Source organism: Geothrix fermentans DSM 14018 (genome assembly GCF_000428885.1).
GTDB classification, from domain to species: domain Bacteria; phylum Acidobacteriota; class Holophagae; order Holophagales; family Holophagaceae; genus Geothrix; species Geothrix fermentans.
This window is the reverse complement of sequence record NZ_AUAU01000008.1, coordinates 1-170427: the sequence shown is the minus strand read 5'-3', so window position 1 is coordinate 170427 and position 170427 is coordinate 1. Positions and strand designations below refer to the sequence as shown.

The 170427-nt window shown below is 69.6% G+C and carries 154 protein-coding genes, 2 tRNA genes and 1 riboswitch; of the genes, 83 read left to right on the top strand and 73 right to left on the bottom strand.

Annotated elements, in window-relative coordinates; genetic code table 11:
* Positions 1 to 459: 459 nt before the first annotated feature.
* Genes G398_RS19220 through nth form a run of 3 tightly spaced genes read right to left on the bottom strand, consistent with a single transcriptional unit; the run spans position 460 to position 3788 of the window.
* Positions 460 to 1497 (bottom strand): TlpA family protein disulfide reductase, encoded by a 1038-nt coding sequence (locus tag G398_RS19220; RefSeq protein ID WP_026852574.1) that lies wholly within the window; start codon positions 1495 to 1497, stop codon positions 460 to 462.
* A gap of 54 nt (positions 1498 to 1551) precedes the next feature.
* Positions 1552 to 2298: a TlpA family protein disulfide reductase gene (locus tag G398_RS0103555; protein WP_026852573.1), complete on the bottom strand. Its 747-nt coding sequence runs from the start codon at positions 2296 to 2298 to the stop codon at positions 1552 to 1554.
* Between the two features lie 32 nt (positions 2299 to 2330).
* Positions 2331 to 3788 (bottom strand): endonuclease III, encoded by a 1458-nt coding sequence (gene nth / locus G398_RS20980; RefSeq protein ID WP_169720607.1) that lies wholly within the window; start codon positions 3786 to 3788, stop codon positions 2331 to 2333.
* Positions 3789 to 3850: 62 nt separating this feature from the next.
* Between nth and G398_RS0103545 the strand changes: the two genes are divergently transcribed.
* Entirely contained in the window at positions 3851 to 4711 is an 861-nt protein-coding gene (locus tag G398_RS0103545; protein WP_026852572.1) for a bifunctional 5,10-methylenetetrahydrofolate dehydrogenase/5,10-methenyltetrahydrofolate cyclohydrolase, read from the top strand.
* A gap of 76 nt (positions 4712 to 4787) precedes the next feature.
* On the opposite strand, the gene G398_RS0103540 is transcribed toward G398_RS0103545, so the two are convergent.
* Positions 4788 to 5336, bottom strand: a complete 549-nt coding sequence (locus G398_RS0103540; RefSeq protein ID WP_043483348.1) for a GNAT family N-acetyltransferase — start codon at positions 5334 to 5336, stop codon at positions 4788 to 4790.
* Between the two features lie 9 nt (positions 5337 to 5345).
* On the bottom strand, positions 5346 to 6176 hold the full coding sequence (kdsA, locus tag G398_RS15960; protein WP_043483460.1) for a 3-deoxy-8-phosphooctulonate synthase: 831 nt from the start codon (positions 6174 to 6176) through the stop codon (positions 5346 to 5348).
* Between the two features lie 118 nt (positions 6177 to 6294).
* On the opposite strand from kdsA, the gene G398_RS15955 reads away from it, so the two are divergent.
* Genes G398_RS15955 through G398_RS0103520 form a run of 3 tightly spaced genes read left to right on the top strand, consistent with a single transcriptional unit; the run spans position 6295 to position 7999 of the window.
* A complete protein-coding gene (locus G398_RS15955; protein ID WP_052571317.1) occupies positions 6295 to 6798 on the top strand; it encodes an Lrp/AsnC family transcriptional regulator in 504 nt (167 codons plus the stop codon).
* Complete coding sequence (locus G398_RS0103525; RefSeq protein WP_026852570.1) at positions 6795 to 7121, top strand: antibiotic biosynthesis monooxygenase family protein; 327 nt, start codon at positions 6795 to 6797, stop codon at positions 7119 to 7121. The genes G398_RS15955 and G398_RS0103525 overlap by 4 nt, the downstream gene beginning before the upstream one ends.
* A complete protein-coding gene (locus tag G398_RS0103520; RefSeq protein ID WP_026852569.1) occupies positions 7121 to 7999 on the top strand; it encodes an EamA family transporter in 879 nt (292 codons plus the stop codon). The genes G398_RS0103525 and G398_RS0103520 overlap by 1 nt, the downstream gene beginning before the upstream one ends.
* A gap of 12 nt (positions 8000 to 8011) precedes the next feature.
* Here G398_RS0103520 and G398_RS0103515 read toward each other — a convergent pair whose 3' ends face one another.
* The 3 genes from G398_RS0103515 to G398_RS21860 form a co-directional block, all read right to left on the bottom strand.
* Positions 8012 to 9229 carry a hypothetical protein gene (locus G398_RS0103515; RefSeq protein ID WP_026852568.1) on the bottom strand — a complete coding sequence of 406 codons (1218 nt, stop codon included), beginning with the start codon at positions 9227 to 9229 and terminating at the stop codon, positions 8012 to 8014.
* Positions 9226 to 10977 (bottom strand): DUF2339 domain-containing protein, encoded by a 1752-nt coding sequence (locus G398_RS0103510; protein WP_026852567.1) that lies wholly within the window; start codon positions 10975 to 10977, stop codon positions 9226 to 9228. The genes G398_RS0103515 and G398_RS0103510 overlap by 4 nt, the downstream gene beginning before the upstream one ends.
* A 68-nt stretch (positions 10978 to 11045) precedes the next feature.
* Entirely contained in the window at positions 11046 to 12503 is a 1458-nt protein-coding gene (locus G398_RS21860) for a GGDEF domain-containing response regulator (RefSeq protein WP_052571315.1), read from the bottom strand.
* A gap of 138 nt (positions 12504 to 12641) precedes the next feature.
* On the opposite strand from G398_RS21860, the gene G398_RS21855 reads away from it, so the two are divergent.
* From G398_RS21855 to G398_RS0103485, 4 genes are all read left to right on the top strand, one after another.
* Positions 12642 to 14084, top strand: a complete 1443-nt coding sequence (locus tag G398_RS21855) for an NFACT RNA binding domain-containing protein (RefSeq protein ID WP_211229035.1) — start codon at positions 12642 to 12644, stop codon at positions 14082 to 14084.
* Between the two features lie 201 nt (positions 14085 to 14285).
* A complete protein-coding gene (locus G398_RS0103495; protein ID WP_026852565.1) occupies positions 14286 to 15758 on the top strand; it encodes a DASS family sodium-coupled anion symporter in 1473 nt (490 codons plus the stop codon).
* Positions 15759 to 15861: 103 nt separating this feature from the next.
* Entirely contained in the window at positions 15862 to 17670 is a 1809-nt protein-coding gene (locus G398_RS0103490) for an ATP-binding protein (RefSeq protein ID WP_157492267.1), read from the top strand.
* Positions 17663 to 19006: a sigma-54-dependent transcriptional regulator gene (locus G398_RS0103485; RefSeq protein ID WP_043483345.1), complete on the top strand. Its 1344-nt coding sequence runs from the start codon at positions 17663 to 17665 to the stop codon at positions 19004 to 19006. The genes G398_RS0103490 and G398_RS0103485 overlap by 8 nt, the downstream gene beginning before the upstream one ends.
* Position 19007: 1 nt before the next feature.
* On the opposite strand, the gene G398_RS0103480 is transcribed toward G398_RS0103485, so the two are convergent.
* From G398_RS0103480 to G398_RS0103460, 5 genes are read right to left on the bottom strand one after another with little or no spacing between them, the layout of a single operon-like run.
* Positions 19008 to 19544 (bottom strand): SPOR domain-containing protein, encoded by a 537-nt coding sequence (locus G398_RS0103480; RefSeq protein WP_026852562.1) that lies wholly within the window; start codon positions 19542 to 19544, stop codon positions 19008 to 19010.
* Positions 19541 to 20635, bottom strand: a complete 1095-nt coding sequence (locus G398_RS19210; protein ID WP_052571313.1) for a beta-ketoacyl synthase N-terminal-like domain-containing protein — start codon at positions 20633 to 20635, stop codon at positions 19541 to 19543. Before G398_RS19210 ends, G398_RS0103480 begins: the two co-directional genes overlap by 4 nt.
* The gene (locus G398_RS0103470) at positions 20632 to 21810 is read right to left on the bottom strand and encodes a beta-ketoacyl-[acyl-carrier-protein] synthase family protein (protein ID WP_026852561.1); all 1179 of its coding nucleotides are present in this window, start codon (positions 21808 to 21810) and stop codon (positions 20632 to 20634) included. Before G398_RS0103470 ends, G398_RS19210 begins: the two co-directional genes overlap by 4 nt.
* Entirely contained in the window at positions 21807 to 22181 is a 375-nt protein-coding gene (locus G398_RS0103465; protein WP_026852560.1) for a 3-hydroxyacyl-ACP dehydratase FabZ family protein, read from the bottom strand. Before G398_RS0103465 ends, G398_RS0103470 begins: the two co-directional genes overlap by 4 nt.
* 9 nt (positions 22182 to 22190) lie before the next feature.
* A complete protein-coding gene (locus tag G398_RS0103460; protein WP_026852559.1) occupies positions 22191 to 22448 on the bottom strand; it encodes a phosphopantetheine-binding protein in 258 nt (85 codons plus the stop codon).
* A 139-nt stretch (positions 22449 to 22587) separates the two neighbouring features.
* Between G398_RS0103460 and G398_RS0103455 the strand changes: the two genes are divergently transcribed.
* From G398_RS0103455 to nuoD, 4 genes are read left to right on the top strand one after another with little or no spacing between them, the layout of a single operon-like run.
* Entirely contained in the window at positions 22588 to 22968 is a 381-nt protein-coding gene (locus G398_RS0103455) for an NADH-quinone oxidoreductase subunit A (protein ID WP_026852558.1), read from the top strand.
* Position 22969: 1 nt separating this feature from the next.
* A complete protein-coding gene (locus G398_RS15940; RefSeq protein WP_026852557.1) occupies positions 22970 to 23578 on the top strand; it encodes an NADH-quinone oxidoreductase subunit NuoB in 609 nt (202 codons plus the stop codon).
* A gap of 13 nt (positions 23579 to 23591) precedes the next feature.
* The gene (locus tag G398_RS15935; RefSeq protein WP_052571310.1) at positions 23592 to 24086 is read left to right on the top strand and encodes an NADH-quinone oxidoreductase subunit C; all 495 of its coding nucleotides are present in this window, start codon (positions 23592 to 23594) and stop codon (positions 24084 to 24086) included.
* A 13-nt stretch (positions 24087 to 24099) separates the two neighbouring features.
* Positions 24100 to 25299 carry an NADH dehydrogenase (quinone) subunit D gene (nuoD, locus tag G398_RS0103440; RefSeq protein ID WP_052571326.1) on the top strand — a complete coding sequence of 400 codons (1200 nt, stop codon included), beginning with the start codon at positions 24100 to 24102 and terminating at the stop codon, positions 25297 to 25299.
* 237 nt (positions 25300 to 25536) lie between these two features.
* Here the strand turns inward: nuoD and G398_RS21850 are convergent, their stop codons facing one another.
* Positions 25537 to 26028: a MarR family winged helix-turn-helix transcriptional regulator gene (locus G398_RS21850; RefSeq protein WP_052571308.1), complete on the bottom strand. Its 492-nt coding sequence runs from the start codon at positions 26026 to 26028 to the stop codon at positions 25537 to 25539.
* 116 nt (positions 26029 to 26144) lie between these two features.
* Here G398_RS21850 and G398_RS0103425 point away from each other — a divergent pair, with 116 nt between their 5' ends.
* The 5 genes from G398_RS0103425 (at position 26145) to G398_RS0103405 (ending at position 30491) form a co-directional block, all read left to right on the top strand.
* Positions 26145 to 26738: a YceI family protein gene (locus tag G398_RS0103425; protein ID WP_026852555.1), complete on the top strand. Its 594-nt coding sequence runs from the start codon at positions 26145 to 26147 to the stop codon at positions 26736 to 26738.
* A gap of 9 nt (positions 26739 to 26747) precedes the next feature.
* A complete protein-coding gene (locus G398_RS0103420) occupies positions 26748 to 26990 on the top strand; it encodes a CDGSH iron-sulfur domain-containing protein (protein ID WP_026852554.1) in 243 nt (80 codons plus the stop codon).
* Positions 26991 to 27121: 131 nt separating this feature from the next.
* Positions 27122 to 27697, top strand: a complete 576-nt coding sequence (locus tag G398_RS0103415; protein WP_052571306.1) for an NADH-quinone oxidoreductase subunit NuoE family protein — start codon at positions 27122 to 27124, stop codon at positions 27695 to 27697.
* A gap of 9 nt (positions 27698 to 27706) precedes the next feature.
* The gene (gene nuoF / locus G398_RS0103410; protein ID WP_052571304.1) at positions 27707 to 29077 is read left to right on the top strand and encodes an NADH-quinone oxidoreductase subunit NuoF; all 1371 of its coding nucleotides are present in this window, start codon (positions 27707 to 27709) and stop codon (positions 29075 to 29077) included.
* Between the two features lie 70 nt (positions 29078 to 29147).
* A complete protein-coding gene (locus tag G398_RS0103405) occupies positions 29148 to 30491 on the top strand; it encodes a metallophosphoesterase (protein ID WP_026852551.1) in 1344 nt (447 codons plus the stop codon).
* A 6-nt stretch (positions 30492 to 30497) separates the two neighbouring features.
* Here G398_RS0103405 and G398_RS15925 read toward each other — a convergent pair whose 3' ends face one another.
* The 3 genes from G398_RS15925 to argF form a co-directional block, all read right to left on the bottom strand.
* Complete coding sequence (locus tag G398_RS15925) at positions 30498 to 30914, bottom strand: nuclear transport factor 2 family protein (protein WP_043483341.1); 417 nt, start codon at positions 30912 to 30914, stop codon at positions 30498 to 30500.
* 29 nt (positions 30915 to 30943) lie between these two features.
* The gene (locus G398_RS0103395) at positions 30944 to 31441 is read right to left on the bottom strand and encodes a hypothetical protein (protein WP_026852550.1); all 498 of its coding nucleotides are present in this window, start codon (positions 31439 to 31441) and stop codon (positions 30944 to 30946) included.
* 92 nt (positions 31442 to 31533) lie between these two features.
* Positions 31534 to 32526: an ornithine carbamoyltransferase gene (gene argF, locus G398_RS0103390; RefSeq protein ID WP_026852549.1), complete on the bottom strand. Its 993-nt coding sequence runs from the start codon at positions 32524 to 32526 to the stop codon at positions 31534 to 31536.
* Positions 32527 to 32737: 211 nt separating this feature from the next.
* Here argF and G398_RS0103385 point away from each other — a divergent pair, with 211 nt between their 5' ends.
* Positions 32738 to 33166, top strand: coding sequence for a CBS domain-containing protein (locus G398_RS0103385; RefSeq protein ID WP_026852548.1), 429 nt, complete (start codon positions 32738 to 32740; stop codon positions 33164 to 33166).
* 22 nt (positions 33167 to 33188) lie between these two features.
* Here G398_RS0103385 and G398_RS0103380 read toward each other — a convergent pair whose 3' ends face one another.
* Positions 33189 to 33755 carry a hypothetical protein gene (locus tag G398_RS0103380; RefSeq protein ID WP_026852547.1) on the bottom strand — a complete coding sequence of 189 codons (567 nt, stop codon included), beginning with the start codon at positions 33753 to 33755 and terminating at the stop codon, positions 33189 to 33191.
* Positions 33756 to 33831: 76 nt separating this feature from the next.
* On the bottom strand, positions 33832 to 34959 hold the full coding sequence (locus G398_RS0103375; RefSeq protein WP_026852546.1) for an NAD-dependent epimerase/dehydratase family protein: 1128 nt from the start codon (positions 34957 to 34959) through the stop codon (positions 33832 to 33834).
* Between the two features lie 91 nt (positions 34960 to 35050).
* On the opposite strand from G398_RS0103375, the gene G398_RS15920 reads away from it, so the two are divergent.
* From G398_RS15920 to thrC, 4 genes are all read left to right on the top strand, one after another.
* Positions 35051 to 36325 carry an NTP/NDP exchange transporter gene (locus tag G398_RS15920; protein WP_052571302.1) on the top strand — a complete coding sequence of 425 codons (1275 nt, stop codon included), beginning with the start codon at positions 35051 to 35053 and terminating at the stop codon, positions 36323 to 36325.
* 225 nt (positions 36326 to 36550) lie between these two features.
* Positions 36551 to 39034: a bifunctional aspartate kinase/homoserine dehydrogenase I gene (gene thrA, locus G398_RS0103360; protein ID WP_211229033.1), complete on the top strand. Its 2484-nt coding sequence runs from the start codon at positions 36551 to 36553 to the stop codon at positions 39032 to 39034.
* The gene (locus tag G398_RS15915) at positions 39031 to 40044 is read left to right on the top strand and encodes a homoserine kinase (protein WP_052571300.1); all 1014 of its coding nucleotides are present in this window, start codon (positions 39031 to 39033) and stop codon (positions 40042 to 40044) included. The genes thrA and G398_RS15915 overlap by 4 nt, the downstream gene beginning before the upstream one ends.
* Positions 40041 to 41306, top strand: a complete 1266-nt coding sequence (gene thrC, locus G398_RS0103350; protein ID WP_026852544.1) for a threonine synthase — start codon at positions 40041 to 40043, stop codon at positions 41304 to 41306. The genes G398_RS15915 and thrC overlap by 4 nt, the downstream gene beginning before the upstream one ends.
* A 30-nt stretch (positions 41307 to 41336) precedes the next feature.
* Here the strand turns inward: thrC and G398_RS15910 are convergent, their stop codons facing one another.
* From G398_RS15910 to G398_RS0103300, 10 genes are all read right to left on the bottom strand, one after another.
* On the bottom strand, positions 41337 to 41759 hold the full coding sequence (locus G398_RS15910) for a c-type cytochrome (RefSeq protein WP_052571298.1): 423 nt from the start codon (positions 41757 to 41759) through the stop codon (positions 41337 to 41339).
* A 200-nt stretch (positions 41760 to 41959) separates the two neighbouring features.
* Positions 41960 to 42442 carry a hypothetical protein gene (locus tag G398_RS0103340; RefSeq protein WP_157492265.1) on the bottom strand — a complete coding sequence of 161 codons (483 nt, stop codon included), beginning with the start codon at positions 42440 to 42442 and terminating at the stop codon, positions 41960 to 41962.
* On the bottom strand, positions 42432 to 43091 hold the full coding sequence (locus tag G398_RS19200; RefSeq protein ID WP_052571296.1) for a glycerophosphodiester phosphodiesterase: 660 nt from the start codon (positions 43089 to 43091) through the stop codon (positions 42432 to 42434). Before G398_RS19200 ends, G398_RS0103340 begins: the two co-directional genes overlap by 11 nt.
* Before the next feature lie 38 nt (positions 43092 to 43129).
* The gene (locus G398_RS15900; RefSeq protein WP_052571294.1) at positions 43130 to 44470 is read right to left on the bottom strand and encodes an FAD-binding oxidoreductase; all 1341 of its coding nucleotides are present in this window, start codon (positions 44468 to 44470) and stop codon (positions 43130 to 43132) included.
* A 13-nt stretch (positions 44471 to 44483) separates the two neighbouring features.
* The gene (pyrH, locus tag G398_RS0103325; protein ID WP_026852542.1) at positions 44484 to 45188 is read right to left on the bottom strand and encodes a UMP kinase; all 705 of its coding nucleotides are present in this window, start codon (positions 45186 to 45188) and stop codon (positions 44484 to 44486) included.
* 77 nt (positions 45189 to 45265) lie between these two features.
* On the bottom strand, positions 45266 to 45916 hold the full coding sequence (tsf, locus tag G398_RS0103320) for a translation elongation factor Ts (protein WP_026852541.1): 651 nt from the start codon (positions 45914 to 45916) through the stop codon (positions 45266 to 45268).
* Between the two features lie 135 nt (positions 45917 to 46051).
* Positions 46052 to 46804 (bottom strand): 30S ribosomal protein S2, encoded by a 753-nt coding sequence (rpsB, locus tag G398_RS0103315; RefSeq protein ID WP_026852540.1) that lies wholly within the window; start codon positions 46802 to 46804, stop codon positions 46052 to 46054.
* A 147-nt stretch (positions 46805 to 46951) separates the two neighbouring features.
* Positions 46952 to 47344, bottom strand: a complete 393-nt coding sequence (rpsI, locus tag G398_RS0103310; protein WP_026852539.1) for a 30S ribosomal protein S9 — start codon at positions 47342 to 47344, stop codon at positions 46952 to 46954.
* 13 nt (positions 47345 to 47357) lie between these two features.
* Entirely contained in the window at positions 47358 to 47792 is a 435-nt protein-coding gene (gene rplM, locus G398_RS0103305) for a 50S ribosomal protein L13 (RefSeq protein ID WP_026852538.1), read from the bottom strand.
* Positions 47793 to 47899: 107 nt separating this feature from the next.
* Positions 47900 to 48979: a hypothetical protein gene (locus G398_RS0103300; protein WP_026852537.1), complete on the bottom strand. Its 1080-nt coding sequence runs from the start codon at positions 48977 to 48979 to the stop codon at positions 47900 to 47902.
* Between the two features lie 118 nt (positions 48980 to 49097).
* On the opposite strand from G398_RS0103300, the gene G398_RS0103295 reads away from it, so the two are divergent.
* The gene (locus tag G398_RS0103295; RefSeq protein ID WP_026852536.1) at positions 49098 to 49835 is read left to right on the top strand and encodes a DUF4190 domain-containing protein; all 738 of its coding nucleotides are present in this window, start codon (positions 49098 to 49100) and stop codon (positions 49833 to 49835) included.
* A 3-nt stretch (positions 49836 to 49838) separates the two neighbouring features.
* Here the strand turns inward: G398_RS0103295 and G398_RS15895 are convergent, their stop codons facing one another.
* Together G398_RS15895 and G398_RS0103285 are read right to left on the bottom strand one after the other, a co-directional pair.
* Positions 49839 to 50420: a gamma carbonic anhydrase family protein gene (locus tag G398_RS15895; RefSeq protein WP_084511931.1), complete on the bottom strand. Its 582-nt coding sequence runs from the start codon at positions 50418 to 50420 to the stop codon at positions 49839 to 49841.
* A 214-nt stretch (positions 50421 to 50634) separates the two neighbouring features.
* Positions 50635 to 51588 (bottom strand): YeiH family protein, encoded by a 954-nt coding sequence (locus tag G398_RS0103285; RefSeq protein WP_026852535.1) that lies wholly within the window; start codon positions 51586 to 51588, stop codon positions 50635 to 50637.
* A gap of 81 nt (positions 51589 to 51669) precedes the next feature.
* Here G398_RS0103285 and G398_RS0103280 point away from each other — a divergent pair, with 81 nt between their 5' ends.
* The 5 genes from G398_RS0103280 (at position 51670) to G398_RS0103260 (ending at position 55432) form a co-directional block, all read left to right on the top strand.
* On the top strand, positions 51670 to 52593 hold the full coding sequence (locus G398_RS0103280; protein ID WP_084511929.1) for a LysR family transcriptional regulator: 924 nt from the start codon (positions 51670 to 51672) through the stop codon (positions 52591 to 52593).
* Between the two features lie 8 nt (positions 52594 to 52601).
* Entirely contained in the window at positions 52602 to 53816 is a 1215-nt protein-coding gene (locus tag G398_RS0103275) for a pyridoxal phosphate-dependent aminotransferase (RefSeq protein ID WP_026852533.1), read from the top strand.
* A 46-nt stretch (positions 53817 to 53862) separates the two neighbouring features.
* Positions 53863 to 53937 (top strand) — tRNA-Val (locus G398_RS0103270).
* Between the two features lie 63 nt (positions 53938 to 54000).
* Positions 54001 to 54564, top strand: a complete 564-nt coding sequence (gene efp / locus G398_RS0103265) for an elongation factor P (protein ID WP_026852532.1) — start codon at positions 54001 to 54003, stop codon at positions 54562 to 54564.
* A 193-nt stretch (positions 54565 to 54757) separates the two neighbouring features.
* Positions 54758 to 55432 (top strand): Crp/Fnr family transcriptional regulator, encoded by a 675-nt coding sequence (locus tag G398_RS0103260; RefSeq protein ID WP_084511927.1) that lies wholly within the window; start codon positions 54758 to 54760, stop codon positions 55430 to 55432.
* A gap of 39 nt (positions 55433 to 55471) precedes the next feature.
* Here the strand turns inward: G398_RS0103260 and G398_RS15890 are convergent, their stop codons facing one another.
* On the bottom strand, positions 55472 to 56596 hold the full coding sequence (locus G398_RS15890; RefSeq protein ID WP_052571292.1) for a molybdopterin molybdotransferase MoeA: 1125 nt from the start codon (positions 56594 to 56596) through the stop codon (positions 55472 to 55474).
* Positions 56597 to 56658: 62 nt separating this feature from the next.
* Here G398_RS15890 and G398_RS15885 point away from each other — a divergent pair, with 62 nt between their 5' ends.
* From G398_RS15885 to G398_RS0103235, 4 genes are all read left to right on the top strand, one after another.
* A complete protein-coding gene (locus G398_RS15885; RefSeq protein WP_052571290.1) occupies positions 56659 to 58437 on the top strand; it encodes a sensor histidine kinase in 1779 nt (592 codons plus the stop codon).
* A complete protein-coding gene (locus G398_RS0103245) occupies positions 58412 to 59044 on the top strand; it encodes a response regulator (protein WP_026852530.1) in 633 nt (210 codons plus the stop codon). The genes G398_RS15885 and G398_RS0103245 overlap by 26 nt, the downstream gene beginning before the upstream one ends.
* 102 nt (positions 59045 to 59146) lie before the next feature.
* Complete coding sequence (locus tag G398_RS15880) at positions 59147 to 60292, top strand: tellurite resistance/C4-dicarboxylate transporter family protein (protein WP_084511925.1); 1146 nt, start codon at positions 59147 to 59149, stop codon at positions 60290 to 60292.
* A gap of 9 nt (positions 60293 to 60301) precedes the next feature.
* Entirely contained in the window at positions 60302 to 60655 is a 354-nt protein-coding gene (locus G398_RS0103235) for a hypothetical protein (protein WP_026852529.1), read from the top strand.
* A gap of 10 nt (positions 60656 to 60665) precedes the next feature.
* Here the strand turns inward: G398_RS0103235 and G398_RS0103230 are convergent, their stop codons facing one another.
* The 3 genes from G398_RS0103230 to G398_RS19195 form a co-directional block, all read right to left on the bottom strand.
* Positions 60666 to 62171, bottom strand: coding sequence for an MFS transporter (locus G398_RS0103230; protein ID WP_026852528.1), 1506 nt, complete (start codon positions 62169 to 62171; stop codon positions 60666 to 60668).
* Positions 62172 to 62191: 20 nt separating this feature from the next.
* On the bottom strand, positions 62192 to 63742 hold the full coding sequence (locus G398_RS15875; RefSeq protein WP_084511923.1) for an MFS transporter: 1551 nt from the start codon (positions 63740 to 63742) through the stop codon (positions 62192 to 62194).
* A 120-nt stretch (positions 63743 to 63862) separates the two neighbouring features.
* Positions 63863 to 64348, bottom strand: coding sequence for an RrF2 family transcriptional regulator (locus tag G398_RS19195; protein WP_052571288.1), 486 nt, complete (start codon positions 64346 to 64348; stop codon positions 63863 to 63865).
* 338 nt (positions 64349 to 64686) lie between these two features.
* Here G398_RS19195 and G398_RS15865 point away from each other — a divergent pair, with 338 nt between their 5' ends.
* From G398_RS15865 to G398_RS15830, 10 genes are all read left to right on the top strand, one after another.
* A complete protein-coding gene (locus G398_RS15865; RefSeq protein WP_169720606.1) occupies positions 64687 to 65508 on the top strand; it encodes a c-type cytochrome in 822 nt (273 codons plus the stop codon).
* A 115-nt stretch (positions 65509 to 65623) separates the two neighbouring features.
* Entirely contained in the window at positions 65624 to 69250 is a 3627-nt protein-coding gene (locus tag G398_RS0103205) for a nitrate reductase subunit alpha (protein ID WP_026852527.1), read from the top strand.
* Between the two features lie 140 nt (positions 69251 to 69390).
* Positions 69391 to 70887, top strand: coding sequence for a nitrate reductase subunit beta (narH, locus tag G398_RS0103200; RefSeq protein ID WP_026852526.1), 1497 nt, complete (start codon positions 69391 to 69393; stop codon positions 70885 to 70887).
* Complete coding sequence (locus tag G398_RS19190) at positions 70887 to 71420, top strand: nitrate reductase molybdenum cofactor assembly chaperone (RefSeq protein WP_026852525.1); 534 nt, start codon at positions 70887 to 70889, stop codon at positions 71418 to 71420. Before narH ends, G398_RS19190 begins: the two co-directional genes overlap by 1 nt.
* Entirely contained in the window at positions 71410 to 72084 is a 675-nt protein-coding gene (narI, locus tag G398_RS0103190; protein WP_043483338.1) for a respiratory nitrate reductase subunit gamma, read from the top strand. The genes G398_RS19190 and narI overlap by 11 nt, the downstream gene beginning before the upstream one ends.
* Positions 72085 to 72364: 280 nt before the next feature.
* Positions 72365 to 72943, top strand: coding sequence for a cytochrome c3 family protein (locus G398_RS15855; protein WP_052571285.1), 579 nt, complete (start codon positions 72365 to 72367; stop codon positions 72941 to 72943).
* Positions 72944 to 73130: 187 nt separating this feature from the next.
* Positions 73131 to 76043: a Fe-S-cluster-containing hydrogenase gene (locus G398_RS15850; protein WP_043483335.1), complete on the top strand. Its 2913-nt coding sequence runs from the start codon at positions 73131 to 73133 to the stop codon at positions 76041 to 76043.
* Entirely contained in the window at positions 76033 to 77433 is a 1401-nt protein-coding gene (nrfD, locus tag G398_RS15845) for an NrfD/PsrC family molybdoenzyme membrane anchor subunit (RefSeq protein ID WP_084511919.1), read from the top strand. Before G398_RS15850 ends, nrfD begins: the two co-directional genes overlap by 11 nt.
* On the top strand, positions 77420 to 78601 hold the full coding sequence (locus G398_RS19185) for a quinol:electron acceptor oxidoreductase subunit ActD (protein ID WP_052571283.1): 1182 nt from the start codon (positions 77420 to 77422) through the stop codon (positions 78599 to 78601). Before nrfD ends, G398_RS19185 begins: the two co-directional genes overlap by 14 nt.
* Positions 78598 to 79740 carry a hypothetical protein gene (locus G398_RS15830; RefSeq protein WP_052571281.1) on the top strand — a complete coding sequence of 381 codons (1143 nt, stop codon included), beginning with the start codon at positions 78598 to 78600 and terminating at the stop codon, positions 79738 to 79740. The genes G398_RS19185 and G398_RS15830 overlap by 4 nt, the downstream gene beginning before the upstream one ends.
* Before the next feature lie 178 nt (positions 79741 to 79918).
* Here the strand turns inward: G398_RS15830 and G398_RS0103155 are convergent, their stop codons facing one another.
* The 10 genes from G398_RS0103155 to G398_RS15795 form a co-directional block, all read right to left on the bottom strand.
* Positions 79919 to 80134: a DUF6755 family protein gene (locus tag G398_RS0103155; RefSeq protein WP_026852523.1), complete on the bottom strand. Its 216-nt coding sequence runs from the start codon at positions 80132 to 80134 to the stop codon at positions 79919 to 79921.
* Positions 80131 to 80694 carry a QcrA and Rieske domain-containing protein gene (locus G398_RS15825; RefSeq protein ID WP_052571279.1) on the bottom strand — a complete coding sequence of 188 codons (564 nt, stop codon included), beginning with the start codon at positions 80692 to 80694 and terminating at the stop codon, positions 80131 to 80133. Before G398_RS15825 ends, G398_RS0103155 begins: the two co-directional genes overlap by 4 nt.
* The gene (locus G398_RS15820; protein ID WP_043483332.1) at positions 80694 to 81275 is read right to left on the bottom strand and encodes a 4Fe-4S dicluster domain-containing protein; all 582 of its coding nucleotides are present in this window, start codon (positions 81273 to 81275) and stop codon (positions 80694 to 80696) included. Before G398_RS15820 ends, G398_RS15825 begins: the two co-directional genes overlap by 1 nt.
* Positions 81275 to 83536: a molybdopterin oxidoreductase family protein gene (locus G398_RS15815; protein ID WP_052571277.1), complete on the bottom strand. Its 2262-nt coding sequence runs from the start codon at positions 83534 to 83536 to the stop codon at positions 81275 to 81277. Before G398_RS15815 ends, G398_RS15820 begins: the two co-directional genes overlap by 1 nt.
* A 2-nt stretch (positions 83537 to 83538) precedes the next feature.
* Positions 83539 to 84663: a hypothetical protein gene (locus G398_RS15810; protein WP_052571275.1), complete on the bottom strand. Its 1125-nt coding sequence runs from the start codon at positions 84661 to 84663 to the stop codon at positions 83539 to 83541.
* A gap of 105 nt (positions 84664 to 84768) precedes the next feature.
* Positions 84769 to 85215 (bottom strand): RrF2 family transcriptional regulator, encoded by a 447-nt coding sequence (locus tag G398_RS15805; RefSeq protein ID WP_052571273.1) that lies wholly within the window; start codon positions 85213 to 85215, stop codon positions 84769 to 84771.
* Positions 85216 to 85286: 71 nt separating this feature from the next.
* Positions 85287 to 86054, bottom strand: a complete 768-nt coding sequence (locus G398_RS19180) for a YwiC-like family protein (RefSeq protein ID WP_052571271.1) — start codon at positions 86052 to 86054, stop codon at positions 85287 to 85289.
* A 63-nt stretch (positions 86055 to 86117) separates the two neighbouring features.
* Positions 86118 to 88259, bottom strand: coding sequence for an acetate--CoA ligase family protein (locus tag G398_RS0103120; protein WP_026852522.1), 2142 nt, complete (start codon positions 88257 to 88259; stop codon positions 86118 to 86120).
* Between the two features lies 1 nt (position 88260).
* On the bottom strand, positions 88261 to 88860 hold the full coding sequence (locus G398_RS0103115) for an indolepyruvate oxidoreductase subunit beta (RefSeq protein ID WP_043483329.1): 600 nt from the start codon (positions 88858 to 88860) through the stop codon (positions 88261 to 88263).
* Positions 88857 to 90503: a thiamine pyrophosphate-dependent enzyme gene (locus tag G398_RS15795; protein ID WP_043483326.1), complete on the bottom strand. Its 1647-nt coding sequence runs from the start codon at positions 90501 to 90503 to the stop codon at positions 88857 to 88859. Before G398_RS15795 ends, G398_RS0103115 begins: the two co-directional genes overlap by 4 nt.
* Positions 90504 to 91030: 527 nt before the next feature.
* On the opposite strand from G398_RS15795, the gene G398_RS15790 reads away from it, so the two are divergent.
* The 9 genes from G398_RS15790 (at position 91031) to G398_RS0103065 (ending at position 106726) form a co-directional block, all read left to right on the top strand.
* Entirely contained in the window at positions 91031 to 92413 is a 1383-nt protein-coding gene (locus G398_RS15790; RefSeq protein WP_157492264.1) for a hypothetical protein, read from the top strand.
* Positions 92413 to 92886, top strand: coding sequence for a hypothetical protein (locus G398_RS0103100; RefSeq protein ID WP_026852520.1), 474 nt, complete (start codon positions 92413 to 92415; stop codon positions 92884 to 92886). The genes G398_RS15790 and G398_RS0103100 overlap by 1 nt, the downstream gene beginning before the upstream one ends.
* 29 nt (positions 92887 to 92915) lie before the next feature.
* On the top strand, positions 92916 to 93569 hold the full coding sequence (locus G398_RS0103095) for a hypothetical protein (RefSeq protein WP_157492263.1): 654 nt from the start codon (positions 92916 to 92918) through the stop codon (positions 93567 to 93569).
* Between the two features lie 104 nt (positions 93570 to 93673).
* Complete coding sequence (locus G398_RS0103090; protein WP_026852518.1) at positions 93674 to 96358, top strand: OmcA/MtrC family decaheme c-type cytochrome; 2685 nt, start codon at positions 93674 to 93676, stop codon at positions 96356 to 96358.
* A gap of 172 nt (positions 96359 to 96530) precedes the next feature.
* A complete protein-coding gene (locus tag G398_RS15785; RefSeq protein ID WP_043483321.1) occupies positions 96531 to 96932 on the top strand; it encodes a ComEA family DNA-binding protein in 402 nt (133 codons plus the stop codon).
* 334 nt (positions 96933 to 97266) lie between these two features.
* A complete protein-coding gene (locus G398_RS0103080) occupies positions 97267 to 99918 on the top strand; it encodes an OmcA/MtrC family decaheme c-type cytochrome (protein WP_026852517.1) in 2652 nt (883 codons plus the stop codon).
* Between the two features lie 437 nt (positions 99919 to 100355).
* Positions 100356 to 103016 carry an OmcA/MtrC family decaheme c-type cytochrome gene (locus G398_RS0103075; RefSeq protein WP_026852516.1) on the top strand — a complete coding sequence of 887 codons (2661 nt, stop codon included), beginning with the start codon at positions 100356 to 100358 and terminating at the stop codon, positions 103014 to 103016.
* Positions 103017 to 103425: 409 nt separating this feature from the next.
* Positions 103426 to 106041, top strand: coding sequence for an OmcA/MtrC family decaheme c-type cytochrome (locus G398_RS15780; RefSeq protein WP_084511915.1), 2616 nt, complete (start codon positions 103426 to 103428; stop codon positions 106039 to 106041).
* Between the two features lie 238 nt (positions 106042 to 106279).
* Positions 106280 to 106726, top strand: coding sequence for an RrF2 family transcriptional regulator (locus G398_RS0103065; RefSeq protein WP_026852515.1), 447 nt, complete (start codon positions 106280 to 106282; stop codon positions 106724 to 106726).
* A gap of 50 nt (positions 106727 to 106776) precedes the next feature.
* Here the strand turns inward: G398_RS0103065 and G398_RS15775 are convergent, their stop codons facing one another.
* The 4 genes from G398_RS15775 to gltA all read right to left on the bottom strand — a co-directional run bounded on the left by G398_RS15775 (position 106777) and on the right by gltA (position 114947).
* Positions 106777 to 107322: an RrF2 family transcriptional regulator gene (locus G398_RS15775; RefSeq protein WP_084511911.1), complete on the bottom strand. Its 546-nt coding sequence runs from the start codon at positions 107320 to 107322 to the stop codon at positions 106777 to 106779.
* A 141-nt stretch (positions 107323 to 107463) separates the two neighbouring features.
* On the bottom strand, positions 107464 to 108456 hold the full coding sequence (locus G398_RS0103055) for a dihydroorotate dehydrogenase-like protein (protein WP_026852514.1): 993 nt from the start codon (positions 108454 to 108456) through the stop codon (positions 107464 to 107466).
* Between the two features lie 11 nt (positions 108457 to 108467).
* Positions 108468 to 112028, bottom strand: coding sequence for a pyruvate:ferredoxin (flavodoxin) oxidoreductase (nifJ, locus tag G398_RS0103050; protein ID WP_026852513.1), 3561 nt, complete (start codon positions 112026 to 112028; stop codon positions 108468 to 108470).
* Positions 112029 to 112169: 141 nt separating this feature from the next.
* Positions 112170 to 114947, bottom strand: a complete 2778-nt coding sequence (gene gltA / locus G398_RS0103045) for an NADPH-dependent glutamate synthase (protein ID WP_052571263.1) — start codon at positions 114945 to 114947, stop codon at positions 112170 to 112172.
* Positions 114948 to 115199: 252 nt separating this feature from the next.
* On the opposite strand from gltA, the gene G398_RS0103040 reads away from it, so the two are divergent.
* The 3 genes from G398_RS0103040 to G398_RS0103030 all read left to right on the top strand — a co-directional run bounded on the left by G398_RS0103040 (position 115200) and on the right by G398_RS0103030 (position 118260).
* Entirely contained in the window at positions 115200 to 115646 is a 447-nt protein-coding gene (locus G398_RS0103040) for a hypothetical protein (protein WP_026852511.1), read from the top strand.
* 182 nt (positions 115647 to 115828) lie between these two features.
* Complete coding sequence (gene pheA, locus G398_RS0103035; protein ID WP_026852510.1) at positions 115829 to 116926, top strand: prephenate dehydratase; 1098 nt, start codon at positions 115829 to 115831, stop codon at positions 116924 to 116926.
* The gene (locus G398_RS0103030; protein WP_026852509.1) at positions 116923 to 118260 is read left to right on the top strand and encodes a 3-deoxy-7-phosphoheptulonate synthase class II; all 1338 of its coding nucleotides are present in this window, start codon (positions 116923 to 116925) and stop codon (positions 118258 to 118260) included. The genes pheA and G398_RS0103030 overlap by 4 nt, the downstream gene beginning before the upstream one ends.
* Positions 118261 to 118283: 23 nt before the next feature.
* On the opposite strand, the gene moaA is transcribed toward G398_RS0103030, so the two are convergent.
* Positions 118284 to 119288, bottom strand: coding sequence for a GTP 3',8-cyclase MoaA (gene moaA, locus G398_RS0103025; RefSeq protein WP_026852508.1), 1005 nt, complete (start codon positions 119286 to 119288; stop codon positions 118284 to 118286).
* A gap of 59 nt (positions 119289 to 119347) precedes the next feature.
* Here moaA and G398_RS0103020 point away from each other — a divergent pair, with 59 nt between their 5' ends.
* Positions 119348 to 120580 (top strand): hypothetical protein, encoded by a 1233-nt coding sequence (locus tag G398_RS0103020; RefSeq protein ID WP_026852507.1) that lies wholly within the window; start codon positions 119348 to 119350, stop codon positions 120578 to 120580.
* A gap of 92 nt (positions 120581 to 120672) precedes the next feature.
* Here G398_RS0103020 and recA read toward each other — a convergent pair whose 3' ends face one another.
* From recA to G398_RS0103000, 4 genes are all read right to left on the bottom strand, one after another.
* Complete coding sequence (gene recA / locus G398_RS0103015; RefSeq protein WP_026852506.1) at positions 120673 to 121731, bottom strand: recombinase RecA; 1059 nt, start codon at positions 121729 to 121731, stop codon at positions 120673 to 120675.
* 94 nt (positions 121732 to 121825) lie between these two features.
* Complete coding sequence (locus tag G398_RS20610; protein ID WP_157492262.1) at positions 121826 to 121966, bottom strand: hypothetical protein; 141 nt, start codon at positions 121964 to 121966, stop codon at positions 121826 to 121828.
* Positions 121963 to 122952, bottom strand: a complete 990-nt coding sequence (locus tag G398_RS19175) for a glycosyltransferase family 2 protein (RefSeq protein WP_052571261.1) — start codon at positions 122950 to 122952, stop codon at positions 121963 to 121965. Before G398_RS19175 ends, G398_RS20610 begins: the two co-directional genes overlap by 4 nt.
* Before the next feature lie 17 nt (positions 122953 to 122969).
* Positions 122970 to 124262 carry a chloride channel protein gene (locus tag G398_RS0103000; RefSeq protein WP_026852505.1) on the bottom strand — a complete coding sequence of 431 codons (1293 nt, stop codon included), beginning with the start codon at positions 124260 to 124262 and terminating at the stop codon, positions 122970 to 122972.
* Positions 124263 to 124341: 79 nt separating this feature from the next.
* Here G398_RS0103000 and G398_RS20975 point away from each other — a divergent pair, with 79 nt between their 5' ends.
* Genes G398_RS20975 through G398_RS15750 form a run of 3 tightly spaced genes read left to right on the top strand, consistent with a single transcriptional unit; the run spans position 124342 to position 127263 of the window.
* Positions 124342 to 124971, top strand: coding sequence for a GNAT family N-acetyltransferase (locus tag G398_RS20975; protein WP_043483314.1), 630 nt, complete (start codon positions 124342 to 124344; stop codon positions 124969 to 124971).
* Positions 124972 to 124996: 25 nt separating this feature from the next.
* A complete protein-coding gene (locus G398_RS15755; RefSeq protein ID WP_052571257.1) occupies positions 124997 to 125962 on the top strand; it encodes a carbon-nitrogen hydrolase family protein in 966 nt (321 codons plus the stop codon).
* Between the two features lie 50 nt (positions 125963 to 126012).
* Positions 126013 to 127263, top strand: coding sequence for a cation:proton antiporter (locus G398_RS15750; protein WP_052571254.1), 1251 nt, complete (start codon positions 126013 to 126015; stop codon positions 127261 to 127263).
* Between the two features lie 39 nt (positions 127264 to 127302).
* On the opposite strand, the gene G398_RS0102985 is transcribed toward G398_RS15750, so the two are convergent.
* From G398_RS0102985 to G398_RS0102970, 4 genes are all read right to left on the bottom strand, one after another.
* Positions 127303 to 128004, bottom strand: coding sequence for an ABC transporter ATP-binding protein (locus tag G398_RS0102985; RefSeq protein ID WP_245576255.1), 702 nt, complete (start codon positions 128002 to 128004; stop codon positions 127303 to 127305).
* 44 nt (positions 128005 to 128048) lie between these two features.
* Positions 128049 to 129035, bottom strand: a complete 987-nt coding sequence (locus G398_RS0102980) for a FecCD family ABC transporter permease (RefSeq protein WP_026852503.1) — start codon at positions 129033 to 129035, stop codon at positions 128049 to 128051.
* On the bottom strand, positions 129032 to 129865 hold the full coding sequence (locus G398_RS15745) for an ABC transporter substrate-binding protein (RefSeq protein WP_245576254.1): 834 nt from the start codon (positions 129863 to 129865) through the stop codon (positions 129032 to 129034). Before G398_RS15745 ends, G398_RS0102980 begins: the two co-directional genes overlap by 4 nt.
* 107 nt (positions 129866 to 129972) lie before the next feature.
* Complete coding sequence (locus tag G398_RS0102970) at positions 129973 to 132006, bottom strand: TonB-dependent receptor plug domain-containing protein (RefSeq protein WP_169720605.1); 2034 nt, start codon at positions 132004 to 132006, stop codon at positions 129973 to 129975.
* Between the two features lie 67 nt (positions 132007 to 132073).
* A riboswitch (cobalamin riboswitch) is annotated at positions 132074 to 132268 on the bottom strand.
* Positions 132269 to 132316: 48 nt separating this feature from the next.
* Between G398_RS0102970 and mtnP the strand changes: the two genes are divergently transcribed.
* Together mtnP and G398_RS0102960 are read left to right on the top strand one after the other, a co-directional pair.
* Complete coding sequence (gene mtnP / locus G398_RS0102965; protein WP_026852501.1) at positions 132317 to 133192, top strand: S-methyl-5'-thioadenosine phosphorylase; 876 nt, start codon at positions 132317 to 132319, stop codon at positions 133190 to 133192.
* A complete protein-coding gene (locus G398_RS0102960) occupies positions 133189 to 133647 on the top strand; it encodes a hypothetical protein (RefSeq protein WP_026852500.1) in 459 nt (152 codons plus the stop codon). The genes mtnP and G398_RS0102960 overlap by 4 nt, the downstream gene beginning before the upstream one ends.
* A 15-nt stretch (positions 133648 to 133662) precedes the next feature.
* Here the strand turns inward: G398_RS0102960 and G398_RS0102955 are convergent, their stop codons facing one another.
* On the bottom strand, positions 133663 to 134166 hold the full coding sequence (locus G398_RS0102955; protein ID WP_026852499.1) for a hypothetical protein: 504 nt from the start codon (positions 134164 to 134166) through the stop codon (positions 133663 to 133665).
* A gap of 47 nt (positions 134167 to 134213) precedes the next feature.
* Complete coding sequence (locus G398_RS19170) at positions 134214 to 134645, bottom strand: MarR family winged helix-turn-helix transcriptional regulator (RefSeq protein ID WP_052571250.1); 432 nt, start codon at positions 134643 to 134645, stop codon at positions 134214 to 134216.
* Between the two features lie 106 nt (positions 134646 to 134751).
* Between G398_RS19170 and G398_RS0102945 the strand changes: the two genes are divergently transcribed.
* A complete protein-coding gene (locus G398_RS0102945) occupies positions 134752 to 135585 on the top strand; it encodes a peptidoglycan DD-metalloendopeptidase family protein (RefSeq protein ID WP_026852498.1) in 834 nt (277 codons plus the stop codon).
* Here the strand turns inward: G398_RS0102945 and G398_RS0102940 are convergent.
* The 4 genes from G398_RS0102940 to G398_RS0102925 all read right to left on the bottom strand — a co-directional run bounded on the left by G398_RS0102940 (position 135582) and on the right by G398_RS0102925 (position 138941).
* A complete protein-coding gene (locus G398_RS0102940; protein WP_026852497.1) occupies positions 135582 to 136505 on the bottom strand; it encodes a DMT family transporter in 924 nt (307 codons plus the stop codon). The genes G398_RS0102945 and G398_RS0102940 overlap by 4 nt on opposite strands.
* Before the next feature lies 1 nt (position 136506).
* Positions 136507 to 137121: a non-canonical purine NTP pyrophosphatase gene (locus G398_RS0102935; RefSeq protein ID WP_026852496.1), complete on the bottom strand. Its 615-nt coding sequence runs from the start codon at positions 137119 to 137121 to the stop codon at positions 136507 to 136509.
* A 253-nt stretch (positions 137122 to 137374) separates the two neighbouring features.
* A complete protein-coding gene (locus G398_RS0102930) occupies positions 137375 to 138376 on the bottom strand; it encodes a ThiF family adenylyltransferase (protein WP_052571247.1) in 1002 nt (333 codons plus the stop codon).
* Positions 138377 to 138470: 94 nt separating this feature from the next.
* Positions 138471 to 138941, bottom strand: coding sequence for a DUF6941 family protein (locus G398_RS0102925; RefSeq protein ID WP_026852494.1), 471 nt, complete (start codon positions 138939 to 138941; stop codon positions 138471 to 138473).
* 101 nt (positions 138942 to 139042) lie between these two features.
* On the opposite strand from G398_RS0102925, the gene G398_RS0102920 reads away from it, so the two are divergent.
* On the top strand, positions 139043 to 140650 hold the full coding sequence (locus tag G398_RS0102920) for a bifunctional metallophosphatase/5'-nucleotidase (protein WP_026852493.1): 1608 nt from the start codon (positions 139043 to 139045) through the stop codon (positions 140648 to 140650).
* A 14-nt stretch (positions 140651 to 140664) separates the two neighbouring features.
* On the opposite strand, the gene G398_RS0102915 is transcribed toward G398_RS0102920, so the two are convergent.
* The 5 genes from G398_RS0102915 to G398_RS0102895 form a co-directional block, all read right to left on the bottom strand.
* Positions 140665 to 141564 carry a hypothetical protein gene (locus G398_RS0102915; RefSeq protein ID WP_026852492.1) on the bottom strand — a complete coding sequence of 300 codons (900 nt, stop codon included), beginning with the start codon at positions 141562 to 141564 and terminating at the stop codon, positions 140665 to 140667.
* A gap of 82 nt (positions 141565 to 141646) precedes the next feature.
* The gene (dxs, locus tag G398_RS0102910; protein ID WP_026852491.1) at positions 141647 to 143572 is read right to left on the bottom strand and encodes a 1-deoxy-D-xylulose-5-phosphate synthase; all 1926 of its coding nucleotides are present in this window, start codon (positions 143570 to 143572) and stop codon (positions 141647 to 141649) included.
* Positions 143573 to 143580: 8 nt separating this feature from the next.
* A complete protein-coding gene (locus G398_RS0102905) occupies positions 143581 to 144468 on the bottom strand; it encodes a polyprenyl synthetase family protein (protein ID WP_026852490.1) in 888 nt (295 codons plus the stop codon).
* Positions 144465 to 144704: an exodeoxyribonuclease VII small subunit gene (gene xseB / locus G398_RS0102900; RefSeq protein WP_026852489.1), complete on the bottom strand. Its 240-nt coding sequence runs from the start codon at positions 144702 to 144704 to the stop codon at positions 144465 to 144467. Before xseB ends, G398_RS0102905 begins: the two co-directional genes overlap by 4 nt.
* Before the next feature lie 55 nt (positions 144705 to 144759).
* Positions 144760 to 145494 carry a DUF4412 domain-containing protein gene (locus tag G398_RS0102895; RefSeq protein WP_026852488.1) on the bottom strand — a complete coding sequence of 245 codons (735 nt, stop codon included), beginning with the start codon at positions 145492 to 145494 and terminating at the stop codon, positions 144760 to 144762.
* An 85-nt stretch (positions 145495 to 145579) separates the two neighbouring features.
* Here G398_RS0102895 and G398_RS0102890 point away from each other — a divergent pair, with 85 nt between their 5' ends.
* The 15 genes from G398_RS0102890 (at position 145580) to G398_RS0102815 (ending at position 160808) form a co-directional block, all read left to right on the top strand.
* The gene (locus G398_RS0102890; RefSeq protein ID WP_026852487.1) at positions 145580 to 146950 is read left to right on the top strand and encodes a sigma-54-dependent transcriptional regulator; all 1371 of its coding nucleotides are present in this window, start codon (positions 145580 to 145582) and stop codon (positions 146948 to 146950) included.
* Between the two features lie 163 nt (positions 146951 to 147113).
* Complete coding sequence (locus G398_RS20605) at positions 147114 to 147926, top strand: hypothetical protein (RefSeq protein ID WP_052571244.1); 813 nt, start codon at positions 147114 to 147116, stop codon at positions 147924 to 147926.
* A gap of 247 nt (positions 147927 to 148173) precedes the next feature.
* Positions 148174 to 148854, top strand: a complete 681-nt coding sequence (gene deoC / locus G398_RS0102880; RefSeq protein WP_026852486.1) for a deoxyribose-phosphate aldolase — start codon at positions 148174 to 148176, stop codon at positions 148852 to 148854.
* A gap of 42 nt (positions 148855 to 148896) precedes the next feature.
* On the top strand, positions 148897 to 149394 hold the full coding sequence (locus G398_RS0102875; protein WP_026852485.1) for a roadblock/LC7 domain-containing protein: 498 nt from the start codon (positions 148897 to 148899) through the stop codon (positions 149392 to 149394).
* A 15-nt stretch (positions 149395 to 149409) separates the two neighbouring features.
* Complete coding sequence (locus tag G398_RS0102870) at positions 149410 to 149994, top strand: GTP-binding protein (protein WP_026852484.1); 585 nt, start codon at positions 149410 to 149412, stop codon at positions 149992 to 149994.
* Positions 149995 to 150075: 81 nt separating this feature from the next.
* Positions 150076 to 150151, top strand: a tRNA-Asn gene (locus tag G398_RS0102865).
* A 1607-nt stretch (positions 150152 to 151758) separates the two neighbouring features.
* Positions 151759 to 152499, top strand: a complete 741-nt coding sequence (gene phbB, locus G398_RS0102855) for an acetoacetyl-CoA reductase (RefSeq protein WP_026852483.1) — start codon at positions 151759 to 151761, stop codon at positions 152497 to 152499.
* A 19-nt stretch (positions 152500 to 152518) separates the two neighbouring features.
* The gene (locus G398_RS0102850; RefSeq protein WP_043483310.1) at positions 152519 to 153709 is read left to right on the top strand and encodes an acetyl-CoA C-acyltransferase family protein; all 1191 of its coding nucleotides are present in this window, start codon (positions 152519 to 152521) and stop codon (positions 153707 to 153709) included.
* Positions 153710 to 153802: 93 nt separating this feature from the next.
* Entirely contained in the window at positions 153803 to 155086 is a 1284-nt protein-coding gene (locus G398_RS0102845) for a porin (RefSeq protein WP_026852481.1), read from the top strand.
* 51 nt (positions 155087 to 155137) lie between these two features.
* Positions 155138 to 156301 (top strand): substrate-binding domain-containing protein, encoded by a 1164-nt coding sequence (locus G398_RS0102840; RefSeq protein WP_342669690.1) that lies wholly within the window; start codon positions 155138 to 155140, stop codon positions 156299 to 156301.
* 85 nt (positions 156302 to 156386) lie between these two features.
* Complete coding sequence (locus tag G398_RS0102835) at positions 156387 to 157145, top strand: ABC transporter ATP-binding protein (RefSeq protein ID WP_043483308.1); 759 nt, start codon at positions 156387 to 156389, stop codon at positions 157143 to 157145.
* Positions 157142 to 157879, top strand: coding sequence for an ABC transporter ATP-binding protein (locus G398_RS0102830; protein ID WP_026852478.1), 738 nt, complete (start codon positions 157142 to 157144; stop codon positions 157877 to 157879). The genes G398_RS0102835 and G398_RS0102830 overlap by 4 nt, the downstream gene beginning before the upstream one ends.
* Positions 157880 to 157893: 14 nt before the next feature.
* Positions 157894 to 158916, top strand: a complete 1023-nt coding sequence (locus G398_RS0102825) for a branched-chain amino acid ABC transporter permease (RefSeq protein ID WP_157492259.1) — start codon at positions 157894 to 157896, stop codon at positions 158914 to 158916.
* Positions 158913 to 159983 (top strand): branched-chain amino acid ABC transporter permease, encoded by a 1071-nt coding sequence (locus G398_RS0102820; protein ID WP_043483307.1) that lies wholly within the window; start codon positions 158913 to 158915, stop codon positions 159981 to 159983. Before G398_RS0102825 ends, G398_RS0102820 begins: the two co-directional genes overlap by 4 nt.
* Positions 159984 to 160007: 24 nt before the next feature.
* Entirely contained in the window at positions 160008 to 160808 is an 801-nt protein-coding gene (locus G398_RS0102815; protein ID WP_026852475.1) for an alpha/beta fold hydrolase, read from the top strand.
* On the opposite strand, the gene G398_RS0102810 is transcribed toward G398_RS0102815, so the two are convergent.
* From G398_RS0102810 to G398_RS0102800, 3 genes are read right to left on the bottom strand one after another with little or no spacing between them, the layout of a single operon-like run.
* Positions 160805 to 161242 (bottom strand): MaoC family dehydratase, encoded by a 438-nt coding sequence (locus G398_RS0102810; protein ID WP_026852474.1) that lies wholly within the window; start codon positions 161240 to 161242, stop codon positions 160805 to 160807. The two genes, G398_RS0102815 and G398_RS0102810, sit on opposite strands and share 4 nt — an antisense overlap.
* Before the next feature lie 43 nt (positions 161243 to 161285).
* Positions 161286 to 162593 (bottom strand): acetyl-CoA hydrolase/transferase family protein, encoded by a 1308-nt coding sequence (locus G398_RS0102805; protein ID WP_026852473.1) that lies wholly within the window; start codon positions 162591 to 162593, stop codon positions 161286 to 161288.
* 28 nt (positions 162594 to 162621) lie between these two features.
* Positions 162622 to 163803 carry a TetR/AcrR family transcriptional regulator gene (locus G398_RS0102800; protein WP_026852472.1) on the bottom strand — a complete coding sequence of 394 codons (1182 nt, stop codon included), beginning with the start codon at positions 163801 to 163803 and terminating at the stop codon, positions 162622 to 162624.
* A gap of 334 nt (positions 163804 to 164137) precedes the next feature.
* Between G398_RS0102800 and G398_RS0102795 the strand changes: the two genes are divergently transcribed.
* The 6 genes from G398_RS0102795 (at position 164138) to G398_RS0102770 (ending at position 170084) form a co-directional block, all read left to right on the top strand.
* The gene (locus G398_RS0102795) at positions 164138 to 165151 is read left to right on the top strand and encodes a 3-oxoacyl-ACP synthase (protein WP_043483306.1); all 1014 of its coding nucleotides are present in this window, start codon (positions 164138 to 164140) and stop codon (positions 165149 to 165151) included.
* A gap of 43 nt (positions 165152 to 165194) precedes the next feature.
* The gene (locus tag G398_RS0102790) at positions 165195 to 166187 is read left to right on the top strand and encodes a 3-oxoacyl-ACP synthase III family protein (RefSeq protein ID WP_026852470.1); all 993 of its coding nucleotides are present in this window, start codon (positions 165195 to 165197) and stop codon (positions 166185 to 166187) included.
* A 26-nt stretch (positions 166188 to 166213) separates the two neighbouring features.
* Positions 166214 to 167899, top strand: a complete 1686-nt coding sequence (locus tag G398_RS15730; protein ID WP_043483304.1) for a carboxylesterase/lipase family protein — start codon at positions 166214 to 166216, stop codon at positions 167897 to 167899.
* Positions 167900 to 168099: 200 nt separating this feature from the next.
* Entirely contained in the window at positions 168100 to 168438 is a 339-nt protein-coding gene (locus G398_RS19165) for a hypothetical protein (RefSeq protein WP_026852469.1), read from the top strand.
* Between the two features lie 13 nt (positions 168439 to 168451).
* Positions 168452 to 169324: an MbnB/TglH/ChrH family RiPP precursor modification enzyme gene (locus G398_RS0102775; RefSeq protein ID WP_026852468.1), complete on the top strand. Its 873-nt coding sequence runs from the start codon at positions 168452 to 168454 to the stop codon at positions 169322 to 169324.
* On the top strand, positions 169317 to 170084 hold the full coding sequence (locus tag G398_RS0102770) for an HvfC family peptide modification chaperone (RefSeq protein ID WP_026852467.1): 768 nt from the start codon (positions 169317 to 169319) through the stop codon (positions 170082 to 170084). The genes G398_RS0102775 and G398_RS0102770 overlap by 8 nt, the downstream gene beginning before the upstream one ends.
* Positions 170085 to 170120: 36 nt before the next feature.
* Here the strand turns inward: G398_RS0102770 and G398_RS0102765 are convergent.
* A partial coding sequence (locus tag G398_RS0102765; RefSeq protein WP_026852466.1) for an integrase core domain-containing protein occupies positions 170121 to 170427 on the bottom strand: 307 nt, incomplete at its 5' end.

The following is a 170427-nucleotide window of genomic DNA, read 5'->3' as shown; positions in this document are numbered from 1 at the left end:
AGGGGAAAAGCTGAGACAGGATTAACAGGATGAAAAGCAGGATTAACAGGACCTGCTTATCGGCCAAGCTCAGCCCCATGTTCGCAAGATGAAAGGCTGGAGCCGGAGATGACGGAGAAACGGCCTCGGGTCCACAGATTTCACAGATTTACACAGATTGAAAACGGGGCTGCGGCTGATTCGGGGGTGCAGCTTCGCAAGCGTGGGCTCCATGGGGTGCGCGGCCCTGGCGCCCCCCATGACCTCCGGCAACGCCGGAGGCCGCCTTCGGCGGGCCCACGCATGGTGGGTCGAGCCCCCTCCGCGCTCTCCGGGCGCCCGAAGCGCGGTCTCTGCGCCCTCTGCGTTCCGCTTTTCTGGCTGAGGCTCGCCGATAATCAGGTAACAGGATTCAAGCGTTATCCCATTGATCTAAAATCCTGTTAATCACCCTGAATCCTGTTAACCCTGTCCTGCTTCTCACTTCCCCAGGAACCGCTCCAGGGTCTTCTCCAGCTGCTCCCCCCGCAGCTGGGCGCCGCCGGCCAGGATCTTCCCGTCGGGTCCGATGAGCAGGGCCTTGGGGATGCCCATCACGCCGTAGGCGTCGGCCAGGGGGCTCTTGAAGCCGCCCTCGATGAAGGCGTGCTTCCAGGGCATGGGCGTGGCGGCCTGCTTCCGGAAGGGCGCGATGTGTTCGATGCGGCGGTCGAAGGAGAGGGAGAGGAACTCGACGGGCTTGGTGTGGAACCGCGCCCAGGCGGCGTGGAGGGCAGGCAGCTCCGCCCGGCAGTCCGGGCACCAGGTGGCCCAGAAGTCGATGAACACGTACCTGCCCTTGAAGGTGTCCAGCGTGTAGGTGGCCTTGGGGTCGTCGAGGGCCTTCAGGCTGAAGGCCGGGGCGGGGCGGCCCGGGCCGGTCTTGGCTTCGGCGTCGAGGAAGCTCTGGGCGCGTTCCGCCAGAGGACCTGGGAACTGGGTCTGGATCGCGGCGAAGGCGGCCTTCCAGCCGGCCTCGTCCCCGGCCTCCAGCCGCCCCAGGAAGTGATCGAAGAGCACGATGCGGCGCAGGTTGGCGTCGGGGTGCTTGGCGCGGGCCTCGGCCACGTAGGCGCCCCAGCCCTGGGGGTCGGCCGTGGCGCGGGCCGAGAGCAGACCGGGATCCAGGCTCCAGGCGGCGGCGGTGGGAGGCACCTCCCGGCGCACCTGGTCGAGGAAGGTGGGCGTCGGCTGGGCCTTGGCCAGCTGCAGGTGGAAGAGCTTGCTCACCATCAGGGCCTGGCGCAGTTCGGGTGCCACTTCAAGGGCCAGGCGCGCGTCGAGGTCCGCGAGTTCCTTGGCGCAGTCGCCCCTGAAGTCCTTGCTGTTGCCGCCGGCCCTCATGAAGGCGGCGCGGGCCTCCGCCACGGCCCTGGCCTTCGCCTTGGCGGCATCGAGCACCGCCTGGGCGGGGGCCGCGGGAGCCGGCGCCTGGAGCGCGGGCAGGGCCGTCATCAGGCAGATCAGGGGCAGGGGCATGCGTCCTCCGGCGGGCGGTCAGGCTCACCGGACAGGATACCTCTATTCATGAGGCTACGGCTTGGCCGGCTCGACGGCGGGTGCCGGGGCTGGAGCTGGGGCCGGCGGCGCGGTCCGTTCCCGGAGGACCCGCGTGAGGGCCTGGCCCACGAAGCCGTCCTTGTAGCCGATGTGGAGCTCGGCCAGTTTCCCCTGGCGATCCACCACGAAGAGCACGGGCACGGAGTAGACCATGTCCATGAAGTTCGAGGGGCCCTCCTTGCCGAGGCCCGGCGTGTAGATGGGCATCTTGCTGGCGTCGAAGAACTGCCGGTTCTTGATGCGGAACTTGTTGATGGCCCGCCAGCCGCCTTCCAAGCCGCCGCCATCCTGCTGGTTCTCGTCAAAGTTCACGGACAGGATCTCGAACCCGTACTGGTCCCGCTTGGCGTAGAGGCTGGCGAACTCCATGAGCATCTTGGCGGAGGGATCGCAGTGGGTGCTCCAGAGGCCCACCAGCACCACCTTCCCCTTGAGGCTGGCGAGGGAGACACCCTTGTTCTTCTCGTCATAGGCCGCGAAAGCGGAGACATCCTTGCGCTGGGCGGGCGGGAAGTACTGGTTCCCCCACTGGGAGTAGCGGACCGCCGAGGCGTCGGCTCCGTTCCGGCCGTACTGGCTGCTGTATTCCAGGTCTGTCTTCTCCTGCATGATCCGCGGGCAGGTGGGGTCAGTCGGGCTGTTGGCGTTGTTGAACACGCCCTGGGCCCCCAGGGCGAGGCCGGGCAGGAGACAGAGAAGGCTCGGGACAAGGCGGGTCATGGCGTTCCTCTCGGCGGGGATTGCCCACCACCCTACCGGAGGCTCCGCACCAGGTCGAGGCCCGCTTCGGTCCGGCTCAGGTACCAGGTGAGGGCCTGGCCGTCCACGAGCCGCACCTCGGCCTCCGGAAACCGCTTCTGCAGCTCGGCCTGGTGGCGGCGGTTGAAGCGGTAGGGCTCTGTGGGAAGGAGGATCACCTCGGGGGCGAGGGCCTCCAGGTCCGGGTCGGTGAGCACGGGATAGCGGTCCGGGCCGATGGGCGTGAGACCGCCCTGGCGCAGCAGGTCACCCGGGTAGGTGTCGGGCCCGGCGCTCATCCAGGGATCCTTCCAGATGAGGGCGATGGCGCGGGGGCCCTTGCGCCGCCTTCCCTTCAGGGCGGCCTCCAGGGCCGCCGCCCGGGCCTCCGCGGCGGCCTCGGCGCCCAGGGCCTTCCCCAGCTGCCGCAGGGCCAGGACGCAGTCCTTCACGGTGCGGATCTCCAGGGCCAGCCAGGGGATCCCCAGGCTCGTCAATGCCTCGGCCACCTCCCTGGGATTCTCGTCCCGCTCGAGGATCACCAGGTCCGGCGCCAGGTCCCTGATGCGGTCCAGATCCGGGTTCTTGGTGCCGCCCACGGCGGGCACGGTGTTGCGGATCCACCTGGGCTCGATGCAGTAGCGCGTCCGCCCCACGAGCCGCGCCGCCAGCCCCCACTGCACCAGCAGCTCCGTCACCGAGGGCACGAGGCTGACGATGCGCTGCGGTCCCTGCCCAGGAACCGGCATGCCGGTTCCCGCGTCCTGAAGACTGAGGACTGAAGACTGAGGACTGGCGGCTGGCCGCGCCAGCCGGACCCCCAGGTGCGGATCCTTCATCTGTCCCAGCCCCGTGGGGCAGAGGTCCAGCAGGGGGCAGGTGGCGCAGGCGGGACGGCGGGCGTCGCAGGTGCGGCGGCCGTGGAAGATGAGCTGGTGGTGCAGCTCGATCCAGTCCTCCCGGGGGAAGAGGCGGCAGAGGTCCGCCTCCACTTTTTCCGGCGTGGTGGCCTTGGAGAGGCCCAGGCGGCGCGCCACGCGGAAGATGTGCGTGTCCACGGCCAGGGCGGGCACGCCGAAGGCGTTGGCCAGCACCACGTTGGCGGTTTTCTGGCCCACGCCGGGCAGGGCGGACAGCTCGGCGGGGTCGGAGGGCACCTTGCCGCCGTGCCGCGAGATAAGCGCCTGTCCGAGCCCGATGAGGTTCCTGGCCTTGTTCCGGAAGAAGCCCGTGGACTTGATGAGGCCCTCGAGTTCCTCCGTCCGGGCCTCCGCCAGGCTGGCGGCGTCGGGGTAGCGGGCGAAGAGGGCCGGCGTGGTGAGGTTCACCCGGGCGTCCGTGCACTGGGCGCTGAGGATGGTGGCCACCACCAGCTGGAAGGGATCCCGGTGGTCGAGGGCGCAGCGGGCGTCGGGGTAGGCGGTGCGGAGCCGGGCCTGGAGCTCGCGGGGCTGGGGCTTGGGCGGAGGCATGGGACCAGGATAGCGTTCCTCCGGAGGGGCCCCGGACGGATAAACTGGAAGCGAGGTGCCGCATGCCCACCACGCTCACGGGGAAGCTCGACTGCCAGGAGACCGCCCGCCACTACCTGGACCTGGTGAAGGGGAACATCAAGAAGCTGGGCTTCTCCCCCGGACTGGGCGTCATCCTCGGCAGCCACGATCCCGGCAGCGTCACCTACCAGCGCTGGCTCATGAAGGACTGCGAGGACCTGGGCATCAACGCCGCCGATCTGCGCGTCGAGAACGGCATGCAGATCGTGAAGCTCATCGCCCGGCTCAACCAGGACGAGAAGACCCACGGCGTGTTCATCTTCTATCCCCTGCGCTATCCCGAGATCAAGGACGACGAGGTGATGGACCTGGTGGACCCCAGCAAGGACATCGAGGGCCTGCACTCCATCAACATCGGCTACCTGAACAAGTACCGGAAGCGCATGGATGACGGCACCCAGCACCGCTGCATGACGCCCTGCACAGCGCGGGCCATCGTGAAGACGCTCAAGCGCGGCTTCGGCGACCAGTGGCTGGCGGGCAAGACGGTGCTCGTCATCAACGACAGCCTGCGCATCGGCCGGCCCCTCACGGCCATGGTGGCCAACCTCAAGGGCACCCCCATCCTCTGCCACGCCGCCACCAACCAGACCCATCTGGAAGGGTTCGTCCGCATGGCCGACGTCATCGTGTGCGCCGTGCCGGCGCCGAACTACCGCATCAACACGGACTGGATCAAGGACGGCGCCCTCTGCTTCGACCTCAGCGGTGACGGCAACTTCGACTACGAGGCCCTGGAGCGCCGCGGCATCCCCTACACCGACACCACCAAGAACAGCGTGGGCAAGGTGACGCGCGCCATGGCCCTGCTGAACCTGACCTACGCGGCGGGGGCGGAGTAGGTTCGTTATCAGCTATCAGCTATCAGCTATCAGCTGTCAGCTGTCAGCTGTCAGTTTCAGCCATCGGCTGGAGGCGTCAGCGGCGGCGCCACTCCTCGGCCAGCATCCCGTACACGGCGTGGTCCACGTAGCGGCCGGCCAGGCGCTCGGCCTGGCGCAGGGTGCCCTCGTGGCGGAAGCCCAGGCGCTCGGGGATGGCGCGGCTGCGGCGGTTGCGGACGCCGGCCCGGATCTCCGCGCGGTGGAGATTCAGGGTGTGGAAGCCGTGGCGGGCCAGGGCCGACACGGCGGCGGTCATCAGTCCATGGCCCTCGGCCTCGCGGGCCAGCCAGTAGCCGATGCCCCCGCAGCGGTTGGCCTGGTCGATCCACACGAAGCCGACCACGCCCACCAGGCTGCCCCGCCACCAGAGGCCGAAGGGCAGGGCCATGCCGGCGCGCGCCCGGGCCCGCACCCGCAGGATGTAGGCGCGGGAATCCTGCACGCTGAGGTTGGCGTCGGTCCAAGGGAGCCAGCGGCGCAGGCGGTCGCGGTTGGCGTCCACCAGGGCGAACAGGGGCCGGGCGTCCCGCAGGCAGAGGGGACGCAGCTCCAGGCTCCGTCCGGCCTTGACCACCTCCTCCATCGCCGCCCCCTACTTGCCCACGGGGTCGGAGGCCGCTGCGGCGCGGCCGGCCCGCCACAGGACCAGCAGCTCGTCCAGCAGGGCGCCGAATTGCTCCAGGCGCATGGCGTTCGGGCCATCGCTGAAGGCCTTCTCGGGGCAGTCGTGCACCTCGAAGAAGAAGCCGTCCACGGCCGTGGCCGCGGCCCGGGCCAGGGTGGGGATCATCTCCCGTGCGCCGCCGGTGGCATTCCCCAGGGCGCCGGGCTTCTGCACGCTGTGGGTGGCGTCGAAGACCACAGGGCAGCCGGTCTTGCGCAGGTGGGGGAAGCTCTGGAAGTCCACCACCAGGTTGCCGTAGCCGAAGGTGGAGCCGCGCTCGGTCACCCACACGGGGCCGTGGCCAGCCACGGAGCGGAGCTTCTCCACGCCGTGCTTGAGGTCCCAGGGGGCGAGGAACTGGCCCTTCTTGAGGTTCACCGCGCGGCCCGTGGCGGCGGCGGCCAGCAGCAGGTCCGTCTGGCGGCAGAGGAAGGCCGGGATCTGGAGCACGTCCACGGCCTGGGCCACGGGGGCGCACTGGCTGCTCTCGTGGACGTCCGTGAGCACGGGGACGCCGTAGCGGCTGCGAACCTCGGCCAGGATGTCCAGGCCCTCGTCCATGCCGGGTCCCCGGTGGCTGCTGCCGCTGGTGCGGTTGGCCTTGTCGAAGCTGGATTTGTAGATGAAGGGGATGCCCCGGGCCTCCGCCAGGTCCCGCAGGCTGGAGGCCATCAGGTGGGCGTGCTCCCGGCTTTCGATGACGCAGGGCCCCGCGATCAGGAAGAAGCTCTGGCCAGTGAAGGGTCGGGCGAAGTCCATGTGCACCTCTGCCTGCATTTTACCTCCTCTGGGGCCATTGACGGGTTGTCATCCGTATTGATGGATGATCTTGCACAGTGTTCAATGGTTCCAACCCCATCCTCTTGCGGAGTCCGGCATGGCGAAGACGCTGATGGACGACGATCTCAACCGCCGCCTCGTGGCCCTGCTCCAGCAGGAGGGGCGCATGAGCCACGCGGAGCTGGCGGAGCGGCTCGGCGTGAGCCGGCCCACCATCATCGACCGGGTGAAGCGCCTGGAGGCGGATGGCATCCTGGCCGGCTACGCGGCCCGCGTGGCCCCGGCCGCCGTGAACAAGCCCAACGTCGCCTTCGTGGCCGTGCGCTACAAGGACAACAACGAGGCCATCGAGCAGCGCTTCATCAAGGCCCTGGAGGATGAGCCGGACATCCTGGAGGCCCACACGGTGGCCGGTGAGGACGCGCTCATGCTCAAGGTGGTGGCGGACACGCCCGCGGGCATCGCCGAGCGCCTGCGCCGCATCCGGGCCCTGGGGCCCATGGTGACCACGCGCACCACCATCGTCCTGGAGACCCACTGGGAGAAGGCCGGCCCCAGCCCCTTCCCCGCCGACGGGCCGGGGAAGAAGGCCAAGAAGTGATCGCGGCCACCCCCGAGCCGCCCTATGTCGCCGTGATCTTCAGCAGCCAGCGGACCGAGGGCGACCAGGGGTACGCGGCCATGGCCGGGCGCATGGTGGAACTGGCCCGCGCCCAGCCTGGTTTCCTCGGTGTGGAGAGCGCGCGGGACGCCGAGGGCTTCGGCATCACCGTGTCCTACTGGAAGGACGAGGCCTCCGTCGCCGCCTGGAAGGCCCACGCCGAGCATGCCGTGGCGCAGCGCCTGGGGCGGGATCGGTGGTACGGGGCCTTCCGGCTGAGGGTCTGCCGCGTGGAGCGCGAATCCGGGATGGGCGCCTCCTGATGCTCGCCTGGCTCGCCTACCTCACCGTGGCCGTGGTCTGGGGTTCCACCTACTTCGCCATCGCCCTGGGCCTGGAATCCTTCACGCCCTACGGCATGGTGGCGGCGCGGTTCTCCGTGGCCGCCGTCCTGGCCCTGGGGCTGGGCCGGCTGCGCCGGGAACCCCTGCCCCCCATGAAAGAGGTGGGCCACCTCATGGTGGTGGGGGCCCTGCTGCTGGGCGGCTCCAACGCCCTCATCTCCTGGGCCGAGCTGCACGTCTCCTCGGGCCTGGCGGCGGTGTTCGCGGCCCTGGTGCCCCTCTGGCTGGCGGTCTTCTCCATGGCGAAGGAGCCCCTGGGCGCCAAGGGCTGGGCGGGCCTGGGCCTCGGCCTGGCCGGCGTCTGCGTCCTGGTGTGGCCCACGGGCGGCGTGCGCGTCCATGCGGGCGGGCTGGCGGCCCTGGTGGTGGCGCCCCTCATCTGGTCCTGGGGCACGCTCCACGGCAAGCACTTCGTCCACGGCGGAGGCCTCATGACCAACGTGGGCATCCAGATGGGGACGGCTGCGGTCATCGGGCTGGTCGTGGCGCCGCTCACCGGCGGCTTCCTGCGCGGCCCCCTCACGCCGCGGGCCCTGGGCGCCGTGACCTACCTGGCCCTCTTCGGCTCCATGCTGGCCTTCTCCGCCTACATCTACCTGGCCAAGGCCTGGCCCCCGGCCAAGATGGGCACCTACGCCTATCTGAATCCGGTGGTGGCGGTGCTGCTGGGCAGCCTGATCCTGCGCGAGCCGTTCGGACCGCGGGAGATCCTCGGCATGACCGTCATCCTGGCGGCGGTGGCGCTGGTGCAGCTGCGGCCCCGCCCGGCTGCGGGGTCGGCGCCTGGGGAGGGTTGAGGGCCCGGAGCCTCATGCGGCGGATTGTCCCTTCAGCAGCCGCCAGGCCACGGAGGCCAGAGCCAGCACGGCCAGTCCCGCCACCCAGGGCATCCAGGGACGGGCCTGCTCATCGGCGCCGATGCGGCGGGGAAGGCCCTGGGGATCGGGCTCGGCGGGGCCCAGGGCCAGGGGGGTGGCCGAGGCCAGGGTCCGCAGGGATGGCAGGGCGCCCAGGCTGCCGGGCGCGGGCTTGGCCTGGCCGCCCAGGTGCAGGGCGAAGGCCTGACCCGCCTCCACGGGAACGATCAGGGTCTGCCGCCGGACGAGGACCCGCACGCTCTGCGGCGTGGCGCCCTCGGGCAGGCTCAAGGTGAGGGTCTTGGCCAGGACGGGCGCCAGGGCCAGGCGCGAGGCCCGGGTCCCCAGGGCCGGCAGGTTCCACACCAGGTCGCCGCAGGTCCAGAAACGGTCCGCCTCGGTGCCTTCGCCGATCTGGATCTCCGGGCGCAGCGGCGCGGCCGGCGGGGCCAGCACCAGGTCCAGGCCCACGATGCGCTCCGAGTCCGGCAGGGTCAGGCGCCAGGTGCGCGGCCGGCCCGGCTCCGACGCCAGGACTCCCTCCAGGGCCAGCTCCGCCTCCAGGGCCTCGGGGCGGGTCTCGGCGCGCGCGGAGAGTCCGCGGATCCGCGGAGCCTCGCCCTGGGAGGCCAGCAGGGTGATCCGGTAGCGCTGGCCGTCCCAGGGCAGGTCCAGCGTGTGGCGGCTCCCGGCCGGGGAGAGGTCGTAGAGGTGCAGGGGCGCGGTGGGATCGAAGGCCACGAAGGCGCCGCCCTCCCGCTGCCGCTCGGCCTTCACCTGGGCCACCCAGGGGGCGCGGCCGTCGAGGTCCAGGTCGAGGCGCAGCGTCTCCCGCTCGCCCACCTGCCAGCCCTCCGGGATCCGGAGGGAGAACTCGGCGGTGGGGCGGCCCTCGGCATCCCGGCCCGTGAGCAGGTGGTCCAGGGGCAGGGTGCGGGCCTCCCACAGGCCCTCGCGGGCCTCCAGGAAGGGCACGCTGCGCCCGGCGGCGTCGCCGATCCAGGCGTCTTTCAGCTGGCGCTGGGCCTCGGCGTCCAGGGGCAGGCGGGCCCAGCCGCTGGCGGCGGCGGGGGGGATGGGCCGGCGCCGGAGGGCGGCGGTGTCCTCCCGGGCGCAGGCGAGGCCCAGCAGGAGGAGGAGCCAGGGGAGGGTCCGGAAGGCGGGTCTCATGCGTTCCCCTCGGGGTGGTGCCGCTGGGCGAGGATGGCCGCGGCCATGCCGATGGCGCCCACGCCCAGGAAGGCCAGGGCGCGCAGAGGCGTGTCGGCGTGGTCCAGGTCCGCGGCGATGAGCTTGATGCTGGCGATGCCCATCCACCCGTAGCCCGCCGCCAACAGGGCCGTGCGGGCCCCTTCGCGCTGGCCCAGGCCCCGCATCCACTGCCAGGCCCCCGTCAGGGCCCACACCAGCGTCATGGCGATGGAGGCGGCCCGGGAGGGCCCCCAGCCCAGGGGACGGGGCGTCTGGAACCACTGCACCGCGCGGGCCGCCTCCAGGGCCAGGGTCACGTTGGCCGTCACCTCCAGGGCCAGGAAGGCGATCAGGCCGAGGGCGCCGCCCCGGCGGGTGAGCATCCACCAGGCGGCCGCGGCGAGGGCCCCCTCCGCGAAGGCGGTGTTCAGGAAGGGGGCCGGCGCGCCGCCGTGGGCGAAGAAGCCGTCCAGGCCGTGGAAGGCCCAGCGCAGGGTGGTGAGGAGGGCGAGGCCCGCCGCCAGCCAGCGCAGGGCCGTGGCTTCCTCCGCGAAGTCGCCTTCCTCGGCCCTCAGGGAGGCCCAGGCCAGCCCCAGGGCGAAGGCGCCCCAGAGGGGGCCCACCCAGCGCCAGGCCAGGGCCACGGGCACGGCCAGGGCCAGGTGGCCCACCGCCAGCGCCAGCAGGCCCCAGTCCGCCCGGCGGCTCCCCAGACGGGTCCGCAGGGGCTTCACCAGGGCCAGGTTCAGGGCGGCGACGGCGAGCACCGGGCCCGCGAAGACCTCGGGGGCGAGGCCCAGGGCCTTCCACAGCAGCCACCCGTACGAGGTGGCCAGGATGGAGGCGATGAGCCAGAGCACCGTGGGGGTGCCGGGCAGTTCCTCCCGGCCCGGCAGCCAGGCCCACAGGCCCGCCAGGAGCAGGTGCAGGGTCAGCAGAGCCGCCAGCATGGGTGCGTCGGGCTTGAGCACGTCGGCGCAGGCCGGGAGCAGCAGGATCCAGACGCCCAGGAGGGCCGTCCACCGGGCTCCGTGCCAGGCGCCGCCCGCGCCCGAGAGGTAGGGCACGGCCAGGGCCGCGGCCATGAGCACGGCCAGGTAGAGGGCCAGGGCCACCTCGTGGTGGCCGCCCTGGCTGAAGACCAGGGGCGCCGCCAGGCCCGAGACCAGGACCACGGTCAGGGCGCCGCCGCTGCGGCCCCGGGCCGCCAGGCCACCGGCCACCAGGGTGACCAGGGCGGCGGCCGCCAGGCCCAGGGCGGCGGGGTAGAAGTGGTAGGCCATGGCGCCGGCCCGGAAGGTGAACTGGAGGGTGCCCAGCCCCGCCAGGAGCAGGGCCACGCCCAGGCGCCGGTTCCCGTACAGGATCATCTTCGCGGCCAGGGCGGCGATGGCGCCGCCGGCCAGCAGGCCGAGGAGGAAGCGCAGCTCGGCGCCCAGCCAGCCCTGCTGGATGGCCCAGCGGAAGAAGAAGATGGCGCCCACGAGGAAGATGGAGGCGCCTCCGCCGGCGATCCAGACCACGGGGGAGATCGCCTTCCGGGGCGCGGCGGCGGGTCTCGGCCGAGCCATCGCAGGGACCGGGGCGGACGTGGCGGCGGGTATGGCGGCGGGTGGGGGCGTCGCCGCCTGCTGCCGCTGGAGGAGCCAGGCCACCTGCGCCTCCAGGCGGGCCACCCGGTCGGCGAGATCCGGGGAACCGGAGGGATCCTGCGGAAGGTCGGACATGGAGTCTCCATACGGAAGCGTATGGCATCATGCGGCGCCGGTCCTGGCCCTGTCAAGCGGGCGGGGAATCAGCCGATGACGCGGTTCCGGCCCTCGGCCTTGGCCTGGTACAGGGCCTTGTCCGCCCGGGCCAGCAGCTTCTCGAGGGTGTCCCCGACGCCCTCCCAGGTGGCCAGGCCGATGCTGAGGGTCACGCGGTCGTTCTGGGGGAGGCCGGGCAGGGGCTCCAGGGCCACCAGCTCGCGGAGCCGCTCCGCCAGGGCGCGGATGCCCTCCATATCCGTCTGGGGGCCGTAGGCCAGGAACTCCTCGCCGCCGATCCGGCCGAGCTGATCCACCTTGCGCAGGGCGAAGGACATGCGCTGGGCCATGACGCTCAGCACCTGGTCTCCGACGGCGTGGCCGAAGCGGTCGTTCACGGCCTTGAAGTGGTCCAGGTCGATGAGCATCAGGGAGAGGCTCTGGCCGAAGCGGCCGCACTGGTCCACCTCGATCCTCAGCATGTCGAGGACGTGGCGGCGGTTGAACAGCCCGGTGAGAGGGTCGCGGATGGCCTGGTGGTAGAGGCGGAGGCGGGAGTCCTCCAGGGTGAGGAGGCGGCCCAGCTCCTCGTTGGCGATCTCGAACAGGCGCTCGTACTCCTCGACGGAGCGGCGCTCGGCGAAGAAGCCCAGGGCGCCCACGGCGGGGTAGCCGGGCATGAGGGCGGGCAGCACCCGCATCACGGGGTCCCGGAGGGCCCGGCGGCGCTCGTCGCCATCGTCGGCGGGATGCCAGCGGCATTCGAAGGGGGCCTCGGCGGGCGCCAGCTGGAGGATGCCGGCCTCGAGGGCCTTCCGGTCCTCCTCCGTGGCTGAGGCGCCGTGGACGCCGTGGCAGAGGATGCCCTCCTCGCCCATGTAGGACACCAGGACGGCCCCGGGGAGGATGAGCTCCTGGAGGATCTCGATGAAGCCGCGGATGAGGCGCAGCGTGTCGTGCTCCACGGTGTAGAGCCGGGAGATGGAGTCGCGCAGGGCCGTCTCCACCACCCGCTGCTCCAGGGCCAGGGCCAGGCGGCGCTGGATGGCGTCCACGCCGAAGTTCTCCTGGGCCAGGCGGGGCGTGCCCGGGAGGGGGCGCAGGCGGTCCGTCTGCTCCACGAGGGCGGCGGCGGCCTCCACCACATGGTCCAGGTCCCGCCCCTTCACGAGGAAGCGGTCCGCGCCGCAGGTCTTGGCCCAGAACCGCGCCAGGCCCACGCCCTGGGCCGTCAGCAGCAGCACGGGCAGGTTGCGCGTGGCCCGATCGTCCTTCAGCAGGCGGCAGAGCTGGTAGCCGTCCAGGAGGGGCATGACGCAGTCGCTCACCACCACGTCGGGGCACTCGGTGGCGAGGACGATGAGGGCCTCGGCGCCGTTCTTGGCCTCGAGGGTGGTGTGCCCGTGCCGCTGGAAGAGGTGGTGCAGGAGGCTCAGCTGGATGGGATTGTCGTCCACCAGGAGCACCTGGAGCGTCTTCGTGGCCTTGGGAGCGGCAATCGTCATGGGATCCAGCGTCAGATGGGAGGAAAGCCCGATGGGGCGGAGCTGGGGACCCTCCCGGGGCCAGACATGGGATGCTGGACTGGGAGGTTGCCCCATGATGGCCACCGTCGGGTGGAAAGAACAGAGAAAGGTGAGTCCGTGGATGCACCCCTGATGTTGGCCCTGGGCCGGGCCTGGCTCCGGGAACGGGGGGAGCTCCCCGTGGAGGCGGTCTGGGCCTCCGGCCGGGCCCTGGGCCTGCGCTGGGCGGGCCGGAAGGCCGCCGAAGGCTGGGTGCTGGCGCTCCAGCCCAAGCCCGAGCTCTGGCTCCTGGAGGCGGCCCACCCCGCCTGGGCGCGCCTCCAGGCCGAGGCTCCGAAGGACAGCGGGAAGCTCTGGGGCCCCTGGCTCCAGGGGGCCCGCCTGAAGGCCGTGGAGGGCGATCCCCGGGAGCGCTGGCTGGGCCTCGTCTTCCAGCGGCGGGCCATCACCGGGCGGCTGGAGACCTTGCGCCTGGCCTTCCAGGCCATCCCCGGCCGGGCGGGGATCCGGGTGGACGGGGTGGACGTCCAGGCCCCGCGGCTGGGCCTGGGCTCCCCCTTTCCCGCCGCGGCGCCGGAGCCGCAGGAGGACCCGCCCCCCTTCCGCCGCTGGCGGGAATGCTGGGGAGCCGAGCTCGACCGGGCCCTGGCCGGGGAGATTCCCGAGGTGCTGGAAGGCGAGGGCGGCCTCCTGGACCGGCACCGCGCCTGGTCCGCGGCCCGGGCCGAGGCGCTGATCCTGGAGCCCGCCCGGGCGGCGGCGGAGCGCAAGCGCCAGGCGGAGGCCGGACGGATGGAGCGCCTGGCCCAGGCCCTGGCCCGGGACCGGGCGAAGCACGAGGCCGTGCGGCCCCTCAAGGCCCAGGCCCAGAGGCTGTCCGCCGAGCTGTACCGCCTGAAGGGAGCCACTGGCGAGGCTGTGCTGCTGGACGGGACGCGGATCCTCCTGCCCGAGGGGCGCAGCGCGGAGTCGGCGGTCCAGGCCTGGTTCGCCGCGGCCAAAAAGGCCGAGCGGGGCCTGGCGCGGGTGCGGGAGCTGGAGGCGGAGCTGGCCCGCGAGCGGGCCGCCTGGGCGAAGCGCATGGAGGCGGAGGCCCTTGCGCCGGAGCCGCCCCCCGCGGGACAACGGAAGGTGAAGGACGCGGCGAAAGGCCAGGGGACGAAGCGCATGGGCGGAGCGGAGGCGAAACGCAAGGACGGCAAGGGCGCGGCCTTCCGCAGCGTCATGGTGGACGGCTTCGAGGTGCTCATCGGCAAGGGCGACGCCGAGAACGACCAGCTCACCTTCAAGGTGGCAGACAACACCGACTTCTGGCTGCACGTGGCCAGCGTGCCCGGCAGCCACGTGGTCATCCGCAACCCCGACAAGCTGAGCGACCTGCCCCGCCACGTGCTGGAGCGCGCCGCCGAGCTGGCCGCCTACCACAGCAAGGCCCGGGACGGCGGCAAGGTGGAGGTCCACCTGGCCCGCATCGCCGACATCAGCAAGCCCCGCGGCTTCGCGCCAGGCAAGGTGATCCTTAAAAAATGGACGGGGATCCGCGTCTACCCCAAGCCCTAGATTCCGTGCGGAATTCCGGACGGATTCCGGGCCCGTTCCGGGATTCCGCACAAAGCCGGAACCGGCCCGGAGGAGCGCCCCTTCATAAATACAGATAAATGGGTCATCTATATAATTCCGGATGGCTCCTGCCCCGGGGCACGGGCCTTGCCCTGAGGGGCCGGGGGCCCGGTGGCCTCCGTCGAACCCTCCGGAGCGCCCATGGATCCCCAGCCCCCGTCCTTCATCAAGAAATACGCCCTGTGGTTCGCCTTCGCGGCGCTGCTGGCCATCGTGCTCATGCCCACGCCCGAGGGCCTGCCGGTGGCGGGCAAGCGGATGCTGGGCATCCTGGTCTTCTCGGTCATCGTCTGGATGACGGAGACCGTGTCCTACCCCGTGAGCGCGGCGGTCATCGTCACGCTGATGGCCTTCCTCCTGGGCTCGGCGCCCAGTGTGGCCGATCCCACGAAGATCCTCGGCACCAATGGCGGCCTGGGCATCGCCCTGGGCGGCTTCAGCAACACGGCCTGGGCCCTGGTGGCGGGTGCGCTGTTCCTGGCGGCGGCCATGACCCGCACGGGCCTGGACAAGCGCATCGCCCTGGTGGTGCTCTCCAAGATCGGCGCCCGCACCAACCGCGTCCTCATGGGCGTGATCTTCGTGGGGTTCCTGCTCAGCTTCTTCGTGCCCAGCACCACGGCCCGGGTGTCCTGCCTGGTGCCCATCGTCATGGGCATCATCCTGGCGTTCGGCGTGGAGCGGCGCAGCCGCTTCGCCGGCATGATGATGATCGCCACGGCCCAGGCGGACAGCCTCTGGAACGTGGGCATCAAGACTGCCGCGGCCCAGAACATGGTGGCCGTGAGCTTCATCCAGAAGCAGCTGGGGGTGGACATCACCTGGCTGAAGTGGTTCATCGCGGCGGCGCCCTTCTCCGCGATCATGTCCGTGGTCCTCTACTTCGTGCTGATGAAGATGATGCCCCCCGAGACCGACGAGATCGCGGGCGGCAAGGAGGCCGTGGCCAAGTCCCTGGCGGAGCTGGGGCCCATGCGTACCGAGGAGAAGCGCCTGCTGGTGACCTCCCTGCTCCTGCTCTTTTTCTGGACCACGGAAAAGGTCCTGCACCCCTTCGACACCTCCACCACCACCATCGCCGCCATCACGTACATGCTGCTGCCCCACGTCGGCGTCATGAGCTGGGAGGACGCCCAGAAGCGCATCCCCTGGGGCACCCTGGTGCTGTTCGGCGTGGGCATCAGCCTCGGCTCCGCCCTGCTCTCCACCAAGGCCGCGCCCTGGCTGGCGAAGCTCATCGTGGGCGCCTTCGGCCTCCAGACCGCCCCGGCCCTCATGATCCTGGCGGTGCTGTCCATCTTCCTGATCGTCATCCACCTGGGCTTCGCCAGCGCCACGGGGCTGGCGGCCGCCATGATCCCCATCATCATCTCGGTGCTCCAGAGCGTGAAGACGCCGGGCCTCAACGTGGTGGGGATGACGATGATCCTCCAGTACGTGGTGAGCTTCGGCATGATCCTGCCGGTGAACGCCCCCCAGAACATGATCGCCTACGGCACGGGCACCTTCGAGGTGAAGGACTTCGTGAAGACGGGCATCCCCCTCACCATCGCGGCCTACCTGCTCATCCTCCTGATGGGCGCCACCTACTGGAAGTGGCTGGGCCTCGCCTGAGGCGGGCACGCCCGCAGGCCGGGCCCGGAGTTCCTGGTACGCTTCCGGCATGGCGAGCCCCGCGATGACGCCAGCCCCCCAGGTTCCCGCCGCCAGGAGACGCATGGCCGTCCTCCTGGCGGCGCTGGGCCTGGCGGTGTGCGGCCTGGCGGGGTGGGGCCCCCGCCAGCTCGTCCTCGCGCGCCAGCTGGGAACCCTGGGCGGGGAGACCCAGCGCCACCTGGAGTTCTACCGGCTCAGCCTCGAGTCCGTGCTGGCCAAGAACGAGTCCCTGCCACGGATCATCACGCTCGAGGCCCGGCTGCGGGATCTGCTGGCGCGCCCCCGGGATCCCGCGCGCCTGGCGGAGGCCAACGGCTACCTCAAGGAGATCCGCCGGACGGCGGGCATCTCGGAGACCTTCCTGCTCGACCGGGAGGGGCTCACCCTGGCCTCCAGCAACGCCGGCGAGCCGGGGTCCTTCGTGGGAAGGAGCTACGCCTACCGCCCCTACTACACCGAGGCCATGGCCTCGGGCTTCGGCCGCTTCTACGGCATCGGCGCCACCACCTGGATCCCCGGCTACTTCCTCACGGCGCCCATCGACACGGCCGCGGGCCGCGTGGGCGCCGCCGTGGTGAAGGTGTCCCTGGACGACTTCGAGGCGGCCCTGCTGACGAGCGGCGACGCGGTGCTCCTGGCGGACGCCTCCGGGGTGGTGTTCCTCACCTCCGTGCGGGACTGGAAGTACCGGACCCTCCAGCCCCTGGACGCCGCGACCAGGGAGGCCCTCCGCCAGTCGCACCAGTACCACGACCTGGAGCTGAAGGCCCTGGATACGGGGCTGCGCCTGGGCCCCGGCACCTCCTCCGCCCGAGTGTCCCTGGCGGGAGGGCGGCCCCAGGACGTTCTGGTGCAGTCGAGCCCCGTGGGGCACCTGGGCTGGCACCTCATGCTGCTCAAGGGCACCCGGCAAGAGCGGCAGAGCGCCCTGCTGGCGGGCATCGCCGCGGCCTTCGCCACGGCCTTCCTGCTCTCCCTGGCTACCTACGGGCGCCTGAACCGGAAGCGCTTCCGCGAACGGCGGGAGGCCGCGGCCGCGCTCCGCCGGGCCCACGAGGATCTGGAGCACCGCATCGCCGAGCGCACCAGCCACCTGGTGGAGACCAATGCCTCCCTGGAGGACCGGGTGGAGGCCCTCAAGCGCACCGAGGCCATCCTGCGGGAGACCCGGGATGACGCCGTCCAGGCGGGCAAGCTGGTGGTGCTGGGCCAGATGTCGGCGGGCATCAGCCACGAGATCAACCAGCCCCTCACGGCCCTGCACACCTTCACGGACAACGCCTCGGCCCTGCTGGACCGGGGCCGCCTGCCGGAGGTGAAGGAGAACCTGGGGCTCATCCGCGAGATGGCGGACCGCATGGAGCACATCGTCCGGGAGATCAAGACCTTCGCCCGGCGCTCCTCTGCGGAGCTGCGCGCCACGCCCGTGGAGGCCGCCTTCCACCAGGCGCTCATGCTGGTGGAGCCCCGCAGGCGGGGGCTGGGCGCGGAGATCGTCCTCCGCCCAGGGCCTCCGGGCCTGAAGGTGCTGGTGGACCCCCTCCGTTTCGAGCAGGTGCTCCTGAACCTCCTCCGCAACGCCCTGGATGCCGTGGCGGAGCGGGAGGACCGGCGCCTCACCCTCGAGGCGGGGGAAGACGCCGGCGGCGTGCGGATCCGGGTGGCGGACAGCGGGGCCGGCCTCCCGCCGGAGGTGCTGGCCCGGATCTTCGATCCCTTCTTCACCACCAAGCCCGTGGGGCAGGGGCTGGGGCTGGGGCTCGCCATCTCGCGCATGATCATGGAGGAGTTGGGCGGGCGCATCGAGGCCCGGAACTCGGAGGAAGGCGGCGCGGAGTTCACGCTGTGGCTGCGGAGGGGCGATGACTGAGGCGGGTCGGGAGGAGGCGGGGCCCCTGACGGTCTGCCTCATCGAGGATGACGAGGCCGTGCGGCGCGGCTGCCAGCAGGCCATGCACCTGGCGGACATGGAGGTCCAGGCCTTCCGGGACGTGGAAAGCGCCCTGGCGGCTCTGGCGGAGGCGCCGCCGGCAGTGGTGGTGAGCGACGTGCGGCTGCCCGGGCGCTCCGGCCTGGAGCTGCTGGAGGAACTGCACCGGAAGGACCCGGACCTCCCGGTCATCCTGATCACCGGCCACGGCGACGTGACCATGGCGGTGGAGGCCATGCGCGCCGGGGCCTACGACTTCATCCAGAAGCCCTTCCACTCCGAGCGGCTGGTGGATGTCACCCGCCGCGCCCTGGAGAAGCAGGCCCTGGTGCGGGAGAACCGCCGCCTGCGGGAGCAGCTGGGCAGCCTGGGCGCCAAGCCCCTCATCGGGCGCTCCGAGGCCATGCAGAAGGTGCGCCGCTCCATCGCGGCCCTGGCGCCCACGGACGTGGACGTACTGGTGCTGGGCGAGACCGGCACGGGCAAGGAGGTGGTGGCCCGCGCCCTCCACGCCCAGAGCGGCCGCAAGGGGCCCTTCGTGGCCCTCAACTGCGGCGCCCTCCCGGAGTCGGTCTTCGAGAGCGAGATGTTCGGCCACGAGCCCGGAGCCTTCACGGGCGCCACCCGGCGCCGTATCGGCAAGGTGGAGTACGCCAACGGCGGCACCCTCTTCCTCGACGAGATCGAATCCATGCCCCTGGGCCTCCAGGTGAAGCTGCTCCGCGTGCTGCAGGAGCGCAGCGTGGAGCGCCTGGGCAGCAACGCCTCCATCCCGGTGGACGCGCGCATCATCGCGGCCACCAAGGTGGACCTCAAGCAGCTCTCGGACCAGGGCGCGTTCCGGGCGGACCTCTACTTCCGCCTGAACGTGGTGAGCATCGAGCTGCCGCCCCTGCGCCAGCGCCTGGGCGACCTTCCGGCCCTGATGGCCTACTTCTTGGCCCAGGCCGCGGCCCGCTTCAACCGCGAGGTGCCGGCCTGGGACGAGCTGGACCTGGTCCGCTGGCAGCAGTACGACTGGCCGGGGAACGTGCGCGAGCTGAAGAGCGCCGCCGAGCGGATCTGCCTGGGCGTGGGCGACGGCCTGGAGGCCGCCCGCCCGGCCTCCGCCTCGCTCTCCGCCCGCCTGGAGGTCTACGAGCGGGGCCTCATCCGTGAGGCCCTGCGGAGCGCCAAAGGCCAGGTGGCCGCCGCGGCGGACCTCCTGCAGGTGCCCCGGAAGACGCTCTACGACAAGCTCGCCCGCCACGGGCTGGATCCGGACCTCTTCCGCTGACTTACTCCGCCTTCACGGCGAAGGGCTTGAAGCCGGCCTTCTTCAGCTTCTCGGCGGTCTTGTCGATGGTGGCCCGGTCCGCCGGCCGGCTGAGGCGCACCTTCAGCTGGCCCTTCTCCTTGAGGGTGGAGGTGGCGAAGCCCGCAGCCTTGGCCCTGTCGGCCACGCGCTTGGCCTCCGTGGCATCGGCGGTGGCCACCAGCTGGAGGGTCCAGGCCCCGGCGGAGGCGGGCTCCGTCCTGTGCTCTGGCTTGGGCTCCGCTTTGGGTTCCGGGGCAGGGGCGGTGGCATCCACCCGCGGCGTGGCCACGAGCTTGTCGGGGCCCTCGCCCTCGAAGATCTTGAGCTGGTCCAGCAGCGGCTCGGGAAGGTCCTTCAGCTCCTCCTCCACGCCCCGCTGGGCCGGACGGCGCAGGGCCGCGCCCTGCTTGCCCACCTGGACGCCCAGGACGAAGGCCAGGGTCACCAGGCCCACGCCCACGCCCGCCACCCAGAGGATGGACTGGCTGCCGATGCTGATCTGGTCGCGTGGAATCATCGCGGCTCCAGCCTAACGCCTTCGAGCAGCGCGGCGAACTGGGCTCCGGAGCTGGCGGGTCCCGTGACGAGGACGCGATCCGCCGGCTCCAGCAGGGCCGCCGCCAGCAGCTGGCCGCCGGACCCGCCGAACTCCCCCCAGAGGGCCTTGGGGAAGCGCGCGGCGGGCCAGTCCCCGTGGGCCGCGGCCAGGCGGGCCTCCAGGACGTCCAGGCGGTCCAGACCGTTGCTGCCGCCGATCCAGCGGGTGGGGGGGGCCTGGTCCAGCGCGTGATCCAGCGCCTGATCCGCCGCCGCGCCCAGGGCCCGGGCCCGCTCGTCCACGCCGTCTCCGGCCGCGGACCGGCTGGCCAGGGCGCGGAGGAAGGCCCTGGGCCGGGCGCCGCGGGCCTCGGCGCGGTCCCGGGTTTCCAGCAGGAAGGCCTGGGCCCCTTCGCCCGGCAGGAAGCCCCGGCCGGAGCCGATGGCGGGATCGCCGTGGCGGGCCAGCAGGCGGGCCCCGCCGCAGATGTCCAGCAGCAGGGGGAAGAGGCCGTCCGCCCCCAGGACCAGCGCGGCGTCCGCCAGGCCGGCGCGCAGCCAGCGGGCGGCCTGGTCCAGGGCGGCGAAGGTGGCGTTCTCCCGGTCCACGAAGGTCGCGCTGGGGCCCTTGAGGCCGAAGGCCAGGGCCAGGTGGCCGCTGGCGGCGTTGGCCACGGTGTTGGGGAAGAGCAGGGGCGAGGCCCCCTCGGGCCCCCGCTGGAGGTAGGGGCGCATGAAGGCCTCGCTGGCCTCGCTACCCCCGCTCATGGTGCCCACGGCCACGGCGATGCGGTCGCCCATGGACTCCAGATCCAGGCCCGCATCCCGGAAGGCCTGATGGGCCGCCACCCAGCTGAAGCGGGAGGTCCGGTCCAGGCGCCGCAGCTGCATGGGCGGGATGATGCCGGCGGGGCTGAAGGCCGTGCAGGCGGCGCCCCGGCCCGTGCCCAGGGCCTCCGGTAGGTCCGCGAAGCAGGGGCGCCCCGCGTCGAAGCTGGCCCGGGCGGCCTCCACGCCATCTCCGCAGGGCAGCACCAGGCCGAGGCCTGTGAGGGCGAGATCGTGGCTCATGCCCCGTCCCAGCGGCGCAGGGCCAGCGACACGTTGTTGCCGCCAAAGGCGAAGGCATTGACCAGAGCCGCTCTGATCTTCCGCTCCTTGGCCACCAGCGGCGTGCAGTCCAGGTTGCAGGCAGGATCCGGGTCCTCCAGGCGCAGGGTGGGGCTCACGGTCTGGTCGCGGATGGCCAGGATAGCCGCGGCGGCCCCGAAGGCCCCGGCGGCGCCCAGGGTGTGGCCGAACTGGCTCTTGGTGCTGGTGACGGAGATCCGGTCCGCCGCCGCGCCCAGGGCCCGGCGGATGGCCAGGCACTCGGCCCCGTCGTTGGCGGGGGTGGCGGTGGCGTGGGCGGAGACGAGGTCCACTTCGGCGGGATCCAGCCGGCCCGTGCGGAGGGCCATGGCCATGGCCCGGGCGGCGCCCTCGCCCTCGGGGTGGGGGGCCGTGGCGTGGTGGGCGTCCATGCTGGCCCCGTAGCCCAGCACCTCGGCGTAGATGACCGCTCCCCGGGCCCGGGCCCGGTCCAGGGGTTCCAGCAGGATCTGGACGGCCCCCTCGCCCAGGTTCAGGCCGGCCCGGTCCCGGCTGAAGGGACGGCACTTGGCGGCATCCACGGCCTTCAGGCTGGAGAAGCCGGCGTAGGTGGTGCGGCAGAGGCTCTCGGCGCCCCCGGCCACGGCCAGGTCCAGCTCCCCGGCGGCCAGGCGCTCCCAGGCCTGGCCCAGGGCCAGCAGGCTCGAGGAGCAGGCGTTCATGACTGTGCCCCGGGGGCCCTCGGCGCCCAGGACCAGGGCCAGGGCATCGGTGACGGTGCAGGGGCTCTGGTAGGCGGGTTCGGCCGCCCGGCCGCGACGCCCGGCCAGCCGATCCTCTAGGTAGGCCTCTGCCACGGGCAGGCCGCTGGTGCCCGCGCCCTGGAAGACGCCGATGCGGGCCGGGTCGCCGCCGGGCCGGAAGCCGTCCAGGGCCTCGTCCAGGGCCCGCAGGGCGGCCACCTCGCAGAGGGTCCGGTGCCGTGCGGGCGCCAGGGGCACCTGGCCCACGATCTGGGCGGGCTCGGCGGGCAGGTCCAGGCGGGTCAGGGGGCCCAGGCCATCCCTGCCTTCGAGCATGGCGGCCCAGGTGCCCTCGCGGTCCAGGGCCAGGGGGCTCACCATGCCGAGGCCCGTGACCACCACGCGGGTCACAGGCGCTTCACCAGGAGGGAGGCGGTGCAGAGCTCCCGGCCCTCGCAGCTTACGGCGCCCCGCAGCTTCATCAGCCCGGCGAAGGCGCCCTCGGGGGCCACCTCCAGGCGGAGCCGGTCCCCGGCCCGTGCCGGGGCCGGGAAGCGCGCCTCCCGCACCCCGGCCAGGAAGATGTCAGCTCCGTGGAGGGACTCCGCCTCCAGGAAGCCGCCGGCCTGGGCCAGCATCTCCAGGAGCAGGAAGCCCGGCAGTCCGGCCTCCTCCCCGGTGAGGAGCTTCTCGGCCACCACGCGCGCGCCGGGTTCCCGCTCCAGGATCCGGTCCACCAGCAGGAGGGGACGGCGGTGGGGCAGGTGGGCCGGAATGTCCATGGGGCGGCTTCAGACCTTGGCGTGCTCGGCGATGAAGTCCGTGAGCGCCTGGACGGACTTGAAGGCCTTCATGCCCGCGGCCTCGTCCTCGATCTTCACCCCGAAGACCTGCTCGATGCCCAGCACCAGTTCCAGGGCGTCGATGGAATCGAGCCCCAGCCCCTCCCCGAAGAGGGGGGCCTGGTCCTCGATCTGGTCCGGGGTCATGCCCTCGAGCTTGAGGCGCTCGATGATCATCTCTTTGACGCGCAGCTTCAGGTCGCTCATGGCCATCCCGGCAGAATGGTGGGGAGATTGATTCTATCCCCAACCGGCGGGCCCGGTGGGGTTGTGATATTGGCACGGTTTCGTGACCGGCAAAGGGCGCTAAGCTGGATCCTCGCGGAACCCTCCGCCCGAGAGCGCCATGGCCCATCCCGCATCGCCCTTCCTGCCGGTCCTGATCCTGCTGCTGGTCGCCGCCGTGACGGCCATCGCCATCCTCGTACTGTCAGGCAAGGTGCTGCCCCTGCTCAAGCCCAACAACCCGCAGGAGGCCAAGCTCCGGCCCTACGAGTGCGGCGTGCCCGCCCAGCAGACGGGGGCCCGGCACAAGTACTCCGTGAAGTTCTACCTCACGGCCATGCTCTTCATCCTGTTCGACGTGGAAGCCGCCTTCCTGCTGCCCTGGGCCGTGACCTACAAACAGGCCCTCTGGACCTTCGCGGCCATGCTGAGCTTCATGGCCACCCTGCTCGTGGGTTTCATCTACGCCTGGGGCAAGGGCGCCTTCGAGTGGGAGCGCTGACATGGCCGAGATGAATATCAACGATGCCGTGCTGACCACGCGCCTGGACGCGGTGGTCAACTGGGGCCGCAAGAACAGCCTCTGGCCCATGCCCTTCGGCACCGCCTGCTGCGCCATCGAGTTCATGAGCATGCAGGCGTCCAAGTACGACATGAGCCGCTTCGGCGCCGAGGCCATGCGCTTCAGCCCCCGCCAGAGCGACATGCTGATGATCCTGGGCACCGTCACCAACAAGATGGCCCCCGTGCTGCGCACCATCTACGCCCAGATGGCCGAGCCCAAGTGGGTGATCTCCCTGGGCGTCTGCGCCAGCTCCGGCGGCATGTACCGCACCTACGCCACCCTCCAGGGCGTGGACCGCATCATCCCCGTGGACGTCTACGTTCCGGGCTGCCCGCCCCGCCCCGAGAGCATGCTCTACGGCGTGATGAAGCTGCAGGAGAAGATCGAGAAGGAATCCCTCTCCATGCGCAAGGACCACATCGCGCGCTTCTACGAGAGCCTGGCCCGGCAGGACGCCCTCCAGGCGGAAAAGGGCCTCACAGGCCAGCAGACCATCCGCGAGATGCTGCTGGACGCGGCCGGGCAGGGCGCCGGGACCATCTTCTAGGCTGGGGAAGACCATGATCATCGAGCACATCGACGCACAGCTTCCCGGCGCGATCACCGACCGCCACGACTTCCGGGGCGACCAGACCATCGTCATCGCCCGGGAGAACCTGCTTCCCCTGGTGGACATGATCCACCGGGAGGGCTTCCAGCTCCTGGTGGACATCACAGCCGTGGACTGGCCGGAGCGTGAGGCGAGGTTCGACGTCGTCTACCACTGGCTCAACCTGGCCAGCCAGGAGCGCCTGCGGGTGAAGGTGCCCGTGGCCGAGGGCGAGGCCGTGCCCAGCCTGACCAGCCGCTTCAAGACCGCCGACTGGTTCGAGCGCGAGGTCTTCGACCTCTTCGGCATCCGCTTCGAGGGCCATCCCAACCTGAAGCGCCTGCTCCTCTGGGAGGACTTCCCGGGCCACGCGCTGCGCAAGGATTTCCCCCTGGATGGCGGCGACCCCTTCTGCATGGAAGGCGTCACCGCCCCCTACAACGACGGCGAACGGGCCCGGGGCTGAGGACTTTATGACCATGGAATCCATCGCCCTGACCCAACAGCAGTCCGACGGCGATCACATGATCGTCAACTTCGGTCCTTCGCACCCCACCACCCACGGCACCCTGCGCATCGTCCTCGAGCTGGAGGGCGAGACCATCGTCAAGGCCACGCCGGAGATCGGCTACCTCCACCGCGGAGTGGAGAAGCTGGGCGAGAGCCTCAGCTACCAGCAGTTCATCCCCCTCACGGACCGCCTGAACTACTGCAGCTCCATCATGAACAACGTGGGCTACGCCTGCGCCGTGGAGAAGCTGCTGGGCATCGAGGTCCCCAAGCGCGGGCAGCAGATCCGCGTGCTGGTCTCCGAGCTGGCGCGCATCGCCGACCACATCGTGTGCGTGGGTGTGAACGCCGTGGACATCGGCGCCTTCACCGCCTTCCTCTACCTCTTCAAGCAGCGCGAGACGGTCTACGACCTCTTCGAGCTGGCCGCGGGCCAGCGCATGCACACCAGCTTCACCCGCATCGGCGGGCTCTTCCGCGACATCCCGGACGAGTTCGTGCCTCTCACGGAGCGCTTCCTGGTGGAGTGCGGGGAAGCCGTGGACGAGTGCGAGCGCCTGCTCACCCACAACCCCATCTGGCATGACCGCACCAAGGGCGTCGGCGCCATCAGCGCCGAGGACGCCGTGAACTGGGGCTACACGGGCCCCTGCCTCCGCGCCGCCGGCGTGCCCCAGGACCTCCGCAAGGCCCAGCCCTACCTGGGCTACGAGACCTACGACTTCGACATCCCCGTGGGCACCACGGGCGACGTGTTCGACCGCTACCTGGTGCGCATCGAGGAGATGCGCCAGAGCCTGCGCATCATCCGCCAGGTGCTGGACCGCCTGGAGCCCGGCCCCGTCACCGTGGACGATCCCAAGGTGGCCCTGCCGCCCAAGGAGAAGGTCTACACGCGGATGGAGAGCCTCATCCACCACTTCAAGCTCATCATGCACGGCATGGAGATGCCCGTGGGCGAGGTCTACAGCGCCACCGAGGCCGCCAATGGCGAGCTGGGTTTCTACCTCGTGAGCGACGGCGGCAAGAACCCCTACCGCATCCGGGTCCGTCCCCCCTGCCTCCCCATCTTCAGCAGCTTCGAGGACCAGGTGAAGGGCGGCCTGATCGCTGACGCCGTCGCCGTGCTTGGCGCGATGAACATCATCGCGGGCGAGCTGGACCGCTAAGGCGCCAAGCACCGCAGCGGGCGAAGCCCGGTGCCGGGCTGGGTGCCATGAGGACGAGCGAAGCGAGTCCCACGGTGCCGCAGGCACCGCCCGAAGGGCGAGGCGCAGCGCGCCGAGTGAGCATCATCGCGGGCGAGCTCGACCGCTAAGAAATGCAAAGGAGCACCACCAAGACGCCAAGGCACCAAGAAAAGAAAGCGGTTCTTGGTGCCTTGGTGTCTTGGTGGTGAGATTGTTCTACGAGGGCCGGAGGGCCTCCAGCTGGGCGCGGTAGTCGTCCCGCAGGCGCTCCAGCATGGCCAGGAGCTGGGTGCGCTCCTCCACCGTGAGGCAGCGGTCCACCTGCTGGCTGAGGGCCTGGTGGCGGTCGTGCATCCGGGCCTCCAAGGCCAGGCCTTTGGCCGTGATCTGCACCCGGCTGCCCCGGCGGTCGGCGGGATTCTCGCAGCGCTTCACCAGGCCCCGGGCCTCCAGGCGGTTCACCAGGCGGGGCACGTCCGCGAAGCGGTAGATCATGCGGCAGCGGATGTCCTTCACCAGGTAGCCGTCCTTGCCGCCGCCCTTGAGGATGCGCAGCACGTTGAACTGCTGGTCGGAAAGGTCCTCCGGCTCGTAGAGAGCCTGGTCGAAGAGCCGCGCCACGTACTCCCGGGTCAGGAGGAGGGCGAGGGCGACCTCGTGGCCGGGATCGAGGGGCTTGGTGATCTGGAGTTCTTCCTGGATGTGCATATGCTTGCTTCCTGCTGGATCCAGTTTGACAGGATTTCATGGAAAAAGATGTTGCAACTCATTAAAATCGGCCTAGACTGATTTGCATGGTTAAACACCTATTTCTCGGAGGTCCCATGCGACACCCCTTCCGCGTCCTGCTCGCGTCCCTGGCGCTGGCGTCCCTGCCCGCCCTGGCTGGCGAGGACACCTACAAGATCGACCCTGTCCACAGCGAGGTGAGCTTCAAGGTCAGCCACCTGCTCGCCAAGGTCAGCGGCCGCTTCACGAAGTTCGAGGGGACCATCAAGGTGGACACCGCGGACATCACCAAGTCCAGCGTGGCCGTGACCATCGATGCCAGCAGCCTCACCACGGACAACGAGGCCCGGGACAAGCACCTCAAGTCCCCTGATTTCTTCGATGTGGCCAAGTACCCCACCATCACCTTCAAGAGCACGGCCGTGAAGGAAGTGGCCAAGGGCAAGCTGGAGATCACCGGCGACTTCACCCTGCACGGCGTGACCAGGCGCATCACCTTCCCCATCACCAACGCGGGGACCCAGCCCGGCATGACGCCTGGCAGCGTGGTGGCCGGCTTCGTGGACGGCGCCCTGACCCTGAACCGCAACGAGTACGGCATCAAGACCTTCCCCGGCGTCGTCGGCGAGAGCGTCGCCATCAGCCTGAACGCCGAAGCGGGCAAGGTCGTGCCCGCCGCGAAGAAGTAAGGGGAATCCATGAGCGAGACTTTCCCGAAGGTCGCGGCCAAGAGCCCGGCTGTCCTGGATCTGGAGCCCGGCACCTACTGGTGGTGCTCCTGCGGCCTCAGCTCCAAGCAGCCCTTCTGCGATGGGGCCCACAAGGTGACCTCCATGACGCCCATGAAGGTGGAGATCCTGGAGGCCGGCAAGAAGGCGTTCTGCCAGTGCAAGCAGACCAAGACCGCGCCATTCTGTGACGGAGCGCACTGCGACCTCTGATCCCCGGACGGAGGCCGCGATGGGAGCCGCCGGACCCGGTCCGGCGCCTCCTTTTTTGCGCCTGCGCGGCGGCTCCGGCCCTGTCAGGAGCGATGGGTTCGGCTAAACTGGCCATTCATGCGAGCGCGCCCATGAACCATCCTCTGCCTCCCGAGACCTCGAACGAGCCCCTGGCGCCGGGCCAGCGGCTTCCGGAATCCGAGCGAAAGGAATTCAGTCCCGAGGCCCTGGCGGAGATCCAGGCCATCATGGCCAAGTTCCCCGACAAGCTCGCGGCCACGCTGCCGGCCCTGCACATCGCCCAGCGCGAGTTCGGCTTCGTGAGCCTCTCGGCGATGAAGGCCGTGGCGAAGGCCATCGGCATCCCCGAGGGCCACGTCTTCGGCGTGGCGACCTTCTACACGATGTACCAGAAGGCCCCGGTGGGTAAGTTCCACCTGCAGGTCTGCACCAACATCAGCTGCGCCCTGCGCGGCGCCGCCCAGCTGCTGGAGAAGGTCTGCGAGAAGACTGGCGTGAAGCCCGGCCAGGGCCCCAGCGCCGACGGCATGTGGAGCGTGGAGGAGGTCGAGTGCCTCGCCGGCTGCGGCAGCGGCCCCTGCGTGCAGGTGAACCACGACGTCTACGACGAGTTCGTGGACGAGAAGAAGCTCCTCGATGTGATGGAAGCCTGCAAGCGCGGCGACTACCGCCCCTGGGCGAAGTAGGGGGAATCCATGGCAGCCATTCGAACCAAGCCCGATCCCCAGATCTACACGTTCCCCGGCTTCGGCACGGACAAGTTCCCGAACTTGATGCTCCGCGGCGCGGGGGACCTGGACAACTGGCACCTCAAGGTCTACGAGCAGAAGCACGAGGGCTACGTGGCCATGAAGGCCGCGCTGAAGCTGGAGCCCGTGGCCGTGGTCGAGGAGATGAAGGCCTCCGGCATCCGGGGCCGCGGCGGCGCCGGCTTCCCGGCGGGCCTCAAGTGGTCCTTCATGCCCAAGGACACGCCCGAGCGTAAGTTCACCCGCTACCTGGTGTGCAACGGCGACGAAGGCGAGCCCGGCACGTTCAAGGACCGCGCCATCCTCGAGTACAACCCGCACCAGCTCATCGAGGGCATGATCATCGGCGGCTGGGCCATGCAGTGCAAGCTGGGCTTCGTCTACATCCGCGGCGAGTTCCTCTGGCTCATCGAGAAGCTGGAGGCCGCCATTCAGCAGGCCCGCGACGCCGGTTACCTCGGCAAGAACATCCTGGGCACGGGCTGGGACTACGACATCCTGGTCTACCGCGGCGCCGGCGCCTACATCTGCGGCGAGGAGACGGCCCTGCTGAACTCGCTGGAGGGCCGCCGCGGCGAGCCCCGCGTGAAGCCGCCCTTCCCGGCGGCCAAGGGCGCCTTCGGCCAGCCCACCACCGTGAACAACGTGGAGACCCTGGCTGCGGTTCCCCCGATCATGCGCATGGGCGGCGCCGAGTACGCCAAGCTGGGCACCCCCAAGAACACGGGCACCCGCATCTTCGGCGTCAGCGGCCATGTGAAGCGTCCGGGCCTCTTCGAGCTGCCCCTGGGCACGCCCATGGACTTCGTGGTCAACGAGCTGGCGGGCGGCTCCAGCACCGGCAAGAAGATCAAGGCCATCATCCCCGGCGGCGCCAGCGCCCCCATGTTCGACGAGAAGGACTTCGACTGCCCCCTGGACTTCGATACCGTGAAGGCCCGCGGCTCCATGGCCGGTTCCGGCGGCCTCATCTGCATGGATGAGGACACCTGCATGGTGCAGGCCACCCTGCGCCTCATCAAGTTCTACGCCCATGAGAGCTGCGGCCAGTGCACGCCCTGCCGTGAGGGCTGCAACTGGATGGAGATGGTGCTCTACCGCATCGAGCACGGCCAGGGCCGCATGGAGGACCTGGACCTGCTGGCCACCCTCACCCCCCGCATCGGCCTGCGGACCCTCTGCCCCCTGGGTGATGCCGCCTGCGGCCCCATGGATTCGGCCCTCCAGAAGTTCCGGCACGAGTTCGAGCATCACATCACCCATAAGACCTGCTACGCGCAGGGCTCGCGGCTGCTGTCGGCGGTGGGGGCGCACTAGCTTTCCTTCCGTCATCTCCTCAGAAAACGGGCGCCCTCGGCGCCCGTTTTCTGAGCATGGATAATGGCCCATGCGTCCCCTCCTGCTCCTCGTCCTCACCGCGGTCCTGTCGGCCCAGGACGCCTTCCTGGTGAAGCCCTACCTGCAGCTGGGGGATGCGCCGAAGCTCGCCGCGAAGGAGCGCCTGGATCTGCTGTGGCACGCGGAGGACCGCGACGCGGCCTGGAGCGTGGAGGTGAAGGGTCCCCGGGGCTGGGTGGCGCAGGCCGCGCCGGCCTACCGGCGCCTCGACGCCCCGCCCCTGCCGGCCCACCGCATCTACCGCGCGACGCTGCGGAACCTGACGCCCGGCGTGAAGGTGCCCTACCGGGTGAAGCTGGAGGGGAAGGTGGTCTTCGAGGCGGAGGCGCAGGCCCGGCGCCCCGGCGCCCATCGCATGGTGGTATTCGGGGATGCCGCCGATGGCTCCGCCGCCCAGCAGGCCCTTGCGAAGGCCGTGGCTGGCGCGCATCCGGATGCGGTCTTCATCGTGGGGGATCTGGTCTACGGCCGGGGCCGCGCCTCGGAGTACCGCACCCACTTCTTCCCCGTCTACAACGCGGAGGGGTTCCCCCTGATGCGGTCCGTGCCCTTTCTGGGCGTACCCGGCAACCATGACGTGCCCTTCAAGGGCCTGGGGGACGCGGCCGCCTACTTCGCCTACTGGTCCATGCCCCTCGACGGGCCCGCCCTGGAGCCCGGCGGGCCGAACGCCGCGCCGATGGTGGCCGGGGTGCACGATGCCGTGGTGGCTGCCGCGGGTCCCGCCTTCCCGCGCATGGCCAGCTACAGCTTCGACTATGGCAACGTCCACTGGACGGTCCTGGACTCCAACGTCTACGCGGACTGGACGAGCCCGGCCCTGAAGGCCTGGCTGGAGGCCGACCTGAAGGCCGCGCAGGGCGCCACCTGGCGTATCGTGGCCCTCCACCACCCCCTGTTCCAGAGCTCCCGGAGCCACATGGACGACCAGTGGATGCGGCCCATCAGCCCCCTCCTCGAGCAGTACGGCGTGGACCTGGTGCTGGCCGGCCACGTCCACAACTACCAGCGCACCGCGCCCCTGCGCTTCAGGCCCACGAAGGTGGGACCCAGGAGCAGGCCCGTGGAGGGGGCCTTCACCGTGGACGAGGCCTTCGACGGAAAGACGGCCACGCGCGCCAGGGGCGTCATCCACATCGTCACCGGCGCCGGCGGGGCGGAGCTCTACGACCCCTGGCAGACGGAGGTGCGGGCGAGCTGGCAGCCCTGGACCCGCACCTTCATTTCCGACCGGCACTCCTTCACGGTGCTGGACGTGGCCGGCCGCGCCCTGAAAGTGCGCCAGCTCGACCCCGAGGGCCGCGAGCTCGACCGGATCACGCTCACGAAGTGATTCGGACTAGCGCCGCCCGGAGGCGAGCGAGTAGGCGCGGATCCGGTGCTCCCGCATCTCGAAGATCCAGGTGTCGGTCCAGATGCCGTCGGTCCGCACGGTGACGCGGGCGTGGACGGCGCCCTGGATGACGCGGAGGGCGCCGATCTCCACGCGGAGGCCCGGGTGCTTCTGGAAGGTGGTTTGGAAGAAGGCCCGGATCTCCGGCTTGGACAGCTCCCGGCCTGAGCCCCGGAAGACCGCGTCCGCGGTGAGGAAGCGCATCATCCCGTCCAGGTCTCTGCGCCCGTAGGCCTCGAGGAACCCCAGCACGGCCCGGGTGTCGGCCGTGTCCGGGGCATCCGGGGCGAGGGCTGCCGGGCGGCAGGCGAGCAGGAGCGCCAGGACCGGGATCGTGAGGAGGAGCCGCGTGGGGCGTTTCATGAGTCACCCCCGGGGGACGCTGGGGAATGCTAGCGCCCGAAGGTGATGCTGTAGGTCAGTGGTTTGGGTAGCTTGCCGCTCTTGATGGTGGCGGTGAGCGTGAGGGTCTTGCCGTCCGGGCCCAGCCGGAAGACGTTGGTGCGTTCGCCCTCCTCGTTCTTGAAGGTCTGGATGAGCCGGTCCTTCTCCACCTGGGCGGCCACCATGAACTTCTCGCCGTCTTCGCGGGTCCAGGGCGTGGCCTTGCCGGCGGCGGCCATGAGGATGGGGGCCCGGTCATCCAGCTTCACGGCGACGCCCTTGTCGGTGATGGTGATGGTGACCTTCTTGTAGGCCGGGTTCAGCTTCGCCAGACGCCCCCGGGCGATGGGCCGCTTGATGAAGTTCATGTCCTTCACCGTGGCGTCGATGGCCGCGGCGATGTCATCGGCCCTGGTCTGGGTCCAGGTGCCGGAGAGGGGCGACTCCTGGGCCGCCAGGGACAGCGCCGCGAGTACAGGGACAACGAACAGACGGGCCGATCGCATGGTGCCTCCGATGGATGGGATGAGTGGTCCCACCATAGCACTCCGTGCGCAGAAATGGCCCCATCGGGGCCATTTCTGCGAAAGGCAAAGTCTCACCCGATGGTCGCCACCATGACCGCCTTGATGGTGTGCATGCGGTTCTCGGCCTCGTCGAAGACCACGCTGTGGCGGCTGCGGAACACCTCGTCGGTGACCTCGCGGATGTCGTGGCCCAGGGCCTTCTGCTCCTTGGCCAGCTTGGTCTCGAAGTCGTGGAAGGCCGGCAGGCAGTGGAGGAACTTCACATCGGGGTTGCCGGTCTTTTGGACCATCTCCATGGTGACCTTGTAGGGCGTGAGCAGCTTCACGCGCTGGGGGATCTGGTCCTCCTCGCCCATGCTGGCCCAGACGTCGGTGTAGAGCACGTCAGCGCCCTTCACGGCGGCGGCCACATCATCGGTCACCTCGATGGTGGCGCCGGTCTCCTCGGCGGCCTTGCGGGCGGCGGCCAGGACGGCCGGATCCGGGGCCAGTTCTTTCGGCCCCAGGGCCACCATGTGCATGCCGGTCTTGGCGGCGCCGTACATCAGGGCGTAGCTCATGTTGTTGCGGATGTCGCCGCAGAAGACCAGCTTCACCTTGTTCAGGGGCTTGGCCACGTGCTCCTCGATGGTGAGGAAGTCCGCCAGGATCTGGGTGGGGTGGTCGGTATCCGTGAGGCCGTTCCACACGGGCACGCCGCTGTGCTTGGCCAGGGCCTCCACGACCTCCTGCTTGTAGCCGCGGTACTCGATGCCGTCGTAGAAGCGGCCCAGCACTTTGGCGCTGTCCTCGATGGATTCCTTCTTCCCCACCTGGGAGCTGGCGGAATCGAGGAAGGTGACGTGGGCGCCCTCCTCCAGGGCTCCGACCTCGAAGGCGCAGCGGGTGCGGGTGCTGGTCTTCTCGAAGAGCAGCACGATGTTCTTGCCCTTCAGCGCCTCGCCGTGGAGGCCCATGCGCTTCTTGGCCTTCAGGTCCCGGGAGAGGTCCAGGAGGTAGCGCACCTCCAGGGGGGTGAAGTCCATGAGGGTGAGAAAGCTGCGTCCCTTGAGGTTGACGGCCATGGGGGTCCTCCCGATCCGATTCAAAGGCCTAGGGTATCGCCGTGCCCGGATTCCAGCGATTTGAAAGGGCGGTCACGGGTTCTCTTTGACACAGTGTCGTAATGGACCGGGCGGTAGACCTTGGAATACGCCCTCCCCCCGTCCGCGACTTGGCCGTATAGTCAGGGCCACGATCCCAGAACCCATCCTCAGCCGAGCCCGGGAGGCATGCATGCGACCACTCGCCCAGTTGATCCAAGGCAAGAAGGCCCTGGTGTCGGTGGGGCCCGACGACACGGTGTTCACGGCCCTGACGCTATTGGCCCAGCATGACATCGGCGCCCTGCTGGTGCTGGAGGGCGGGCGGCTGGTGGGGATCTTCTCGGAGCGGGACTATGCCCGGAAGATCATCCTCAAGGGCAAGACCTCGAAGGACACGCTCGTGCGGGAGATCATGAGCGAGCGCGTGAGCTGCGTGACTCTGGACGAGACCGTGGAGGAATGCATGGCCCTCATGACGGGCAAGCACATCCGCCACCTGCCGGTGCTGGGGGAGGACAACGAGGTGCTGGGCATCCTCTCCATCGGCGACCTGGTGAAAGAGACCATTTCCGACCAGCAGTTCACCATCGACCAGCTGGTGCACTACATCCACACCTGAGCCCATCCGGGACCGGAGCGGCTCAGCTCCGGGCCCGCTCCTGGACCTTGCTGTGCCGGTACGAACCCAGCAGGAGGTTGGGCCCTCCCGTGGGGATGCCCGCCTCCAGGGGCTCAGCGCCGTAGTAGAACTCGTGCTGCATGTAGGCCAACTGGTGGCCGGCGAGCTCAGGAAAGCTGCGGAGCACGGCGAAGGCCAGATGGATGAGGGCCTCGGTGGTCTGGTACTGGGTGAGGGATACCCGGTCCAGCAGGAGGTGGTCCTCGTACCGGTTCATGGGGCGGGAGTAGAAGATGGTCCGCCCGTTGAAGGAGATGTCGGTGCCGTCCGTGGCGATGGCGTAGGTCTTGCCCTTGTCCGAGACCTCGAACTTGAAGGCGGTCCCCTTCCGGAAGGCGGCCATCAGGCTCTGGAACTTGGGGTGGCTCAGGTAGGCGGACCCGTAGTTGACCTTCTTGGCCACGGGCTTCACTTCCCGGGCCGTGGGGCCGTACATCATGCGGTTGTAGCGCATGAGCTCCTGGCGCTGCTCCGGCGTCTGCTTCTTCGGCTTGTCCTTCTTGGGCGCTTTATCGGGCTGGGAGGTCATGGGGATCCTTGTCGCTCACCGTGGATTGAGGCCATTGTCGCATGGGGCCTGCGTCCGCGGGCGCGGGGGGATCCGGTCAGCCCTTGGCCTTGAGGGATTCGCGCCAGGCCAGGATGAGCTTGGCCTCCTGCTCGGCTGCGGGCCCGGCGAGGCGGGTGCGGCCCTTCTCCACCTTCTCCTGGATCTTGTACCAGGCGAGGGTGTCCCTCACGGTCTCGAAGGCGGGGCGGAAGCGCAGGCCGGCCTTCACGGCGCGGTCGTTGCGCCAGGTGTGGAAGCCCTTGGTCTCGCCCGCGTAGGGGGCCCAGATGGGGAACTCGATGTCCTTCTGCTTCGCCAGGAAGTCCGTGGGGATCCAGACGGGCTTGGCGTTCGCGTTCCCGGCCTTCTGGAAGGCCTCCACCAGGCTGCCCCAGGCGAGGCGCTTCTCGGGACCGCAGGCGTTGAAGGTGCCCGTGGTGCCCCGCTCAACCAGGTGCACCAGCCAGGCCGCCAGGTCGCGGACATCGATGATCTCCACCGGGTCGGAGGCAGAACCGGGCACGGCGAGCTCGCCGCCCCGGTCGAAGCGCACGGGCCAGTAGGTGAAGCGGCCCGTGGGATCGTCGGGACCCACGATGTAGCCGGGGCGGATCACCGCGGTCCGGCCGGGCAGGGCCTTCTGGGCGGCCTGCTCGCACAGGGCCTTGAGGCCGCCGTAGTTCTGGTATTCCTTCCCCATCTCCTCCACCGCGGGGTCGGCGAGCGTGGCCAGGGGCGCGTCCTCGGTGCCGTTCTCGGGGTTGGGCTCCTTGTAGGCGCTGATGCTGGAGATGATCAGGTACTGCTTCACCCGCGGGGCCAGCAGGCCCGCGGAGGCGGCCACCATGCGCGGGTAGTAGGCGCTGTTGTCGATGACGGCGTCCCAGCTACCCGACTCGAGCGCCTTCAGGCCCTCGCCCTTCTTAGGGTCGCGGTCGCCGTGCAGCTTCTCCACGCCCGGGAAGAGGTCGGGGCGCGTCTTCCCGCGATTGAACATGGTCACGTGGTGGCCGCGGCTCTGGGCGATCTCGATGGTGGCGGGGCCCAGGAAGCCCGTGCCGCCGAGGATGAGGATCTTCTTCGGCGCGGTCTTGGCGGGGGCGGCGGACAGGTCCAGGCCGGTGGCGGCCAGGGCCGAGGCAGCGGCGGACCACTGGAGGAACTCACGGCGGGAGACGGTCATGAAAACCTCCGGCGGGAAGGATGGGCTAGATGCATCGTGAATCGATATATACTCCCTCCATTCGCTCCCGCAACATCTTTTCCGGAGTCCCATGACGCCCGCCCGCCTGTTTCGTCGCCTGGTGCTGCTGGAGGAGGGGGAGGCCCGGGCCTTGGCCTGGTCGGTCCTGTACTTCTTCCTGCTGCTCTTCGGCTACTACCTGCTGCGACCCGTGCGCGAGACCATGGGCATCGCCCGGGGAGCCGACAAGCTGCCCTGGCTCATGACGGGCACCCTCCTGGCCATGGCCCTGGCCAACCCGGCCTTCGCGGCCCTGGTGTCGAGGCTGCCGCGCCGGCGCTTCATCCCCTGGGCCTACCGCTTCTTCGCCCTCAACATGCTGGTCTTCTTCCTGGCCTTCCGCCTGCTGCCGAACCACGGCGGCGTCGCGCTCGGCTACGCCTTCTACATCTGGCTCAGCGTCTTCAACCTCTTCGTGGTGTCCGTGTTCTGGGGCCTCATGTCGGATGTGTGGTCCGGGGCCCAGGGCAGGCGTCTCTTCGGCGTCATCGCCATGGGGGGGAGCTTGGGTGCGATCGCCGGGGCGGGGGTGACCGGGGCCCTCACGAAGGGCCTCACCCTGGGCGGCCTCCATCTGAAGGTGGATCCCCTCTCGCTGCTGCTGCTCTCGGCGCTGACGCTGGAGCTGGCCGTGCAGTGCGTGAAGCGCCTGGCTTCCCTCTTCCGGCTGGGTGACGCCGCCCAGGCCGCGCGGGAGCCGGGGCCGGGCCTGCTGGCGGGCCTGCGCCTCATTGCGACCTCCCGCTACCTCCAGCTCATCTGCGCCTACATCCTGCTCTTCACCATCACCAGCACCTTCCTCTACCTGGAGCAGGGCGCCATCGTGGCACGGACCTTCAGTGGCACGGCGGCGCGCACGGCGGCCTTCGCCCGCATCGACCTGTGGGTGAACGTGCTCACCCTGGCCACCCAGGTGTTCCTCACGGGCCGCCTCATCACGGCCTTGGGCGTCCCCGTGGTGCTGTCCATCCTGCCTCTGCTGAGCCTGGCAGGCTTCGGCGCCCTGTGGGCCTGGCCCACCTTCGGCGTCATGGCCCTCTTCCAGGTGCTCCGCCGGGGCCTGCACTACGCCGTGGACCGGCCCGCGCGGGAGATTCTCTACATCCCCCTGGGCCCCGAGGAACGCTACAAATCAAAACCCTTCATCGACACCTTCATCTACCGCGGCGGCGATCTGCTGGGCGTGTGGGCGCCCACGGCCTTCGCCGCCCTGGCCGTCCCCGTGGGGCTGGCGGCGGTGGGATGCTCGGGCCTGTGGCTGGGCGGCAGCGTCGCTCTGGGCCGGCGCGTGAGGGATTCCGGTTGACTTTCCTCCATCTTCCAGGATGATGTCGGACATGGTTCGAGTGTCTGGACAGTTCTCCGGTGTCTCGCGGATCTCCGCGATGGGTACCACCCTGTCCAACCTGATGACCACCACCAACGGTACCATTACGCACCCGGTCCAGCGCGGCGCCTGACCTGACCCTTCCTTCAGATTCGGCCCCGCGCACCCCGCGGGGCTTTCTGTTTTTAACCCGACGGAGCCCCCATGCAGCCCACCCCCATCCGCGTCATGAAATTCGGCGGCACCAGCGTCGCCGGCGCTGGGCGCCTGCGTGCCGTGGCAGACCTGGTGGCCGCCGCCCGGGCCACCCACCGCGTCTGCGTGGTGGCCTCGGCCATGGCCGGGGTGACGAACCTGCTGGTGAACGAGGGGCGCGTGCCGGACCCCGCCGCCGCCGACCGGCTCATGGACAACTTCCGGGACCTCCATGCGGAGGTGGTGGAGGCCCTGGCGGAGGAGCTGGGCGCCAGCGCGGCCCCGCTGCGCGGGGAGCTGGGCGAGCTGGAGGCCCTGGGCCGCCGCCTGCTCCATGGCATGGCCCTGCTGGAGGAGGGACCGCCCGCGGTGCGGGCCCAGGTGTCCAGCCTGGGTGAGCGGGCCTCCTGCGCCATCCTGGTGGGCCTGCTGGCGGCCCGGGGGCTTGAGCCCCGCTACCTGGATCCCGTGGCCCACGTCCGCGTGGAGGGCGACCCCCTCCAGGCCCGGCCCTGCCTGGCGGAGACGGAGCGGAGCTTCGCCGCCGTGAAGGCCGGCGCGGGCGACCTCTGGGTGCTGCCGGGCTTCTTCGGCGGCGATGCCCAGGGGCGCATCCTCTCCCTGGGCCGGGGCGGCTCCGACCACAGCGCGGCCCTCGCCGCCGCGGCCCTGGATGCGGACCTGCTGGAGATCTGGACGGACGTGGACGGTCTCTACAGCGCCGACCCCCGTCTGGTGCCCGAGGCCTTCCCGCTGCCGGAGGCCAGCTTCGAGGAAGCCATGGAGCTCTCCTTCTTCGGCGCCAAGGTGCTCCATCCCAAGACCATCCCTCCCGTGCGCGAGCGGGGCATCCCCGTGCGGGTGTGCAGCGCCTTCGATCCCGCCCACCCCGGCACGGTGATCCGCGAGGCGGTGCCGCCCCCCCCCAGCGGCGTGCGGGGCATCTCCTTCCTCCGGGGCCTCTCGGTGGTGAATCTCACGGGGCCGGGCATGCTGGGCGTGCCCGGCATCGCGGGGCGCGTGTTCGGCGCCCTGGCGCGCAAGGGCATCTCGGTGGTGCTCATCACGCAGAGCTCCTCGGAGCTGTCCATCTGCTTCGCCGTGCGCCAGGCGGACGGCCCCGGCGCCGTGGCGGCCATCCAGGAGGCCTTCCCCGCGGAGTTGGCGGCGGGCTTCCTGGATCCCCTGGACCTGCGCGACGGCCTCTCCGTCCTCAGCATCGTGGGAGACGGCATGCGCACCCGCGCGGGCGTGGCGGGCACCTTCTTCGACGCCCTGGCCGAGGTGGGCTGCAACGTGGTGGCCATCGCCCAGGGGGCCAGCGAGCGCATCATCTCCGCCGTGGTGGAGGAGGCGGAGGGCGCCCGGGCCGTGCCGCACATCCACCGCCGCTTCTTCCAGACCCAGGTGGTGGTGGACGTGCACCTCCTTGGCGCGGGCAACGTGGGCGGCAGCCTGCTGGGCCAGATCCACCGGCAGCAGGCCAAGCTGGCGGCCCAGGGGCTGGACCTGCGGGTGGCCACCGTCGCCACCAGCCGCCGCATGCGCCTGGACGCCAAGGGTCTGGACCTGGACCACTGGCGCGAGGACCTGGCCCAGGGGGAGGCCATGGACCTGGACCGCCTGATGGCGGTCGTCCGCAACGGGCCGCCCGCCCTGTCTGTCTTGGTGGACTGCACCACCAGCGGCGAGCTGGCCTCGCGCTACCCCGATCTCTTCGACGCGGGCTTCCACGTGGTGACGGCGAACAAGAAGGCCAACAGCGCCTCCCAGGCCTTCTACCGCGAGCTGCGGGAGCGGTCCTCGAAGAAGGGCCTGCGCTTCCTCTACGAGGCCAACGTGGGCGCGGGCCTGCCCATCATCGACACCGTGAAGAACCTGGTGCTCACCGGCGACCGCGTGCTGCGGGCCGAGGGCATCCTCTCGGGCTCCATGTCGTACATCCTGGGCCTCCTGGGAGATGGCGTGCCCCTATCCGAGGCCGTGCGCTCCGCCAAGGAGAGCGGCTTCACGGAGCCCGATCCCCGCGACGACCTCAGCGGCATGGACGTGGCGCGCAAGCTCCTCATCCTGGCCCGGGAGCTGGGCATGGAGCTGGAGCTGTCGGACGTGGTGGTGGAGGGGCTCCTGCCGCCCGAGTTCGACGCCAGCGGCGACATCCCCGCCTTCCTGGCCCGGCTGCCGGAGCTGGACGGCCCCTTCCGCGAGCGGCTGACCGCCCTCAAGGCCGAAGGGAAGACTCTGCGCTACGTGGGGAGCCTTTCGGACAGCGGCTGTCGCGTCGGGCTCCTGCCCGTGGACGGGGAGCATCCCTTCATGGCCATCAAGGGCGGCGAGAACGCCCTGGCTCTGCTCACGGAGCGCTACCAGCCCCACCCGATGGTGATCCGCGGCTACGGCGCCGGCGCCGAGGTCACGGCGGCGGGCGTGCTGGCGGACGTGCTGCGCCTGGTGCCCCCGGGCGCGCGCCCCTCGCGGCGGAGGCCCGCATGATGGAGCGGGACCTTCTTCCGGGGAGCGTGACCGCCTACGCTCCCGCCAGCATCGGCAACTTCGCCGCGGGCTTCGACCTGCTGGGCGCGGCCCTCGCCCCCCTGGACGGCAGCCTCCTCGGCGACCTCGTGCATGCGGCGCCGGCCTCCGAGCCTTCCTTCAATCTGGAAGGGCCCTTCGCCGAGGCCCTGGCGGGCGACACGCGGCCCAACCTCGTCCAGCGGGCCGCAGACCTCTACCGCGAGGCCCTGAAGGCCCTGGGACGCCCGGCCGGCCCCTTCGCCCTGCGGCTGGAGAAGCGGCTGCCCGTGGCCAGCGGCCTGGGCTCCAGCGCCAGCTCCGTCGTGGCGACCCTGGCGGCGCTCCAGGCCCTCTGCGGCGATCCCCTGGGCGTCCCTGAGCTGCTGGAGCTGGCGGGCCGGGCCGAGGGCTCCACCAGCGGCGGCATCCACCTGGACAACGTGGCGCCCTCCCTCCTCGGCGGCCTGCAGCTCACGGTGCCGGGCCGGGACGGGAAGCCCGCGGCCCGGCGCCTGCCCTGGCCGGCGGACCTGCTGCTGGTGGTGGTCCACCCGGACCACCAGCTGCCCACGGCCCAGAGCCGGGCGGCCCTGCCCGCGCGTCCGGCCTGGGCCGAGACCGTGGACTTCGCCGGCAACCTCGCGGGCTTCGTGCACGCGCTGCACACGGGCGACTGGACCCTCCTGGCCCGCTGCCTGCGCGATCCCCTGGTGGAGGCCCACCGCGCCCCCCTGGTGCCGGGCTTCCGCGCCGCCCAGGCCGGGGCCCTGGCCGCCGGCGCCCTGGGCTGCACGCTGTCTGGATCCGGCCCCTCGATCTTCGCCGTGGCCGGGGACGAGGCGGATGCGGGCCTCGTGGCTGCGGCCCTCCAGCGGGGCTTCGCCGGGGCCGGCCTCGCCAGCCGGGCCTGGATCTGCGCCCTGGACCTGGAAGGCGCCCGCCTCCTCTCGCCCGTGCCCCGCCCCCTCTTCCTCGAGGCCCAGCCATGAAGCTCGCCAGTACCCGGAATCCCGCCTGCACCGCCACCTTCCTGGAGGCCGCCCGCATGGGTCTCGCGCCGGACGGCGGCCTCTTCGCCCCCGTGGCGATCCCCCGCTTCGCCGATGCGGCGGACCTGCTGAAGCTCGACTTCCTCCCCCGCTCCACGGAGATCCTCCACCGCTTCCTGGGCGACGAGCTGTCCCGGCCGGAGGTGGAGGACCTGGCCCGCTCGGCCTTCACCTTCCCTGCGCCCCTGGTGTCCGTGCGGCCCGGCCTCGCCGCCCTGGAGCTCTTCCACGGGCCCACGCTGGCCTTCAAGGACTTCGGCGCCCGCTTCCTGGCCCGGGTGCTGGCCCTGGACACGGGGAAGCCGCGCACGGTGCTGACGGCCACTTCCGGCGACACCGGTGCCGCTGTGGCCAGCGCCTTCCTGGGGCTGCCGGGCATTCGCGTGGTGGTGCTCTACCCCGCGGGCCGCGTGTCGCCCCTGCAGGAGCGCCAGTTCGCCACCTGCGGGGGCAACGTGCTGGCCCTGGCGGTGGACGGCGCCTTCGACGACTGCCAGCGCCTGGTGAAGGGAGCCTTCGAGGATCCGGAGCTGGTGGGGGGCCTGGGCCTCACATCCGCCAACAGCATCAACATCGCGCGCCTGCTGGCCCAGCTGCTGTACTACTACGAGGCCGCGGCCCAGGCCCAGGGCCACGGATCGCTGGTGGTGGCCGTGCCCAGCGGCAACTTCGGCAACCTCTACGCGGGCCTGCTGGCCCAGGCCACGGGCGCGCCCATCCACCGCTTCGTGGTGGCCACCAACGCCAACCGCGTGGTGCCGGACTACCTCGACACCGGCGAGTACCGCCCCCGGCCCTCGGTGGCCACCCTCTCCAACGCCATGGACGTGGGCGCCCCCAGCAACTGGGAGCGCATCCACGCCCTCTTCCACGGCGACCACGACGCCATGGCCGCCGCTTTGCGCTGGGGTAGCCGCAGCGACGCGGAGACACGGGAGACCGTCCTTGAGCTGGACCGCGCAGGCTACCTGGCGGATCCCCACGGCGCCGTGGCCTGCGGCGTGCTCCAGAACCATCTGCGCGACGGTGAGCAGGGCGTCTTCCTCGCCACCGCCCACCCCGCCAAGTTCAAGGAGTCCCTGGAGCCCACCCTGGGCCGCGAGATTCCGCTGCCCAAGGCCCTCAGCGGCCTGCTGGAGAAGCCCCTGCTCTGCGAGCCCCTGGCCGCGGACCAGGCGGCCCTCAAGCGGCGGCTGAGCTGAACTCCGCCCTGACCTCTGCGCGCTGCCGGATCACTTGGCCTGGAGGCCCTCGATGTGCCGGGCCAGGTTGGCCACGCGCATGCGGACGACCGGCTCCTGGCTGCTGTTCAAGCTGCGGAAGACGGGTCCCCACACGGGCATGTCCTGGAGGCCGTGGGTGTCGGCGCTCTCTTCGCCGCGGATGACCTGGGACACGTGCTCTCTGGGGAAGGTGCCCTTGCTCCGCTGGCTCAGGGTCGTGAGGTCGGGGACGGGATGCTTCAGGTGGGCCGCCACTGGCCCGTTGCCCAGGCCCTTGGCTCCGTGGCAGCTGGCGCAGTAGGCCAGGTACATCTCGGACCCCGAGGCGGGTGAGGTGTAGCGCGCGGGGACGTTTCGGACGGCGGGATCCTGGGCCAGCACGGGCAGGGCGAGGGTGGCGGCGCAGATGAGTGAGGCGGCGCGGAAGGACATGGGCTTCTCCTGGAATGGGACAGAACAAGGACACCCCTGCCTTTTCAGGGCCGGGGAAACGCTCGGCTGCAGCCACCTCGTGGCCCAGCTCAGGCCTGAAGGTAGCTCGCGGCTTGTTTCAAACAAGACCTTTAGATCATGTTCGACGGAAAGGACCGCCGTACCCCGAGTCGGGTTCACAAAGCGTCAAGGCTGATGCCTCACCAGAGGGCGTAGGGGACCTCCCGATGCCACTGGCCCCCTGGGAGGGCGTGGCGCGTGATCTCGTTGGAGGCCAGGTCGAAGGTGTAGGCCTGCCGGAAGGGCTTGAACCGGCTCACGCAGTAGAGGCGGAGGAACCGGGCCTGGGCCACCGCCGCCCCGCGCATCAGGGTCCAGGTTGCATCGAAGCAGGCCGCGTGGATCAGCACTTGCTCTCCCAGGGCGGGCTCCTGATCCACCAGCCGGTACTGGGGATCGTCGAGGATGGCCTGGAGCACCTGCGCGTAGGGGCGGGTGGCCTTCAAGGCTTCGTGGTCCTCCGCGGCCTGCTTGACCTGGCTGCGGCCCGCCTCGGTGTCCGCCAGGGTGGTGAACCAGAGGTTCCCGAGCCAGCCGAAGAGCCGGAGGTCCGCCAGGCTGCGCCAGAGCAGGCCCAGGCCGCGCTCCGGCTCCACTACGCTGAAGGAGGGTTCAGATCCCATCGGCGATGAGCACGGCCGGGGTGAAGGGCAGGTCCCTGGCTTCGGCCGGGGTCTTCATGCCCCAGAGGGCCAGTCGCCCGGCATAGGGCTGCCAGAGGCGGGGCTGGGCCTTCACGGCCTTCAGGGGCGGGTGGAACCACAGGGCCTCCGGCAGGTCCGCCAGTTCCTCCGAGCCGAGGTCCATGGCCTCGTCCGTCTCCCACAGGAAGCCGCAGCGGGCGCTCTCGCAGGCAGCCCAGAGCTGCAGCACCTCGCTGTGCTCGAAGCTGCTGAAGAGCACGCGGTTCAGGGCCTCGGCGGCCTCCACCGTGGCCAGGGCCTGCTGCCAGCCTGGCTCGCCCTTGAGCTCCACGTTGATGAGCTTGGCGGGCAGTTCCAGCGCGTCCGCCAGGCGGGGCAGAGGCTCGCCGTTCTTCAGGGCGGGCAGCTCCGCGGCCTTCAGCTTCCGCAGGATCCCGGAGCCGTTGGCCGTGCGGGCCAGGTCGTCGTCGTGGAGGATGGCGCAGACGCCGTCGCGGGTGGGCTGCACGTCCAGCTCGAAGCCGTCCATGCCCGCCGCCAGCGCCGCGCGGAAGGCCTCCATGGAGTTCTCCAGGTGCTTGGATGAGAGCCCGCGGTGGCCGAGGATCAGGGGTCGGGTGGCGGTCATGGCGGCTCCGGAGGACGGACCCAGCATAGCGCCGAAGGTCAGATCACCTTGCCCGGGTTGAAGATGCCGCTGGGGTCCAGGGCCCGCTTGAGGGCACGCAGGGCCTGGATCTGGCCCGGGTCGGACAGCGCCAGGAAGGCGTCGCGCTTGGACAGGCCGATGCCATGCTCGCCGCTGAGGGTGCCGCCCAGGGACAGGGCCAGGCGGAAGAGGTCCAGGAGCTGGCCTTCCAGCTTCGCGGGATCGGCCTCGCCGGCCCCCAGGAGGTTCACGTGCAGGTTGCCGTCGCCCAGGTGGCCGTAGGTCACGCTGGGGATGGCCAGGCGCTCCAGCCCCGCGAAGAACTCGCGCAGGCGGCTGCGGGGCACGACGATGTCCTCGCTCACCTTCTTCGGGTGGCGCTCCTTGAGGAAGGAACTGGTCATGCGGCGCACGGCCCAGATGCCGGCCCGTTGCCGCGCATCCGAGGCGATCTCCAGGTGTTCGGCCACCGGACCCAGCAGGTCCATGAGGCCTTCGAGAAAGGCGGAGGAGGTGCAGCCGCGGTCATCGAACTCTAGGATGGCCAGGGCCTCGCCGGGCAGGCGCCGGGCCTCCTCGGGGCCGTGGGCGCGCAGCTCCGCCAGCACGGCGGGATCGAAGAACTCGAAGGCGCTGGGCAGGTAGCCTGATGCCGCCAGCCGGCCCGGCAGGTCCAGCAGGTCCTCCCAGCGCGCCACGGGCAGCAGCAGGGTGGCGTGCTCCCGGGGCAGGGGGGTGAGGCGCAGGGTGGCGCCCAGGATGAAGCCGAAGATGCCCTCGCTGCCGATGAGCAGCTGGCCCAGGGCCGGGCCCGCGTTGGCCTTCACGCTGGAGATGCCGAAGGTGTGGATCTCGCCGTCCTCCAGCAGGGCGTCCACGGAGAGCACCCAGTGGCGGGTCATGCCGTACTTGCAGGCGTTGGGGCCTCCCGCGTTGGTGGCCAGAGTGCCGCCCAGGGCGCAGCTCTCCCAGGAGTTGGGATCCGGCGGGTAGAAGAGGCCCTCGGTCGAGGCCGCGGCCTTCACCTCGCGCAGGGGGGCGCTGGCGGGGGCGCTGAGGCAGAGGTCCTGGGGCGAGAGGCGGATCTCGCCGCGCCAGGCGGAGAAGTCCACCACCACGGCCCGTCTGTCCGCGGGCACGCAGCCGCCGGCCTTGCCCGTGCCCGCGCCCCGGGGCACGAGGCCGAAGCCCTCGGCCTTGGCCAGGCGCACCAGCTCCTTGAGGGCCGCGGGACCCCGCGGGAGCGCCACAGCCAGGGGAAGCTCCCCCTGGACATGGGATTCGTCCCGGCGGTAGGGCTCCAGGGCCTCCGGATCCGTGAGGACCGTGGCGTCGGGGAGGGTCCAGGACCGGGCCATGTTCCCGCCGGGCTCAGTGCACCAGGGTGCCCACGGGCTCGCCGTTCACGGCGGCCACCAGGTTGCCGGGCTTGTGCATGTCGAAGACGAGGATGGGCAGCCGGTTCTCCATGCAGAGCGCGATGGCTGGGGCGTCCATGACCTTGAGGCCCTTCTCCAGCACTTCCTGGAACGTGATGTCGTCGAAGCGGGTGGCGGTGGCGTCCTTCTTGGGGTCGGCGGTGTAGATGCCGTCCACGTTGGTGGCCTTCATCACCACGTCCGCGGAGATCTCGTTGCCGCGCAGGGCCGCGGCGGTGTCCGTGCTGAAGTAGGGGTTGCCGGTGCCCGCGCCGAAGATCACCACGCGACCCTTCTCCAGGTGGCGGGTGGCGCGGCGCCGGATGTAGCTCTCGGCCACCTTGGGCATCTCCAGGCCCGAGAGGGTGCGGGTGTGCACGCCCTTGTGCTCCAGGGCGTCCTGGAGGGCCAAGGCGTTGATCATGGTGGCCAGCATGCCCATGTGGTCGGCGGTGGTGCGGTCCATGCCCTTGGTGGCGCCCGCCACGCCGCGGAAGATGTTGCCGCCGCCGATGACGAGGCCCACCTCCACGCCCAGCTCCCGGATGGCCTTCACCTGATCGGCGATCATGTTGACCACCGCCGGGTCGATGCCCCCCTTCTGCTCGCCCATGAGGGCCTCGCCGGAGAGTTTGAGGAGGATGCGCTTGAATTTCATCGGGGCTCCATCTGAATGCTGTTCTCACCTACAAAAAGGGCGGCCAGATGGCCGCCCTTTTTGTAGCAGGTAAAACGCTACTTGGCGGCGGCGACTTCCGCGGCGAAGTTCTCGCTGCGCTTCTCGAGGCCCTCGCCCATGATGTACTTCGTGAAGCGGCGGACGCTCAGCTTCTCGCCGATCTCCGCGGTCTTCTGGGACAGGTACTGCTGCACCGTGAGGTCGGGGTTCATGATGAAGGGCTGCTCCAGGAGGCAGACCTCCTTGAAGATGCTGTTCATCTTGCCCTCGACGATGCGCTCGACGATGTTCTGGGGCTTGCCGGTGGCCAGGGCCTGCTCCATGGCGATGCGCTTCTCGGTGTCGAGGAAGTCCTGGGTGACTTCCTCCTTGGTGACGAACCGGGGCGCGGGATCGGCGGCGGCGATGTGCATGGCGATCTCCTTCACCATGCGCTGGAAGGCCTCGTTGCGGGCCACGAAGTCGGTCTCGGCGTTGACTTCCACCAGGACGCCCACGCGGCCGCCGGGGTGGATGTAGGCCTCGACGATGCCCTCGGCGGCGATGCGGTCGGCCTTCTTGGCGGAGGCGGCCAGGCCCTTCTTGCGGAGCCACTCGACGGCCTGCTCCATGTCGCCGTTGTTCTCCTCCAGGGCCTTCTTGCAGTCCATCATGCCGAGGCCGGTCTTCTCGCGCAGGTTCTTCACGTCATTGGCGGTGAATGCCATGTCATCTCCTCATAAGTTCGAACTTGAAAAACACTCGCCGAGGGGCGCAGAGGAAAAGGAGGCCGCAGAGGAACAGATCCGTGTCCTTCTCTGCGACCTCCGCTGTCTCCGCATCCTCTGCGAGTGTGGTTGTCCTTAGCCTTCGACTTCCATCTTCTCGGCCATCATCTTCTTCATCTCGTCGCTGTCGCCCTTGTCGCGGAAGGACTGGCGGCCCTCGAGGATGGAGTCGGCCACGCGCTCGGAGAAGAGCAGGATGGAGCGGATGGCGTCGTCATTGGCGGGGATCACGTAGTCCACCATGTCGGGGTCGCAGTTGGTGTCCACGATGCCCACGACCTTGATGCCGAGCTTCTTGGCCTCGGTGACGGCGATGTCCTCGCGGTGCGGGTCGATGACGAAGATGACCTCGGGCAGCGAGCGCATGTCGCGGATGCCGTGGAAGGAGGCCTCCAGCTTCAGGCGGGTGCGGTTGAGGGTCAGCAGCTCCTTCTTGGAGAGCATGGCCGTGCGGGCGGGATCGGCCAGGGTGGCCTCGATCTCGCGGAACTTCTCCAGGCTCTTCTTGATGGTGGCGAAGTTGGTCAGCATGCCGCCCAGCCAGCGGTTGTTGACGTAGAAGGCGCCGCAGCGGGCGGCCTGCTCGGCGATGAGCTCCTGGGCCTGGGGCTTGGTGGCCACGAAGAGGAAGTTCTTCCCCTCGCTGGCGGCCTTGGTCAGGAAGTTGGCCGCGGTGTTCCAGAGGCGCAGGGTCTTCTGGAGGTCGATGATGTAGATGCTGTTGCGGGCCCCGAAGATGTACTTCTTCATCTTGGGGTTCCAGCGCTTGGTCTGGTGTCCGAAGTGGGCACCGGCCTCGAGGAGTTCCTTCATCTGGATGGCAGCCATGCTGGCCTCCCTGGTCAAGCGGCGTGGGTGAAGGTGCCGCGGGTGGGATGGAAGGCTCGGGGTTGGATCCCTTCGCCCGAATCGTCCGCAGATGCGGACCGGAGAAACAGAAGGGGGAACCGGATGGCTCCCCCTTCCAGAGAACGATTAGCGCTTGCTGAACTGGAACCGGCGACGTGCAGCCTTGCGACCGGGCTTCTTGCGCTCCTTCATGCGGGGGTCGCGGGTCAGGAGGCCGGCGCCGCGCAGGAGGGACTTGAGCTGCTCGTTGTAGCCCAGCAGGGCGCGGGAGATGCCCATGCGGATGGCCGAGGCCTGGCCGGCGGGGCCGCCGCCGGTGACGCTGATGACCATGTCGAACTTGCCGTCGAGGTCGGCCAGCACCAGGGGCTGGTGGACCATCATGCGGAGCACGGCGTTCGGGAAGTAGCTCTCGAGGCTGCGCCCGTTGACGGTGATCTTGCCGGTGCCGGGACGGAGGAAGGCGCGGGCGGCCGCACTCTTGCGGCGACCGGTTCCGTAGTTCTGGGAAATGGCCATGGGTTCCTCGCCTCTACTTCTGGATGGTCAGGATCTGGGGCTGCTGGGCGGCCTGCTCGTGCTCGGGGCCGGCGTAGACCTTGAGCTTGCGGTACATCGCCCGGCCGAGGGGGCCCTTGGGCAGCATGCCCTTGACCGCGCTCTCGATGATGCGCTCGGGGAAGGTGCCCTTCATCACCTCGGCCTTGACCTCCTTCATGGAGCCGGGCTGGGTGGTGGTGCGGCGGTAGAACTTCTGCACGCCCTTCTTGCCGGTCAGCACCGCCTTCTCGGCGTTGATGACGATGACGTGGTCGCCGGTGTCGAGGAAGGGGGTCCAGGTCGGCTTGTTCTTGCCGGAGAGGACGTCCGCGACGGCGGTGCTCAGGCGGCCCACGGGAATGCCGGTGGCATCCACCAGGAACCACTGGCGCTTCAGATCATTGGCTTTCGGGAAGTACGTGCTCATGGCCTGCTCCGGGATCACGGTCGGGCTGCGGAGACACCACCCCAGGGGAGGCGAGTCCACAGAAGGGAAAGCTTATCGTTGAGGGGACGCGGGGTCAAGCCGGGATTTCAGGCCTGGGGCTCCGCCAACCGCCACAGCTCCTGCGCGATGCGCGAGGCGCCCAGGCCGTCCACGAGGGCCATGCCGTCGCGCACCTGCTCCTGGCGGTTGTCCTGGCCCTCGGGGCCCAGCCACTGGGCCAGGGCCTCCCGCACGATGCCCAGGTCCGCCTCGGGGCCCACACCCAGGTCGAAGCAGCCGTTGGCCATGGCCAAGTCCGCCAGGATGGTGTGCTGCCGGTCGTTCTGGCCCCAGACCGCCGCGGGGACGCCCACGCACAGGGCCTCGGCCAGGGTCACCCCGGCTGAGCACCAGAGGGCGTCGTGCTCCGGGATGCGCCGGGTGAGGCCCGGGAGGCTCTTCACCACCGTGCAGCCGGGGAAGGGGTCGCCCTGGATGCCGTTGGGGGCCAGCAGCGTGCAGGCGCCGTGCCAGCGGTCCTCGGCCACCAGGCGGGCCAGGGTGTCGAAGGCCTTCTGCGCCAGGTTGGGGCCATCGCTGCCGCCGAAGGTGACCAGCAGCTTGTGGACGGCCAGGGGCTGGAGGGGCACCCGCTTGGGCCGCAGCTCCAGGGCGGCCTTGTCCACCACGATGAAGTTGGACCCGCGCACCACGCGGCAGGCGCCGGAGGTCGTCTCGTAGGGCCGCACCTTGCGTCCGTCCACCACCTTCACGGGGTGGTCCGGCCAGCGCACGCCCTCCAGGAAGGGCTGGAAGAGCAGATCCGCCGTCTCGTGGGCCTCGGTGTCATCCTCCATCACCGCCACCTTCAGGGGCCGCAGGGCCGCGAGGAAGGCGGTGCTGGTGTCCCACTGGTCCACGAGCACCACCGCGGCGCGGGCCTTCAGCTCCGCCGGCAGGGGAGCGTGGAGGGGCTCGCCGAGGTAGGTGGCTTCACAGGGCAGAGCCTGGTCCAGGAAGGGATGGCGGCCGCCGCCCACACGCCGGGCGCGATCGTCTCCCGAAGCGGCGATGCAGGCCGTGCCGCCGAGGGCGCGCCAGGCCTCCTCGAGCGCCAGGGCCCTGGCCACGTGCCCCAACCCGAGGCGCAGATCGGCGTGGACGCGGAGGATCAGCAGGGGGGACATGATCCCGAGAGTCTAGCCCAGCCTGTCAACCCGCGGGAGGGACGATCTTCCAGATCGCGCCGCCTTCTGGAAAACCCCGTCTTCTGGGAAGCTGGATGCATCCCCATTGGAGACTCCCATGTCCGACGCCTTCCCGACGTCCGCGCTGATCCCTGCACCCGGCGCCAAGGCCGCCAAGGTCTGCGGCATCCTCGCCATCGTCTCCGCCCTCACCTGCGTGGGCATCCCCGTGGCCATCGTCCTGGGCATCGTGGCCCTGGTGCAGCAGGCCAAGGCCAAGCGCCTGGCCAAGACCGATCCGCAGACCTTCGCGCCCGTGCCGTCGACGGGGCTCGTGACGGGGATCATCGGGCTGGTGCTCCCGGTGGTGATGCTGCCCTTCGTGGGCATCGTCAGCGCCATCGCCATCCCGGCCCTGCTGGTCCAGCGGGAGCGGGCCCGGGAGCTCGCCGTCCAGCGCAACCTCGACCAGGTCCACGCCCGGGCCGAGGCCGCGGTGCTCGCCTGGCAGAGCCGGAACCCGGGCCAGCCGGCGCCGCAGGAGGCCATCATCGGCGAGCTGCTGAAGGACCCCCTCCTGCAGGGCCTGAAGAACCCGGTGGATCCGAAGGCGGCGGCGCTCGAGGCCGGCCAGGCCGGCGCCGCCGGGACGGTCATGGTCTACGCGGGCCGCGAGGAGGATGCGGGCGTCACCACCTGGTCCATCAAGCTCCAGGCGCGGGTCCGCCGGGGGGGGGAGGATCACCTTCTCGAGCGCGAGGTGGTCACCCACACCCAGGAGCAGGTGCAGGGCCGCACCGAGGATGGCTGGGAGGTGGTGAACCCGCCCGCTGACATGCCTGCCGCCGGGAACTGAGGCTCACGGGAAGGGGTGCCCCTCCGCGAAGCCCGATCTGGGCTCCGGAATGGCCGGGGCCTCCGCCACGGGCCAGCCGTCGGCGAAGTAGGCCTCCTTGTAGCGCACGTAGCGGGTCCAGACGCTGGCCACGAGCTCCCGCTGCTTGTCGCTGAGAGGACCCTTCACCGTGGCGGGCCAGCCCGCCACCAGGCTGTGGGGCGGGGCCTGGAAGCCCTCGCGCACCAGGCTCCCCGCGGCCACGAGGCAGCCCTCGCCGATCTCGGCGCCGTCCATGATGGTGGTGCTCATGCCGATGAGGGCGCCCTTGCGGATGGTGCAGCCGTGCAGCATCACGTGGTGGGCGATGCTCACCTCCTCCTCGATGAGCAGGGGCCACTTCCCGTTGGTGACGTGCAGGCAGCTGGCGTCCTGGATGTTGGTGCGGGCGCCGATGCGGATCCAGTTCACGTCCCCGCGGACGATGCAGTTGAACCAGAGGCTGGCGTCGTCGCCCACCTCCACATCGCCCAGCACCAGCGCGTTGTCCGGAATGAAGACGCGATGCCCGAGCCGGGGAACCATGCCTTGGAAGGGGCGGATCATGCGGACCTCAGACATTCGGGGTTGTGGGATCGGGGGCCAAGGAAATTGATAAGCGGAGGTTTGCAGAGTAACGGAGGAAAGCGGAGGATGAACCCCCTTTGGAAAGCCGTTTTCTCCGCTCCCCTCCGCCTTTCCGTGGACCTCCGCTTCCATCCTGTTTTTTCGTGAGCAGGCGTGCCGCATGAGGTTTTCGGCCTGGCCCGATGGTGGTCCATCATCCAATGGAGAGCAGTCCCAGCTTCACCGCCCCGAGACCCAGGGAGCCCACGATCAGCCACAGGAGAAGGCCCTGGAGGAAGGGCCGCAGGCCCACGCTGCGCAGGGCCTCGCGGCTGAGGCCCGCGCCGATGAGGAAGAGGGTGAGCACCAGCGCCCGGCGGGCGGCCAGGGCCACGTAGTGCCCGGGTACCTGCAGGGCGGGCACGAAGGTGACGAGCGCGGCCATGGCCAGGAAGCCGGCGATGAACCAGGGCTTCTTCACGGCCGGCGCGTCCGCGGCGGCGGGCTCGCGGCGGGCCAGGGCCCAGCCGAGGCCGAGGGTGAGGGGCACGATCCACAGGGCGCGCGCCAGCTTCACGGTGGTGGCCACCTCCAGCGCCCGGGGACCGTAGGCCAGCCCGGCGCCCACCACGGAGCTGGTGTCGTGGATGGCCAGGGCCGACCAGAGGCCGAAGGCGTCCTGGCCCAGGCCCGTGGCGTGGCCGAGGGGCGGGAAGACCACCAGGGCCGCCGAGTTCAGCAGGAACACCGTGGCCAGCGCGATGGAGATGGCCTGCTCCCGGGCGCGCACCACCGGCGCCACGGCGGCGATGGCGCTGCCGCCGCAGATGGCCGTGCCCACGGAGATGAGCAGGCCGGCTTCGCGGTCCACCTTCAGGACCCGCGCCAGCCAGAGGCCCAGGGTCAGCACCAGGACCAGGCTCAGGGCCGTGTAGCCCAGGCCGTGGAGGCCCGCCTTCGCCACGGCCCGCAGGTCCATGTCGGCGCCCAGGCCGATGACGGCCAGGGGCAACAGGCGGTGGGTCCAGGCCCGGGTGAGCGCCGCCCGGGGGTTTCCCACAGTGAGGGCAAGGACCGCGCCTCCCACCAGCGCCGCCGCCGCGGGCGTGAAGGGGGCCAGGGCCAGTAGGGTGCCGAGGAGCAGGAGGGCGGAGGCGGATCGTTCCATGGAATCCGAGGCTAGACCTAAACTATCCAAAAAAATAATCGATACTATGAATAGGACATCATCAAAACAAATGGAGGCCTTTTGCTCCGGGACCTGGATCCGCGCCGCCTCGAGACCTTCCGCGTGGTGGCCCAGGCGGGCCAGGTCTCTGGCGCCGCCCGGGCCCTGAACCTGTCCCAGCCCGCCGTGACGGCCCAGATCCGGCAGCTGGAGGCGGACCTGGGGCGGCCCCTCTTCACGCGCCACGTCTCGGGGATGCAACTCACGGAGAGCGGCCGGGTGCTGCTGGACTACGCCCGCCGCGTCCACCGCCTGCTGGAGGAGGCGGGGGAGCGGGTCCGGGCGGACGCGCCAGCCGGAGGGGCGCTGCGGGTGGGCGCGAGCACCACGGCGGCCGCCTACATCCTGCCCCCGCTGCTGCGGGCCTTCCTGGCCGGGCGCCCGGCCTCGCCCCTGGGCCTGGACGTGGGCAACACCGACGAGGTGCTGGCCTGGGTGAAGGAGGGGCGGATCCCCCTGGCCCTGGTGGAGGGGCTCACCCGGGCGCCGGGCCTGTCCCTGCAGCCCTACCTGCGCGACGAGTTGGTGGCCGTCCGTCCGGCCCGCGGGCCGGGGGCGCTGGCTTCGGTGCGGACCGCCGTGGACCTGGCGGCGGTGCCCCTGATCTGGCGGGAGCCGGGATCCGGGACGCGGGTGGTGGTGGAGCGGGCCCTGCGCCGGGCGCGGGTGGTCCGGTCCCCGCGGGACACGGATCCGGTGGTGGGGGACACGGAGGCCATCAAGGCCTGCGTCCTCCAGGGGCTGGGCATCGGCTTCCTCTCCCGGTGGAGCATCCAGCGGGAGCTGGGGCGGGGGGACCTGGTGGTGATTTCCCTGCCGGACCTGAGCATCCCGCGCATCTTCTCCTGGGCCCAGGCCGGCGGCGGGCTGTCGGGGCCAGCCGCGGCCTTCCTGCGCCACGCCCTGGCGCATCCTCCTGCGCCATCCGGGGGGCCGGGACGGTAGGCTAGAGCATGACCGATCAGCTCATCCCCACCCGCCGCGACTTCCCGGCGGACGATCCCATCTTCGCCCTGAACGCCGAAGCCCAGGCCCGCCAGGCCGCCGGGGAATCCATCCTCAACGCCACCGTGGGCGTCCTGCTGGACGAGGCCGGGCAGCTGGTGGTGCATGACACAGTGATGGATCTGTGGCGTGGCCTGGGCGCCATGGACGTGGCCCCCTACGCGCCCATCGCCGGAGATCCCGCCTTCCTCAAGGCCCTGGTGCAGCGGTACTGGCCCGCCCTCGAAAGCGCGGGCTGCGCCTGCGCCACGCCGGGCGGCAGCGGGGCCCTCTCCCTCTCCCTGCGGAACTTCCTGGAGCCCGGCCAGGCCCTGCTCACCACCGCGCCCTACTGGGGCCCCTACGCCACCATGGCGGGCGAGAACGGCATGCGGGTGGAAACCGCCCCCTGGCCCGCCGCAGGGCAGGCGCTGGACGCGGAGGCTTGGGACCGGGCGCTTCGGAATCTGATGAAGGCCCAGGGCCGCGTCATGGTCTGGCTCAATGAGCCCTGCCACAACCCCTCGGGACGCAGCCTGTCCACCGCGGACCGGGCGGCGCTCATGGGTCGGCTGCGGGACGCGTCGGCCCTGGGGCCCGTCACCCTCCTGCTGGACCTGGCCTACCTGGACTACACGCGGGAACCGGCGGCCGTGGCCGAGGCCCTGAAGGACTACGCGACGCTGGGCGCCGAGGGCCGCGTGCTGGTGGGGGCCGCCATGTCCCTCTCCAAGGCCCTGACCCTCTACGGCGGGCGCGGCGGCGCGCTGGCCTTCCCCTGGTCCGGCGATCCGGCCCTGCAGGCGGCCCTGACCCAGTCCAGCCGGGGCACCTGGTCCAACTGCCCCCGGGCCCCCCAGGCCCTGCTCCTGCGCCTGGCGCGGGACGGCAAGGCCCAGGCGCGGCTGGCGGCGGAGCACCGCCACTGGTCCGAGGTGCTGGCTGCGCGCGCCCAGGACCTGGACACGGCCCTGGAGGCCGAGGGCATGGCGGCCTTCCGCTGGACGGGAGGGTTCTTCGTCACGGCCCCTGCCGCGGATCCCGAAGCGGCCTGCGAGGCCCTGAAGGCCGAGGGTGTGTTCACGGTGCCGCTGCCGGAGGGGCTGCGCGTGGGCCTGTGCTCCATGCGCAGGGACGAGGCCCCCCGGCTCGCCCGGGCGCTGCGGAAGGTGGCCGCCCGCTGATCCGGGCTTGGAATCGGACCGGCCCTGAGGTATTCTGGTCGACCGCGGGCGTATAACTCAGCGGTAGAGTGCTACCTTCACACGGTAGAAGTCCCAGGTTCGAATCCTGGTACGCCCACCAAAACCCCTCGTCTCCGCGAGGGGTTTTTGGAGTCCGGACCCGAACTCTCCACTGGAGCCCCCCATGTTCATCAACGCCACCCAGGTCCGCGCCGGGATGATCGTCAACTTCGAGAACGAGCTCTGCCGCGTCATCAGCGTCGAGCACCAGACCCCCGGCAACCTGCCGGCCCGCGTCGTCGTGAAGATGAAGCGCCTGAAGGACGGCATCAACCGCGAGAACCGCTTCGGCAGCGCCGACAAGGTGGACAAGGCCAGCCTCGAGCAGCACATGCTGGAATACCTCTACGAGGACGGCGACCACCTCGTCTTCATGAACAACGAGACCTACGAGCAGCTGGAAGTGAGCAAGGAGCTCCTGGGCGACGACCTGGTCTTCCTCGAGCCCAACATGCAGGTGGAGATCGAGTTCTACGAGGGCCAGCCCATGGGCGCCACCCTGCCGGCCAGCGTGGTGCTGGAGATCGTCGAGACCGACCCCGTCATGAAGAACGCCAACGCCACCGGCTCCTACAAGCCCGCCAAGCTCAACAACGGCATCAGCGTGGGTGTGCCGCCCTACATGGAAGCGGGGCAGAGGATCCGTGTGAACACGGTCGACCGAACGTTCATGGAGCGCGTAAAATAGCGTGAGGTAGACTCGTTCGCAACACAGAGGCCCCGGTAGGCAGATGCCGCCGGGGCCTTGTCCTGCGTGAATTCCACCAGACGAAATTCCAACCGCGCGGTAAAGTACTGGTCGCCAGGTTCCAGGGTGCGTGACCAGAATCACATTCCGATGGAAATGTGCGATAACTGAATTAGTGACGCGGTGGAGCCCCATGCCTCAAGCAGTCCTCAACCTGAGAAGGATCGAGTTCCTGGCAGGACTGCCGATGAACGCCGCCGAGGAATTGGCCAGCATCGCGGAGATGCGGCGGTTCCCTGACGGCGCCCGGGTCTACACCCAGGGAGACCAGGTCCAGGGCGTCTATGTGGTGGTGAAGGGGGGCCTCAAGGTCTTCCGCACGGACGGCCGCGGCCGGGTCCAGGTGCTCCAGTTCCTCAAGGTCGGGGACTGCGTGGGCGAGGTGGCCGTCTTCGACGGCGCCCCCATCGCCTCCAGCGCCGAGTCCCATGGCGAGACCGAGTGCTGGCTCATCCCCTCCGCCCCCCTGCGCCAGATCGTGCACCGCCACCCGGAGGTGGCCGAGATGCTCATCCACCACTTCGCCGCCAAGGTGCGCCACCTGGTGACCCTGGTGGAGACCCTCAGCCTGCACAGCGTGCCCGAGCGCGTGGCCCAGCTGCTGCTGGAGGCCCACGAGTCCCACCCCATGCGGTCCCTGGTGGAGTTCCAGGAGACCCAGGAGGACCTGGCCCAGTGCATCGGCGCCAGCCGCGAGGCCTTCAGCCGGGCCCTGCGCCTGCTGACCGATCTCGGCCTCATTCAGAGCACCTTCCCGGTGGTGCGCATCCTGGACCTGGGCAAGCTGCAGCGGTACGCCAAGGGGTAGCGCCTGCGCCAGCAAACGCTGCGCGTTTGAGTGCAGGGACTACACCACCGTCAGGTAGCGGACCCTGGCCCCTGCCTCCTGGCCGGGGGCCTCGATCCACGTGAAGGCATCGGCCTGGGCGAGGGTGACGAGGTCGGCGGAGCCCTTGCCGGGCAGGGGATGGAGCTGGCCGTCCTCGAGGCGGCAGGGGTGCAGCAGGGGGCGGTCGCCCTTGTGTTTCACAGGCCCCGCCAGGCGGGCCTGGCGCCAGGGGTCGGGCATGGCGCGGCCCTCCAGCTTCGCCAGGGCCACGGGGAGGAAGAGCAGGGCATTCACGTAGGCGGACACGGGGTTGCCGGGAAGGCCGAGCACCAGCAGGTCGCCCAGCCGGGCCGCCAGCATGGGCTTGCCGGGCTTGAGGCGGATCTTGTGGAAGAGGATCTCGGCGCCAAGGTTCTTCAGCACCGAAGGCAGGTGGTCGTGCTCGCCCATGCTCACGCCGCCGGAGGTCAGGAGGATGCGGGCGCCGCCGGGGTTCCGCAGGGCCGCCGCCAGGGTCGCCGGATCGTCCGGCAGGGCGGGGCGGCGCTCCACGTCCGCGCCCAGGGCATGGGCCAGGGCCGCCAGCATGGGGCCGTTGGAGTCGCGGATCTGGTGGGGCAGGGGATCGGCCACCAGCTCGTCGCCGGTGGAGGCCACGGCCACGCGGGTGCGGAACAGGGCCGGGACGGGCTGCCCCACCCAGGCCCGCAGGGCGAGGCGGGCCACGTTGAGGGGCTGATCCGCGGCCAGCAGGAGGTCCCCGGCACGGGCCTGGCCGCCCTTCCGGCGCACATGGCCGCCGGGCTCGGGATCCGCCAGGGGATGGATGAGGCCATCGGCTTCACGCAGCTGCTCCACGGGCAGGATGGCGTCGGCGCCCGCGGGCAGGGCGGCGCCGGTCATGATGCGCACCGCCGTCCCGGGCGCGACCGTGAAGGCCGCGGGATCATCGCCTGCGTAGAGGGTGCCGAGGAGGCGGCGCGGGGCGCGGCCGTCTTCGGAGCGCAGCGCCACGCCGTCCATGGCCGTCAGGTCCGTGGCGGGATCGTCCCGGTCCGCCCGCACCTCCGAGGTGCCCGGCGCGGGGAGGGCCGCCCAGAGGCGGGCCAGGGCTTCATCGAGGGGCAGCAGGAGATCGGCCATCCTGAAATCCTGTCATAGGTTCCAGAGCTCGGCCTACGATAGGCGAAAAGGACTCCCCTTTCATGACCTGGTTCCCGGCCTCTCTTCGGACGCTCCGGCTCCACCTGCCCCTGCTGGCGCTCGCGGCCACCTTGCCCACCTTCCTGCTCGTGCTGCTGCTGGCCAGCCGGGAGCGGAGCGCGGCCCTGCGTCATGCCGAGGCCGAGGCCCGCATGGTGGCGGGGATCGCCACGCGGGAGCACGCCCACCAGGTGCTGGGGGCCCAGCGGCTGCTGCTCCAGCTCGGCCGCGGCGAGGTCCATGAGGACATCCGGCCGCTCCTGCCGGGCCTGCTGAAGGCCAATCCGGCGCTGGCCAACCTCGGCCTGCTGGATGCCCGGGGCCGCCTCGTGTACAGCGTGGTGCCCCCCGCGACCGCCGTGGACATGAAGGACGAGCCGGCCTTCCTGGGCGCCCGGGCCCGGCCGGGTGTGGCCCCCAGCGTGGCGGTAGGCCGCTACCGGATCGGCGAGGTCGTCCACCGGCCCATCCTCATCCTGGCCACCACCCTGGCGGACAACCCCTCGGAGGTGCTCTACGCCGCCCTCGACCTCGCCTGGCTCGAGAACCTGGGGCCTCAGGCCCAGCTCCCCGCCGGGACGGCCCTCTTCATGACCGACCGCGCCGGCGGGGTGCTGGCCCGGGGCGGCGAGGCGGTGGGGGGCCCGGCGGTGGGCCAGCGGCTGCCCGCCTGGGAGCGCATGGCGGGGCGCGGGCAGGGCATGACGGAGGCGGTGATGCCCGACGGGCGCAAGCGCCTGTTCGTCGCGGCCTCCCTGCCGGAGGTGCCGGACCTCTTCGTGGCGGTGGGCCTGCCGGAGGCCGCCGTGCTGCGGGAGGCCAACCTCGCCTTCCAGCGCACCTTGGTGGTGCTCGCGGTGCTCCTGCTTCTGACGGTGCTGGGCTCCCTGGTGGCGGCGGACGTCTCCGTGCTGCGGGACCTCCGCCTCCTGGCGGGCGCCACGCGCCGCTTCGGGGCCGGGGACCTCCAGGCCCGGGCGCCGCGGCCCGCCACCCGCGGGGAGATCCAGGACCTGGCCGCCGCCTTCAACGCCATGGCCGAGACCCTGGCGCGCCGGCACGGCGAGGCCCAGGAGGCCCAGGCGCAGCTCCGGGCCCTCTCCCGCCGCCTGCAGGCCGCGCGGGAGGAGGAGGGGGCCCGGATCTCCCGGGAGCTCCACGACCAGCTGGGCCAGGACCTCACGGCCCTCAAGCTCGCCGTGGGGGCCCTGCGGCTCAAGACCCCGGAGCCCGGGCTCCGCGCCGGGGACCTGGACCGCTGGTGCGACGAGGCCGGCGCCCAGATCGACGCTGCCATCGACGCCGTCCGCCGGATCGCCGGCGAGCTGCGGCCCAGCGTGCTGGACCGCCTGGGCCTGCTGCCGGCCCTGGAGTGGCTCGCCCAGGAGTTCCAGCGGCGCAGCGGCGTCGCCTGCCGGGTGCGGGCGGAGGGACTGGAGGGCGCCCTCAGCGCGGAGCAGGCCACGGCCTTCTTCCGCATCACCCAGGAGGCCCTCACCAATGTGGCCCGCCACGCCGGAGCGAAGGCCGTGGAGATCGCCCTCCGGGTGGACGGGGTCCAGGCCGAACTTTGCATTCGGGATGACGGCCGCGGCTTCGGGGACGCCGTCCCGGGCGGCCACCTGGGCATGCTGGGCATGGAGGAGCGGATCGGCCTCCTCGGGGGGCGCCTCCAGCTGGGGCGCGCGCCGCAGGGGGGCGCCGAGCTGTGCGCGATCCTCCCCCGTGGCATCCTGCCAGGGGAGGACGGAGGCCATGTGGCGCATCCTGCTGGCGGATGATCATGCCCTGCTGCGGTCGGGCCTGCGGCGGATCCTGGAGGAGGCCCTCCCGGGCGTGCAGGTGGGCGAGGCGGGCACCGCGGACGAGGTGCTGGCCGCCCTGCCGGACGGGGCCTGGGACCTGCTGATCCTGGACATCTCCATGCCCGGGCGCAGCGGCCTGGACATCCTCCCGGACCTCAAGGCCCAGCAGCCGGCCCTGCCGATCCTGGTGCTCTCCATGTTCGGCGAGCAGCAGTTCGCCATCCGGGCCCTGAAGGCCGGCGCCTCGGCCTACCTGACCAAGGAGCGCGCCCCGGAGGAGCTGATCCAGGCCGTGCGCACGGTGCTCGGCGGCCGGCGCTACATCGGCGCCTCCCTGGCGGAGGCCCTGGCCAGCCATGTGTCCTCGGATCGGGAGGTGGCCCCCCACGAGCGGCTCAGCGCCCGGGAGTTCGAGGTGCTGCGCCTCATCGCCGCGGCCAGGACGCCGGGCGAGATCGCCGAGAAGCTGGGCCTGAGCGTCAAGACCGTGAGCACCTACCGGGCCCGCATCCTGGAGAAGATGCAGCTCGCCACCAACGCCGAGCTCATGCAGTACGCCCTGCGGCACGGCCTGGTGGAGTAGGCGCGACGGGGCGGCTGTAGGACAGACACCGACACGGCCCTTCCGCCGGGCCCGCTACCGCGCCCTCGTTCGAAGCCGGATGCTGGGGAGCGGAGGAATCCCATGGCGACGGCCAGCCCCAGCCAGGCGCATCGAGCGAGCCTGCTCCAGGTCTGCGCCGGGGAGGCCCGGGAGGGTCTGGCGCGGCTGAACCCCGCCTACTTCTCGCTGGTGATGGCCACGGGCATCCTGGGGACCGCCTGCCACCTGCTGGGCATCCCGGCCCTTCCGAAGCTCCTCCTCTGGATCAACCTGCCGGCCTACGGCCTCCTCTGGCTCCTCACGCTCCTGCGGCTGGCGCTCCAGCCCAGCGCCTTCGGGGCGGACTGGGCCGACCACGGCCGCGGGCCGGGCTTCTTCACCACCGTGGCGGCCACCAGCGTGGTGGGCGTCCAGCTGCTGGCGGCCCACCGGTTCGAGGCGGCGGTGCCGGCCCTCTGGTGGCTGGCCCTGGCCCTCTGGGCCGGCTGCGTCTACGGCGTCTTCGCGGCCCTCACCGTCAAGGATGGGAAGCCCGGCCTCGCCGAAGGCATCAACGGCGGCTGGCTCTCCGCCGTGGTGGCCACCCAGTCCGTGGCGGTGCTGGGCACCCTGGCGGGCCCCCGGCTGGGCGTGGATCCGGAGCTGCTGGACCTGCTCCTCACGAGCTTCTGGCTCATGGGCGGCATGCTCTACATCTGGATGATCTCCCTGATCTTCTACCGCTACACCTTCTTCCGGTTCCAGCCCACGGACCTCCTGCCGCCCTACTGGATCAACATGGGCGCCATGGCCATCTCCACCCTGGCCGGGGCCCTGCTCGTCCGCCGGGCGGAGGGCTCGGCCCTGCTGGCCGGCCTCCTGCCCTTCCTGAAGGGCTTCACGCTGCTCTTCTGGGCCACGGCCACCTGGTGGATCCCCATGCTGGCGGTGCTGGGCGTCTGGCGGTACTTCCTGCGCCGGATCCCCCTGCTCTACGACCCCCTCTACTGGGGGGCGGTGTTCCCCATGGCGATGTACACCGTGGCCACTTGGCGCCTGGCGGAGGCCTTCCGGCTGCCGGCCCTCGTCGCCGTGCCCCGGGCCTTCGTGGCCCTGGCCCTCACCACCTGGCTGCTCACCTTCCTTGGGCTCGTCCTGAGCCTGCTGCGGGGGCTGTTCCGCCTGCTGAGGCGGTGCGCCCAGCGGCCCTCCGGCGCCGGGCTCCATCCCGCACCTTCCCATTCCTAGGAGGCTCCCATGCCCAGCCGCCACACCCACGCCCTGAAACACCCTGAAGTCCTGGCCCTCGCCCAGGAATCCCAGCGGGCCGTGGCCCGCGTCCGCGAGCGCGGCCGCCGCTGGATCCTCTCCGGCTGGGCCATCAGCCTGGTGGGCGTCTTCCTCTACTGCCGCGCCCTCTTCGCCGCGGAGGCGGACGGGGACCTGGCCACCCTGCTGACCCACACCGGCGTCTCCGGCTGGGCGGCCCTGCTGCTCATCGCCGTCGGCGTGGTGTTCTGGCTGTCGGGGAACCTGGTGTACCTGAAGGACGCCCTGGATTCCCAGGAAACGGGGCCCGACGGGAAGCCCCGCGACCATGGGACGCTCTGAGGGACCGCAGCTAGCAGCGCACCTCGGCGTCCTTGCGGACGTAGTACCACCAGTTGAGGGCCAGGCACAGCACGTAGAAGGCGGCGAAGCCGTAGAGGGCGTTCTCCACGGTGACGGCCCCGGGCTTGATCTGGCTCTTGAAGACCGTGGGGATGATGAAGCTGCCGTAGGCCGCGGCGGCGCCGGTCCAGCCCAGCACGGGCCCCGCGAACTGGGGCTCGAAGATGAAGGGGACCATCTGGAAGGTGCTGCCGTTGCCGATGCCGCTGCCCAGGAAGAGCAGCATGAAGCTCGCCATGAAGGCCGCGAAGTGGACACCGGGATCCGGCGCGGTGACGGCGGCCTTCACGTAGTAGGCCACCAGCAGGGCGCCGACGATCTGGATCACGGTGGACCACTGGGTGACCACGCTGCCCCGCAGCTTGTCCGAGAGCCAGCCGCCCACGGGGCGGATGAGGCTGCCGAGCAGGGGGCCCAGGAAGGCGTAGGCCGAGGGGTCCTTCTTGAAGACGATCTTGATGAGCAGGGGGAAGGAGGCGCTGTACCCGATGAAGCTGCCGAAGGTCATGATGTAGAGCACGGTCATGACCCAGTTGTGCTTCATGCGGAAGATGGCGAACTGGCGGTCGAGGCTCGCCTTCACCTTGCCGGGGAAGAGCTTCATGGCCCCGAGGCACAGCACCACCACCAGCAGCACCAGGCCCAGTTGGAGGCCCAGGGGGAGGGCCGGGTTCTTCACGAGGATCCAGGCCCCGACGCCGCTGACGGCGAGGCCCACGGCCTGGAGGGCCAGGATGCGGCCGACGGCGGCGCCGGTGGGCTCGCTGTCGTGGGCGGGCAGGTTGTTCATGCCGAACCACGAGGCCACCGTGAAGACCACCAGCAGGGGCACCCACACCAGGGCGCCGTTCTGCACGTAGAGGGCCTTCCCGGCGGCGGTGAGGTGCGGCGCGCCCGCGAGGCCGCCGAAGAGCGCCCCGGCCATCACCACGGGCACGAGGAACTGCATCACGGACACGCCCAGGTTGCCGATGCCCGCGTTGAGGCCCAGGGCCAGGCCCGCCAGGCGCTTGGGGAAGAAGCCGGTGATGTTGGACATGGAGGAGGAGAAGTTGCCGCCGCCCACGCCCGACAGCACCGCCAGGGCCGCGAAGGTGGCGAAGGGCGTGCTCCGGTCCTGCAGGGCGATGCCCGCGCCCAGGGCCGGCGCGATGAGCAGGGCCGTGGTGATGCCCACCACGTTGCGCCCGCCGGCCAGGGCCACGAGGAAGCTGCTGGGGATGCGGAGGGTGGCCCCCGCCAGGCCGGCGATGCCCACGATGGTGAAGAGCTGGGCGTCGGTGAAGGGGAAGCCCGCGTCCTTCATCTTGGCGGTGAGGATGCTCCAGAACATCCAGACGCTGAAGGCGCTGAGCAGGCTGGGCACGGAGCAGGTCAGGTTCCGCCAGGCGATGCGGCTCGCGCCTGCCCGCCAGGACTGGGCGTCCTCGGGTTTCCATTCGGTGAGCTTGGCCATGGGTCTCTCCAGGGGGCGGATCAGGCGGGTTCAGCGGCGCCGGCGCCGGCGATGGCTGGGGCAGGGGCGGTGACCGAGGCAGCGGTGGGGTGCTCGAAGCGGGTGAAGAGGGTCTCATTCTGCTCGCGAGTCAAGCGCCGGACCACCGCGTGGAGCCAGACCAGGCAGATGACGGACAGGACCGTGAGGAACAGCCACATGGTGGTCCACAGGCCCGTGGCCTTGAGCAGGTAGCCGAAGAGGATGGGGCCCACGAAGCCGCCCAGGCCGCCGATGACGCCCACGATGCCGCCCACCACGCCCACCTCGTCGGGGAAGTAGTCGGGGATGTAGCGGTAGACCGCGGCCTTGCCGATGCCCCACACGATGCCCACCACGAAGACGAGGAACGTGAAGATCCACACGTTGGCCTGGAAGAACACATGGGTGGTGCCCGAGGCCAGCAGCTGCTTCTTCTTCACGCGGTCGCCCACCTTGACTGCGGGCGTCTGCCAGAAGCGGCTCTGGGGCAGCATCAGCAGGCGCTCGTTCTGAACTTCCGGTTCCGTCCCCCTGGTCCGGAAGGGATAGGCCGTGTCTCCCACCACGATGCGGCCGGAGCCCACCTCGGTGACCACGCCGCCCACCTGGGCCAGCACCGAAGGCCCGGGGCTCTCGATGGACATGCGCGGCACCATGAGCGCCGCGCAGGCGAAGATGCTGAGGCCGAAGGTCCAGTACATCACGGCCCGGGCGCCGAAGCGGTCGGACATCCAGCCCCCCGCGGCGCGGATGAGGCCCGAGGGCAGGCTGAAGAGGGAGGCCAGGAGGCCGGCCATGGCGAGGCTCATGCCGTAGACGCCCACATAATAGGGGATCAGCCACTGGGCCAGAGCCACGAAGCAGCCGAAGACCAGGAAGTAGTAGAGGCCGAAGCGCCACACGCGGACATGCCGCAGGGGCGCGAGCATCTGGACGAAGCTCTTGCCCTTGGCGCCCTCCGCCTTCTTCTCGTGGGTGAGCAGGAAGAAGGCCACGGCCATGATCAGGAGGGCCGCGGCGTAGAGCTTCGGCAGCGTGCGCCAGGCCTCCAGGTTCGCGCCGCCGGAGGTGAGCTTCTTCAGGAGGAAGGGGGCGCCCATGCTGGTCAGCGCCGAGCCCGCGTTGCCCGCGCCGAAGATGCCGAGGGCCGTGCCCTGGCGGGCCTTGCTGAACCACACGCTGGAGTAGGCGATGCCCACGGCGAAGGCGGCGCCCGAGAGGCCGAAGCCGAGCGAAGCGAGGAGGAAGCCCTGGTAGCTCTGGACACTGCCCAGCAGCCAGGTGGGCAGGGCGGCCAGCAGGAGGAGGATGGTGTACACCTTCCGCCCGCCGAAGCGGTCCGTGAGCAGGCCCACGGGCAGGCGCATGACCGAGCCCGTGAGCACGGGGATGCCGATGAGCCAGCCGAGCTGGGCCGTGTCCCAGCGGAAGAGGCCGTTCTCCACCAGGAAGGTGACGAGGACGCCGTTCAGCGTCCACACGGCGAAGCAGAGGGTGAAGGCCAGGGTGCTCATGGCCAGGGCGGTGGCGGCTCGGGATCGGTCCGGCATGGGCGGCTCCGGGTGGGTGGGCATAAAACGGATTTGAATATCCTAAAATAGATCGCGAGGTCCAAAAGGGAACGTGATGGGGATCACGCGCTCCCGAATATCTATGCCCTGCATGGGGCCCTACACGGGGGCGGCCACGGAGAGGTCCGGGTCCTCGGGCCGGTACGGGGCGGACTGGGCCGCCTGGAGGTCGCGGAGCGAGGTCTGGGCCAGCACCCGGGTGAGGAGGGCCTGGAGGACATCCCAGGCGGGCCGGATGGGGCAGTGGCAATCCTCGCCCACCGCGGCGTGGCCCAGCAGGCAGTCCTCGAAGGGCTCCGGCCCCTCCATGGCCAGCACCACCTCCCGCAGGGTGATGTGCTCCGGCGCGCGCGTCAGGCGGAACCCCCCCGTGGGGCCCCGGAGGGATTCCAGGAGGCCCGCATGGCAGAGGGCCTGGAGGATCTTGGCCAGGAAGGGGCCGGGCAGGTCCAGCTCCGCGGCCAGGTTCCGGGCCAGCCGGTAGGTGCCGTCCCCGGGCATCCGCACGAGGGCCTGCAGGGCGTAGCGGGTGGGGGCGTGGAAGAGGCTGCGCGGGTGGGGACAGCCGGGCTGGGGATGGTTCATGGACCTTCCGGAGGGTGATTAAAAAGGAATTGGTAGTCTGAATATAGATCGGCTATGAACCGGCGCCATGCCTGAATATTGCGATTTTGTGACCATCCCGGTCAGGGGCGGTCCCGGGCCCGATTTGGGGGACGCCGGCGGCGAGAATGGCAACAGACGTAGCTAAATGCTATTAATTATTTTAAATAAATAACTTATAAAAAACAAAAAAATCAGACCTTTCTGGCATGAACCCCTTGCGCAGGTTGGGGGGAGGGAGGCATACTTGGCAAAATTTCAGAACAATCATTCCTAAAACTGCCGCGCCCAGTGCCGGCTGCTCCCCCCGAGGAGGTGTTGTGTTCCCCCGGATCACGCCACGACAGGTGCTCGCCTGGGCTGCTCTCGCGACCCTGGCCCCCACCTTGGCCCCGGTCCTGGCCGCCCAGGACGCCGAGGCCCAGTTCCGCAAGAGCTGCATGAGCTGCCACACCATCGGCGCCGGCCGGAAGGTGGGCCCCGACCTCAAGGGCCTGGGCCAGCGCCGGCCCCACGAGTGGTCGACCAAGTTCATCCAGATGCCTTCCGCCCAGCTCGATGGCGGGGACCCCACGGCCGCCGCCCTGCTGCGGGAGTTCAACGGCACGCGCATGCCGGACCTGGGCGTGACGGCCGCCGAGGCCCAGGCCCTGGTCAAGCTCATCGACGACTTCACCGCAGCCGGCAAGACGCTGGGCAGCGCGGCCATCGCCCGGACGGCCACACCCGCGGACATCCGGAACGGCCAGCAGCTCTTCATGGGGCTCACCCGTTTCGCTTCCGGAGCGCCCGCCTGCATGTCCTGCCACAGCGCCCAGGGCCTGGGCGGCCTCGGCGGCGGGCGCCTGGGGCCCGACCTGACGGGGGCGTCCGGGAGGTTGGGCGTGGGCCTGGTGCCCGCCATCGAGAACCCCGCCTTCCCCACCATGCAGGGGGTGTTCCTGAAGACGCCCCTCACGGCGGACGAGGCCTTCCAGGTGGGCAGCTTCATCAAGAGCCTCGCGGCCCAGCCCCCGGCCCGCACGGACATGGGCTTCCCCGTCCTGGGCATCGCGGGTCTCATCTCCGGCATGTTGCTGGCCGGCCGCCTGGGCCGCAAGCGCTTCCGGGGCCTTCGCAAAAACCTGAAACCCAGGGCCTGACATGGTCCGGGGGGGGACCGCCTGCTCGCTTCGCTCGCGATGTCCCCCCCCGGAACCCCCCCTGCGGAAACCAGGCAAAGCCTGATTCCCGCACCTGATCCCAGAAGGACATGACATGACCGAGCGCAAGCAGAGCCACTGGATCACCGACATCGTGGATCCCGAGACCCGCTCCTGGGAGGAGTTCTACCGGAACCGCTGGGCCCACGACAAGGTGGTGCGCAGCACCCACGGGGTGAACTGCACGGGCAGCTGCGGCTGGAACATCTACGTGAAGGAGGGGATCGTCACCTGGGAGATGCAGGTGGTGGACTACCCCCTGCTGGACGAGAAGGTGCCGCCCTACGAGCCCCGCGGCTGCCAGCGCGGCATCAGCTTCAGCTGGTACCTCTACAGCCCCCTGCGCGTGAAGTTCCCCTACATGAGGGGCGCCCTCATGGATCTCTGGGAGGAGGCCAAGGGCAGGCACCAGGACCCCGTGGCCGCCTGGGCCAGCATCCAGAGTGATCCCGACAAGCGCTCGCGCTACCAGCGCGCCCGGGGCAAGGGCGGCTTCCGCCGGGCCTCCTGGGACCAGGTGGGCGAGCTCATTGCCGCCGCCAACATCCACACCATCAAGACCCACGGCCCCGACCGCATCGCGGGCTTCAGCCCCATCCCCGCCATGTCCATGCTGAGCTACGCCGCGGGTTCGCGCTTCCTCCAGCTCCTGGGCGGCACCAACCTCAGCTTCTACGACTGGTACTGCGACCTGCCCCCCAGCAGCCCCGAGATGTGGGGCGAGCAGACGGACGTGCAGGAGAGCGCCGACTGGTACAACGCCAAGTTCCTGGCCGTCATGGGCAGCAACCTGAACATGACCCGCACGCCGGACTGCCACTTCGCCGCCGAGAGCCGCCACAACGGCACGAAAATGGTGGTCTTCAGCCCCGACTTCAACCAGGTGGCCAAGTACGCCGACGAGTGGATGCCCGTCCACCAGGGCCAGGACGGCGCCTTCTGGATGGCGGTGAACCACGTCATCCTCACCGAGTTCCACCACCAAAAGCAGGTGCCCTTCTTCCTGGACTACCAGAAGACCTACACGGACGGGCCCTTCCTCGTGGAGCTCCACGAGGTGGAGGGCGGTTTCCGCCCCGGCCAGCTCCTGCGCGCGGGACGCCTCGCCAAGTACGCGGATGAAGAGCATGGCGAGTGGAAGTTCCTCATGTGGGACGAGGCGAGCGGGGCGCCGAAGATGCCCAAGGGCTCCGTGGGCCACCGTTGGGGCACGAAGCAGGGCCAGTGGAACCTCCTCCTCCAGGACGGCAAGGACGACAGCCCCATTGCGCCAGCCCTGACCTTCCTGGGCGCGGAAGCCGCCCAGGTCTCCTTCGACGACTTCGCGGACGGCAGCACCTGCTTCCGCGGCGTGCCCGTGCGGCGCATCGCCTTGGCGGACGGCGGCACGGCCCTCGTCACCACGGTCTACGACCTGCTCATGGCCCAGTTCGGGGTAGAACGTGGCCTCGGCGGCGCCTATCCCACGGGCTACGATGACGCCGCCGCCGTCTACACGCCCGCCTGGCAGGAGCGCATCACGGGGTTGTCGCGGGAGAACGTGCTGCGCTTTGCCCGCGAGTGGGCCCGCACGGCGGAGCTCACCAAGGGCAAGTGCACCGTCATCATCGGCGCCGGCATCAACCACTGGTACCACAACAACCTCATCTACCGCGCCGCCCAGCACGCCCTGGTCTTCTGCGGCTGCATCGGCACCAACGGCGGCGGCCTGGCGCACTATGTGGGCCAGGAGAAGCTGGCGCCCGTGGCCTCCTGGTCCGCCATCGCCATGGCCCGGGACTGGGTGCCGGTGAACCGCCTCCAGAACGGCCCCAGCTGGCACTATGTGAACTCCGACCAGTGGCGCTACGAGCGGGAGTTCAAGGCCTACAACACCGTGCCCGATGGCAGCGATCTGGTGGAGGGCCACTGCATGAACATGCAGACCCGCGCGGTGCGCAGCGGCTGGCTGCCCTTCTACCCCCAGTACAACGAGAGCCCCATGGCCGTGGTGGCCGACGCGCGCAAGGCCGGCGCCAAGGACGAGGCCGCCATCATCGCGAGCACCGTGGACCGGCTGAAGAAAAAGGACCTCCGCTTCTCCGTCGAAGATCCCGACGCCGCCGAGAACTGGCCCCGCGTCTGGTTCATCTGGCGCGGCAACGCCATCGGCACCTCCGCGAAGGGCCACGAGTTCTTCCTCAAGCACTACCTGGGCACCCACAGCAACGCCATCGCCGAGGAGGTGGCCGAAGGGACATTAAAGGACGTGACCTGGCGGCCCACCGTGACGGGAAAGATGGACCTGGTGGTGGACATCAACTTCCGCATGGACACCTCGGCCCTCTACAGCGACATCATCCTGCCCACGGCCACCTGGTACGAGAAGACCGACCTCAACTCCACGGACATGCACAGCTTCATCAATCCCCTCTCGGCGGCCGTCCCGCCCTGCTGGGAGTCCAAGAGCGACTGGGACATCTTCAAGGACATGGCCAAGCGCGTGAGCGAGCTGGCGGCCAAGCACCTGCCCGATCCCATCGAGGACCTGGTCTCCTCGCCGCTCTCCCACGACAGCCCCGCGGAGATCGCCCAGCCCCACATCCGCGACTGGATGGCCGGCGAGTGCGAGGCCATCCCCGGCAAGACCATGCCCGGCCTCAAGGTGGTCACGCGGGACTACAAGACGGTCTACGAGAAGTTCATCTCCCTCGGACCCATGGTGCGGGAGCAGGGCCTCGGCGCCCACGGCGTCAAATACCCGATCTCGGACGTCTACGACGACATGCTGAACACGCATCCCACGGTGATGGTGGAAGGCCAGAAGCGGCCCAGCCTGGAGGAGGACGTCCACGCCGCCAACGCGCTGCTGCACCTGGCGCCGGAGACGAACGGCGAACTGGCCTACCGCGCCTACCAATTCATGGAGGGCCGCACAGGCCTGCCCCTGAAGGACCTGGCCGAGCCCTACCGGGGCGTGCGCCGGACCTTCAAGGACCTCCTGAGCCAGCCCCGCCGCGTCATCAACAGCCCCTGCTGGTCCGGGCTCGTCGACGACAAGCGCCCCTACTCGGCCTTCACCTACAACGTGGAGCGCATGGTGCCCTGGCGCACGCTCACGGGCCGCCAGCACTGCTACCTGGACCACGAGGGCTACCTGGCCTTCGGCGAGCACCTGCCCACCTACAAGCCCACGCCGCCCAGCCAGGTGCTCGGCGACCTGCGCTGCTCCAAGCGCGAAGGGGCCACCCTGGCCCTGAACTTCCTCACGCCCCACGGGAAGTGGCACATCCACTCCACCTACGGCGACACCGAGCGCATGACGACGCTGTCGCGCGGCCAGGACCCCCTCTGGCTCAGCGAGGAGGACGCCGCCTCCATCGGCCTCAAGGACAACGACTGGGTGGAGATCCACAACGACAACGGCGTGGTGGTGGTCCGCTGCTGCGTGAGCGCCCGCATCCCCAGGGGCGCCTGCATCCAGTACCACGCCACGGAGCGCACCTACAGCGTGCCCAAGTCGCCCCTGCGCGGCATGAAGCGCGCGGGCATGAACAACAGCCTCACCCGCGCGCGCCTCAAGCCGAACCTCATGGTGGGCGGCTACGGCCAGTTCACCTACCACTTCAACTACTGGGGACCCACCGGCGTGAACCGCGAAACGGTGGTCTACGTCCGCAAGCTCGGCCAGTTGGTCTGGTAGGAGGCGGCCGTGAACATCGGAACAAGTAAAAGCATGAACCGCGAATGGCGCGAATGGGCGCGAATACAAAACATCGCTGATGTCATTCGCGTGAATTCGCGTCATTCGCGGTTTCAAATCCCTTCGTTGAGAGGTCTCTGATGGATATCCGCTCTCAAGTGGCGATGGTGTTCCACCTGGACAAGTGCATCGGGTGCCACACCTGCTCCATCGCCTGCAAGAACGTGTGGACCGACCGCAAGGGCGCCGACTACATGTGGTGGAACAACGTGGAGACCAAGCCCGGCACCGGCTATCCCACCCAGTGGGAGAACCAGGAGGAGTACAAGGGCGGCTGGGTGGTGAAGGACGGCAAGCTCCAGCTGCGCCTCACCTCCAAGGGCAAGTTCCTCCAGAAGATCTTCCACCAGCCGTCCCTGCCCACCATGGACGAGTACTACGAGCCCTGGACCTACCGCTACGAGGACCTCTTCAACGGGCCTGAGCGGGACGACCAGCCCACGGCCATCCCCGTCAGCAAGGTCACGGGACAGTACATCGACATCGAGGCCGGGCCCAACTGGGACGACGACCTGGGCGGCTCGCCCCTCTACGCCCGCAACGACGTGAACCTCGCCGCGATGTCCGAGGAGCAGCGGCTCCAGCTGCTCTCCATCGAGACGCTGGTGATGTTCTACCTGCCGCGCATCTGCAACCACTGCGCGAACCCCGCCTGCGTGGCGGCCTGCCCCAGCGGCGCCATCTACAAGCGCGGCGAGGATGGCATCGTCCTCATCAACCAGAACGTCTGCCGCGGCTGGCGCTACTGCGTGTCGGCCTGCCCCTACAAGAAGGTCTTCTACAACTGGAGCACGGGGAAGTCCGAGAAGTGCCTGCTCTGCTACCCCCGCGTGGAGACGGGCCAGGCGCCCGCCTGCTTCCACTCCTGCGTGGGCCGCATCCGCTACATGGGCGTGCTGCTCTACGACGCCGACAAGATCGAGGCCGCGGGCCTGAAGCCCGATGCCGAGCTGGTGACGGCCCACCGCGACCTGCTGGCGGATCCCAACGACCCGGCGGTGATCGAATCCGCCCGCAAGAACGGCGTCAGCGAGCAGGTGCTGAAGGCGGCCCGGAACAGCCCCGTCTACCGCTTCGTGAAGGACTGGGGCCTGGCCCTGGCGCCCCATCCCGAGTATCGCACCTTCCCCAGCCTCTTCTATGTGCCGGCCCTGGGCCCCGTCACCTACGCCATGGAGAACGGCGTGGCCCTCAATCCCACCTCCACGGAGGAGATTTTCGCGCCCCTGGAGCAGGCCCGCCTGCCCATGTCGTACCTGGCCAGCCTCTTCGGGGCGGGGCAGGAGGCCCCCGTGCGCTACGCCATGAAGAAGATGCTGGCCATCCGCACCTGGAAGCGTGCCACGGAGGTGGGCGACGTGGACCTGAAGGTGGCCCTGGCGGGCCTCCGCGAAGCGGACTGCGATCCCGAGCAGGCCGAGGCCATCTACCGCCTCACGAGCCTCTGCAGCTTCGAGGACCGCTTCGTCATTCCGGCCTCCCACCGCGAGCAGGCGGTGGAGGTGCTCACCAACCCGCTGGAACGGAAGGGAGCCGCGGGCTTCGGCTTCCGCGAAGCGCCCCAGAGGGGGTTCTGATGCGTGTTCCCACTCACCTCATCCCCGGTCTCAGCGCGCTGCTGCGCTATCCGGACGAACGCACCCAGGCGCTGGCGGGCTCGCTGGCGGACGTGGCCATGGCCACGGGCCACCCCTGCCAGGAGCACCTGGAGGCCTTCGCCCTGGTGGCGCGGGGCCTGGACCTGCGCGAGCTCCAGGAGCTCTACACCCGGGCCTTCGACCTCACCCCCGAGTGCACGCTGGACATTGGCTGGCACCTCTTCGGCGAGACCTACCAGCGGGGCCAGTTCATGGCCATGATGCGCCACCATCTGCAGGCCCACGGGCTCGAGGAGGGCGGCAACCTGCCGGACCACCTGCCGAACCTGCTGGACCTGGGCATGCGGCTGGAGCGCCAGGACGCCATGGACCTGGTGGACGACTGCCTGCTGCCGGCCCTGGAGAAGGTGATTCCGGCCCTCAAGGAGAGCCCCTACCACCACGTGCTCCAGGCGCTCTTCCTCATCTTCACCGTGGACCGTAAGCCTGCGGAGGCGTCCTGTGCTGACTAACTTCCTCTTCGTGGGCTTCCCCTATGTGGCGCTGGTGCTGGCCATCGTGGTGAGCATCCTGCGCTTCACCTGGCGGCCCTTCAGCTATTCCAGCCTCTCCAGCCAGTTCCTGGAGACCGAGTCTCTCTTTTGGGGTTCCAGCCTCTGGCACTGGGGCATCCTCTGGGTGCTGTCCGGGCACCTCTTCGCCTTCTTCCTGCCCGAGGCCATCCTGGCCTGGAACGCCCGCCCCCTGCGGCTCTACCTGCTGGAGATCACCGGGCTCTCCATGGCGCTGCTGGCCCTGGTGGGCGTGGTGGCCCTCATCGTCCGCCGCTTCACGGACCGGCGGGTGAAGGTGGTGACGAGCCCCCTGGATGTGGTGCTGCTCGCCGTCCTGCTCTACCAGGTGGCCAGCGGCATCGACGTGGCCATCCGCTACCGCTGGGGCAGCGCCTGGTTCTCCACCAACGCCGCGCCCTACCTCTGGAGCCTCATCAAGCTCGCGCCACGGCCCGAGCTCATCGCGCCCCTGCCCTGGATGGTGAAGCTCCACTTCCTGAGCGGCTTCCTGGTCATCCTCCTGCTGCCCTTCACGCGGCTCGTGCACTTCCTGGTGGTGCCCATCTTCTACTACTGGCGCAGGCCCCAGGTGGTGATCTGGAACCGGAAGGGGCTGCGATGAGCCCGCAGCAAGGGGGCTCCATGCCCGTTACGCGTAAAAAGCTGGAACCGCGAATGACGCGAATGGGCGCGAAAACGGCGGAGATGGGCCACCTGGGCCTTTGGCCCCCAGCCGCGCTTTGCGTGGCTGGCCACTCACGGGGCGGTTCTGCCGTCCTTCGAGAGCCGGCGGAACCGCCCCGTGAGTGGAGGCGGGGGGATGCCCGTTCGCCATTCGCGCGCCCGAAGGGCGATTCGCGTCATTCGCGGTTGCCTTTCCTGTCCGGGGGTGCCCAGTGCGGATGAGGACCGTCGCCATCACGGGGGCGGTGGCCTTCGGTGCCTCGCTCATGATCTTCGCTCTGAGTCTGGACACGCGCCTGCTCGGGGACCAGAGCGGCTACAAGCCCGCCCAGCCCATCGCCTACTCGCACGCCCTCCACGCGGGCGAGCTGAAGATGGACTGCCTCTTCTGCCACACCTCCGCGGAAAGCAGCCGCCACGCGGGCATCCCGCCCCTCAGCACCTGCATGAAGTGCCACGAGAGCGTGCTGAACCGGGCCGGTACGCCCGCAGGCAAGTCCGACCCCAGCCCCGAGATCCAGAAGCTGCGCGACGCCTACGCCAGCGGCCGGGGCCTCTCGTGGGTGCGCATCCACCGCCTGCCCGCCCATGTGACCTTCCCCCACAGCCGCCATATCCGCGCGGGCCTGGCCTGCCAGACCTGCCACGGCGACGTGCAGGGCATGGAGCGGGTGGAACAGGCCATGGCCCTGACCATGGGTGAGTGCCTCGCCTGCCACCGCACCGAGAACCAGAAGCTGCAGCTGGCCGGGAAGCCTGCCCAGGCGCCCACCGACTGCTCGGCCTGTCACCACTGAGGTTGCTCGTGAGTATCGAAGACCTTTCACCACGGAGGCACGGAGTGCACGGAGGATTTCACAGAGGAGAACACGGAAAAGTGCCGCTGAGGCTGCGGCTTCCCTCCGTGAGCCCATCTCCGTGCCATCTCGGCGACCTCCGTGTTTCCGTGGTGAGGCTGTTGTGGACGCATCCCGAGGAGAAACCATGAAGACCTGGAAGAGCCTCGGGGAACGGCGCGGGACGGTGCGGGCCCGCCGGGCGGAGTTCGAGGAGGAACTGCCCGTGGGCGAGAGCGTCCGGCAGATCAGCCGCCGCGACTTCTTCCGCTTTTCCGGCCTGGGTTTCGCCGCGGGCCTGGCCCTGGGCTGCAAGAGCAAGGTGGTCGAGAAGGCCATGCCCTACCTCAATGCCCGGGAGGGCCTCACGCCCGGCGTGGCCCAGTGGTATGCCACCACCTGCGGCGGCTGCGCGGCGGGCTGCGGCGTGCTGGCCCGCAGCCGCGACGGCCGCCCGGTGAAGCTGGAGGGCAATCCCGATCATCCCGTGAGCCGGGGCGGCCTCTGCGCCATCGGCCAGGTCCAGACCCGTGGCCTCTACGACGAGGACCGCCTGCGGGCCCCGCGTCTGGACGGGAAGGACACCGACTGGGCCGCCCTGGACGCCGACCTGGCCCGCCGTTTCGCGGACCTGCGCACCTCCGGCGGCGCCGTCCGCGTGCTGGCGGGCACCATCCTCAGCCCCACGCTCCGCGCCGCCGTGCAGGGCTTCCTGGGCACCTTCAAGGATGGCCGCCTGGTGGAGGCCGATGCATTGAGTTGTGCGGCCCTGGCCGCCGCCTACGAGCGCACCCACGGCCAGCGGCTGACCCCGCACTACCGGCTGGAGGAGGCGGACCTCCTCGTGGGCATCGAGGCGGACTTCCTGGGCACCTGGATCGACCCCGTGGGCTTCACCCGCGCCTACGCCGATCGCCGCGGCCCCGACAAGCCCCGGCCCATGTCGAAGCACATCCAGATCGAGAGCGGCCTCTCGCTCACGGGCAGCAACGCCGACGAGCGGGTGCGGCTCGCACCGTCCGAAGCCGTGCCCTTCCTGGAAGCCCTGGCCCGGCAGCTGGGTCTCGCGGTCGAAGGCGGGAACCTGCCGACGGACCTGGCGGCGAAGGCGGAGGCCGTCGCCCATGAGCTGGAGGCGCACCGGGGCCGGGGCCTCCTGCTCTGTGGCCTCAACGACCTGCGGGCCCAGGAGCTCACGGCCCGCCTCAACCATGCCCTCGGCCACGAGGGTGTCACCGTGGACCTGGCCCATCCCAGTCTCCAGAAGCGGGGGGATGATCGGGCCCTGGAGGCCCTGCTCCGCGAGATGGCCGAAGGCCGGGTCGCCGCTCTGCTGCTGCTGGGCTGCAACCCTGTCTACGAGCAGCCCGCGGCCTTCGCCTCGGCCTTCGACCGGGTGCCCCTGCGCCTCTCGCTGGCCCTCACGGAGGACGAGAGCGCGGCCCGCTGCACCCACCTGGCCCCGGACCACCACTGGCTGGAGGCCTGGCGCGATGCGGAGCCCGTGGCCGGCACCCTCTCCCTGGCCCAGCCCCTGATCCAGCCCCTCTTCGCCACGCGGGATGCCGTGGAATCCTTTGCTCTGTGGTCCGGGCGCCCGCAGCTGGCGCTGCAGGCGTTAAAAAAACACTGGGAAGTGGACGTGTTCCCCCGCCAGAAGGCCGTGGCAGACTTCGAGACCTTCTGGAACGCGGCCCTGCAGAAGGGCGCGACGCAGGTCGAAGCGGGCGGCGCCCCACGCTACCGCGAAGGCCGCGTCGAAGGCGCGACCTCCGCGCCCCGGAAGGACGGTTACGAGCTGCTGCTCTACGCCAAGGTGGGCCTGGGGGACGGGCGCCACGCCCACATCCCCTTCCTGCAGGAGCTGCCGGACCCCATCACCAAGGCCACCTGGGACAACTACGCCCAGGTCTCTCCGGCGACCGCCGCACGGCTGGGGCTGGAGCAGGGCGACCTGCTGCGCTTGCGGCCCGAACACCACGCCCTGGAGCTGGAACTGCCCGTGGTGGTGCAGCCGGGCCAGGACGACCGCACCGTGGCCGTGGCCCTGGGCTACGGCCGCACGGCCGGCGGGAAGGCGGGGCTCGGCGTGGGCCGGAATGCCTACCCCTGGCGCGCCTTTGCCGGCGGGTTCCTCGCGGCCAACCCTGCACCCCTCCAGGTGCGGCGGGGCCAGGGTCGCGTGGAGCTGGCCTGCACCCAGGACCACCACAGCCTGGAGGGCCGCGAGCTGGTGCGGGAGATGGCCCTGGCGCCCTACCTGCGGGATCCCGCCTCGGCGCGGCCGGAGGAACAGCCGGGCCCTTCGGTCTATGCGCCGCATGCCCACGGCGCCCACCGCTGGGCCATGGTCATCGACCTCAGCGCCTGCACGGGCTGCTCGGGCTGCGTGGTGGGCTGCCAGGTGGAGAACAACATCCCCGTGGTGGGCCGGGACGAGGTGCGCCGGAAGCGCGAGATGCACTGGCTGCGCATCGACCGCTACTACACGGGCTCCGAGGCCGATCCCGGCGTCGTCCACCAGCCCATGCTATGCCAGCAGTGCGACAACGCCCCCTGCGAGAATGTGTGCCCCGTGCTGGCCACGGTCCACAGCGAGGAGGGGCTCAACCAGCAGGTCTACAACCGCTGCGTGGGCACCCGCTACTGCGCCAACAACTGCCCCTACAAGGTGCGCCGCTTCAACTGGTGGGAGTACCCGCACCAGAGCGAGCTGGCGCGCTTGGGCTTCAACCCGGATGTGACCGTGCGCAGCCGGGGGGTCATGGAGAAGTGCTCCTTCTGCGTGCAGCGCCTCATGGACGCCAAGATCACGGCCAAGAACGAGGGCCGCGAGCTGAAAGATGGGGAGGCCCTGCCCGCCTGCATGCAGAGCTGTCCCGCCCAGGCCATCGTCTTCGGGGATACCCAGGACCCGGACAGCCGCATCAGCCAGGTGCTGCGGGATCCCAAGCGCTTCCTGGTGCTGGGCGAGCTGGGCATCGGCCCCGCCGTGAGCTACCTGACAAAAATCCGGAACATCACGCCCGAGGCGAACCAGGGAGGCCACCATGGCGCATGATGCGGACGTGCTGACCGGGGCCGGCGCGCTGGCCGGCGAGGCCGAGCGCTACGGCCACAACCTGCCCCTCATCGAGGGGAACAAGACCTACCGCCAGGTCACGGAGGAGGTCTTCGCGCCCACGGAGCGGCGGCCGCCCCTCCGCTGGTGGCTCGCCATCTCGGTGACGCTCTCCATGCTGACCCTGGGCGCCTGGGCGGTGTTCCAGACCCTCACGCGGGGCATCGGCACCTGGGGCCTCAACCGCACGGTGGGCTGGGCCTTCGACATCACGAACTTCGTGTTCTGGGTGGGCATCGGCCACGCGGGCACGCTGATCTCCGCCATCCTCTTCCTCTTCCGCCAGCGGTGGCGCACCTCCATCAACCGCGCCGCCGAGGCCATGACCCTCTTCGCCGTCATGTGCGCAGGCCTCTTCCCCATCATCCACATGGGCCGGCCCTGGCTGGCCTTCTGGGCCACGCCCTACCCCAACACCCGCGGCTCCCTCTGGGTGAACTTCAAGAGCCCGCTGCTCTGGGATGTCTTCGCCATCTCCACCTACTTCATCATCTCGCTCACCTTCTGGTACATCGGCCTCATCCCGGACCTGGCCACCCAGCGGGACCGGGCGAAGACGAAGCTGAAGCGCGTGATCCTCAGCGTGTTCTCCCTGGGCTGGAACGGCTCGAACCGCACCTGGAGCCGTTACGAGACGGTTTACATGCTGCTGGCGGGCCTCAGCACGCCCCTGGTGGTCTCCGTGCACACCATCGTGTCCATGGACTTCGCCACGTCCGTGATCCCGGGCTGGCACGCGACGATCTTCCCGCCCTACTTCGTGGTGGGCGCCGTGTTCAGCGGCTTCGCCATGGTGCTCACGCTCATGATCATCGCCCGGTCCGTGATGGGTCTGGAGGCGTACATCACCACCCGCCACCTGGAGGCCATGACCAAGGTGGTGCTGGCCACGGGGATGATCGTGGGCATGGCCTACGCCACGGAGTTCTTCACGGCCTGGTACAGCGGGAACCCCTATGAGCGCTACGTCTTCCTGAACCGGGCCCTGGGCCCCTACCAGTGGGCCTACTGGACCATGGTGGGCTGCAACGTGCTCTCGCCCCAGTTCTTCTGGTTCAAGAAAGTGCGAACGACTCCCTGGATGATCTTCATCCTCACCATCTTCGTGAACATCGGCATGTGGTTCGAGCGCTTCGTCATCATCGTGACGAGCCTCCACCGCGACTACCTGCCTTCGAGCTGGGCCATGTACCGGCCCACCTTCATCGAGGTGGCCATCCTCATCGGCAGCTTCGGCCTCTTCTTCACGCTGTTCCTCATCTTCACGCGGGTGCTGCCCATGATCGCGGCGAGCGAAGTGAAGGGAGTACTCAAACATGGCGACCACTGAGTTCCGAAACGCCCGCTTCCGGGCCTCCTTCGCGGATCCGGAGCAGCTCCTCCACGCGGTGGCGCATCTGCGGAGCGCCGGGCACCGCGTGCTGGACACCTACACGCCCTTCCCCGTGCATGGCATGGACGAGGCCATGGGCCTGCGCCCCTCGCGCCTGCCCCGGGCCTGCCTGGCCTTCGCGATCCTGGGCCTCGCCCTGGCTGCGGGCCTCCAGATCTGGACCTCGGCCATCGACTACCCGCTCATCATGGGCGGCAAGCCCCTCCTGGCCATCCCCGCCTTCATCCCCGTGGCCTTCGAGCTGACGGTGCTCCTGGCGGGCCTGGGCGTGGTGGCCAGCTTCTTCGTGGCCGCGCGCATGCGGCCCCGCCTCCGCATCCCCGACCTCCACCCCGGCGCCAACGACGACTGCTTCATCCTGGCGGCGGAGCTGGCCGCCGATGTGCAATTCCCCGCCGTGGCCCGCGAGCTGGCGGGCCTGGGCGCCTCGGAGACCAGCCTGCTGGTGGAGGACCGCTTCCAGCGCGACACCTCCTTCTGGGACCGCTCCGCGGGCGCCGGGGCCCTGCTGCTGGCCTGCCTGCCGGCCTTCCTCATCCTGGCCCTGGTGCCGGTCCTCAACCGGGACTTCCAGAAGCGGAACCTGGCCTGGGACGGCGGCATGGGCGCCCCCCTCTCGGCCCAGGCCTTCGACGCCAGCGGCGTCCTGCCCGGTGGCGAGGTGCTGCAGGCCCCCCCGCCGGGCACGCTGTCACGGCGCGGAGATCCGCCCCTGGCCTTCGGCCCCGGCAAGGCCGAGGCCGAGCGGGCCGGCCGCGAGCTGCAGAACCCCTACCAGCCCACCCAGGGCCGCTTCAACCGCGGCAAGGCCATCTACGAGCGCGTCTGCGCCACCTGCCACGGCCGGGAGGGCGACAACAACGGCAGCATGATCGTGGCGCGGGGCGCCTTCGCGCCGACGGTGCTCGTCTCCCCCGTGGTGCGGGGCATGCCTGACGGCCGCATCTTCCACATCGCCACCTTCGGCGGCCCCACGAAGATGAAGGGCTACGGCGACCTGCTCAGCCGGGAGGACCGCTGGAACGTGGTGCTCTACGTCCGTGAGCTCCAGAAGGGCTCAGTCAAACCTGCGCCTGCGCCCGTTCCCGCCGGAGTCCAGCCATGAGCGAGACCTTCACCGTCCCCGCGCGGGACCTCACGAAATCCGGCATCCCCACCCTGGCCGACATCGGCGAGCGCCTCCGGGGTGGCGCCTGGGCCTTCGTGCTGCTCGGCGCCGCGCTGCTGGGTCTGGGCCTCGTGCTCCAGGCCGAGCGGGGCTGGGGCAACCTGCTGCTCACGGCCTTCAACCTGGCCTGCGTGGGCCTGGGTGGCCTCTTCCTGCTGGCCATCCAGTCCATCACCGGGGCCCGCTGGAGCGATCCCATCCTCAAGGCCCACCGGGCCATGCCGGCCCTCCTGCCCGTGGCGGGAGTGCTCATGCTGATGCTCTGGTTCGGGCTGGCCACCCTCTACCCCTGGGCCAGGCCCGACGCGGCCACCCAGCACGCGCTGCACGGCCGCCTGGGCTGGCTGAACCCGCCCTTCTTCTTCGGGCGGGTGGCGCTCATCTTCGCGGCCTGGATCTGGGTGGGTCGCCGCCTCACTCAGCAGGGGAAGGGCGCGGCACCGTTCATCCTGGTCTTCGCGCTCACCTTCTCCGTGGCGAACTTCGACTGGCTCATGTCGCTGGAGCCGGTGTGGTCCAGCACCATCTTCGCCATCTACGGGTTCTCGGGGATGTTCCTCCAGGGCATCGCCATCGTCACCATCAGCGCCATCGTGCTGCGCCGGGTGGGCCTGCTGCCCGCGGTGTCGAAGGCGCAGAACCACGACCTGGGCAAGCTGCTCTTCGCCTTCAGCAGCTTCTGGGCCTACATCTTCCTCAGCCAGTTCCTGCTCATCTGGTACGCCAACCTGCCCGAGGAGACGGGCCCCATGCGCCTGCTGCTCCAGGGCCGCTGGATGCCCCTCTTCTACCTGAACCTGATCCTGAACTTCTTCGCGCCCTTCGTGCTCCTGCTCCAGCGCCGCGCCAAGACGAACGAGACCGTGCTGCTGGCCACCTGCGCCCTGCTGCTGGCGGGCCGCTGGCTGGATCTCTACCTTCAGATCATGCCCCCGGTCCTGCACGGCCTCGGCCCCCTCTTTGGCCCCGCGGAGCTGGGCGGCATCCTCCTCCAGCTGGGCCTCGGCCACCTGGCCTGCTGGCCCGTCTTCATGAAGGACGCCAACCCCGCCCAGGAGCTGCCTCAAGGTGGGTGAAGCTCCAGCGTGAAAGACAAAAGCCTCCACGAAGGACACGAAGACGCCCTCCGGGCGCTGGAAGAACACGAAGAAAGAGGGAGTCTCCCAGGCTGAGTGTTACGCCAGTCATGGACTTCGTGCGCTTGTCTTCCCTTCGTGTCCTTCGTGGAGAGCCTTTTCCCCTGGGCGCGGAGCCCTACTCCTTCGGTCCGTGCTCCACGGTGCTGCGGAAGGCCAGGAACAGGCTGATGGCCGTGAGGGCTAGGGAGACGAAGAAGGCGCCGGGGAGGACGCTGCGCTGGCCGTCGAGGACGGCGCCCAGCACGGTCTCGAAGAGGTAGAGCTGGATCACCAGCAGCACGAGGATGACGCCCAGGGCGGCGGGGGAGATGCGGACGCGGGGCGTGTTCATGCGGTCACCTCCGTCTTCTCGCGCGGGCAGGCAGCGCGCCGGTCCAGGGTCTCCAGCGTGGGCTTGGGGAGCTCGCCCACGGCCCACACCGTGCCGTCGGGACGGACCTCCAGGGCGATGGCGGCCAAGGGGCGGCTGGGCGGGCCCTGCACGGGGAAGCCGCGGTCCGGCTCGAAGAAGCCCCGGTGGCAGGGGCACTCCAGCCGCTCCTCGGCATAGCGCACGGCACATCCCAGGTGCGTGCAGGTCTGCCGGTAGGCCCGTAGCTCGCCCTTGGGCGTGCGGAGCAGGATGCAGGCGTCATGGGCATCGCGGAACTTGAAGAGGCGGCTCTGGCCGGGCTGCAGATCCGCGGCCAGGCCCAGGGCCACGGGCAGCTCCTTGGGCCCGGCTTCGGGATCGGAAGCGCCCTCCAGGGGCTTCTTCCGCCACCAGAGGTAGCCGATGCCGGCGGTGAAGCCGGCGCTCACCACGGCCAGGAAGCGGGCGAACTCGCGACGGGAGAAGTGGCCCTCTTCGGCCAGCTCGAGGGGGAAGGCGCGGCGCCACCAGGTCGTCATCAGAAGCCTCCGTCGATGAGCAAGGCCGCATCCAGGTGCAGGGGCGTCTCCGGATCGGGCACCATGATGGCGTTCTTGGTCTTCACCCGCACGCTGCCGATGAGGAAGTCGCGCAGGGGCTTGTTGTGGCGCAGGTTCGCCACCTCGTCCTTGCGGACGAAGAGCAGGGCCTGGCTGGGGCAGACCGTGGCGCACATGGGCTTGTGGCCCACGGAGGTGCGGTCGTAGCAGAGGTCGCACTTGAGCATCTGCTCCAGGCCCGAGAACACGATGGGCACGCCGAAGGGGCAGCTCAGCTCGCAGTTCTGGCAGCCGATGCAGCGGGGCTTCTGGGCCGCGTGCACCACACCATCCTCGCTGCGCTTGATGGCGTCCGAGGGGCAGACCTGGGCGCAGATGGGATCCTCGCAGTGCATGCAGACCGTGGGCACGGTCTGGGGGCTGTCGAAGCGGTCCATCTCGTCCAGGTGGATCATGGACCGGCCGCGGTGGGTGCCGCACTCGGCGCAGGCGCCCACGCAGGAGCGGCAGCCGATGCAGCGCTGCGGGTCGATGAAGAAGCCGTAGTCCTGGGGCACCATCAGAACACCCGCTCAGGCATGTCGGTCTGGTTGCTGCGGGCCTCGTAGGCCATGCGCTGGAGTTCCAGCAGCTCGGGGGAGAAGCGGTCCTTCGTGGTCTTCTGCAAGCGCACGGCGCTCACCTTGAACTCCGGAATCTTGGAGACGGGGTCCAGGTGCCGGGCTGTGAGGCGGTTGGCGGACAGGTCTCCGGCCCAGTGGTAGGGAATGAACACGGTGTCGGGGCGGATGGTCTTTACCACCTTGGCGGGCAGCACCATGCTGCCGCGCCGGGAGGTGATCTCCACGGCGTCGCCCTCGGCCAGGCCGTACTTCTCCGCCAGGCGCGGGTGGATCTCCAGGTAGGGGTTCGGGCACTGCTCCACCAGAAAGCCGATGCGCCGGGTCTGGGTGCCGCTCAGGTAGTGGAAGACCACGCGGCCGGAGGTGAGCCAGATGGGGTATTCGGCATCCACCACCTCCATGGGCGGCCGCCAGGGCGTGGGGACGAACTTGGCCTTGCCGTCCGGGTGGAAGAACTTCCCGCCCTCGAAGAGGCGCGGCGTGCCGGGGTGGTCCTCCGTGGGGCAGGGCCAGAACACGCCCATGTTCTTCTCGATCTTCGCGTAGGTGATGCCCGCGTAGTCCGCGGTGCCGCCCTTGGAGGCCACCCGCAGCTCGTTGAAGATGTCCTCGGGGCAGGTGAAGTGGTCGAAGTACTTGCCCCGGCCCAGGCGCTTCGCCAGCTCCACCATGATCTTCCAGTCGGGGCGGGCGTCCCCGGGGCAGTCCACGGCCTTGTTGATCTTGATGACGCGGCCCTCGGCGCTGGTGGAGGTGCCCTCGTCCTCCTCGTGGAGGGCGGAGGGCAGCACGATGTCGGCGTGCTGGGCGCTCTCGCTGAGGAAGAAGTCCAGGCAGACGAAGAACTCCAGCTTGCTGAGGGCCTCCCGGGTGAACTGCGAGTCCGGCAGCGAGATGAGCGGGTTGAAGCAGAGCAGGAGCAGGCCCTTGATCTCGCCGGCGTGGATGGCGTTCATGATCTCCTGGGCGCTCTGGCCCACGCCCGGCAGCTCCTCGTCGGTGCAGCCCCAGACGGAGCAGATGTAGCGGCGGTGCTCGGGATTGCTGATGTCGCGGTTGCCCGGTAGCTGGTCGCACTTGTGGCCGTGCTCCCGGCCGCCCTGGCCGTTGCCCTGGCCCGTGATGGTGCCGTAGCCGCAGCCGGGCCGGCCGATGCGGCCCGTGGCCAGCACCATGTTGATGCAGCCCAGCACGTTGTCCACGCCCTTGCTCTGGTGCTCGATACCGCGGGCGTGGAGCAGGAAGCTGGTGCGGGCCTCGCCCCAGATGCGGGCGGCCTTCTCGATGGCGTCCACGGGCAGGCCCGTGATCTGGCTGGTCCACTCCGGCGTGCAGTCCTTCACGGCCTCGAGGGCCTCTTCGAAGCCGTGGGTGTGGGCGTTCACGAAGTCCCAGTCGATGAGCTTCCACTTGTTCAACAGGTGGAGGATGCCGTTGGTCAGTGCGGAGTCGGTGCCGGGCTTCAGGGGCAGCACCAGGTCCGCCGTGCGGGCCAGGGGGGTGATGCGGGGGTCCACCACGATGAGGAGGGCGCCCTTGTCCCGGGCCCGCCAGATGTAGTCCGTGGTGATGGGAGAGCACTCGGCCACGTTGGAGCCCGTCACCCAGATCACCTCGGCCAGCTCGATGTCGGCCCAGGAGTTGGCGGCGCGATCCACGCCGAAGGCCTTCTTGTTCCCCGCGCCGGCGCTCACCATGCAGAGGCGACCGTTGTAGTCGAGGTTCTTCGTCTGGAGGCCCAGACGCGCGAACTTGCCCGCCAGGTAGCTCTTCTCGTTGGTGAGGGACACGCCCGACAGCACGGCGAAGGCGTCCTTGCCGTACTGGCCCTGGATGCGCTGGATCTCCGCCACGGTGCGGTCCATGGCCTCGTTCCAGTCCATGGGCACGAAGCCGGCCTCGGTGCGTTTCAGGGCCTTGGTGAGGCGGTCCGGGTGGTTGCCCTGGAGGTAGCGCTTCACGCCCTTGGGGCAGAGCTTCCCCTGGTTGAAGGGGAACTCCTCCCAGGGATCGAAGCCGATGACCTTGTTGTCCTTCACCTTGAGCTTGATGCCGCACTGCTGGCCGCAGAAGCAGCAGTGGGTCTCCACCACCTTGTCGGGCGTGGGATCGGACAGCCAGCCGCCCGGAGGGGCCAGGTTCAGGTGGGGGCCGAACTGGGCACGGAGCTGGTCCTGGGAGAGGGGAAGGGTGCTCATGGTCAGGCCTTCAGGCTCGTGGGATCGGGGATCGGTTCGGCGTGTACGGGAATGGTGGCGAAGGGATCGAAGGCGCCGTGGAGGCGCGTGCTCTGCGCCTTGGCCACCAGGCGCCGCTTGCACCTAGGGCACAGGTCCAGGTGGTGGATGGAACCCCCACCTGGGGCGCTGTGGCGGGCGCCGTCCAGCTCCAGCACCTTCCACAGCTCGCCGAGGTCCCGGCGCTGGTTGGCCCGGATGAAGGCCGTGCCGCAGCCCTTGCAGGCGAGGCGGCCTTCCGCCTCGCCTTCGGCCTTGTAGATGGTCACACCCACCTGGGCGGGCCGCTGGACCACGTGGAAGAGCTTGCCGAAGGGCAGGCCCAGCAGCAGGAGGATGACGGTCAGCTCATGCAGAAAGGCCAGGGTGGCGAAGTTGCGGCCCTGGAGCCACTTCTCCGAGGCGGTGAGCATCAGGCCCGTCATGCTCACGGCGATGAGGAGCACCAGGGGCAGCAGGTCCAGGTCGAAGCGCTGGGTGGCCGTGTCGCCCTCGTCCTGCTTGCGGCGGATGAGGCTCAGCACGCAGCCGGCGATGACCATGACCGCCGCCAGGTCCAGGATGTGGAAGCTGACGAAGGCCAGGAAGCTGTCCAGGGGGAAGGAACCGGCGGGGAAGCCCAGGACCCAGGCCTGGTACCGGGTGGCGTCCAGGCCCTCGCTGGTGAAGCGCACCCAGCCGAAGACCAGGGGGATGGTCACGGCGAAGCCCAGGAGGCAGCCCCAGGCCAGGAGGGCGTGGGCGCCCCAGCGCTTGATGGACCGCTTCTCGATGAAGCGCTGGAGGACGATCTGGTCCACGGTGAGGAGGGCCATGCGAGGCAGGGCCTTGAGCGCCCGCGGCGAGAGCAGGGTGCGGAGCGTGTGGCGGAAGTACATCCGCGTGGCGGGGCGCTCGATCCAGGCGAAGTAGCGGTAGGCGATGCCGAAGCAGGCGAAGAGGGTGGCCAGCAGGTAGCCCAGGAGGGCCGGGTCCAGCCAGCGCCCGCCCCGGCTGCCCAGGGCCACGGCGGCGCCGAGGGCCAGGGTGGCCAGGGCGGCTCCCAGCAGGGGGCGGGGCTCGAGGTCGAGTTCGGCGAGGAGGCTCATGGCTGGGCTCCAGGGGGCGGGCGTGGGGTGAAACGGACCGATGAGTCCTAATTTAGGGCAAAACCGGGGCGATTCAAGGCTCCAGATCCAGATCCAGGCTTGAGTTCAGGGCTTCTCGCAGGGCGGCCGGTCCTTGGCTTCCTTCTGGTGCCGCAGGTCCATGAGCTGCAGGTCCCGGATGGTGGCCTCGGTCATGGAGGTGGCCACCTGGGCCTTCACGGCGCCCCAGGCCTCGTGCAGGGGGCAGGGGTGGTCGCCGCCGCAGGTGGGGAAGCCCATGATGCAGCCATCCATGGAGTTCGGGCCCTCCAGGGCCACGACCACCTCGCCCACGGTGATCCGGTGGGCGGGACGCAGGAGGCGGAAGCCCCCCTTGGGGCCGCGGACAGACTCCAGGAGATCGGCCTGCACCAGACCCTGGAGGATCTTCGCCAGGTAGGGGCCCGGCAATTCGAGACGGGCCGACAGGTCCTTGGCCAGGCAGAAGCTCCCGTCCTCGGGCAGGGCGGCGAGGGCACGGAGGGCGTAGCCGGTGGCGGTCGAGAAGATCATTCCGGAATATTACTTCCGATTTCGAGGCGATGGCGGGTCATTTGGGAGTCCAGCTCCAGTTGTGACCGAGATCAGAGCAGGGCCCGCCACAGGAGCAGGAGGCCCAGCACGCTCAGGCCCCCCTCCCGCCAGCCCAGGGTGCGAGCGGGGATCGGCCGGTAGGGTGCCAGGGCCCGCAGGTAGAGCAGGAGGGTCCAGCCGGTCCAGATCATCCCGGCGAGGTTGCGGGGGGCCAGCAGCAGGGCGGAAGTCCCGATCAGGAGCAGGTGGAGGACGTGGACGGGGATCCGGCGCCGGTCCAGCTCTTCCGTGGCCAGCTTGTGGGCGTGCCCCAGGAGGCGCCGGACGTGGGCCAGGTTCGCGCCCCCCACGAGGGTGGCCAGGAGCCAGGCCCGGCCGGCCTCAAGCAGAGGGGCGCCGTCCGCCGCGAGGATGGCGGCCGCCAGGCCCGCGAAGGCGCCCTGGGCCGCCAGCTCCACGGTCAGGGAGCGCACGGCCCGGTCCAGGTCCGCCCGCAGGGCCAGCACCACCAGCGGGGCCACGCAGATCAGGGGAATCAGGAATCGCGGCCCCGAAATGAGGAACGTGAGGGCCCCGAAGGCCGCGGCGAGCCCGGCAAACAGAAGAAGCGCCCGGAGTTGGAGGGCATCGCGCTGGCCGCTGAGCACCCGCCGGAGGGGCGGCCGGGCCAGGAAGAAGGCCAGGGCCGCCAGGCCCAGGCAGAGCCCACCCCAGCCGGGGCGGAGCAGCAGACCCAGCACCAGCGGGAATCCGAGCATGAACCAGCTGCCGTGCTCGGCGGGGAGGAGGGTGCGTATGGGGGGCAGACTTCGGGACATTTCAGCCCTCTCGGATCCGAAATAGAGTCTGACCCCAGATTCCCGTCCTGGCCATGCCGAAGGTCACACCTCCGAAGCGATCAACCGCAGGCCCTCCAGGGCTTCCTCCATGGTGAGGAAGACCGGAAGGCCGGCCTCGCGGAGGCCCTGGCGGTAGGCGTCGTAGGGAGCGCCGCCTTCCACGGCCACGCCCAGCCACTTGCCGCTGTCCCGGGCCAGTGCCCTCAGGGCGTTGGCGAAGGGGACGAAGGCCGCAGGGTCCGCGGTGCCCAGGCGGCGGGTGAGGGGCACCAGGCCCACCACCACCACGTCCGCCTCGGAGGCGAGCAGGAGCCGGGCCCCGGCCAGGTAGGCGGCTTCGTCGGCCATGGGCGTGAGGTCCAGGGGCAGGCGGGGGCTCACCAGGCCCGTGAGTCCGTGGGTCTCGATGGTCCGGGTCAGGGCGCCGGTCTCCGCCCCGGTGAGCTTCGCGCCGCGGAAGGGGCCTTCCAGCAGGTCGGCGGAGGCCACGGACTCGAAGCCCGCGTTGGTCATGATGGCCACGCGGCGGGGGGCGCCTTCGGCGTAGGCGCCCAGCCAGGAGAAGGCCGCATCGAAGGCCTCGATACGGTCGGCCAGCATCACCCCCGCCCGGCGCAGCAGGCTGGCCTGCAGGGCGTGGTCGCCCGCCAGGGCGCCCGTGTGGCTGCTGGCGGCGGCCATGCCCTCCTGGCTCCGCCCGCCCTTGTAGAGCAGCACGCGGCGGCCCGAGGCCCGGAGCGCCTTGGCCGCCCGGGCCGTGGCCTGCAGGTCGCCGGGGGCGAAGCCCTCCAAGTAGGCGCCCACCACCTTCACGGCCGGATCCGAACCGAAGCCCGCCAGGAAGTCCGAGCAGCGCAGGTCCATCTGGTTGCCGATGGCCACCGCCGCCCGCAGGCCCAGCTCGGGGCGGCGGCTCAGGCGTGTGATGAGGAAGGCCCCGCTCTGGCTCACCAGGGCGGCATGGCCGGGGTGGGGACGCAGGGGCAGCTTCTCGTCGGGGATGAAGAGGGTGTTCAGGTCCTGGTCGGGACTGTAGAGGCCCAGGCCGTTGGGCCCCACCAGGGCCGGCGTCCACTTCCCGGCGCGGCGGTGCTCGTCGAGGCAGGCCATCAGCCGCTTGCCGAGGCCCTCGCAGTCGGCGCCGTCGCCCAGGCCGCCGGCCACCAGGTAGACCACCGTGGCCCCGCCGCCCTGGCGGCAGAGCTGCTCCACCACCTCCAGGGTCAGAGGCGCGGGCAGGGAGAGGATGAGCTGGTCCGTGGGGGCCGCGGCGAGCTCCGCCACGGAGCCCAGGCAGGGCAGGCCCAGGAACTCGGTGGCGCCGGGCTTGATGAGGCGGAGGGCGCCCGGGGGCAGGGTGGAGCGCTGGATGTTCTCCAGGATGATGCGGCCCACGGTGCCCTCGCGGTTGGACACGCCGGCGATCACCAGGTTCCGGGGGGACACCAGGGCGCGGTACCAGGCGGGATCCGGCACTGCGAGAGCCTCGGGGGCGGTCGCCTCCAGGGTGCCCACCCCGTCCAGGGCCGTGGGCAGGCCGTCGCTGTCCAGCACCACGGGGTTCAGCTCCAACAGGGTGACGCCCTCCCGGTCCAGGCCTTCGGCGGCCTTCCACAGGCCCTGGAGGAAGGCCAGGAGCTTCCTTTCATCGGTGAGCGCTTCGGCGCCGCGCTGGCGGCCCAGCCAGGTGCGGCCCAGCCAGTGCTCGCGCAGATCCTCCAGGGCCTGCTCCGGCGTGCAGAAGGCCAGGGGCCAGATCAGGGGCGGCGCCAGGGCCGCCCAGGCGTCCGCCTGGAGGCCGCCGATCCCGCAGACCACGAGCCAGCCCGCATCCGGATCCCGCTTCAGGGAGACCAGGGCCTCGGTGGGCAGGCCCGGCAGGCGCTTGAAGGCCACCTTCTCGCAGACCAGGCCGCCGATCCAGGGGTGCTCCGGGACGCGGGCCTTCATGGCCGCGGCTTCGGCCTTCAGGGCCGCCTCGTCGAAGGGCCCGAAGTGGACGGCGCCCTTATCGGATTTGTGCCAGAGCTGGTCCGCGATGCCCTTGAGGACGATGGGCTCGCCGGAGGCGAAGGGCAGGGGCCCGGCCTCCAGGAAGCCGTGGCGGGGGACCCGCAGGCCCGCGGCGGCGAGCAGGCCGTAGGCGCGCCCCTCGTGGAGGAATCCCGTGCTGGTCGTCGTCATGTCAGGCTCCCACGGGGTCGTGGATCAGGCCTCGCCCGGCCTCGAAGGCCTCGAGGTTCTTGTCTGTGACGCGCGCGCCCTTGGCCTCGAAGCGCTGGCTGATGACGTCGCGCCAGACGCCGTCCTCGATGGGCAGGTAGCGGGAGGCCATGCCCAGCAGGGCCATGCCCCCGGCCTGGCGGTGGTTGAGGCGGCGGGCCAGGTCCTCGGTGTCGATGAGGTGGGCGCCCCGCACGGCCTTGAGGGCGGCGTAGATGTCGTCCAGGGGCGGGTAGCCCGTCATGTCCATCTGGGGTTCCTCGGAGACGACCAGGTGGCCGTCCATGCGCAGCATGGACACATAGCGAAGGGCCTCCAGGGGCTCGAGGGCGATGAGCAGGTCCGCGCCGCCCTCGTCGAGGATGGGCGAGGTGAGGGGGATCTCCGAGTAGCAGACTTGGGCGTGGACGCTGCCGCCCCGCTGGCTCATGCCGTGGATCTCGGATTGCAGGGCGTGGAGGCCGCTGCGGCGCAGGGCCTCCAGCAGGATCTGGGCGAGGGAGAGCACCCCCTGGCCGCCGACGCCGGACAGGACGATGCCGTGGATGCGGGGAGCGTTCATGAGCAGGCCTCGGTGGTGCAGCGCTCGCGTTCCTGGCGGTCGTGATCCTTCAGGACGCCGCGGCGGATGGACTGGATGCACTCCCGGCGGAAGACCACCACCGAGAGGCCGGGATGCCGCAGGGCGGTGGCCAGGGCCGCCACGTTGGCGTCGTGCTGTTTCGGGACGGGCAGCAGCACCTGGAGCTGGTCCGCGGCGACGCCCATGCCCCGGGCCATGCGCTCCACCTGGTCGAGGGCCTGGCTGGGCTGCTGGCCCGTCATGCCCACCACGCGGTTGTCGAGGATGACCACGGTGACGTTCACGCCGCTGTCGGCCGCGGTGAGCAGGGCCGGCAGGCCGCTGTGCCCGAAGGTGGAATCGCCGATGACGGCCACGGAGGGCGTCTGGCCTGCGAGGGCGGCGCCCACGGCCATGCTGATGCTGGCGCCCATCTCCACCACCGCGTGGACCGCGGCCATGGGCTCCTGGGCCGCCAGGGTGTAGCAGCCGATGTCGCCGAAGACGCGGGTGCCCGGGGCGCCCACGCTGGCGAGGGCATCCCGCAGGGCCCCGTAGGCGTCCACATGGCCGCAGCCATCGCAGAACCGGGGGGCCCGCACGGGCAGGTCGAGGCTGACGGCGGCCTTGCCGGCCGAGGCCGCCAGGCCCAGGGCCGCCTTCAGCAGGCGGGGGGCCAGCTCGCCCGTGCGGGGCAGGGCCCCGTCCAGACGCCCGCGGACCCTGGCGGTGCCGCGCAGGCCCAGGCGCTCCTCCAGCACCGGGTAGTCCTCCTCGAAGACCACCACCTCGTCCACCTGGGCCAGGAAGGCCTCCTCCAGGGCGGGGTCCACCGGGTAGGCGGCGATTTCCAGGCGAGGCAGCTCCGCCAGGGCGGGGTTCTCGTGGAGCAGCTGCCCGAAATAGGCCCGGCCCATGCCGGCCAGGGCCACGCCGCGGCGGGCGGGGCCGGGCACCAGGCGGTTGAGGGGGGTGGCCTCGGCCATGAGCCGGGGCTGCTTGGCCAGCAGGTTCACATAGCGGCGGCGGGCGTTGGCCGGGATGAGCACCCAGTCCTGGACAGAGGCCTCGGGGACCAGGCCCAGGGCCGCGGGGGCCAGGGGCTCCTTCCGCTGGAGGGCGGCCCGGCAATGGGCCAGGCGGGTCACGATGCGGAGCATCACGGGCACCTGGAGGGCCTCGGACAGCTCGAAGGCGCGATGGGTGAGGTCGTAGCACTCCTGGACGGTGCTGGGCTCCAGGCAGGGCAGCCAGGCAAATTCGGCCAGGCGGCGGCTGTCCTGCTCGTTCTGGCTGCTGTGCATGCCGGGATCGTCGGCCACCAGGAGCACCAGGCCGCCCCGGACGCCCGTGAGGGCGGAGTTGGCGTAGGCGTCCATGGCCACGTTGAGGCCCACATGCTTCATGGTCACCAGGCTGCGGAAACCCGCGTAGCTCATGCCGAGCCCCAGGTCGTAGGCCACCTTCTCGTTGGCGGCCCACTGGGCGGCCCGGCCGTCCCGGGCCTCAAGGATGAGCTGTTCGACGGCTTCGAACCCCTCCGTGGACGGCGTGCCCGGATAACCGAACGCGCCCTTGATGCCGGCATCGAAGGCGGCGAATCCCACCGCTTCGACCCCCAGCGCGAGGGTGCTCTGGATCATGAATACCTCCGACCTTTTCCAACCGGAAAGTATGCAGAGCCTCGCCAGTGCCAGGGGTCACAGGGAACGGTCCGACCACCAGAGGGCCGGGCCGCCCAGGGGCCATCGGGGAACCTGCCCATCAGATAAGTAAGGACCCCATCGGGTGTCCAAATCGATCCCTGAGACTGGGAACCTTTCTCCAGTGGCAACGGTCACAACTTTGTCCCAGAAGGGTAAACCTGTTTCGACTGCTATGTTTTTTGCCATTTTTATTTACAATCAATTTGATCATAAGATGTTTATTTTTAAATTATTAATGTTGATCTAGGCAGTCGCAACAATGAATTCATTAATCATACTTCCATACAGGAATCAATCATTTCCACCCTTGAGGTCGCCAGAGTGGGGGCTATAGTTTTGTTTCTGACGCCACCATCAGCTTTCACGGCGTTCTGGCCCGCGCTGGCAGGCCTTTACGAAGATCCCGGCTCTGCTCCTTCTGCTCTTCCACCCCGGTCCATCCACGCCACCGCATGAGGCGAATCATGAAGCCACGAACCCAAGTGGTCCTGCTTGCCACACTGATGTCAGCCACGGCCTGGGGCCAGGAGGTGAGCCTGTACGGCACCACCATGGCCCAAATGTGGAAGCAGGAGACGCCGGGCTTTGACAAGGCCACCTTCACTCCCGCCACCCAGTACCTGGGCATCGACGCCACCAAGCTGGGCACCGACAACCTCTCGCTGCACCTCTTCGGGTGGGGCCGGACGGATCTGAGCGACGCCAGTAACTTCGACGGCTCCAAGTCCGGCGGGTACCTGAACTACGGCTACCTCCAGTACCGCTTCGACCAGGCCAACGCCGAGATCAAGGCCGGGCGCTTCACCACCAGCCAGGCCACGGGCTTCGAGCAGGTGGACGGCGTCAGCGTCCGGACGGACCTGCGGGGCGGCTTCACCGTGTCCGCCTTCGGCGGCAAGCCCGTCTACTTCAAGACGGTGGATCCCCGGAACCAGTCGGACTACGAATACCAGCGGGACTTCATCTTCGGCACCCGCTTCGCCTGGCGCATGCCCAAGGTCGGCGAGATCGGCGTGTCCTACCTGCAGGACGGGACCGAGGCGGCCAAGGACCTCGACATCCCCTCGCCCATCGACTACACGCGCAAGCAGCTGGGCGTGGACATCCGCATCACCCCCGCCAGCGTCTTCGACCTCCGCGGCCGGACCGTCTTCGACGTGGCCAGCCACCCGGACCAGGCCCCCGGCACCCGCGACCGGTCCCGCATCGCCGAGCACGACTACACCGCCACCGTGAAGGTGGGCAGCCAGGTCACCGTGACGGGCAACTACGCCGAGCGGAACTTCTACGCCTTCTTCGCCGGGACGAACCTCCCCTCCCTCTTCCGCCAGGACGACAACGACATGTTCCGCGGCTTCGGGGGCAGCATCACCTGGAACGCTCCCACGGGTGTCCAGCTGGTGGCCGACTACCGCCACATGCACCGCGAGACCGTCGGCGACGTGAACCGCGGCGGCGGCGAGATCCGCTGGAGCTCCAGCGAGCGGACCTTCCTCGGCGGCGTGGGGGCCCACTGGGTGAACGCCGCGAACACCCTGTTCGTGGATCCCGCCCGGCCCTACCGCAGCCTGAGCCACAAGGAGGCGCGGATCTGGGGCATGGTCACCCGGGGCAAGCTCACCGCCAGCCTGGACGGCATCCTCCAGCGGTACGACAGGGACAACCCGTACCTGGTGGGGATCAAGAACATCTATGAAGTGGTGGGCTCGCTCGGATACCAGGCCACCACGAACGTGAAGGTGTCCGGCGATGTCAGCTACGGAAGCACCGCGGTCGCCAAGCATGAGACCCGTGGACTTCTCCGGGCCGAGTATCGGTTCGGCTTTGCTCGCAAGGGAGGTCGCTAATGGCCCGGAACTCGATTTTCAAGATCGTCGGTGTCGTGCTGGGGCTCGGCTTCCTGATGGCTTGCAGCCTCATCTCCCCTGAGACGAGCTTCGCCGCGACCCATCCCCAGGAGCTCGGCGCGGGCCGGCCCATCTGCTCCGAATGCCACAGCAACGACGTGGCCAAGGGCGCCCAGAAGCCGTACGCCTCCTTCGATCACACGCCCACCTTCGTGAAGGACCACCGCTTCCAGGCCAACCAGGATTCCAACACCTGCGCCTCCTGCCACGCCCAGTCCTTCTGCGCGGACTGCCACGGCGCCAAGGTCCCCATGAAGCCCTCTACCCGGTTCAGCGACCGCCCCGACCTCCAGTCTCCGCACCGGGGCGACTTCATGACCCTGCACCGGATGGAAGGGAAGATGGATCCGTCCAGCTGCTACGCCTGCCACGGCCGGGCCAATAACGAGAAGTGCGCGGCCTGCCACCGGTAGGGATCCGCATCGCGTCCAAGGGGAACACCATGAGCCGAATGAAACTGATGGCCGGTAGCTGCTTCGCGATGGCCCTCGCGCTCCTCGCCTGGGGATGCGCCGGGACCGCCGGGAAGGGCGCTCCGCTCAATGCCACCACCGGGCAGCACCCGGCCAACTGGATCCAGGTCCACTACGCCGAGTACGCGAAGGCGCCGGACCAGTGCCGCACCTGCCACGGCTCCACCTCGGATCCGGCGCAGGCCGGCGGCATCTCCAAGGTGAGCTGCTTCAGCTGCCACACCAACGGCGGCATGAACCACCCGGCGGGCTGGGCGGATCCGAGCCAGCACGGCCGCCTGGGCGCCCAGGCCGTTCCAGCCGTCACCCAGGTGATCGGCGGGACCGTGGTCAACGGTTCCGGCTTCGCCTACTGCACCAAGTGCCACGGCCCGAACTACACGGATGGCCTGGCTGTGTCCTGCAAATCCTGCCACACCAAGGCCCCGCACCCCGATGCCCCCTGGCGCGGAGCCACCTTCACCTCGCCCAGCCACGTCAACACCAACGGCGGGAACGCTCCCGCCTGCGCCCAGTGCCACACCAATGGGGCGAACTCCTCCCTCAAGCCTGTGACCCCGGCCCCCGCCGGCACCGCACCTGGCTGCTTCAACAACACCCTCTGCCACGGCACGAGCTTCTAGATCCCAGATCCAGGAGGTGCCCTTCTGATCGATCGTTTCGATGCAGTACCCGTCTGTTCACTCGCAGTCACCCCTGACCTCCCCTACCTCAAGGAGAAACCCACATGCAACACCGTCCCCTGAAACAGCTCGCCGGCGCCGTCGCCGCCGCAGCCATCGCCCTGGTGCTGATCGGCTGTAACGGCAAGACGGGCGCCGCCGGCCTCAACGGCACCAATGGCACCAACGGTACCAATGGCACCAACGGTACCAACGGCACCAACGGCGTCATCACCGTGAACGCCGCCCAGCTCACCGCCGACCAGTGGAGCCAGCTGACCCTCAACGGCACCGTGACCAGCGTGACCATGGGCGCCAAGCCCGTCGTCAACTTCACCGTCACCGACGGCAAGGGCACCCCCGTCAGCGGCCTCGGCTTCACCACCAAGGCCTCCAACGCCCTGGCCCCCAGCTACTCCGCCTTCGGCTTCAGCATCGCGAAGCTGGTGCCCGGCGCCAGCGGCAGCCCCAGCAAGTGGGTGAACTACATCGTCACCACGATGCCCACCACCACCACCGCCGCGGCCCCCAGCAAGCCCAGCACCGACAACACGGGCACCCTGGTGGACAATGGCGACGGTTCCTACAAGTACACCTTCTACCGTGACATCACGGCCACCCAGGCCTTCCTGGACGGCTATGCCTACGACGCCACGAAGAACCAGGTCCGCACCGACCTCGGCGACGTGAGCTACCAGGCCAACCTGACCCACCGCATCAGCATCCAGATCGGCGGCAACGCCCGCGGCACCAGCACCAACACGCCCGACGGCTCCAACAGCGGCGTCACCGGCGTGCCCATCCTGACCCCCGCCAACATCCTCTACGATTTCGTGCCCGCCACCGGCGCCGCTCCGGCCGCCGACGCCCAACGCAACATCGTGGACACGGCCTCCTGCAACAGCTGCCACACCCGCTTCGAGGTCCACGGCGGCAACCGCATCAAGGCCGAGTACTGCGTGGTCTGCCACACCGACCAGCGCAAGTACGGCAACGCCGAGGCCGTCTCGACCGCCACGACTGTGGCGCCCCCGAGTGGTTCGACCGGCACTTACAAGATCAACGGCCTGGCCGTGGGCGACTTCCCCGCCTTCATCCACCGCCTCCACGCGGGTGAGGAGCTGAACAAGACCGGCTACCTCTACGCCGGGATCAACTTCAACGAGACCACCTACCCGCAGGACCTCCGCAACTGCTCCAAGTGCCACACCGCTTCCATCGCCGCCACCCCCCAGGGTGAGGCCTGGAACACCAACCCCAGCCGCATGGCCTGTGGCGCCTGCCACGACGGCATCGACTGGGTGGCTGGCACGAACCACCTGGGCGGGCCCCAGACGAGCGACCTGAACTGCAGCAGCTGCCACGGGTCGGCGGGCATCAAGCTCGTGCACATCCCCGCGACGCCGCCGAACCCGGCCTTCGCCACGGGCGGCTACACGAACGGCTCGTACATCTCCGCCTACACCAGCAACCTGCCCGCCGGCGCCATCAAGGTGACCTGGGACCTCAAGAGCGTGACGCTGAACGCCAGCGCCCAGCCGGTCTTCGAGTTCCGGTTCCTCCAGGACGGCCAGCGCGCGGACTTCAACGTGTTCGGCAGCGGCAAGACCGAGCTGTGGGACAACTTCGTGGGCGCCCCCAGCGTCTACCTGGCCTTCGCCGTGCCGCAGGACGGCATCGCGAAGCCGGCGGACTGGAACGCGACCGTCAGCGGCTATCTCAAGAAGATCTGGAACGGCACGGCCACCGGCACCGGCGCAGGCACCCTGACCGGCCCCGACGCGAACGGCTACTACAAGGTCACGCTCACGGGCGTGCAGATCCCCGCGACCGCCACGATGATCACCGGCGGCATCGGCTACACCTACAACAAGAACACCCAGTCCATCACGCAGACCAACGTGGCGGGCTACGCCTACGACACCACCACGATGATGGGCGGCCTGAGCGTGCCTCCGCCCAACGTCACCAAGCTGGTGAGCGGGACCCTGCCCGCGGGCTTCGCGGCCCAGGCCGGCCGCCGCACCATCGTGGCCAACCAGAAGTGCAACGACTGCCACGCGGTGCTGGGCGTGTTCACGAAGGAGGCCTACCACGCCGGTGAGCGCAACGACGCCACCACCTGCGCCTTCTGCCACACCCCGAACAAGAACAGCGGCACCACCGGTTGGGCGGCGACCATCAAGGAAGCGGTCCACGCCCTCCATGGCGCCAGCAAGCGGGTGAACAAGTACTCCTGGCACTCCTCCACGGGCTCCGCCTTCTGGGAAGTGACCTACCCCGGTGTCCTGAACAACTGCGAAGCCTGCCACGTGTCCGGCTCGTACGACTTCAGCAACAGCACCAACGCGGCCGCGATCCCCAGCATGCTGCCCACCACCACCATCGCCGGCACCACGCCCGCGAGCACGCCCGTGGTCATCACCGGGACCGAGCCCATGCCCGTGAACTACTTCTCGCCCTTCATCACGGCGAACACCGCCTACGGCGCGGGCTACACGACCAACTTCGCGACCGGTTCCACGACGCCCTACGTCGACGCGGCCGGCACGACGCTGATCAACTCGCCGATCACCTCGGCCTGCTCCGCCTGCCACGATTCCGCGGCTGCCATCGCGCACTTCAAGGGCAATGGCGGCGCCTTCTACGAGCCCCGGGCGACCGGCCTCCTGAAGGTCGAGCAGTGCATGGTCTGCCACGGTTCCGGCCGCACGGCCGACATCAAGGCCGTCCACATGACCTTCAAGTGATGTCCCCCGCCGGGGCGCGGTTCCCACCGCGCTCCGGCGACGTTTGAACGACACGGTGAGGACCCGGACGCCTTCCAGCTCCGGGTCCTTTTCCTGCTTTCCCCCCTCAACGGCCGATTGACAAGGCCGCCGCAGCGGCCGGAGAATTCGGCCTCCGGCTCACGAGGTCCCCATGAAGAACCCCCTGCTGACAATGACCCTGGCCCTCTCGGCCCTCCTTGCCCCTGCCGTTCCGGCCCGGGCCCAGGAGGCTGACGTGCCGCGAAAGGCCGAGTCCAAGGCCAAGTCCCCGAAGCCTGGCCGCTCGAAGGCCGCGGCAGCCAAGGCCAAGGCGCGGGCCAAGGCCAAGGCGGAGAGCGATGCCAAGGCGGTCGACATCAACAGCGCCACCAAGGACCAGCTGAAGACCCTCCCGGGCATCACGGACGCCTATGCGGACAAGATCATCGCGGGGCGCCCCTACAAGTCCAAGGCGTTCCTGGTCACCAACAACGTCATTCCCGAGAGCCTCTTCCAGACCCTCAGGACGCGCATCGTGGCCCGGCAGGCCGGGGTGAAGGTGCCGACCAAGTAACCGGCAGATCCTGGGTCAAGGTCCCAGCTCGACGGCCCCCGGACTCCGGGGGCCTTTTCATGCCGATTTAAGGCCCCGATCTCCAGTGTCATGGCTTCCGTGACACTCATCACAAAGGACCTCGAGGTCATTGACTCATCAAATGACCCGTAGATCCTGATTATATGAATTCCTGTCGGGACCGCGTCCCAAGGAGTTTGCCGACATGGCACGCACCGAAAGCCGCCCCTCCAGTCCAGCCTCCCCCGCGGGGTGCGTGGAGGGAGTATGCCGGCGCGCCGTCCGGCCATTCTTCGCCCATCGTCAGCAGTCCCATTTCCCAGGAGGATCCACCATGCAACCTCGCCCCCTGAAACAGCTCGCCGGCGCCGTCGCCGCCGCAGCCATCGCCCTGGTGCTGATCGGCTGTAACGGCAAGACCGGCGCCGCCGGTCTCAACGGCACCAATGGCACCAACGGCACCAACGGCACCAATGGCACCAACGGCACCACCCCCGCCATCACCGTGAACGCCGCCCAGCTCACCGCCGCGGAGTGGAGCCAGCTCTCCCTCCAGGGCTCCATCGACAGCGTGACCATGGGCGGGGCGCCCGTGGTGAACTTCACGGTCAAGGATGGCAAGGGCACGCCCGTGTCCGGCCTGGCCAAGAAGGACGCGACCGGCAAGTACCCCAACTTCGCCTTCACCATCGCGAAGCTGATGCCCGCCGATCCGACGACCAAGTGGCCCAGCCGCTGGGTCAACTACAACGTGGTGGAGACGCCGGAAGCCGGCCAGCCCGCGAAGACCAACTACACCGAACCCGAGAACTACGGCACCCTCGTCGACAACGGGAACGGCACCTACACCTACACCTTCGCCCTGGACATCACCAAGGCCCAGAGCTACGCGGACGGCGCGACCTATGACGCCACCCACCTCCGGGCGGACCTGGACGACCTGACCTACACCCCGACCCTGACCCACCGCCTGGTCGCCAGCATCGGCGGCAAGCAGCCCGGCAGCGGAGTCGAGGCCCTGACCTCGGCGAACCTCTACTACGACTTCATTCCCGCCACGGGCAAGGCGGTGACCGCCACCGATCCCAACCGGCTGGTCGTGGACATCTCTTCCTGCAACACCTGCCACACGAAGCTGGCCATGCACGCCAACTTCTTCCCCTCCATCAACGACGCGCATCTCTGCGCGGTCTGCCACACCGAGCAGCACAAGTACGGCGCCACCGAATCCCTGCCCGCCAGCGGCACCACGCTGGTTCCCGGCATCTACGGGTTCGCCACCCAGCGGCTGCAGGGCATGGCCCTGGCCAACTTCCCCGCCATGGTCCACCGCATCCACATGGGCGAGGAGCTCACCTACCAGGGCTACAACCAGTTCGGCGTCCTCTACAACGAGACCACCTACCCGCAGGATCAGCGGAACTGCACCAAGTGCCACACCGCGTCCGCGGCCACCCCGCAGGGCGACAACTGGAAGGACGTGCCTAGCCGTCTGGCCTGCGGCGCCTGCCATGACAGCATCGTCTGGGCGACCGGCGCGAACCACGCCGGCGGTCCCCAGACCAGCGACCTGAACTGCACGAGCTGCCACGGCGCCTCCCAGATGCAGGTGATCCACACTCCGCTGGTCGCCCCCAGCACCACCTGGGGCCTTGGAACGCACACCAACGGATCCTACATCGCGGACTACAAGAACGCCCTGCCGGCCGGCGCGCACCAGATCACCTATGACCTGAAGAGCGTCACGCTGAACGCCAGCAGCCAGCCCGTGGTGACCTTCCGCTTCCTCAAGGACGGCAGCCCGGTGGTCTTCAATGCCCAGCCCGCCGCCGCCGACGCCAGCGCCGAGCTGATGTCCGGCTATGTGGGCGGCCCCAGCGTCTACGTGGCCTTCGGCGTTCCCCAGGACGGCATCGCCAAGCCCGCCGACTGGAACGCCACGGTCAGCGCCTATGTCCGCAACGTCTGGAACAAGACCGTCACCACCTCGACCATGACGGGCCCCGACGCCAACGGCTACTACAGCCTGACCATTCTTACCGCGCTTCCCGCCAGCGCCACCCAGATCACGGGCGGCATCGGCTACGTTTACAGCTATGGCTCCCTGCCCCTGACCGAGATTGACCTTCCGGCCTATCCCTACACCCCGGGTGCCACTCCGAACACCGGAACCGGCGGCCTGAGCGTGCCTGCGCCCAACGTCACCAAGGTCGTCGGCGGGACTCTGCCCACCGGCTTCGCCGCCCAGAGCGCGCGCCGCGCCATCGTGAGCAACCAGAAGTGCAACGACTGCCACGCCTACCTGGGTGTGTTCACGAAGGAGGCCTACCACTCCGGCGAGCGCAATGACGCCGCGACCTGCACCTTCTGCCACAACGCGAACTACGTGGGGGACCACGGCACCGATGGCTGGGCCGTCAACGAAAAGGACTTCATCCACGCCCTGCATGGTTCCGCCAAGCGCGTGAACAAGTTCTCCTGGCAGGCCGCCAACGGCGCCACGTTCTGGAACGTGACCTACCCCGGGATCCTGAACAACTGCGAAGCCTGCCACGTCCCCGGCTCGTACGACTTCAGCAACAGCGCCAATGCCGCCGCGCTCCCGAACCTGCTCTGGAGCACCACCGCCACGGGCCTGACGCCCGCCACGGCCTTCCCGATCCTCACGGGGAACGAGACGGTCGCCGGCGCCACCGTGATCTCGCCCTTCATCACCCCGGGCGTGGACTACGGCGTGGGCTTTAAGTACACCGCGTCCACCCAGACCACCACCCAGGCCGCGGGCACCACCCTGGTGAACTCGCCGGTCACCTCGGCCTGCGCCGGCTGCCACGACACGCCGGTCGCCATCGCCCACTTCAGGGGCAACGGCGGCGCCTTCAATGAGCCCCGCGCGACGGCGCTCCTCAAGGTCGAGCAGTGCATGGTCTGCCACGGTTCCGGCCGCACGGCCGACATCAAGGCCGTCCACATGACCTTCAAGTGATGTCCCCCGCCGGCGCGCGGTTCCGACCGCGCTCCGGCGACGTTTGACCCCACGGTGAGGACCCGGACGCCTTCCAGCTCCGGGTCCTTTTCCTGTTTGTCATGCCTCCAATTTGCCAGGGCCCCCGCGCATTGCAGGGGCCCTGGCGCGTACCGGCATCGTCCTGCAAGTGTCACGACCGACGTGACACAGATCACAAGGCTGGTTGACTCCATAAATTACCGGAGGATCCTGATTGGCGAAATTCAGATGGAGTTGCAACCCGAGGAGGTGTGCTTCCCATGCCACGAACCGCCGGCCATGCCCCGCGCCCCCTCCGCCCCGAGGGGCGGGGGACGGGAAAAGGCCCGGCTGGCCGGTGGCATCGGGCAACGCGCCCACCCCGCATGCAGCCCGCCTGAACCCCTTGCAGTCCCCTACCCGGAGGAGGAAGAACCATGCAACACCGACCCCTGAAACAGTTCGCGGGCGCCCTCGCCGCCTCGGCCCTGCTCCTGGCGATGGTCGCCTGTGACGGCAAGACCGGCGCGGCTGGCGCCAACGGCATCAACGGCACCAACGGCACCAACGGCACGAACGGCACCAACGGCACCAATGCGGTCATCACCGTGAACGCCGCTCAGCTGAGCGATGCCGAGTGGGCCCAGCTTTCCCTCCAGGGCACCATCAACAGCGTCACCATGGGCGGCGCGCCGGTGGTGACCTTCACCCTCACGGATGCCAAGGGCACGCCGGTCAGCGGCCTGGCCCAGAAAGCGGCGAACGGGAAGTACCCCAACTTCGGCTTCAGCATCGCCAAGCTGGTTCCCGCCGACACCACCACCAAGAGCCCCAGCCGGTGGGTCAACTACGTCGTCACCGAGACGCCGGCGGCCGGGCAGGTCGCCAAGCCGGGTTTCGCCGAGCATGAGAATGACGGCGTCCTGAAGGACAACCTCGACGGCACGTACACCTACACCTTCGCCCTCGACATCACCAAGGTCAAAGGCTACGTGGATGCCACCACCGACGATGCCACCCACCTCAAAGCCGACCTGGACGACCTGACCTACAAGCCGGACGCCACCCACCGGCTGATCATCATGGCGGGCGGCGCCAAGCCGGGCACCACCGTGCAGGCCCTGGGCTCGGCCAACCTCTCCTATGACTTCATCCCCTCCACGGGCAAGGCGGTGGTCGCCACGGATCCCCAGCGCGTGATCGCGGACCAGGCCGGCTGCAACAGCTGCCACACCAAGCTCGCGTTCCATGCCAACTACTTCCCGCCCGTCCATGATGTGCGCCTCTGCGTGGTGTGCCACACGGAGCAGCACAAGTACGGCAGCACCGAGTCCATGCCGGCCAGCGGCACCACCCTGGTTCCCGGGGCCTACGGCGTCTACACGGCGCGGCTCCAGGGCATGGGCCTGCCCAACTTCCCCAACATGATCCACAAGATCCACATGGGCGAAGAGCTCTACTACCAGGGCTACAACCAGTTCGGCGTCCGGTACAACCACACCACCTACCCGCAGGACCAGCGGAACTGCGTGAAGTGCCACAGCGCCGCCGTGGCCCCCCAGGGCGACAACTGGAATACCGCCCCCAGCCGGCTGGCCTGCGGCGCCTGCCATGACGCCATCGTCTGGGCCACCGGCGCCAACCATCCGGGTGGTGCCGCCACTTCCGATGTGAACTGCTCCTCCTGCCACGGCACCGCCGGCATCAAGCTCATGCATGTGCCCGTGGTCTCGCCCGACCCGAACAACTTCCTGAACGGCGGCACGAACAAGAACACCAATGCCTCCTTCGTGGCCGGCTACACCGGCAACCTGCCCGCCGGCGCGGTGAAGCCCACCTGGGACCTGGCCAGCGTCACCCTCAATGCCAGCGCCCAGCCGGTCTTCAAGTTCCGGTTCCTCCTCGACGGCGCCGCCGCGGCCTTCAACGCCCAGCCCGCCGCCGCCGACGGGACCGTCGAACTGCTCCCGAACTTCGTGGGCGGGCCCTCCGCCTACATCGTCTTCGCCGTACCCCAGGACGGCATCGCCAAGCCCGGCGACTACAACGCCTCCACCAGCGTCTCCATCCGCAACGTCTGGAACAGGACCGTCACCACCAGCGACATGACGGGCCCCGACGCCAGCGGCTACTACACCCTGACCATCAAGAACCTGGTCATCCCCACCACCGCCACCATGATCACCGGCGGCATCGGCTACTCCTACAACCTTCCCACGGGCCAGCCGCTCACCCAGACCAACGTGGCGGGCTACGCCTACAACACCGACGGGAAGATGCAGGGCGGCGTGAGTGTCCCGGCCCCCAACGTCACCAAGCTCGTCAGCGGCACACTGCCTGCCGGCTTCGCCACCCAGGCGGCCCGCCGGACCATCGTCAGCAACGCCAAGTGCAATGACTGCCACGCGACGCTCGGCATCTTCACCTCGAAGGTCTACCATGCCGGCCAGCGGAACGACGCCGTCTCCTGCACCTTCTGCCACACGGTGAACCGGGCCAACAACGGCTGGAGCGTGAACGCCAAGGATTCCATCCATGCCCTGCATGCCTCCGCGGTCCGCGAGAACAAGTTCTCCTGGCACGCCGACGTCACACAGCTCTGGAAGCCGACCTATCCGGCCATCCTGAACAACTGCGAGGCCTGCCACCTGTCCGGCACCTACGACCTGTCCGCCACGGCCTCCGTGGTCCCGAACCTCCTGCCCTCCACCACGGCCTATGGCGACTACATGAAGGCCGTGGACGGGACGCTCCTCCCCGCCGGGTCCACCCTGCCGGTGGTCACCACGGGCAATGAGCCCTTCGGGAACTACTACTCGCCCTTCGTCAGCTGGGGGAACTACGGCACCCAGTTCTCCTTCGCGAGCACCACGGGAGTCAGCACGGAAGCCACGTCCAACACCCTCGTCGTCTCGCCCATCACGGCCGCCTGCTTCGCCTGCCATGACAACCAGGCCGCAGTGGCCCACATGAGGGGCAATGGGGCGACCATCAACGAAACCCGCGCCGTCCTGGCCACCCGGATGGAGCAGTGCCTCGTCTGCCACGGCTCCGGCCGCACCGCGGACATCAAGACGGTCCACATGACCTTCAAGTGACATCCCCCGCCGGGGCCAGCGCCCCGGCGCCACCACCCGCGCTCAAGGAGGACCCGGCCCCGGCCGGGTCCTCTTTTGTCATGGGAGTTCTCCGCAAAGCGGACCTTTTGGCCTCTTAACAAAAGGTAAGAAAGGACCTATTACCTATTGAAAATCACTTGTTTTTTCTAATCCAAATCCAGGTGGTGACTAGGGTCACAAGGGGCTTGACTCATTAAATTACCGATTGATCATCATTGACGAATCCCTGACGGAACTCTCTCCCGGGAGGCGTGTGTGTTCCCAGTGTCACAGGCAGAAGCCAGCGCCGGGTTCCCGTGCCGGATCCGCGAGTCCCTCCGGTCCAGAGGAGCGCTCCTTACCCCTACCCCCACAACCGCAGCTTGAATCCCCAGCAGGAGGATGAAGCATGCAACAACGACCTTTGAAACATCTCTGTGGCGCCATCGCCGCCACGGCCGTCCTCCTGGGGCTGATCGCCTGCGACGGGAAGACCGGTCCCGCCGGCCTGAACGGCACCAACGGCACCAACGGGACCAACGGGACCAACGGGACCAACGGCACCAACGCCACCCCCAAGCTGGATGTGTCCAAGCTGTCCGCGGAGCAGTGGACCGCCCTCAAGCCCACCGGCACGATCACCTCCGTCACCATGGGCGCCGCCCCGGTCGTGAACTTCAAGCTCACGGACGCCGCAGGCACGCCCATCGTGGGCCTCGGCGCAGTCACGTCGAAGAGCACCGTCCCCGATCGGAGCGGCAACCTCGCCACCCTGAGCAGCTATCCCAACCTGGCCTTCGCCATCGCGAAGCTGGTGCCCGAGGATGCCACCTCCAAGGCCCCCAGCAAGTGGGTCAGCTACATCGTGACCTCCGTGCCGGCGATCAAGGCCTCCACCGGCGCCGCCGTTCCGGCCGGCCCCACCACGCCCACCACCGACAACACCGGCACCCTGGTGGACAACGGCGACGGCACCTACAAGTACACCTTCTACCGCGACATCACCAAGACCCAGGCGGCCCTGGACGCGGCTACCTACACGGCTCCCAGCGTCAAGGCCGACCTGGGTGACGTGGCTTACGCGCCCACGCTCGTCCACCGCATCACCCTGCAGTTCTCGGGCAACGCCCCTGGCACCGGCAGCAACACGCCCGACGGCGTGACGCTCACCCCGGGCGTGGCCATGGAGAACCCCATCAATGTGATCTACGACTTCGTGCCCTCCACCGGTGCCCCCGTGGCGGCCGGTACGGACATCCGCGACGTCGTCTCCATCAACCGCTGCAACGAATGCCACGGGAAGCTCGCCTTCCACGGCGGCGGCCGGGTGGAAGCGCGCTACTGCGTGGTCTGCCACACGGACCAGCGCAAGTTCGGCCGCGCCGAAGCCACCACCACCGCCACCGGCTTCAGCGGCAGCACCTACAAGATCAATGGCAAGGCCGCCGGCGACTTCCCCACCATGGTCCACCAGATCCACATGGGCAAGGAACTGACCAAGACCGGCTACAACTACGCGAACGTCCTCTACAACAACATCGGCTACTCCATCCTGGATGGCGGGCAGAAGATGTGCGCCAAGTGCCACTCGGATGTCCCCCAGGCCGCCAACTGGAGCGTCAAGCCCACCCGCCTGGCCTGCGGCTCCTGCCATGACGGCGTGGACTTCGCCACGGGCATCAACCACATGCCGGGCACCAACGTCCCCCTGACCGACGACCAGGCCTGCACCATCTGCCACACCTCGGACGCGATCAAGACCTACCACATGGCCAACAACGTGACGCCCAACAACCCGGCCATCCCCGCGGGCCTGAAGAACGTCACCTACGAGATCAAGTCCGCCGCGGCCACCGACACCACCGCGACCGTGGTCTTCAAGGTCAAGGTGGATGGCGCCGACGCCACCTTCCTGGCCCCCGCCGCCGCCATGGCCAACCCCCTGGACGGCTTCACGGGTTCACCTTCCTTCCTGCTGGCCTATGCAATGCCTCAGGACGGCGTGGCCGCTCCGGCCGACTACAACAACCTCGGCAGCGGCTCCTCCAACTTCCAGCCCATCAGCGTCTCCATCGCCAACCTGCTGGATCCCAACTACGCCGCCACCCGCGGGACCCTCTCCGGGCCTGATGCCAGCGGCTACTACACCGCCAACCTGGTGGGCACGAAGATCTTCCCGGTCGGCGCGAAGATGCGCTCTGTCTCGCTGCAGGGCTACTTCACCCAGGTCATCGCCACGGGTAACGTCGCCCGCCACGCCATCTCGGTCATCAAGCCCGTGACCGGCGACAGCGTCCGCCGCACCGTCATCGATTCCGCCAAGTGCGCCAAGTGCCACGAGTGGTTCGAAGGCCACGGCGGCAACCGCGTCTACGAAGTCCAGGTCTGTGTCCAGTGCCACGTTCCGGGCCTGACCACCAGCGGCCGCGGCATCGCCGACACCGCTCTCCAGGCCTATGCCTTCACGGCCGCCGACCAGGCCATCCTCACCGCCTGGAAGTTCGACAAGACCCTGCCGAACGCCGCGCTGGCCTTCCCGCAGGTCACCAACAACTTCAAGGACATGATCCACGGCCTCCATGCCGGGAAGGACCGCACCACGTCCATCAAGATCGCCCGCGACCGGACGCCCTCGGCCATCGCCCTGATCGACGGCGCCAACATCGGCTTCCCGGGCATCCTGAGCAACTGCCAGAGCTGCCATACGCCCACCGGCTACAGCGCGGTGCCCGCCAATGCTCTGGCCTCCCGCCAGGAAGCGGACAACGGCGTGTTCCTCAATGGTGTCAGCCGCACGCCGGCAGATGCCAAGGCCGCGCTGACGACCAACAATGCGAACGACCTGGTGACCACGCCCTTCACGGCCGCCTGCGTCAGCTGCCACGACAGCACCATCGCCAAGGCCCACATGAACCAGAACGGCGGCCAGGTGCTCGCGCTCCGCAGCACCCTCAACCTGGCCGGGGAATCCTGCGGCATCTGCCACGGCGCAGGCGCCACCTACGATCCCGCCAAGGTGCACTAGCCAGCCCTAGCGACAGCCCGGAAGGGGCGGGTTCCTCCGCCCCTTCCACGAAGACCGCGACCCGGGTGCCTCCTGGTGCCCGGGTCGTTTTTCACGGCCTTGAACGCCAATGATCTTAATGTTTTTTCCAAGCACCGCCCTGATGGTGACTTAGGTCACAAGGGTGGTTGACTCGTTAGATTACCGGATGATCCTCATTGAAGAGAGTCTCTCGGAACCGATCTTCCAGGAGGTGTGTGTGCTTCCCCTGTCCCAGACCACCGGTTACGCGCTCCGCGCCATGCGCTGCCTCCAGGAGCCCGGGGGGCAGCCTGTCCTGGTGGAGTCCGTGGCGGATTACACGGGCATCCCGAGATCCTACCTGTCCAAGCTCGTCCACAAGCTCGCGAAGAAGGGCCTGGTCCACGCCCGGCGCGGGCACCATGGCGGGGTCGTGCTGGCCAAGCCGGCCGCGGAGATCACCCTGGAGGACCTCTCCGAGGCCATCGACGGCGTGGCCTGGCGGAAGCGCTGCCTGATGGGCCTGGCGGGCTGCACTGATGAGACTCCCTGCGTCCTCCACGACTACTGGAAGGGCACGCTCGACGAGATCCTGGTGCGCCTGCGCTCCGTGACCCTGGCGGACATGGCCCGCCATCGGGATCCCGGCGTGGAACGCTTCCGGGCGGACCACGGTCTCGTCTGAAACACCGAGGGCCCCGCGGAAGCGGGGCCCTCGGGCATCCGGACGCCGGATCAGGCCTTCTTGGCGATGGTCCTGGGGGCGGCGGGCTTGCGGGCGGGGGCCTTGGCCCCGGCGGGCTTCGCGGCCTTCTTGGGCTTGGGCTTGAGCTTCTTCTCGGGAAGGGCGTCCGCGAGGCGCCAGGTGCGGCTCTGCTGCTCGAAGGTGCGGATCTCCTCCAGGGAGATGTCCTTCAGGCAGCGGTAGATGTGCTCGCGTTCCGACTTCCAGAAGGTGTGGGCGGGGCAGGCCCGCTCGTCGCTGCACTCCTTGAAGCCGATCAGGCACTGGTTGCGCCACTCGGAGCCGTCCACGGCCTCGGCGATGAGGTCGAGGGTGATCTCCTTGGCGGGCAGGGCCAGCACCACGCCGCCCTTGTTGCCGCGCTTGGCCATCACCAGGCCCACCTTGGCGAGCTTGTGGATCATCTTGGACAGGTAGGGTCGGGGGAAGCCGGTGCGGGCTGCCACGTCCACCACCAGGGTGGGCTTGCCGCCGGGATCCTCGAGGCAGCTCATGGCGAGGACCGCGTAACCGGAGGATTGGGACAATGGGAGCATGGTCACCTACGCGAAATGGAAGATGATTCGATCAAGAATGATAGACGATATTCAGGTCAATCACATCCAAAGAGTGTGATTTCTTTCACAATGCGCGAGACCCCCGGTTGCCCGGGGGTCTCATAGGTAAAAAGCGGGATTCTAGGCCCTCCACCCATTGAGAATGCGCATGTAGTTCGCACGGGTGAAGGCCTGTGCGCTGGGGCACTTCTGGAGGCTCATGCTGCCCCTGGCCTGGGCCAGGGACTCGTACTCGTGCTCTTCCAGCCACTCGGCCAGGGTGGTCCGGGCCTGGGCCAGCCGGTCGGGGCCGTGGATGAGGAGGGCGGAGACCATCTGCACGGCGTCCGCGCCCGCCATGACGGCCTTGAGGGCACCGATGCCGTCGTGGACGCCCCCGGTGACAGCCAAACTGCCCTTCACGTGGTGGTGCAGCACCGCCAGCCAGCGCAGGCGGAGCAGCAGCTCGGCGGGGCCCGAGAGCTGCAGGCTGGGCTCGGCCGTCAGCTCCTCCACGTTGATGTCGGGCTGGAAGAACCGGTTGAAGAGCACCAGGCCATCGGCGCCCGCGCCTTCCAGCTCCACGGCGAAGTGGGCCAGGGAGGAGAAGAAGGGCGAGAGCTTCACGGCCACGGGGATCTTCACCTGGGCCTTCACGGCGCGCACGGCGTCCAGGGTGCGCTTCTCCACGTCGGCGGCGGACTCCTTCGGGTCCGTGGCCAGGTAGTAGACGTTCAGTTCCAGGGCGTCGGCCCCGGCCTGCTCCATGAGCTGGCCGTAGTGCAGCCAGCCTGCGGGCGTGGTGCCGTTCAGGGAGGCGATGACCGGCACGGCCACGGCCTCCTTGATGCGGCGGAGCTGCTCGAGGTACTTTTCGGGCCCGAGGCGGAACTCGTCGGGCTGGGGGAAGAAGGAGATGGCCTCGGCGCTGGAATTCGCGCTGAGCTCCATGTCCATGATCATGCCCTGCTCCTCGCGGGTGATCTGCTCCTCGAAGAGGGAGTGCATCACGATGGCGGAGGCGCCGGCATCTTCAAGGCGCTTGACCATGCCCATGTCGTCGACCATGGGCGAGGCGCCCGTCATCAGGGGATGGGCCAGCTTGAGGCCGAGGTAGGTGGTGGAGAGGTTCATGAGAACTCCCTTCAGCTTTCCTTGGCGTTGATGGAGAGCTTCGCCAGCTGTTCATAGACGGAGAAGCGGTTGGTGGTGTCGTGCTGGGCCTGGTCCATGAGCTTCTTGAAGTGCTCGGGATTCTGCTGCTCGATCATGCGGTAGCGGGTCTCGTTGCGCACGTACTGGAGCATGGGGACCTTCGGCGCGCCGGAGTCCATCTGGAGCGGCGTCTCGCCCTTGTCCATGCGGCGGGGGTCGAAGCGGAACAGCGGCCAGTGGCCGGAGTCCACCGCGAGCTTCTGCTGGTCGGCGCCGTGGGCCAGGTCGTAGCCGTGGGCGATGCAGTGGCTGTAGGCGAGGATGAGGCTGGGTCCGTGGTAGGACTCGGCTTCCTGGAAGGCCTTCACGGTCTGCATGTCGCGGGAGCCGAAGGCCACCTTGGCCACGTAGATGCCGCCGTAGGTCATGGCGATCATGCCCAGGTCCTTCTTGGGCATGGCCTTGCCGGCCATGGCGAACTTGGCGCCGGCGCCCATGGGCGTGGACTTGGAGGCCTGGCCGCCGGTGTTGGAGTAGACCTCGGTGTCGAGCACCAGGACGTTCACGTTGCGGCCGGAGGCGAGGACGTGGTCGAGGCCGCCGTAGCCGATGTCATAGGCCCAGCCGTCGCCGCCGATGATCCAGACGCTCTTGTTCACCAGGTAGTCGGCGAGGTCGAAGAGCATCTTGGCTTCGGGCTCCTTGAGGCCAGAGAGCTTCTGCTTGAGGATCTCGACCCGCTCGCGCTGGGCCTTGATGCCGGCCTCCGTCGACTGGTCGGCGGTGGCGATGCCGGCGATCAGCTCGTCGCCGAGCTTCGCGGCCAGGCGGTGCATCAGCTCCAGGGCGAACTCCTGGTGCTTGTCCACCGAGAGGCGCAGGCCCAGGCCGAATTCCGCGTTGTCCTCGAAGAGGCTGTTGGCCCAGGCGGGGCCGCGGCCATCCTTGTTGACGGTGTAGGGCGTGGTGGGCAGGTTGCCGCCGTAGATGCTGGAGCAGCCTGTGGCGTTGGCGATGAGGGTGCGGTCGCCGAAGAGCTGGGTGAGCAGCTTGATGTAGGGCGTCTCGCCGCAGCCCGAGCAGGCGCCGCTGAACTCGAAGAGCGGCTCCAGGAACTGGGTGCCCTTCACGTCCAGCTTGACCGTGGTGCGGTCAGCCTCAGGCAGGTCGAGGAAGAACTTGAAGTTGGCGGCCTCGGGCTCGCGGAGCGGGGCCTGGGGCACCATGTCGATGGCCTTGTGCTTGGGGTTGCTCTTGTCCTTCGCGGGGCAGACCTCGACGCAGAGGGTGCAGCCCGTGCAGTCCTCGGGGGCCACCTGGATGGTGTACTTCTTCCCCTTGTACTCGGGGCCCTTGTAGTCCACGCCCTTGAAGGTGGCTGGCGCGCCCTCCAGCTCCGAGGGATCGTAGACCTTGGCGCGGATGGCGGCGTGGGGGCAGGCCATGGCGCACTTGTTGCACTGGATGCAGATGGAGGCGTCCCACTCGGGGATCTCGAGCGCGATGTTGCGCTTCTCCCACTTGGTGGTGCCCACGGGCCAGGTGCCGTCCACGGGGAAGGCGCTCACGGGCAGCAGGTCGCCCTTGCCCTCCATCATCACGGCGGTGACGCGCTTGACGAAGTCCGGGGCCTCGTCGGCCACCATGGGCGGGCGCTGGCGGGTCGCAGTGACCTTGCCGGGCACCGTCACCTGGTGCAGGTGGGCCAGGGTCTCGTCCACGGCCACGAAGTTCTTCTGGACGATGGCGTCGCCCTTCTTGCCGTAGGTCTTCTTGATGGCCTTCTTGATCTGCTCGATGGCCTCCTCGCGGGGCAGCACGCCGGAGATGGCGAAGAAGCAGGTCTGCATGATGGTGTTGATGCGCACGCCCATGCCGGTGTTCTTGGCCACCTCATAGGCATCGATCACGTAGAGCTTGAGGTTCTTCTCGACGATGGCCGACTGCACTTCCACGGGCAGCGTGTCCCAGACCGTCTCGGCGCTGTGCGGGGTGTTGAGCAGGAAGGTGGCGCCGGGGACGGCGGTCTCGAGCATCTCGTACTTGTCGAGGAAGCTCGTCTGGTGGCAGGCGATGAAGTTGGCCTTGGTCACCAGGTAGGCGCTCTTGATGGGGCGGGGCCCGAAGCGCAGGTGGCTGATGGTGATGGCGCCGGACTTCTTGGAGTCGTAGACGAAGTAGCCCTGGCCGAAGTTGGGGGTCTCCTCGGCGATGATCTTGATGGAGTTCTTGTTCGCGCCCACGGTGCCGTCCGCGCCCAGGCCGTAGAACAGCGCGCGGGTCACGTCCGCCGGTTCCACGTCGAAGCTGGCGTCGTAGGTCAGCGACGTGTGGCTGATGTCGTCCACGATGCCGACGGTGAAGTGGTTCTTCGGCGCGTCCTTGGCCAGGTTCTCGAAGATGCCCTTGACCATGGCCGGCGTGAACTCCTTGGAGGAGAGGCCGTAGCGGCCGCCGATGACCATGGGGTCCAGCTTGGTGTGGCCCAGCTCCCGGCCCTCACGCAGGGCGGCGATCACGTCCAGGTGCAGGGGATCGGCGGGCGCGCCAGGCTCCTTGCAGCGGTCCAGCACGGCCAGCTTCTTCACGGAGGCGGGCAGGGCGCGGACGAACTCGGGGATGGCGAAGGGCCTGAAGAGGCGGACCTTCAGGACACCGACCTTCTCGCCCTGCTTCATGGCCCACTCGACGTACTCGTGGGTGACGTCGCAGCTCGAGCCCATGGTCACGATCACGCGCTCGGCCTCGGGGTGGCCGAAGTACTCGTAGAGGCGGTACTGGCGGCCGGTCAGGGCGGCGAAGCGGTCCATCTCCTGCTGCACGATGGCCGGGAAGGCCTCGTAGTAGGGGGTGCAGGCCTCGCGGGCCTGGAAGAAGGTGTCGGGGTTCTGGGCCGTGCCGCGGATGATGGGGGCGTCCGGCGTCAGGGCGTGCTTCCGGAAGGCGGCCACCAGCTCGTCGGGCACCATGTGGCGGAGGTCCTCGTCGTTGAGGATCTCGATCTTGGCCACCTCGTGGCTGGTGCGGAAGCCGTCGAAGAAGTGCAGGATGGGCACCCGGCTGCGCAGGGTGGCGGCATGGCTGATGGCCGCGAAGTCGTGGGCCTGCTGGACGCTCTCGGAGCTCAGCATGGCGAAGCCGGTCTGGCGGCAGGCCATGACGTCCGAGTGGTCGCCGAAGATGCTCAGGGCGTGGGCGGCCAGGGTGCGGGCGGTGACGTGCATGCAGAAGGGCGTCAGCTCGCCGGCGATCTTGTACATGTTCGGGATCATCAGGAGCAGGCCCTGGGACGCCGTGAAGGTCGTCGTGAGGCTGCCGGCCTGGAGGGCGCCGTGGACCGCGCCGGCGGCGCCGCCCTCGGACTGCATCTCGATGACCGAGGGGATGGTCTTCCAGACGTTGGTCTTCCCCTGGGAACTCCACTCGTCGGCCCACTCGCCCATGTTGGACGAGGGCGTGATGGGGTAGATGGCGATGACTTCGCTGAGGCGATGGGCGACCGAGGCGGTGGCCTCGTTCCCATCCAGGGTCTTCATCACTCGCGGGCTCATGGTTCGCTCCTTCCGGGGGTGGTACGCGGGGCGCAGCCGAAGATAGGTTTCAGGACAGGGAATCCGGGGAATGGGGCAGACAGCACAACGGACCCATCATACCTGATGGATGGGTCAATTTCATCACAGTTGGTCCGGTGGTCAGACCGCAGCCTGGGTCTCTCCGGCGAGGCGGCGCTGGATGGCCGCGGCGGCCCGGCGGCCCTGGCCCATGGCCAGGATGACCGTGGCGCCGCCGGTGATGACGTCGCCGCCGGCGAAGACGCCGGGGAGGGAGGTCTCGCCGGTTTCATTGTCAACCACAACGACACCGCCCTTGAGGGTCTTGAGGCCCTTGTCGGTCTGGGCGATGAGGGGGTTCACGTCGAAGCCCAGGGCCACCACCAGGGTGTCGCAGGGGATCATGATCCGCTCGTCGGTCATGCGGGGGCTGCGGCGGCCGTCGGGGCCGGGCTCGCCCAACTCCATCACCGCACACTCGGCGTGGGTCATCCAGCCCTTCTCGTTGCCGTGGAGCTGCACGGGGTTGGTGAGGAACTTGAACTCCACCCCCTCCTCCATGGCGTGCTCGAGCTCCTCCTTGCGGGCCGTGGACTCCTTGATGGTCCGGCGGTAGACCACCGTGACGTTCTCGGCGCCCATGCGGCGGGCGGCGCGGGAGGCGTCCATGGCCGTGTTGCCGGCGCCCACGATGATGACGTTCTTCCCGACGGTCACGGGGGTGCCGTACTCCGGGAAGAGGTCAGCGCGCATGAGGTTGATGCGGGTGAGGAACTCGTTGGCGGTGTAGACGCCCTTGTACTCCTCGCCGGGGATGCCCATCATCTTGGGCAGGCCGGCGCCGGTGCCCATGAAGATGGCGTCGAAGTCCTTGCGGAGGTCGTCCAGGGTCATGCTGCGGCCCACGAGGGTGTTCATGATGAACTTCACGCCCAGCCGGCGGAGGGTGTTCACCTCCTGGTCCACGATGGCGTTGGGCAGGCGGAACTCGGGGATGCCGTAGAGCATCACGCCGCCGGGCTTGTGGAGGGCGTCGTAGACGGTGACGTCGTGGCCCTTCTTGATGAGCTCGCCGGCCACCGTGAGGCCCGCGGGGCCCGCGCCGATGACGGCCACCTTCTTGCCCGTGGCGGCCTCGACCGGAGGCAGCTCATCGGAACCCAGCATGCTGTCGCTGGCGTAGCGCTCCAGGCGGCCGATGGAGACGGGCAGGCCCTTGATGCCCACCACGCACTTGATCTCGCACTGCTTCTCCTGGGGGCAGACACGGCCGCAGACGGAGCCCAAGCTGGAACTCTCCTTGATGATGCGGGCGGCGCCCTTGGGATCCTCGTTGACGATCTCCTGGAGGAAGGCGGGGATGTTGATGTTGACCGGGCAGCCCTCGATGCAGGCGGGATGCTTGCACATGATGCAGCGGGAGGCCTCGAGCCTCGCCTGCTCGGGCGACAGGCCCAGGCTCACCTCGTCGAAGTTGCACACGCGCAGTTCCGGCGGCTGGCAGGCCATCTCCTGGTGGGGGATCTTCATCTTCTGGCTGGGCTTGATGGTGCGGAGGTCGAGGTTCTGCCAGTCCAGCTCGGTGACGGGCTCGTTCAGGTACTTGGAGTAGTCCACGGGGCCCGTGGCGGCCACACGGCCGATCTTGCACTCAGAGGGGTCGCAGGCGTCATGCTCCTCCGCCTTGTACCAGTCGGAGCGCATGCGGAGCATGTTGAAGTCCACCTGGTGGCCGTCGAAGTCGGGGCCGTCGAAGCAGGCGAACTTGGTCTGGCCGCCCACGCTGACGCGGCAGCCGCCGCACATGCCCGTGCCGTCCACCATGAGGGCATTGAGACTCACGAGCGTGAAGATCCCGTGGGGCTTGGTCATGTCCGAGACGGCCCGCATCATGGGCAGAGGGCCCACAGCCACCACCTGGGCGATCTTCTCCCGGGCGATGAGGTCCTTGAGGGCGTCGGTCACCATGCCCTTGCGGCCGAGGGTGCCGTCATCCGTGGTGACGACCAGCTCCGCAGAGGCGGCGCCCAGCTCGTCGGCCAGCAGCACGCGCTCCTTGCTGCGGCCGCCCAGAATGGTGATGACCCGGCGGCCCTGGGCGTGCAGCTCCTCGGCGGCGGGCAGGATGGCGGCGGAACCGTAGCCGCCGGCCATCAACACGATGGTGCCTTCCTCCACCAGCTCCGTGGGCGTGCCCATGGGGCCGGCCACGGCGAAGAGGCGGTCCCCGGCGCTGAGCTTGCCCATGGCCTTCGTGGTGGCGCCCACCTCCTGCATGATGAAGTGGATGTAGCCCTTCTTCGCGTCGCCGCCCGCCAGGGTGAGGGGGATGCGCTCGCTCTCGGGGAAGGGGGCCACCATGAAGAACTGGCCGGGCTTGCGGCCCCGGGCCACCTGGGGGGCCTGCACGATGAAGGACCAGGTCTCGGGGGCGATGAGCTTCTTCTCGAGGATCAGGTAGCCATCCTGGGTCTCCTCGTCGGACCAGTACATCGACTTGCCCTTGAGGAGGGGAAGCATGAGCTTCTCCTCCATCTCGATGTGCTCGCGGACCAGGTCCACCAGGCGCTGGCCAAGGAGGGTGAGGGCCTTGGGGGCCCGCACCTGGCCTTCGCTGATCTCCGAGAGCAGCTGGAGGGTCAGGTCCCACATCTGGCGGTGCTCGTCCTGGATGCGCTGCACCAGGGCCTCGGCCCCGATCTCCTCCAGCAGGGGCAGCAGCTCGCGCTCCTCGGCTTCGTTGTGAGGCTTGAGGTCCTCGTACACCCAGCGGGCCCCGAGATCGACGGTCTTCCAGTCCCCGGATCCCAGGGCCTTGGCCATCTCCGTCAGCTGCTTCTGGGCCTCCTGGTGGGTGGCATGCCAGTGCGGCGCCGGCAGGTTCTCGGTGGTGATGAGCGGGTTGGCCGAGTCGGACATGGGCGCCTCCAGATCCGTTCAGCATGCGACGACCGCCCCGGGATTTCTGTGTCTAAAAACCTAATCGGGGCCACTTGTGACTCATGCCACAGGAGGCTTTAATCACAAGGACTTAGGTGGGGCATAGATCATTCTGTATGGATTATTTGGTTGTAAATATCTGAAGAAACCGATCGCCTGGAGGGGGTCCGGGAGGGGCCGGTCCCGGGAAGACCGGACCTGCGGTAGGGTGGAAGCCCCGGAGGCCCGCCTGTGGACCTGCTCGACGAATTCCTGCCCTATGCCCAGAGCTGTCTGAAGCACGCCTCCGAGCGGGCCCGCCTGGCGGCCCTGCTGACCCTGTGGGTGGCCAAGTGGCGGGGGAAGCACCGGGTGCTTGACTACTCCCGCAGCCACCATGGTGCCTACCTCCACTTCAACCAGCTCATGGAAGGCAAGTGGGTGCAGGCCTTCACCTTCGTGGCCACGCGCCGGGAGGGCGTCTGCCTGCGGGGTCCCGAGCCGGACCGCACCCGGAAGTCCCACAAGTTCCGCCACAACCCCCTGGACGCCGCCCCCCTGGACGCCCTCTTCGAAGCCTGGTCGCAGCACCCCGAGGCCCGGCCCGCCGGCCACGCCGTGGAGTTCTTCCTGGACGAGACCCCCGACGAGACCTGGGCGGCCTGCCTGGCAGAGGTTCTGGCGCACCTCGGCGCATGAACCCCTTGCGGATCAAGGCCTTTTCCGGCAAGGTGTCTAGACCGTGATGACCGCCTCCCGCGCCTTCTTCTTTAGCTTTCGCACCTCGGGTGCGAGGGTAGGCGGCGTCTAGAACCGGATCCGCTTCGAACCATCGCCCCCGAGACCGAAAGGCTCGGGGGTTTTCGCATTCAGGAGTCCCCATGTCCGAGACCCCCTCGCTTCCCAGCCTCCGCCAGGCCATCGACGCCGTGGACGACCAGGTGCTGGCCCTGCTGAACCGGCGGGCGGCCCTGGCCGCCGAGGTGGGCCGCCGCAAGGCCGCCGCCGCGCCCGGCGCCCTCTTCCACGCTCCGGCCCGGGAGCGGGAGGTGCTGGCCCGTCTGGAGGCCGCCGGTGGCGGGCCCTTCCCGGCGTCGGCCGTCCGCACGGTCTTCCAGGAAATCATGAGCGCCTGCCTCAGCCTGGAGAAGCCGCTGCGGGTGGCCTTCCTGGGTCCTGAGGGCACCTTCACCCACCTGGCGGCCCGCCACCAGTTCGGGGGCTCCAGCCAGTCCCTGCCCCAGGGCACCATCCAGGCCGTGTTCCAGGCCGTGGAGCGCCGGCGGGCCGACTACGGCGTGGTGCCCGTGGAGAACGGCACCGAGGGGTCCGTGGACACCACCCTGGATGCCTTCCTGGACAGCCCCCTGGCCATCTGCGCCGAGATCCTCCTGCCCGTGGACCAGGCCCTGCTGCTGCGGCCGGAGCTGGACCTGGGCGGCGTGCGGCGGGTCTACTCCCACCCCCAGGCCCTGGGGCAGTGCCGCCGCTGGCTGGAGGCCCACCTGCCCGGTGCGGACCGCATCGAGGCGCCTTCCACCTCGGAGGCAGCCCGCCTGGCCCGGGAGGACGCCGAGGGAGCCGCCGTGGCCTCGGAGCTGGCCGCGGACCTTTTCGGCCTGAGGGTGGCCGAGACGAGGATCCAGGATCTGGCCGCCAACGCCACGCGCTTCCTGGTGCTGGGACCGGCCTCGGCCGAGCCCACGGGCCGGGACCGCACCACGCTCCTGGCCATGGCCCAGGACGGGCCCGGCGCCCTGCTGCGCCTGCTGGAGCCCCTGGCCCGCCGGGGCCTCAACCTCAGCCGCATCCAGAGCCGGCCCACCCGGCGCAAGCTCTGGGAGTACGCGTTCTTCCTGGACGTGGAGGGCCACGCCGCCGACGCCCCCATGGCCGAGGCCCTGGTGGATCTCCGGGCGGCCTGCGCCTCGCTGAAGGTGCTGGGCAGCTACCCCCGGGCCATGGAGGTGGTGCGATGACCGCCCGGACCTGGACCCCCGATTCCTGGCGCGGCCGGCCCGCGGCCCAGCAGCCGAGCTACCGCGACGCCGCCGCCGTGGAGGCGGCCCTGGCGGAACTGCGGGAGCTGCCGCCCCTGGTGGTGGCCGAGGAGGTGGATCACCTGAGGAGCCTGATCGCGGAGGCCGCCGCGGGGAAGCGCTTCCTCCTCCAGGGCGGCGACTGCGCCGAGGCCTTCGGCGACTGCCGCGGCGCCCTCATCCAGGACAAGCTGCGCGTGCTGCTCCAGATGTCCGTGCTCATCACCCACGGCGGGCGCACGGGCGTGGTGCATCTGGGCCGCATCGCGGGCCAGTACGCCAAGCCCCGCAGCGGGGACACGGAGGTGGTGGACGGCCGCCGGGTGCCCGTCTACCGCGGCGACCTCATCAATGGGCTTGATCCGGACCAACGCGAGGCCGATCCCCGGCGCCTGCTGGAGGCCTACCACCGCGCCGCGGCCACCCTCAACCACCTGCGGGCCCTGGTGGACGGCGGCTTCGCGGACCTGCACAACCCCGGGCACTGGGACCTGCCCTGGAGCCGCGAGGACGCGGGCCACTACCTGGAGACCCTCGACCAGGTGCGGGCCTCCCTCGACTTCATGAGGTGCCTGGGCGGCCTGCCCGAGCACCTGCGCACGGGCGAGCTGTTCACCAGCCACGAGGCCCTGCACCTGCCCTTCGAGACGGCCCTCACGCGCTGGGTGCCCGAGAAGGGGGCCCACTACAACCTGGGCGCCCACTTCCTCTGGATCGGCGAGCGCACCCGTCAGCTGGACGGCGCCCACCTGGAGTACATCCGCGGCCTGGCCAATCCCATCGGGCTGAAGGTGGGGGCCTCCATGACGCCGGACCAGCTTCGACAGGCGCTGTCCAAGCTCGATCCGGAGCGCCAGCCCGGCCGTCTCACGCTCATCACCCGCTTCGGCGCCGGCAAGGCCGGGCCCGTCCTGCCGGCCCTCATCGAGGCCGCGCGGGCCGAGGGCCATCCGGTGTTGTGGAGCTGCGACCCCATGCACGGCAACGGGCGGACCACCAAGGGAGGGCTCAAGACGAGGGACTTCGGCGACATCCTCCAGGAGCTGCGCGAGGTGGCCGACCTCCACCGCGAGCATGGCTCCCGTCTGCGGGCCGTCCACTTCGAGCTCACCGGCGAGCCCGTCACCGAATGCACCGGCGGCGTGGAGGGCCTCGTCGAGGCCGACCTGGAGCGCGCCTACAAGAGCGGCTGCGACCCCCGCCTCAACCGCAGCCAGAGCCTCGAGATGGCCTTCCTCATCGCGCAGATGATGCGGCGAGCCCCTGGCGAGTGACGCCTTCCGCACCCGGGCCGGTCCTACCCCCCGATGCGCGACATCTCCACCTTGGGCAACCCGGGGGTGGCCCCGCGCCGGATCTCCGAGTAGTGGTCCTCCCGCCGCTTCCAGTGGAAGGCCAGGAGGCTGGCCAGGTCGGCGTCCGTGTGGCCGCCGCGGAGCAGGCCCTTGAGGTCAAGGCCCTGTCCGGCGAAGAGGCAGGTGTAGAGGCGGCCCTCGGCGGAGAGCCGGGCCCGGTCGCAGCCCCGGCAGAAGGGGGCCGTCACCGAGGCGATGAGGCCGATCTCGCCCTTGCCGTCGCGGTAGCGCCAGTTCCGGGCCACAGCGCCCTCGCCGGCCTCGATGGGTTCCAGGGGCCAGCGGGCGTCGAGGATGCGGCGCACCTGGGCGGCGGGGATGACGGATTCCATGCGCCAGCCGTTGGTGGTGCCCACGTCCATGAACTCGATGAAGCGCAGGGTGTGGCCGCCCTCCCGGGCGAAGGCGGCGAGATCGAGGATCTCGTCGTCGTTCAGGCCCCGCTTGAGCACGCAGTTGAGCTTGATGGGGGCGAAGCCCGCGGTCCGCGCGGCCTCCAGGCCCGCCAGCACGCGGTCCAGGGGCAGGTCCGTGTCGCTGATGGCGTGGAAGCGCTCGGGGCGGAGGGTGTCGAGGCTCATGGTGAGGCGCTTGAGCCCGGCCTCCTTCAGGGCCGGGGCCAGGTCCGGCAGGAGGGCGCCGTTGGTCGTGAGGGCCAGGTCCTCCAGGCCCGGGACCGCCGCGAGCATGCGCACCAGGGCGGGCAGCTCCCGGCGCATGAGGGGCTCGCCGCCCGTGAGGCGGATCTTGGTGACGCCCAGGCCAGTGAAGATCCGCGCCAGGCGGGTGATCTCCTCGAAGCTGAGCAGGGCCTCCCGGGGCAGGAAGGCGTAGTCCGGCCCGAAGACCTCCTTGGGCATGCAGTAGGTGCAGCGGAAGTTGCAGCGGTCGGTGACCGAGATGCGCAGTGCCTTGAGGGGGCGGCCCAGGGTGTCGCGAGGCTCCATTCCCCAAGCATAAATTCGTTTCCTGCGTCAGAATGGACTGTTTGATTGGACCGCTGAAAATGGGCTTTTTCGATCGCTTCCGTTCCCGTGCCGACGAGGCCCCTCTTCCGGGGCTTGACACCCTGCTGGAGGCTCGCGGGCTGCCCGCCGGGCTGCCGGGACTGGAGGCCCTGAGGCCGGCCTTCGAGGCCCACCGGAAGGCCGAGGAGCGCGAGGCCTGGGCGGACGCGGTGGCCGAGGCGCACGCGCTGGGCCTGCCCCTGCCGGAGCCCTGGATCGACGCCCAGGACCACCTGCTGCCTGAGCTGGTGCCCACCTGGCGGGCCGAGCGCGAGGGCCGCTGGAGCCGGAGCTTCATCGACGGCCTGAGCCAGCGCATCCGCGTGGGCGAGGTGGTGATGCCCGGCGCCTGGCTGAAGCTCTGGGACCAGCCCGCCGACGATGTGCTGGACCTGGCCCTGGATCACCTGCGCCGCCGCAGCGAGGGGAGCTTCACGCGGCTGCCCTCGGGCATCTACCAGGCGCCCTGGCGCGATGGCGCCGACGCCGCGCGCCTCCTGCTACCGGAGACCTGGCACGGCCTCTTCAAGGACCAGCACCCCTTCCTGGCCATTCCCACCGCGGGCACGCTGCTGGCGGCGCCCCAGATCCTCCTGCCCAAGCTCATGGACGAGGTGGGCCGGGCCCTCCAGGCAGGCGCGCCCCCGCTCCAGCTGGCCGTCCTGGAGCGCATCGGCGACAAGCTGGTGACCGCCCGCCTCCAGGAGCCCCACCCCATGTCCGCCCCCCAGCGGGAGCTGAAGCACCTGGACTACCTGGAGGCCCTCCGCCGCCAGCAGGAGGACCTGGATCCGGCCCTGGGCCGGCCCGCCGTGGTGACCATGTTGAAGACGAACCAGGGCAAGCCCCTCACCATGGCCCTCTGGGAGGCCGGGGCCCCGGTCCTGCTGCCGGAGACCGATCTCATCGGCTTCCTCGGGGCCGGCGGCGAGCCTCTGGGCCTCTTCGCCCGCCAGACCCTGCCGCGCATCCACGAGATCCGGGGCGGCGCCGTGGACATCTGGGGCCCCCGCCGGGTGCGCTACGAGGGCTTCCCCACGGAAGAGCAGATCTCCCGCCTGGAGCGCTTCGCCACCGGGGAGCAGATGCGCGGGCTGCTGGCCCCGCCCGCCGAGCGCCGGGCCGCCCCCCGGCCACCCTCAGGTTCCGCGGCGCCTGCCGTGGCCCAGGTGGGGTCCGCCCTCCCGAGCCACCTGCGGGGTGCGGGCCTGGGCGTGCAGGACGCAGACTAGGCCGCCTGGGGAACCCTCAGAAAAAACGGCGGCGGCCTTTGGGGACCGCCGCCGTCTGCCGACCCCTTCCAAGGGCGCGCAGCTGATGGGTTCTAGACTTCGGCCAGGGCCTTCATGCCCAGGCGCTCGCGGATGAGGCCCTCGACCTCGTCGGCCAGCTCGGGGTTGTCCGTGAAGAGCTTCTTCACGTTCTCGGCGCCCTGGCCCAGGCGGCTGTCCTTGTAGCTGTACCAGGAGCCGCTCTTCTGGATGATCTCCAGCTGGGTGCCCAGCTCCACCAGCTCGCTGGTGCGGCTGATGCCCTCGCCGTACATGATGTCGAAGGTGGCGACCTTGAGGGGCGGGGCGACCTTGTTCTTGACCACCTTGACCTTGGTCTTCTTGCCCACCACGGACGAATCCTCGTCCTTGGCGGCCACCAGGGGATCGCCCGTGTTGCCCTTGATGCTCTGGATGCTGCGGACGTCGAGTCGCACGGAGGCATAGAACTTGAGGGCATTGCCGCCGGTGGTGGTCTCGGGGTTGCCGAACATCACGCCGATCTTCATGCGGATCTGGTTGATGAAGACGACGCAGCTGCGGGTCTTGCTGATGGTGCCGGTCATCTTGCGGAGGGCCTGGCTCATGAGGCGGGCCTGGAGGCCCACATGGCTGTCGCCCATCTCGCCGTCGATCTCGGCCTTGGGCACCAGGGCGGCCACGGAGTCCACCACGATGATGTCCAGGGCGCCGCTGCGCACGAGCTGGTCGCAGATCTCCAGCGCCTGCTCGCCGCTGTCCGGCTGGCTGATGAAGAGGTTGTCCACGTCCACGCCCAGCTTCTTGGCGTACTCGGGGTCCAGGGCGTGCTCGGCGTCGATGTAGGCGGCCAGGCCGCCCTTCTTCTGGGCCTGGGCCACCATGTGCAGGGCCAGGGTGGTCTTGCCGCTGGCTTCCGGCCCGTAGACTTCCACGATGCGGCCTTTGGGCACGCCGCCCACGCCCAGGGCGGAGTCCAGGGCGATGGAGCCCGTGCTGATGACTTCGATGCCCTCGCTGGGGCTCATGCGGTCGCCCAGCTTCATGATGGAGCCCTTGCCGAAGGCCCGCTCGATGTCGGCCACGGTGCGGGAGAGGGCTTTCAGACGATCATCTTGCTCGGCCGCGGCCATGGGGTCCTCCGGAAGGGGTGCTTTCCAGGATGGGTTCAAAAAGCGAAAAAAACAAGAAAAATCTTCATCCCCCACCCGGGGCTGGAGAAACAGCCTAGCGCAGCTTCACGTCCCGTCCCCGCCAATGGTTGACCCCCCGCAGCCGGTCGGCGAAGGCCCAGGCCGTGCCTGCCGCGAAGACCAGGGCGTCCAGGGGCCAGAGGGCCCAGAGCAGGTCCATGGGCCGGCCGGTCATGCGCTGCTGGACGTCCCCGGCCAGGGCGGGCCCAGCAGCCAGAGCAGGAGGGCCAGGCCGGGGTGGCCCGTGAAGGGCAACCAGAGGGGGGCGAGCATCACCAGGACCACGGGCGGGAGGAGCAGGGGGAGGAGGCCCCAGGCGGGCAGGGCGGCGGCGTTCTTCCGCATGGCCCGCACCAGCTCCCCCAGGCCGTGGTACATCCGCAGGTGCAGGTCCGGCCCACCCCGGGCCACCCGGTTCACGAAGCCTGCCCGCTTCATCCGCCGGGCCAGCATCATGTCGTCGATGGCCTCCAGGGGGGCCGCGGCGTGGCCGCCCGCCGCCTCGTAGGCCTCCCGGCGCACCAGGGTGAAGCCCCCCACGCCGCAGAAGGCCGGATGGCGGGGGTTGGGCACCTGGTGGGGCGGGACCAGCAGCTGGAAGGCCGAGGCCGCCAGGGGCAGCACGATCCGCTCCGCGGGCCCCACGGCGTCCACGCCGGGGATGAGGGCCAGGATGTCCGTGGGCTGGGCCAGGGCGAAGGCCACCGCCCGCCGCAGCAGGTCCGGCGCGGCCAGCACGTCGCCGTCCGCGAAGACCAGCCAGTCCGCCGCCCGGGCTTCGGGCTGGCGGGCGGCCAGGTCCAGGGCGTGGTTCTTCCCCAGCCAGCCCGGGGGCAGGGCCTCGTTGCGGATCACCCGCAGGCGGTCCGGCCGGGCAGCCTCCCGCTCCCGCAGGATCTCCGTGCTGCCGTCCGTGGAGCCATCATCCACCACGAGGATGCGGAGGACCCGGTAGTCCTGGGCCAGCCAGGAATCCAGCGCCGCAGGCAGCTCCGCGGCCTCGTCGCGCACGGGGATGCAGAGGCAGACCGAGGGCGGATCCGCGGGCGGGGCCGGGTCGGGCGCCAGGGAGGGCAGGCGGGCCCAGTGCCGGCGCAGCATTCCCAGGGCCGCCAGGATGAGGGCGGTGGCGGTCCAGGCGGCGGCGTCGGTCCAGGGCATGCCCCAGCCTAGCGGCCTCACTCGGCGGAGGTGGCCTGGTAGGCGGCCACGGTGGCCACCAGGGCGGGCACCACCAGGGCCGCCTGGCCCGTGGTCTCCGCCAGGAAGACCACCGGGGTGAGGAGGCTGCGATGGACGGCCCCCGTGAAGGCGCTGGTGCCCACAAGGACGAAGAGGCCCGGCTGGCCCAGGCCCGCCCAGGCCTCGAAGGCCGCGCCGAGGGCGGCGCCCATGGTGACGGAGGGCAGCCAGGTGCCCCCCACGCCGCCACCCGCGAAGGTGAGGGAGGTGGCCGCCAGCTTCAGGGCCAGGAAGGCCAGGGCCTGGGACGAGGGCGTCCCGCCGTGGAGCAGGTGGGATACCAGCTCGATGCCGCCGCCCTGGGTGACGGGCAGGCCCGGCCAGAGCCAGGCGCCGGGCAGGGCCAGGAGCAGGAGGCCCAGACCCGTCACACCGCCGCGGACCGGCAGGGGCAGGCGCCCCAGGTGGTGGCGCCCGAAGCGGAGGAGGCGGCGGTAGAAGGAGGCGGCCACGGCGCAGCCGAGGCCCAGGGGCAGGGCCCAGAAGATCTCCCGGGCCATCAGGTGGTAGGAGCCCGCGGCCCCCAGGAGCGGCGTGGTGCCGCGGAGGGCGATGAAGACGAGGAAGCCCGAGGCCGAGGCCGCCAGGGCGGGGGCCAGCCGGTCGGCGCTGAGGTCGCCCTCGTGCTCCGTGGCCAGCAGCGCTCCCGCGATGGGCGCCCGGAACACGGCGGCCAGGGCGGCGGCGGAGCCGGCCATCACGATGACGCCGGGCTGGGCCAGCAGGCGCCTGGCCCAGCGGAAGCGCAGCGCCAGGCGGCGGAAGAGGCGATGGAACTGGGCCCCCACGGCGGCGCCCAGCCAGCGGGCCGGGCCCTCCACGCCCGCGCTGCCGCCGAAGCCGATGGTGAGCGCGCAGGCCGCCGCCTTGCCCAGGCTGGGCAGGAAGCGGAAGGTGGCCAGGGGATGCTGGCGCGCCTGCGACAGGTCGCGGACCAGCGACACCTCGCCAAGACCCGAGAGGTGGAGCCACAGGCCCGTAAGGAGAAGACCCACGAACGGCATGACCACCATGGCCCAGGCGCGGACCCCGTGGCCCTGGAGCAGCGCCTCGAACCGCTCGATGCCGGTGAGGGCGAAGGCGGCCACGAGGCCGATGCTGGCACCCAGGGGCAGGACGGCCAGGGCCAGGCGGCGCGTCTCTGCCAGCACGCGGAGGCTCCGCAGGCGCGAGGGCAGGGCGAGGGGGCCTTCCATGAGGTGGTTGCGGCGCCTGGGTTCATCTGCCATCGGCCCAGTGTGGTCCCGCCGGAACGTGCCTGTCCAGACATGGTGGGGTATCCTCGGACGGACCTTCCAGAGGAGTCGCATGACCGCACTGGATGCCCCATCCCCCATGCTGCGCCTCCGGGTCCCCGAGGATGTGGGCGAGATCCGCAACCTGATGGCGAGGGTCTACCCGGCCCCCCACGGACCCGAGGCGATCTGGTCCGCCGAGAACCTCCGCCGCCACCTGATGGCGTTCCCGGAAGGGCAGATGGTGGTGGAGGCCGGCGAGCACCTCGTGGGGACCGCCACCGCCCAGCGGGTCTCCCTGGCGGCGGCCCTGGCCCCGCACACCTGGTCCGGGATCACGGGTCACGGCTCCCTGTCCACGCATGATCCGGCCGGGGAGGCGCTCTACGGCGTGAACATCGCCGTGGATCCCGCCTGGCAGGGCCGGGGCATCGGGCGGATGCTCTACGAGGCGCGGGTCGACCTGGCCCGCCGCCTGGGGTGCCGGGCCTTCGTGGCGGGGGCACGCATCCCTGGCTACTGCCACCACGCCGCGGCCATGAGCCCCGAGGCCTATGTCGAGGCCGTGGTGGCGGGCCGGCTCTCCGATCCCACCCTCTCCAAACAGCTCCAGGTGGGCTTCCAGGTGCGAGGCGTGCTCCGCGACTATGCCCACGATGTCGAAACCCTGGGCCACGCCGCCCTCATCGTCATGGAACTCTGACCGGTTCCCAGCCCAGGAGGCCACCATGCGGTTCAAGGCTCCCACCCCGTTCCTCTCCAGGCCGGTGCGCGTCTGCGGAATCCAGTACGGACTGCGCCCCGTGAAGGACTTCGCCGCGTTCTCGGAGCAGGTGGAGAACTACGTGGACGTGGGGGACGACTACGACGCGGACGTCATCGTGTTCCCCGAGCTGCTGGCGGTCCAGCTGCTGAGCTGCCTGGCCCGGGGCTTCGCGCCAGCGGAGGCCATGCGGCGCCTGGCCGAGCAGTTCAACGACGACTTCGAGGGGCTGTTCCTCGGGCTCGCCCGGAAGTACGAGCGCATCATCGTGGCGGGCACCCATCCGCGCTTCGTGGACGGGAAGCTGCAGAACGTGGCGTCCATCTTCGTGCCGGGCCATGGCCCCATCCACCAGCCCAAGCTGCACCTCACCCCCACGGAGCGGAACATCTGGCAGTTCGAGCCCGGCCAGGAGATCCACATCCTCGAGACGGACTTCGGGCGGATGGGGGTGTCCATCTGCTACGACGTGCAGTTCCCGGAGGTGGCCCGCGTCCAGGCCGAGCAGGGCGTGCAGCTCCTGGTGGTGCCCTACCTCACGGACGACCGCCGGGGCTACAGCCGGGTCACCACCTGCGCCCGGGCCAGGGCCGTGGAGAACCAGATCTACGTGGTCACCGCCGGCATGGTGGGCAGCCTGCCCCTCATCACCGACCTCACGGCCCAGTACGCGCAGAGCGGCGTCTACACGCCCTCGGACTTCCCCTTCCCCATGGACGGCATCGCCACCGAGGCAGCCCCGAACTCCGAGATGGTGCTGGTGGGGGACATCGACCTGGCCATCCTGGACCAGACCCGGGCCCGGGGCTCGGTCCTGAACCACATGGATGCCGCCGAGGACGGCCTCCACGTGACCTTCGACGGCCGGATCTGCGTGCACCACCTGCCCTGGCTGAACCGGGAGCCGGTGGCGCCGCCCTCCGTGGGTTGACTGGGGATGGTTGAATGGGGATTCCGCACCCCGCGATCGATGAGGTGTCCATGCCCCTGGCCTTCCTGGCCCATGATCCCCTTGCCGGCACGCTGATGCTGCTGGCGCTCCTGTGGCTCTCCGCCAAGGTGGGCGGCGAGCTCGCCGTGCGCCTGAAGCTGCCCGCGGTCACCGGCGAGCTGGCCGTGGGCCTGGCGCTCACGGCCCTGCACGGGGTCTGGCCCTCGTTCCCGGCGGTGGCCGAATCGCCGGGGGCCGAGCTGCTGGGGGGCCTGGGCGTGGTGGTGCTCATGTTCGCCGTGGGGCTGGAATCCACGGTGCCCCAGATGCTGAAGGTGGGTGCCGCCTCGCTGCGGGTGGCCTCCGTGGGCGTGGTGGCGCCCATGGCCGCGGGCCTGGCGGGAGCCTGGCTCCTGCTGCCGGAGGGCTCGCCCTTCGTGCTGGACCTCTTCATCGGCGCCTGCCTCTGCGCCACCAGCATCGGCATCTCCGCCCAGGTGCTCCGGGAGAAGGGGGCCGCGGACTCCGTGGAGGGCCGCATCATCGTGGGCGCCGCCGTGGTGGATGACGTGCTGGGCCTGCTGGTGCTGGTGGCCGTCTCAGGGCTGGTGGCCACGTCCGGAGCAGGGGCCCCGAGCGGATCGCTGGGCTCCGAGCTGACGAGGACTCTCCTCCTCGCCCTGGGCTTCCTCGCCGCCGCGCTCACCCTCGGCCGGCTCGCCACGCCGCGCCTCTTCCGCCTGGCCAGCCGCTTCCGGGGCGAGCAGGTGCTGCTGCCCCTGGGGCTGGGCTTCGCCTTCCTGCTGGCCTGGTTGGGCAGCCTGGCGGGCCTGGCCTCCATCGTGGGCGCCTACGCCGCGGGCCTCATCCTCGAACCCGCCCACATCGAGGACCTGGAGCGCCGCGAGCGCCACACGCTGGAGGAGCTGGTGCATCCCCTCGTGACGGTGCTCTCCCCCCTCTTCTTCGTGCTCATGGGCGCCAAGGTGGATCCCACCGCCCTCTTCCGGCCCGCCACCCTGGGCTTCGCCGCCCTGCTGGCCCTGCTGGGCGTGGCGGGCAAGTACGTGGCGGGCTACACCGGAGGCCGGGGCACCCGCCCGGCCGTGGTGGGCTGGGGCATGGTGCCCCGGGGCGAGGTGGGCCTCATCTTCGTGGCCACCGGCGCCCAGCTCCAGTGGCAGGGCGCCCCCCTGCTGAGCCCCGACATCCAGGCCGGCATCATCGGCGCCCTCCTGCTCACCACCGTGGCCGGACCCGTGGGCCTGGGGTGGGTGCTGCGGCCAGGGAAAGCCTCCTGAACCGGATCCCGCCCGATCGGATCCGGCCACGCCCCGGCATCACGCCTCGGGAAGCTCCGGCACCAGGCTCTCCACGAAGGTGGCCTCCACGCGGAAGACCTGGCGGATGAGCTCGGCGGTGAGGACCTCGTGGGGGCGGCCGTTGCCCACGAGGCGGCCCCGGTCCAGCACCAGCACGCGGTCGAAGCGGTAGGCGGCGCGCAGGTCGTGGAGGCTCACCAGCACCGTGCCGCCGGCCGCCGCGAGGCGGCGGGCCAGGCGCATCACCTCCAGCGCGTGGCGCACGTCCAGCTGGGCCACGGGCTCGTCCCAGAGCTGGATGGGGGCCCGGGTGGCCAGGGCCCGGGCCAGGGCCACCCGGTGGCGCTCGCCACCGGAGAGCCGGGTCACGGGCCGGTCCGCCAGGAAGCCGAGGTCCAGCTCCGCCAGGGCCTCGGTCACGCCGGCGGGATCGTCGCCCCAGGCGTAGCGGCCCTGGGTCACCACCTCGCGGACGGGGAAGGCGAACTCGAACTGGGCCTCCTGGCCCACCCAGGCCAGCCGCCGGCCGCGCTCCGCTGCGGGAATGTGCGACAGGGTCTGTCCATTCCAGAGCACCGTCCCATGGGAGGGCAGCAGCCCCACCAGGGCCTGGATCAGCGTGGACTTCCCCGCCCCGTTGGGCCCCACCAGGGCCACCAGCTCGCCGGGGCCGAGATCCACCGACAGGTCCTCCAGGCGCCCCGGCACGGATAGGCCCATGGCCTGAAGACTGAGGACTGAAGACTGAGGACCGGGGACCGCCCTCATCGCGGCCTCCGCAGCAGCCACAGGAAGAAGGGCCCACCCACGAGGGCAGTCACGACGCCCAGGCGCAGGCCGAGGGGGAAGAGGCGGGTGATCAGGTCGCAGGCCAGGAGGAAGGCCGCGCCGCCCAGCATGGCGTAGGGCAGCAGACGGCGGTGGGCGGGGCCGAAGGCCAGGCGGAGGATGTGCGGCACCACCAGGCCCACGAAGCCGATGACGCCGCCCACGGCCGTGGCCAGGGCCGTGAGCACCGTGGAGAGGGCGATGAGCTGGCGGCGGAGGCGGCGCACATCCACTCCCAGGCTCTGGGCGCTCTGCTCGCCCAGGCTCAGCAGGTCCATGGCCCGCCCCAGGGGCAGCAGCAGGAGGCAGCCCGCCAGAATGGCCGGGACGCCCATCCACACGTGCTCCCAGCTGCGGCTCTCCAGGCCGCCCATGAGCCAGAAGAGGATCTGCGCGTTCACCTCGAAGTGGCCGGCGGTGGTGGTGAGCAGGAAGCTGGTACCCGCGCCCAGCAGCGCGTTCAGGGCCACGCCCGAGAGCAGCAGGCGCTCGGTGCCGGCACCCCGCTGGGCCAGCATGAGCACCGCGCCCGTGGCGAGGAAGGCCCCCAGCACCGAGGCCGCGGGCAGGGCCCACAGGGTGGCGGAGGCGAAGCCCAGCATGGGGCCCAGGGCCAGTACCGCCACGGCCCCCAGGGCCCCGCCGCTGCTCACGCCCAGCAGGCCGGGGCTGGCCAGGGGGTTGCGGAAGAAGGCCTGCATGACCACGCCGCTGGCGGCGAGGGCCGCTCCGGCGGCCATGCCCACCAGGGCCCGGGGCAGGCGGAAGTCCCGCACCACCGTGCGGGCGATGTCATCCCCCCCGCCGCCCAGCGCTGCCACCACCTGGCCGAAGGAGAGCCGCAGCTCCCCGAAGGCCAGCGAGGCCAGGAAGGCCACCACCAGCAGCGCCAGGAGCGCGGGGATGGCCAGGCGGGGTCTCACCGGAAGCGCTCGGGATGAAGCGCCTTCGCCAGAAGCTCGTAGGCGTCGATGCGGCGGTGGGAGACGCTGGACATGAGGGCGCCGGGGATCACCACGAAGCGACCGGCCCTGAAGGCGGGCAGGACGCGGTAATGGGGGATCTCCGCCAGGCGGGCGCGGGCGTCCGAGCCGTCGGGGCGGTCCCCGGAGATCACCAGCACCTCGGCGTTCCAGGTGAGCAGCTTCTCCGAGGGCGTGGGTGCGTGGCCCTTCAGGCCCGCCTCCGCGGCCACGTTGATGGCCCCAGCATGGTCGCAGAGGTCCTGGAAGGTGGTACCCGATCCCGCAGTGAACGGGTAGGCCCCGGCCGTGAGCACGCGGACGGGGCGGACGCCCTTGAGCCGCTCGGCGAGGGCCTGGACCCTCGCGCGGCACTGGGCGATGAGGGCCTCGGCGCGGGCCTCCTGGCCCAGCTCCCGTCCCAGGAGCCGGAGGCTGGCGTAGACGTCCTCCAGCGTGTCAAAGCGATCCAGCACCACGAGCCGGACCCCGGCCCGCCGGAGCAGGGCCAGGGTCTCGGGGCGGGTGAAGCTGGCGGCCAGCACCAGGTCGGGCCGGAAGCGCAGCACGCTCTCCGCGTCGCTGTCCTTGAGGGCCGGGAACGCCCGGGCCTCGGTGGCCGCGGCGCTGAACCGCGCGTCCCGGCCGATGTGGCTCAGGGCGGCGATCTGGCTCGGATCCGCCAGGGCCAGCAGCAGCTCGTCCGTGCCCACGGACTGGCTCACCACCCGCTGGGGCCGCGCCGCCAGCAGGGGCAGCGCGGCCAGCAGCAGAAAAAGAAAACTTCTCACCACCAAGGCACCAAGACACCAAGGAAAGCCAGGGGCCTGCTTTCGGCCCTTCTTGGTGGCCTTGGTGTCTTGGTGGTGATCCTTGTCTTGGCGGAAGGATTCCGGCATCACCACCTCCAGGTCGCGGCCAGGGTCCAGCGGGGCTCGGGGGCGGGGAACCCGTAGACCAGGCTGGCGTCGCCGTCCTGATCGTAGCGGCCGCTGAGCCAATCCTGGACGGTCTGTTTGGGCTGGAGCAGGTGCTCGCCGCGCAGGGCCAGGGTCAGGTGCTTCACGGGCTCATGGGAGAGGCCCACGCTCAGGTCGCGGTAGGCCTTCCGGGTGCTGGCCACCTCGTAGGTGGTGTCGTTCAGGTCGTAGCGGGGGCCGATGTGCGCGAGGCGCAGATCGGCGCGCCAGGTCTTCGCCTGGGCGAAGACCGCCACGGCCCCGGTGAAGAAGGGGTGGCGCAGGATGGCGGTGTTCTGCATCCCGAAGCGGTCCGCGTCCGTGTTGTGGTCCAGGTCCCGGGTCTCCTGGCTGCGGAGGATGAGGTCCCAGCCGTAGGCCACGGCCTCGCCCCCACGCCAGCCCAGGGCGCCCTCCACGCTCTGGGCCCGGATGGCGCCCTGGTTCGCGTAGTGGGAGGTGAAGAGCGGGGGGAAGGCGAAGCTGGTGTCGTAGACGTAGGCCAGCAGGTCGGAGACGCGGGTGCGCTGGGCCTCCAGGCGGTATTCCCAGTGGCCGGCGAACTGGCCCGTGGCGCCAATCTGGATCGTGCGGCTGCGCTCGGGGAGGATGGGATAGGCCAGACCATCCTGGCTCTCCGCCTGGGCGTTCAGGGCGAACTCCGTGGTGTTGGGCATGCGGAAGCCCTGGCCCGCGCTGGCGTAGAGGCGCAGCTCCGGGGCGATCACCCAGTTCAGGCCCGTGCGCCAGGTGCCCGCCTCGGCGCTGCCGGCGCGGCTGCGCAGGCCGGTGTCCGAGCGGGTGAGGTCCCGATGGCCGGCATCGCGGCGCAGGCCCGCCACCCAGTCCAGGCCCTCGGCCAGCGTCCAGCGCAGCTCCAGGGCCCCGGCCAGGTCGCGGCCCTCGCCCCGGTACCGCACGGCCGCAAAGGTCGCCGGGTCATAGTAGTTCCGCGCGTGGCTGGTGTCCTCGCGCCCCTCCAGCCGGCCGGAGAGGCGGAAGGCGGGCAGGGGCGTCCAGTGCAGGGTGAGCTGGTCCTCCACGCGACGGAAGTCGCGGTCCGTCTGCTGGCGCTTGGGCCCGCTGGGATCGCCCGTGCGGCCTTCCAGGGCCTGGAGGGTGTTCTCCAGCACCAGGCTGGGCGCCAGAACCCAGCGCAGGCTCGCGCCCCAGCTCTCCTGGCGGGCGCGCATCTCGCGCTGGGGTTCGTAGCTGCGGGCCGCGGGCCAGCCGGAGGTGGTGAAGGGGATGGCCGCCGTCTGGCCGGAGTTGCGGTAGAAGCCCGTCAGGTCCACCTCCCCGAGCTTCGTGCCCATCCTCAGGAAGCCGCCCGCCTGGCGGAAGGCGTCATCGGGGAAGCCGCTCTCCTGCTTCTGGGCCTCGGCGCCGGCAGCGATCCAGCCGCGGGGACCGGCCACCTGGGCCTGGGCGGAGCCGCCCAGCAGGCTGCCGGTGCCCGCCTTCAGGGTGGCCTGGCCGTGGCAGCCCTCGGCGCCCCGGCCCGTGCTGGTGAGGGCGATGACGCCGCCGATGGCATCGCTGCCGTAGAGCACGGAGGCGGGGCCCAGGATCAGCTCCACGCGCTCGATGCCCACGAGGCTGAGGGCGCCCAAGTCCGGCGTGATGGCGGTGGGGTCGTTCAGGCGCAGGCCGTCCAGCAGCACCACCACGTTGCGGCTGAGGGTGCCGTTGAGGAAGGCCGAGGCCTGCTTGCCGGTGCCACCGGTGGCCATGACGGCGCCGGGCTGGACCGCCTCCAGCAGATCCGCCAGGGTGCGGCTGCCCAGGCGGGCCAGTTCCTCGGCTTCCACGATGCGGACGGGGGCCGGGGTGCGGGTGACCGCCACGGGCTGGGCCTCGGCACTGACGGTGACCGTGGCCTCCAGAGGCTTCCGGTCGGCCTCGACGGCGGAAAGGGGGGAGAGGGCGGACACGGCCGCCAGGGAGAAGAGAATGCGGGCAGAACCCATCATGCCTCCACGCATGGTGTCGCGGCGGCAGGGCGTCCCGCAGGGGGAATGGCCCGGCCCGTTCCCGCGACGGGGGGTGAGGTGCGGGACCGGTCTCCGGGCTCGCACGCGACCGGGGCCTTGCGGCTCCCCCTCACCTTCCCGGGACGATCCCAGTGGCTCGGGCTTGAGGTCTCACGCCGGCTTGCGTGGCGTGGTGCATACCGTTGCGGGGCAGCGCAGGAATCTCACCTGCTTCCCGTGCATCCAGCACGAAATTGTCAGAACTCCAGGGAAACACGGCGCCGCTGGCCTCCGCAAGTACAATGGCCCCATGCGAGCACCCATCGGCATCATCGGCGGCAGTGGACTCTACCGGATGGAGGGGCTCGCCCTGGACCGGACGGAGCTGGTTCAGACGCCCTTCGGCGCGCCTTCGGGCCCCGTGCACCTGGGCGCTCTGGACGGCGCCCCCGTGGCCTTCCTGGCGCGCCATGGGGAAGGCCATCGGTTCACGCCCAGCGAGGTGAACTACCGGGCCAACCTCTGGGCCCTGAAGTCCCTGGGGGTCGAGCGGCTGATCTCCGTCTCCGCCGTGGGCAGCCTCCAGGCCCGGCACAAGCCCGGTGAGCTGCGGCTCGTGGGCCAGTTCATCGACAAGACCCGGCACCGGAAGGACACCTTCTTCGGCGAGGGCCTGGTGGCCCACGTGAGCTTCGCGGAGCCCGTCTGCGCCCATGCCACCGCCGCGCTGCTCAAGGCTGGACAGTCGCTGTCCATCCCCATCGAGGGCGGCGCCACCTACGTCTGCATGGAGGGGCCCGCCTTCTCCACCCGCGCCGAGAGCCGCCTGCACCAGAGCTGGGGCGCGGACCTCATCGGCATGACCCAGGTGACCGAGGCGCGCCTGGCCCGCGAGGCGGAGTTCTGCTACGCCTGCATCGCCCTGGTGACGGACTACGACGCCTGGCGCGAGGAGGAGGAGGGCGTGGACGCCGCCTCGGTGCTGGAGGTCATGCACGCCAACGTGGACAAGGCCCAGCGTCTGCTTCGCGCCGCCGTGCCCGGCCTTTCGGGGGCCCCGAGAACCTGCGGCTGCGGCGAGGCCCTGAAGGCGGCCCTCTTCACGGCGCCGGAGGCTGTGACCGAGGACGCCCGCAGGCGGCTCGACCTGCTGGTGGGCAAGTACGGCTACGGGATGCACGGATGAGCCCCATCCAGGCCAGCCCCAAGCTCCAGGCCCTGCTGAAGGACTTCCAGCAGATCGCGAGCATGTCGGGCTACCTGAACCACGCCTTCGATCCGCCGCAGCTCCGGCTCTTCTTCACGCTCTACGGCCGGGTGATGGTGGCCTCCCCCGACGAAGGCCTGGCGCTCACCCCGCGGCTCCAGGCCTGGTGCGAGAGCCTGTCCGTCAACCTCCGGGAGGGCAGCTCCTCGGCCATCATGCCGCCCCAGGTGCAGGTGAGCGCCCCCCAGACCCTGCCGGACGGCCGCGACTACCTCGTGGCCACCCTCACCTTCAACACCAAGATCACCGACAGCTCGTACCTCCGCGTCCGCACCGCCGTGCTGGCCGCCTACCAGGAGGCGGTGAGGATGCGGGAGGCGGGAATTCCCGAGGCTCCCCCCAAGGCCGCGCCGGAGGGGCCATCTCCCGCATGAGCCGCGCCCCGGGGCTCACCTCCTCCGTCGCAAGGCGGCATTGAGATCCGCCTCCCACTCCCGCATGTCCTGCTCGAAGCCGGCGGCCGTGTGGCCATCGACGAAGGCGTTGCCTTCGGCGGAGAGGCCGGTCCAGGTGTAGCGGACGCGCGCCAGGGTCCCGCCCGGTCCTTCCGGCGCCAGGGTGATGTGGATCGTGGTGACGTCCCGGCCAGGCGTGAAGTGGGCATAGGTGATCCGGGCCGGGCGCCCCGCCTCCGGAGCGGAGAACTCGGTGCAGACCCACCAGGTGCCGGGCGTCGTGAACACGGCGCTCTCGCCTTCGGGGCCGGATTCGGGAAAGAGCACCGTGGGGTTCCAGCCCTGGGCCCAGGCGCGCTCGCCCGTGGCCGTGAGGAAGGGCATCACCTCCAGGGGGCGGGCCGCCAGGTGTTGCAGGTACTCCAGCGACCGTGTGCGGGCCCGGAAGGTAGGCGGAGGCTGGGGGGCTTGATGGGCGGGCGGGGTGGGGATGGGCATGGGATCTCCTGGCCTCGAGGGGAGGCCCTGCAGGGTGGATGGGTGGGTCAGTCGCCGCCGCCGGCGCGTTCAGCTGCGTGCTCCAGGGCCTCCAGGCAGCGGGAGGTGGCGGCCAGCGCATGGGGTGACAGCTCCTCGGCCAGGGCCTGGCCCAGGGCGGCGAGCGCCTCCTTCACGCGGGTTGCCTGCTTCACGCCCTTGGGGGTGAGACGGAGCATGGTGGAGCGCCGGTCCTCGGGGTGGGCCTCCCGGGCGAGCCAGCCCTTGGCCTCCAGCCGGTCGAGCACGCCCGTGAGCGTGGAGCGCTTGTGCGCGAACGCGCGATGCACGGCCCCGATGGGGCTCGGCCCGGCCTGGGCGAGGAAGGCGAGGATGTGGGCCTCGGCCTGGTTCACGCCGAGGGGCGGTTCCCAGGCCGCGAGGAAGAGGCCCACCCGGTGGGTGGCGCGGTGGAGCTGGAGGATCAGGTCGAGGGACATTATTCACATCCGAATATTACGAATTCGAACTAAATATGGATCCATTGACCCCGGTTGTCAACGGCCTTCCGGCTATCCTGGGTCCCTAGTCCTGGAGGAACCCCGGATGTTCCGGATCTCGCGAGCCGCCGCCCCTGCCTTCGCGGCCCTGGTCCTTGCCGCAGGCCCGGCCGTGCGGAACCCGCAGGCGGAGGGCCTGCCCTTCAAGCCCTCCCCCGTCCCCGGCGGCGTGGCGGTTGTCGTCCTGCCAGGCCGGGGGGCCGCGCCGAAGGCCACCTACCGTGGTGAGCCGGTGCTGGTGCGCCAGGGGGCGAAGGGCTGGGTGGCGGTGGTGGGCATCCCCCTCAGCGCGAAGCCGGGCCGGGACGAGGTCGAGGTGGAGGGCCGGCCGGTCCCCTTCACCATCAAGCCCAAGCGCTACCCCGAGCAGCGCATCCGCCTCAAGGACGAGCGCCAGGTGACGCCGAACGCCGAGGACGAGGCGCGCATCGCCCGGGAACAGGCGCTCATGGCACCGGCCTGGAAGGCCTGGCCCGAGGGGCTCGTGCCGTCCCTGCAGTTCCAGCAGCCCACGCCCGGCGGCCTCACCAGCTCCTTCGGCCTGCGCCGCATCTTCAACGGCCAGCCCCGGGCGCCCCACGGGGGGCTCGACATCAAGGCCCCTGCGGGTCAGGCCGTGCGCGCGCCGGCCGCGGGCGTGGTGGTGCTCACAGGCGACTTCTTCTTCAGCGGCAATGCCGTGTTCCTGGCCCACGGCCAAGGCGTGGTGAGCCTCTTCGCGCACCTGTCGAAGATCACGGTGGCCCAGGGCCAGGTGGTGAAGGCCGGCGACCTGGTGGGCGAGGTGGGCCAGACCGGCCGCGCCACGGGCCCCCATCTGCACTGGTCCCTGAGCCTCAACAACGCGCGGGTGGATCCGCGGCTCTTCCTCCGGCCCTAAGAACTCAAGGCCCGCTGCCCCCTCGTCTGCACAAGGGCGACGCCAGCGATGGCGATGGCGCCGCCCAGCACCGTGAGCGGCGTGGGCACTTCGCCCAGCCAGGCCCAGGCGATGAGGCTGGCGATCACCGGCGTCAGATACAGGAAGCTGGAGAGCAGGCCGGCGGGCATGCGGGCCAGGGCGTAGTTCCACAGGACGTAGGCGATGGCGGCGGGGAAGAGGCCCAGGTAGGCCCCGGCGAGGGTGGCCGGAAGCGCGGCCTGGGGGGCCTGGCGGAGGAGTCCCGGCAGGAAGACCAGCATGGGCAGGGTGCCCGCCCAGATGGTGTAGCTGGTGAACTCGAGGGCCGCATGGCGCCGGAGCGCCCGCTTGGACAGGATGGAGAAGACCGCGGCGGCGGCCGCGGCCAGCAGGATGAGCAGGGCCCCGGGGGTGAAGCGCAGCCCCCGGCCGCCGCTGAGGGCGATGAGGGCCACGCCCGCGAAGGCCACGAAGATGCCGGTCCATCCGATCCGGGTGAGGCGCTCGCCCAGGAACAGGGCGGAGAGCAGGGCCGTGAACACAGGGCCGGCGGAGATGAGCAGGGAGGCCGCCCCCGCCTGGACCGTCACCTCGCCGAAGTTGAGGGCCACGTGGTAGACACTGATGCCCAGGAATCCCGCCAGGGCGATGCGCGGAAGCTCGGCGGGCTCAGGCAGGCGCATCCGCGTCGCCAGTCCGTACACGGCCAGGGCTGCCGAGGCCGTGCCGAACCGCAGCAGGGCCAGCTCGCCGGGGCCGTAGCCATCCGTGCCGGGGCGGCCCGCCGGCGTGATCCGCAGCCCCGCGCGGATGCCCGCGAAGGCCGAAGCCCACAGCAGCAGCACGCCCGCGATGGCCAGCCAGGTGCGGGGGTCACGCTTCCATCCCGGACCGCCCATGTCAGCGCCGACCCTGGGCCAGCCGCTCGCGCAGGGCCGCGCAGGCCCGGGCGCGGTGGCTGAGGGTGTGCTTGGTCTCCGACGGCAGCTCGCCGAAGGTTTGGTCGAAGCCATCGGGGATGAAGATGGGATCGTAGCCGAACCCGCCGTTCCCGCGGTGGTCGAAGGCCAGGGAGCCCTCCACGGCGCCGCTGGCGGTGAGGGGCTCGCCATGGAAGGGCACGTAGGCCAGCACGCACACGAACCGAGCCGAGCGGTCCGCGCCCTCAGGCACCATGGCCAGCAGGCGGCGGTTCTTGTCGCGGTAGTCGGGCAGGTCCGGTGCGAAGCGGGCCGAGAGCACGCCCGGGCCACCCCAGAGCGCGTCCACGCAGAGGCCCGAATCGTCCGCCAGCACGCCGTCCACGGCCTCTGGGCCGTGCTCCCGCCACCAGGCCCGGGCGCCCTCTGCCTTCTGCAGGGCGTTGTCCTGGAAAAAGGCTCCGGTTTCCGGGAGCTCTTGGGCGTTAGCGGGCCAGAGGACGAAGCGGACTTCAGGCAGCAACTCGGAAAACTCGCGCAGCTTGCCGGCGTTCCGGGAGGCCAGAACGACCTTGAGGGGGGAATGGACGATCAAGAATTCACCTGATTGAGAGGGGAATCATGGCTGGGTGGTGAGGTCTTGCGTATCGCCACAGGCGATACCAAGAGGAGCACTTTCAGCATGGCGTCATCACCTGTCCATCAGAGATACGAAATTTTGAAAGCGGAGATATGCAGAGGAGCTGAGGAAAGCGGAGAATGCCGCTGACTTTATTTCTCAGCTTTCCTCCGCCCCTCTGTTTTCCTCCGCTTATTGACATCTTTCATCGAGGGGTGTTCCCAAACCATCAGCATCCGATGACTTCGGTGTACCAACTGCGGGCCCGCTCGGGGGTCATGGGGCCGTGGACGAGGGCGCGGCCGTCGGCGAAGAGGGTGATCTCGTCGGGGCCCTCCTGGCCCTTGAGCATGAGGCCCGCCTGCTTCCAGGGGCTGCGGGTGCGGGCCTCCAGGCGCGGCTTCAGGGCGGCGAGATCCAACTTCCCGGGCGGGTTCACGCGGATCTGCACGCCCTCGAGGCCACAGAGGGCACTGGCCTTGAGGGTCCAGCGGGCGTCCAGGAACTCCGTGACCTTCCCCGTGCAGAAGCGGCAGCGGGTCTTCGGGGGCTTCAGGAACTGGCGCTCGTCGTGCCAGAAGTCGAAGCGGGCGAGGTCGGCATGGGGCTCCTTCCCCGTGAGCACCTTGAGGGCCTCCAGGGCCGCCCAGCTGGCGATGACGCCCACGGCGGGGCCCAGCACCCCGGCGCTGTCGCAGGTGTCCACGTCGCCGCCGGCGGGGGGCTCCTCGATGAGGCAGCGCAGGCAGGGGGTGCGCGGCGGGTTCAGGGGCCAGACGACCCCCTCGCCGCCGATGGCGCCGGCATAGATCCAGGGCGTGCCCGTGAGGATGGCCACATCGTTGATGAGGAAGCGGGCCTCGAAGTTGTCCGTGCCATCGCAGATGAGGTCGAAGCCCGACAGCAGCTCCCGGGCGTTGCCGCTGGTGAGGTCGGCCACCACCGGAACCAATTCGATGCCCGAGTTGGCTTCGTGAAGCCGCTTCGCGGCCACTTCGGCCTTGGGTTGGCCCAGATCTGATTCGCCGTAGAGGAGCTGGCGCTGGAGGTTGCTCGCCTCCACCAGGTCCCGGTCGATGAGGGTGAGGTGGCCTACGCCGGCCCGGGCAAGCCAGGGCGCGATGACCGAGCCCAGGGCCCCGAGGCCCAGCACGGCCACGCGCTTGGTACGCAAAGCGTCATCGGCCTCGCGGCCGAGAAAGATGCGTTGCTTGGCGTAGCGGTCGTTCATGGGGCTCTCAGCCATCAGCTGTCAGCTCTCAGTCTAAAAGCAACGGCGCCCCACCGGGGCGCCGCGCTGATGGCTGACAGCCGATAGCAATCTTTTAGTTCGCGCCCTGGCCGGCCTGGGCCTCGGTCATGGCCTTCTCGTACTCGGCCTGGAGGCGGCTGGCGTCGGAGATGGCGAACTTGTAGACGTACTCGAAGCGGTCGGCGCCCTTGGTGAGGGCGATGATCACTTCGTAGACACCCTCGGCGGTCACCTCGAAGGGGGCCGCGATGACGTTGAAGGTGCCTTCCTTGGCGCCGTCGGGGATCTGCACGTCGCTGTCGCGGATCACGTCCTTGCGGTCGCCGGTGGGGCTCACGATGGAGAAGCCGAACTTGAACTGGCCGTCCATGCGGGAGAAGCGGGTGTAGAAGCACACCTTGGGCAGGGTGAAGGGCACCTGGGGCACCACGATGTGGTGGTCGTACAGGCCCATCAGCGAGGTCTTGCCGCCCATCTCCTGGCGGATGTCATCACAGAGCAGCGTGAATTCGTGCTTGGGGGCCTTGATCTGGACTTCTTGCATGGGGGGGCTCCGAAAGAGGGGGCATCCTTGGGTGAAGGGAAAGTTTACCCTTGAAGGCGGTCCCATCCAACCACGGGTTGGCGGCCGGTCCCGGAGGCGGCATGCGGCATTGGTTCTGGATCCTGTTGATCGCCCTGGGCCTCCAGGGCCAAGAGGCCCGGATTCAGATTCTTGGAACGACAGACCTGCACGGCCGCGTGATGGCCGAGGACACCTTCACCCTCCAGCCCGCGAACCAGGGCTGGGCGAAGCTTGCCACGCTGATCCGCCGCCAGAAGGCCCTGAACCCGGACACGATCCTGGTGGACTGCGGCGACACGATCCAGGGCGAGCCCATCAACTATGTCCGGAACACGTTGCGCCGGGACCTGCCGGAACCGAGCGTGGCCATCATGAACGCTTTGGGCTATTCGGCCATGGCCGTGGGCAACCACGAGTACGACTTCGGCCTCGACCTGCTGCGCGAGGTCGAGGGCCAGGCGAAGTTCCCCTTCCTGTCCGCGAACACCCTGACGGCCAAGGGCGCCCCGGCCTTTCCTGCCCATGCCCTGGTGTCGGTGGGCGGGGTGCGGGTGGCCCTGGTGGGCTTCACCACGCCGCGGACGGCGGCCCTGGCCGATCCGCGCGATACGGCGGGCCTGACCTTCCGGGACATCGTGGCCGCCGCCCGGGAATGGGTGCCGCGCCTCCGGGAGAAGGAGAAGGCTGACGTGGTGGTGGCCCTGGTCCACTCGGGCCTCGGGAAGGTGGACGGCCGGGAGGGCGACGAGGACGAGGCGCTCCGCCTGGCGGACCAGGTGCCCGGCCTGGACGCCATCCTCACGGGTCACACGCACCAGGCCATCCAGACCGAGCACAAGGGCATCCCCATTCTCCAGGCCCAGGCCCACGGGCGGGCCCTGGCGGTGGTGGACCTGAACCTCCGCCGGGAGAAGGGCCGCTGGCGCGTGGTCGCCAGCCAGGGACGGCTCATCCGGCCCGAGACCGACACGCCCGTGGACCCGGAGGTGCTGAGCCTCACCGCGGAGCTGCGCGCCGCCACGGACCGCTACCTGGACACGGCGGCCACCAACCTGCTGGTGGACCTGGACAGCCGCTGGGCGCGCATGGAGGACACGCCCCTCATGCAGCTCATCCACCAGGTGCAGCGCCAGGCCACGGGGGCCCAGCTCTCCGCGGCGGCCAGCCCCGGCGCCCGCCTCTTCATCCCCAAGGGCCCCACCAGCGTGCGGCAGTTCTATGCCCTGTCGCCCTACGAGAACCGGGTGGCGCGCATCCGCATCACCGGCGCCCAGCTCAAGGCCTACCTGGAGCACGCGGCGCGGCACTACACCTACAGCTGGGAGCCGGAGCTCTACAACCGCGACGTCCCCCTCCACGACTTCGACGTGGTGGACGGCGTGGCCTACGCGCTGGACCTGGGCAAGCCCGCCGGTAGCCGGGTGGCCGGCCTCAGCTTCCAGGGCCAGCCGGTGAAGCCCGGACAGACCTTCACCCTGGCCCTGACCACGTACCGGCTGCGGGGCGGGGGCGGCTACATGGAGGCCATCGGCTTCAAGGGCCAGCCGGACCTGGTCACCGAGGCATCCCAGCGCAACCTCATCCTGGCCCACGTGCTGGCCCGGCCCGCGCTGAACCCGGCGGTTCCCAACGCCTGGCGCACCATCCCCTACCTGGACCGCGAGCGGGTGCTGAACCAGGCTCGGTGAGGGCCCGGTGAGGGCTACTTGACCTTCACCAGCATCAGCCCGCCCTTGGGGTTGACGAACACCGCATCGGAATCGAGGACGCCCACGAGGATGTGGCTGTCATCCAGCCCCGTGGGAAGGAACTCGACGCTCGTGTGGGGCAGGTCCAGCCTCGCCAGGACGAGGCCCTGCATGGCGCCCCGCTGGGCCGCCGGCACCTGGGCGGCCTTCAGGGCGGCGAAGACCACGCCCTTGCCCACCCACACGGCCAGGGGGCCGCGGTCCAGGACGTTTCCCTCCAGGGCCGGGGCCAGGGTCTCCTGGAGGCGCAGGGCGGTCTCCCCGAATTTCTTGCCGGTGTTGGCGTCCAGGACGCTGAGGTTCAGGGAGGATCCGTCCGCCATCAGGACGTTGCCGCTGTCGTCCAGCGCGATGGGGCGCCGGTTCTGGGGGGCGGGGCCATCCTTTTTCGCGGGCTTGGTGCCGAAGGACCAGATGACCTCCCCGTTGCGGTAGTCCCGCTTCTCCAGGTAGGGCTCGGGGGCGCGATAGGAGAGGATCATGCCCACGGCATCCCAGCAGACATCGCCGACCTCGGCCGGCAGCTTCACGCTGCCCATGGCGCGCCCGCTCCGCTCCAGGTGGGTGAGGGTGGTGCCGTGCGCCACCCACGCGGCGTTGCGGGGGTCGATCACCCAGCGGTCGGGCTCCTCGTCGATCTTGCCGATGGGGAGCGACCCCAGGAGGCCGCCGTCCCGCACCCAGGTGCGCAGGGCCCGGCCCGCGCCGTCGTAGAAGGTGAAGGAGTCGTCCTTGTCCTGCTTGGCCCAGCTCGCGGCCTTGCCGGCGGCATCCCAGGCCTGGGCGGAGCCGGTCATGGCCGTGAGGCAGAGCAGGGCGCCCAGGATGGACGCGTGGATAGGGTATGACCTCACGAGAGCCTCGGGAAAAGAACGCGCTGCCACGGCGGGTTGGGACCAACCATAGGAATTCCCGGCGTTTTTCGCAAGGTTTTACTTAGATGTTGCTGAAGAATTCCCGGATCCTGCCTTCGAGGGCCGCGGGGCTGAGGCCCTCCTCATCCAGCAGCCGCTTGGGATCCCCGTGGTGGACCAGATGGTCGGCAACGGCGCAGCGGAGCAGGGGGCGGATGAGCCCCGCATCGGCCAGGGACTCGGCCACGGCGCCGCCGAAGCCGGCCGGCGCGCAGCCCTCCTCCAGCGTGACGACAGCCCGGCACCGGTCCGCCCAGGCATGGATGAGGGCCGCGTCGAGGGGCTTCACGAAGCGGGCGTTGATGACGGCGCAGGAGATGCCTTCGGCGGCCAGGGTGTCCGCGATCCGCCGGGCGGGCTCCACCATGGCGCCCAGGGCGCAGAGCAGCAGGTCCGTCCCCTCGCGCAGCAGCTCGCCCTTGCCCACGGGGAGCGCCGTGATGGGCTCCTCCAGCGCCACGCCGAGGCCATTGCCCCGGGGATAGCGGAGGGCGGCGGGATGGCCGCAGTAGAGGGCGGTCATGAGCATGCGCCGCAGCTCGTTCTCGTCCTTCGGCGCCATGAGGATGATGTTGGGCAGGCAGCGCAGGAAGGCCAGGTCGTAGAGGCCGTGGTGGGTGGGGCCGTCGGCGCCCACGATGCCGGCGCGATCCAGCGCGAAGGTCACGGGCAGGTCCTGGATGCAGACGTCGTGGGCCACCTGGTCGAAGCCGCGCTGCAGGAAGGTGCTGTAGATGGCCGCCACGGGGCGCATGCCCTGGGCCGCCAGGCCCGCGGCGAAGGTGACGGCGTGCTGCTCGGCGATGCCCACGTCGAAGCAGCGGTCCGGGAAGGCCTTCTGGAACAGGTTCAGGCCCGTGCCGTCCAGCATGGCGGCCGTGATGCCCACGATCCTGGCGTCGTTCCGCGCCAGCTCCACCATGGCCTTGCCGAAGACGTTGGTGTAGCTGGGGGGCGCGGGCTTGGCCGGATCCGCCTGCACCTTGATGATCTCGCCGGACTCCGGGTCGAAGGCGGTCACGCCGTGCCACTTCAGGGGATCCTGCACGGCGGGCTCGTAGCCGAAGCCCTTCTTGGTCTGCACGTGCAGCAGCACCGGGCCATCCTTCATCTTCTCCTTGGCCTCGGCCAGGGCCTTGGAGACAGCGTTCACGTCGTGGCCGTTGATGGGCCCCAGGTAGCGGAAGCCCAGGTCCTCGAAGAGCAGGCCCGGCACCATCAGCCGCTTGATGCTCTCCTCGCTCCACTTGGCGGCCTTGGCCACGCCCTTGCTGAGGCCCTCCAGGGGGATGGCCTTGATGGCGTGCTCGATGCGGTCCCGCCAGCGCTGGTAGTACTGGCCCGACATGATCTGGTTCAGGTAGCCCTGCAGCGAGCCCACATTGGGGTTGATGCTCATGTCGTTGTCGTTGAGGATCACCAGGAACTTCTTCGTCTCCAGGTAGCCGGCCTGGTTGAGGCCCTCGAAGGCCATGCCGGCGGTCATGGAGCCGTCGCCGATGACGGCGATGCAGGCGTGGTCCTGCTTCTGGAGGTCCCGGGCCTTGGCCATGCCCAGCACGGCGGAGATGCTGGTGCTGGCGTGGCCGGCGCCGAAGTGGTCGTAGGGGCTCTCGTCCCGCTTGAGGAAGCCCGAGAGGCCGTGGTGCTGGCGCAACGTGGAGAAGCGGTCCTTGCGGCCCGTGAGGATCTTGTGCGGGTAGGCCTGGTGGCCCACGTCCCACACGATGCGGTCCTGGAGGAAGTCGAAGTGGTTGAAGAGGGCCACGGTCAGCTCCACCGTGCCCAGGTTGGAGCTGAAGTGGCCGCCGGTCTCGGACACGGAGGCGATGATGAAGGCCCGCACCTCGTCCGCGAGCTGCTGGAGCTGCTCCGGGGTGAAGTGGCGGATCTGCTGGGGGGCGGCCAGGGAATCCAGCAGGGGGTAGGGGTTGGTGGAGGGCTCCACCTGGACGCCTACTTCGCCCGCTGGGCCAGATACCGGGCCCAGGCTGCCAAGGACGTGCGATTGGGAAGGGTTGCTAGGTGGCATAAGGCGTTCTCGGTCGCTTCACTCAGGGCTTTGCGGGCACCGTCCAGGCCCAGGAGGGAAGGGTAGGTGATCTTACCCCTGCCCGCATCCTTCCCGGCGCGCTTGCCCAGGTCGGCCTCGGTGGCGGTGGCGTCCAGGATGTCGTCCTGGATCTGGAAGGCGAGGCCGATGGCCTCGCCGTAGGCGCGGAGGGCGGCCCGCCCCGCGGGATCGGCGCCGCCCAGGACGGCTCCGATCTCCAGGGAGGTCCGCAGGAGGGCGCCGGTCTTGAGGCGGTGGATGAGGCGCAGGTGGTCCAGATCGTAGTGGTCCAGCTTCTCGCCCTCGAGGTCGAGGGCCTGGCCGCCGGCCATGCCGCGCCAGCCGGAGCCTTCCGCCAGCAGGGCCAGGGCCTCGGCCCGGCGGACGGGCTCCAGGTCCGCGGCGGCCAGCACGCCGAAGGCTTCCGTGAGCAGGGCGTCCCCGGCCAGGATGGCGTGCCCCTCGCCGAAGACCTTGTGGTTGGTGGGCCGGCCCCGGCGGAGGTCGTCATCGTCCATGGCGGGCAGATCGTCATGGATGAGGGAATAGGTGTGGACGTACTCCAGGGCCAGGGCGCCGGGGAGGGCCTGCGCGGCCGTTCCGCCCACAGCCTCAGCCGCCAGGATGCACAGCACCGGCCGCACGCGCTTGCCTCCGGCCTCGAGGCTGTAGCGCACGGCCTCGCCCAGGCGGACGGCCTCGCCCTGCCGGAAGGGGGCCGTGAGGGCGGCATCCAGCAGGGGAAGCAGGCGGTCCAGATCCGCCCGGACCTGCTCGGTGGGTTCGCTCATCGGCCTTCCCCGCCTTCATCCAGGGGTTCGGCCCGGTACTCGCCGCCCAGGCCCGCCTTGAGGACCTCCACCTTGCGCTGGGCTTCCGCCAGCTGCTTCTGGAGGGCCTGGCTGAGCTGGACGCCTTCCTCGAAGCGGGCCAGCGCCTCCTCCAGGCTGAGGCTGCCGGATTCCAGCTGCTGCACCAGGGACTCCAGCCGGTCCAGGCCATCGTCGAAGGAGGGTTGGGCGCTCATGGGGATTCCGCAAGGAAGGGGCCCGCCGACGGATCGCCAGGGGGCCCCGCCCAGTCTACCGCCTCCCCTTCGCGGCGTCCTTCATCTCCTTGCCGCCATCCTTCATGGTGTAGCCCGCGGGCAGGGCCCAGGTGCTCTCGGGGATGGGCGCCATGGACACCGCCGTGGCCTCGGTGGTCACGTCCGTGCCCAGGAGGCCGCTGATGTGGGTCCTGAGGGGCACGCCCTTGAGCTTGGCCGTCTCCTGATAGACCCGCTTGAAGAGGGCGCCCATGGGACCGGGCACGCGGTTCAGCATGGCCATGGACTTGGCGTAGTCCTTGACGGGGAACTGGAGGGAGGGATCGATGCTCAGGTCCTCCACCATCTTGCCGAGGGTGATGCGCACCTTCTTGCAGGGGCGGCCCAGCACCGTGTCCGTTCCCAGCTGCTCGACCTTCACCTCGGACACGTCGCCGAACATCATCTTCGTGACCATCTCGGGCATGCCGGCCATCTGGTCCTCCAGGGCCTGCATGGTCTCCGCCATGTCCTTGAAGGTGAGCTTGGTGATGGTCTTCTTGCCGTGGTCGATGCTGTAGATCACCTCGTGGCCGTAGTCCACCAGGCTGTCGAGCTTCGAGCCGGCGTGATTGATCCGCATCCGGGTGGCGCTGAGGTACTGGACCTGGGAGCCGTCCTTGGCCATGGCGCCCTTGCCCGTGACCTGGGAGGTGATGGTGAGGTCGCCCGCCAGGAGGCTGGTCGCGGAAAGAAGTGCTCCGATGGCAAGAGTCAGAAGGGTTCGCATGGAAATCTCCGAGGATGGGATGGGCTGAGGATACGCCAGGAGCCTCGGTGTGGCCAGGTGGGATACCTTCTTGAAGGGGGTGGCGATGGCCCGGGTCCTCGTGGTGGACGACAGCAAGGAGACCTGCGAGTTCCTGGAGGAGCTGCTGGGGACCATGGGCCTCGAGGTCGCCAAGGCCACGCACCCTGACCGCGCCATCGAGCTGCTGCGGGGCGGCTCCTTCGACCTGCTGCTCTCGGACATCAACCTGGAGGCCAAGAAGGATGGCCTGGACCTGCTGCGGGAGGCCAAGCCCCTGGGGGTGGACACCATCCTGCTGTCGGGCTTCGGCACCCTGGAGACCGCCATCGAGGCCGTGCGGGAGGGCGCTTTCGACTTCCTCAGCAAGCCCTGGAACAACGAGGAACTGAAGGCCCTGGTGACCCGGGCCCTCGCGCGTCGGCAGTCCGCCGGGCAGGGGGAGCCGCCGGATGCCTCGCCCAAGACCAAGCGGAGCCTCATGATCGGCTCCAGCCCGAAGATGATGGCCGTCTACAAGACCATCGCCAGCCTCCAGAACAGCCGGGCCACGGTGCTCATCACCGGGGAGAGCGGCACGGGCAAGGAGCTGGTGGCCCGCAGCATCCACCTCTCCAGCGACCGCCGGGACCGCGCCTTCGTGGCCGTGAACTGCGGCGCCCTCACAGAGACCCTGCTGGAATCCGAGCTCTTCGGGCATGTGAAGGGCTCCTTCACCGGCGCCGTGGGCGAGAAGCCAGGCCTCTTCGAGGAGGCTTCCGGCGGCACCATCTTCCTCGACGAGATCGGCGAGACCAGCCCCAGCTTCCAGGTGCGCCTGCTGCGGGTGCTGCAGGAACAGGAGATCCGCCGGGTGGGCGGCAACAAGACCATCAAGGTGGACACCCGGGTCATCGCCGCCACCAACCGGGACCTCCAGCAGATGGTGAAGGCCGGAACCTTCCGCGAGGACCTCTACTACCGGCTCAGCGTCGTGGAACTGGCCGTGCCGCCCCTGCGTGAGCGGGGGGACGACGTGGACGCCCTGCTGGACCACTTCCTGGCGGAGTTCGGCTCGAAGGACCAGCAGACCTACCGCCTGCATCCTGAGGCCCGGAAGGTCCTGGAGGCCTATTCCTGGCCCGGCAACGTGCGGGAGCTGAGCAACGCCGTGGAGAACCTCACCCAGCTGAGCCGGGGCCGGGAGATCACGGTGGACGACCTGCCGGCCAAGATCCAGGCCGACGTGCTCAAGCGCGCCCTCCTGCGGCCGGAACCCTGCGAAGGGATGCCGGCCCTGATCGAGGACTGGCCCTCCCTCGACGAGCTGGAGCGCCGCTACATCCAGATCCTGGTGGGGCGCCACAAGGAAAAACAGCGCATCGCGGAGATCCTGGGGGTGGACCGCACCACCCTGTACCGGAAGCTGAAGCGGTACGGGCTCCACGAAGGCGAGTAGAGCCGCCGGGCCGTCGCAGGCTGCGACAGGTTGCAGAACGCAACGCCGAACAGTTCCATTTTCAAAATCCAAAACCATCATTTTCAATAATTAAATGTTGGCTCGGATCGTGCTTCCTTGGGTTCACTTCCGGCCGTGCCGGATCAACCCAGGGAGAATCCCCATGAAGAAGCTTGCTGCGCTGCTCGTCGCCGCCGCTCTGATCAGCCCCGTCTTCGCGGAAGAGGCGAAGAAGCCCGAGGCGAAGAAGGTCGAGACCAAGAAGGCCGAGAAGAAGGCTGAGAAGAAGGCCGAGCCCAAGAAGGAAGAGGCCAAGAAGGCCCTGACCGCCGAGGAGAAGAAGGCCGAGAAGAAGGCCGAGCCCAAGAAGGAAGAGAAGAAGGCTGAGAAGAAGGCCGAGGCCAAGAAGGCCATGACCGCCGAGGAGAAGAAGGCCGAGAAGAAGGCCGAGCCCAAGAAGGAAGAGAAGAAGGCGGAGAAGAAGGCCGAGGCCAAGAAGGCTCTGACCGCCGAGGAGAAGAAGGCCGACGAGAAGAAGGCTGACGCCCCCAAGGCCGAGAAGAAGGCCAAGAAGCACCACAAGAAGGCCGAGAAGAAGGCCGAGCCCGCCGCCCCTGCCGCCGAGAAGAAGGCCATGACCGCCGAGGAGAAGAAGGCTGAGGCCGCTCCCAAGGCTGAGAAGAAGGCCAAGAAGGCGAAGAAGGCTGCCAAGAAGGCCGAGCCCGCCGCTCCCGCCGCCGAGAAGAAGGCCGTGACCGCCGAGGAGAAGAAGGCCGAGAAGAAGGCCGAGCCCAAGGCTGAGAAGAAGGCCGAGAAGAAGGCTGAGAAGAAGGCCGAGGCCAAGAAGGCCATGACCGCCGAGGAGAAGAAGGCCGAGGCCGCTCCCAAGGCCGAGAAGAAGGCCAAGAAGGCTGCCAAGAAGGCCGAGAAGAAGGCTGAGCCCGCCGCTCCTGCCGCCCCCGCCGCCAAGAAGTAACACGCTCCACCGATCCACGAAAAAGCGGGCTCCGGCCCGCTTTTTCGCGTACGGCTTTCCGGCGGGTCGCCCCGGGGCCATCATGGAACCCATGATCGATCCGCTCCTCGACCTCACCGCAGAGATTCGCGCCCGCCTCCAGCCCATCCCCGCAGGCCGCCGGCCCCAGCTCCTGGGGTGCGTGGAGGGGGCCTGCCTTCTGAGGGACTCTACAGGGCTCCATCACCGGACCACGGCTCAGGCGGCTCTGCCTGCGGGGCCCTGGGACCTGGCCCCCCTCATCGACCACACCCTGCTGAAGGCCGAGGCCACCGGGGCCCAGGTGGAGGCCCTCTGCGCCGAGGCCCTGAAGCACGGCTTCGCCTCGGTCTGCGTGAACCCGCTCTGGGTGCCCCTGGCCGCCTCCCTCCTGAAGGGCAGCGCCGTGCGCACCTGCACCGTGGTGGGCTTCCCCCTGGGGGCCTCCTCCCTCCGCGCCAAGGCCCACGAGGCGGAAGTTGCCGTGGCGGACGGGGCGCAGGAGGTGGACATGGTGCTGGCCATCGGCGCGGCCAAGGGCGGCGACTGGGAGACGATGCGGCGGGACCTGGAGGGCCTGAGGGCCGCTGTTCCCGCGCCCACGGTGCTCAAGGTGATCCTGGAGACCTGCCTCCTCACGGACGGGGAGAAGGAGCGGGCCTCCAGCCTGGCCCTGGAAGCGGGCCTCGACTTCGTGAAGACCTCCACGGGCTTCTCCACCGGGGGCGCCACCGAGGCCGACGTGGCCCTCATGCGCCGGACCGTGGGCACGGGCATGGGCGTGAAGGCCTCCGGCGGCATCCGCACCTATGAGGGTGCGCTGGCCATGGTCCTGGCCGGGGCCACGCGCCTGGGGCTTTCCGCCTCCGTGGCGGTGATTCAGGGGGGAGCCGGGTCGGGGGCCTACTGAACAGTGCTATCCTCACAGATAGCAGTCCCGGCGGAGGTTCTTGTGGCAAAGCTTGATCTCATCATGTTCGAGGAGGAGTACAAACTCCTCCACGAGATCATCGGCCGCCTCCAGAAGGACGCCTCCGCCAAGGTGGTGTTCCTGGTGGACAAGAACGGCCAGCAGATCGCCGCCGCCGGCGACGTGAAGAGCATCGACGCCACCAGCCTCGCCTCCCTCACCGCCGGCAACGTGGCCGCCACGGACGGCCTGGCGAAGCTCATCGGCGAGAAGGAGTTCAGCCTCCTCTTCCACGAGGGCGAGAAGGACAACCTGCACATCTCCATCGTGGGCAAGCGCGGGATCCTGGTGGTGATCTTCGACCAGAACTCCAGCCTCGCGCTGGTGCGCCTGCGCGTGAAGAAGGCCAGCAAGGAGCTGCAGGAGATCTTCGACCAGGTCGAGCAGCGCGCGCAGAAGGAATCCGACGGCGGCAACCGCTTCGAGAGCCCCTTCTCGGAGATCACGGACGAAGACATCGACCGGCTCTTCGGCGACTGACACCGGGGCCGCCACATGACCTTCATCAACTACGCGTCCCGCGAGATCAACTGCAAGATCGTCTACTACGGGCCCGGCCTCTGCGGGAAGACGACGAACATCCAGTGGATCTACGAGCAGGCCAACCCGGACAAGAAGGGTAAGCTCGTCAGCCTCGCCACCGAGACGGACCGCACGCTCTTCTTCGATTTTCTGCCGCTGGACATGGGCATGGTCAAGGGCTTCAAGGTGCGCTTCCACCTCTACACCGTGCCCGGCCAGGTCTTCTACGACGCCAGCCGCAAGCTCATCCTCCGCGGGTGCGACGGCATCATCTTCGTGGCTGACAGCCAGAAGGCGCGCATGGAGGCCAACATCGAGTCCATCGCGAACCTGGCCACCAACCTCAAGGAGAATGGCTTCGACGTTCGGTCGATCCCCTACGTCCTCCAGCTGAACAAGCGCGACATGCCCTCTGCCGTGCCCGTGCCCGAGATGGAGCGCCTGCTCCGCTTCCGGGGCGAGCCCATGATCGAGGCCGTGGCCAGCCAGGGCACCGGCGTCATCGAGACCCTCAAGGCAGCCGCCCGCCAGATCCTCATGGAACTCCAGAAGAACTAGGGCTCCGCGACCGGGATCACAGGTCCCGTCGCTCCCCGCTTGAATCTAGGCCCGCCTCCGGTAGAATGGACCTTCGCCCTTTCCGGAGTAGCTCAGGGGTCAGAGCGGGTGACTGTTAATCACTAGGTCGGGGGTTCAAATCCCTCCTCCGGAGCCAAAAAGCAATGAGGTCCCGTTGGGACCTCATTGCTTTTTGGGTGGAGAGTCGGCGGGTTCGAACGCCCGAGTGGCAGCCGGCCCGCGAGCGCGCCGTGGAGGCAGCGCAGAGGCGCTGCCGGAGCGGAAGAAGCGCGAGTGGATGCCGGCAACGGGTTCAAATCCCTCCTCCGGAGCCAGCAACAGCAAGCAACGAGGACTAGGCCGATCAGCCTGGTCCTTCGTGTTTAATACGAAGCAGCTACTTCCGCCCGGGGCGGGGAACGCCCAATTCCCATCGAGGGGGCATCGCCGGAACTCGGTGCCGATTCGGCGGTGCTGAACAGTGCGGATGAGAGCGACAATCGCGCAGTCGATTCGTGGCCCAGACCTGCGGTATCCCGACTCTCCTCGAGATTCTTACCTTGCGAGGTTCGAGAGAGCAGGCCACGGATTCTTTTGGCTCCCTCCTTGGCGGGGCCCCCCACGGAGGGGGATTGCGACAAACTTTGTCTACTCGATCTCTCGAAACTGAGGGTGTCATGCCCATTGGCCAGATGACCTTTGAAAGCCTCGAATGACGCAAAGCGACAGTCAGGTAGGAGCGAAACCCCTGGAGAAACGGCGGCGCGGGGTTCGAGGTGCGGCTCCCTCCTGGCGCTACATATCCGGAATGCCAGGGCTGTAGGTGCAATACGGGATGCCCCCTCATGCACCATCCGCACTTGGGGAATTGGTGAGCCCAGGGATCCGGGGGGCTTACTGGCCCTTGGATGCCCGCCTCACCCCATCACATCTTCGAACACCACCAGACGGTGCCGCCTGGCATCTCCCAGGTGGGCATGGGCCGGGTGGAAGCCCCCTGATTCTGATGACCAAGGCAAAGAACACGGCTGGATGATGGGCTTTGGTCCAGGCGCTCTCGAAACCTACCAGAGAGTAGCTGCATCCCTCCGCGCACCCTTCATCGTCTCCGAATCGAGATGCGTCTCCGATTGTGGACTGGTGGGATGCCTGCCATCCGGCATCGGCGACTCTAAAGGTTGCGCAGGCGAGGCTTGAGGCGAGGGGTCCCCTGGCATCCTGGTTGCTTCTGAAGGCGCAAACCCCTTTGATGGAGCAGCGGTGGCCGATGGCTGGAGCGCCCAGGTTCTGTGCACGGCCCCCCGACCCCGCCCGGGCGGGGCGAGGTTCCCCTGCCTGGGGCCTGCGGGATGATGAGAAATGATTCGTTCATCAACAAAGGCTGATAATTGTATATCATAAATTATTTTAATAAATAGCCGACAAATCGTTTCACTCGGAATCAATCAGGGCTAAAGATTCTCTCTTGTGGTGGGCGATGAACCGGCGTAATCAGATGAGAGCTGATTCACTTCTTATGGACAACCGAATGCACGTAGGCGTCAAGGCGTACGGAGCGGGGTCCCCCCTGGGCGACCCGGCCGGGCTGCGCGCCGGAGCGATCACCCGGAGCCGGCGGAGGCCGGAATCACTTCTCACCCTCCCCGCCGGCGCCCCTCCGCAGGGCCGGTTCCGGACCACGGCCCGTCCCGGCGGGAGGGCCATCTCCCTTCTCTTCCCACACCGTCTGACCGAGGTCAGGCGTTCCCCTGAAGGACCACAGACATGACCAAGAAGGTTGCTCTCGTGACCGGCGCCATGGGCGGACTCGGCACGGCCATCTGCCAGGCCCTGGCCAAGGAAGGCTATCGCGTCGCCGCCAACTGCCTGCCCGGCTTCCCCCCCAAGGATGAGTGGCTGGCCGCCCAGAAGGCCCTGGGCTTCGACTTCTTCGTGGCCGAAGCGGACGTGACGGACGAGGCCGGCTGCGCCGCCATGGCCGCCGCCATCACCGCGGCGCTCGGCCCCATCGACGTGCTGGTGAACAACGCGGGCATCACCCGCGACAAGTTCTTCCCGAAGATGGACCGGGCCATGTGGGACGCGGTGATCGCCACCAACCTCACCAGCCTCTTCAACGTGACGCATGCCATCTCGCCCGGCATGGCCGAGCGGGGCTTCGGGCGCATCATCAACATCTCCTCCGTGAACGGCGTGAAGGGCCAGGCGGGCCAGGCCAACTACTCCGCCGCCAAGGCCGGCTGCCTGGGCTTCACGAAGGCCATCGCCCAGGAGCTGGTCACCAAGGGCGTGACCGTGAACGCCATCGCGCCGGGCTACATCGGCACCGACATGGTCATGGCCATCCGCGAGGACGTGCGCGAGGGCATCCGCACCTCCATCCCCATGCAGCGCTTCGGCAAGCCCGAGGAGATCGGGGCCCTGGTGGTCTACCTGGCCTCGGAACTCGCCGGCTACATGACGGGCGCGACCCTCAACATCAACGGCGGCATGCACATGGCCTAGGGCCGGAAAGGAGCGAGCCATGGGCGTCCAGCGCGACATCCTGGTGCTGAGCGGCGTGCGAACCGCCATCGGCGACTACAACGGGGGCCTGAAGGACTTCTCCCCCACGGACCTGGGGCAGCGGGTGGTGAAGGAGGCCATCCGGCGGGCGGGGGTGGATCCCGGCGCCGTGTCCCAGGGCTTCTTCGGCCACATCATCCACACCGAGCCCAAGGACATGTACGTCTCCCGCGTCTCCTGCGTGAAGGGCGGCATGAGCCACGGGTCCCAGGCCATGGGTGTGAACCGCCTCTGCGGCTCGGGCCTGCAGGCGGTGGTGAACGCGGCGCAGCAGATCGCCCTGGGCGAAGCCGAGGTGACCCTCGGCGGCGGCGTGGAGTCCATGAGCCGCGCCGGCTACCTGATGCCCCAGGCCCGCTGGGGCGCCCGCATGGGCGACACCAGGCTCCTGGACATGATGGTGGGCGCCCTGACGGACCCCTTCCAGGGGATGCACATGGGCATCACCGCCGAGAACCTGGCCGTGAAGTGGGGCATCACCCGCGAAGACCAGGACGCCTTCTCGGTGGAGTCCCACCGCCGCGCGGCCCAGGCCATCGCCGAGGGGCGGTTCAAGGATCAGATCCTCCCCATCGAGCAGGTGACGAAGAAGGGGACCGTGGTGTTCGACCGGGACGAGCACCCGCGCGAGGGCGTGAGCCTGGCGGACCTCGCCAAGCTGAAGCCGGCCTTCAAGCCCGAAGGCGGCACGGTCACCGCCGGCAACGCCTCCAGCCTCAACGACGGCGCCGCGGCCCTGGTGCTGGCGGAGGGGGGCTTCGCTGCCCGCAGCGGCTTCAAGGCCATGGCCCGCGTCGCGGGCTGGGGACTGGGCGGCGTGGATCCCTCCTACATGGGCGAAGGCCCCATCCCCGCCGTCCAGCAGGCCCTGGCCAAGGCCGGGCTCGCCCTCCAGGACATGGACGTGATCGAGGCGAACGAGGCCTTCGCGGCCCAGGCGCTCACGGTGGCGAAGGCCCTGGGGCTCGATCCCGCCAAGACCAACCCCAACGGCGGCGCCGTGGCCCTGGGACACCCCATCGGGGCCTCGGGGGCCATCCTCGCCGTGAAGGCCATCTACGAGCTCCATCGCATCGGCGGGCGCTATGCCCTCGTCACGCTCTGCATCGGCGGCGGCCAGGGCATCGCCGCCATCTTCGAGCGCGTCTAGGCCGCCCGGTGTCTGAATCCTTGCCTTTCCACCCCTAAACCCGTGGATGGTGGCCTAAGCGCCAGAACCCATCCCTCACACAAAGGAAGGACCATGAACATCCGCTTTGCAGCCGTCGCTGCCGTCTCCGCCGCCGCCGCCCTACCCAGCTGGGGCCAGGGTTTCCAGGTCGGCGCCGCCACCAACATCTCCATCAGCGGCCTCCTGGCCGTGGGCGCCAAGCAGTCCGAGGTGACCAACACCGCGCGGCCCGGCATGGGCAGCGAGTTCCGCGTGGATGACAACACCTCGCGCCTCATCGTCACGAGCACTTCGAAGATCACCGATGGCTGGAACGTGATCTTCCGCATCGAGAGCCGCTTCCAGGCCGATGTCCGCCCCATCGATCCGGCCATCCCCGGCACCACCATCTACAGCGGCAACGTCACGGGCTGGGCGGACGGCGACACCTGGGGCGGCATCTCCTCTCCCTACGGCACGCTGATCTTCGGCAAGTCCACCCTCTACTACACGGACACCATCTCCGTGGGCTACCTCGCCCCCTCGCTCGAGGCCCCCGGCGAGAGCTACCGGATCTGGGATGACAACGGCCTGGGCACCTTCAACATGCTGGACCAGGTGACCCCCCTGTCCAAGACCGGCGTGGGCGCGGGCAGCCTCTTCACCCTGGGCAACACCCGCTCCAGGAACGTGATCCGCTTCAATTCGATCAACTACAGCGGCTTCGACTTCTCCGTGGCCTACAGCAAGAACCCCGACGGCGACGAGCTGAAGTACGTGGCGCCGGGCACCGCCGGCTACGCCAGGAGCTACACCAATGGCGGCACGGTGTACGCCGGCGCCCGCTACAACAAGGGCCCCTGGTCCGCTTCCGCCAGCTACCTGGACAAGAAGGTGAACGGCGGCCTGTACAATCCCGCCGCGGCCGCCGGTCCCCAGGACCTCCAGGCCGTCCGCCTGGGCCTCTCCTACAAGCTGCCCTTCAACCTGAAGATCGGCGTCGTCTACGACAACACTTCCATCGACAACGCCGTCTACAGCACGCCCACGAGCACCGTGGCCTCCGAATCCGCCAAGCGCTCGGTCTTCGAGGTCCCCATCTCCTACGCCTGGGGCGATCATGCGGTCTACGCCACCTTCTCCAAGGCCGGCGACACCTCCTCCCGCTCCGATACGGGCGCCCGGCAGCTGAACCTCGGCTACGACTACGCCCTGACCAAGCGCGCCTTCATCGGGCTCTTCTTCACCCAGCTCCACAACGACCGGAGCGGTCGGTACACGCCCTTCCTCGCGGGATACTCGTTCGGACCCACCCCGAACACGGTCGCTGGCGAGAACTGGCGCCAGATCGGCCTCAACCTGAACTACTGGTTCTAGCCTCAAGGAGGTTCCATGCGACAGAACACCAAGGCGCGATCCCTCGCGCGGATGCTGAAGGCCGGTCTCGCCGCGCTCTCGCTCGGCGCCGTGGCGTCCGCCCAGGACATCAAGATCGCCCACGTCTACGACAAGACCGGGACCCTGGAGGCCTACGCCAAGCAGACCCAGACGGGCCTGATGATGGGCCTGAGCTACGCCACCGGCGGCACCATGAAGGTCAACGGCCGCAAGCTGGTCGTGATCGAGAAGGACAGCCAGGGCAAGCCGGATGTCGGCAAGGCCCAGCTCGCCTCCGCCTACGCCGATGACAAGGCCGACATCGCCGTCGGTCCCACCAGCTCCGGCGTGGCCCTGGCCATGCTGCCCGTGGCCGAGGAGTACAAGAAGATCCTGCTGGTGGAGCCCGCCGTGGCCGACTCCATCACCGGCGACAAGTGGAACCGCTACATCTTCCGCACGGGCCGCAACTCCTCGCAGGACGCCATCTCCAATGCGGTGGCCCTGGACAAGCAGGGCGTGTCCATCGCGACCCTGGCCCAGGACTACGCTTTCGGCCGCGACTTCGTGAAGGCGTTCAAGGGTGCCCTGAAGAAGGCCAAGCTGGTCCATGAGGAGTACCTCCCCGCCAACACCACGGACTTCACCGCCGGCGCCCAGCGCCTCTTCGACGCCCTGAAGGGCAAGCCCGGCCGCAAGATCATCTTCATCAACTGGGCCGGCGCCGGGAATCCCTTCAAGATCGCGGACCTCGACCCCAAGCGGTACGGCATCGAGATCGCCACCGGCGGCAACATCCTGCCGGCCCTGGCCGCCTACAAGGCCTTCCCCGGCCTCGAAGGCGCCGCCTACTACTACTACGAGATCCCCAAGAACCCGGTCAACAAGTGGCTGGTGGCGGAGCACATGAAGCAGTTCAAGACGCCGCCGGACTTCTTCACCGCGGGCGGCATGTGCGCCGGCATGGCGGTGGTGGAGGCCCTCAAGAAGACCGGGGGGAACACGAACACCGAGAAGCTGATCGCCACCATGGAGGGCATGTCCTTCGAGACCCCCAAGGGGCGGATGGTCTTCCGGAAGGAGGACCACCAGGCCCTCCAGGCGATGTACCACTTCAAGATCAAGGTCGATCCCAAGGTGGCCTGGGCCATCCCCGAGCTGGTCCGCGAGATCAAGATCGAGGAGATGGACATCCCGGTCCGCAACAAGCGCTGAAGCAGTCCGCGCCGGCCGCGCGTTCCTCCGGGACGCGCGGCCGGACCCTGCTCCGCCTTCCGCAGCCCCCCACCCACGAGAGATCATGACGTTCGCACTTGAAACCAAGGAACTGACCATCCGCTTCGGCGGGCACACGGCGGTGGACGCCGTGTCCTGCGGCTTCGCCCCGGGCTCCCTCACGGCCATCGTCGGCCCCAACGGAGCGGGCAAGACCACCTACTTCAACCTCATCTCCGGGCAGCTCAAGGCCACCGCCGGCCGCGTCCTGCTGCACGGCGAGGACATCAGCGGCAGCTCCGCGGCGCAGCGCAGCCACCGGGGCATCGGCCGCGCCTTCCAGCTCACCAACCTCTTCCCGAACCTGAGCGTGCTGGAGAACATCCGGCTCGCGGTGCAGTCGCGGGCGGGGCTGGGCCTCAACCTCTGGAGCATCTGGAACAGCCACCGCGAGCTCATCGGCCGCGCCGAGGAGGTGCTGGAGACCGTGGCCCTCACGGCCAAGCGCGACATGGCCGCCGCCGCGCTGCCCCACGGCGACCAGCGCAAGCTCGAAGTGGGCATCCTCATGGCCCTCGAGCCCGACGTGTTCATGTTCGACGAGCCCACCGCCGGCATGAGCGTGGACGAGGTGCCCGTGATCCTGGACCTGATCCGCGCCCTCAAGGCCCGCCGCGACAAGACCATCCTGCTGGTCGAGCACAAGATGGACGTGGTGCGCGAGCTGGCGGACCGGATCATCGTGCTGCACAACGGCGCGCTGGTGGCCGACGGCGATCCGGCCTCGGTGATCGCCTCCCCCATCGTGCAGGAAGCCTACCTGGGCGTGGAGGTGGCCAAATGAGCACGCCGCTCCTGAAACTCGAAGCCGTGCACACACACATCGGCGCCTACCATATCCTGCACGGCGTCGACCTCGAGGTCGCCCATGGCGAGCTCACGGTCCTCCTGGGCCGCAACGGCGCCGGCAAGACCACGACCCTGCGCACCATCATGGGGCTGTGGCACCCCTCCGCGGGCCGCGTCCTGTTCGACGGCGAGGACCTCGGCGCCCTGGGCACGCCGGAGATCGCCCATCGAGGCATCTCGTACGTGCCCGAGAACATGGGGATCTTCGCGGAGCTCACGGTGGCCGAGAACATGCTGCTGGCCGCCCGGGGCGCCAAGCGCCCGGAGGACATCGACCCCAAGCGCCTGGAGTGGGTCTTCGGGCTGTTCCCGGCCCTGAAGCGCTTCTGGCAGCATCCCGCGGGGCTGCTCTCCGGCGGCCAGAAGCAGATGGTCGCCGTGGCCCGGGCCATCATCGAGCCCCGGAAGCTGCTGCTCATCGACGAGCCCAGCAAGGGGCTGGCGCCGGCCATCATCCAGAACATGGTCGAGGCCTTCCGGGAGCTCAAGCGCACCGACACCACCATCCTGCTCGTGGAGCAGAACTTCAACTTCGCGCGCCAGCTCGGGGACCGGGTCGCCGTCATGGACGACGGCCGCGTCGTCCACGCGGGCACCATGGCCGCGCTCGCCGGCGACGAGGGCCTCCAGCAGCAGCTGCTGGGCCTCTCCCTGGCCGCCCATCAATAAGCGTAGGAGTGCCGATGAAACCTTCCGTTCCCGCGGCCCCGGCCCTGGACGCCCTCCCGGCGGTCAGGCCCGATCGGGTGCCGCTCATGCTGCTCCCGGTCCTGGTGCTGGCCGCCCTCCCGCTCACGGGCTCCCTCTCCACCTGGGTCACCCTCACCTTCGCCGGCCTGGCCATGGGCATGATCATCTTCATCATCGCCTCGGGCCTGACCCTGGTCTTCGGGCTCATGGACGTGCTCAACTTCGGCCACGGCGTGTTCATCACGCTGGGGGCCTTCCTGGCCACGGCGGTCCTGGGCCGCATGACGGGCTGGACCGAGAGCGAGTCCCTGACCCGCAACCTGGCGGCGGTGCTGCCCGCCATGCTGGCCGCCGTGGTCGTGGCGGGCCTGGTGGGCCTGGCCTTCGAGCGGCTGATCATCCGGCCTGTGTACGGCCAGCCCCTGAAGCAGATCATGATCACCATGGGCGGCATGATCGTCGGCGTGGAGCTGATCAAGGTGGTCTGGGGCCCCCAGGCCATCCCCCTGCCGCTGCCCGCCGCCTTCCGCGGCTCCTTCCTGTTCGGGGAGGCGGCGGTGGAGAAGTACCGCCTCATCGCCGTCGTCGTGGGACTGGCCGTGTTCGGGGCCATGTCCTGGGTGCTGGGCCGCACCAAGGTGGGCCTGCTGATCCGCGCCGGCGTCCAGGACCGCGAGATGGTGGAGAGCCTGGGCTACCGCATCGGCCGCCTCTTCGTGGGCGTGTTCGTGGCGGGCTCGGCCCTGGCGGGCCTGGGCGGTGTCATGTGGGGCCTCTACCAGCAGAGCGTCACGCCGGAGATGGGCGGCCAGATCAACGTCCTGCTGTTCATCGTCATCATCATCGGCGGCATGGGCTCCGTGGGCGGCTGCTTCATCGGCGCTCTCCTGGTGGGCCTGATCAGCAACTACGCGGGCTTCCTGGCCCCCAAGGTGGCGCTGTTCTCCAACATCCTCCTGATGGTGGCCGTCCTGCTGTGGCGTCCCCAGGGTCTCTACTCCGTGGTGAAACGATGATCCTCCACCGCCTGTTCTCCGGCGACTTCCCCCGCAGCCGGGTGCTCCTGGTCATGCTGCTGGCCATCGTCGCGGGGCTCGTCCTGACCCCCTTCATCTTCCCCGGGGCCAAGGCCCTCAACGTGGCGGCCAAGGCCTGCATCTTCATCGTCCTGGTGGCCAGCTTCGACCTGCTGCTGGGCTACACGGGCATCGTGTCCTTCGCCCACACGATGTTCTTCGGCATCGGCGCCTACGGGGTCGCCATCGCCCTCAGCCACTTCGGGCCCACCTGGGCCGGCGTGGCGGCGGGCGTGGCGGCCGCCCTCGCGGTCTCCCTGGTGCTCTCCCTGGTGATCGGCCTCTTCAGCCTCCGGGTGAAGGCCCTGTTCTACGCCATGATCACCCTGGCCGTGGCCACGGCCTTCCAGACGCTGGCCTCCCAGCTCTCGGAGCTGACGGGCGGCGAGGACGGGCTGACCTTCAAGGTCCCCGAGCTGCTCTCGCCGGGCTTCTCGCTGTCCGAGCACCCCTTCCTGGGTGTCTCCCTGGACGGGCGCCTCATCTCCTTCTACCTGCTGATCGCCGCCACGGTGGTGCTCTTCCTGCTCATGCTGCGCATCGTGAACTCGCCCTTCGGGCGGGTGCTGCAGGCCATCCGGGAGAACGAGTTCCGCGCCGAAGCCCTGGGCTACCGGACCGTGGTCTACCGCACCCTCTCCAACGTGCTCTCCGCGGCCTTCGCCACGCTGGCCGGGGCCCTGCTCGCCCTGTGGCTCCGCTACAACGGACCCGACACCTCCCTCTCCTTCGAGATCATGATCGACATCCTGCTCATGGTGGTGATCGGGGGCATGGGGACCCTGTACGGGTCCGTGCTCGGCGCGACGCTGTTCATCCTGGTGCAGAACTACCTGCAGGACCTCATGAAGTTCGCCAGCGAGGGGCTGGGCAAGGTGCCGCTGCTGCGAGACCTCGTTCATCCGGACCGCTGGCTGTTGTGGCTGGGGATCCTCTTCGTCCTGAGCGTCTACCGCTTCCCCACGGGCATCGTCGGGAAGCTGCGGACCGCGGCTCGGAAGTCCTGATCCACCCCATCGGAGGTACCTGCCATGCCCGAACTGCGCGTCAACGGCGTCCGGCTCCACTACGAGGTCCGCGGACCCGAAGACGGGGAGTGGCTCATCCTCAACAACGGCGTGTTCATGAGCACGGGCTCCTGGGCCTTCCAGCTGCCGGACCTGGCCCGCCGCTACCGCGTCCTGGCCTACGACATGCGGGGCCAGGGGGCCAGTGAGCATCCCGAGGGCGAGTACTCCCTCGACCTGCATGCCGACGATCTCGTCGCCCTGATGGACGCTCTGGGCATCGGCCGGGCCCACCTGGTGGGGACCTCCTACGGGGGCGAGCTGAACCTCGTGATGGGCCTGCGCTTCCCGGAGCGCTGCCGCTCGCTGGTGATCATCACCTCGGTCTCCCACAGCGATCCCCTCTGCGCGGCGATGGTGGAGCGCTGGCGCCTGGCGGCGCAGCTGGGCGACGGGCCGGCCTTCTTCCGCCTGATCTACGCGGACGTCTACTCCGAGCCCTTCCTGACCCGGCGGCCGGACTTCCTCCCCTTGGCGGAGCAGCGCTACGCCACCCTGGACCTGCCCGCGGCGGTGCGCCTGCTGGAGAGCTTCCAGCGCTTCGACGTCCGGGCGGAACTGGGGCGCATCCGGATGCCCACCTGCATCGTCTCGGCCGAGCTGGACATCCTCAAGCCCAGGAGCTACGGGGAGATCATGCACGATGCCATCGCCGGGTCGGAGTTCCACCTGATCCCGGACGCGGGCCACGTGGCGGTGATGGAGAAGGCCGCCGAGGTGAACACCATCATCCTGGGCTTCCTGGCCAAGCAGCCTGCTCGCTAGGCTCCGGGCCTGAACAGCCATCCCGGCAGCTTCACCTCCGCTTCGCCGTCCATGACCACCTCCCCGGTCTGCTTGGTGATCACGGTGGAGATCCGTGCCATCTGCTTGGGGAGCAACTCCACCAGCGTGGCCTCCAGGCGGACTCTGTCGCCCAGGAACACGGGATGCAGGAAGTGGCAGGTCTGGCTGAGGTAGACCGTGCCGAGGCCCGGCATGTCCATGCCCAGCACCCTGGAGATCATCCCGAACAGAATGCCGCCGTGGGCGATGCGCTGGCCGAAGCGGCTCGCCTTCGCCACGGCCTCATCCAGGTGGATGGGGTTGCGGTCGCCGCTCACCTCGGCGAAGGCCCGCACCAGGGCGTCGTCGACGACCTGTTCGTGAATGCACGTCTGGCCGACGTGGAAGGCGGGGGCCGGTGCTTCAGGTGGCATCTGGATGCTCCTGGCCGTGGACTTGGTGGGGTTCCTGTGGAACTCAGAGGTAGCCGAGACTCCGGGCGCGGGCGGTGAGGTCGGCCCGGAAGTCCGGGTGGGCGATGGCGATGAGCTCCTGGGTCCGCTCGCGCACCGTCCGGCCGCGCAGGCGGGCGACGCCGTGCTCCGTGACGACATGGTCCACGTGGGAGCGGTGGAGGGTGACGGCGGCGCCCTCGGGGAGCGTGGGCGTGATGGTGGAGACGGTGCCGTTCTTCGCCGTGCTGTAGCAGGCGATGATGCTCTTCCCCAGGCCGTCGAAGCCGGCCACGGCGCCCTGGGCCGTGTCCGACTGGCCGCCGGTGCCCGAGTACTGGCTGGTTCCGATGGACTCGCTGGCGACCTGGCCGGTGAAGTCCACGGAGATGCAGGTGTTGATGGAGACCATGCGGGAGTTCTGGGCGACGATGGTGGGGTTGTTGACCCAGCTGCCGCGCTGGAACTCCACGGCCACGTTGTCGTCGAGCCAGTCGTAGAACTTCCTTGAGCCCATGGCGAAGGTCGTGAGGAACTTGCCGGGCTTCAGGGCCTTCCGGCCATTCGTGATGACGCCCATCTCGTAGAGCTCCATCATGGAGTCCACGAGCATCTCGGTGTGCACGCCCAGGTCCTTCTTGTCCTTGAGGGCCAGGGCGGCGGCATTGGGGATGCCGCCGATGCCGAGCTGGAGGGTCGAGCCGTCCTCCACGAGGTCGGCGATGTAGGCTCCGATGGCCAGGTCGGTCCCGTTCGGCACGGGGGCGGGCAGGGAGGGGACCTCCTGATCGTGCTCCACGAAGTAGTCCACCTCGGAGACGTGCACCTGGGTGTCGCCGAAGGTCCGGGGCAGGCGGGGGTTCACCTCCAGGACCACCAGGCGGGCGTGGTCCATGATGTCCTTCTCGTAGGTGATGCCCAGCGAGAGGGAGACGAAGCCGTGCTTGTCGGGCGGCGTGCAGGTGCCGAAGAAGATGTCCGGCCGGCGCGCGTGGATGCGGTCCGTGGCGGCGCGGTGGAGCATGTTGGGCACGTAGGTGACGGTGCCCGTGCCGGCCTTGAGGGCGGCGCGGGAGCCCGGGGCGTGGAACCAGGAGGCCAGCTCGAAGCGCCCCTTCATCTCCTTCTTCATGTAGAAGTCGTATTCCTTCAGGGTGAGCACGGAGAAGACCCGGACGTTCTCCACCCGGTCGCCCACGATGTGGAAGCGCGACATGCAGCCCTGGGGTTCCGAGGCGCACTGGGCGACGATGACGTCATTCCCGGTCTGGATGTGGGAGACGGCCTCGTCGATGGGGAGCAGCTTGCTCCGGTAGATGTCGCGGTGGTTCATGTCCGCTCCGTGGAAAGGCCGGTTCCGCTCAGGCTTTGCGGGGTTCGAGGAAGTCCGACAGGCCCCGTGTGAGGTAGCCGCCGATGGTTTCCACCAGGGCCCGGGCGTTCACCGGCGAGTCTTCGAAGGCCGCCTCGAGGCCGAAGTAGTGGGCGAGGCCCAGGAGGTACTCGATGGCGGAGATCTCGTCCAGGTCCGGGGCCGCCGTGGCGATCCGGAGTTCCCTGGGCCGGCGCCGGTAGGCCGCCACGAAGGCGCCGTAGTACTCCCGCACGGTGGCGGGCAGGACGAACTCGGCCTCCCGGACGATGTTGTAGCAGTGCTTGTCGATGGAGACGTAGACGAGCCAGAGCCAGAGACCGCGCAGCTCCAGCTCCAGGGGATTCAGGGACGCGCCGCCGGGAGGGGGCATGTTCCTTGAGATGAAGGCCCGGATGTCCTTCCCCACCAGGGCGATGAGCTCGGCGTAGAAGGCTTCCTTGGATTCGAAGTAGGTGTAGAAGGCGCCGACGGAAAGCCGGGCTCCGTCAGTGATCTCGTGGATGTTGGTCTCGAAGTAGCCCTTCTCCCCGAAGAGCCGGCGCCCGGACCGGAGCAGGCGCTCGCGCACGCCCTCCTCCAGCGGCACGGGCAGGGGCGTGGCCGTCCCGCCGAAGACCTTGTCCGCATCCCAGGCGAGGCCCCGGAACAGCCCGTCGGTCACGATGCTGCGCACCGTTGCCGGGCGGATGGGGGCCGCCTTGGCCGCCCACCGGATGGCGCAGAAGCGCAGGCCGCCGAAGGCGTAGAGGTATTCGGCGGGTCCGATCTCCCGACCCAGGGCCGCCGACAGGCCCCGGGTGTACATGGCGACCAGGCGCCGCTCGTAGTCGTAGTAGCGGTACTGCCCCTCGCGGAAGACGGAGATGAGGTCGCCGCGGCTCCGGGTGAAGCGGAACAGGGCCTCCGCCAGCAGGTTCACGCGCTCTCGGGGTGTCCTGCCCTCCAGGTGGTCCGTGGCGTCCTTGATCTCGTCGATGATGCGGCCGAGGATGGCCTTGAAGAGGGTCTCCTTGCCGTCGAAGTAGCGGTAGAAGACGCCGTTCGACAGGCCCGCCTCGCGGCAGATCTCCGCCACGGAGACGGTGCCGTACCACTTCCGGGAGAAGCACTCCACCGCGGCCGCCACCAGCCGCTCGGCGGTTTCCGGATTCCCCTGGCCTCTGCTCATGGTGCTCGGCTCCTTCGCCCGAGGTGGCTACTGGATCATGGGCTCAATAATGAGAGCTGATTCGGAACTCATGAGAAGTGTAGACCTGGGATCGTCCCCCGGCAAGCGGAAAACACGAACCATTTCCTGGGTTTGCCTCCACCTGGGAGGGCCGCCCGGCCCTCCGGACTCCGCCCCCGCCGTGATCCCCGGGGCGCGGGTTCCGCGCCCGTTCCGGCGGATGCCCTGGTTCCTACCGGAAGGCAGGGCGCGGAATCCTGAAGTTCTCCCTTGAGGCCGTCTCCGAAAGGGCGTATTTGAATGAGAGTTGATTCATTTCTTATCGAGGCCTGGAATGCACGTCGGAATCATTGGTTACGGGAACTGGCTGCCCTCCGGGCGGACGACGGCGGCGGAGCTGGCCGCGGCCACCGGCGTGCCGGAGGACATCGTCGCCCTGAAGTTCGGCATCCGGCAGAAGCCCGTGGCGGGGCCCGGGGAGACCACGGCCTTCATGGGCCTGGCCGCGGCCCGCAAGGCCCTGGCCGCGGCGGGCGTCGAGGGCGGGAAGGTGGACCTGGTGATCTGGTGCGGGGCCCAGCACAAGGACTATCCCTGCTGGCTCGCGGGGCTCTACGTGGCCGACCAGATCGGGGCGGCGAAGGCCTGGAGCTTCGACATGGAGGCCATGTGCGGCTCCATGATGGCCGCCCTGGATGTGGCCAAGTCGCTCATGCTCACGCATCCCGAGCTCAATACCGTCCTCCTGGTGTCCGGCTACCGCAACAACGACCTCATCGACCTCACGGTGCCGGCCACGCGCTTCATGATGGACATCGGCTCCGCGGGGTCGGCCCTGGTGCTGAGGAAGAATGCGGGCCGGAACGCCGTCCTCGCCTCGGCCTTCCGCGGCGACGGCTCACTCTCCGAGATGTGCATCGTGCCCACCCTGGGCTCACGGGCCTGGCCGCCGGCGCCCGGCGACCTCCAGAAGGCGCACTTCATCGTGCCCGACGACGAGGCCTTCAAGAAGAAGCTGGGGGAGACCACGATGCCCAACTTCTACGCGGTGATCCGCGAGGCCGTGTCGCGCTCGGGCTTGCCCGCGGACGGCATCGACTACCTGGCCATCCTCCACTTCAAGCGCAGCGCCCACGAGGCTGTGCTGGCGGAGCTCGGCCTGCGGCCCGACCAGAGCACCTACCTGGAGGACTATGGCCACGTGGGCCAGAACGACCAGGTGCTTTCGCTCGAACTGGGCCTGAGGGATGGGAAGATCAGAGACGGTTCCCGCATCGTGTTCGTGGGCGCGGGGCTCGGCTTCGTGTGGGCCTCCACGGTCATCCAGTGGGGCCCCTGCTCCGAGTGAGGTTCCAGCTCCAGGCCATGGGTGATCATCCGCAGGAGGATCCATGAACCGCTTCGCCACCCTCGTCTCCACCGGCTGCCACCTGCCTGACACGCCGTTGACCAACGACGCACTGCGCGAGCGCTTCGCCCACTTCCCGGACTTCGTGGACAAGATGGAGGAGTCCTCGGGGATCCGCTGCCGCTGGCGCGCGCCCGAGGACTGGGCCACCTCGGACCTGGCCCTGCCCGCCGCCCGCCAGGCGCTGGAGCGCGCGGGCCTCCGGCCCGAGGACCTGGACCTCATCATCCTGGGCACGGATTCGCCGGACTACATCACCCCGGCCACCTCCGTGGTGCTCCAGCACAAGCTGGGCGCCGTGAACGCCGGCACCTTCGACATCGGCTGCGCCTGCGCTTCCTTCCCCACGGCCCTGGCTTCGGCGGCGGGCTGGATCGCCACCAACCCCTCCATCCGGAACGTGCTGGTGGTGGGGGCCTACCTCATGCACAAGCTGGCGGACCCGGACGATCCCATGATCTTCTTCTACGGGGACGGCGCGGGCGCCGCCGTGCTCCAGGCCTCGGACCGGCCCGGCTTCCTGGGGGCCGCGGCCCAGGCCGGCGGCTCGTACCACAAGCACTGGGGCATCTACTCGGGGGGCACCTACGAGCCGGCCACGGTGGCCTCGGTGGAGGCCGGCCGCACCCAGGTGCGCCTCATCGAGCGCTATCCCCCGGAGGTCAACCACGAGGGCTGGCCCCGCCTGGTGCGCAAGCTGGCGAAGGGGGTCGGATTCGACCTCAAGGACATCGACTTCATCCTCTTCACCCAGGTGCGCAAGCCCTCCATCGAGCTCGTGATGGCCGACCTCGGCCTGCCCATGGAACGCACCCACACGATCATGGAGGACTGGGGCTACACAGGCTCCGCCTGCCTCCCCATGGCGCTGGACGATGCCCGGGCCAAGGGGAAGCTCCGCCCCGGCGACCGGCTGGTGCTGGTGGGCTCCGGCGTGGGCTACAACCAGGCCGCCGTGGCCTTCGTCATGCCCTAGCAACCCCGAACCTCCGAGGAGCGAACGTGAATGGAAGTGCCCAGCCCAGTACCCTGGTCCGGCCCACGGAATACGGGCCGGTCGCCGGCCTCGAAGACCCTGCCTCCGGGACCTGCGCCTGGAAGGGCATCCCCTTCGCCAGGCCTCCCGTGGGCGACCTGCGCTGGCGGGCCCCGGTGGCGCCCGAGCCCTGGCAGGAACCCCTGGAGACGAAGGCCTTCGGCCCCGCCAGCACCCAGGTGGGCTACCTCCACGGTCCGGGCCTCCACAACGCCTACGACGCCACCATCGGCGCCACCCTGGGCCAGCCCCTGGGCAGCGAGGACTGCCTCTACCTGAACCTCTGGCGCCCGGCCACGGCGGAGACGGGCCTTCCGGTCATCTGCTTCATCTTCGGCGGCGCCAAGGTCACGGGCACCACGGCCGATCCCATCTACGACGGCGCGGCCCTGGCGAAGGCCGCCAACGCCGTGGTCGTCACCCTCAACTACCGCCTGGGCGTGTTCGGGTGGCTCGACCTCCCCCAGCTCAAGACCGGCACGGACCCCCTGGGGGACAGCGGCAACTTCGGGACCCTGGACCAGATCGCGGCCCTGAGGTTCCTCCAGCGGAACCTCGCGGCCTTCGGCGGCGATCCCGGCTGCGTGACGCTCATGGGCCAGTCCGCCGGAGCGGCGGATGTCTGCGCGCTGCTGACCTCGCCGGTGGTGGTGGAAGCCCGGCCGCCCCTGTTCCACCGGGCCGTGATGCTGAGTGGCGGCCTGGCCCTTCCGGAGGAGCTCCCTGCGGGCAGCATTCCCATCCTCAGGCCCGTGAGCTACGCCCGGACCCAGGGGACGGCCCTCCTCTACAGCCTTCTCATCGCGGATGGGCTGGCCGTGGACGAGGCCTCGGCCGCGGCCCACGTGGCCGCCCGGCCCCGAGCCGAGATCGCGGACTACCTCCGCGCGAAGGGGCCGGAGGAGCTGCTGCGCCAGATGCTCACCCGGCTCATGCCGGCGGGGCTCGGGCAGACCTCGCACATCCCGGATGGCCGGGTGGTGGCCGCCAGTCCCCTCAGGGCCCTCGCGGGCGGCGACTACCTGCAGGTGCCGATGATCGTCAGCACCACGCGGGACGAGGGGAAGCTGTTTCCGGGCTTCCTGGCCCTGGCTCCGGCCCTCGGGGGCCTGCCCGGGCTGGTGGTGAGCGATGGCCAGCGCTTCGAGCTGATGGCGGCCTTCGACGGCGACGGACCGCCCTCGCTGGCCCTGGAGGACCTGATCCAGCCCGCCTACCTGCCGGTGGACGCGCCCGGCACGGGCTACGAGGCGCGCATGGCCCTGCTGGGGCACCTGTTCTTCACCACCAACCGGGATGCGATGCTCAGGGCGCTCTCGGGCCACCGGGCCGGGCTCTGGTGCTCCCGGTTCGACTGGGACGAGGAGCCGGCTCCCTGGAACGTGGTCTACGGCGCGGCCCACCTCTTCGACGTGCCCTTCCTCTTCGGGACCTTCGGGCCGTCGGTGTTCTCGAAGGCCATCTGCAGCCGGGCCAACGAGCCGGGCCGTCTCGCCCTGTCCCGGGCCATGATGGCCGGCCTGGGCGCCTTCGCCCGGGCGGGCGACCCCAGCCACCCGGATCTGGGTGTCCCGTGGCCCCAGTGGCCCGGCACCCTGGTGCTGGACGCCACGCCGGAGGAGGCGCGGATCCGGGTCGAGGCCGGCGCCTGATCCGCCTGTTCTCCGGGGACCCAGGCCCCTCCTCCCCGGGCCATGAAAAAAAGTCGTCACAGGTTTCCCGGGTTCCGCACCCTACACGGTGACCATCGGGCCGTCGCCTCCGTCCTCCCGGACCTCGGGACGGGGCTGGCCCTGCGCAACCCCAGGGCCGCCGTGCGGCCCCTGCCGCGGCGCTGCCGCAGGAGGATTCCATGATCACGAAACTCGTCGGTGCCGCCACGCTCTTCGCCGCAGGCTCGCTGATGGCCGGCGGCTCCACCACCGTGGCCGCCACCCCCGTGAGCCCCTTCGGCTCCGAGAACGCCCTGACTCAGGCCGGAGACTGCGGCTCCAAGGAGACCAAGCCCGACACCAAGCCGGACGCCAAGGCCCCCGCCAAGGGCAAGGACGCCAAGGGCAAGGCCAAGGAGGGCGGCTGCGGAGGCGGCGGTGGCTGCGGCAGCCATGACGCGAAGGACATGAAGAAGGACAAGAAGGAAGGCAGCTGCGGGAAGGACAAGAAAGAGGCCAAGAAGGACGAGAAGAAGTAGCCGGGAGGTTCCCATGGCGCAGGGCCGGTTCGCGGGCCAGGAGCGGTTCACGGGCGTGGGCCTGGGCCTCCGCCGCCCCCATCTGGAGGCGGTGGCGGCCCGGGCGGACCACGGCGTGCCCTTCTGGGAGACCTGCCCCGAGAACGTGATCGGGGATGGCGGGCGGCCCCACCGGGACGCCTGCGCCATCCTCGACCGCGACCCGGTCCTCACCCACGGCCTGGCCATCTCCCTGGGTGGCTTCGACCCCTGGGACGAGGACTACCTGGGGGACCTGGGGCGCTTCCTCGTCCGCACGGGGACGCCCTGGCACTCCGAGCACCTCTGCTTCACGGCCGTGGACGGCAGCTGGCTCCATGAGCTGCTGCCCATGCCCTTCACGCGGGAGGCCGCGCGCCACGCGGCGGCCCGGGCCCGGGACCTGCAGGCCCGCCTGCCCGTGCCGCTCCTGCTGGAGAACATCACCTACTACGCCGAGCTGGGCGCGGCGGAGATGGACGAGGCCGACTTCATCGCGGAGGTGCTGGAGGGGGCCGACGTGGGCTGGCTGCTGGACGTGAACAACGTCTACGTGAACGCCCTGAACTTCGGCTTCGATCCGAAGGCATGGCTCTCCCGCATGCCCCTGGACCGCGTGGCCCAGCTTCACATCGCCGGGCACAAGCGCTTCGGGACGCTCACGGTGGACACCCACGGCGCCGACGTCATCGATCCTGTCATCGAGCTCATGCAGTGGACTCTGGCCCGCCTGGGGCGGCCCGTGCCCGTGCTCCTGGAGCGGGACAACCACATCCCGGACCTGGAGGATCTGCTGGCGGAGCGGTCGCGACTCCAGGCGGCCTACGACGAGGTCCTGGCGGTGCCTGTGGGAGGCGGCCGTGGCTGAGACCCTCGCCCTCCAGCGGGCCCTGGCGGCCCTGGTGCTCGATCCCGAAGGCGCGGCCTTCGAGGAGGATCCCGTGGGCTTCGCCCGGGGCCAGGGATTGCCCGAGGCCCATGCCGAGGCCTTCGGCCGCTTCCCCGGGGGCCTGGCCGCCTACCGCGAGCTGGCCCGCCTGAGCCTGGTGGATCCCATCGAGACCATGTTCCCCGTGACGAAGGCCCTGCTCGAGCGGGAGGGCGCCTGGGAGGGCTGCATCGATGCCTTCCTCCAGACTCGCTGCGTGGGCAGCCGGCACTACCGGGACATCGCCCCGGCCTTCCTCGGCTGGCTGGCGGAGACGGAGTGGGGCATGGCCACCTGGCCCTTCCTGCTGGAACTGGCCCACGCGGAGCTGCTGGAGGTGCTGGTGGCGCGGTTCCCGGACGGCATCCTCCCGGAAGGGCTCCAGGAGACGCCCCACCCCGGCGACCGCCTCGTCCTGGACCCGGCCACCCAGGTGGTGGCGTACCGCCATGCCGTCCACCGGACGAGCGAAACCGATCCCGTGCCAGAGGCCCGGCCCACCCACCTGCTCGCCTACCGCGACGCCGAGGGACGGGCCCAGCTCATGGACCTGACGCCCGCCGCCGCGGCCCTGCTGGTGGAGGCGCAGGGCCGCTCCATCCGGGAGGCGGCGCAGGCCCTCGGCCTTGCGGACCTCCCGCTGCCCCTCCTTGAGGAACTCCGGATCCGGGGCGCCATCGCGGGATTCATGCCGGCCTGAGGCCGCGGCGACTCGCATCCGCTTTGAAGACAGATCCTAGGTGTCGCGGCCAAGGACGTTGTTCAGCTTTTGAGCGGGGGCGAGACCGCCGAGGGCTGAGTGGGACCTGTGGTGATTGTAGTGGTGGAGCCAGGCTTTGAGGGCTTGGCTCCGCTGTTCTGAGGATTGGTAGGCCAGGCGGTAGGCCCACTCGCGAAGGGCTGTCTGGATGAACCGTTCGGCCTTGCCGTTGGTCTGAGGGCGGTAAGGCCGGGTGAAGCTGTGCCGGATGTCTTGGGCCTCGCAGACAGCTTGGACCAGCTTCGAGTGGTAGCACATGCCGTTGTCGGTGAGGATGCGCTGA

What these genes read in the sequence shown, in the direction of transcription:
- G398_RS0102895 (WP_026852488.1), bottom strand. Translation starts at nt 145,494, where the DNA reads ATGCGAACCCTTCTGACTCTTGCCATCGGAGCACTTCTTTCCGCGACC.
- G398_RS0103080 (WP_026852517.1), top strand. Translation starts at nt 97,267, where the DNA reads ATGCAACCTCGCCCCCTGAAACAGCTCGCCGGCGCCGTCGCCGCCGCA.
- G398_RS0102835 (WP_043483308.1), top strand. Translation starts at nt 156,387, where the DNA reads ATGACGTTCGCACTTGAAACCAAGGAACTGACCATCCGCTTCGGCGGG.
- G398_RS0102850 (WP_043483310.1), top strand. Translation starts at nt 152,519, where the DNA reads ATGGGCGTCCAGCGCGACATCCTGGTGCTGAGCGGCGTGCGAACCGCC.
- G398_RS0102945 (WP_026852498.1), top strand. Translation starts at nt 134,752, where the DNA reads ATGTTCCGGATCTCGCGAGCCGCCGCCCCTGCCTTCGCGGCCCTGGTC.
- G398_RS0102830 (WP_026852478.1), top strand. Translation starts at nt 157,142, where the DNA reads ATGAGCACGCCGCTCCTGAAACTCGAAGCCGTGCACACACACATCGGC.
- G398_RS20975 (WP_043483314.1), top strand. Translation starts at nt 124,342, where the DNA reads ATGACCGCACTGGATGCCCCATCCCCCATGCTGCGCCTCCGGGTCCCC.
- G398_RS0102800 (WP_026852472.1), bottom strand. Translation starts at nt 163,803, where the DNA reads ATGAGCAGAGGCCAGGGGAATCCGGAAACCGCCGAGCGGCTGGTGGCG.
- G398_RS0102825 (WP_157492259.1), top strand. Translation starts at nt 157,894, where the DNA reads ATGAAACCTTCCGTTCCCGCGGCCCCGGCCCTGGACGCCCTCCCGGCG.
- G398_RS0103245 (WP_026852530.1), top strand. Translation starts at nt 58,412, where the DNA reads ATGTGGCGCATCCTGCTGGCGGATGATCATGCCCTGCTGCGGTCGGGC.
- G398_RS0102815 (WP_026852475.1), top strand. Translation starts at nt 160,008, where the DNA reads ATGCCCGAACTGCGCGTCAACGGCGTCCGGCTCCACTACGAGGTCCGC.
- G398_RS15910 (WP_052571298.1), bottom strand. Translation starts at nt 41,759, where the DNA reads ATGTCCTTCCGCGCCGCCTCACTCATCTGCGCCGCCACCCTCGCCCTG.
- G398_RS19170 (WP_052571250.1), bottom strand. Translation starts at nt 134,645, where the DNA reads ATGTCCCTCGACCTGATCCTCCAGCTCCACCGCGCCACCCACCGGGTG.
- G398_RS15915 (WP_052571300.1), top strand. Translation starts at nt 39,031, where the DNA reads ATGATGGAGCGGGACCTTCTTCCGGGGAGCGTGACCGCCTACGCTCCC.
- moaA (WP_026852508.1), bottom strand. Translation starts at nt 119,288, where the DNA reads ATGGAGCCTCGCGACACCCTGGGCCGCCCCCTCAAGGCACTGCGCATC.
- rpsB (WP_026852540.1), bottom strand. Translation starts at nt 46,804, where the DNA reads ATGGCTGCCATCCAGATGAAGGAACTCCTCGAGGCCGGTGCCCACTTC.
- G398_RS0103235 (WP_026852529.1), top strand. Translation starts at nt 60,302, where the DNA reads ATGCCCAGCCGCCACACCCACGCCCTGAAACACCCTGAAGTCCTGGCC.
- nrfD (WP_084511919.1), top strand. Translation starts at nt 76,033, where the DNA reads ATGGCGCATGATGCGGACGTGCTGACCGGGGCCGGCGCGCTGGCCGGC.
- G398_RS0103100 (WP_026852520.1), top strand. Translation starts at nt 92,413, where the DNA reads ATGGCCCGGAACTCGATTTTCAAGATCGTCGGTGTCGTGCTGGGGCTC.
- phbB (WP_026852483.1), top strand. Translation starts at nt 151,759, where the DNA reads ATGACCAAGAAGGTTGCTCTCGTGACCGGCGCCATGGGCGGACTCGGC.
- G398_RS0103095 (WP_157492263.1), top strand. Translation starts at nt 92,916, where the DNA reads ATGAGCCGAATGAAACTGATGGCCGGTAGCTGCTTCGCGATGGCCCTC.
- G398_RS15810 (WP_052571275.1), bottom strand. Translation starts at nt 84,663, where the DNA reads ATGAGCCTCCTCGCCGAACTCGACCTCGAGCCCCGCCCCCTGCTGGGA.
- G398_RS0102870 (WP_026852484.1), top strand. Translation starts at nt 149,410, where the DNA reads ATGACCTTCATCAACTACGCGTCCCGCGAGATCAACTGCAAGATCGTC.
- xseB (WP_026852489.1), bottom strand. Translation starts at nt 144,704, where the DNA reads ATGAGCGCCCAACCCTCCTTCGACGATGGCCTGGACCGGCTGGAGTCC.
- G398_RS15755 (WP_052571257.1), top strand. Translation starts at nt 124,997, where the DNA reads ATGCGGTTCAAGGCTCCCACCCCGTTCCTCTCCAGGCCGGTGCGCGTC.
- G398_RS0103510 (WP_026852567.1), bottom strand. Translation starts at nt 10,977, where the DNA reads ATGTCCGACCTTCCGCAGGATCCCTCCGGTTCCCCGGATCTCGCCGAC.
- G398_RS0103075 (WP_026852516.1), top strand. Translation starts at nt 100,356, where the DNA reads ATGCAACACCGACCCCTGAAACAGTTCGCGGGCGCCCTCGCCGCCTCG.
- G398_RS15775 (WP_084511911.1), bottom strand. Translation starts at nt 107,322, where the DNA reads ATGCTCCCATTGTCCCAATCCTCCGGTTACGCGGTCCTCGCCATGAGC.
- G398_RS15885 (WP_052571290.1), top strand. Translation starts at nt 56,659, where the DNA reads ATGACCTGGTTCCCGGCCTCTCTTCGGACGCTCCGGCTCCACCTGCCC.
- rpsI (WP_026852539.1), bottom strand. Translation starts at nt 47,344, where the DNA reads ATGGCCATTTCCCAGAACTACGGAACCGGTCGCCGCAAGAGTGCGGCC.
- nuoF (WP_052571304.1), top strand. Translation starts at nt 27,707, where the DNA reads ATGGCAGCCATTCGAACCAAGCCCGATCCCCAGATCTACACGTTCCCC.
- gltA (WP_052571263.1), bottom strand. Translation starts at nt 114,947, where the DNA reads ATGTCCGACTCGGCCAACCCGCTCATCACCACCGAGAACCTGCCGGCG.
- G398_RS0102905 (WP_026852490.1), bottom strand. Translation starts at nt 144,468, where the DNA reads ATGAGCGAACCCACCGAGCAGGTCCGGGCGGATCTGGACCGCCTGCTT.
- G398_RS0103090 (WP_026852518.1), top strand. Translation starts at nt 93,674, where the DNA reads ATGCAACACCGTCCCCTGAAACAGCTCGCCGGCGCCGTCGCCGCCGCA.
- G398_RS19165 (WP_026852469.1), top strand. Translation starts at nt 168,100, where the DNA reads ATGATCACGAAACTCGTCGGTGCCGCCACGCTCTTCGCCGCAGGCTCG.
- recA (WP_026852506.1), bottom strand. Translation starts at nt 121,731, where the DNA reads ATGGCCGCGGCCGAGCAAGATGATCGTCTGAAAGCCCTCTCCCGCACC.
- thrA (WP_211229033.1), top strand. Translation starts at nt 36,551, where the DNA reads ATGCAGCCCACCCCCATCCGCGTCATGAAATTCGGCGGCACCAGCGTC.
- G398_RS0103375 (WP_026852546.1), bottom strand. Translation starts at nt 34,959, where the DNA reads ATGACCGTCTCCCGCCGTGAGTTCCTCCAGTGGTCCGCCGCTGCCTCG.
- G398_RS0103340 (WP_157492265.1), bottom strand. Translation starts at nt 42,442, where the DNA reads ATGGGATCTGAACCCTCCTTCAGCGTAGTGGAGCCGGAGCGCGGCCTG.
- G398_RS21860 (WP_052571315.1), bottom strand. Translation starts at nt 12,503, where the DNA reads ATGACGATTGCCGCTCCCAAGGCCACGAAGACGCTCCAGGTGCTCCTG.
- G398_RS15880 (WP_084511925.1), top strand. Translation starts at nt 59,147, where the DNA reads ATGGCGACGGCCAGCCCCAGCCAGGCGCATCGAGCGAGCCTGCTCCAG.
- G398_RS15790 (WP_157492264.1), top strand. Translation starts at nt 91,031, where the DNA reads ATGAAGCCACGAACCCAAGTGGTCCTGCTTGCCACACTGATGTCAGCC.
- G398_RS15750 (WP_052571254.1), top strand. Translation starts at nt 126,013, where the DNA reads ATGCCCCTGGCCTTCCTGGCCCATGATCCCCTTGCCGGCACGCTGATG.
- G398_RS15830 (WP_052571281.1), top strand. Translation starts at nt 78,598, where the DNA reads ATGAGCGAGACCTTCACCGTCCCCGCGCGGGACCTCACGAAATCCGGC.
- tsf (WP_026852541.1), bottom strand. Translation starts at nt 45,916, where the DNA reads ATGGCATTCACCGCCAATGACGTGAAGAACCTGCGCGAGAAGACCGGC.
- G398_RS0103490 (WP_157492267.1), top strand. Translation starts at nt 15,862, where the DNA reads ATGGCCGTCCTCCTGGCGGCGCTGGGCCTGGCGGTGTGCGGCCTGGCG.
- efp (WP_026852532.1), top strand. Translation starts at nt 54,001, where the DNA reads ATGTTCATCAACGCCACCCAGGTCCGCGCCGGGATGATCGTCAACTTC.
- nth (WP_169720607.1), bottom strand. Translation starts at nt 3,788, where the DNA reads ATGCCTCCGCCCAAGCCCCAGCCCCGCGAGCTCCAGGCCCGGCTCCGC.
- G398_RS0103520 (WP_026852569.1), top strand. Translation starts at nt 7,121, where the DNA reads ATGCTCGCCTGGCTCGCCTACCTCACCGTGGCCGTGGTCTGGGGTTCC.
- G398_RS15875 (WP_084511923.1), bottom strand. Translation starts at nt 63,742, where the DNA reads ATGCCGGACCGATCCCGAGCCGCCACCGCCCTGGCCATGAGCACCCTG.
- G398_RS0103000 (WP_026852505.1), bottom strand. Translation starts at nt 124,262, where the DNA reads ATGGCAGATGAACCCAGGCGCCGCAACCACCTCATGGAAGGCCCCCTC.
- G398_RS20605 (WP_052571244.1), top strand. Translation starts at nt 147,114, where the DNA reads ATGAAGAAGCTTGCTGCGCTGCTCGTCGCCGCCGCTCTGATCAGCCCC.
- G398_RS19200 (WP_052571296.1), bottom strand. Translation starts at nt 43,091, where the DNA reads ATGACCGCCACCCGACCCCTGATCCTCGGCCACCGCGGGCTCTCATCC.
- G398_RS0103545 (WP_026852572.1), top strand. Translation starts at nt 3,851, where the DNA reads ATGCCCACCACGCTCACGGGGAAGCTCGACTGCCAGGAGACCGCCCGC.
- G398_RS0103425 (WP_026852555.1), top strand. Translation starts at nt 26,145, where the DNA reads ATGCGACACCCCTTCCGCGTCCTGCTCGCGTCCCTGGCGCTGGCGTCC.
- G398_RS0102985 (WP_245576255.1), bottom strand. Translation starts at nt 128,004, where the DNA reads ATGGGCCTATCCGTGCCGGGGCGCCTGGAGGACCTGTCGGTGGATCTC.
- G398_RS21850 (WP_052571308.1), bottom strand. Translation starts at nt 26,028, where the DNA reads ATGCACATCCAGGAAGAACTCCAGATCACCAAGCCCCTCGATCCCGGC.
- G398_RS0102960 (WP_026852500.1), top strand. Translation starts at nt 133,189, where the DNA reads ATGAGCCCCATCCAGGCCAGCCCCAAGCTCCAGGCCCTGCTGAAGGAC.
- rplM (WP_026852538.1), bottom strand. Translation starts at nt 47,792, where the DNA reads ATGAGCACGTACTTCCCGAAAGCCAATGATCTGAAGCGCCAGTGGTTC.
- G398_RS0102920 (WP_026852493.1), top strand. Translation starts at nt 139,043, where the DNA reads ATGCGGCATTGGTTCTGGATCCTGTTGATCGCCCTGGGCCTCCAGGGC.
- G398_RS0103415 (WP_052571306.1), top strand. Translation starts at nt 27,122, where the DNA reads ATGAACCATCCTCTGCCTCCCGAGACCTCGAACGAGCCCCTGGCGCCG.
- G398_RS0102890 (WP_026852487.1), top strand. Translation starts at nt 145,580, where the DNA reads ATGGCCCGGGTCCTCGTGGTGGACGACAGCAAGGAGACCTGCGAGTTC.
- pheA (WP_026852510.1), top strand. Translation starts at nt 115,829, where the DNA reads ATGTCCGAGACCCCCTCGCTTCCCAGCCTCCGCCAGGCCATCGACGCC.
- G398_RS0103115 (WP_043483329.1), bottom strand. Translation starts at nt 88,860, where the DNA reads ATGAACGCTCCCCGCATCCACGGCATCGTCCTGTCCGGCGTCGGCGGC.
- G398_RS19220 (WP_026852574.1), bottom strand. Translation starts at nt 1,497, where the DNA reads ATGCCCCTGCCCCTGATCTGCCTGATGACGGCCCTGCCCGCGCTCCAG.
- G398_RS0102940 (WP_026852497.1), bottom strand. Translation starts at nt 136,505, where the DNA reads ATGGGCGGTCCGGGATGGAAGCGTGACCCCCGCACCTGGCTGGCCATC.
- G398_RS15920 (WP_052571302.1), top strand. Translation starts at nt 35,051, where the DNA reads ATGACGCCCGCCCGCCTGTTTCGTCGCCTGGTGCTGCTGGAGGAGGGG.
- G398_RS0103455 (WP_026852558.1), top strand. Translation starts at nt 22,588, where the DNA reads ATGGCCCATCCCGCATCGCCCTTCCTGCCGGTCCTGATCCTGCTGCTG.
- G398_RS0103260 (WP_084511927.1), top strand. Translation starts at nt 54,758, where the DNA reads ATGCCTCAAGCAGTCCTCAACCTGAGAAGGATCGAGTTCCTGGCAGGA.
- G398_RS0103275 (WP_026852533.1), top strand. Translation starts at nt 52,602, where the DNA reads ATGACCGATCAGCTCATCCCCACCCGCCGCGACTTCCCGGCGGACGAT.
- G398_RS15925 (WP_043483341.1), bottom strand. Translation starts at nt 30,914, where the DNA reads ATGAAACGCCCCACGCGGCTCCTCCTCACGATCCCGGTCCTGGCGCTC.
- G398_RS0103380 (WP_026852547.1), bottom strand. Translation starts at nt 33,755, where the DNA reads ATGACCTCCCAGCCCGATAAAGCGCCCAAGAAGGACAAGCCGAAGAAG.
- G398_RS15780 (WP_084511915.1), top strand. Translation starts at nt 103,426, where the DNA reads ATGCAACAACGACCTTTGAAACATCTCTGTGGCGCCATCGCCGCCACG.
- G398_RS15815 (WP_052571277.1), bottom strand. Translation starts at nt 83,536, where the DNA reads ATGAGCACCCTTCCCCTCTCCCAGGACCAGCTCCGTGCCCAGTTCGGC.
- G398_RS15850 (WP_043483335.1), top strand. Translation starts at nt 73,131, where the DNA reads ATGAAGACCTGGAAGAGCCTCGGGGAACGGCGCGGGACGGTGCGGGCC.
- G398_RS0103385 (WP_026852548.1), top strand. Translation starts at nt 32,738, where the DNA reads ATGCGACCACTCGCCCAGTTGATCCAAGGCAAGAAGGCCCTGGTGTCG.
- G398_RS15855 (WP_052571285.1), top strand. Translation starts at nt 72,365, where the DNA reads ATGAGGACCGTCGCCATCACGGGGGCGGTGGCCTTCGGTGCCTCGCTC.
- G398_RS0102970 (WP_169720605.1), bottom strand. Translation starts at nt 132,006, where the DNA reads ATGATGGGTTCTGCCCGCATTCTCTTCTCCCTGGCGGCCGTGTCCGCC.
- G398_RS0103485 (WP_043483345.1), top strand. Translation starts at nt 17,663, where the DNA reads ATGACTGAGGCGGGTCGGGAGGAGGCGGGGCCCCTGACGGTCTGCCTC.
- G398_RS15795 (WP_043483326.1), bottom strand. Translation starts at nt 90,503, where the DNA reads ATGATCCAGAGCACCCTCGCGCTGGGGGTCGAAGCGGTGGGATTCGCC.
- G398_RS15935 (WP_052571310.1), top strand. Translation starts at nt 23,592, where the DNA reads ATGATCATCGAGCACATCGACGCACAGCTTCCCGGCGCGATCACCGAC.
- G398_RS0102840 (WP_342669690.1), top strand. Translation starts at nt 155,138, where the DNA reads ATGCTGAAGGCCGGTCTCGCCGCGCTCTCGCTCGGCGCCGTGGCGTCC.
- G398_RS0103405 (WP_026852551.1), top strand. Translation starts at nt 29,148, where the DNA reads ATGCGTCCCCTCCTGCTCCTCGTCCTCACCGCGGTCCTGTCGGCCCAG.
- G398_RS19190 (WP_026852525.1), top strand. Translation starts at nt 70,887, where the DNA reads ATGCGTGTTCCCACTCACCTCATCCCCGGTCTCAGCGCGCTGCTGCGC.
- G398_RS0103120 (WP_026852522.1), bottom strand. Translation starts at nt 88,259, where the DNA reads ATGACGACGACCAGCACGGGATTCCTCCACGAGGGGCGCGCCTACGGC.
- G398_RS0102820 (WP_043483307.1), top strand. Translation starts at nt 158,913, where the DNA reads ATGATCCTCCACCGCCTGTTCTCCGGCGACTTCCCCCGCAGCCGGGTG.
- G398_RS0103055 (WP_026852514.1), bottom strand. Translation starts at nt 108,456, where the DNA reads ATGAACCTCTCCACCACCTACCTCGGCCTCAAGCTGGCCCATCCCCTG.
- G398_RS0103285 (WP_026852535.1), bottom strand. Translation starts at nt 51,588, where the DNA reads ATGGAACGATCCGCCTCCGCCCTCCTGCTCCTCGGCACCCTACTGGCC.
- G398_RS0103395 (WP_026852550.1), bottom strand. Translation starts at nt 31,441, where the DNA reads ATGCGATCGGCCCGTCTGTTCGTTGTCCCTGTACTCGCGGCGCTGTCC.
- G398_RS19175 (WP_052571261.1), bottom strand. Translation starts at nt 122,952, where the DNA reads ATGCCCTGGACCGACGCCGCCGCCTGGACCGCCACCGCCCTCATCCTG.
- kdsA (WP_043483460.1), bottom strand. Translation starts at nt 6,176, where the DNA reads ATGGACTTCGCCCGACCCTTCACTGGCCAGAGCTTCTTCCTGATCGCG.
- G398_RS0102790 (WP_026852470.1), top strand. Translation starts at nt 165,195, where the DNA reads ATGAACCGCTTCGCCACCCTCGTCTCCACCGGCTGCCACCTGCCTGAC.
- mtnP (WP_026852501.1), top strand. Translation starts at nt 132,317, where the DNA reads ATGCGAGCACCCATCGGCATCATCGGCGGCAGTGGACTCTACCGGATG.
- nuoD (WP_052571326.1), top strand. Translation starts at nt 24,100, where the DNA reads ATGGAATCCATCGCCCTGACCCAACAGCAGTCCGACGGCGATCACATG.
- G398_RS19210 (WP_052571313.1), bottom strand. Translation starts at nt 20,635, where the DNA reads ATGAGCCACGATCTCGCCCTCACAGGCCTCGGCCTGGTGCTGCCCTGC.
- narH (WP_026852526.1), top strand. Translation starts at nt 69,391, where the DNA reads ATGGATATCCGCTCTCAAGTGGCGATGGTGTTCCACCTGGACAAGTGC.
- G398_RS0103420 (WP_026852554.1), top strand. Translation starts at nt 26,748, where the DNA reads ATGAGCGAGACTTTCCCGAAGGTCGCGGCCAAGAGCCCGGCTGTCCTG.
- G398_RS15820 (WP_043483332.1), bottom strand. Translation starts at nt 81,275, where the DNA reads ATGGTGCCCCAGGACTACGGCTTCTTCATCGACCCGCAGCGCTGCATC.
- G398_RS19180 (WP_052571271.1), bottom strand. Translation starts at nt 86,054, where the DNA reads ATGTCCCGAAGTCTGCCCCCCATACGCACCCTCCTCCCCGCCGAGCAC.
- G398_RS0103495 (WP_026852565.1), top strand. Translation starts at nt 14,286, where the DNA reads ATGGATCCCCAGCCCCCGTCCTTCATCAAGAAATACGCCCTGTGGTTC.
- G398_RS0103205 (WP_026852527.1), top strand. Translation starts at nt 65,624, where the DNA reads ATGACCGAGCGCAAGCAGAGCCACTGGATCACCGACATCGTGGATCCC.
- G398_RS15940 (WP_026852557.1), top strand. Translation starts at nt 22,970, where the DNA reads ATGGCCGAGATGAATATCAACGATGCCGTGCTGACCACGCGCCTGGAC.
- G398_RS0102805 (WP_026852473.1), bottom strand. Translation starts at nt 162,593, where the DNA reads ATGAACCACCGCGACATCTACCGGAGCAAGCTGCTCCCCATCGACGAG.
- G398_RS0103515 (WP_026852568.1), bottom strand. Translation starts at nt 9,229, where the DNA reads ATGAGACCCGCCTTCCGGACCCTCCCCTGGCTCCTCCTCCTGCTGGGC.
- G398_RS0102845 (WP_026852481.1), top strand. Translation starts at nt 153,803, where the DNA reads ATGAACATCCGCTTTGCAGCCGTCGCTGCCGTCTCCGCCGCCGCCGCC.
- argF (WP_026852549.1), bottom strand. Translation starts at nt 32,526, where the DNA reads ATGGCCGTCAACCTCAAGGGACGCAGCTTTCTCACCCTCATGGACTTC.
- G398_RS0103020 (WP_026852507.1), top strand. Translation starts at nt 119,348, where the DNA reads ATGGGCTTTTTCGATCGCTTCCGTTCCCGTGCCGACGAGGCCCCTCTT.
- G398_RS0103480 (WP_026852562.1), bottom strand. Translation starts at nt 19,544, where the DNA reads ATGATTCCACGCGACCAGATCAGCATCGGCAGCCAGTCCATCCTCTGG.
- G398_RS20610 (WP_157492262.1), bottom strand. Translation starts at nt 121,966, where the DNA reads ATGACCGGCCGGCCCATGGACCTGCTCTGGGCCCTCTGGCCCCTGGAC.
- G398_RS19195 (WP_052571288.1), bottom strand. Translation starts at nt 64,348, where the DNA reads ATGAACCATCCCCAGCCCGGCTGTCCCCACCCGCGCAGCCTCTTCCAC.
- nifJ (WP_026852513.1), bottom strand. Translation starts at nt 112,028, where the DNA reads ATGAGCCCGCGAGTGATGAAGACCCTGGATGGGAACGAGGCCACCGCC.
- G398_RS0102810 (WP_026852474.1), bottom strand. Translation starts at nt 161,242, where the DNA reads ATGCCACCTGAAGCACCGGCCCCCGCCTTCCACGTCGGCCAGACGTGC.
- G398_RS15890 (WP_052571292.1), bottom strand. Translation starts at nt 56,596, where the DNA reads ATGGCCGATCTCCTGCTGCCCCTCGATGAAGCCCTGGCCCGCCTCTGG.
- G398_RS0103465 (WP_026852560.1), bottom strand. Translation starts at nt 22,181, where the DNA reads ATGGACATTCCGGCCCACCTGCCCCACCGCCGTCCCCTCCTGCTGGTG.
- pyrH (WP_026852542.1), bottom strand. Translation starts at nt 45,188, where the DNA reads ATGAAATTCAAGCGCATCCTCCTCAAACTCTCCGGCGAGGCCCTCATG.
- G398_RS15900 (WP_052571294.1), bottom strand. Translation starts at nt 44,470, where the DNA reads ATGGCCCGGTCCTGGACCCTCCCCGACGCCACGGTCCTCACGGATCCG.
- G398_RS15785 (WP_043483321.1), top strand. Translation starts at nt 96,531, where the DNA reads ATGAAGAACCCCCTGCTGACAATGACCCTGGCCCTCTCGGCCCTCCTT.
- G398_RS0102930 (WP_052571247.1), bottom strand. Translation starts at nt 138,376, where the DNA reads ATGAACGACCGCTACGCCAAGCAACGCATCTTTCTCGGCCGCGAGGCC.
- G398_RS0103155 (WP_026852523.1), bottom strand. Translation starts at nt 80,134, where the DNA reads ATGAACACGCCCCGCGTCCGCATCTCCCCCGCCGCCCTGGGCGTCATC.
- G398_RS15805 (WP_052571273.1), bottom strand. Translation starts at nt 85,215, where the DNA reads ATGATCTTCTCGACCGCCACCGGCTACGCCCTCCGTGCCCTCGCCGCC.
- G398_RS0103230 (WP_026852528.1), bottom strand. Translation starts at nt 62,171, where the DNA reads ATGGCCAAGCTCACCGAATGGAAACCCGAGGACGCCCAGTCCTGGCGG.
- G398_RS0102775 (WP_026852468.1), top strand. Translation starts at nt 168,452, where the DNA reads ATGGCGCAGGGCCGGTTCGCGGGCCAGGAGCGGTTCACGGGCGTGGGC.
- G398_RS0103540 (WP_043483348.1), bottom strand. Translation starts at nt 5,336, where the DNA reads ATGGAGGAGGTGGTCAAGGCCGGACGGAGCCTGGAGCTGCGTCCCCTC.
- G398_RS0103300 (WP_026852537.1), bottom strand. Translation starts at nt 48,979, where the DNA reads ATGTCCCCCCTGCTGATCCTCCGCGTCCACGCCGATCTGCGCCTCGGG.
- G398_RS15955 (WP_052571317.1), top strand. Translation starts at nt 6,295, where the DNA reads ATGGCGAAGACGCTGATGGACGACGATCTCAACCGCCGCCTCGTGGCC.
- G398_RS0102955 (WP_026852499.1), bottom strand. Translation starts at nt 134,166, where the DNA reads ATGCCCATCCCCACCCCGCCCGCCCATCAAGCCCCCCAGCCTCCGCCT.
- G398_RS0102795 (WP_043483306.1), top strand. Translation starts at nt 164,138, where the DNA reads ATGCACGTCGGAATCATTGGTTACGGGAACTGGCTGCCCTCCGGGCGG.
- G398_RS15825 (WP_052571279.1), bottom strand. Translation starts at nt 80,694, where the DNA reads ATGACGACCTGGTGGCGCCGCGCCTTCCCCCTCGAGCTGGCCGAAGAG.
- G398_RS0103555 (WP_026852573.1), bottom strand. Translation starts at nt 2,298, where the DNA reads ATGACCCGCCTTGTCCCGAGCCTTCTCTGTCTCCTGCCCGGCCTCGCC.
- G398_RS0103295 (WP_026852536.1), top strand. Translation starts at nt 49,098, where the DNA reads ATGTCCGACGCCTTCCCGACGTCCGCGCTGATCCCTGCACCCGGCGCC.
- G398_RS15895 (WP_084511931.1), bottom strand. Translation starts at nt 50,420, where the DNA reads ATGATCCGCCCCTTCCAAGGCATGGTTCCCCGGCTCGGGCATCGCGTC.
- G398_RS0103460 (WP_026852559.1), bottom strand. Translation starts at nt 22,448, where the DNA reads ATGAGCGACCTGAAGCTGCGCGTCAAAGAGATGATCATCGAGCGCCTC.
- G398_RS0103030 (WP_026852509.1), top strand. Translation starts at nt 116,923, where the DNA reads ATGACCGCCCGGACCTGGACCCCCGATTCCTGGCGCGGCCGGCCCGCG.
- G398_RS19185 (WP_052571283.1), top strand. Translation starts at nt 77,420, where the DNA reads ATGGCGACCACTGAGTTCCGAAACGCCCGCTTCCGGGCCTCCTTCGCG.
- thrC (WP_026852544.1), top strand. Translation starts at nt 40,041, where the DNA reads ATGAAGCTCGCCAGTACCCGGAATCCCGCCTGCACCGCCACCTTCCTG.
- G398_RS0102925 (WP_026852494.1), bottom strand. Translation starts at nt 138,941, where the DNA reads ATGCAAGAAGTCCAGATCAAGGCCCCCAAGCACGAATTCACGCTGCTC.